The 230,686-nt window shown below is 57.8% G+C and carries 211 protein-coding genes, 3 tRNA genes, 1 pseudogene, 1 riboswitch and 1 other annotated feature (2 of these 217 only partly in view); of the genes and pseudogenes, 116 read left to right on the top strand and 99 right to left on the bottom strand.

Features of this window, described 5'->3' with window-relative positions; genetic code table 11:
• The 4 genes from pobA to bglJ all read left to right on the top strand — a co-directional run.
• On the top strand, positions 1-60 hold the 3' portion of the coding sequence (pobA, locus tag KHQ23_RS04500) for a 4-hydroxybenzoate 3-monooxygenase (RefSeq protein WP_004146953.1). Its footprint begins 1,125 nt before the window's first position; the window shows 60 of its 1,185 coding nt (coding positions 1,126-1,185); the start codon falls outside the window, past its left edge; it ends in the stop codon at positions 58-60.
• Between the two features lie 16 nt (positions 61-76).
• The gene (locus KHQ23_RS04495; protein WP_002887643.1) at positions 77-958 is read left to right on the top strand and encodes a helix-turn-helix domain-containing protein; all 882 of its coding nucleotides are present in this window, start codon (positions 77-79) and stop codon (positions 956-958) included.
• A 265-nt stretch (positions 959-1,223) separates the two neighbouring features.
• Positions 1,224-1,946, top strand: coding sequence for a LuxR C-terminal-related transcriptional regulator (locus KHQ23_RS04490; protein ID WP_002887645.1), 723 nt, complete (start codon positions 1,224-1,226; stop codon positions 1,944-1,946).
• Positions 1,907-2,581 (top strand): DNA-binding transcriptional activator BglJ, encoded by a 675-nt coding sequence (gene bglJ, locus KHQ23_RS04485; protein ID WP_002887647.1) that lies wholly within the window; start codon positions 1,907-1,909, stop codon positions 2,579-2,581. The genes KHQ23_RS04490 and bglJ overlap by 40 nt, the downstream gene beginning before the upstream one ends.
• Before the next feature lie 5 nt (positions 2,582-2,586).
• On the opposite strand, the gene KHQ23_RS04480 is transcribed toward bglJ, so the two are convergent.
• Positions 2,587-3,045, bottom strand: coding sequence for a YbaK/EbsC family protein (locus tag KHQ23_RS04480; RefSeq protein ID WP_004151383.1), 459 nt, complete (start codon positions 3,043-3,045; stop codon positions 2,587-2,589).
• A gap of 337 nt (positions 3,046-3,382) precedes the next feature.
• On the opposite strand from KHQ23_RS04480, the gene KHQ23_RS04475 reads away from it, so the two are divergent.
• Positions 3,383-4,726, top strand: a complete 1,344-nt coding sequence (locus KHQ23_RS04475) for a PTS cellobiose transporter subunit IIC (protein ID WP_002887650.1) — start codon at positions 3,383-3,385, stop codon at positions 4,724-4,726.
• Positions 4,727-4,775: 49 nt separating this feature from the next.
• On the opposite strand, the gene fhuF is transcribed toward KHQ23_RS04475, so the two are convergent.
• The 3 genes from fhuF to KHQ23_RS04460 all read right to left on the bottom strand — a co-directional run bounded on the left by fhuF (position 4,776) and on the right by KHQ23_RS04460 (position 6,911).
• The gene (fhuF, locus tag KHQ23_RS04470; protein WP_002887652.1) at positions 4,776-5,564 is read right to left on the bottom strand and encodes a siderophore-iron reductase FhuF; all 789 of its coding nucleotides are present in this window, start codon (positions 5,562-5,564) and stop codon (positions 4,776-4,778) included.
• Positions 5,565-5,670: 106 nt separating this feature from the next.
• Positions 5,671-6,717, bottom strand: coding sequence for a GGDEF domain-containing protein (locus KHQ23_RS04465; protein ID WP_002887653.1), 1,047 nt, complete (start codon positions 6,715-6,717; stop codon positions 5,671-5,673).
• A 23-nt stretch (positions 6,718-6,740) separates the two neighbouring features.
• On the bottom strand, positions 6,741-6,911 hold the full coding sequence (locus tag KHQ23_RS04460; RefSeq protein WP_004221147.1) for a hypothetical protein: 171 nt from the start codon (positions 6,909-6,911) through the stop codon (positions 6,741-6,743).
• A gap of 70 nt (positions 6,912-6,981) precedes the next feature.
• Here KHQ23_RS04460 and KHQ23_RS04455 point away from each other — a divergent pair, with 70 nt between their 5' ends.
• Positions 6,982-7,221, top strand: a complete 240-nt coding sequence (locus KHQ23_RS04455; RefSeq protein ID WP_002887654.1) for a DUF1435 domain-containing protein — start codon at positions 6,982-6,984, stop codon at positions 7,219-7,221.
• A 21-nt stretch (positions 7,222-7,242) separates the two neighbouring features.
• Here KHQ23_RS04455 and KHQ23_RS04450 read toward each other — a convergent pair.
• From KHQ23_RS04450 to rsmC, 4 genes are all read right to left on the bottom strand, one after another.
• A tRNA-Leu gene (locus KHQ23_RS04450) sits at positions 7,243-7,329 on the bottom strand.
• Positions 7,330-7,360: 31 nt separating this feature from the next.
• Positions 7,361-7,447: transfer RNA gene (locus KHQ23_RS04445), tRNA-Leu, on the bottom strand.
• Positions 7,448-7,475: 28 nt separating this feature from the next.
• Positions 7,476-7,562: transfer RNA gene (locus KHQ23_RS04440), tRNA-Leu, on the bottom strand.
• Positions 7,563-7,733: 171 nt separating this feature from the next.
• Complete coding sequence (gene rsmC, locus KHQ23_RS04435) at positions 7,734-8,762, bottom strand: 16S rRNA (guanine(1207)-N(2))-methyltransferase RsmC (protein ID WP_004177499.1); 1,029 nt, start codon at positions 8,760-8,762, stop codon at positions 7,734-7,736.
• 102 nt (positions 8,763-8,864) lie between these two features.
• Between rsmC and KHQ23_RS04430 the strand changes: the two genes are divergently transcribed.
• The 13 genes from KHQ23_RS04430 (at position 8,865) to deoD (ending at position 21,352) form a co-directional block, all read left to right on the top strand.
• On the top strand, positions 8,865-9,278 hold the full coding sequence (locus tag KHQ23_RS04430) for a DNA polymerase III subunit psi (protein ID WP_032435537.1): 414 nt from the start codon (positions 8,865-8,867) through the stop codon (positions 9,276-9,278).
• A complete protein-coding gene (rimI, locus tag KHQ23_RS04425; RefSeq protein WP_032413370.1) occupies positions 9,247-9,693 on the top strand; it encodes a ribosomal protein S18-alanine N-acetyltransferase in 447 nt (148 codons plus the stop codon). The genes KHQ23_RS04430 and rimI overlap by 32 nt, the downstream gene beginning before the upstream one ends.
• Before the next feature lie 14 nt (positions 9,694-9,707).
• A complete protein-coding gene (yjjG, locus tag KHQ23_RS04420; RefSeq protein WP_004146044.1) occupies positions 9,708-10,385 on the top strand; it encodes a pyrimidine 5'-nucleotidase in 678 nt (225 codons plus the stop codon).
• 90 nt (positions 10,386-10,475) lie between these two features.
• On the top strand, positions 10,476-12,065 hold the full coding sequence (prfC, locus tag KHQ23_RS04415) for a peptide chain release factor 3 (protein WP_002887711.1): 1,590 nt from the start codon (positions 10,476-10,478) through the stop codon (positions 12,063-12,065).
• Positions 12,066-12,284: 219 nt separating this feature from the next.
• Positions 12,285-12,905: a molecular chaperone OsmY gene (osmY, locus tag KHQ23_RS04410; RefSeq protein WP_004146042.1), complete on the top strand. Its 621-nt coding sequence runs from the start codon at positions 12,285-12,287 to the stop codon at positions 12,903-12,905.
• Positions 12,906-13,034: 129 nt separating this feature from the next.
• On the top strand, positions 13,035-13,196 hold the full coding sequence (locus tag KHQ23_RS04405; RefSeq protein WP_002887716.1) for a DUF1328 domain-containing protein: 162 nt from the start codon (positions 13,035-13,037) through the stop codon (positions 13,194-13,196).
• A 153-nt stretch (positions 13,197-13,349) separates the two neighbouring features.
• Entirely contained in the window at positions 13,350-14,423 is a 1,074-nt protein-coding gene (locus KHQ23_RS04400; protein WP_021462665.1) for a patatin family protein, read from the top strand.
• A complete protein-coding gene (locus KHQ23_RS04395; RefSeq protein WP_021462664.1) occupies positions 14,420-15,214 on the top strand; it encodes a TatD family hydrolase in 795 nt (264 codons plus the stop codon). The genes KHQ23_RS04400 and KHQ23_RS04395 overlap by 4 nt, the downstream gene beginning before the upstream one ends.
• Before the next feature lie 130 nt (positions 15,215-15,344).
• On the top strand, positions 15,345-16,622 hold the full coding sequence (locus KHQ23_RS04390) for a NupC/NupG family nucleoside CNT transporter (RefSeq protein ID WP_004146034.1): 1,278 nt from the start codon (positions 15,345-15,347) through the stop codon (positions 16,620-16,622).
• 416 nt (positions 16,623-17,038) lie between these two features.
• Positions 17,039-17,818 (top strand): deoxyribose-phosphate aldolase, encoded by a 780-nt coding sequence (gene deoC, locus KHQ23_RS04385; RefSeq protein WP_002887784.1) that lies wholly within the window; start codon positions 17,039-17,041, stop codon positions 17,816-17,818.
• A 113-nt stretch (positions 17,819-17,931) separates the two neighbouring features.
• A complete protein-coding gene (gene deoA / locus KHQ23_RS04380; protein WP_002887787.1) occupies positions 17,932-19,254 on the top strand; it encodes a thymidine phosphorylase in 1,323 nt (440 codons plus the stop codon).
• A gap of 52 nt (positions 19,255-19,306) precedes the next feature.
• On the top strand, positions 19,307-20,530 hold the full coding sequence (gene deoB, locus KHQ23_RS04375; protein WP_004151380.1) for a phosphopentomutase: 1,224 nt from the start codon (positions 19,307-19,309) through the stop codon (positions 20,528-20,530).
• Positions 20,531-20,632: 102 nt separating this feature from the next.
• Entirely contained in the window at positions 20,633-21,352 is a 720-nt protein-coding gene (deoD, locus tag KHQ23_RS04370; protein WP_002887789.1) for a purine-nucleoside phosphorylase, read from the top strand.
• 80 nt (positions 21,353-21,432) lie between these two features.
• Here deoD and lplA read toward each other — a convergent pair whose 3' ends face one another.
• Positions 21,433-22,449, bottom strand: coding sequence for a lipoate--protein ligase A (lplA, locus tag KHQ23_RS04365; RefSeq protein WP_211776925.1), 1,017 nt, complete (start codon positions 22,447-22,449; stop codon positions 21,433-21,435).
• The gene (locus tag KHQ23_RS04360) at positions 22,449-23,096 is read right to left on the bottom strand and encodes a YtjB family periplasmic protein (protein WP_002887794.1); all 648 of its coding nucleotides are present in this window, start codon (positions 23,094-23,096) and stop codon (positions 22,449-22,451) included. Before KHQ23_RS04360 ends, lplA begins: the two co-directional genes overlap by 1 nt.
• 104 nt (positions 23,097-23,200) lie before the next feature.
• Between KHQ23_RS04360 and serB the strand changes: the two genes are divergently transcribed.
• Genes serB through nadR form a run of 3 tightly spaced genes read left to right on the top strand, consistent with a single transcriptional unit; the run spans position 23,201 to position 26,818 of the window.
• Complete coding sequence (gene serB / locus KHQ23_RS04355) at positions 23,201-24,172, top strand: phosphoserine phosphatase (RefSeq protein ID WP_004177487.1); 972 nt, start codon at positions 23,201-23,203, stop codon at positions 24,170-24,172.
• A gap of 9 nt (positions 24,173-24,181) precedes the next feature.
• Entirely contained in the window at positions 24,182-25,564 is a 1,383-nt protein-coding gene (gene radA / locus KHQ23_RS04350) for a DNA repair protein RadA (RefSeq protein WP_002887800.1), read from the top strand.
• Between the two features lie 21 nt (positions 25,565-25,585).
• Positions 25,586-26,818 (top strand): multifunctional transcriptional regulator/nicotinamide-nucleotide adenylyltransferase/ribosylnicotinamide kinase NadR, encoded by a 1,233-nt coding sequence (nadR, locus tag KHQ23_RS04345; protein ID WP_002887802.1) that lies wholly within the window; start codon positions 25,586-25,588, stop codon positions 26,816-26,818.
• 93 nt (positions 26,819-26,911) lie between these two features.
• Here nadR and ettA read toward each other — a convergent pair whose 3' ends face one another.
• On the bottom strand, positions 26,912-28,579 hold the full coding sequence (gene ettA / locus KHQ23_RS04340) for an energy-dependent translational throttle protein EttA (RefSeq protein ID WP_002887805.1): 1,668 nt from the start codon (positions 28,577-28,579) through the stop codon (positions 26,912-26,914).
• Positions 28,580-28,807: 228 nt separating this feature from the next.
• Between ettA and sltY the strand changes: the two genes are divergently transcribed.
• Positions 28,808-30,745 carry a murein transglycosylase gene (sltY, locus tag KHQ23_RS04335; RefSeq protein WP_004182874.1) on the top strand — a complete coding sequence of 646 codons (1,938 nt, stop codon included), beginning with the start codon at positions 28,808-28,810 and terminating at the stop codon, positions 30,743-30,745.
• Between the two features lie 88 nt (positions 30,746-30,833).
• Entirely contained in the window at positions 30,834-31,163 is a 330-nt protein-coding gene (trpR, locus tag KHQ23_RS04330) for a trp operon repressor (protein WP_002887809.1), read from the top strand.
• Here the strand turns inward: trpR and yjjX are convergent.
• Entirely contained in the window at positions 31,150-31,665 is a 516-nt protein-coding gene (yjjX, locus tag KHQ23_RS04325; RefSeq protein WP_004178555.1) for an inosine/xanthosine triphosphatase, read from the bottom strand. The genes trpR and yjjX overlap by 14 nt on opposite strands.
• Before the next feature lie 113 nt (positions 31,666-31,778).
• Between yjjX and gpmB the strand changes: the two genes are divergently transcribed.
• Complete coding sequence (gene gpmB, locus KHQ23_RS04320) at positions 31,779-32,426, top strand: 2,3-diphosphoglycerate-dependent phosphoglycerate mutase GpmB (protein ID WP_002887811.1); 648 nt, start codon at positions 31,779-31,781, stop codon at positions 32,424-32,426.
• Here the strand turns inward: gpmB and robA are convergent.
• Positions 32,423-33,292, bottom strand: a complete 870-nt coding sequence (robA, locus tag KHQ23_RS04315) for an MDR efflux pump AcrAB transcriptional activator RobA (protein ID WP_002887812.1) — start codon at positions 33,290-33,292, stop codon at positions 32,423-32,425. The two genes, gpmB and robA, sit on opposite strands and share 4 nt — an antisense overlap.
• 209 nt (positions 33,293-33,501) lie before the next feature.
• Between robA and creA the strand changes: the two genes are divergently transcribed.
• Genes creA through creD form a run of 4 tightly spaced genes read left to right on the top strand, consistent with a single transcriptional unit; the run spans position 33,502 to position 37,520 of the window.
• Positions 33,502-33,975 (top strand): protein CreA, encoded by a 474-nt coding sequence (gene creA, locus KHQ23_RS04310; RefSeq protein ID WP_002887814.1) that lies wholly within the window; start codon positions 33,502-33,504, stop codon positions 33,973-33,975.
• A gap of 12 nt (positions 33,976-33,987) precedes the next feature.
• The gene (creB, locus tag KHQ23_RS04305; RefSeq protein WP_002887820.1) at positions 33,988-34,677 is read left to right on the top strand and encodes a two-component system response regulator CreB; all 690 of its coding nucleotides are present in this window, start codon (positions 33,988-33,990) and stop codon (positions 34,675-34,677) included.
• Entirely contained in the window at positions 34,677-36,101 is a 1,425-nt protein-coding gene (gene creC, locus KHQ23_RS04300) for a two-component system sensor histidine kinase CreC (RefSeq protein ID WP_004146022.1), read from the top strand. The genes creB and creC overlap by 1 nt, the downstream gene beginning before the upstream one ends.
• Positions 36,102-36,161: 60 nt before the next feature.
• Positions 36,162-37,520 (top strand): cell envelope integrity protein CreD, encoded by a 1,359-nt coding sequence (gene creD, locus KHQ23_RS04295; RefSeq protein ID WP_004182878.1) that lies wholly within the window; start codon positions 36,162-36,164, stop codon positions 37,518-37,520.
• 62 nt (positions 37,521-37,582) lie between these two features.
• Here creD and arcA read toward each other — a convergent pair whose 3' ends face one another.
• Positions 37,583-38,299, bottom strand: coding sequence for a two-component system response regulator ArcA (gene arcA, locus KHQ23_RS04290; protein ID WP_002887843.1), 717 nt, complete (start codon positions 38,297-38,299; stop codon positions 37,583-37,585).
• Positions 38,300-38,394: 95 nt separating this feature from the next.
• Here arcA and yjjY point away from each other — a divergent pair, with 95 nt between their 5' ends.
• From yjjY to KHQ23_RS04255, 7 genes are all read left to right on the top strand, one after another.
• Positions 38,395-38,535, top strand: a complete 141-nt coding sequence (gene yjjY / locus KHQ23_RS04285) for a protein YjjY (protein WP_004146984.1) — start codon at positions 38,395-38,397, stop codon at positions 38,533-38,535.
• Positions 38,536-38,931: 396 nt separating this feature from the next.
• Positions 38,932-39,618, top strand: a complete 687-nt coding sequence (locus KHQ23_RS04280) for a tRNA/rRNA methyltransferase (protein WP_002887846.1) — start codon at positions 38,932-38,934, stop codon at positions 39,616-39,618.
• 211 nt (positions 39,619-39,829) lie between these two features.
• Positions 39,830-39,898 (top strand): thr operon leader peptide, encoded by a 69-nt coding sequence (gene thrL, locus KHQ23_RS04275; RefSeq protein WP_004222578.1) that lies wholly within the window; start codon positions 39,830-39,832, stop codon positions 39,896-39,898.
• Positions 39,837-39,954: a sequence feature (Thr leader region), on the top strand. It overlaps the preceding gene by 62 nt.
• A 25-nt stretch (positions 39,955-39,979) precedes the next feature.
• On the top strand, positions 39,980-42,442 hold the full coding sequence (gene thrA / locus KHQ23_RS04270) for a bifunctional aspartate kinase/homoserine dehydrogenase I (protein WP_032414492.1): 2,463 nt from the start codon (positions 39,980-39,982) through the stop codon (positions 42,440-42,442).
• Between the two features lies 1 nt (position 42,443).
• Positions 42,444-43,373, top strand: coding sequence for a homoserine kinase (gene thrB / locus KHQ23_RS04265; protein ID WP_002887853.1), 930 nt, complete (start codon positions 42,444-42,446; stop codon positions 43,371-43,373).
• A 3-nt stretch (positions 43,374-43,376) separates the two neighbouring features.
• Positions 43,377-44,657 (top strand): threonine synthase, encoded by a 1,281-nt coding sequence (gene thrC, locus KHQ23_RS04260; RefSeq protein WP_002887863.1) that lies wholly within the window; start codon positions 43,377-43,379, stop codon positions 44,655-44,657.
• A gap of 314 nt (positions 44,658-44,971) precedes the next feature.
• Positions 44,972-45,349, top strand: a complete 378-nt coding sequence (locus KHQ23_RS04255; protein WP_023284668.1) for a hypothetical protein — start codon at positions 44,972-44,974, stop codon at positions 45,347-45,349.
• Between the two features lie 68 nt (positions 45,350-45,417).
• On the opposite strand, the gene yaaA is transcribed toward KHQ23_RS04255, so the two are convergent.
• Entirely contained in the window at positions 45,418-46,191 is a 774-nt protein-coding gene (yaaA, locus tag KHQ23_RS04250) for a peroxide stress protein YaaA (RefSeq protein WP_023159257.1), read from the bottom strand.
• A 77-nt stretch (positions 46,192-46,268) separates the two neighbouring features.
• On the bottom strand, positions 46,269-47,699 hold the full coding sequence (locus tag KHQ23_RS04245; protein ID WP_023284669.1) for a sodium:alanine symporter family protein: 1,431 nt from the start codon (positions 47,697-47,699) through the stop codon (positions 46,269-46,271).
• A 202-nt stretch (positions 47,700-47,901) separates the two neighbouring features.
• Here KHQ23_RS04245 and tal point away from each other — a divergent pair, with 202 nt between their 5' ends.
• From tal to KHQ23_RS04230, 3 genes are all read left to right on the top strand, one after another.
• Positions 47,902-48,855, top strand: a complete 954-nt coding sequence (gene tal, locus KHQ23_RS04240; protein ID WP_002887897.1) for a transaldolase — start codon at positions 47,902-47,904, stop codon at positions 48,853-48,855.
• Between the two features lie 99 nt (positions 48,856-48,954).
• Entirely contained in the window at positions 48,955-49,542 is a 588-nt protein-coding gene (mog, locus tag KHQ23_RS04235; RefSeq protein WP_002887898.1) for a molybdopterin adenylyltransferase, read from the top strand.
• 119 nt (positions 49,543-49,661) lie between these two features.
• On the top strand, positions 49,662-50,966 hold the full coding sequence (locus KHQ23_RS04230) for an MFS transporter (RefSeq protein WP_004146012.1): 1,305 nt from the start codon (positions 49,662-49,664) through the stop codon (positions 50,964-50,966).
• 62 nt (positions 50,967-51,028) lie between these two features.
• Here KHQ23_RS04230 and satP read toward each other — a convergent pair whose 3' ends face one another.
• The 3 genes from satP to KHQ23_RS04215 form a co-directional block, all read right to left on the bottom strand.
• Positions 51,029-51,595: an acetate uptake transporter gene (gene satP, locus KHQ23_RS04225; RefSeq protein ID WP_011977632.1), complete on the bottom strand. Its 567-nt coding sequence runs from the start codon at positions 51,593-51,595 to the stop codon at positions 51,029-51,031.
• Between the two features lie 88 nt (positions 51,596-51,683).
• Entirely contained in the window at positions 51,684-52,433 is a 750-nt protein-coding gene (gene msyB, locus KHQ23_RS04220) for an acidic protein MsyB (RefSeq protein WP_004146011.1), read from the bottom strand.
• A 27-nt stretch (positions 52,434-52,460) separates the two neighbouring features.
• Positions 52,461-52,865: a DUF2541 family protein gene (locus tag KHQ23_RS04215; RefSeq protein WP_002887909.1), complete on the bottom strand. Its 405-nt coding sequence runs from the start codon at positions 52,863-52,865 to the stop codon at positions 52,461-52,463.
• Positions 52,866-53,250: 385 nt separating this feature from the next.
• Here KHQ23_RS04215 and dnaK point away from each other — a divergent pair, with 385 nt between their 5' ends.
• The 4 genes from dnaK (at position 53,251) to nhaR (ending at position 58,692) form a co-directional block, all read left to right on the top strand.
• Positions 53,251-55,167 (top strand): molecular chaperone DnaK, encoded by a 1,917-nt coding sequence (dnaK, locus tag KHQ23_RS04210; RefSeq protein WP_004146997.1) that lies wholly within the window; start codon positions 53,251-53,253, stop codon positions 55,165-55,167.
• Positions 55,168-55,254: 87 nt separating this feature from the next.
• Positions 55,255-56,388 (top strand): molecular chaperone DnaJ, encoded by a 1,134-nt coding sequence (gene dnaJ, locus KHQ23_RS04205; RefSeq protein ID WP_002887955.1) that lies wholly within the window; start codon positions 55,255-55,257, stop codon positions 56,386-56,388.
• A gap of 177 nt (positions 56,389-56,565) precedes the next feature.
• On the top strand, positions 56,566-57,741 hold the full coding sequence (gene nhaA / locus KHQ23_RS04200; protein WP_032433058.1) for a Na+/H+ antiporter NhaA: 1,176 nt from the start codon (positions 56,566-56,568) through the stop codon (positions 57,739-57,741).
• Between the two features lie 54 nt (positions 57,742-57,795).
• Positions 57,796-58,692 (top strand): transcriptional activator NhaR, encoded by an 897-nt coding sequence (nhaR, locus tag KHQ23_RS04195; protein WP_171879686.1) that lies wholly within the window; start codon positions 57,796-57,798, stop codon positions 58,690-58,692.
• A 119-nt stretch (positions 58,693-58,811) separates the two neighbouring features.
• Here nhaR and rpsT read toward each other — a convergent pair whose 3' ends face one another.
• Positions 58,812-59,075, bottom strand: a complete 264-nt coding sequence (gene rpsT, locus KHQ23_RS04190) for a 30S ribosomal protein S20 (RefSeq protein WP_002887965.1) — start codon at positions 59,073-59,075, stop codon at positions 58,812-58,814.
• Between the two features lie 116 nt (positions 59,076-59,191).
• On the opposite strand from rpsT, the pseudogene KHQ23_RS26595 reads away from it, so the two are divergent.
• From KHQ23_RS26595 to KHQ23_RS04155, 8 genes and pseudogenes are all read left to right on the top strand, one after another.
• Positions 59,192-59,397, top strand: a pseudogene (locus tag KHQ23_RS26595) (DUF2575 domain-containing protein); the annotation flags it as partial.
• Between the two features lie 7 nt (positions 59,398-59,404).
• Positions 59,405-60,343: a bifunctional riboflavin kinase/FAD synthetase gene (ribF, locus tag KHQ23_RS04185; RefSeq protein ID WP_002887969.1), complete on the top strand. Its 939-nt coding sequence runs from the start codon at positions 59,405-59,407 to the stop codon at positions 60,341-60,343.
• Positions 60,344-60,386: 43 nt separating this feature from the next.
• Positions 60,387-63,203: an isoleucine--tRNA ligase gene (ileS, locus tag KHQ23_RS04180; protein WP_004212580.1), complete on the top strand. Its 2,817-nt coding sequence runs from the start codon at positions 60,387-60,389 to the stop codon at positions 63,201-63,203.
• Positions 63,203-63,703 (top strand): signal peptidase II, encoded by a 501-nt coding sequence (gene lspA, locus KHQ23_RS04175; protein ID WP_002887973.1) that lies wholly within the window; start codon positions 63,203-63,205, stop codon positions 63,701-63,703. Before ileS ends, lspA begins: the two co-directional genes overlap by 1 nt.
• A gap of 115 nt (positions 63,704-63,818) precedes the next feature.
• A complete protein-coding gene (gene fkpB / locus KHQ23_RS04170) occupies positions 63,819-64,268 on the top strand; it encodes an FKBP-type peptidyl-prolyl cis-trans isomerase (RefSeq protein ID WP_002887976.1) in 450 nt (149 codons plus the stop codon).
• 1 nt (position 64,269) lies between these two features.
• Positions 64,270-65,220: a 4-hydroxy-3-methylbut-2-enyl diphosphate reductase gene (gene ispH, locus KHQ23_RS04165; RefSeq protein WP_002887979.1), complete on the top strand. Its 951-nt coding sequence runs from the start codon at positions 64,270-64,272 to the stop codon at positions 65,218-65,220.
• 66 nt (positions 65,221-65,286) lie between these two features.
• Positions 65,287-66,201 (top strand): ribonucleoside hydrolase RihC, encoded by a 915-nt coding sequence (gene rihC / locus KHQ23_RS04160; RefSeq protein WP_002887981.1) that lies wholly within the window; start codon positions 65,287-65,289, stop codon positions 66,199-66,201.
• A gap of 30 nt (positions 66,202-66,231) precedes the next feature.
• A complete protein-coding gene (locus KHQ23_RS04155; RefSeq protein WP_002887984.1) occupies positions 66,232-66,597 on the top strand; it encodes a DUF805 domain-containing protein in 366 nt (121 codons plus the stop codon).
• On the opposite strand, the gene KHQ23_RS04150 is transcribed toward KHQ23_RS04155, so the two are convergent.
• Positions 66,545-67,462 carry a LysR family transcriptional regulator gene (locus tag KHQ23_RS04150; protein WP_073553631.1) on the bottom strand — a complete coding sequence of 306 codons (918 nt, stop codon included), beginning with the start codon at positions 67,460-67,462 and terminating at the stop codon, positions 66,545-66,547. The genes KHQ23_RS04155 and KHQ23_RS04150 overlap by 53 nt on opposite strands.
• 92 nt (positions 67,463-67,554) lie before the next feature.
• Between KHQ23_RS04150 and KHQ23_RS04145 the strand changes: the two genes are divergently transcribed.
• Positions 67,555-68,184 (top strand): hypothetical protein, encoded by a 630-nt coding sequence (locus KHQ23_RS04145; protein ID WP_009309191.1) that lies wholly within the window; start codon positions 67,555-67,557, stop codon positions 68,182-68,184.
• A 5-nt stretch (positions 68,185-68,189) separates the two neighbouring features.
• Here KHQ23_RS04145 and KHQ23_RS04140 read toward each other — a convergent pair whose 3' ends face one another.
• The 6 genes from KHQ23_RS04140 to citS form a co-directional block, all read right to left on the bottom strand.
• Entirely contained in the window at positions 68,190-68,894 is a 705-nt protein-coding gene (locus KHQ23_RS04140; RefSeq protein ID WP_004222618.1) for a response regulator, read from the bottom strand.
• Positions 68,887-70,515, bottom strand: a complete 1,629-nt coding sequence (locus KHQ23_RS04135; RefSeq protein WP_004151379.1) for a sensor histidine kinase — start codon at positions 70,513-70,515, stop codon at positions 68,887-68,889. Before KHQ23_RS04135 ends, KHQ23_RS04140 begins: the two co-directional genes overlap by 8 nt.
• Before the next feature lie 171 nt (positions 70,516-70,686).
• A complete protein-coding gene (locus KHQ23_RS04130; protein ID WP_023316443.1) occupies positions 70,687-71,988 on the bottom strand; it encodes an oxalacetate decarboxylase subunit beta in 1,302 nt (433 codons plus the stop codon).
• Positions 71,989-72,003: 15 nt separating this feature from the next.
• Positions 72,004-73,773: a sodium-extruding oxaloacetate decarboxylase subunit alpha gene (oadA, locus tag KHQ23_RS04125; RefSeq protein ID WP_023282162.1), complete on the bottom strand. Its 1,770-nt coding sequence runs from the start codon at positions 73,771-73,773 to the stop codon at positions 72,004-72,006.
• 15 nt (positions 73,774-73,788) lie between these two features.
• Positions 73,789-74,040, bottom strand: a complete 252-nt coding sequence (locus tag KHQ23_RS04120; RefSeq protein ID WP_011977638.1) for an oxaloacetate decarboxylase subunit gamma — start codon at positions 74,038-74,040, stop codon at positions 73,789-73,791.
• 155 nt (positions 74,041-74,195) lie between these two features.
• Complete coding sequence (gene citS, locus KHQ23_RS04115) at positions 74,196-75,536, bottom strand: citrate/sodium symporter CitS (protein ID WP_023282163.1); 1,341 nt, start codon at positions 75,534-75,536, stop codon at positions 74,196-74,198.
• Between the two features lie 256 nt (positions 75,537-75,792).
• On the opposite strand from citS, the gene citC reads away from it, so the two are divergent.
• The 12 genes from citC (at position 75,793) to folA (ending at position 89,952) form a co-directional block, all read left to right on the top strand.
• A complete protein-coding gene (citC, locus tag KHQ23_RS04110; protein ID WP_032435569.1) occupies positions 75,793-76,821 on the top strand; it encodes a [citrate (pro-3S)-lyase] ligase in 1,029 nt (342 codons plus the stop codon).
• Positions 76,822-76,851: 30 nt separating this feature from the next.
• On the top strand, positions 76,852-77,145 hold the full coding sequence (gene citD / locus KHQ23_RS04105) for a citrate lyase acyl carrier protein (RefSeq protein WP_004151373.1): 294 nt from the start codon (positions 76,852-76,854) through the stop codon (positions 77,143-77,145).
• Positions 77,142-78,011: a citrate (pro-3S)-lyase subunit beta gene (gene citE / locus KHQ23_RS04100; RefSeq protein WP_004151372.1), complete on the top strand. Its 870-nt coding sequence runs from the start codon at positions 77,142-77,144 to the stop codon at positions 78,009-78,011. Before citD ends, citE begins: the two co-directional genes overlap by 4 nt.
• 10 nt (positions 78,012-78,021) lie before the next feature.
• On the top strand, positions 78,022-79,548 hold the full coding sequence (gene citF / locus KHQ23_RS04095) for a citrate lyase subunit alpha (protein ID WP_032433050.1): 1,527 nt from the start codon (positions 78,022-78,024) through the stop codon (positions 79,546-79,548).
• Between the two features lie 18 nt (positions 79,549-79,566).
• Positions 79,567-80,475: a triphosphoribosyl-dephospho-CoA synthase CitG gene (gene citG, locus KHQ23_RS04090; RefSeq protein ID WP_004222628.1), complete on the top strand. Its 909-nt coding sequence runs from the start codon at positions 79,567-79,569 to the stop codon at positions 80,473-80,475.
• A gap of 228 nt (positions 80,476-80,703) precedes the next feature.
• Entirely contained in the window at positions 80,704-81,525 is an 822-nt protein-coding gene (gene dapB / locus KHQ23_RS04085) for a 4-hydroxy-tetrahydrodipicolinate reductase (protein ID WP_004177440.1), read from the top strand.
• 457 nt (positions 81,526-81,982) lie between these two features.
• A complete protein-coding gene (gene carA, locus KHQ23_RS04080; RefSeq protein ID WP_004212571.1) occupies positions 81,983-83,131 on the top strand; it encodes a glutamine-hydrolyzing carbamoyl-phosphate synthase small subunit in 1,149 nt (382 codons plus the stop codon).
• A gap of 17 nt (positions 83,132-83,148) precedes the next feature.
• The gene (gene carB / locus KHQ23_RS04075) at positions 83,149-86,373 is read left to right on the top strand and encodes a carbamoyl-phosphate synthase large subunit (RefSeq protein ID WP_002888056.1); all 3,225 of its coding nucleotides are present in this window, start codon (positions 83,149-83,151) and stop codon (positions 86,371-86,373) included.
• Between the two features lie 169 nt (positions 86,374-86,542).
• Complete coding sequence (locus tag KHQ23_RS04070; protein WP_002888059.1) at positions 86,543-86,776, top strand: YgdI/YgdR family lipoprotein; 234 nt, start codon at positions 86,543-86,545, stop codon at positions 86,774-86,776.
• A 131-nt stretch (positions 86,777-86,907) separates the two neighbouring features.
• Positions 86,908-87,441, top strand: a complete 534-nt coding sequence (kefF, locus tag KHQ23_RS04065; RefSeq protein WP_002888068.1) for a glutathione-regulated potassium-efflux system oxidoreductase KefF — start codon at positions 86,908-86,910, stop codon at positions 87,439-87,441.
• The gene (gene kefC, locus KHQ23_RS04060) at positions 87,434-89,299 is read left to right on the top strand and encodes a glutathione-regulated potassium-efflux system protein KefC (protein WP_004145992.1); all 1,866 of its coding nucleotides are present in this window, start codon (positions 87,434-87,436) and stop codon (positions 89,297-89,299) included. Before kefF ends, kefC begins: the two co-directional genes overlap by 8 nt.
• Positions 89,300-89,472: 173 nt before the next feature.
• Complete coding sequence (folA, locus tag KHQ23_RS04055; protein ID WP_002888320.1) at positions 89,473-89,952, top strand: type 3 dihydrofolate reductase; 480 nt, start codon at positions 89,473-89,475, stop codon at positions 89,950-89,952.
• A gap of 252 nt (positions 89,953-90,204) precedes the next feature.
• Here the strand turns inward: folA and apaH are convergent, their stop codons facing one another.
• From apaH to lptD, 6 genes are read right to left on the bottom strand one after another with little or no spacing between them, the layout of a single operon-like run.
• The gene (apaH, locus tag KHQ23_RS04050; protein WP_004177431.1) at positions 90,205-91,053 is read right to left on the bottom strand and encodes a bis(5'-nucleosyl)-tetraphosphatase (symmetrical) ApaH; all 849 of its coding nucleotides are present in this window, start codon (positions 91,051-91,053) and stop codon (positions 90,205-90,207) included.
• 4 nt (positions 91,054-91,057) lie between these two features.
• Entirely contained in the window at positions 91,058-91,435 is a 378-nt protein-coding gene (gene apaG / locus KHQ23_RS04045) for a Co2+/Mg2+ efflux protein ApaG (protein ID WP_002888323.1), read from the bottom strand.
• 2 nt (positions 91,436-91,437) lie between these two features.
• A complete protein-coding gene (gene rsmA / locus KHQ23_RS04040) occupies positions 91,438-92,259 on the bottom strand; it encodes a 16S rRNA (adenine(1518)-N(6)/adenine(1519)-N(6))-dimethyltransferase RsmA (RefSeq protein ID WP_002888324.1) in 822 nt (273 codons plus the stop codon).
• Positions 92,256-93,245 carry a 4-hydroxythreonine-4-phosphate dehydrogenase PdxA gene (gene pdxA, locus KHQ23_RS04035; protein ID WP_002888327.1) on the bottom strand — a complete coding sequence of 330 codons (990 nt, stop codon included), beginning with the start codon at positions 93,243-93,245 and terminating at the stop codon, positions 92,256-92,258. Before pdxA ends, rsmA begins: the two co-directional genes overlap by 4 nt.
• Before the next feature lie 5 nt (positions 93,246-93,250).
• On the bottom strand, positions 93,251-94,537 hold the full coding sequence (gene surA / locus KHQ23_RS04030; protein WP_002888329.1) for a peptidylprolyl isomerase SurA: 1,287 nt from the start codon (positions 94,535-94,537) through the stop codon (positions 93,251-93,253).
• 54 nt (positions 94,538-94,591) lie between these two features.
• Entirely contained in the window at positions 94,592-96,940 is a 2,349-nt protein-coding gene (lptD, locus tag KHQ23_RS04025; protein WP_004147026.1) for an LPS assembly protein LptD, read from the bottom strand.
• Between the two features lie 243 nt (positions 96,941-97,183).
• On the opposite strand from lptD, the gene djlA reads away from it, so the two are divergent.
• Positions 97,184-98,011 (top strand): co-chaperone DjlA, encoded by an 828-nt coding sequence (gene djlA / locus KHQ23_RS04020; protein WP_002888332.1) that lies wholly within the window; start codon positions 97,184-97,186, stop codon positions 98,009-98,011.
• Positions 98,012-98,043: 32 nt separating this feature from the next.
• Here the strand turns inward: djlA and KHQ23_RS04015 are convergent, their stop codons facing one another.
• On the bottom strand, positions 98,044-98,742 hold the full coding sequence (locus tag KHQ23_RS04015) for a response regulator (RefSeq protein WP_002888337.1): 699 nt from the start codon (positions 98,740-98,742) through the stop codon (positions 98,044-98,046).
• Positions 98,742-100,358, bottom strand: coding sequence for a sensor histidine kinase (locus tag KHQ23_RS04010; protein WP_038991584.1), 1,617 nt, complete (start codon positions 100,356-100,358; stop codon positions 98,742-98,744). The genes KHQ23_RS04015 and KHQ23_RS04010 overlap by 1 nt, the downstream gene beginning before the upstream one ends.
• Before the next feature lie 324 nt (positions 100,359-100,682).
• On the opposite strand from KHQ23_RS04010, the gene KHQ23_RS04005 reads away from it, so the two are divergent.
• Together KHQ23_RS04005 and citX are read left to right on the top strand one after the other, a co-directional pair.
• The gene (locus KHQ23_RS04005; protein WP_002888345.1) at positions 100,683-102,047 is read left to right on the top strand and encodes a 2-hydroxycarboxylate transporter family protein; all 1,365 of its coding nucleotides are present in this window, start codon (positions 100,683-100,685) and stop codon (positions 102,045-102,047) included.
• 179 nt (positions 102,048-102,226) lie between these two features.
• A complete protein-coding gene (citX, locus tag KHQ23_RS04000) occupies positions 102,227-102,766 on the top strand; it encodes a citrate lyase holo-[acyl-carrier protein] synthase (protein ID WP_002888347.1) in 540 nt (179 codons plus the stop codon).
• Between the two features lie 74 nt (positions 102,767-102,840).
• Here citX and rluA read toward each other — a convergent pair whose 3' ends face one another.
• From rluA to araB, 6 genes are all read right to left on the bottom strand, one after another.
• Entirely contained in the window at positions 102,841-103,500 is a 660-nt protein-coding gene (gene rluA / locus KHQ23_RS03995) for a bifunctional tRNA pseudouridine(32) synthase/23S rRNA pseudouridine(746) synthase RluA (protein WP_002888348.1), read from the bottom strand.
• A gap of 12 nt (positions 103,501-103,512) precedes the next feature.
• A complete protein-coding gene (gene rapA, locus KHQ23_RS03990) occupies positions 103,513-106,419 on the bottom strand; it encodes an RNA polymerase-associated protein RapA (protein ID WP_023287243.1) in 2,907 nt (968 codons plus the stop codon).
• 187 nt (positions 106,420-106,606) lie between these two features.
• Positions 106,607-108,964, bottom strand: a complete 2,358-nt coding sequence (gene polB / locus KHQ23_RS03985) for a DNA polymerase II (RefSeq protein WP_020317174.1) — start codon at positions 108,962-108,964, stop codon at positions 106,607-106,609.
• Positions 108,965-109,139: 175 nt separating this feature from the next.
• Positions 109,140-109,835 (bottom strand): L-ribulose-5-phosphate 4-epimerase, encoded by a 696-nt coding sequence (gene araD, locus KHQ23_RS03980; RefSeq protein ID WP_002888353.1) that lies wholly within the window; start codon positions 109,833-109,835, stop codon positions 109,140-109,142.
• A 137-nt stretch (positions 109,836-109,972) separates the two neighbouring features.
• Positions 109,973-111,475 (bottom strand): L-arabinose isomerase, encoded by a 1,503-nt coding sequence (gene araA, locus KHQ23_RS03975; protein WP_004177424.1) that lies wholly within the window; start codon positions 111,473-111,475, stop codon positions 109,973-109,975.
• 10 nt (positions 111,476-111,485) lie between these two features.
• The gene (gene araB / locus KHQ23_RS03970; protein WP_004177423.1) at positions 111,486-113,195 is read right to left on the bottom strand and encodes a ribulokinase; all 1,710 of its coding nucleotides are present in this window, start codon (positions 113,193-113,195) and stop codon (positions 111,486-111,488) included.
• 337 nt (positions 113,196-113,532) lie between these two features.
• On the opposite strand from araB, the gene araC reads away from it, so the two are divergent.
• Positions 113,533-114,378: an arabinose operon transcriptional regulator AraC gene (gene araC / locus KHQ23_RS03965; protein ID WP_004145972.1), complete on the top strand. Its 846-nt coding sequence runs from the start codon at positions 113,533-113,535 to the stop codon at positions 114,376-114,378.
• Between the two features lie 128 nt (positions 114,379-114,506).
• Entirely contained in the window at positions 114,507-115,274 is a 768-nt protein-coding gene (locus KHQ23_RS03960; RefSeq protein ID WP_002888373.1) for a DedA family protein, read from the top strand.
• On the opposite strand, the gene thiQ is transcribed toward KHQ23_RS03960, so the two are convergent.
• The 4 genes from thiQ to sgrR all read right to left on the bottom strand — a co-directional run bounded on the left by thiQ (position 115,261) and on the right by sgrR (position 120,460).
• Positions 115,261-115,962: a thiamine ABC transporter ATP-binding protein ThiQ gene (gene thiQ / locus KHQ23_RS03955; protein WP_004145970.1), complete on the bottom strand. Its 702-nt coding sequence runs from the start codon at positions 115,960-115,962 to the stop codon at positions 115,261-115,263. The two genes, KHQ23_RS03960 and thiQ, sit on opposite strands and share 14 nt — an antisense overlap.
• Positions 115,946-117,556 carry a thiamine/thiamine pyrophosphate ABC transporter permease ThiP gene (gene thiP / locus KHQ23_RS03950; RefSeq protein ID WP_004147039.1) on the bottom strand — a complete coding sequence of 537 codons (1,611 nt, stop codon included), beginning with the start codon at positions 117,554-117,556 and terminating at the stop codon, positions 115,946-115,948. The genes thiQ and thiP overlap by 17 nt, the downstream gene beginning before the upstream one ends.
• Positions 117,532-118,515, bottom strand: a complete 984-nt coding sequence (thiB, locus tag KHQ23_RS03945; protein ID WP_002888444.1) for a thiamine ABC transporter substrate binding subunit — start codon at positions 118,513-118,515, stop codon at positions 117,532-117,534. Before thiB ends, thiP begins: the two co-directional genes overlap by 25 nt.
• Positions 118,516-118,547: 32 nt before the next feature.
• Positions 118,548-118,767, bottom strand: a riboswitch (TPP riboswitch).
• Between the two features lie 37 nt (positions 118,768-118,804).
• Positions 118,805-120,460 (bottom strand): HTH-type transcriptional regulator SgrR, encoded by a 1,656-nt coding sequence (gene sgrR, locus KHQ23_RS03940; RefSeq protein ID WP_002888446.1) that lies wholly within the window; start codon positions 120,458-120,460, stop codon positions 118,805-118,807.
• Positions 120,461-120,547: 87 nt separating this feature from the next.
• Here sgrR and sgrT point away from each other — a divergent pair, with 87 nt between their 5' ends.
• Positions 120,548-120,700, top strand: a complete 153-nt coding sequence (sgrT, locus tag KHQ23_RS03935; RefSeq protein ID WP_002888448.1) for a glucose uptake inhibitor SgrT — start codon at positions 120,548-120,550, stop codon at positions 120,698-120,700.
• Between the two features lie 267 nt (positions 120,701-120,967).
• The gene (locus KHQ23_RS03930) at positions 120,968-122,152 is read left to right on the top strand and encodes a sugar efflux transporter (RefSeq protein WP_004147046.1); all 1,185 of its coding nucleotides are present in this window, start codon (positions 120,968-120,970) and stop codon (positions 122,150-122,152) included.
• A gap of 33 nt (positions 122,153-122,185) precedes the next feature.
• On the opposite strand, the gene KHQ23_RS03925 is transcribed toward KHQ23_RS03930, so the two are convergent.
• Positions 122,186-123,496: an MFS transporter gene (locus tag KHQ23_RS03925; RefSeq protein WP_023287246.1), complete on the bottom strand. Its 1,311-nt coding sequence runs from the start codon at positions 123,494-123,496 to the stop codon at positions 122,186-122,188.
• Positions 123,497-123,727: 231 nt separating this feature from the next.
• Between KHQ23_RS03925 and KHQ23_RS03920 the strand changes: the two genes are divergently transcribed.
• Positions 123,728-124,624, top strand: coding sequence for a LysR family transcriptional regulator (locus KHQ23_RS03920; protein ID WP_032435575.1), 897 nt, complete (start codon positions 123,728-123,730; stop codon positions 124,622-124,624).
• A gap of 37 nt (positions 124,625-124,661) precedes the next feature.
• On the opposite strand, the gene aroD is transcribed toward KHQ23_RS03920, so the two are convergent.
• From aroD to leuL, 9 genes are all read right to left on the bottom strand, one after another.
• A complete protein-coding gene (aroD, locus tag KHQ23_RS03915) occupies positions 124,662-125,417 on the bottom strand; it encodes a type I 3-dehydroquinate dehydratase (RefSeq protein WP_004177420.1) in 756 nt (251 codons plus the stop codon).
• Positions 125,418-125,447: 30 nt separating this feature from the next.
• Complete coding sequence (locus KHQ23_RS03910) at positions 125,448-126,662, bottom strand: MFS transporter (protein WP_004178591.1); 1,215 nt, start codon at positions 126,660-126,662, stop codon at positions 125,448-125,450.
• 10 nt (positions 126,663-126,672) lie between these two features.
• Positions 126,673-127,536 carry a shikimate dehydrogenase gene (locus tag KHQ23_RS03905; RefSeq protein ID WP_002888460.1) on the bottom strand — a complete coding sequence of 288 codons (864 nt, stop codon included), beginning with the start codon at positions 127,534-127,536 and terminating at the stop codon, positions 126,673-126,675.
• Positions 127,537-127,547: 11 nt separating this feature from the next.
• The gene (locus KHQ23_RS03900) at positions 127,548-129,581 is read right to left on the bottom strand and encodes an FAD-dependent oxidoreductase (protein ID WP_004178592.1); all 2,034 of its coding nucleotides are present in this window, start codon (positions 129,579-129,581) and stop codon (positions 127,548-127,550) included.
• Between the two features lie 395 nt (positions 129,582-129,976).
• Entirely contained in the window at positions 129,977-130,582 is a 606-nt protein-coding gene (gene leuD / locus KHQ23_RS03895; protein WP_002888481.1) for a 3-isopropylmalate dehydratase small subunit, read from the bottom strand.
• Between the two features lie 10 nt (positions 130,583-130,592).
• Entirely contained in the window at positions 130,593-131,993 is a 1,401-nt protein-coding gene (gene leuC, locus KHQ23_RS03890; protein WP_004177417.1) for a 3-isopropylmalate dehydratase large subunit, read from the bottom strand.
• Between the two features lie 2 nt (positions 131,994-131,995).
• Positions 131,996-133,087 carry a 3-isopropylmalate dehydrogenase gene (gene leuB / locus KHQ23_RS03885; RefSeq protein WP_002888487.1) on the bottom strand — a complete coding sequence of 364 codons (1,092 nt, stop codon included), beginning with the start codon at positions 133,085-133,087 and terminating at the stop codon, positions 131,996-131,998.
• Positions 133,087-134,658, bottom strand: coding sequence for a 2-isopropylmalate synthase (leuA, locus tag KHQ23_RS03880; RefSeq protein WP_004178594.1), 1,572 nt, complete (start codon positions 134,656-134,658; stop codon positions 133,087-133,089). Before leuA ends, leuB begins: the two co-directional genes overlap by 1 nt.
• 95 nt (positions 134,659-134,753) lie before the next feature.
• The gene (gene leuL / locus KHQ23_RS03875; protein WP_004222662.1) at positions 134,754-134,840 is read right to left on the bottom strand and encodes a leu operon leader peptide; all 87 of its coding nucleotides are present in this window, start codon (positions 134,838-134,840) and stop codon (positions 134,754-134,756) included.
• Positions 134,841-135,453: 613 nt separating this feature from the next.
• Here leuL and leuO point away from each other — a divergent pair.
• From leuO to mutT, 23 genes are all read left to right on the top strand, one after another.
• Complete coding sequence (leuO, locus tag KHQ23_RS03870; RefSeq protein WP_004192013.1) at positions 135,454-136,422, top strand: transcriptional regulator LeuO; 969 nt, start codon at positions 135,454-135,456, stop codon at positions 136,420-136,422.
• A gap of 394 nt (positions 136,423-136,816) precedes the next feature.
• A complete protein-coding gene (gene ilvI / locus KHQ23_RS03865) occupies positions 136,817-138,541 on the top strand; it encodes an acetolactate synthase 3 large subunit (RefSeq protein ID WP_002888534.1) in 1,725 nt (574 codons plus the stop codon).
• Between the two features lie 2 nt (positions 138,542-138,543).
• Positions 138,544-139,035 carry an acetolactate synthase small subunit gene (ilvN, locus tag KHQ23_RS03860; RefSeq protein WP_002888536.1) on the top strand — a complete coding sequence of 164 codons (492 nt, stop codon included), beginning with the start codon at positions 138,544-138,546 and terminating at the stop codon, positions 139,033-139,035.
• Positions 139,036-139,215: 180 nt separating this feature from the next.
• Positions 139,216-140,220, top strand: a complete 1,005-nt coding sequence (gene cra, locus KHQ23_RS03855; RefSeq protein WP_004145952.1) for a catabolite repressor/activator — start codon at positions 139,216-139,218, stop codon at positions 140,218-140,220.
• A gap of 640 nt (positions 140,221-140,860) precedes the next feature.
• Positions 140,861-141,319, top strand: a complete 459-nt coding sequence (gene mraZ / locus KHQ23_RS03850; RefSeq protein ID WP_002888541.1) for a division/cell wall cluster transcriptional repressor MraZ — start codon at positions 140,861-140,863, stop codon at positions 141,317-141,319.
• Between the two features lie 2 nt (positions 141,320-141,321).
• On the top strand, positions 141,322-142,263 hold the full coding sequence (gene rsmH / locus KHQ23_RS03845; RefSeq protein WP_002888547.1) for a 16S rRNA (cytosine(1402)-N(4))-methyltransferase RsmH: 942 nt from the start codon (positions 141,322-141,324) through the stop codon (positions 142,261-142,263).
• Positions 142,260-142,625 (top strand): cell division protein FtsL, encoded by a 366-nt coding sequence (gene ftsL / locus KHQ23_RS03840; RefSeq protein ID WP_002888550.1) that lies wholly within the window; start codon positions 142,260-142,262, stop codon positions 142,623-142,625. The genes rsmH and ftsL overlap by 4 nt, the downstream gene beginning before the upstream one ends.
• A gap of 15 nt (positions 142,626-142,640) precedes the next feature.
• The gene (locus KHQ23_RS03835; RefSeq protein WP_002888559.1) at positions 142,641-144,407 is read left to right on the top strand and encodes a peptidoglycan glycosyltransferase FtsI; all 1,767 of its coding nucleotides are present in this window, start codon (positions 142,641-142,643) and stop codon (positions 144,405-144,407) included.
• Positions 144,394-145,881 (top strand): UDP-N-acetylmuramoyl-L-alanyl-D-glutamate--2,6-diaminopimelate ligase, encoded by a 1,488-nt coding sequence (gene murE / locus KHQ23_RS03830; RefSeq protein WP_004182923.1) that lies wholly within the window; start codon positions 144,394-144,396, stop codon positions 145,879-145,881. Before KHQ23_RS03835 ends, murE begins: the two co-directional genes overlap by 14 nt.
• On the top strand, positions 145,878-147,236 hold the full coding sequence (gene murF / locus KHQ23_RS03825; RefSeq protein ID WP_004177411.1) for a UDP-N-acetylmuramoyl-tripeptide--D-alanyl-D-alanine ligase: 1,359 nt from the start codon (positions 145,878-145,880) through the stop codon (positions 147,234-147,236). Before murE ends, murF begins: the two co-directional genes overlap by 4 nt.
• The gene (mraY, locus tag KHQ23_RS03820) at positions 147,230-148,312 is read left to right on the top strand and encodes a phospho-N-acetylmuramoyl-pentapeptide-transferase (protein WP_002888562.1); all 1,083 of its coding nucleotides are present in this window, start codon (positions 147,230-147,232) and stop codon (positions 148,310-148,312) included. The genes murF and mraY overlap by 7 nt, the downstream gene beginning before the upstream one ends.
• Positions 148,313-148,314: 2 nt before the next feature.
• The gene (murD, locus tag KHQ23_RS03815; RefSeq protein ID WP_004151364.1) at positions 148,315-149,631 is read left to right on the top strand and encodes a UDP-N-acetylmuramoyl-L-alanine--D-glutamate ligase; all 1,317 of its coding nucleotides are present in this window, start codon (positions 148,315-148,317) and stop codon (positions 149,629-149,631) included.
• Complete coding sequence (gene ftsW / locus KHQ23_RS03810) at positions 149,631-150,905, top strand: cell division protein FtsW (RefSeq protein ID WP_002888565.1); 1,275 nt, start codon at positions 149,631-149,633, stop codon at positions 150,903-150,905. Before murD ends, ftsW begins: the two co-directional genes overlap by 1 nt.
• Positions 150,902-151,972 carry an undecaprenyldiphospho-muramoylpentapeptide beta-N-acetylglucosaminyltransferase gene (murG, locus tag KHQ23_RS03805; RefSeq protein ID WP_002888566.1) on the top strand — a complete coding sequence of 357 codons (1,071 nt, stop codon included), beginning with the start codon at positions 150,902-150,904 and terminating at the stop codon, positions 151,970-151,972. Before ftsW ends, murG begins: the two co-directional genes overlap by 4 nt.
• A 47-nt stretch (positions 151,973-152,019) precedes the next feature.
• Positions 152,020-153,495 carry a UDP-N-acetylmuramate--L-alanine ligase gene (gene murC / locus KHQ23_RS03800; RefSeq protein ID WP_004192000.1) on the top strand — a complete coding sequence of 492 codons (1,476 nt, stop codon included), beginning with the start codon at positions 152,020-152,022 and terminating at the stop codon, positions 153,493-153,495.
• On the top strand, positions 153,488-154,408 hold the full coding sequence (locus KHQ23_RS03795) for a D-alanine--D-alanine ligase (protein WP_002888623.1): 921 nt from the start codon (positions 153,488-153,490) through the stop codon (positions 154,406-154,408). The genes murC and KHQ23_RS03795 overlap by 8 nt, the downstream gene beginning before the upstream one ends.
• Position 154,409: 1 nt before the next feature.
• Positions 154,410-155,240 (top strand): cell division protein FtsQ, encoded by an 831-nt coding sequence (gene ftsQ / locus KHQ23_RS03790; RefSeq protein WP_002888624.1) that lies wholly within the window; start codon positions 154,410-154,412, stop codon positions 155,238-155,240.
• On the top strand, positions 155,237-156,499 hold the full coding sequence (gene ftsA, locus KHQ23_RS03785) for a cell division protein FtsA (protein ID WP_002888625.1): 1,263 nt from the start codon (positions 155,237-155,239) through the stop codon (positions 156,497-156,499). The genes ftsQ and ftsA overlap by 4 nt, the downstream gene beginning before the upstream one ends.
• A 62-nt stretch (positions 156,500-156,561) precedes the next feature.
• Positions 156,562-157,713 carry a cell division protein FtsZ gene (gene ftsZ, locus KHQ23_RS03780; protein WP_002888628.1) on the top strand — a complete coding sequence of 384 codons (1,152 nt, stop codon included), beginning with the start codon at positions 156,562-156,564 and terminating at the stop codon, positions 157,711-157,713.
• Positions 157,714-157,813: 100 nt separating this feature from the next.
• A complete protein-coding gene (gene lpxC / locus KHQ23_RS03775; protein WP_002888632.1) occupies positions 157,814-158,731 on the top strand; it encodes a UDP-3-O-acyl-N-acetylglucosamine deacetylase in 918 nt (305 codons plus the stop codon).
• 322 nt (positions 158,732-159,053) lie between these two features.
• Positions 159,054-159,551, top strand: coding sequence for a secA translation cis-regulator SecM (secM, locus tag KHQ23_RS03770; protein ID WP_211776924.1), 498 nt, complete (start codon positions 159,054-159,056; stop codon positions 159,549-159,551).
• Between the two features lie 62 nt (positions 159,552-159,613).
• Positions 159,614-162,319: a preprotein translocase subunit SecA gene (secA, locus tag KHQ23_RS03765; protein WP_002888638.1), complete on the top strand. Its 2,706-nt coding sequence runs from the start codon at positions 159,614-159,616 to the stop codon at positions 162,317-162,319.
• Positions 162,320-162,377: 58 nt separating this feature from the next.
• Positions 162,378-162,770, top strand: a complete 393-nt coding sequence (gene mutT / locus KHQ23_RS03760) for an 8-oxo-dGTP diphosphatase MutT (protein WP_004145942.1) — start codon at positions 162,378-162,380, stop codon at positions 162,768-162,770.
• 52 nt (positions 162,771-162,822) lie between these two features.
• On the opposite strand, the gene yacG is transcribed toward mutT, so the two are convergent.
• The 3 genes from yacG to coaE are packed head-to-tail and all read right to left on the bottom strand — an operon-like array spanning position 162,823 to position 164,390.
• Positions 162,823-163,017, bottom strand: a complete 195-nt coding sequence (gene yacG, locus KHQ23_RS03755; RefSeq protein ID WP_002888644.1) for a DNA gyrase inhibitor YacG — start codon at positions 163,015-163,017, stop codon at positions 162,823-162,825.
• A 9-nt stretch (positions 163,018-163,026) separates the two neighbouring features.
• Entirely contained in the window at positions 163,027-163,770 is a 744-nt protein-coding gene (gene zapD / locus KHQ23_RS03750) for a cell division protein ZapD (protein WP_004178596.1), read from the bottom strand.
• Entirely contained in the window at positions 163,770-164,390 is a 621-nt protein-coding gene (coaE, locus tag KHQ23_RS03745; RefSeq protein WP_002888649.1) for a dephospho-CoA kinase, read from the bottom strand. The genes zapD and coaE overlap by 1 nt, the downstream gene beginning before the upstream one ends.
• A gap of 343 nt (positions 164,391-164,733) precedes the next feature.
• Here coaE and KHQ23_RS03740 point away from each other — a divergent pair, with 343 nt between their 5' ends.
• The gene (locus KHQ23_RS03740) at positions 164,734-165,777 is read left to right on the top strand and encodes a GMP reductase (protein ID WP_004145938.1); all 1,044 of its coding nucleotides are present in this window, start codon (positions 164,734-164,736) and stop codon (positions 165,775-165,777) included.
• Positions 165,778-165,813: 36 nt separating this feature from the next.
• Here the strand turns inward: KHQ23_RS03740 and hofC are convergent, their stop codons facing one another.
• The 4 genes from hofC to nadC form a co-directional block, all read right to left on the bottom strand.
• Positions 165,814-167,019: a protein transport protein HofC gene (hofC, locus tag KHQ23_RS03735; protein WP_032435580.1), complete on the bottom strand. Its 1,206-nt coding sequence runs from the start codon at positions 167,017-167,019 to the stop codon at positions 165,814-165,816.
• Complete coding sequence (gene gspE / locus KHQ23_RS03730; RefSeq protein WP_032435582.1) at positions 167,009-168,394, bottom strand: type II secretion system protein GspE; 1,386 nt, start codon at positions 168,392-168,394, stop codon at positions 167,009-167,011. The genes hofC and gspE (KHQ23_RS03730) overlap by 11 nt, the downstream gene beginning before the upstream one ends.
• A gap of 10 nt (positions 168,395-168,404) precedes the next feature.
• Positions 168,405-168,836 carry a prepilin peptidase-dependent pilin gene (gene ppdD / locus KHQ23_RS03725; RefSeq protein ID WP_002888683.1) on the bottom strand — a complete coding sequence of 144 codons (432 nt, stop codon included), beginning with the start codon at positions 168,834-168,836 and terminating at the stop codon, positions 168,405-168,407.
• A gap of 181 nt (positions 168,837-169,017) precedes the next feature.
• Positions 169,018-169,911, bottom strand: a complete 894-nt coding sequence (gene nadC, locus KHQ23_RS03720; RefSeq protein ID WP_002888684.1) for a carboxylating nicotinate-nucleotide diphosphorylase — start codon at positions 169,909-169,911, stop codon at positions 169,018-169,020.
• Between the two features lie 133 nt (positions 169,912-170,044).
• On the opposite strand from nadC, the gene ampD reads away from it, so the two are divergent.
• Positions 170,045-170,608, top strand: coding sequence for a 1,6-anhydro-N-acetylmuramyl-L-alanine amidase AmpD (gene ampD / locus KHQ23_RS03715; RefSeq protein WP_002888692.1), 564 nt, complete (start codon positions 170,045-170,047; stop codon positions 170,606-170,608).
• Positions 170,605-171,459: a beta-lactamase regulator AmpE gene (ampE, locus tag KHQ23_RS03710; protein WP_004177406.1), complete on the top strand. Its 855-nt coding sequence runs from the start codon at positions 170,605-170,607 to the stop codon at positions 171,457-171,459. The genes ampD and ampE overlap by 4 nt, the downstream gene beginning before the upstream one ends.
• A 235-nt stretch (positions 171,460-171,694) precedes the next feature.
• On the opposite strand, the gene KHQ23_RS03705 is transcribed toward ampE, so the two are convergent.
• From KHQ23_RS03705 to aroP, 3 genes are all read right to left on the bottom strand, one after another.
• Positions 171,695-172,645 (bottom strand): family 43 glycosylhydrolase, encoded by a 951-nt coding sequence (locus KHQ23_RS03705; RefSeq protein WP_004183017.1) that lies wholly within the window; start codon positions 172,643-172,645, stop codon positions 171,695-171,697.
• Complete coding sequence (locus tag KHQ23_RS03700; RefSeq protein ID WP_004145929.1) at positions 172,645-174,051, bottom strand: glycoside-pentoside-hexuronide (GPH):cation symporter; 1,407 nt, start codon at positions 174,049-174,051, stop codon at positions 172,645-172,647. The genes KHQ23_RS03705 and KHQ23_RS03700 overlap by 1 nt, the downstream gene beginning before the upstream one ends.
• A gap of 184 nt (positions 174,052-174,235) precedes the next feature.
• Complete coding sequence (gene aroP, locus KHQ23_RS03695; protein WP_004147090.1) at positions 174,236-175,606, bottom strand: aromatic amino acid transporter AroP; 1,371 nt, start codon at positions 175,604-175,606, stop codon at positions 174,236-174,238.
• Between the two features lie 643 nt (positions 175,607-176,249).
• Here aroP and pdhR point away from each other — a divergent pair.
• The 5 genes from pdhR to KHQ23_RS03670 all read left to right on the top strand — a co-directional run bounded on the left by pdhR (position 176,250) and on the right by KHQ23_RS03670 (position 183,822).
• A complete protein-coding gene (gene pdhR, locus KHQ23_RS03690) occupies positions 176,250-177,029 on the top strand; it encodes a pyruvate dehydrogenase complex transcriptional repressor PdhR (RefSeq protein WP_002888699.1) in 780 nt (259 codons plus the stop codon).
• Between the two features lie 136 nt (positions 177,030-177,165).
• A complete protein-coding gene (aceE, locus tag KHQ23_RS03685) occupies positions 177,166-179,829 on the top strand; it encodes a pyruvate dehydrogenase (acetyl-transferring), homodimeric type (RefSeq protein WP_002888700.1) in 2,664 nt (887 codons plus the stop codon).
• Positions 179,830-179,843: 14 nt separating this feature from the next.
• A complete protein-coding gene (gene aceF, locus KHQ23_RS03680; RefSeq protein WP_004191990.1) occupies positions 179,844-181,742 on the top strand; it encodes a pyruvate dehydrogenase complex dihydrolipoyllysine-residue acetyltransferase in 1,899 nt (632 codons plus the stop codon).
• 206 nt (positions 181,743-181,948) lie between these two features.
• Positions 181,949-183,373: a dihydrolipoyl dehydrogenase gene (gene lpdA / locus KHQ23_RS03675; protein WP_002888731.1), complete on the top strand. Its 1,425-nt coding sequence runs from the start codon at positions 181,949-181,951 to the stop codon at positions 183,371-183,373.
• A gap of 164 nt (positions 183,374-183,537) precedes the next feature.
• Positions 183,538-183,822, top strand: a complete 285-nt coding sequence (locus KHQ23_RS03670; protein WP_004177403.1) for a hypothetical protein — start codon at positions 183,538-183,540, stop codon at positions 183,820-183,822.
• A gap of 45 nt (positions 183,823-183,867) precedes the next feature.
• On the opposite strand, the gene KHQ23_RS03665 is transcribed toward KHQ23_RS03670, so the two are convergent.
• Positions 183,868-184,674, bottom strand: a complete 807-nt coding sequence (locus KHQ23_RS03665; RefSeq protein ID WP_009309253.1) for a DUF2950 family protein — start codon at positions 184,672-184,674, stop codon at positions 183,868-183,870.
• An 11-nt stretch (positions 184,675-184,685) separates the two neighbouring features.
• The gene (locus tag KHQ23_RS03660) at positions 184,686-186,293 is read right to left on the bottom strand and encodes a DUF3300 domain-containing protein (protein WP_032435585.1); all 1,608 of its coding nucleotides are present in this window, start codon (positions 186,291-186,293) and stop codon (positions 184,686-184,688) included.
• A gap of 431 nt (positions 186,294-186,724) precedes the next feature.
• Here KHQ23_RS03660 and acnB point away from each other — a divergent pair, with 431 nt between their 5' ends.
• Together acnB and yacL are read left to right on the top strand one after the other, a co-directional pair.
• Positions 186,725-189,322 carry a bifunctional aconitate hydratase 2/2-methylisocitrate dehydratase gene (gene acnB / locus KHQ23_RS03655; protein WP_002888735.1) on the top strand — a complete coding sequence of 866 codons (2,598 nt, stop codon included), beginning with the start codon at positions 186,725-186,727 and terminating at the stop codon, positions 189,320-189,322.
• Between the two features lie 186 nt (positions 189,323-189,508).
• Positions 189,509-189,871, top strand: coding sequence for a protein YacL (yacL, locus tag KHQ23_RS03650; protein WP_002888737.1), 363 nt, complete (start codon positions 189,509-189,511; stop codon positions 189,869-189,871).
• Positions 189,872-189,943: 72 nt separating this feature from the next.
• On the opposite strand, the gene speD is transcribed toward yacL, so the two are convergent.
• The 5 genes from speD to KHQ23_RS03625 all read right to left on the bottom strand — a co-directional run bounded on the left by speD (position 189,944) and on the right by KHQ23_RS03625 (position 194,550).
• Complete coding sequence (speD, locus tag KHQ23_RS03645) at positions 189,944-190,738, bottom strand: adenosylmethionine decarboxylase (RefSeq protein WP_002888739.1); 795 nt, start codon at positions 190,736-190,738, stop codon at positions 189,944-189,946.
• A gap of 24 nt (positions 190,739-190,762) precedes the next feature.
• Complete coding sequence (gene speE / locus KHQ23_RS03640) at positions 190,763-191,623, bottom strand: polyamine aminopropyltransferase (RefSeq protein ID WP_002888741.1); 861 nt, start codon at positions 191,621-191,623, stop codon at positions 190,763-190,765.
• A 149-nt stretch (positions 191,624-191,772) separates the two neighbouring features.
• Positions 191,773-192,963: an FKBP-type peptidyl-prolyl cis-trans isomerase gene (locus KHQ23_RS03635; protein WP_164842839.1), complete on the bottom strand. Its 1,191-nt coding sequence runs from the start codon at positions 192,961-192,963 to the stop codon at positions 191,773-191,775.
• Between the two features lie 581 nt (positions 192,964-193,544).
• Positions 193,545-193,955 (bottom strand): hypothetical protein, encoded by a 411-nt coding sequence (locus KHQ23_RS03630; RefSeq protein ID WP_004191979.1) that lies wholly within the window; start codon positions 193,953-193,955, stop codon positions 193,545-193,547.
• A 247-nt stretch (positions 193,956-194,202) separates the two neighbouring features.
• The gene (locus KHQ23_RS03625; RefSeq protein WP_002888808.1) at positions 194,203-194,550 is read right to left on the bottom strand and encodes a YacC family pilotin-like protein; all 348 of its coding nucleotides are present in this window, start codon (positions 194,548-194,550) and stop codon (positions 194,203-194,205) included.
• Positions 194,551-194,695: 145 nt separating this feature from the next.
• On the opposite strand from KHQ23_RS03625, the gene cueO reads away from it, so the two are divergent.
• A complete protein-coding gene (cueO, locus tag KHQ23_RS03620) occupies positions 194,696-196,294 on the top strand; it encodes a multicopper oxidase CueO (protein WP_004177397.1) in 1,599 nt (532 codons plus the stop codon).
• An 83-nt stretch (positions 196,295-196,377) separates the two neighbouring features.
• Here cueO and KHQ23_RS03615 read toward each other — a convergent pair whose 3' ends face one another.
• The gene (locus KHQ23_RS03615) at positions 196,378-198,768 is read right to left on the bottom strand and encodes a glucose/quinate/shikimate family membrane-bound PQQ-dependent dehydrogenase (RefSeq protein WP_002888816.1); all 2,391 of its coding nucleotides are present in this window, start codon (positions 198,766-198,768) and stop codon (positions 196,378-196,380) included.
• 80 nt (positions 198,769-198,848) lie between these two features.
• Between KHQ23_RS03615 and KHQ23_RS03610 the strand changes: the two genes are divergently transcribed.
• Positions 198,849-198,968 carry a hypothetical protein gene (locus tag KHQ23_RS03610; RefSeq protein WP_012542835.1) on the top strand — a complete coding sequence of 40 codons (120 nt, stop codon included), beginning with the start codon at positions 198,849-198,851 and terminating at the stop codon, positions 198,966-198,968.
• 4 nt (positions 198,969-198,972) lie between these two features.
• Positions 198,973-199,509 (top strand): hypoxanthine phosphoribosyltransferase, encoded by a 537-nt coding sequence (hpt, locus tag KHQ23_RS03605; RefSeq protein ID WP_002888819.1) that lies wholly within the window; start codon positions 198,973-198,975, stop codon positions 199,507-199,509.
• 59 nt (positions 199,510-199,568) lie between these two features.
• On the opposite strand, the gene can is transcribed toward hpt, so the two are convergent.
• Positions 199,569-200,231 carry a carbonate dehydratase gene (can, locus tag KHQ23_RS03600; RefSeq protein WP_002888821.1) on the bottom strand — a complete coding sequence of 221 codons (663 nt, stop codon included), beginning with the start codon at positions 200,229-200,231 and terminating at the stop codon, positions 199,569-199,571.
• Positions 200,232-200,415: 184 nt separating this feature from the next.
• Between can and KHQ23_RS03595 the strand changes: the two genes are divergently transcribed.
• The 4 genes from KHQ23_RS03595 to KHQ23_RS03580 all read left to right on the top strand — a co-directional run bounded on the left by KHQ23_RS03595 (position 200,416) and on the right by KHQ23_RS03580 (position 203,984).
• A complete protein-coding gene (locus KHQ23_RS03595) occupies positions 200,416-201,342 on the top strand; it encodes an ABC transporter ATP-binding protein (protein ID WP_002888823.1) in 927 nt (308 codons plus the stop codon).
• Entirely contained in the window at positions 201,339-202,109 is a 771-nt protein-coding gene (locus KHQ23_RS03590) for an ABC transporter permease (protein ID WP_002888827.1), read from the top strand. The genes KHQ23_RS03595 and KHQ23_RS03590 overlap by 4 nt, the downstream gene beginning before the upstream one ends.
• Positions 202,110-202,231: 122 nt before the next feature.
• The gene (locus KHQ23_RS03585) at positions 202,232-202,672 is read left to right on the top strand and encodes a PTS sugar transporter subunit IIA (protein ID WP_004177394.1); all 441 of its coding nucleotides are present in this window, start codon (positions 202,232-202,234) and stop codon (positions 202,670-202,672) included.
• A gap of 58 nt (positions 202,673-202,730) precedes the next feature.
• Positions 202,731-203,984, top strand: coding sequence for a polysaccharide deacetylase family protein (locus KHQ23_RS03580; RefSeq protein WP_032435590.1), 1,254 nt, complete (start codon positions 202,731-202,733; stop codon positions 203,982-203,984).
• 35 nt (positions 203,985-204,019) lie between these two features.
• Here the strand turns inward: KHQ23_RS03580 and panD are convergent, their stop codons facing one another.
• From panD to thpR, 9 genes are all read right to left on the bottom strand, one after another.
• Complete coding sequence (gene panD, locus KHQ23_RS03575; protein WP_002888834.1) at positions 204,020-204,400, bottom strand: aspartate 1-decarboxylase; 381 nt, start codon at positions 204,398-204,400, stop codon at positions 204,020-204,022.
• A gap of 92 nt (positions 204,401-204,492) precedes the next feature.
• A complete protein-coding gene (panC, locus tag KHQ23_RS03570; RefSeq protein WP_002888835.1) occupies positions 204,493-205,347 on the bottom strand; it encodes a pantoate--beta-alanine ligase in 855 nt (284 codons plus the stop codon).
• 11 nt (positions 205,348-205,358) lie between these two features.
• Positions 205,359-206,150, bottom strand: coding sequence for a 3-methyl-2-oxobutanoate hydroxymethyltransferase (gene panB, locus KHQ23_RS03565; protein WP_032435592.1), 792 nt, complete (start codon positions 206,148-206,150; stop codon positions 205,359-205,361).
• Positions 206,151-206,270: 120 nt separating this feature from the next.
• Complete coding sequence (gene folK / locus KHQ23_RS03560; protein ID WP_009485787.1) at positions 206,271-206,750, bottom strand: 2-amino-4-hydroxy-6-hydroxymethyldihydropteridine diphosphokinase; 480 nt, start codon at positions 206,748-206,750, stop codon at positions 206,271-206,273.
• Positions 206,747-208,141, bottom strand: a complete 1,395-nt coding sequence (gene pcnB / locus KHQ23_RS03555; protein ID WP_071784135.1) for a polynucleotide adenylyltransferase PcnB — start codon at positions 208,139-208,141, stop codon at positions 206,747-206,749. The genes folK and pcnB overlap by 4 nt, the downstream gene beginning before the upstream one ends.
• A 62-nt stretch (positions 208,142-208,203) precedes the next feature.
• On the bottom strand, positions 208,204-209,085 hold the full coding sequence (gene gluQRS / locus KHQ23_RS03550; protein ID WP_004145903.1) for a tRNA glutamyl-Q(34) synthetase GluQRS: 882 nt from the start codon (positions 209,083-209,085) through the stop codon (positions 208,204-208,206).
• A gap of 59 nt (positions 209,086-209,144) precedes the next feature.
• Positions 209,145-209,600, bottom strand: coding sequence for an RNA polymerase-binding protein DksA (dksA, locus tag KHQ23_RS03545; protein ID WP_002888845.1), 456 nt, complete (start codon positions 209,598-209,600; stop codon positions 209,145-209,147).
• Positions 209,601-209,762: 162 nt separating this feature from the next.
• The gene (gene sfsA, locus KHQ23_RS03540; protein ID WP_002888848.1) at positions 209,763-210,479 is read right to left on the bottom strand and encodes a DNA/RNA nuclease SfsA; all 717 of its coding nucleotides are present in this window, start codon (positions 210,477-210,479) and stop codon (positions 209,763-209,765) included.
• Positions 210,479-211,015, bottom strand: a complete 537-nt coding sequence (thpR, locus tag KHQ23_RS03535; protein ID WP_004177389.1) for an RNA 2',3'-cyclic phosphodiesterase — start codon at positions 211,013-211,015, stop codon at positions 210,479-210,481. The genes sfsA and thpR overlap by 1 nt, the downstream gene beginning before the upstream one ends.
• A gap of 72 nt (positions 211,016-211,087) precedes the next feature.
• Here thpR and hrpB point away from each other — a divergent pair, with 72 nt between their 5' ends.
• Positions 211,088-213,517 (top strand): ATP-dependent helicase HrpB, encoded by a 2,430-nt coding sequence (gene hrpB, locus KHQ23_RS03530; protein ID WP_032435594.1) that lies wholly within the window; start codon positions 211,088-211,090, stop codon positions 213,515-213,517.
• 47 nt (positions 213,518-213,564) lie between these two features.
• On the opposite strand, the gene KHQ23_RS03525 is transcribed toward hrpB, so the two are convergent.
• The 14 genes from KHQ23_RS03525 to KHQ23_RS03460 are packed head-to-tail and all read right to left on the bottom strand — an operon-like array spanning position 213,565 to position 225,305.
• Positions 213,565-214,365: an A24 family peptidase gene (locus KHQ23_RS03525; RefSeq protein WP_002888947.1), complete on the bottom strand. Its 801-nt coding sequence runs from the start codon at positions 214,363-214,365 to the stop codon at positions 213,565-213,567.
• The gene (locus tag KHQ23_RS03520) at positions 214,362-215,108 is read right to left on the bottom strand and encodes a type II secretion system protein N (protein WP_004145897.1); all 747 of its coding nucleotides are present in this window, start codon (positions 215,106-215,108) and stop codon (positions 214,362-214,364) included. Before KHQ23_RS03520 ends, KHQ23_RS03525 begins: the two co-directional genes overlap by 4 nt.
• Complete coding sequence (locus KHQ23_RS03515; RefSeq protein ID WP_211776923.1) at positions 215,098-215,583, bottom strand: type II secretion system protein M; 486 nt, start codon at positions 215,581-215,583, stop codon at positions 215,098-215,100. Before KHQ23_RS03515 ends, KHQ23_RS03520 begins: the two co-directional genes overlap by 11 nt.
• Positions 215,576-216,769: a type II secretion system protein GspL gene (gspL, locus tag KHQ23_RS03510; RefSeq protein ID WP_004191957.1), complete on the bottom strand. Its 1,194-nt coding sequence runs from the start codon at positions 216,767-216,769 to the stop codon at positions 215,576-215,578. The genes KHQ23_RS03515 and gspL overlap by 8 nt, the downstream gene beginning before the upstream one ends.
• Positions 216,756-217,742 (bottom strand): type II secretion system minor pseudopilin GspK, encoded by a 987-nt coding sequence (gene gspK / locus KHQ23_RS03505; protein ID WP_004183041.1) that lies wholly within the window; start codon positions 217,740-217,742, stop codon positions 216,756-216,758. Before gspK ends, gspL begins: the two co-directional genes overlap by 14 nt.
• Positions 217,739-218,335 (bottom strand): type II secretion system minor pseudopilin GspJ, encoded by a 597-nt coding sequence (gene gspJ / locus KHQ23_RS03500; RefSeq protein WP_032435596.1) that lies wholly within the window; start codon positions 218,333-218,335, stop codon positions 217,739-217,741. The genes gspK and gspJ overlap by 4 nt, the downstream gene beginning before the upstream one ends.
• A complete protein-coding gene (gene gspI, locus KHQ23_RS03495) occupies positions 218,332-218,697 on the bottom strand; it encodes a type II secretion system minor pseudopilin GspI (RefSeq protein WP_002889025.1) in 366 nt (121 codons plus the stop codon). The genes gspJ and gspI overlap by 4 nt, the downstream gene beginning before the upstream one ends.
• The gene (gspH, locus tag KHQ23_RS03490) at positions 218,694-219,209 is read right to left on the bottom strand and encodes a type II secretion system minor pseudopilin GspH (protein WP_032435598.1); all 516 of its coding nucleotides are present in this window, start codon (positions 219,207-219,209) and stop codon (positions 218,694-218,696) included. The genes gspI and gspH overlap by 4 nt, the downstream gene beginning before the upstream one ends.
• Positions 219,209-219,631, bottom strand: coding sequence for a type II secretion system major pseudopilin GspG (gspG, locus tag KHQ23_RS03485; RefSeq protein ID WP_002889054.1), 423 nt, complete (start codon positions 219,629-219,631; stop codon positions 219,209-219,211). Before gspG ends, gspH begins: the two co-directional genes overlap by 1 nt.
• Positions 219,632-219,651: 20 nt before the next feature.
• The gene (gene gspF / locus KHQ23_RS03480) at positions 219,652-220,866 is read right to left on the bottom strand and encodes a type II secretion system inner membrane protein GspF (protein ID WP_032435600.1); all 1,215 of its coding nucleotides are present in this window, start codon (positions 220,864-220,866) and stop codon (positions 219,652-219,654) included.
• A 1-nt stretch (position 220,867) separates the two neighbouring features.
• Complete coding sequence (gspE, locus tag KHQ23_RS03475; protein ID WP_004147121.1) at positions 220,868-222,361, bottom strand: type II secretion system ATPase GspE; 1,494 nt, start codon at positions 222,359-222,361, stop codon at positions 220,868-220,870.
• On the bottom strand, positions 222,358-224,331 hold the full coding sequence (gene pulD / locus KHQ23_RS03470; protein ID WP_032435602.1) for a GspD family T2SS secretin variant PulD: 1,974 nt from the start codon (positions 224,329-224,331) through the stop codon (positions 222,358-222,360). Before pulD ends, gspE (KHQ23_RS03475) begins: the two co-directional genes overlap by 4 nt.
• A gap of 9 nt (positions 224,332-224,340) precedes the next feature.
• Positions 224,341-225,183 (bottom strand): type II secretion system protein GspC, encoded by an 843-nt coding sequence (gene gspC / locus KHQ23_RS03465; protein WP_019705882.1) that lies wholly within the window; start codon positions 225,181-225,183, stop codon positions 224,341-224,343.
• Positions 225,168-225,305: a hypothetical protein gene (locus KHQ23_RS03460; protein ID WP_004219434.1), complete on the bottom strand. Its 138-nt coding sequence runs from the start codon at positions 225,303-225,305 to the stop codon at positions 225,168-225,170. Before KHQ23_RS03460 ends, gspC begins: the two co-directional genes overlap by 16 nt.
• 184 nt (positions 225,306-225,489) lie before the next feature.
• Here KHQ23_RS03460 and pulA point away from each other — a divergent pair, with 184 nt between their 5' ends.
• Positions 225,490-228,798: a pullulanase-type alpha-1,6-glucosidase gene (gene pulA, locus KHQ23_RS03455; RefSeq protein ID WP_211776922.1), complete on the top strand. Its 3,309-nt coding sequence runs from the start codon at positions 225,490-225,492 to the stop codon at positions 228,796-228,798.
• A gap of 256 nt (positions 228,799-229,054) precedes the next feature.
• Complete coding sequence (gene gspB, locus KHQ23_RS03450) at positions 229,055-229,612, top strand: type II secretion system assembly factor GspB (RefSeq protein WP_021313451.1); 558 nt, start codon at positions 229,055-229,057, stop codon at positions 229,610-229,612.
• Between the two features lie 38 nt (positions 229,613-229,650).
• Here gspB and gspS read toward each other — a convergent pair whose 3' ends face one another.
• Together gspS and KHQ23_RS03440 are read right to left on the bottom strand one after the other, a co-directional pair.
• The gene (gspS, locus tag KHQ23_RS03445; protein WP_164943493.1) at positions 229,651-230,025 is read right to left on the bottom strand and encodes a type II secretion system pilot lipoprotein GspS; all 375 of its coding nucleotides are present in this window, start codon (positions 230,023-230,025) and stop codon (positions 229,651-229,653) included.
• Positions 230,026-230,087: 62 nt separating this feature from the next.
• Positions 230,088-230,222, bottom strand: a complete 135-nt coding sequence (locus tag KHQ23_RS03440; RefSeq protein WP_004147125.1) for a hypothetical protein — start codon at positions 230,220-230,222, stop codon at positions 230,088-230,090.
• Positions 230,223-230,612: 390 nt separating this feature from the next.
• On the opposite strand from KHQ23_RS03440, the gene mrcB reads away from it, so the two are divergent.
• Positions 230,613-230,686, top strand: the beginning of a protein-coding gene (mrcB, locus tag KHQ23_RS03435) for a bifunctional glycosyl transferase/transpeptidase (protein WP_021467527.1). Its footprint extends 2,500 nt past the window's final position; 74 of the gene's 2,574 nt are visible here — the first part of the coding sequence; its start codon is at positions 230,613-230,615; its stop codon lies beyond the right edge, outside the window.

The following is a 230,686-nucleotide window of genomic DNA, read 5'->3' as shown; positions in this document are numbered from 1 at the left end:
GCCGGGCTGACCACCATCGCGGAAAACTACGTGGGCTTGCCCATGGAGCGTGTCGCCTGAATTAAGAGGAGTCATCATGCCGTTCGTTCAAACCGTGCCCGTATTTAAGCTGTATGGCGAAGAGTGCGGCTGGCCGACGCCGGACCTGCTGCACTGTGAGTCGATTTTACAGCGCAGCAGCCTGTATCAGTGGCATATTCGCGTCCATCAGCATGCGGAAATGGTCCAGCTTCTCTATCTGCATCAGGGGCGGGCGGAGATCGAAATTGAAGGCGCCACCGCGGTGATGACGGAGTCCTGCATCCAGGTGGTTCCCGCCCTCTGTATTCACGGGTTTAATTTTTCACCCGGGACGCAAGGGTTTGTGCTCTCTCTGGCGCTGCCGCTGCTGAGCCGGTTTGAAAATCAGTTCGGTCGCCCTCTGGATGTGCTTAGCGTGCCGCAGTGTGTGCCGGTGGGCCGTTCTCGCGGGCGCATGCATACGCTGTTTTCAGCGCTTCGCGAGGAGTACTGCGAAGAGCACGATGCGCGAGAAATGATGCTCTATTCGCTGCTGGGGACGCTGTTGGTCTGGCTGAACCGACAGTGCCATCCCGCGTCCCCCGCGGAAGATAAAGCGGAGCGGAAGCGCAGCATGATGCGTCACTTCGCCCGCCTTATCGAGAGCCACTACCGACAGCATCTCCCGTTGGCGGAGTATGCGAAGCTGATTGGACTGTCGGTTACGCACTTAAATTATTTATGTCGTGAGTTTTATGGCTGTAGCGCTCTTGGAGTATTGCATCAGCGGTTGATGCTTGAAGCGCGACGCAATCTGCAGTACACCCGCATGACGATTACACAACTCTCTGATTATTTGGGGTTTAGCGATGCAGCCTATTTTTCGCGTTTTTTCCGTCGCTATAGCGGTATGTCACCCAAAGCATTTAGAGAAACAATTAAAGATAATGCTTCATAATGTTCAGTACTGAAATTATTTTTGCTAAATAATGTTTTTATCTTTTCTAATTTATTAGCGCAGGAACGTCTGTGTTAATATTAATCGCAAGTATACACGGCAATAATATTTTACACGGTATGACCACGGTTCGGTCGTTACGTATATCGTGTGCGCAGGCCATGAATATGATTTTAATATTCATCCAGGAAATGATATGGCGATAAAGTCACTCGCCGATCGTTTGCAGGCAAGCGAAGGAACTTCGACAGGAAGCGGAGGTGTTATGTTACCAGGACAAGGTAAGTTTGGCGTCGTTATTAGTAAAATTCCCGTCATGCAATCAGGGTTAAAGGTGATCTTCAATGAGAACCTCCCTGATTACGAACTGAGTTTTTGTCGTTCTCATGATGAGCTCACCCTTTTACAACTGCGGCGGGCGGTGCTGGTTGTCGCGGATATCTCCGGCGAGATTGCGCACCCCCGAGCCGTCTGCGAGCGTTATTACTCCCTCATGACCCAGTACCGTGATATTCACTGGGTTTTTATGGTCAGCGACAGCCTCTATCCGTTGGCCGTTGAGCTATTAATTCGTCCTGAAAGCTCGTTGATCTCCGAGAGCGAGCCGGTTAACCGGCTGATTGAGGTGATTTGCGCCGGTAGCCGTGCGGCTGAACAGATTAGCCGTACGCTGTTTGCCGGGGATGAGGACAGCGATTTCGCAAGCTACCACTCTGCGGCGATGCTCACTCTTTCAGAGCGTAAAGTTCTGCGCCTTCTGGCGAAGGGGTGGGGAATAAACCAGATCGCCGCGCTGTTGAAAAAGAGTAATAAGACGATCAGCGCGCAGAAAAACAGCGCAATGCGTCGCTTATCGCTACGCAGCAACGCTGAAATGTATGCCTGGATCAACAGCGCGCAGGGAATGCAAGAGCTGAATATCAATTCAGCTTACGGGGAGCAAATGGAATGGAAAAAAATAGTACAACCCGCCATGTCGCCATCGTAGAAAAATGCGTGATGACGGAAATGGCATGGCGCTATATCTTTAGTCGTGAAGATAATCGCCGTTATCATATTCATCTGTTTAAAAATGTCAGTATGCTCAGGGCGGCGGAAATACCGTTTCCCTGGTCAACCATTATTTTTTCTCTTTCGGGAAGTCGTTCTTCACGAGCCGAGAGTCTGCTCTTTGTTCATGAAATGGCGCGGTGCCGGCCGGAAGTCCAAACGATTATTCTGGCTAATAATGAAAGTGAAATGCACCTGATCGGCCATCTTATGCCGGCCTGTTTGCACGGCATACTGAATAAATCCGCGCCGCGACGCGGGCTACAGGAGCGTTTGCTGCAGCTACTGGACAATCATCATCTCAGCGGCAGCGAACAATTTTGCGACAGAGAGGCGTGCAACGATCCGCTAAGCCCGACGGAGCACGCCATCCTTCGGTATATGTCGTGGGGATATTCGCTTTCTGATATTGCGATACAGCTCAACCGGAATATTAAAACGATCCGCGCGCATAAGTTTAACGCCATGACCAAGCTCGGAGTTCGCTCAGACATTGGTTTATTAAACGCGGCGGATATCCTGTTGCATTTACCGCTCAATAGTACGACCAGCGCCGTTAAACAGGTAGCGTAATGCGGCTATAAACACACATCTACCCATGTTGCATCGGTGAGCTGCGCCATGCGTTCTGGTTCAATGCGAACCGCGCTATGGATGGCTCCCGCTGCGGGTAGTACTTCCTGATAATGTCTGAGAGAGACGTCGCAGTAGACTGCCAGCGGATTTTCCAGACCAAACGGGCAAACGCCGCCGACCGGATGACCGGTCCAGGTAACCACTTCATCGCTGCTTAGCATGCGTGCTTTCGCGCCAAAGGTCTCTTTCAGCTTTTTATTATCCAGCCGCGCATCGCCCCTGGCGACGATCAGTACAATCTTATCTTTGATCTTGAGCGACAGCGTTTTGGCAATTTGCCCCGGCTCAACGTTGTGTGCGGCAGCGGCAAGTGCGACGGTGGCGGTACTCTGATTTAACTCAATAATTTCGATATCGGGGGCGTGTTCGGCAAAAAACTGCCGTACAGACTGCAGACTCATTGGATTCTCCTGATTTAAGCCTGGTTAAATCTGTCACAAGCCTGGCGGAGTGTAAATATCAGCGCGGACAATCCAGATTCTTTCTATTTTGTCGATCTCCTTCACAATCGCCGTAACCGGTTACTGTAACCGGTTGCGGTTATCTGCATTGAGATGAATACTGGAACAGTCACTTCTCCTTTTATTTATAACAAAAGAGCCGTGTATGAATCGTTGCCTCATGAGCAGTATAGCCGGTTGCACATCCGCCAGCGGCCTGCTGCGTCAAAAAGCGGTCATCGTAACGGCAGGGTAATCGTTGTTGGGCCAGTATCAATAGCCTGTCAGGAGGGCTACTATGTCTGCTAACCATGCTGCGTTTAATTTGATATTTCGCTTTGTAGAAAATTACATAAGCCCCATAGCAGGGCGGATCTCGTCGCAGCGCCACGTCATGGCTATCCGTGACGGATTTATCTCAGCGATGCCGTTTATGATCGTCGGATCGTTCCTGTTAGTGTTTGCTTATCCACCGTTCTCACCGGATACCACCTGGGGTTTTGCCCGCGCCTGGCTGGATCTGGCGAAAGAGTTTGAGGGGCGTATTCTGACCCCCTTTGATATGACGATGGGGATTATGTCGATCTACATTTGCGCGGCAATCTCCTATAACCTCGGTAAGCATTACGAGAAATCCAATCAGCTCGATCCCTTTATGTGCGCAATGCTGTCGATCATGGCCTTTTTGCTGATTGCCGCGCCGAAGACCAATGGCACGCTGCCGGTGGATAGCCTCGGGGGGACCGGGATCTTTACCGCCATCCTGGTGGCGATCTACTGCGTGGAGATGATGCGTTTCTTGAAAGCGCACAACATTGGGATCCGCTTGCCGGACCAGGTTCCGCCGATGATCAAAAACTCGTTTGATCTGTTGATCCCGGTGCTGGTGGTCGTGCTGACGCTCTATCCGCTGAGCCTGTTTATCCAGCACCATTTTGACATGCTGATCCCGCAGGCCATTATGGCCATTTTCAAGCCGCTGGTTTCGGCAGCCGACTCTCTGCCGGCAATTCTGTTGGCGGTGCTGATCGGCCACCTGCTGTGGTTCGCCGGGATCCACGGTGCGGCGATCGTGTCCGGGATGCTGCAGATGTTCTGGCTGACTAACCTCGGTATGAACCAGCAGGCGCTGGCCCAGGGCGCGCCTCTGCCGCATATCTTTATGGAGGCGTTCTGGACCTTCTTTATCGTGGTCGGAGGTTCCGGGGCGACCATGGGACTGGTGTTCTGTTATCTGCGCAGCCGTTCAGCGCATTTGCGCTCCATTGGTCGTTTGAGCGTGGTGCCAAGCCTGTTCAATATCAACGAGCCGGTGATCTTTGGGACGCCTATCGTCATGAACCCAGTGTTCTTTATTCCGTTCCTGCTGGCGCCGATGGTGAACGCGGTGCTGGCCTGGGCGGCAATGAAGCTGGATCTGATTGGCCGCGTCATCTCCGTCGTACCATGGACGGCGCCAGCGCCAATTGGCGGCGCCTGGGCGCTGGGCTGGGATTTCCGGGCGGCGATTCTGGTCATTGTTCTGGCCTGCGTGTCGGCAATCATCTACTTCCCATTCTTTAAGGTATATGAGAAACAGCTGCTTGCTCAGGAAGCGGAAGAGGCCGAGCGGGCGGAGCAGGAGAGTCAACAGACCGCATAAATAGCAACGGGCGGTAAAGGCCGCCCGTTACTTTTCAGGTAAGTGGTAATTATTTAAGCGTACAGTCGCCGCACTGTTGGACATCCGGCAGGCGATAGCGCTGACAGCAGGTGCGTCGGACTAACTGCCCTTCACGCAGCATCACCGTTCGCCACAGCGGGTTATCCTGGCCATCGGCGAGTTGTTTTTCAAAAAAACAGTGCTGACGTAGCGCGGCAAGCCGCTCATCACCCAGCAGCGCGCGCATTTCCCCAAGATACCAGTTAATCAGATAGCCGGTATTGCTCCAGATAAGTTTGCTATTGATTTCGCCCGTCGCTGCCAGCGCCTCAACAACCGGCTGCAGGGTGCGCGTTACCAGGGCATCCATTCGCGCCTGCGGTGAAAGCCTCTCGATGTCGGCATCGCTATGCACATCAATCCAGAAGCAGGCCGCCCGGCCGCTTTCATGAAATTCGACATGGAAATGTTCTGGCGCCAGGCTGAGGCCTTGCGGTTCATTGAGCAGCGCCAGCATCAGCGGCGGCACCAGCAGGCCGATATACCATTGCGCCCAGAGCGAGAGCAGAGGCTTCTGTTCCCGAGGCAGCGTCGGCTGATGACGATAGATATGATCGGACCAGGTGGCCAGCAGGGAGCGCAAGGCGATGGGTTGCGACCATTCGGCAAGCGTTAACGCGTGCCGTGGGGCGGGTTCGTCAAGTCGCAGGAAATCAAGCAGGTGTGGACGCAGGGTGGCGATTTTTTCCCGAATACTCTCCGCCAGGGCATGCTCAGCCGTCGGCAAAGGAGCCCGCCAGATAAGTTCATCGCTGAGAGGAAGGGAACGCCAGGCCATTCGATTTCCAGATACAAATCTAAATGATAATGATTACTGATATTAGTTGCTTGCAGGCGGCATGGCAAGGCTTTTATCGGCGCCGCGATGTCGCAGCGCGCGCAGGTCAACTGGCAAGAATAATGTTGCGGCCTTTATTTTTTGCCTCATAGAGTGCGCCGTCGGCGCGCGCCAGCGCTTGTTCAATGTTGTCATTAATGAGCGGCGTCAGGCCAATACTGATGGTGACGTTGGTGGCGACGCTTTCATTAAACATATGCGGGATCTTCAGGTCATAGACCCGCTGACGTATACGTTCGGCTGTCTTCCAGGCCGTTTCTTCGCTGCTATTGGTCAGCAGCACCATAAACTCCTCTCCACCAAAGCGGGCGACAATATCGCGTGAGCGTACAGCGTTGCGAATGGCAGCAGAGACGCGAATAAGCGCCTGGTCACCCATCATATGACCATAGTGATCGTTATAGGCCTTGAAGTGATCGATATCGAGGAGCAGCACGTAGTGGTTGTCGCCGTCCAGCGCCAGCAGGGTATCGAGGCGGTTCTGCAGTCCGCGGCGATTATACAAACCGGTCAGGGGATCGAGCATACTGAGATCGTTGAGCGTATTGCGTTCATGCATCAGTTTATCCATTAAACCCTGCGTAAAGGCATCGCTGCGCTTCTGGATAATATTTTGCAGGGTAATACCGGCTATAGGCAGCATAAAGCAGTAAGTCATACGCAACCATTGTTCCCCCTCCGCCATTATCAGGCAGGCAAGGAAAGTTGGTAAAGAGTGGAGGGTAAAGGCAGTGATATTATTGGAAAAAGCGATGGTGCCGATAAACAGAATGCTTAATAGGGCGATCACCAGATAGTTAAAATGCGGCGGTGTCAATAGCATCGCTTTTGTCACTACGTGCCATGCCCATAGCATGCCAAATAACAACGAGATAGTGGGAATATTTATTTTCGATTGCGGCCATTTCCAGTGCCAGAGCAGCAGCAGCCCGCTGCAGACGACGATCAGGGCGCAGGGCAGCGTAAAACGAACTACCGTAAATAGGGGAGTGACCAGCGACAGCGAGGAAGAAATGAAATTAAGCAGTAAAAAAAGCCGTAAGGAATATTGATATTTTTGTGCGTAGTGTGCTCGCCAGGTTTGTGCAGTCATATCGGAAGAATCATTATTAGTCGTTAAATTTCAAAATGATGAAAGCCAAAAATGAAGAGTCTGATAACAATGTGCAAAAAAAGGTTATTTGCAAAATAAGCAAAATATTTAATATATATCGATAATCCGCTTAATTTATCACCTTCATGAATGTATGTCATTACCGCGAACGTAAAGAAAAAGGGGCAGAGCACGTCGCAAATGACAAATGATAAAGATTATCATATGATATTGGTTATCATTATCGTTGTAAGAGGTGAAACCATGCTGCAGCGAGCATTAGGAAGCGGCTGGGGAGTGATGATTCCCGGCGCGCTAATTGTCGCTCTCGGGTATGCCGGAGTGTCGGCTGACGTATGGCGGGTACTGGTCGCGGTGGGCATGCTGATGTCCGCGGCGATGATCTGGCATCGTCAATTGCGCCATTTTATCCTGCTGCCATCGTGTGTCGCGTTGATCGGCGGAATAATGCTGATGATTGTGGATATTAAACTGAGAGGATAATGCCGGGAGAGGGAAGAATATTGGTGCGAGGGGGGGGACTTGAACCCCCACGTCCGTAAGGACACTAACACCTGAAGCTAGCGCGTCTACCAATTCCGCCACCTTCGCACAGTATTCTTTCTTTGGGATATTGCCTCGTTGGTGCGAGGGGGGGGACTTGAACCCCCACGTCCGTAAGGACACTAACACCTGAAGCTAGCGCGTCTACCAATTCCGCCACCTTCGCCCAGTGCGAGCAATATCTTCGTGGATTATGGTGCGAGGGGGGGGACTTGAACCCCCACGTCCGTAAGGACACTAACACCTGAAGCTAGCGCGTCTACCAATTCCGCCACCTTCGCATACCATCGATACTCTGAAAGTATCGTTACCACGGAGGCGCATTCTAGTGGTTTTCGGCGACACGTCAATAGTTAATTATGCAGGTTGTATCGATTGCTGCAAAAATGGGCGGATTTGCCCGCGGGAAGCGCCAGCGGTACCAGGAGCGGGCCGCCGGCGTGAAAAGACGATTATTTTTTCGCCTGACGGGTCATGATGGTGCGATAGACCTTAAAGCGCCCGGTCTGAGCGATCACCTCATGGAAGCCGAACGTTTCATCCAGCACCTGCGGATACGGCAGGAAGGCGTTGGCGACAATGCGCAGCTCGCCGCCGCTGTTCAGATGGCGAACCGCGCCGCGGATCAGCGCCTGGGCGGCTTCGAGACTGGTCTGCAGGCCGTCATGGAATGGCGGGTTGGAGATGATCATGTCGAAGCGACCATTGACCTCGGAGAAGACGTTGCTGGCAAACACATCGCCAGCCAGGCCGTTGGCGGCAAGCGTCGCGCGGCTGGCTTCGACCGCCGGGGCGCTGACGTCGCACAGGGTGAGGCGCACTTTCGGTGAATGGCTGGCCAGCGCGGCGGCCAGCACGCCCGCGCCGCAGCCGACGTCGAGCACTTTCCCTTTGGTATGCGGCTCGAGGGTGGAGAGCAGCAGCTGGCTGCCGACGTCCAGACCGTCGCGGCTGAAGACGCCCGGCAGGGTTTTTATCGTCAGATTATCCAGTGTGTATTCGCCCCAGAATGCGTCGGCGTCGAAGGTCGGCTGCTTTTCCAGACGGCCATGATAGAGGCCACAGCGGCGGGCGCTATCCACTTTGTTTAATGGCGCGTATTCAGCCAGCATCTGCTCCGCGCTGCGGACGCCGCTGCGGTTTTCACCGACGACGAAAATGTCGCTTCCCACCGGCAGCAGAGAGAGCAGGTTCATCAGCTGGAACTGCGCCTCTGGTTTGTTCTTTGGCCAGTAGTAGATCAGGGTGTCGCATTCGGCGACGTCAGCGGCCTCAGCCACTAAGCTAAAACGGACGGTGTCACCCATCTGGCGGTTGAGGACCTGCCAGTGGTGGAACTGTTGGGTGTGGGCGCGGCTGGCCGCGGTATCCAGACGCGCAGGCAGGTCATCCTGCAGGTCACCGGCAAACAGAACGCGGGCGGACTCGAAATCATCACTGTGGCGCAGCAAGACTTCACTTGCCGGGGTAAAAGCGGACATGAAACACTCCTTCATTAAGACTGGCGCCGATTATAGTAGTTTGTTGGCGCAGATACGACGGATTTGCTATATTGCGCGCTTGTTTAACAGGAGTGTTTCGCTATGACATCCCGACGAGACTGGCAATTACAGCAGCTGGGCATTACCCAGTGGTCGCTGCGCCGACCGGGGGCGTTGCAGGGCGAAATCGCTATCTCGCTTCCTGACCATATTCGTCTGGTGATGGTGGCGGAAACCCCGCCGTCGCTGACAGAGCCGCTGATTGGCGACATATTACGCGCGCTGGCCGTGACGCCAGATCAGGTCCTGCAGCTGACCCCGGAGCGGGTGGCGATGCTGCCGCAGGACAGCCGCTGCAACAGCTGGCGGTTGGGCACAGAGGCGTCGCTGCCGCTGGCGGGCGCCCAGGTGTCCACCCCCGCTTTTGATGAACTCCAGACCAGCGCGCCGGCTCGCAGGGCGCTCTGGCAACAAATCTGCGCACATGAACACGATTTATACCCTCAGCACGGCTGATTTAACCAGAGCCTGGCACATCGAAAAACGCGCCCACGCTTTCCCGTGGAGCGAACAGACTCTGGCCAGTAACCAGGGGGAGCGCTATCGCAACTATCAGCTATCGGTAGATGGCGAAATGGCGGCTTTCGCCATTACGCAAGTGGTGCTGGATGAGGCGACGCTGTTCAATATCGCCGTCGATCCCGCGTACCAGCGCCGCGGCCTGGGGCGAGCGCTGCTGGAGCATGTCATTGATGAAGTCGAAAAACTCGGCGTCGTCACGCTGTGGCTGGAGGTGCGAGCATCCAACGTTGCCGCCATCGCGCTGTATGAGAGCGTAGGTTTCAATGAGGCAACCATCCGCCGCAACTACTATCCTACGGCCGACGGACGCGAAGACGCCATTATTATGGCTCTGCCAATCAGTATGTAACACAAGGTGATACGATGAAATGGGACTGGATTTTCTTTGATGCCGATGAAACGCTGTTTACGTTTGATTCTTTCAGCGGCTTGCAGCGGATGTTTCTCGACTACAGCGTGACCTTTACCGCCGAAGATTTTCAGGACTATCAGGCCGTGAACAAGCCGCTATGGGTGGATTACCAAAACGGCGCCATCACCTCGCTGCAGCTGCAGCACCAGCGTTTTGACAGCTGGGCGGAACGTTTGAATGTGCCGCCCGGGGAACTCAACGACGCGTTTATGAATGCGATGGCGGAAATCTGTGCCCCGTTGCCGGGCGCGGTCTCGCTGCTCAACGCGCTGCAGGGCAAGGTCAGAATGGGCATCATCACCAACGGCTTTACCTCGCTGCAGCAGACTCGTCTGGAGCGGACAGGTTTACGCGATCACTTTGATTTGCTGATTATTTCTGAACAGGTGGGTGTCGCCAAGCCGGACGCGCGTATTTTCGATTATGCGCTGGCGCAGGCGGGTAACCCACCGCGCTCGCGGGTGCTGATGGTCGGTGATACCGCCGAGTCGGATATTCGCGGCGGCGTGAACGCCGGACTGGCGACCTGCTGGCTCAATGCGCATCAGCGCGAGCTGCCGGCGGATCTTGAGCCGGACTGGACGGTGACCTCGTTAAGCGAACTGGAGCAGCTCCTGTGTAAACACTGATTGCCTCCCCCCCGTTGATGGGTAAAATAGCCGCAATTTTTCGTATTCCACATGCGTGGCCCATGGCCGCGTTTACTTAGAAGATTAATTATGACGTTGTCTCCTTATCTGCAAGAGGTGGCCAAACGCCGCACTTTTGCCATTATTTCTCACCCGGATGCCGGTAAGACCACTATCACCGAAAAGGTGCTGCTGTTCGGACAGGCGATTCAGACCGCCGGTACAGTAAAAGGTCGTGGTTCCAGCCAGCACGCGAAATCCGACTGGATGGAGATGGAAAAGCAGCGTGGTATCTCGATCACCACCTCGGTAATGCAGTTCCCGTATCATGACTGCCTGGTGAACCTGCTGGATACCCCGGGGCACGAAGACTTCTCCGAAGATACCTACCGTACCCTGACGGCGGTGGACTGCTGCCTGATGGTGATTGACGCGGCAAAAGGCGTCGAAGATCGGACCCGTAAGCTGATGGAAGTCACCCGTCTGCGCGATACGCCGATCCTCACCTTTATGAACAAACTCGACCGTGATATCCGCGATCCGATGGAGCTGCTGGATGAAGTCGAGAACGAGCTGAAAATCGGCTGCGCGCCGATTACCTGGCCTATCGGCTGCGGCAAGCTGTTCAAAGGCGTTTATCATCTCTACAAAGACGAAACCTACCTGTATCAGACCGGTAAAGGCCACACCATCCAGGAAGTGCGTATCGTGAAGGGGCTCAACAACCCGGATCTCGACGCGGCGGTGGGGGAAGACCTGGCGCAGCAGCTGCGTGACGAGCTGGAGCTGGTGCAGGGGGCGTCGAATGAGTTCGACAAAGATCTGTTCCTGGCCGGGGAAATCACCCCGGTCTTCTTCGGAACCGCGTTAGGTAACTTCGGCGTTGACCATATGCTGGATGGCCTGGTGGAGTGGGCCCCGGCGCCGATGCCGCGCAACACCGACACGCGTGAAGTCACCGCCACGGAAGAGAAATTCACCGGCTTCGTGTTTAAAATTCAGGCCAACATGGATCCGAAACACCGCGACCGCGTGGCTTTCATGCGGGTGGTGTCCGGCAAATATGAAAAAGGCATGAAGCTGCGTCAGGTGCGTATCGGCAAGGACGTAGTGATTTCCGACGCGCTGACCTTTATGGCGGGCGATCGCTCGCACGTTGAAGAAGCGTACCCAGGCGATATCATCGGCCTGCATAACCACGGCACCATTCAGATTGGCGATACCTTTACCCAGGGCGAGATGATGAAGTTCACCGGTATTCCGAACTTCGCGCCGGAACTGTTCCGTCGTATTCGCCTGAAGGATCCGCTGAAGCAGAAACAGCTGCTGAAAGGGCTGGTTCAGCTCTCTGAAGAGGGCGCGGTCCAGGTCTTCCGCCCGATCGCTAATAACGATCTAATCGTTGGCGCCGTCGGCGTGCTGCAGTTTGACGTGGTGGTAGCGCGTCTGAAAAGCGAATACAACGTGGAAGCGATTTACGAATCGGTCAACGTGGCCACCGCGCGCTGGGTTGAATCTACTGACGTGAAGAAGTTCGAAGAGTTCAAGCGGAAAAATGAAGTTCAGCTGGCGCTGGATGGCGGCGATAACCTGACCTACATCGCCCCGACAATGGTCAACCTGAACCTGACGCAGGAGCGTTACCCTGACGTGGTGTTCCGCAAAACGCGCGAGCACTAATCCCTGACGAAGCGCGGCGCAGGCCGCGCTTTTTTCTGGTTACGCCCCCGTTCCCTTCCTTCTGGAAAGTTCTTAAAACACCGCTAATTCGTCTGTTTTTTATCCATATCCTCCGCAACCCCTTCGTCTGTCTACTATATTTAATTCGTGTTTTTAAAAATGCTGGCGTAATTCACTGCGATAAGACGCCAGCGCTGGTGAAAAAACGAGGACATAACGATGACCAGACTAAAGAATGCCAATATGTTGCTGGCGCTCTTCTTAGGCTTAGCCGCGTTGAACGCCTCGGCAGAGACGGAAAAAACAACGGTAGACAGTGCGAAGTCGGCTGCCAGCAATGCGGGAGAGGCGGTAGATAATTCGATTAACAAAGTCGGCGATTTTATGGACGACAGTACCATTACCGCACGGGTAAAAGCGGCGCTGATCGACCATAAAGATATTAACTCCGGCGATATTTCGGTGAAAACGGAGAATAAAGTGGTCACCCTCAGCGGCGACGTCACCAGTGCTGAACAGAAAAGTCAGGCACTGAGCGTAGCGAAAGAGGTCAAAGGCGTCTCACACGTTAACGACAAGCTGACGGTCCATCATAAATCATCGAGCGAGACGGCGACGCTGAAAGGCTATGCCGGGGATACCGCCATTACCAGCGAAGTGAAAGCCAAGCTGCTGGCGGATGACATTGTCCCTTCGCGCAATGTGAAAGTCGAAACCAACGCCGGCGCGGTACATCTGACCGGTACGGTGGCTTCCGCGGCGCAGGCGGAGCGTGCCGCAGAGATTGCGAAAGCGGTCTCCGGTGTGAAAAGCGTGCGCAACGATCTTAGCGTTAAGTAAACCGAGTTATTAACAAAAGTGTTGTCTGGCCAAGGTTGCCGAACGAATAGCAGCATCCACTGAGCGATGAGCTATACAGAAAGGGTGCGCAAACCGCTGTTCACCGTCCATTATGGTAAGGAGAAAAGTATGTTTCGATGGGGAATTATTTTTCTGGTCATTGCATTAATTGCTGCGGCTCTGGGCTTTGGTGGTCTGGCGGGTACGGCCGCTGGCGCTGCGAAAATCGTCTTTGTCGTCGGGATTATCCTGTTCCTGGTGAGCCTGTTTACAGGACGCAGACGTCCTTAGGCGGCCCGCGATGCGGGCGATACTGAAGCCTAAGCATTTTTACTGACACGTCATCTTACACAAAGCCAGTCCTGAGGACTGGCTTTCGCGGTTTAAGCGGCGGGCAAATTGCGTTACCTTGTCAGGAGAAGATCAATCGAACAGGAAAGCAGGGTGGGGCAGCGCATTCCCGTCACGCTGGGCAATATCGCCCCGCTGGCGGTTAAACCCTTCCGACCAGGCAAGCTGGCGCTGGTATGCGAAGGTGGAGGACAGCGAGGGATTTTTACTGCCGGGGTGCTGGACGAATTTATGCGCGCCGGATTTAACCCCTTTGACCTGATGCTGGGTACTTCCGCCGGCGCGCAAAACCTCTCCGCCTACATGTGTAATCAGCAAGGCTATGCACGCAAAGTTATCACCCGCTACACCACTTCACGCCAGTTTTTCGATCCGATGCGCTTTGTGCGCGGCGGCAACCTTATCGATCTCGACTGGCTGGTTGAGGCCACTTCGCAGCAAATGCCGCTTGCCATGAACTATGCCGAAGCGCAGTTCGCGTTGGGGAAAGAGCTGTGGCTATGCGCTTGCCGCGGTGACGATTACTCCGCCAGCTATTTTTCGCCGACGCCGCAAACGTGGCTGGATCTGATCCGCGCCTCCAGCGCCATCCCCGGCTTTTATCGCAGCGGCGTGTTGCTCGACGGCGTTAGCTACCTGGACGGCGGCGTCAGCGATGCGATCCCGGTGCAGGAGGCGGCCCGCCGCGGCGCCAAGACCATCGTGGTGATCCGTACCGTCCCTTCGCAGATGTTTTATACCCCGCAGTGGTTCAAGCGGATGGAGCGCTGGCTGGGAGAGAGTAGTCTGCAACCGCTGGTCAATTTGGTGCATCATCACGAAACCACCTACCGCGCCATCCAGCAGTTCATCGAGAAACCGCCGGGTAAGTTGCGGATCTTCGAAATCTATCCGCAGCGGCCGCTGCGCAGCATGGCGCTAGGCAGCCGACTACCGGCGCTGCTGGAGGACTACAAAACCGGGCGCCAGTGCGGCCGTTATTTCCTGGCAACGGTGGGTAAACTACTGGCCGACCAGCCGCCGCTGCTGCGCCACGCGCCGCGTATTGCCCGGCCCGCGCCGGTGGTGGTGCCGCCGGTGCCGGTGGCCAATGAAGCGCCCCAGGCGACCATCATGCCTGCGCCCCAGGCGAATGACCCCAGTTTTGATCATGAGGATCTGGCGTGACGCACCGTTTTATCGATACCCACTGTCACTTTGATTTTCCCCCCTTCGCGGCAGATGAGGTCGCCAGCCTGGCGCGTGCGGCGCAGGCCGGCGTCGGGCGAATTATCGTTCCAGCCATCTCTGCTGAGCGTTTTAGCCGCGTGCTGACGCTGGCAGCTCAGCACGAAGCGCTGTACGCCGCGCTGGGTATGCATCCGATCGTCATCGAAGAGCATACTGATGAGGGACTGGCGCAGCTGGAAGCCTTGATGGCGCAGCGGCCGCCTAAACTGGTGGCGGTGGGAGAGATTGGCCTCGATCTTTATCGCGACGATCCGCAGTTTGATCGTCAGCAGGCGCTGCTGGAAGCGCAGCTGAGGCTGGCGAAGCGTTACGATCTGCCGGTGATCCTCCACTCCAGACGCACCCACGATAAGCTGGCGATGCTGCTGAAAAAACATGCCCTGCCGCGTACCGGAGTCATCCATGGCTTTGCCGGCAGCCTGCAGCAGGCCGAGCGCTTCGTTCAGCTTGGCTATAAGATCGGCGTTGGCGGCACCATTACCTATCCCCGCGCCAGTAAAACCCGTGAAGTGATGGCGCGTCTGCCGCTTTCCGCTCTGCTGCTGGAGACCGATGCGCCGGATATGCCGCTAAATGGCTTTCAGGGACAGCCCAATCGACCGGAACAAGCTGCACGGGTATTTGAGGCGCTGTGTGAACTGCGTCCGGAGTCGCCGGCAGCCATAGAAGAAGGGATCATGCACAATACGCTCGCCTTGTTTTCCCTTCCCCCGGTCTCTGTATGGTGATCGATTTCTCATAATTGTCCATCCATATCATTGATTTGCTTAAAATGTGTGAAGCCAGACGGGCAGGATAGTTTCAGGCCGATATAATCACGCGGTTAGTACTGGACTATCAAAAACACAGGGAATCTGTATGCAAATCCTCATGGGACTTATCGGCATGGTGGCGCTATTGGCCATTGCTGTGCTGCTCTCCAATAACCGAAAAGCCATTAACCTGCGCACCGTGCTCGGCGCCTGGATAATCCAGGTAGGTATCGGCGCGTTAATATTGTATGTACCGGCCGGGCGCGCGGCGCTATTAGCGATGTCGAATGGCGTCGCCAGCGTTATTGCCTACGGCAATGAAGGGATTAGTTTCATCTTCGGCGGGCTGGTCTCCGATAAAATGTTCGAGGTGTTTGGCGGCGGCGGCTTCGTCTTTGCCCTGCGCGTGCTGCCGGTGATCGTCTTCTTCTCGTCGCTGATTGCCGTGCTTTACTACCTGGGCATTATGCAGCTGGTCATTCGCATTCTCGGCGGCGCGCTGCGGGCAGTGCTGAAGACCTCACGTACCGAATCGCTGTCGGCCACGGCGAACATCTTTGTTGGCCAGACCGAAGCGCCGCTGGTGGTGCGTCCTTATATCGCCACCATGACTCGCTCGGAGCTGTTTGCGGTCATGTGCGGCGGCCTGGCCTCGGTGGCGGGCTCGGTACTGGCGGGCTATGCGCAGATGGGCGTTCCGCTGGAGTACCTTATTGCCGCGTCGTTTATGGCGGCGCCGGGAGGCCTGCTGTTTGCCAAAATTATCGTACCGGAAACGGAAAAACCGGACGATAACCCGGCTCATGACAGCCAAAGCGCTGACGCGGATAAACCGGCCAACGTGCTGGATGCCGCCGCCTCCGGCGCCGCGTCTGGTATGCAACTGGCGCTCAACGTCGGCGCGATGCTGCTGGCGTTTATTGCGCTGATCGCCCTGCTGAACGGCATACTCTCCGGCGTCGGCGGCTGGTTTAACCATCCTGAGCTGTCGCTGCAGATGATCCTCGGCTGGATCTTCTCACCCCTGGCGTGGGTGATTGGCGTGCCGTGGCACGAAGCGACGGTGGCGGGGTCGTTTATCGGCCAGAAGCTGATCATTAACGAGTTCGTGGCCTACATGAACTTTGGCGAATATTTAAAGGCGGATGCCGAAGTGGCGGCGGCCGGGCTGCAGGTCATTTCAGATCACACCAAAGCCATTATCTCTTTCGCGCTGTGCGGCTTTGCCAACCTGTCATCGATCGCCATTCTGATTGGCGGACTCGGGGGAATGGCGCCCAACCGGCGGCAGGATATCGCTCAGCTTGGGCTACGTGCGGTAGCGGCGGGGACGCTATCCAACCTGATGAGCGCCACCATCGCCGGGGTTTTTCTCGCCCTGTAAGCCTGTCTCCTGAACCAGCGGCCACCGTGCCGCTGGTGTTGCTGTAAATGTGATAATTTCATCACCACTCTCTTTTTTGAAAAATAGTTTATATTTCAATTTGTAGCGTTTTAATTGCCCGTAAATTGGGCAAAATGTGCGCCACGCTATCGAGTGTAATTGTTATTGTGTGTTAGAATTATCACATCCTCATCGGCGGCGTGGTATCTATTATGCTTAAGAGGGGACTAACGATAATTGCTACGGTATTGAGTGGTAATTTGTGATTTTAATCACGTTACAGTAATGCAAATTCGTAAGTAGTTTTCATTAACTGTGATGAATGTCGAAGTGTAACGACGAGCGAATGTTACAATAGTAACAGACTCGCAAGGTGAACAAACTATTGATCCGGCACGACGCCGGCGGAGTATGAAATGACTGATTTAAAAGCAAGCAGCCTGCGCGCGTTAAAACTGATGGACCTGACCACTCTGAATGACGACGACACCAATGAGAAAGTCATTGCCCTGTGTCATCAGGCGAAAACGCCGGTGGGTAACACCGCGGCGGTCTGCATCTACCCGCGCTTCATCCCGATCGCCCGTAAAACGCTGAATGAGCAGGGGACGCCGGATATTCGCATCGCCACGGTCACCAACTTCCCGCACGGGAATGACGATATCGACATTGCGCTGGCGGAAACCCGCGCGGCGATCGCTTACGGCGCTGACGAAGTGGACGTGGTCTTCCCGTACCGCGCGCTGATCGCCGGCAACGAGCAGGTCGGTTTCGAGCTGGTGAAAGCCTGTAAGGAAGCCTGTGCGGCGGCTAACGTGCTGCTGAAAGTGATCATCGAAACCGGTGAGCTGAAAGAAGAAGCGCTGATCCGTAAAGCGTCTGAAATCTCTATCAAAGCCGGGGCCGATTTCATCAAAACCTCGACCGGTAAAGTGCCGGTAAATGCCACGCCGGAAAGCGCGCGCATCATGATGGAAGTGATCCGCGATATGGGCGTTGAGAAAACCGTTGGCTTCAAACCGGCGGGCGGCGTGCGCAGCGCGGAAGACGCGCAGCAGTTCCTGGCGATCGCTGATGAACTGTTCGGCGCCGACTGGGCCGATTCTCGTCACTATCGTTTTGGCGCATCCAGCCTGCTGGCTAGCCTGTTGAAAGCCCTGGGTCACGGCGACGGCAAGAGCGCCAGCAGCTACTAATCCCTTGATTTGCCGGATGGCGCTGCGCTTATCCGGCCTACGAATTGATGCCTGTAGGCCGGATAAGGCGCTCGCGCCGTCATCCGGCAATTTATTCTCTTTGGGAGGTTACCGTGTTTCTCGCACAAGAAATTATTCGTAAAAAACGTGATGGTCAGGCATTAAGCGATGAAGAGATCCGCTTTTTCATCAACGGCATCCGCGACAATACTATCTCTGAAGGGCAGATCGCCGCGCTGGCGATGACCATCTTCTTCCACGATATGTCTATGCCGGAGCGCGTTTCGCTGACCATGGCGATGCGGGATTCCGGTACCGTTCTGGACTGGAAAAGCCTCAACCTTAACGGTCCGATCGTCGATAAACACTCTACCGGCGGCGTCGGGGATGTCACTTCGCTGATGCTGGGGCCGATGGTGGCCGCCTGCGGTGGTTACGTACCGATGATCTCCGGCCGCGGCCTCGGCCATACCGGCGGTACGCTGGACAAACTGGAAGCGATCCCGGGCTTCGATATCTTCCCGGACGACAACCGCTTCCGCGAGATTATAAAAGATGTTGGCGTGGCAATTATCGGGCAGACCAGCTCCCTTGCCCCGGCCGACAAACGTTTCTATGCCACCCGCGATATTACCGCGACGGTGGACTCCATCCCGCTGATTACCGCCTCGATTCTGGCGAAGAAGCTGGCGGAAGGGCTGGATGCGCTGGTGATGGACGTCAAAGTCGGCAGCGGCGCCTTTATGCCGACTTATGAACTCTCTGCCGCGCTGGCCGAAGCGATCGTGGGTGTCGCCAACGGCGCCGGCGTGCGCACCACCGCGCTGCTGACCGATATGAATCAGGTACTGGCCTCCAGCGCCGGCAACGCCGTTGAAGTTCGCGAAGCGGTGCAGTTCCTGACCGGCGAATATCGCAACCCGCGCCTGTTCGACGTGACAATGGCGCTGTGTGTGGAAATGCTGATCTCCGGCAAGCTGGCGGCGGACGATGCCGAGGCGCGCGCGAAGCTGCAGGCGGTGCTGGATAACGGTAAAGCGGCGGAAGTGTTTGGCCGCATGGTCGCGGCGCAGAAAGGGCCGAGCGACTTTGTCGAGAATTATGCTAATTATCTGCCGACGGCGATGCTGAGCAAAGCAGTCTATGCTGATACCGAAGGTTTTATCAGCGCGATGGATACTCGCGCGCTGGGCATGGCAGTGGTTTCTATGGGCGGCGGCCGCCGTCAGGCATCGGACACCATTGACTATAGCGTTGGCTTTACCGAGATGGCGCGTCTGGGTGACCGCGTCGACGGACAGCGTCCGCTGGCGGTGATCCATGCCAAAGACGAGAACAGCTGGCAGGAGGCCGCGAAAGCGGTCAAAGCGGCCATTAAACTGGACGATAAAGCCCCGGAAATTACACCGACAGTCTATCGCCGTATCACTGAATAGCGATATACTGATCTGATCGCTTTTTTGCAGCGCAAGATGTATGGAGAACAAGATGAAACGTGCATTTATCATGGTGCTGGACTCCTTTGGGATTGGCGCAACGGAAGACGCAGACCGCTTTGGCGACGTCGGCGCCGATACGCTGGGCCACATTGCAGAAGCCTGCGCCAAAGGCGAGGCTGACCACGGCCGCAAAGGCCCGCTGAATTTACCGAACCTGACCCGTCTGGGTCTGGTGAAAGCGCATGAAGGCTCCACCGGTAAAATTGCCGCGGGTATGGATGGCAATGCCGAAGTGATTGGCGCCTATGCCTGGGCGCATGAACTTTCTTCCGGTAAAGATACCCCGTCCGGTCACTGGGAAATCGCCGGCGTGCCGGTGCTGTTTGACTGGGGCTACTTCAGCGACCAGGAAAACAGCTTCCCGCAGGAGCTGCTGGATAAGCTGGTGAAACGCGCCAACCTGCCGGGCTATCTCGGCAACTGCCACTCCTCCGGGACGGTGATCCTCGATCAGCTCGGCGAAGAGCATATGAAAACCGGGAAACCGATCTTCTATACCTCCGCTGACTCGGTGTTCCAGATCGCCTGCCACGAAGAGACCTTTGGCCTCGACAAGCTGTATGAGCTGTGCGAAATCGCGCGTGAAGAGCTGACCGAAGGCGGCTATAACATTGGTCGCGTGATTGCTCGTCCTTTCGTGGGCGACAAAGCCGGTAACTTCCAGCGTACCGGTAACCGTCACGACCTGGCGGTAGAGCCGCCGGCGCCGACCGTGCTGCAGAAGCTGGTCGATGAGAAAAACGGCCACGTGGTGTCCGTGGGTAAAATCGCCGATATCTACGCCAACTGCGGTATCACTAAGAAAGTGAAAGCCACTGGGCTGGACGCGCTGTTCGACGCGACCATCAAAGAGATGAAGGAAGCGGGCGACGAGACTATCGTCTTCACTAACTTCGTCGATTTTGACTCCTCCTGGGGCCACCGTCGTGACGTCGCTGGCTACGCGGCGGGTCTGGAGCTCTTCGACCGCCGTCTGCCGGAGCTGATGGAGCTGGTTGGTGAGGACGACATCCTGATCCTCACCGCCGACCACGGCTGCGACCCGACCTGGACCGGTACTGACCACACCCGCGAGCATATCCCGGTGCTGGTGTACGGCCCGAAAGTGAAACCAGGTTCGCTCGGTCACCGTGAAACCTTCGCGGACATCGGCCAGACTATTGCGAAATACTTTGGTACGTCTGACATGGAATATGGCAAAGCCATGTTCTGAGGTCATTGCCCGGTGGCGCACAGCGATCCGGGCCTACGATTTGTAGGCCGGGTAAGGCGTAGCCGCCACCCGGCAAAAACAACAATGTAAAAGGAACTGAAGATGGCAACTCCTCACATTAACGCAGAAATGGGCGATTTCGCTGACGTCGTTTTGATGCCGGGCGACCCGCTGCGCGCGAAGCACATTGCAGAAACCTTCCTCGAAGACGTGCGTGAAGTGAACAACGTGCGCGGCATGCTGGGCTTCACCGGTACCTATAAAGGCCGCAAAATCTCCGTGATGGGCCACGGGATGGGTATCCCGTCCTGCTCTATCTACACCAAAGAGCTGATCACCGATTTCGGCGTGAAGAAAATCATCCGCGTGGGCTCCTGCGGCGCGGTGCGTGAAGATGTCAAACTGCGTGACGTGGTGATCGGCATGGGCGCGTGCACCGACTCTAAAGTGAACCGTCTGCGTTTCAAAGACCATGATTTTGCGGCGATTGCCGATTTCGGCATGGTGCGTAATGCGGTAGACGCGGCGAAAGCGCTGGGCGTTGACGCGCGCGTCGGCAACATCTTCTCCGCAGACCTGTTCTATACGCCGGACCCGTCCATGTTCGACGTGATGGAAAAATACGGCATTCTGGGCGTGGAAATGGAAGCGGCGGGTATCTACGGCGTGGCGGCGGAGTTCGGCGCGAAAGCGCTGACCATCTGCACCGTCTCCGACCACATCCGTACCCACGAGCAGACCACTGCCGCTGAACGTCAGACGACCTTCAACGACATGATCAAAATCGCGCTGGAATCCGTGCTGCTGGGCGATAAAGAGTAAGAGCTGTTGTGCCGGGTGGCGGCTTCGTCTGACCCGGCCTACGGTTTTCCCGGCCCGCTAAGCGCAGCGGGCTTTTTTTATCAGCGCACTGCGCCGGCAATCCACGCCGACAGTTCTTTCAGTTCCGCTTCCTGCTCCGGGAAATCGCCGACCAGCGCCTCGCACTGCTGCTGTAATACTTCCCCCCGATACTGACAGCCGACTAAGCGTGCCGCCAGGGCCTCCAGCGGCGCCGGGTTCAGGCTATCGGTAAAGGCCTGCGCGCGGGTGATATGCCCTTTTTCGACGTCAAAATGCAGCTCAACGCCGCCCCAGCGAAAGCGCTCGTCCAGAAGATGAGAGAAGGCCGGTGCCTGGCCGAAGTTCCACTCCCAGCTGCTCTGACGGGCGAATGTCTCAGCAAAATTTGGTAGATCCGGCGTGTTGTCGGGGGAGATCACCTCGGCGTCCACCCGTTCGCCGTAATGGCTGAAGAATGCTTCCTGGATCGCCTCGCAAACTTGCTGATTGGTAATGCCCGGCAGCAGCTCAACCAGGTTCGCCACCCGTCCGCGCACCGAGGTAATGCCTTTAGCCTGCAGCTTTTTCTGGTCCGGGTTGAGGTAGTTGGCGAGACGGCTTAAATCGGCGTTGAGCAGCAGGGTGCCGTGATGAAAACCGCGGTCCATGGTTTCACGATAGGCGGAGCCGGAGACTTTGCGGTCGCCGCTGTCGGTTTTGACCACCAGATCGTTGCGCCCGGAGGCTTCGGCGGTTACGCCGAGTGAATTAAGCGCCGTCAGCACAATAGCGGTGGAGACGGTTTTGTCGTACTCCGGTTTGCCTGCCATAAAGGTAAAGCAGGTATTGCCAAGGTCGTGGAACACCGCGCCGCCGCCGCTGCTGCGACGGGCCAGCCGCACATGGTCTTCTTCCATGCGGCGGGTATTACACTCCTTCCACGGGTTCTGCGCGCGGCCGATGACCACGGTATCGGCATTGCGCCACAGGAACAGCACCCGCTGGGTGGCGGGCATCTGGCGGAAAATGCACTCCTCGACCGCCAGGTTGAACCACGGGTCGTAAGAGTCAGAGAGCAGGAGGCGCAATGTGGACATTATAGATTTCCTTTCTTTTCATCGTCTTCATCCTCAACCGGCTTGTTGGCGGTGAGCAGGAAGGGCGATTGCTGCCAGCGGGTGCGTTTGCCCTGCAGCAGCGTGCGGGTCAGCACCACGCCGATAGCCAGGGACAGTAACAGCATCAGGCGTAAGATATTGGTGGTATTATCCACCTGCTTCGCCTCGGTCGCCAGGGTATGAGTATCGAGGGTCAGACGCAGGTAGCCCAGCGGGCCGTTTTTTCCTGGCACCGGTTCGACAATCTGCTGGTTGAAGTAGCCGCCGGCTTTTTTACCATCCAGCGCCAGCCGGTCGCGAACCTCGACGCTTTCGCCAGAGCGCGCCACCAGGTCGCCCTGTTCGTCATATACGCCGGCGTCCAGGACGCGGCTGTTATGGGTTAGCTGGGTCAACAGCTGATTGATGCGCTTCTCGTCAGGCGTCTCGCTGCGCATCAGCGGCGCGAGATTCAGCACCACCTGCTGCGCCAGCGTGCGGGCCAGCTCTTCCAGCTGCGGATTGCGTTGTTTCTGACTGTTCTGACTGAACCACGAAGCGCCCTGCATCAGCGCGACGAGCAGGGCGAGACAGATAAGAACAATGACCGCACGATGCAGCCGGAATTTCAGTTTTGCGCGAACCATATTCCACCTTTGAAAATTTGCAGCTTAATGTTGCCAGAAGCGCTGGTTACAAGGTAGCCTCATGCGTTATTTTCCTCGCCTGAATGAAGAGATGTGGAGCCGTAATGCCTAACAGTTTGACCTGGTGCGACCTGCCTGAAGACGTTTCCCTGTGGCCTGGGTTGCCGCTTTCCCTGAGCGGCGACGAGGTCATGCCGCTGGATTATCACGCCGGGCGCAGCGGCTGGCTGCTGTATGGTCGCGGTCTGGATAAACGTCGGCTGACGGCGTGGCAGCGTGAGCTGGGCGCCGCGTTAGTGATCGTTGCCTCCTGGGTGGTCGAGGATTACCAGGTGATCCGTTTGGCCGGTTCGCTGACTCCCCGTGCGACGCGACTGGCGCATGAGGCGGGGCTGGACGTCGCGCCATTGGGTAAAATTCCCCATTTGCGCACCCCGGGCCTGCTGGTGATGGACATGGACTCCACGGCGATTCAGATCGAATGCATCGATGAGATCGCGAAACTGGCCGGCACCGGCGAGCTGGTCTCGGAAGTGACCGAGCGGGCGATGCGTGGCGAGCTGGACTTCACCGCCAGCCTGCGCCAGCGCGTGGCGACGTTGAAAGACGCCGATGCCAGTATTTTGCTGCAGGTTCGCGACGCGCTGCCGCTGATGCCGGGCCTGGCGCAGCTGGTGCTCAAGCTGGAAACGCTGGGCTGGAAAGTGGCGATCGCCTCCGGCGGTTTCACCTTCTTTGCCGAGTATCTGCGCGACAAACTGCATCTCGACGCGGTATTCGCCAATGAGCTGGAGATCCGCGACGGCAAGCTCACCGGCAACGTGCTCGGCGATATCGTCGATGCGAAATATAAAGCCAATACGTTGCGCAAGCTGGCGGAAAAGTATGAGATCCCAACGGCGCAAACCGTGGCTATCGGCGATGGCGCCAACGACCTGCCGATGATTAAGGCAGCAGGGCTTGGCATCGCCTATCACGCGAAGCCCAAAGTGAATGAACAGGCGGAAGTGACTATCCGCCACGCTGACCTGATGGGGGTATTCTGTATTCTCTCGGGCAGCATGAACCAAAAGTAAGAGGTAAACGTGGCGAAAGCTCCAAAACGCGCATTTGTCTGTAATGAATGTGGTGCGGATTATCCGCGCTGGCAGGGGCAGTGCAGCGCCTGCCATGCCTGGAACACCATCACCGAGATGCGCATCGCCGCGTCGCCGCAGGTGGCGAGAAACGAGCGTCTTTCAGGCTATGCCGGTAACGCCGGCGTGTCGAAGGTGCAGAAGCTGTCAGATATCAGCCTGGAGGCGCTGCCGCGTTTCTCCACCGGCTTTAAAGAATTTGACCGCGTGCTGGGCGGCGGCGTGGTACCGGGCAGCGCGATCCTGATTGGCGGCAACCCCGGCGCGGGCAAATCGACGCTGCTGCTGCAAACCCTCTGCAAACTGGCGGAAGGGATGAAAACCCTGTACGTCACCGGGGAGGAGTCCCTGCAGCAGGTGGCGATGCGCGCCCATCGTCTCGGGTTGCCAACGGCCAACCTGAACATGCTCTCGGAAACCAGCATTGAGCAGATCTGTCAGATCGCCGATGAAGAAAAGCCGCAGCTGATGGTGATCGACTCCATCCAGGTGATGCATATGGCCGACGTGCAGTCGTCGCCGGGCAGCGTCGCCCAGGTACGGGAAACCGCGGCCTATTTGACGCGCTTTGCTAAAACTCGCGGCGTGGCGATTGTGATGGTCGGCCACGTCACCAAAGACGGCTCGCTGGCCGGTCCGAAGGTGCTGGAGCACTGTATCGACTGCTCGGTGCTGCTGGACGGGGATGCCGACTCCCGCTTCCGCACGTTGCGCAGCCATAAAAACCGCTTTGGCGCGGTGAACGAGCTGGGCGTCTTCGCCATGACCGAGCAGGGCCTGCGCGAAGTGAGCAACCCGTCCGCTATCTTCCTCAGCCGGGGAGATGAAATCACCTCCGGTAGCTCGGTGATGGTGGTCTGGGAAGGGACCCGCCCGCTGCTGGTGGAGATCCAGGCGCTGGTCGATCACTCAATGATGTCCAACCCGCGCCGCGTGGCGGTGGGGCTGGAACAGAACCGTCTGGCGATCCTGCTAGCGGTGCTGCACCGTCACGGCGGCCTACAGATGGCCGATCAGGACGTCTTCGTCAATGTGGTCGGCGGGGTGAAGGTCACGGAAACCAGCGCCGACCTGGCGCTGCTGCTGGCGATGGTCTCCAGCCTGCGCGACCGTCCTCTGCCGCAGGATCTGGTGGTCTTTGGCGAAGTGGGGCTGGCCGGGGAAATTCGCCCGGTACCGAGCGGTCAGGAGCGTATCTCCGAAGCAGCGAAGCACGGCTTCCGCCGCGCCATCGTCCCGGCGGCCAATGTGCCGAAAAAAGTGCCGGAAGGCATGCAAATCTTTGGCGTGAAAAAGCTTTCAGACGCGCTAAGCGTTTTTGACGACTTATAATAAGTTAAAAGGAGATTAGCGATGTCGTCATTTGACTATTTAAAAAGCGCCATTAAGCAGAAAGGCTGTACCCTGCAGCAGGTGGCGGAAGCCAGCGGAATGACCAAGGGGTATCTTAGCCAACTGCTGAATGCCAAAATCAAAAGCCCGAGCGCGCAGAAGCTTGAAGCGCTGCATCGTTTCCTCGGGCTGGAGTTTCCCCGCCGACAGAAAAGCGTCGGCGTGGTGTTTGGTAAGTTTTACCCACTGCATACCGGGCATATCTACCTGATACAGCGCGCCTGTAGCCAGGTCGATGAGCTGCATATCATTATGGGCTATGACGACACCCGCGACCGCGAGCTGTTTGAAGAGAGCGCCATGTCGCAACAGCCGACGGTGCCTGACCGCCTGCGCTGGCTGCTGCAAACCTTTAAATATCAGAAGAATATTCGCATCCACGCCTTCAATGAAGAGGGGATGGAGCCCTATCCGCACGGCTGGGACGTCTGGAGCCATGGGATCCGCGCTTTTATGAGCGAAAAAGGGATCGAGCCGAACCGGATCTATACCTCGGAAGAGGCCGATGCGCCGCAGTACCTTGAGCATCTAGGGATCGAGACGGTGCTTATCGATCCTAAGCGGACCTTTATGAATATTAGCGGCGGGCAGATCCGCGAGAACCCGTTCCGCTACTGGGAATATATTCCGACGGAAGTGAAACCGTTCTTTGTGCGGACGGTGGCGATCCTCGGCGGCGAGTCGAGCGGTAAATCGACGCTGGTCAATAAACTCGCCAATATCTTCAATACCACCAGCGCCTGGGAATATGGCCGGGATTATGTTTTTTCGCATCTCGGCGGCGATGAGATGGCGCTCCAGTATTCGGATTACGATAAAATTGCCCTTGGGCATGCGCAGTATATTGATTTTGCGGTGAAATATGCCAACAAGGTGGCGTTCATCGATACCGACTTCGTCAGCACTCAGGCCTTCTGTCTGAAGTACGAGGGACGTGAGCACCCGTTTGTGCAGGCGCTGATTGATGAATACCGCTTCGACCTGGTGATCCTGCTGGAGAACAATACCCCGTGGGTGGCTGATGGACTGCGCAGTCTTGGGAGCTCGGTGGATCGTAAAGAGTTTCAGTCGTTGCTGGTATCGCTGCTGAAAGAGAACGAGATCGAATTCGTCCATGTGAAGGAGTCGGACTACGATGCCCGGTTCCTGCGCTGCGTCGAGCTGGTGAAACAGCTGATGGGCGAGCAGGGGTAGGGGCTCTGCGGGCTGTAGCCCTCACCCCAACCCTCTCCCAATGGGAGAGGGAGCAAACATTAAAAAAGGCAACTTGCGTTGCCTTTTTGCGTTTTATTTCGCGATACGTTTGTACTTGATTCGCTTCGGCTCCAGCGCGTCGGCGCCGAGAGTGCGTTTCTTGTACTCTTCGTACTCGGTAAAGTTACCTTCGAAGAACTCAACCTTACCTTCATCCTGGTAATCCAGAATGTGGGTGGCAATACGGTCAAGGAACCAGCGGTCGTGCGAGATAACCATCGCGCAGCCCGGGAACTCCAGCAGGGCGTTTTCCAGCGCGCGCAGGGTTTCGATATCCAGGTCGTTGGTTGGTTCATCGAGCAGCAGGACGTTACCGCCGACCTGCAGCAGTTTCGCCAGGTGCAGACGACCACGTTCACCGCCGGACAGCTCGCCAACGCGTTTACCCTGGTCGACGCCTTTGAAGTTAAAGCGGCCCACGTAGGCGCGGCTCGGCATCTCGGTGTTGCCGATCTTCATGATATCCAGGCCGCCAGACACTTCTTCCCACACGGTCTTACTGTTGTCCATCGCGTCGCGGAACTGATCGACGGAAGCCAGCTTAACGGTTTCACCCAGGGTGATGGTGCCGGAATCAGGCTGTTCCTGGCCGGACATCATGCGGAAGAGGGTGGATTTACCCGCGCCGTTCGGACCGATGATGCCGACGATAGCGCCTTTCGGTACCGAGAAGCTCAGATCGTCAATCAGAACGCGGTCGCCGTAGGATTTGCGCAGATGGCTGACTTCCAGAACTTTATCGCCCAGACGCGGGCCTGGCGGAATGAACAGTTCGTTAGTCTCGTTACGTTTCTGATATTCAACGTTGTTAAGCTCTTCAAAGCGCGCCAGGCGGGCTTTGCCCTTAGACTGACGGCCTTTCGCGCCCTGGCGAACCCACTCGAGTTCTTTCTCGATAGATTTGCGGCGTGCGGCTTCCTGAGAAGCTTCCTGCGCCAGACGCTGGTCTTTCTGCTCCAGCCAGGAGGAGTAGTTGCCTTCCCACGGAATACCTTCGCCGCGGTCAAGCTCGAGGATCCAGCCGGCGACGTTATCAAGGAAGTAACGGTCGTGGGTAATCGCCACCACGGTGCCTTCGAAGTCGTGCAGGAAGCGTTCCAGCCAGGCGACGGACTCGGCGTCGAGGTGGTTGGTCGGTTCGTCGAGCAGCAGCATATCCGGTTTTTCCAGCAGCAGACGGCACAGCGCGACGCGGCGGCGTTCACCACCGGAAAGATTAGCGATTTTCGCATCCCAGTCCGGCAGGCGCAGGGCGTCGGCCGCGCGCTCCAGCTGGACGTTCAGGTTGTGGCCGTCGTGCGCCTGGATAATCTCTTCGAACTTGCCTTGCTGTGCGGCAAGCTTATCGAAGTCCGCATCCGGCTCGGCGTATTTGGCATAGACTTCGTCCAGCCCCTTCAGCGCGTTAACCACTTCGGCGACCGCTTCTTCCACGGACTCGCGCACGGTGTGCTCCGGGTTGAGCTGCGGCTCCTGCGGCAGGTAGCCGATTTTGATGCCGGGCTGCGGACGCGCTTCACCTTCGATCTCGGTGTCGATACCGGCCATGATGCGCAGCAGGGTAGATTTACCGGCGCCGTTCAGACCGAGCACACCGATTTTCGCGCCAGGGAAAAAGCTGAGGGAGATATTTTTCAAAATATGACGTTTCGGCGGAACCACTTTGCCGACACGATGCATGGTATAAACGAATTGAGCCACGTTGGACTTCGCCTCTTTCTATTTTGATAGATAGTTCAAAGCCGAAGTGTAGCCTTTTTCGCGCGCTAATCCCAGCGAGGCGACAGGATTCACAGAAGCGTAAAAAAATGTCCAGGACATGGCGCGTTTAGCGTTGTCTGATTAGCATAAGTAAAGCCGCCTGCCGAACCGGCAGGGGTTTTTAAGCGGCACGATGCTGCGAAAATGCACCGGAAAGAGGAAGAGCTTGTGGAAAAAGCCAAAAAAATGGCGTGGCATCTTTTGGCTGCCAGCGTTGGTTTGTTGACGTTGAGTCAGCTGGCGCATGCGGATTCACTGGATGAACAGCGCAGCCGCTACGCACAAATTAAGCAGGCGTGGGATAACCGGCAGATGGATGTAGTCGACCAGCTGATGCCCACGTTAAGCACCTATCCCCTGTATCCCTATTTGCAGTACCGACAGATCACCGACGATCTGATGAACCAGCCGGCGCTGGTGGTGAAAAACTTTATTGACGCCAATCCGACGCTGCCCCCTGCGCGTTCATTACGTTCGCGCTTCGTGAATGAACTGGCCCGGCGCAGCGACTGGCGCGGCTTGCTGGCGTTTAGCCCGGATAAGCCGACCAGCACCGAGGCGCAGTGCAACTATTACTACGCCAAGCTGAGCGTGGGGCAGTCGCAGGAGGCCTGGAGCGGGGCGAAAGAGCTGTGGCTGACGGGCAAGAATCAGCCCGGCGCCTGTGAACCGCTGTTCAGCGCCTGGCGCGACTCCGGTCAGCAGGATCCGCTGGCCTATCTCGAACGGATCCGCCTGGCGATGAAGGCCGGCAATATCGGGCTGGTGAAATCGCTGGCCCAGCAAATGCCCGCCAACTACCAGAGCATCGCCAGCGCCGTGGTCGCCCTGGCTAACGATCCAAACAGCGTCCTCACCTTCGCCCGCACCACCGGGGCGACGGACTTTACCCGTCAGATGGCCGCCGTCGCCTTCGCCAGCGTCGCCCGCCAGGACGTGGAAAATGCCCGCCTGATGATCCCTTCGCTGGTACAGGCTCAGCAGCTCAATGAGGATCAGACCCAGGAACTGCGCGATATTGTCGCCTGGCGCCTGATGGGTAGCGATGTAACCGAAGAGCAGGCCATCTGGCGCGATGACGCAATCATGCGTTCGCAGTCCACGCCGCTGGTGGAGCGGCGGGTACGGATGGCGTTGGGGACGGGCGATCGCCATGGCCTCAACACCTGGCTGGCGCGCCTGCCGATGGAGGCGAAAGAGAAAGACGAATGGCGCTACTGGCAGGCGGATCTGCTGCTGGAGCGCGGCAGGGATGAGGAGGCGCAGGCGATCCTTCGCTCGTTGATGCAACAGCGAGGCTTCTACCCGATGGTCGCCGCGCAGCGTCTTGGCGAGGAGTATACCTTCCGCATCGATAAAGCCTCGGGCACCATCGATCCGGCGCTGGCCTCCGGGCCGGAGATGGCGCGGGTACGTGAGCTGATGTACTGGAATATGGATAACACCGCGCGCACCGAATGGGCCAACCTGGTCACTAGTCGCACCAAATCCCAGCAGGCGCAGCTGGCGCGCTATGCCTTCGATCAGCACTGGTGGGATCTGAGCGTGCAGGCGACGATCGCCGGTAAGCTGTGGGATCAGCTGGAAGAACGTTTCCCGCTGGCCTATAACGACCTGTTTGCCCGCTATGTTAGCGGCAAAGATATTCCGCAGAGCTACGCGATGGCGATTGCCCGTCAGGAGAGCGCCTGGAACCCGAAAGTGCGCTCGCCGGTCGGCGCCAGCGGACTGATGCAGATTATGCCGGGCACCGCGACGCATACCGTCAGTATGTTCAGCATTCCCGGCTACAGCGGCCCGTCGCAGCTGTTGGATCCGGAAACCAACATCAATATCGGCACCAGCTATCTGCAGTACGTTTATCAGCAGTTCGGCAATAACCGTATCTACGCCTCAGCGGCCTATAACGCCGGGCCGGGCCGGGTACGCAGCTGGCAAGGGAACAGCGCCGGACGGATCGACGCCGTGGCGTTTGTCGAGAGTATTCCGTTTTCGGAAACCCGCGGCTACGTGAAGAATGTCCTCTCCTATGACGCCTACTACCGCTACTTTATGGGGCAGCAGGATAAGATCCTCAGCGATGCGGAGTGGCGCCAGCGTTACTGATCGCCGGGAAGTATGTTATGCTTTGTACTCGTTGAAGAGTACATTCGACGGGCAGCGTAAGCTGCCCGTCTCAATATGGTGGCGCGATATGACCCAACAATCTCCCTATTCCGCGGCCGTTGCCGAACAACGTCATCAGGAGTGGCTGCGCTTTGTTGCCCTGCTTCAGCAGGCCTATGCTGAGGATCTGCATCTGCCGTTGCTGCAGCTGATGCTGACGCCCGACGAGCGCGAAGCCCTGGGTACCCGGGTGCGCATTATCGAAGAGTTGCTGCGCGGCGAGATGAGCCAGCGTGAGCTGAAAAATGAGCTCGGCGCCGGAATTGCGACCATTACCCGCGGGTCGAACAGCCTGAAATCGGCGCCGGTAGAGCTGCGCCAGTGGCTGGAGCAGACGCTGCTGGCTAGCGATAAATAGCGTTATGGAACGGGCTTAGCGCCAGCACGACCGCCTGGTGGTAAACGCTGCTGCGGGTTAATCTGCCGCCGGTGAAAACCCCAATCGCCCCCTCTTTACGACCGATCTGATCGATGCCGGTATACTGCGACATGACCGGGCCGAGGGCTTCGCCAGCGCGAACCTGCTCAAGAATAACGTCAGGCAACGGCAGCGTCGCTGAGCGCGCTTCTCCGCGCTGGCTGGCGCTTTCGATGACCACCCAGCTAAAGGTGCTGTCATCGTCGATACCGGCTTCGATAGCTACCCAGAAATCGGCATTTGGCCGGGCAAGGCGCGCATTGGCGACGCGATTTCGTGCGCCAGCGCGCGTTTCCTCGCTGCCGAAGGGCTGTTCCGGCACGCCGCTCTCGACGGCGACGGACTCAATGTGGCAAGATCCTTCGCCGAAAATCTCGTCAAAAGCCTGCAGAATTGCCTGAATTTTGGCGGGATTAGTGGTCGCTGAGACAACATGGTGCATAATCAAAACAACTCAGAATAAACTAACGTCATCGCAGTATACTCTAAATCACCCCGAGGGCAGGCGGTAATGCCCGAAAGCGGTTGATAACGAGTCCAGAACGGAAAAAAAGCATGTTACAAGTATACCTTGTTCGCCACGGTGAAACGCAGTGGAACGCCGAGCGACGTATTCAGGGTCAGTCCGACAGCCCGCTGACCGCCCATGGTGAGCGCCAGGCCTGGCAGGTGGGCGAGCGCGCCAGAACGCTGGGGATCACCCATATCATTACCAGCGATCTGGGGCGAACCCGCCGCACAGCAGAAATTATCGCCGAAGCCTGCGGCTGCAGCGTGATCGCCGATGCGCGCCTGCGCGAACTGGATATGGGGGTGCTGGAGAAGCGCCATATCGACTCGCTCAGCGAAGAAGAAGAAGGCTGGCGTCGCCAGCTGGTCAACGGCACACCGGACGGTCGTATTCCGCAGGGCGAATCGATGCAGGAGCTCAGCGAGCGTATGCATGCGGCGCTGGCATCCTGTCTGGAATTACCCGCCGGTAGCCGGCCGCTGCTGGTGAGTCATGGGATCGCGCTGGGCTGCCTGGTGAGCACGATATTAGGGCTGCCGGCGTACGCTGAGCGTCGTCTGCGGCTGCGCAACTGCTCTATTTCGCGCGTCGACTATCAGCAAAGCCCGTGGCTGGCTTCCGGCTGGGTGGTGGAAACGGCGGGCGACGTCTCGCATCTTGACGCCCCCGCAATGGACGAGCTGCAGCGTTAACGGCGGATCGGGATCAGATACTCGCAGCGCAACTGAATCGGCGTGGCCTGATCCCGGCTTTCATCTTCAGGGTAGAAGCGTTCAATATCCAGCCCCTTGCGACGCGTCAGGTTCAGCATCGGCATGCAGGTGCCGTAGACGGTCAGGATGAATTCCTGCAGACCGGTACCCAGCCCTTCATACGTAAACATGACATACTCGCCGCCCTCCAGGGTCACTGGATGGGCATGCTGCAGGTGGCCGTTAGCCATCTCCGGCGTCAGCGCGGTGGTATAGAATACTTCCTGCTCATCGTCTTTTTCCAGGCTCGGACGCGGCTCATGCAGCCCGTAGAGCACCGGGGGGATTGACGGTGAGTTGCCGAGGAAGTCTCGCCAGAACTGGACCCGCATCTGGTTACGAAAATCGGAGATTTCCTCGAGCTTACAGGTATAGCTCTGGGTCACGCCAAGCAGCTGAGTAGGGGGCAGAGTGATAAACTCATGTTTCGGCAGGGTAAATTCGCCAAGACGCAGCGGCGGGCGCATACCGAACGAGCTCCAGTCCGGCGAGCGGCGGTAGAGCGCCGGCGTCAGCGAGAATTGTTTCTTAAACGCTCGGGTGAAGGTCTGCTGGGAGTCGAAACGGTACTGCAGCGCAATATCAAGGATTGGACGGGCGGTCAGGCGTAATGCGACAGCAGATTTCGACAAGCGGCGCGCGCGAATATAGGCACCGATGGCATGGCCGGTGACATCCTTAAACATTCGCTGCAAATGCCACTTGGAATAACCTGCCTTCGCCGCCACATTATCCAGAGAAAGCGGCTGATCCAGGTGACCTTCCAGCCAGCTAAGGAGATCGCGAATAATCCCTGCTTGATCCATAAAATGTCCCCATCCTTAAACACAGGTGCCTGATATTAAAGTAGCGGATAATAGCATTTTTTGATGTTTTAGCATTCAGTGTTTTTTTTGCTTTTAAATGCGGTAGGTCAGGGGATTTGAACGATAATTTTGTAAAGCTGTGATCTATAAACCTTTTCTGCTAAGTGCGTGATAATCACTCAGCTATATTTTTTAATAATGGTAACAATATGAAATACAAGAAGTTTGCGATGGGGCTGCTCCTGCTGGCCGGTAGCCAGCTGGCTCAGGCGGAGCAGATTGGTTCCGTGGATACGGTCTTCAAATGGTTAGGGCCGGATCACAAAATCGTCGTCGAAGCCTTTGACGATCCGGATGTACAGAACGTGACCTGCTATATCAGCCGGGCGAAAACCGGTGGTATCAAAGGCGGGCTGGGGCTGGCGGAAGATACCTCTGACGCGGCGATTTCCTGCCAGCAGGTCGGGCCGATTGAGCTAACGGACAAAATCAAAAACGGCAAAAGCCAGGGCGACGTGGTGTTCCAGAAGCGCACCTCGCTGGTGTTTAAAAAACTGCAGGTCGTGCGTTTCTATGATGCGAAGCGCAATGCGCTGGTCTATCTGACCTACTCGGATAAAGTGGTTGATGGCTCGCCTAAGAACGCCATCAGCGCCGTGCCGATCATGCCATGGAATAAATAAACGGGAGCGCGCATGCAGCAGCCACGGATTTGGTTAGTTGAGGATGAACAGAGTATCGCTGATACCCTGGTTTACATGCTGCAGCAGGAGGGCTTCCAGGTCAGCGTCTTTGGCCGCGGTTTGCCCGCGCTGGAGGCGGCGGCGCATCAGGCGCCAGATGTCGCCATCCTCGACGTCGGCTTGCCGGATATCAGCGGCTTCGAGCTCTGTCGGCGTCTGCTGACGCGTTATCCGGCGCTGCCGGTGCTGTTTTTGACGGCGCGTAGCGACGAGGTCGATAAGCTGCTGGGGCTGGAAATCGGCGCTGACGATTATATCGCCAAGCCGTTTTCACCACGCGAAGTCTGCGCGCGGGTGCGAACCGTGCTGCGGCGGCTGCAGAAGTTTGCCGCGCCATCGCCGGTGGTACGCGTCGGCGAGTTTGTGCTCGATGAGCAGGCGGCGGCGATCAGCTGGTTCGGCCAGCCGCTGAATCTGACGCGCTACGAATTTCTGCTGTTGAAAACCCTGCTTCACGCGCCCGGTCGCGTCTTCTCCCGTCAGCAGCTGATGGAGCTGGTGTGGATCGATGCCTGGGAAAGCCTCGACCGTACCGTCGATACCCATATCAAAACCCTGCGCGCTAAGCTGCGGGCTGTGAATCCTGAAAAGGCGCCAATCAATACCCATCGCGGTATGGGCTATAGCCTGGGGCGCGGCTGATGCGCATCGGCATGCGCCTGCTGCTGGGCTATTTTCTTATCGTCGCGATCGCCGCGTGGTTTGTGCTGTCGATCTTTGTCCAGGAAGTGAAGCCGGGCGTGCGCCGGGCGACAGAGGGGACCCTCAATGATACCGCTACCCTGTTGGCGGCGCTGGCGCGTGAGGATCTGCTGGCGGCAAACCCGCAGCAGGGCAGGCTGGCGCAGGCCTTTCACCAGCTCAACCAGCAGCCGCTCAACGCCAATATTGGCGGAATTAAAAAGGTACGTAATGAGTACCGCGTCTATCTGACCGATGCCCGGGGCAAGGTGGTGTTTGACTCCAGCGGGCAGGCGACAGGGCAGGACTATTCGCGCTGGAACGATGTCTGGCTCACCCTGCGCGGCCAGTACGGCGCGCGCAGTACGCGCAGCGATCCGCATGATGAAGCCAGCTCGGTGATGTATATCGCCGCGCCGGTGATGGATAAGGGGCGGATTATCGGCGTGCTGAGCGTCGGTAAACCCAACCTGGCGATGACGCCGGTCATTAAGCGCAGCGAGCGGCGGATCCTCTGGGCCGGCGGCGCCCTGCTGGGCATTGCGCTGTTGATTGGCGGCGGCGTCGTCTGGTGGATCAATTTCTCTATCGGCAAGCTGGTGCGCTATGCGGACTCGGTGACCGCTGAGCGCCCGCTGCCGCTGCCGGAGGTTGGCAGCAGCGAATTGCGCAAGCTGGCCCAGGCTCTGGAGAGCATGCGGGTAAAGCTCGAAGGTAAGAATGCCATCGAAAACTATGTCTATGACCTGACCCATGAACTGAAAAGCCCGCTGGCGGCCATCCGCGGCGCGGCGGAGATCCTGCGCGAAGGGCCGCCGCCTGAGGTGGCGGCGCGGTTTACTGATAATATCCTCGCGCAAAACACCCGGATGCAACTGCTGGTGGAGCGGCTGCTCCAGCAGGCGCGACTGGAAAGCCGGCTGGAGATAAAGCAGCAGCCGGTGTCGATAGATGCGCTATACCAACGGCTGACGGAGGAGCGCAACATCGCTCTGGCGGCGAAAGCTATCACTCTGCGCTGGCGGGAGAGTGGGATGCTGGTCAATGGCGATGGCGAGCTGCTGGCCCAGGCGCTGGGTAATCTGCTCGACAACGCGATTGACTTTACCCCCCAGGGCGGTGAGATCGCCCTGGCTGCGGAGAAGCGAAATGAAGAGGTGCAATTGAGCGTTATCGACAACGGGTGCGGTATTCCGGACTATGCCCTGGAACGAATCTTTGAGCGATTCTATTCGCTGCCGCGCGAAGACGGCCATAAGAGCAGCGGCCTTGGGCTGGCGTTCGTTCGTGAAGTCGCGCGCCTGCATCACGGCGATATCAATCTGCACAATCGGCCCGAAGGCGGCGTGGTCGCCACGCTGCGACTTCACCGTCCCTTCACATAGCTTCAAATTCTCCCCACACAGCCGTCCTATTGTGAGGCCATCACGATAGGGAGAAAGGCTATGTTGAAATCACCGTTATTCTGGAAAATCACCACGTTAATAGGCTGTATTGTGCTGCTATCTTTGCCGTTAATGATGGTCAGGGAGCTTATTAATGAGCGAGCGGATTATCGTAGCGAAGTGGTGGACGCCATTGAGCAAAGCACCAGCGGCTCGCAAAAACTCGCCGGACCGCTGATCGCTATTCCGATAACCGAGACCCTGACCCGCATGGAGAACCAAAAAGAGGTCAACTATCAGCGGAGCTGGGTGTATTACTGGCTGCCGGAGTCGCTGGCGGTCACCGGCAAACAGACCGTGGAGTCGAGGAGGGTGGGCATCTACAGCGGCCAGGTCTGGCATAACGCCTTGCAGATTAAGGCCTCGTTTGATCCGCTGCGTCTGGCGGCGCTGAGAAAAACGAATATCGTCTTAGGCCAGCCGCGGCTGGTGGTGAGCGTCGGCGATGCCCGCGGCATTGGCGCCATCCATGCCCCGGAGGTCAACGGTAACGTATTAAGCGTGGAGCCGGGGCTGGGGATAAGCGGCGATGGCGCAGGTATTCATATGCCAATGCCTGCGCTGGCGGAGGACAACAAGCCGCTTGAGATTGCCTTTTCACTCGATCTGAACGGGACGGGAGAGTTTTCACTGGTGCCGCTCGGGCGTAACAGCGAGCTGCAGCTGACCAGTAACTGGCCGCATCCCGGTTTTCTCGGCAGCTTCCTGCCAACGCAACGGGAAGTGAGTGCTGCCGGCTATCGCGCCCACTGGCAAAGCAGCTGGTTCGCCAACGATATGGGGAGCTATTTCAAGGATGATATGGAGATCCCGTGGTCGCGACTGCCGGCGTTCAGTGCCGATGTGATGTCCCTTGCCGACCAGTACCAGCTAACCGATCGGGCGACAAAATATGCCATCCTGTTAATCGGGCTGACCTTTATGGCTTTTTTCGTGTTCGAGAGCCTGACCCGTCGTCCCCTGCATCCGATGCAATATCTGCTGGTGGGCTTATCGCTGGTGCTGTTTTACCTGGTGCTGCTGGCGCTCTCAGAGCACATTGGTTTTACCGCCGCCTGGCTGGCGGCCAGCCTGTCTGGCGCGGTGATGAATGGGATCTACCTTCAGGCAGTGCTCAGAGGATGGCGTAACAGCCTGCTGTTTGTCGCCGCGCTACTGCTGCTGGATGGCGTGATGTGGTTTCTGTTGCATTCTGAGGATAGCGCGCTGCTGCTGGGTACCGGGGTGCTGGCGCTGGCGCTGAGCGTCCTGATGTTTTTGACCCGTCGCGTGGACTGGTATGCGTTATCGCTGCCGAAAGGCACAGTGCCTCCGACACCGGCTGCCGATGACGATAAGCTGCGTCTCTGGAAAGAGTGACGGCATAAAAAACGGCGCCCCTGGGGCGCCGTTTTCGCATCATGGCTGCGGAATAAATCGTATTATTCCTGCAGATCGCCACAGAAACGGTAGCCTTCACCGTGAATGGTAGCGATGATTTCCGGGGTATCCGGAGTGGATTCGAAGTGTTTACGAATCCGACGAATGGTCACGTCAACGGTACGGTCATGCGGCTTCAGCTCGCGACCGGTCATTTTCTTCAGCAGCTCGGCACGAGACTGAATTTTGCCCGGGTTTTCGCAGAAGTGCAGCATCGCGCGGAATTCACTGCGCGGCAGCTTGTACTGTTCGCCGTTCGGGCTAACCAGGGAACGGCTGTTGATATCGAGTTCCCAGCCGTTGAACTTGTAGCTTTCCACGCTGCGACGCTCTTCGCTCACGGTACCGAGGTTCATGGTACGGGAGAGCAGGTTGCGCGCGCGGATAGTCAGTTCACGCGGGTTAAACGGTTTAGTGATATAGTCGTCAGCGCCGATTTCGAGGCCAAGGATCTTATCCACTTCGTTGTCGCGGCCGGTTAAGAACATCAGCGCGACGTCAGCCTGCTCGCGCAGCTCGCGCGCCAGCAGAAGACCATTTTTACCCGGCAGGTTGATATCCATGATCACCAGGTTGATATCATTTTCAGACAGGATCTGATGCATTTCCGCGCCATCGGTCGCTTCGAATACATCGTAACCTTCTGCTTCGAAAATACTTTTTAACGTGTTGCGTGTTACCAACTCGTCTTCAACGATAAGAATGTGCGGGGTCTGCATGTTTGCTACCTAAATTGCCAACTAAATCGAAACAGGAAGTACCAAAGTCCCTGACCTGCCTGCTGCATGTCGCAAATTAACATGCGCGGCGTAACATGACTAAAGTACGTAATTGCGTTCTTGATGCACTTTCCATCAACGTCAACAACATCATTAGCTTGGTCGTGGGTACTTTCCCTCTGGACCCGACGGTGTCAAAAACGGCTGACATCCTAACCATTTTAACAGCAACATAACAGGCTAAGAGAGGCCGAACACCCAATAAAACTACGCTTCGTTGACATATATCAAGTTCAATTGTAGCACGTTAACAGTCTTGTGAAATCATTGCATCGCCATGCTCTTTATAGTCACAATCTTTACCAGGCTCAACTAGTTGCGTGGATAAATTAATAAATACAGTGAATCCAAAGCCTGAAACGATGCATCAGATGAAATTGCATTGCCCATCATATGGATAAATGGGTTCTGTTAACATACTCCTTGTCACGGCCTCCTGAGAACAGTTTAGATTTTTTTATGGGTAAGAAAACGCAATTTTAGTGATTTTTGTTGCAAATTTGTAAATTTTCACCGCGTAAAATGGGGGGCGCTGCGCCTCGATAACGCCTGAGAGAGAGAAAGAAACCGCAATGCGTTTAACGATTATTTTAGTCGGTCCTGCCCGGGCCGAGAACGTCGGCGCTGCCGCCAGGGCGATGAAAACCATGGGATTTCGCGAACTACGGATCGTCGATAGCGAAGCCCACCTGGCGCCGCCGGCACGCTGGGTGGCGCATGGCTCAGGCGACATCCTCGATGGTATCACCACCTATCCCACCCTTGCCGAGGCGCTGCATGACGTTGATTTTACCGTCGCCACCACCGCCCGCAGCCGCGCGCGTTTTCACTATTACGCCACGCCGCAGCAGCTGTTGCCGCTGCTGGAGGAGAAGGCGCAGTGGATGAACCATACTGCCCTGGTATTTGGTCGTGAGGACGCCGGATTGACCAATGAGGAGCTGGCGCTGGCTGATGTGTTGACCGGTGTGCCGATGGCTGCGGATTATCCGTCGCTGAATCTCGGCCAGTCGGTGATGGTCTACTGTTATCAATTAGCATCGCTAATGCAACAAACGGCGCCCGCCGCCGCTGCGGCAGACCATCATCAGCTGCAGGCCTTACGTACTCGTACCCTGGCGTTACTTTCGCGTTTGGGCGTGGAGGATGATGCCAAACTGGCCGACTGGTTGTCGCAACGGCTGGGCCTGCTGCAGCAGCGCGACACGGCAATGTTGCATCGTTTGCTGCATGATATTGAAAAAAACCTGCCAGAATAAAACTCTGTCATATTTTTTATTTATGGATGTGTATGCTGTTCTATGAGCTGGTTTTCCGCCGATCTGGATGTTTTTTCTCACGGCAGCGGGAAAATACGTAAGCCTGCTGAAATGGGGCAAATTGAGAAATTCATTGACTTAAGACGGCAGATACTTTAACCAATATAGGCAGGACATACAGACAGATAAAAATACAGAGTACACAACATCCATGAATCGCATCGGCATGATTACCACCATTATCACCACCACCATTACCACAGGTAACGGTGCGGGCTGACGCGTACAGGAAACACAGAAAAAAGCCCGCACCTGAACAGTGCGGGCTTTTTTTTTGACAAGAGATCAAGGGGTAAGAACCATGCGAGTGTTGAAGTTCGGCGGTACATCAGTGGCAAATGCGGAACGGTTTCTGCGGGTTGCCGATATTCTGGAGAGTAATGCCAGGCAGGGGCAGGTAGCGACGGTCCTGTCTGCCCCGGCGAAGATCACTAACCACCTGGTAGCGATGATTGAAAAGACCATTGGCGGCCAGGATGCCCTCCCCAATATTGCCGACGCCGAACGCATTTTTGCCGAACTTCTTCAGGGCCTTGCCGACGCCCAGCCCGCTTTCCCGCTTGCCCAGTTAAAAGCCTTCGTGGAGCAGGAATTTGCTCAGATTAAGCATGTTCTGCACGGCATCAGCCTGCTGGGTCAGTGCCCGGACAGCGTCAATGCCGCGCTGATCTGCCGCGGCGAAAAGCTCTCCATCGCCATCATGGCGGGTCTGCTGGAAGCCCGTGGACATAAAGTCAGTGTCATTAACCCGGTCGAAAAACTGCTCGCCGTGGGCCACTATCTGGAATCCACCGTCGATATCGCCGAATCCACCCGCCGCATTGCCGCCAGCCAGATCCCGACAGACCATATGATCCTGATGGCCGGGTTTACCGCCGGCAATGAGAAAGGCGAGCTGGTGGTGCTGGGGCGTAACGGCTCCGACTACTCGGCTGCGGTACTGGCCGCCTGCCTGCGCGCTGACTGCTGCGAAATCTGGACCGATGTCGACGGAGTGTACACCTGCGATCCGCGTCAGGTGCCGGATGCGCGCCTGCTGAAATCGATGTCTTATCAGGAGGCGATGGAGCTCTCCTACTTTGGCGCGAAAGTGCTGCACCCGCGCACCATCGCCCCTATCGCCCAGTTCCAAATCCCATGCCTGATTAAAAATACCGGCAACCCACAGGCGCCGGGAACGCTTATCGGCGCCAGCCGCGACGAGGACGATTTGCCGGTGAAAGGCATCTCTAACCTCAACAACATGGCGATGTTCAACGTCTCCGGGCCGGGGATGAAAGGGATGGTCGGCATGGCGGCCCGCGTCTTCGCCACCATGTCCCGCGCCGGCATCTCGGTGGTGTTGATCACTCAATCTTCTTCGGAGTACAGCATCAGTTTCTGCGTGCCGCAGAGCGACTGCGCACGTGCCAAACGGGCGATGGAAGATGAGTTTTATCTGGAGCTGAAAGAGGGGCTGCTGGAGCCGCTGGCGATTATGGAGCGTCTGGCGATCATCTCCGTGGTGGGCGACGGAATGCGTACCCTGCGCGGTATCTCGGCGAAATTCTTTGCGGCGCTGGCCCGCGCCAATATCAATATCGTGGCGATTGCCCAGGGCTCTTCCGAGCGCTCAATTTCGGTAGTGGTCAGCAATGACGACGCCACCACCGGCGTGCGCGTGACCCATCAGATGCTGTTCAACACCGACCAGGTGATTGAAGTGTTTGTCATCGGCGTCGGCGGCGTCGGCGGCGCGCTGCTAGAGCAGATCAAGCGCCAGCAGGGGTGGCTGAAGAACAAACATATCGATCTGCGCGTCTGCGGTGTAGCCAATTCTCAGGCGCTGCTGACCAGCGTGCATGGCCTGAATCTGGAAAACTGGAGTGCGGAACTGGCGGAGGCGAAAGAGCCGTTTAATCTTGGCCGCCTGATCCGCCTGGTGAAAGAGTACCACCTGCTCAATCCGGTGATCGTCGACTGTACCTCCAGCCAGGCGGTCGCCGATCAGTATGCCGACTTCCTGCGCGAAGGTTTCCATGTGGTGACGCCGAACAAAAAGGCCAATACCTCTTCGCTGGATTACTATCACCAGCTGCGCCATGCGGCCAGCAGCTCGCGGCGTAAGTTCCTCTATGACACTAACGTTGGCGCGGGCCTGCCGGTGATTGAGAACCTGCAGAACCTGCTCAACGCCGGCGATGAGCTGCGCCATTTCTCCGGGATCCTGTCCGGCTCCCTGTCGTTTATCTTCGGCAAGCTGGACGAGGGGGTGAGTTTCTCCGCGGCGACGGCGATGGCCCGTGAGATGGGGTATACCGAGCCGGATCCGCGCGACGATTTATCCGGGGTGGATGTGGCGCGTAAACTGCTGATTCTGGCCCGCGAGACCGGGCGTGAACTGGAGCTGGCGGACATTATCGTCGAGTCGGCGCTGCCGCCGGACTTCGACGCCAGCGGCGATGTCGAGACCTTTATGGCCCGCCTGCCGTCGCTGGACGATGGTTTTGCCTCGCGGGTTGCTAAGGCGCGCGATGAAGGTAAAGTCTTGCGCTACGTCGGTAACATCGAAGAGGATGGTACCTGCCGGGTAAAAATAGCCGCGGTTGACGGCAACGATCCGCTGTTCAAAGTTAAGAATGGTGAGAACGCGCTGGCTTTTTATAGCCATTATTATCAGCCATTGCCGCTGGTGCTGCGCGGCTATGGCGCCGGGAACGACGTCACGGCGGCCGGCGTATTCGCCGACCTGCTGCGCACCCTGTCCTGGAAGTTAGGAGTTTAAGATGGTCAAAGTATATGCCCCGGCTTCCAGTGCCAATATGAGCGTCGGGTTTGATGTGTTGGGCGCGGCGGTCACGCCGGTCGATGGCACGCTGCTTGGCGACAACGTCACTGTCGAAGCGGCGGAGCAATTTAGCCTGCAGAATCTTGGACGCTTCGCCAGCAAACTGCCGACGGCGCCGCAGGAGAACATTGTTTACCAGTGCTGGGAAAGCTTTTGCCGGGAGATCGGCAAGACGGTGCCGGTGGCGATGACGCTGGAAAAAAACATGCCTATTGGCTCCGGGCTGGGTTCCAGCGCCTGCTCGGTGGTCGCTGCGCTGGTGGCCATGAACGAGTTCTGCGGCAAGCCGCTGAACGAGACGCGCATGCTGGCGCTGATGGGAGAGATGGAAGGGCGTATCTCCGGCAGCATTCACTACGACAACGTGGCGCCGTGCTATCTTGGCGGCATGCAGTTGATGATCGAAGAGAATGGGATTATCAGTCAGCAGGTGCCCGGGTTTGATGAGTGGCTGTGGGTGCTGGCCTATCCGGGGATTAAAGTCTCTACTGCTGAAGCGCGGGCGATTCTGCCGGCGCAGTATCGCCGCCAGGATTGTATCGCCCATGGTCGCCACCTCGCGGGCTTTATTCACGCCTGCTACACCCGCCAGCCGCAGCTGGCGGCAAAATTGATGAAAGATGTGATTGCCGAACCGTACCGAACCAAACTGCTGCCGGGCTTTAGCGAAGCGCGTCAGGCGGCCATGGAGATGGGCGCCCAGGCTTGCGGCATCTCCGGCTCTGGCCCAACGCTGTTCGCGTTGTGTGATAAACCGGATACCGCACAGCGCGTCGCCGACTGGCTTGGCGCGCACTATCTGCAGAATCAGGAAGGCTTTGTTCATATTTGCCGGCTGGACACGGCGGGCGCACGCGTAGTGGGATAACCAATGAAACTGTATAACTTAAAAGATCATAACGAGCAGGTCAGCTTTGCGCAGGCCGTCACCCAGGGACTTGGCAAGCATCAGGGCCTGTTCTTTCCGCACGATCTGCCGGAATTCAGCCTGACTGAAATCGACGACATGCTGGCGCAGGACTTTGTCACCCGTAGCGCCAAAATTTTATCCGCCTTTATCGGCGATGAGATCCCGCAGGATGTCCTGCAGCAGCGGGTGCGCGCGGCGTTTGCGTTTCCGGCGCCGGTAAGCAAGGTTCAGGAAGATGTCGGCTGTCTGGAGCTGTTCCATGGCCCTACGCTGGCGTTCAAGGATTTCGGCGGCCGCTTTATGGCGCAGATGCTGACCCACATCGCAGGCGATAAGCCGGTCACCATCCTCACCGCGACCTCTGGCGACACCGGGGCGGCGGTGGCGCATGCTTTCTACGGCCTGCCGAACGTCAAGGTAGTGATCCTCTATCCGCGCGGCAAGATCAGTCCGCTGCAGGAGAAGCTGTTCTGTACCCTCGGCGGCAATATTGAAACCGTGGCGATTGATGGCGACTTTGATGCCTGCCAGGCGCTGGTGAAGCAGGCGTTTGACGATGAAGAGCTGAAGGCGACGCTGGGTCTCAACTCGGCTAACTCCATCAACATCAGCCGCCTGCTGGCGCAGATCTGTTACTACTTCGAAGCGGCGGCGCAGCTGCCGCAGGAAGCCCGCAATCAGCTGGTGATTTCCGTGCCGAGCGGCAACTTCGGCGATCTGACCGCCGGTCTGCTGGCCAAGTCGCTGGGGCTGCCGATCAAGCGCTTTATCGCCGCCACCAACGCCAACGACACCGTTCCGCGCTATCTGCAGGGCGGCGAGTGGGCGCCAAAAGCCACCCAGGCGACGCTGTCCAACGCCATGGACGTCAGCCAGCCGAACAACTGGCCGCGCGTTGAAGAGCTGTTCCGCCGTAAAATCTGGCGTCTCAGCGAGCTGGGCTATGCCGCGGTCGATGATGAGACCACCAAAGCAGCGATGCGCGAGCTGAAGGCCATCGGCTACATCTCTGAACCGCATGCGGCGATTGCCTGGCGCGCGCTGCGCGATCAGCTGCAGCCGGGAGAGTACGGCCTGTTCCTCGGCACCGCCCATCCGGCGAAGTTCAAAGAGAGCGTGGAGGAGATCCTGCAGGAGACTCTGCCGCTGCCGAAGGAGCTGGCCGACCGCGCCGACCTGCCGCTGCTGTCTCACAACCTGCCGGCGGATTTCGCCGCGCTGCGTAAGCTGATGATGGGCTAAGCCAGGCAATAATATCGGCAACATGATCGACCAAACCGGGCAGCTATTGCCCGGTTTTTATATTTAACGCACTTTTCCATATCAGTAAAATTTCTCTCCATAAAATTCCCCACACTATTTTATTGTCAGCGCACTGCTTTTATTGCAAACTCTTTTACAGATTGTCATCTTTGCCGGATAATTCCACTGGATTATCTTTTTTATTTATTATTTCATGATACTTATATTTATGCTGCTGATTTTATTATGAAGCAGCTATAGATATCATTTGTTATAGATGCATTGTTAATGCACAAGGTTTTCAAGGAGGAAACATGCGTATTTTATCTCTTTTTTTGGTGATGTTCGTTTTAACAGGCTGCTCCGGGACAACGATTGGCGGTAATGAAGATAAATTAACGCCAGCCTATCTGAAACAACATCTCATTGTCGGAAAAACCACTAAGGCCGAGGTTCGTCAGTATTTTGGTGCCCCGGATTCTGGTCATACGACGGTGACGGCGTCGGGTAAAGAGAGCTGGTATTATTCAGTAGATAAAGGGATCAACCTGGTCAGCCTCGCGGGTTCCATGATCCCGGTAACCGGGGCATCGCAAGCTGCCGATGCGGTCGATAAGTCCAGCCAAAAAGATTCGAACTCGCTGATGATTTTCTTCGATGAAAAAGGCGTGGTGGAAAACTGGGTGCGTTAAAATAAGTAATAATCTGCTTAATTATATTGAAAAGGGGAATGACTCCCCTTTTTTATTACCGTAACGTGTTACTGCTCGTGGCGTTTAAACACCAGTTCGCCTTTCTCTGAGGCATCCGCATCAAAGAAATAGCCTTCGCTATTAAAAGCTTTGAGCTGCTCCGGCTGGGTTAAGCGGTTTTCAATAATGTAGCGGCTCATCAGGCCGCGGGCTTTCTTCGCATAAAAACTGATCACTTTGAATTTGCCGTTCTTCTCATCGAGGAATACCGGCTTGATCAGCTGACCCTGCAATTTTGGCGTTTTCACCGATTTAAAATATTCATCGGAAGCCAGGTTGATGACGATATCGTCGCCCTGGTCGCGCAGCGCCTGATTCAGCTTCTCGGTAATGGTATCCCCCCAGAACTGGTACAGATCTTTGCCGCGCGGATTTTCCAGACGGATCCCCATCTCCAGGCGGTAGGGCTGCATCAGGTCTAACGGGCGCAGCACGCCATACAGCCCGGAGAGCATGCGCAGGTGTCGCTGGGCGAAGTCAAAGTCGTCCTCGGTGAGCGTCTCTGCCTGCAGGCCGGTGTAGACATCGCCTTTAAAGGCGAGGATCGCCTGGCGGGCATTTTGCGGCGTAAAGTCAGGGTGCCAGTCGTGGAAGCGGGTGGCGTTTAGATCCGCCAGCTTGTCGCTAATGCTCATCAGCTTGCCGATTTGCGGCGCGCTCAGCTTACGGGCGATGCCGATAAGCTGCTGAGAATACTCGAGGAGTTCGGGCTGGGTATAGCGAGTCGTTGCCAGCGGGCTTTGATAATCGAGCGTTTTAGCAGGTGAAATCAGAATCAGCATATCCAGTCCTTGCAGGTAATTTCGACGAATTTTAACAAAAAAAGTGCATGGTGGGATCGATAGCTGCAATTGCCGCGCTATTCGCGCGGCAATTCATTCCAGGCGCCGGGGGCCAGCTGTTGGTCAATATCCGGGTAACGAGTGGCATCGAAAGTCGGCTGGATACCCAGCCGCCGCTGACGCAGATAATCGCTGGCGATAATCCGCACCGTCGGGGAGAGCAACAGAATGGCCGTCAGGTTGGTCATCGCCATCAGCGCCATGATGATATCCGCGCTCTGCCAGACGACAGGCAGGCTAACCATGGTCCCCAACAGCACCATCAGGATGGTGAGTATTCGCAGCCCCCAGATATAGCGTGGCTTATCCAGGCGCAGGAAGACCAGATTATTTTCCGCGTACACGTAGTTGGCTACGATAGAGCTAAAGGCGAACAGCAGCACGATGAGGGCGATAAAACCCGCTCCCCAGCCGCCGACCAGCACGCTCATCGCGTGTTGCAAGTCCTGAATACCGTTGAGCGTATATTCATTGTCGGGCCGCGGCGCCAGCATGACGATAATCGCGCTTGCGGTACAGATCACGATAGTATCGATAAACACGCCAATCATCTGCACGATCCCTTGCGCCGCCGGGTGCGGCGGCCAGGATGCGGCGGCCGCGGCGGCGTTAGGCGAAGAGCCCATCCCTGCTTCATTGGAGAACATGCCGCGCTGGAAGCCGCTGGTCAGCGCCTGGCTGATGGTGTAGCCCACCGCGCCGGCGGCGGCCTCCTGCCAGCCGAAGGCGCAGCGAAAGATGGTAGCGAAAATCGTCGGCAGGGCGGTGATGTGCCACAGGCCGATGAGCAGGCTGGTGGCGATCCACAACAGCGCCATAAAGGGAACGATCCATTGCATCAGACGCGCCACGCCGCGTAAACCACGGAGGATCGCCAGCAAAACGACAACGGCCAGCACGCCGCCGCTGACCGCCGCCGGCAGATCGAACGCATAGCGCAAGGCATGGGCCACGGAGTTAGCCTGCACGGTATTGAAGATAAAACCATAGGCCAGCAGGAGGAGGATCGAAAACAGGACGCCCATCCAACGCATGCCGAGCCCGCGCGCCATGTACCAGGCCGGGCCGCCGCGAAACTGTCCGCGGCTATCGCGTTCTTTATACAGCTGAGCAAGGGAACATTCAGCAAAGCTGCTGGCCATGCCGAGCAGGGCGGAAACCCACATCCAGAATACGGCGCCGGGCCCACCGGCGGCGATCGCCAGCGTCACCCCGGCAAGATTGCCGCTGCCGACCCGGGCGGCAAGGCTGGTACAGAGCGCCTGAAAGGACGTTAAACCACCCGGCTGCGGGTGCAGGCTTTTTTTTAGACTGCGGCCGAATTTGCGCACGTAACGAAACTGAATACCCCGGGTTTGCCAGCTAAACCAGATACCGGCGCCCAGTAGCAGATAAATCATCACTGAGCCCCAGAGTATTTCATTGATAAATGAGAGAAAATCAGGCATTAAACATCCTCTTGTCCATGCCGGTACGCCAGTGTAAGCGTTACCAATTAAGTGACAATCCTTTCGCTTTCAGCAAATTAATCTGCATAGTTTATCACACTCTGCGCTCTTCTCTCGTCGGCGGTTGCGCTGACCCGGCAGCGTGTTATCATCTGGGCAGACCGGTTACATCCCCTTAACTGCTGTTTAAGAGAAATATATCATGACGGATAAATTAACTTCTCTGCGTCAGTACACCACTGTCGTCGCTGACACCGGAGATATTGCGGCAATGAAGCTGTATCAGCCTCAGGATGCCACCACTAACCCTTCCCTGATTCTCGGCGCGGCTCAGATCCCTGAGTACCGTAAGCTGATTGACGACGCTGTCGCCTGGGCTCGTAGCCAGAGCAGCGATCGCGCGCAGCAGATCCTCGATGCTTCCGATAAGCTGGCGGTGAACATCGGTCTCGAAATTCTGAAACTGATCCCGGGCCGTATCTCTACCGAAGTGGACGCACGTCTCTCCTATGACACCGAAGCGTCTATCGCGAAAGCCAAGCGCATCATCAAGCTGTACAACGACGCGGGCATTAGCAACGATCGCATTCTGATCAAACTGGCCTCCACCTGGCAGGGCATTCGCGCCGCTGAACAGCTGGAAAAAGAAGGCATTAACTGTAACCTGACGCTGCTGTTCTCCTTCGCTCAGGCTCGCGCTTGCGCCGAAGCGGGCGTCTTCCTGATTTCGCCGTTCGTTGGCCGTATCCTCGACTGGTACAAAGCCAACACCGACAAGAAAGAGTACGCACCGGCAGAAGATCCGGGCGTGGTTTCCGTCAGCGAAATCTACGAGTATTACAAGCAGCACGGCTATGAAACCGTCGTGATGGGCGCAAGCTTCCGTAACGTTGGCGAAATTCTGGAACTGGCTGGCTGTGACCGCCTGACCATCGCCCCGGCGCTGCTGAAAGAGCTGTCCGAAAGCGAAGGCGCCGTTGAGCGTAAGCTGGTATATACCGGTGAAGTGAAAGCGCGTCCGGAGCGTATTACCGAATCTGAGTTCCTGTGGCAGCATAACCAGGATCCGATGGCGGTAGACAAACTGGCGGAAGGTATCCGTAAGTTTGCGATCGACCAGGAAAAACTGGAAAAAATGATCGACGAACTGCTGTAATCGCGCAGGTGGCCGACGCCCGTCGGCCACATTACACTGTCTGTCCCGCCTCCGGCAGTGTATCATTTCGTTTAACGCCACAGTTTGAACGGAATAACCATGAATACCTTACGAATCGGCTTAGTTTCCATTTCCGATCGCGCCTCCAGCGGCGTCTATCAGGACAAAGGCATCCCGGCACTGGAAGAGTGGCTGGCACGTGCCCTGACCACCCCTTTCGAGCTGCAAACCCGTCTGATTCCGGATGAGCAGGCCATCATTGAGCAAACGCTGTGCGAACTGGTTGACGAAATGGGGTGCCATCTGGTGCTGACCACCGGCGGAACCGGCCCTGCGCGTCGCGATGTGACGCCCGACGCAACGCTGGCGATCGCCGATCGCGAGATGCCGGGCTTCGGCGAGCAAATGCGCCAGGTTAGCCTACACTTTGTGCCGACGGCTATCCTTTCCCGGCAGGTCGGTGTGATCCGCAAGCAGGCGCTGATCCTCAACCTTCCCGGGCAACCGAAAGCAATTCAGGAGACTCTGGAAGGGGTGAAAGATGCTGACGGCAACGTGCTGGTACACGGTATTTTCGCAAGTGTACCTTATTGTGTACAGTTGCTTGAAGGGCCTTATGTGGAAACCGATGGCCGTGTAGTAGAAGCTTTTCGTCCCAAGAGCGCCAGACGCGAAACTTTATCCTGAATTTGATGCATTTTTGATATAACCTGCATCGCTAATGGTGTGCCGTTTTATTTACGATATAGTGATTTTTACTTTACACACTATAAAACACGCTGCACACCTCAGGATGAAATTGCGTTATGTCATATGCAAACCGACCGCTCAACCGCCAGGATTATAAAACGCTGACGCTGGCCGCCCTGGGCGGCGCGCTGGAGTTTTATGACTTTATCATTTTCGTTTTCTTCGCCGCCGTCGTCGGCGAGCTCTTCTTCCCTGCGGATATTCCCGAATGGCTGCGCCAGGTGCAAACTTTTGGCATTTTCGCCGCCGGTTACCTGGCGCGTCCGCTGGGGGGCATCATCATGGCCCACTTTGGCGATCTGGTGGGGCGCAAGAAAATGTTCACCCTCAGCATCCTGCTGATGGCGCTGCCAACCCTGGCGATCGGTCTGTTACCGACCTATAGCTCGGTAGGTATCATCGCCCCGCTGCTATTGCTGCTGATGCGTATTCTGCAGGGAGCGGCGATCGGCGGTGAAGTTCCAGGCGCCTGGGTGTTTGTCGCTGAGCATGTCCCGGAAAAACGCATTGGTATCGCCTGCGGCACGCTGACGGCCGGCCTGACGGTTGGCATTCTGCTGGGGTCGGTGGTGGCCACGCTTATCAATACCAGTCTGACGCCGCAGGGGATCCACGACGGCGGCTGGCGGATCCCCTTCCTGCTGGGCGGCGTATTTGGTCTGATAGCGATGTATCTGCGCCGCTGGCTGCAGGAGACGCCGATTTTTCTTGAGATGCAGCAGCGCAAAGCGCTGGCGCAGGAGCTGCCGGTAAAAGCGGTGGCGCTCAAGCACCAGAAGGCGGTGGTGATCTCTATGCTGCTGACCTGGCTGCTGTCGGCTGGCGTGGTGGTGGTGATCCTGATGTCGCCGGTCTGGCTGCAGAAGCACTATGGTTTTGCGCCGGCCATTACCCTGCAGGCCAACAGCATCGCCACCATTATGTTGTGCATCGGCTGTCTGCTCGCCGGGCTGGCGGCGGACCGCTTCGGCGCCAGCCGCACTTTTATCGTCGGCAGCCTGCTGCTGGCGGTTGCCAGCTGGGCATTTTACCATCTTGCCGGCGCCAGCCCGCAGCGGCTGTTTCTGCTCTACGGTACGGTGGGGCTTTGCGTCGGCGTGGTGGGGGCGGTGCCCTATGTGATGGTGCGGGCCTTCCCGGCGGAAGTACGCTTCACCGGCATCTCTTTCTCCTACAACCTGTCGTACGCGATCTTTGGCGGCCTGACGCCGATTGCGGTCACCATGCTGATGGGGGTGTCGCCGATGGCGCCGGCCTGGTATGTGCTGGCCCTGTCGCTGATGGGGCTAGGATTAGGTATCTGGCTGCGTCAGGAGCTGACGGCGCCGACGGGGATGCCGGAAGGGGAGCTGCAGCGTTAACGATGGCTAGCTGATGCTGATAATGACCTGCCGCCGCCCTGTGACCGGACGGCGGCGGAAGATTAGCGCGGTTCGCCGATCGGCAGCACGGTGCGGCCGAACTGTTCGTTCAGCACTTCACCCATCGCCAGGTAAATAGCGCTGGCGCCACAAACCAGGCCGACCCAGCCGGCTACCTTCACAATGCCTTCGTTATCGGCCAAATGGCCAATCGCCAGCAGCGCGAACAGTACGGTCAGGCTCAGGAAGACAAACTGCAGCATGCGGGCTGCCTTCAGGGTGCCAAAGAACATAAACAGGGTAAAGACGCCCCACAGGCCGAGGTACATACCGAGGAAGTGCGCGTTTGGCGCGTCTGCCAGGCCCATTTTCGGCATCAGAAGAATCGCCACCAGCGTCAGCCAGAAGCTGCCGTAGGAGGTAAAAGCGGTTAAGCCAAAAGTGTTGCCTTTTTTGTATTCCAGCAGGCCGGCAAAAATTTGCGCAATGCCGCCGTAAAAAATGCCCATCGCCAGGATAGCTACATCGAATGCGAACAGGCCGCTATTCGCCAGGTTAAGCAGAATAGTGGTCATGCCGAAGCCCATAAGGCCCAGCGGTGCCGGATTAGCCAACTTAGTGTTGCCCATAATTCCTCAAAATTATCATTAAAAGGGAAGCATTACCCCGCGACTTGGCGGCGGGGCGCGGCATAATAATGAGGCGCTGAAGGGCTGTCTATGATCTGGCGGGGTATTTTTCACCAATTTCCGCGGTGTCTGACGGCGGCTGGAGCATTTGCCGTAAACAGGCAATATGCAGGACCGCGGGGATGGTGACCCGGTAGGCGCTGCCGCTCACCGCTTTTACGCTGTTCAGCGCGGCGCCGAGCGGTCCGCCCAGCCCGGCGCCGCGCACCAGGCCATGACCGATGACGCTCACCGCGGCATGCGTGCGCAGGATGGCGGTTAAGCGTTCGTCCAGCAACAAAGTGACGCCTTCGCTTAGCTTGCGATGCCTCAGCAGATGAGCCATCAGGCTGTCCAGCTCATGGCTCCGGCACTCCACCGCGGCGAGAAACTGCGCTTTTTGCTCCGCGTTCAGTTTATTCCAGCTGTGCTGCAGAAAATGCGCCAGCAACTGCTGCTCGATCTGCGGCGTCGACAGCTGTTTGTCGACCTTCGCTTTCAGTCGTTTACATACATCCAGCAGGATCGCGCGATAAAATTTGCCATGGCGGCGCAGCGTGTTGGCGATGCTATCGCCGCCAAAATGCTGTAGCTCACCGGCGATTAGCTGCCAGTTGCGGCGATAACGCTCCGGGTGCCCCTCCATCGCTAAAAATGTCTCGTTGCGCAGGAGCGTGCTGGAGAGACGGGGTTTGCCATTTTCCCCGTGGGTCAGAATGCGGGTAAAGGCTTCCAGATGCGCCTCGCTGCACTCAGGCAGAAAGGCGAGATCGTCATCCTCCAGGTAATTAATATGCATAACGTTTTCTCTCGGGCAGGGGCGACGTTAGTCATCGCCGATAATTTTCAGTGATGCCATATCTGAGGAGTGCACCGTGTGGCCGGAGAAGGCGATTTTCTTCACGCAACGTTTGTTGTCGTTATCGCTATTGATGTTGATCCAGCCGGTGGTGCTGCCCTCTTTGATCCCGGCGGGGACGTTCAGCGTGTGGCTGGCGCCGCGGCTGGCCTTAAAGTAGACCGTCGCCCCGGAGAGTTGTACATCGCCGCGGTCGGCGCTGAGCTGAATGCGTTTGACCACCCGGCAGACGGGGAGCGTCAGCGTCAGGTCGTTGGTTTCATTGCGCGGCATAGCTATCACGCCGAGAATTTTATGGTCGTTAGCGGCCGCCGAGGTGATAAATGACACGCCGAGGATAAGCCCTACGGAAAGCCGGTATAGCGATTTCATTAATTTGTCCCCTGAATAAGCGAAGTGCGATGGCGGGGAAGTTTATCACTGCGAAAACGGGGCTTTTAGCGCGCAAGTATTGCGGGTTATGTCAATGATATTATGAATGTATTTCCTATTTTAATCCGTTTTTTGTATGTATATTTCGCCGTCGTTTTTGCCATCCAACAACCTTGTTCGGCAAGTCATCCGTAACCCTGTGCGAATCCGAGGCAAAAAATTTTTATGCTTGCCCCTTGATGCCGGAGTGGGCGACCCCATCTTGTAGTCAACCGCAGTGAAGAACCTGAAAAAAAATGATGTCTGGGCAGTTGAAACCGCACGTTTCGCCCTTATTACAGGTTCACAACCACATGTTGATCGAATTTTTAGTGGAGACGTTTAGATGGGTAAAATTATTGGTATCGACCTGGGTACTACCAACTCTTGTGTAGCGATTATGGATGGCACTACTGCACGCGTGCTGGAGAACGCCGAAGGCGATCGCACCACGCCTTCTATCATTGCCTATACCCAGGATGGTGAAACTCTGGTTGGTCAGCCGGCTAAACGTCAGGCAGTGACAAACCCGCAAAACACCCTGTTTGCGATTAAACGCCTGATTGGCCGCCGCTTCCAGGACGAAGAAGTTCAGCGTGACGTTTCTATCATGCCATACAAAATTGTTGCCGCAGACAATGGCGACGCATGGCTGGATGTGAAAGGCACCAAAACTGCACCGCCGCAGATCTCTGCTGAAGTGCTGAAGAAAATGAAGAAAACGGCTGAAGATTACCTGGGTGAACCGGTAACTGAAGCGGTTATCACCGTACCGGCTTACTTCAACGATGCGCAGCGTCAGGCAACAAAAGATGCCGGCCGTATCGCCGGTCTGGAAGTCAAACGTATCATCAACGAACCAACCGCGGCCGCGCTGGCTTACGGTCTGGATAAAGAAGTGGGCAACCGTACTATCGCGGTTTACGACCTCGGTGGTGGTACTTTCGATATCTCGATTATCGAAATCGACGAAGTTGATGGCGAAAAAACCTTTGAAGTTCTGGCGACCAACGGTGATACCCACCTGGGCGGCGAAGACTTCGATACTCGTCTGATCAACTACCTCGTTGATGAGTTCAAGAAAGATCAGGGCATTGACCTGCGCAACGACCCGCTGGCCATGCAGCGCCTGAAAGAAGCCGCTGAGAAAGCGAAGATTGAACTGTCTTCTGCTCAGCAGACCGACGTTAACCTGCCGTACATCACTGCAGACGCGACCGGTCCGAAACACATGAACATCAAAGTGACTCGCGCGAAACTGGAAAGCCTGGTAGAAGACCTGGTTAACCGTTCCATCGAGCCGCTGAAAGTCGCTCTGCAGGATGCCGGTCTGTCCGTTTCCGATATCAACGACGTGATCCTCGTTGGTGGTCAGACTCGTATGCCGATGGTGCAGAAGAAAGTGGCCGAGTTCTTTGGTAAAGAACCGCGTAAAGACGTTAACCCGGATGAAGCCGTGGCGATCGGTGCTGCCGTTCAGGGCGGTGTACTGACTGGCGATGTGAAAGACGTTCTGCTGCTCGACGTAACCCCGCTGTCGCTGGGTATCGAAACCATGGGCGGCGTGATGACTGCGCTTATCAGCAAAAACACCACCATCCCGACCAAGCACAGCCAGGTGTTCTCTACCGCTGAAGACAACCAGTCTGCGGTAACCATCCATGTGCTGCAGGGTGAGCGTAAACGCGCGTCTGATAACAAATCTCTGGGTCAGTTCAACCTGGATGGTATTAACCCGGCGCCGCGCGGCATGCCGCAGATCGAAGTGACCTTCGACATCGATGCTGACGGTATCCTGCACGTCTCCGCGAAAGACAAAAACAGCGGTAAAGAGCAGAAGATCACCATCAAAGCGTCTTCCGGTCTGAATGAAGAAGAAATTCAGAAAATGGTTCGCGAAGCAGAAGCTAACGCCGAATCTGACCGTAAGTTCGAAGAGCTGGTACAGACCCGCAACCAGGGCGACCATCTGCTGCACAGCACTCGTAAGCAGGTTGAAGAAGCAGGCGATAAACTGCCGGCTGACGACAAAACTGCCATTGAGTCTGCGCTGACCGCGCTGGAATCTTCTCTGAAAGGCGAAGACAAAGCGGATATCGAAGCGAAAATGCAGGCGCTGGCGCAGGCTTCTCAGAAGCTGATGGAAATTGCTCAGCAGCAGCACGCTCAGCAGCAGGCGGGTTCCGCTGACGCTCAGGCGAGCAACGCGAAAGACGACGATGTTGTCGACGCTGAGTTCGAAGAAGTGAAAGATAAAAAATAATCGCCCTTTGAACGGGTAAAACACTGGCACGGGCGAAGAGGTTTCCTCTCCGCCCGTGCACGCATGTTAAGGGGCTGAAAAACACCGATGGCAAAGCAAGATTACTACGAGATTTTAGGCGTTTCCAAAACAGCGGAAGAGCGTGAAATCAAAAAGGCTTATAAGCGCCTGGCCATGAAATATCACCCGGACCGCAACCAGGGTGATAAAGAGGCTGAAGCCAAATTTAAAGAAATCAAAGAAGCGTATGAAATCCTGACTGATGCCCAGAAGCGTGCGGCCTACGATCAGTACGGCCACGCGGCCTTCGAACAGGGCGGCATGGGCGGCGGCGGCGGTTTTGGCGGCGGTGCGGACTTCAGCGATATCTTTGGCGATGTTTTCGGCGATATCTTTGGCGGCGGGCGTGGTCGTCAGCGCGCGGCACGCGGCGCCGATCTCCGTTACAACATGGAGCTGACGCTGGAAGAAGCGGTGCGCGGCGTCACTAAAGAGATCCGTATTCCGACGCTGGAAGAGTGCGACGTCTGCCACGGCAGCGGCGCCAAGGCCGGCAGCAAACCGCAGACCTGTCCGACCTGTCATGGCGCAGGCCAGGTGCAGATGCGCCAGGGCTTTTTTGCGGTACAGCAGACCTGTCCGCACTGCCAGGGACGCGGTACGCTGATTAAAGATCCGTGCAATAAATGTCATGGCCATGGCCGCGTAGAAAAGACCAAAACCCTGTCGGTTAAAATTCCGGCGGGCGTGGATACCGGTGACCGGATCCGTCTGGCGGGCGAAGGCGAGGCCGGCGAACATGGCGCGCCGGCAGGCGATCTGTACGTTCAGGTTCAGGTGAAGCAGCACGCTATCTTTGAGCGTGAAGGCAATAACCTGTACTGCGAAGTTCCGATCAACTTCACCATGGCGGCGCTGGGCGGTGAGATCGAGGTCCCAACGCTCGACGGCCGCGTGAACCTGAAAATTCCAGGTGAAACCCAGACCGGCAAGCTGTTCCGCATGCGTGGAAAAGGCGTGAAATCCGTTCGCGGCGGCGCGCAGGGCGATCTGCTGTGCCGCGTGGTGGTGGAAACGCCGGTGGGGCTGAATGAGAAGCAGAAGCAGCTGCTGAAAGAGCTGCAGGAGAGCTTCGGCGGTCCGACCGGGGAAAACAACAGCCCGCGTTCGAAAAGCTTCTTTGACGGCGTGAAGAAGTTCTTCGACGACCTGACCCGCTAATTCCGCCTTTGTTGATATCCGGCCCGGGCCTTTGCTGCCCGGGCTTTTTTTCGCCTGAGAACTCCCCTTTAGCTCGTAAAAAGCGAATATTAGCGCAACTTAAATCTGATTTTTTCGAGTTATCAGTATGTGTATTATGCTTTTATCGAGTTATTCACCAACAGGATGAAAGTAAAAGTGAAACATCTGCAACGATTCTTTAGTAGCGATGCTTCCGGCGGCATTGTCTTAATTATCGCCGCCGCGCTGGCGATGGTGATGGCCAATACCAGCGTGACCAGTGGTCTGTATCACTCCTTCCTTGAGACGCCAGTACAGCTGCGTGTGGGCGCGCTGGAGATCAACAAGAACATGCTGTTATGGATCAATGATGCCCTGATGGCGGTGTTCTTTTTGCTGATTGGCCTGGAGGTCAAGCGTGAGCTGATTCAAGGGTCGCTGGCGAGCCGCCGTCAGGCGGTCTTCCCGGTGATAGCCGCGCTGGGCGGGATGATCGTCCCGGCCCTGGTCTACCTGGCCTTTAACGCCCAGGATCCTGTCGCCAGAGAAGGGTGGGCGATCCCGGCGGCGACGGATATTGCCTTTGCCCTCGGCGTGCTGGCGCTGTTAGGTAGCCGGGTCCCGACGGCGCTGAAGATTTTCCTGATGGCGCTGGCGATTATTGATGACCTCGGGGCTATCGTGATTATCGCGCTGTTTTATACCCACGACCTGTCCATGCTCTCGCTGGGCGTGGCGGCGGCGGCGATTGCGGTGCTGGTGGCCCTGAATCTGAGCGGCGTGCGGCGTACCGGGATCTATATTCTGGTTGGCGCGGTGCTGTGGACGGCGGTGCTGAAGTCTGGCGTTCACGCGACCCTTGCCGGGGTGATTGTCGGCTTTATGATCCCGCTCGAGGAAAAGCATGGCATGTCGCCGGCCAAAGCGCTTGAGCATGTCCTGCACCCGTGGGTGGCGTTTATGATCCTGCCGCTGTTTGCCTTCGCGAACGCGGGGGTCTCACTGCAGGGGGTCACCCTTGCCGGGCTGACGTCGCTCCTGCCGCTGGGCATTATGGCTGGCCTGTTTATCGGTAAGCCGCTGGGGATTAGCCTGTTCTGCTGGCTGGCCCTGAAGCTGAAGTGGGCTTCGCTGCCGGAGGGAACCACCTGCAAGCAAATTATGGCGGTGGGGATCCTGTGCGGGATTGGCTTTACGATGTCGATTTTCATCGCCACCCTGGCCTTTGGCAGCGTGGATCCCGCGTTGATCAACTGGGCCAAGCTTGGCATTCTGATCGGCTCAGTGCTATCAGCGGTCGTCGGCTACCTCATACTGCGTCAGCGCGTGACGGATACTCGCCTCGCGGTATAACCTTTCTGCAGGAGAGCCCGACAGGCTCTCCTGGACATTATCAGGGAGAGAAGCATGTCACATATTAACTACAATCATCTGTACTACTTCTGGCACGTGTATAAAGAAGGGTCCGTCGTGGGCGCGGCGGAGGCGCTGTTTCTGACGCCGCAGACCATTACCGGGCAGATCAAAGCCCTGGAGGAGCGCCTGCAGGGGAAATTATTTAAGCGAAAGGGAAGGGGGCTTGAGCCGAGCGAGCTGGGGGAGCTGGTTTTTCGCTATGCCGACAGGATGTTTACCCTCAGCCAGGAGATGCTCGACATCGTCAACTATCGCAAAGAGTCGAACCTGCTGTTTGACGTCGGCGTGGCCGATGCGCTCTCGAAACGGCTGGTCAGCGGCGTGCTGGATGCCGCTGTCGTTGAGAGCGAGCAGATTCATATGCGCTGTTTTGAATCCACTCATGAGCTGCTGCTGGAGCAGCTGAGCCAGCATAAGCTCGACATGATTATCTCTGACTGCCCGATCGACTCGACGCAGCAGGAAGGGCTATTTTCGGTGAAGATCGGCGAGTGCAGCGTCAGCTTCTGGTGCATGAATCCGGCGCCGACGAAGCCGTTCCCGGCCTGCCTCGAAGAGCGGCGGCTGCTGATCCCCGGCCGGCGATCGATGCTGGGACGTAAGCTGCTGAACTGGATTAACGTGCAGGGCCTGAAGGTGGAGATCCTCGGCGAGTTTGACGACGCGGCGCTCATGAAAGCCTTCGGCGCCGCACATAATGCGATATTTGTCGCGCCGACGCTCTACGCGCATGATTTCTACCATGATGAATCGATTGTCGAAATTGGCCGTATGGATAGCGTGATGGAGGAATATCACGCTATTTTCGCTGAACGAATGATTCAGCACCCGGCGGTACAGCGTATCTGTAATCGCGATTATTCGTCGCTGTTCACCGAACCCCGATAGCCGGAAGGCGTGGGCTGGCGTGGCTCAGATCGCGCCAGCGTGCGCTACCGGGGGAAGATGATAGGCATAAAAAAACCCGCTTTCGCGGGTTTCTTTAACAAAGTTCAGCAAGCAGGCGATTAAGCCAGTTTGTTGATCTGTGCAGTCAGGTTTGCTTTATGACGCGCAGCTTTGTTTTTGTGGATCAGACCTTTAGCAGCCTGACGGTCCACGATCGGTTGCATTTCGTTAAATGCTTTCTGTGCAGCAGCTTTGTCGCCAGCTTCGATAGCTGCGTATACTTTCTTGATGAAAGTACGCATCATAGAGCGACGGCTTGCGTTGTGCTTGCGAGCCTTTTCAGACTGAACGGCGCGCTTCTTAGCTGATTTGATATTAGCCAAGGTCCAACTCCCAAATGTGTTCTATATGGACAATTCAAAGGCCGAGGAATATGCCCGTTTAGCCTTCTTTTGTCAATGGATTTGTGCAAATAAGCGCCGTTTAACACCACAGCGCTTCATTACGTAGTGATGGCGCAAGATTCTACCAGCTTGTTGCAGGCGAATACAGCTTTTCCACCATAAAAATCGCCGGGCGCGGCCAGTTTTCCCGCTTTCTCGCGCTGAGTGAATGAATTCCTGAGAACTTTCGTTGCCGAGGTGCAATCGCTGGTTAACGTTGACAGTTGTACAAGGTATACTCGGACGATTTTCACTGTTTTGAGCCAGACATGAAGCTGATACGCGGCATACATAATCTCAGTCAGGCCCCGCACGGGTGCGTGCTGACCATTGGTAATTTCGACGGCGTGCATCGTGGGCATCAGGCGCTGCTGCAGCGGTTGCGCGAAGAGGGCCGCCAGCGCGGTTTACCGGTCGTGGTGATGATTTTTGAACCCCAGCCGCTGGAGCTCTTTGCCGCTGATAAAGCCCCGGCGCGATTGACCCGCCTGCGTGAAAAGCTGGGCTATCTGGCTGAAAGCGGGGTTGACTATGTATTGTGCGTTCGCTTTGACCGCCGGTTCGCCGCGCTAACCGCGCAGGATTTTATCAGTGAACTGCTGGTGCGTCGCCTGGGCGTGCAGTTCCTCGCCGTTGGTGACGATTTCCGCTTTGGCGCTGGTCGCCAGGGGGATTTCTTGTTATTACAAAAGGCGGGGGCGGAATATGGCTTCGACGTCACCAGCACCCAAACCTTCTGCGAAGGCGGGGTGCGAATCAGCAGCACGGCGGTACGCCAGGCGCTGGCCGATGACGATCTCCTGCTGGCGGAGACGCTGCTCGGCCATCCGTTTAGCATCTCCGGACGCGTCGTGCATGGTGATGAACTAGGCCGAACCATAGGTTTTCCGACGGCGAACTTACCGCTGCGTCGTCAGGTTTCCCCGGTTAAAGGGGTCTATGCGGTAGAAGTGACAGGGCTGGGCGACAAACCGATAGCGGGCGTCGCCAATATTGGCACCCGTCCAACGGTTGCGGGCGTGCGTCAGCAGCTCGAAGTACATCTGTTGGACGTTGTAATGGACCTCTACGGTCGCCATATCAATGTAATACTGCGTAAAAAGATACGTAACGAGCAGCGGTTTGCGTCGCTGGACGAGCTGAAGGCGCAAATCGCACGTGATGAGTTAACGGCCCGCGAATTATTTGGGCTGACCAGCCAGGCCTGAGCCACTGGTGTTTATCAAACCGAAATACGGAACCGAGAATCTGATGAGTGACTATAAATCGACCCTGAATTTGCCGGAAACAGGGTTCCCTATGCGTGGCGACCTCGCCAAACGCGAACCGGGAATGCTGGCGCGTTGGACCGATGATGACCTGTACGGCATCATTCGTGCAGCCAAAAAAGGCAAAAAAACCTTCATTCTGCATGATGGCCCTCCTTATGCGAATGGCAGCATTCATATTGGTCACTCGGTAAACAAGATTCTGAAAGACATTATCGTTAAGTCCAAAGGACTGACGGGCTATGACTCGCCTTACGTTCCGGGCTGGGACTGCCACGGTCTGCCGATCGAGCTGAAAGTGGAGCAGGAATACGGCAAGCCGGGTGAGAAATTTACCGCTGCCGAATTCCGCGCTAAGTGCCGCGAATATGCCGCCGAGCAGATCGATGGCCAGCGTAAAGACTTTATCCGTCTCGGCGTGCTGGGCGACTGGTCGCATCCGTACCTGACCATGGACTTCAAAACCGAAGCCAACATCATCCGCGCGCTGGGCAAAATCATCGGTAATGGCCACCTGCATAAAGGCGCCAAACCGGTGCACTGGTGCGTAGACTGCCGTTCCGCGCTGGCGGAAGCGGAAGTGGAGTATTACGACAAAACCTCTCCGTCTATCGATGTCGCGTTCCACGCGGTAGACAAAGCCGCGGTACTGGCGAAATTCGGCGTAGCCGACGTCAACGGTCCGGTGTCGCTGGTTATCTGGACCACCACGCCGTGGACCCTGCCGGCCAACCGCGCTATCTCTCTGTCTCCTGAGTTCGACTATGCGTTGGTGCAGGTTGACGGCCAGGCGCTGATCCTGGCGAAAGACCTGGTTGAGAGCGTAATGAAGCGCGTTGGCGCGACGGACTACACTATTCTGGCGGCGGTACAAGGTTCTGAGCTTGAGCTGATGCGCTTTAAGCATCCGTTCCTCGATTTCGACGTGCCGGCGATCCTTGGCGACCACGTGACGCTGGATGCCGGTACCGGTGCGGTGCATACCGCTGGCGGCCACGGTCCGGACGACTACACCATCAGCCAGAAATACGGTCTGGAAATCGCCAACCCGGTTGGCCCGGACGGCGCTTACCTGCCAGGTACCTGGCCGTCCCTGGACGGCATTAATGTTTTCAAAGCCAATGACATCATCGTTGAGATGCTGCGTGAGCGTGGCGCGCTGTTACACGTTGAGAAACTGCAGCACAGCTATCCATGCTGCTGGCGCCACAAGTCGCCGATCATCTTCCGCGCCACTCCGCAGTGGTTCGTGAGCATGGATCAGAAAGGCCTGCGCGCGCAGTCGCTGAAAGAGATCAAAGGCGTGCAGTGGATCCCGGACTGGGGCCAGGCGCGTATCGAATCGATGGTCGCTAACCGCCCTGACTGGTGTATCTCCCGTCAGCGCACCTGGGGCGTGCCGATGTCGCTGTTCGTGCATAAAGAAACCCATGAACTGCACCCGCGTACCCTTGAGCTGATGGAAGAAGTGGCAAAACGCGTTGAAGTTGACGGCATCCAGGCGTGGTGGGATCTCGATTCCCGCGACATTCTTGGCGATGACGCCGACAGCTATGAGAAAGTGCCGGATACCCTCGACGTCTGGTTTGACTCCGGGTCGACCCACTCTTCCGTGGTTGACGTGCGTCCGGAATTCGCCGGTCACGCCGCCGATATGTATCTGGAAGGTTCTGACCAGCATCGCGGCTGGTTCATGTCCTCGCTGATGATTTCCACGGCGATGAAAGGCAAAGCGCCATATCGTCAGGTACTGACCCACGGCTTCACCGTCGACGGTCAGGGCCGCAAAATGTCCAAGTCTATCGGCAACACCGTTAGCCCGCAGGACGTGATGAACAAGCTCGGCGCCGATATCCTGCGCCTGTGGGTGGCTTCCACCGACTACACCGGCGAAATGGCGGTCTCTGACGAGATCCTCAAACGCGCCGCCGACAGCTATCGTCGTATCCGTAATACCGCGCGCTTCCTGCTGGCGAACCTTAACGGTTTCGATCCGGCGAAAGACATGGTTAAACCGGAAGAGATGGTGGTGCTGGACCGCTGGGCGGTCGGCTGCGCGCAGGCGGCACAGGAAGATATCCTGAAAGCCTACGAATCCTACGACTTCCATGAAGTGGTGCAGCGCCTGATGCGCTTCTGCTCCATCGAGATGGGCTCGTTCTACCTCGACATCATCAAAGACCGCCAGTACACCGCCAAGGCGGACAGCGTGGCGCGTCGCAGCTGCCAGACCGCGCTGTTCCATATCGTGGAAGCGCTGGTGCGCTGGATGGCGCCGATCATGTCCTTCACCGCAGATGAAATCTGGGGCTATCTGCCGGGCGAGCGTGAGAAATATGTCTTCACCGGCGAGTGGTATGAAGGTCTGTTCGGCCTGGCCGACGACGAAGCGATGAACGACGATTTCTGGGACGAGCTGCTGAAGGTGCGTGGCGAAGTCAACAAGGTGATCGAGCAGGCGCGTGCGGATAAGAAAGTCGGCGGCTCGCTGGAAGCGGCAGTCACGCTGTATGCTGATGCCGATCTGGCGGCTAAGCTCAATGCGCTGGGCGATGAATTGCGATTTGTCCTGTTGACCTCCGGGGCGAACGTCGCAGACTATGCGAGCGCGTCCGCTGATGCGCAGCAAAGCGAACTGCTCAAAGGGTTGAAAGTCGCATTGAGTAAAGCTGAAGGTGAGAAATGCCCGCGCTGCTGGCATTACACCACCGATATCGGCAAGGTGGCGGAACACGCGGAAATCTGCGGACGCTGTGTGAGCAACGTCGCCGGTGACGGCGAGCAACGTAAATTCGCCTGATGAGTAAATCGATCTGTTCAACGGGGCTACGCTGGCTGTGGGTGGTCGTAGCCGTGCTGATTATCGATCTGGGCAGCAAATTCCTGATCCTCCAGAACTTCGCTCTGGGGGAGACGGTTCCGCTGTTCCCGTCGCTTAATCTGCATTATGCCCGCAACTATGGCGCGGCCTTTAGCTTTCTCGCCGACAGCGGCGGCTGGCAGCGCTGGTTCTTTTCCGGGATCGCGATCGGCATTTGCGTAGTGCTGACGGTGCTGATGTACCGTTCGAAGGCGACGCAAAAGCTGAACAATATTGCCTACGCGCTGATTATCGGCGGCGCGCTGGGCAACTTGTTCGATCGCCTGTGGCATGGCTTTGTGGTCGATATGATCGACTTCTACGTCGGCGACTGGCATTTTGCCACCTTCAACCTCGCCGATAGCGCGATCTGCATCGGCGCAGCGCTGATTGTGCTGGAAGGCTTCCTGCCGAAACCGACTGTGAAAGAGCAGGCGTAAATCTCAATGCCGGGTGACGTGACGCTTACCCGGCCTACAGAATTTTTGGCCCCCGTAGGCCCGGTAAGCGTAATGCCGCCGGGCACCGGGTGACCTAAACAAGCGAGCAATTTGCATGTCTAAATCCGTACAGAGCAACAGCGCGGTACTGGTGCACTTCACTCTGAAACTGGACGACGGCTCCACTGCCGAGTCCACCCGCAGCAACGGCAAACCGGCGCTGTTTCGCCTCGGCGACACCTCTTTGTCTGAAGGGCTGGAGCAACAGCTTCTCGGTTTGAAAGAGGGGGAGAAAAAGGCCTTTTCGCTGGAGCCTGACGCCGCCTTTGGCGTACCCAGCCCGGACCTGATTCAGTATTTCTCTCGCCGCGAGTTTATCGACGCTGGCGAGCCGGAGATCGGCGCGATTATGCTCTTTACCGCAATGGATGGCAGCGAAATGCCTGGCGTGATCCGCGAAGTGAACGGCGATTCCATCACCGTTGACTTCAACCATCCGCTGGCCGGGCGCACTGTTCATTTTGATATTGAAGTGCTGGAGATCGATCCGGCGCTGGAGGAGTAACATGCAGATCCTGTTGGCTAACCCGCGCGGTTTTTGCGCTGGCGTTGACCGCGCTATCAGCATTGTAGAAAACGCGCTGACGCTGTATGGCGCACCGATCTATGTTCGTCATGAAGTGGTGCACAACCGCTATGTGGTGGATAGCCTGCGCAAGCGTGGCGCCATTTTTATCGAACAGATCAGCGAAGTGCCGGACGGCGCGATCCTGATTTTCTCCGCCCACGGCGTGTCGCAGGCGGTACGCAACGAAGCGAAGAGCCGCGACCTGACGGTGTTCGATGCCACCTGTCCGCTGGTGACCAAAGTCCATATGGAAGTCGCCCGCGCCAGCCGCCGCGGCGAAGAGTCGATTCTGATTGGCCATGCCGGCCATCCGGAAGTCGAAGGCACCATGGGACAGTACAACAACCCGCAAGGGGGGATGTACCTGGTCGAGTCGCCGGAAGACGTGCTGAAGCTGGAAGTGAAAAATGACGCCCGGCTGTCGTTTATGACCCAGACCACGCTCTCCGTCGACGATACCTCGGATGTGATTGACGCCCTGCGCGCGCGTTTTCCGAAAATCGTCGGCCCGCGCAAAGACGACATTTGCTATGCCACCACTAACCGTCAGGAAGCCGTGCGCGCGCTGGCGGAGCAGGCTGACGTAGTGCTGGTGGTCGGGTCGAAAAACTCCTCCAACTCTAACCGCCTCGCCGAGCTGGCGCAGCGGATGGGTAAGGCGGCTTACCTGATTGACGACGCCTCCGATATCCAGGAAGCGTGGGTCAAGGATGCGGCCTGCGTCGGCGTGACGGCGGGCGCGTCGGCGCCGGATATTCTGGTGCAGAACGTCATTACCCGCCTGCAGGAGCTGGGCGGCGGCGAAGCCGTGCCGCTGGAAGGCCGGGAAGAGAATATCGTCTTTGAAGTGCCGAAAGAGCTGCGTGTGGATGTCCGTGAAGTAGAGTAAGTTCTTTCCTCCAGCAGTATGAGAAGATGCCAGACTTAACGTCTGGCATTTTTTTAGGGAGAAACCATGCGCTTACCAATCATTCTTGATACCGATCCGGGCATCGACGATGCCGCCGCCATTGCCGCGGCGCTGTTCGCGCCTGAGCTGGATCTGCAGTTGATGACCACCGTAGCGGGCAATGTCTCGGTGGAGAAGACGACCCGTAACGCGCTGCAATTGCTGCATTTCTGGAATGCCGATGTACCGCTGGCGCAGGGGGCGTCGATGCCGCTGGTGCGTCCGTTGCGCGACGCCGCCTCGGTGCATGGCGAATCCGGCATGGAGGGGTATGACTTTGTTGAGCATCAACGTCAACCGCTGGCGAAGCCGGCCTTCCAGGCGATCCGTGATGCGCTTATGCATGCTGCCGAGCCGATCACCCTGGTGGCGATTGGCCCGCTGACCAATATAGCGCTGCTGCTGACCCAGTACCCGGAATGCGTGTTTAATATTCGCCGGCTGGTGATCATGGGCGGCTCGGCGGGCCGCGGCAACTTCACGCCGAATGCGGAATTCAATATCGCTATCGACCCGGAAGCCGCCGCGAAAGTGTTCCATAGTGGGCTGGAGATTGTGATGTGCGGGCTGGACGTCACCAACCGGGCGCTGCTGGCGGCGGATTATCTGGCGACGCTGCCGACGCTGAACCAGACCGGTAAAATGCTCCATGCGCTGTTTAGCCACTATCGCAGCGGCAGCATGAGCAGTGGTCTGCGCATGCACGACTTGTGCGCTATTGCGTGGCTGGCCCGCCCGGAACTGTTCACTCTCCAGCCGTGCTTTGTGGCGGTGGAGACGCAGGGGACCTGGACCGCCGGCACCACGGTGGTGGATATCGAAGGACGACTGGGCCAGCCGGCGAACGCCCAGGTGGCGCTGGATATCGACGTCGAAGGGTTTCAGCGCTGGGCGGCGGAGGTGATTGCCCTGGCGCCGTGATATATCACTCGATTTTCAAGGAGAGAAGCAATGACCTATGGACAGGCGTATTTGAGCGGCTGGAAAGAGACCTTTAACTTTAGCGGACGCGCCAGTCGACGGCAGTTCTGGACGTTTTTTCTCACCAATGTATTGATCGCCACCGCGCCGCTGGCGGCCTGGTGTCTGGCAACCAGCGTTAACCCTCAATACGGCATCCTCAGTTTTGTTGTCATTCCCTTTGCCGCTCTCTGGCTGCTGTTGATGGCGATCCCCCTGCTGGCTGTAGGCTGCCGGCGGATGCATGATATCGGCCGCTCCGGGATCTGGTTTGTGTTGGGGGTTATCATTCCGTGGTTTGCAATTATTTCGCTGGCTCTGTGCTGCCTGCGCTCAGCGCCGGCACCGTCTCGCTGAGATAATCGATCATCGCCCGCATCCTGGCGGGCATATGCTTATCTCCCGCCCACAGCAGCCACAGATCGCCGGAGTAGCTGCTGATAAATTCCCACTCGGGCAGCACCTGCACGATGTCGCCGTTCGCCAGCGCCTCACGGGCGGTGAACAGCGGCAGGCTGCCGATCCCTAAATGCTGTCTGACCGCGTCGAGGCGTACGGCGGTATGGTTGGCGGCGTACCGCCCGTAGGTTTGCACCGTTTCTGTTTTGCCTTCCCGACGGAACTTCCAGCGCGCATCGGCGGGCGTTTCGCAGCTATGCGCGCGCAGATCCTGCGGCGTGTACGGCGTACCGTGCTGCTGTAAATAGGCCTCAGTGGCGCAGATAACGTGCCTGATTGGCATCAGCGGTTTGCCATGCAGGCCGGGGGAGGGGGTATCGGTGATGCGTAGCGCCAGATCAATACCGTCATCGATAAAATCGAGAGGGCGATCTTCCAGCCGCAGGCAGACGTCCACCTGCGGGTAGCGGTGGAAAAACGCCATCATCAGCGGGTGGATCACAAAGCGGCCGACGGCTTTCGGGACGCTGAGCGTCAGCTTTCCCTGGGCGACCGTTTGGCGACTGCCTGCGGAATCCATTGCCTGTCGCGCCGCTTCCAGCATCTGCTGGGCATGCTGATATATCGTTTCCCCGGCATCGCTAAGACGCAGCTTGCGGGTGGTACGCTGCAGCAGTTTGCAGCCCATCTCTCGCTCCAGCCGTGACACGCTGCGGCTAACGGCTGAAGGGGTAATGCCGTTCTGGCGGGCGACGGCGGAGAAGCTGCCCTGGTCGACTATCTGAACGAAAAGAGCGAGGTCGGGCAGGAGGTTCAGATTCATTTGTGCTCCCGGAGCAAGAGTGCATTGGCTGGTGGTGGGATTATCGCTGTCGGCATTAATAATATACTGGCCGGACAGAGAGGAGAATCACTATGACTGAACGGGTTTATTACACCAGCGATGCTACCGACGGGCGCGCCCAGATCATCGCCTGCACTGCAGAAGCGGATGGCCGTTACGCCATCGAACTGGATCGGACGCTGTTTCACCCGCAAGGGGGCGGTCAACCGGCGGACCGTGGATGGATTGCCGGGCAGGTGGTTGAGACGGTGGCTGTGCGCGGCGAAAGGGTGCTGCATATTCTGTCGCAACCCCTTCCCCTCGGTGAAGTGGAGATGAAAATTGATGCCTCCGCGAGACAGCTGCATGCTCGTCTGCATTCTGCCGGCCACCTGCTTGGCCTGGCGGGCGAACAGCTTGGCTGGCAACCGGTGAAAGCGCACCACTGGCCCGGCGAAGGGCGGATAACCTTTACCAGCAGGAATAGCGCCGCGCTGCCGGACGCCAGTGCGCTACTGGCGTTAGTAAAGGCATGGCAGGCGCAGGACTTACCGCGTCAGGTGACGTTCGCTGATGGCATGCGCAAGGTGGGATTCGGCGAGCTGCCAGCCTATCCCTGCGGAGGCACCCACGTCGCCCGTCTGGCGGAGCTGGGCGACATTGTCATTAGTCAGATTAAGATGAAGAAGGGGCAGCTGGTGGTCAGCTACACCCTGGCGTAAGCGTTTTATCTCTGCTCAGGATAGGTCTGCTTGCCGTGATAGATACGCTCAGGTCGGCCAACCTTGCCGTAGCTGATTTCCGCTTCCAGAAAGTCGTTCTTTACTCCTTGTTCCAGATAACGGCGAGCGGTGGTTTTGCTGCTGCCGAGGATACGGGCCAGCGAGTCGGCGGTATGCACCACCGTCGGGTCGGCAAACAGCTGGAGCACGCGCTGAAAGGTGCTTTCATCGATCCCGCGCAGTGGTGCGCTGGCGGGTTCCGTTTGTTCCCGGGCCTGAATATTAAACAGCGCGTCGACATGGAGCTGGCTGGCCTGTTCACTGGAGCGCAGCGAGCTACGATAGCGGGCAAAGCGCTCCAGCGTGTGCTGCAGGCGCTGATAGTGCACCGGCTTAATCAGGTAATCAAACACCCCAAGACGCAGCGCTTCGCTGATGGTTTCCATGTGATTATCCGCAGTAATAAAGATAATCCTTCCCTTGTAATGTGTACTGACTGCATGGCGGATCAGATCGATACCTTTGCCGTCGGGTAAAAAATTATCCAGCAGGATCAGCTGCGGTTGATACAGTCTGAGCTGTTTCCTGGCGCTCTCAAGCTTATCCGCAATACCAATGACGTCGAACTGGGGAAACTGTTTAATGTTATCCACCAGGATCTCCGCCAGCATAGGTTCGTCTTCAACAATAAGAGTAGTGATGCTATCCATGATGTTCATCTCGGGTCAGGGGGATATAAAGCGTAAAAATGGTGCCAAAAGGAATATTATTTTCGACGACGATACTGCCGCCTGCTTGTTCCACGTAGCTGCGTACCAGCCAGAGTCCGATACCATGATCTTTGCTGGCGCTGCTGGTGACGCCGCGCTCGAAGATCCGATCGCGCAGCGCCTCGTCAATGCCGCATCCCTGGTCGGCGATCTCAATGATCACCTCCTGGCCATCACTGTTGATCAGGCATTCGATCTGTTTTGAACCCTGCGGTTGACGCAGGCTGGCATTGTAGGCGTTATCAAGTAGATTCCCCACGATCGAGATCCATTCGTTGTGCGAAAGGGCGGTAGGTAATCTATCAACGAAGCAGGCCGGATCGAAAATCAGCTCAAGTCCAAGCTCTTTGGCCCGGTAATATTTGCCGATCAACAGCCCGGCCAGGTGGTTGTCCTGGAAATTGCGTGCAATAAAATCGATCACCTTCTGGTGACTTTCCGACTGCTGTTGGATCAGTTCCAGCGCTTGGTTATAGCGTTTAAGAAACAGCAGACCGGCGATAGTGGAGATCAGATTGCGATGCTCATGCTGCACGGCGCGCAGGTTATCGGCGTACTGTTGCACCTGGCTGAGCTGCAGGCTAAGGGTATTGATATCGTCTTTGCTGCGAAAGCTGATCACCCAACCCTGTGGCTCATTGTTTAAGATCACCGCCATCCGGCTGGCGATCACTTTGATCTGATTGAAGGTAACGATCTCGTCTTTTTTATTGGTCTGTGGCGCATCGTAGAAGAAGACCTCCTGCGAGATAACGCTGCTGATCCGTTTGCCGATAAGCGTCGGTTCCGGCTGACTCAAATTGAGCAGGCGACGCGCAGTCTGATTAATCGCAGTGATTTTATAATCGGAGTCGATGGCGATAAGCCCTTCGAACACCGATTCAAACAGCACGCTTTGCTGGATCAACAGCTGTGACAACTGCTGGGGTTCCATATTGAGCATCTGTTTTTTGATATGCAGTGAGAAGCGGCGGGCGCAAAAGAGCAGAAGCAGTAACATGATGGCCATCGGGATCAGCAGCGAACTTATCTGCAGGCTGAGCCAGTTTTCCAGTTGCTCAATGGTATAGCCTACCGACACAATGCCGATCACCTTGCCGGTTGCGTCCTGAATCGGCGATTTACCTCGCAGCGACGATCCCAGCGAGCCTTTGCGCACTGACACGTAGCTTTTGGCGTTTATCAACGCCTCATCGCTATCGCCGCCTTCCATCGATTTGCCGATTTCATCAGGATTGACGTGATAGAGGCGCTGGCCGCTGGCATCACCGACGGTGATGTAGGTGGCGTCGGAGAACGAACGCATGGGGTCGATAAGGGCTTTGATTCTGGCGAGATCGCGTTTCTGCACTGCCTCCACCAGCTCCGGCATCGCCGAAATCTGCATCGCCTGAATCAGCGCCCGTTGCCCGACCTGATAATGCAGACGCTCCTCGGTAATGTCTGTCAGATACCATGACATCGCCAGCATGACGATCGTCGAAGTGAATAAGATCAGCAGGAAGATGCGATTCTGAAACGATCGCCTGGCAAACCAGTGGGTGATTTTTCGGGTATACATTGGGTAGATAGACATTAAATTGTTATTCTCCCCGTTTTGCGCCCCCGGCGCCGACAGGTGGAGCACAGAACAGAAAATTTCAGACATGTGCCCGGCCCCGTCATGCCAGGAGTGGGTATCAAATCAGCCCGGAGGTGGGGCGACAGCCACACCTCCGGGAAGGATGCCGGCCTACATCGCCAGCACGTACTTGAGCATCACCCCGGCGGCGATCGCCGAGCCGATCACCCCCGCCACGTTCGGGCCCATGGCGTGCATCAGCAGGAAGTTCTGCCCGTCCGCTTCCAGACCCACCTTGTTCGACACCCGCGCCGCCATCGGCACCGCCGACACCCCCGCGGAACCAATCAGCGGGTTGATTTTGTGCCGGCTGAACACGTTCATCAGCTTCGCCATCAGCACCCCGGCGGCGGTCCCCACGCAGAAGGCGATCACCCCCAGCACCAGGATCCCCAGCGTCTGCGGCTGCAGGAACTTGTCCGCCACCAGCTTGGCCCCCACCGACAGCCCGAGGAAGATGGTGACGATGTTGATCAGCGCGTTCTGCACCGTATCGCTCAGCCGCTCCACCACCCCGCTCTCGCGCATCAGGTTGCCGAAGCAGAACATACCCAGCAGCGGCGCGGCGTCCGGCAGCAGGAGCGCCACCAGCAGCAACAGCACTGCCGGGAACAGGATCTTCTCCCGCTTGCTTACCGTGCGCAGCTGCACCATGCGGATCTTCCGCTCCTTATCCGTGGTCAGCGCCTTCATGATCGGCGGCTGGATCAGCGGCACCAGCGCCATATAGGAGTACGCCGCCACCGCGATGGCCCCCAGCAGCTCCGGCGCCAGCTTGCCCGACAGGTAAATCGCCGTCGGGCCGTCGGCGCCGCCGATGATGCCGATGGCCGCCGCCTGCGGCAGGGTGAAGCTGATGATGCCGAAGTAGTTCAGCGTCAGCGCCCCGAGCACGGTGGCGAAGATCCCGAACTGCGCCGCCGCCCCCAGCAGCAGGGTGCGCGGGTTGGCCAGCAGCGGGCCGAAATCGGTCATCGCTCCGACGCCCATAAAGATGACCAGCGGCGCGATGCCCGAGCCAATCGCCACCTTATAGAAGATGGCCAGCACCCCGGCGGAGTAGCCCATGTCCACCGCGAGGCTCTCCATCTGCCCCTGCACCGACGGCAGGGCCAGCGCCAGTGCCTCTTTGATGGCGTGGACGTCCGGCGCGCAGTGGAGCTTCGCGGCAATCACCGCCAGCTGCGCCGGGTCGTGGTGAGCCAGCAGGCTCTCCAGGGCGGTGAGCGCCAGCCCGGCCTCCGGGATATTGGAGAGCAGGCCGCCGAAGCCAATCGGCAGCAGCAGTAACGGCTCGAACTTCTTCGCGATGGCCAGCCAGAGCAGCAGCAGGCTGACCAGCAGCATCGCGGCCTGGCCGGCGCCGAGGTGCATCAGCCCCATGCCCTGAATCAGGGCGTTCAGACTTTCCATTTCCGCTCCTCGTCCTTACGCCAGAGTCATCAGGGTATCGCCGACCGCCACCGCGTCGCCGGCTTTCACCGCGATACCGCGCACGGTCCCGGCCTGCGCGGCACGGATTTCGGTTTCCATCTTCATGGCTTCCAGAATCAGCAGCACCTCGCCTTCGGCGACCGCCTGGCCCTCCGCGGCCAGCACCTTCCAGATAGTGCCCGCCAGCGGGGCGGTCACCGGGGTACCGGCGCCGGCCGGGGCCGGGGCGGCAGCGGGCGCGCTGGCTACCGGCGCAGTGGCGCTGAGCTGGCTGACGTCGCCGCCGTCGCTGACTTTGACCACGAAGGCTTTGCCTTCCACTTCCACGGTGTAGACGCCGGAGGCGGCGGCTTTTGCCGGCGCGGCAGATTTTGCTTCTTCCACCTGCGGCACCGGCTCAAAGGCCGCCGGGTTGTGGCGGTTTTCGAGGAACTTCAGGCCGGGCTGCGGGAACAGCGCCACGGTGAGCACGTCGTCGATGGCGTTTTCGGCAAGCGTGATGCCCTTCTCCTGCGCCTGGCGTTTCACATCCGCTTCCAGCGCGGCCAGCTCCGGCTTGAGTAAATCCGCCGGGCGGCAGGTGACGGCGTCGGCGCCGTCGAGCACCCGCGCCTGCAGGGCGGCGTTAACCGGCGCCGGGGTGTGGCCGTATTCGCCTTTCAGGATACCGGCAGTCTCCTTCGCAATGGTTTTGTAGCGCTCGCCGCCCAGCACGTTGAGCACCGCCTGGGTGCCGACAATCTGCGAGGTCGGGGTCACCAGCGGGATGAAGCCGAGGTCCTCGCGCACGCGGGGGATTTCCGCCAGCACCTCATCCAGACGGTGGGCGGCGCTCTGCTGCTTCAGCTGGCCTTCAAGGTTGGTGAGCATCCCGCCCGGCACCTGGGCGACGAGGATACGGCTGTCGGTGCCTTTCAGCTGGCCTTCGAAGGCGTGGTATTTTTTGCGCACCTCGCGGAAGTACGCGGCGATGCTCTCCAGCCTGTGGATATCGAGGCCGGTGTCGTACGGTGTGCCGGCGAGGGTGGCCACCAGCGCTTCGGTGGCCGGGTGGCCATAGGTGGCGCTCATCGAGGAGATGGCGGTGTCGACGCCGTCGACGCCGGCTTCAATGGCCTTCAGCAGCGCCATCTCCGCCATCCCGGTGGTGGCATGGCAGTGCAGGTGCAGGGTGACGTCGTAGCGCTTCTTGATTTCACTGACCAGCTCAAAGGCGGCATGCGGGGTGAGGATGCCGGACATGTCCTTGATGGCGACGGAGTCAACGCCGGTCTCCAGCAGCTGTTCGGTGAGGTCGAGCCAGGTCTGCAGGGTGTGGGCCGGGCTGGTGGTATAGCTGAGGGTGCCCTGGGCGTGGGCGCCGTGGCGGCGGACCGCCTGCAGGGCGGCCTGCATGTTGCGCGGGTCGTTCATGGCATCAAAGACGCGGAAGACGTCCATGCCGTTTTTGACGGCGCGCTCCACGAAGCGCTCCACCACGTCGTCGGCGTAGTGGCGGTAGCCGAGCAGGTTCTGGCCGCGGAGCAGCATCTGCAGCGGGGTCTTCGGCATCGCCTTTTTCAGCTCGCGCAGGCGGACCCACGGGTCCTCGCCGAGAAAGCGGATGCAGGCGTCAAAGGTGGCGCCGCCCCAGCACTCCAGCGAGCGGTAGCCGACGTCGTCCAGCTGAGCGGCGACGGGGAGCATATCGTCAAGGCGCAGACGGGTGGCGAACAGGGACTGGTGGGCGTCGCGCAGGACGACATCGGTAATGGCAACGGTCATGAATTCCTCCGTGAATTAAGGGTGAAGACGGCGATGGTGGTGAATGGCGGCGACAATCGCCGGCTTCAGGCGGGCGAAATCGTCGGCGGGCGCGACGGCGGCCGGCGCCGGTTTGGGGGCGGCGGGCGGCTCGGAAAACAGGCGGTTGACGGCGAGGGACATTCCCCGGATGGCGAAAATGAGCAGCAGCAGGAACACCAGCACAAAGCCCATGCCGAGAAACATCAGGGTGAAGCCTTCGCCTAACAGGATGGCATTGTCAGTCATTTATACATCTCAAATAGGGGCACGATGACGCGCTGTCTGACAAGGTTTCTGGCGTTTCCGGCTAAGGAGCAGGGTGGATTTCCCTCTGCCGCTCCCGGCATGGGACCCTGATTCGTTCTTCACCTGTCAGTTCAACGTGCCATCGTGCGTATGGGTTAAATCATCATGCCGAACACGATGCTGGCGATGACCAGCACAATACCGCCGCCCAAACGGGAGGAGATTTGCGCATAAGAGATAAGGTTCATACGGTTACAGGCAGAGAGAACTTCCAGGTCGCCGGAGCCGCCGCGGTTGGCCATACACAGGCCTGCAGTGATGGCCGATTCTATTGGGAAGAAGCCCATCAGCCAGCCACCGATCGCCGCGCCGAGCACCGCACCGATAACGATAATGGCGGCGATAACAACGTTAGCGAAGGTGATGGCGTTGATAATTTCCTGTAGGTCGGTGTAGCAGACGCCGACCCCGACCATCAGCACCCACAGCAGCTGTTTGGAGAAGAAATCAGACAAGCGTTTAGCACCGGCTTTGATTTCCGGTGAGCACAGCCCGGAGGCGTTCAGCGCGGCGACGATCAGCACCATCCACGCGAAATAGTGAATAGCCACACCGCCAATGCTGGGCAGAATTTTCTTCGCCACGACGTAGGCCAGCAGGAAGCAGGTAGTGGACAGCACCAGACCGACGGCGGTTTCGCGATGGGTGATTTGTCCCGCTTTCTCATCTTCTTCCACTTTGAACGAGGCTTTACGCACCAGTTCCCCTTCGCCGCTCAGCCAGGCGTGTTTTTTGCCGATGATATCGAGGACGGCGGCAAAGACGATGGCGAAGATGTTAGCGATGGTCAGAATAGCGATAGCGGTTGAGTAATACTCTTCGCGAGAACGACCGGTGACGGAGTGGTAAATCTCCGACAGGGGGACCGCGCCCGCGCCGTTGCCGCCACCCATGATCGGCAGGACGTACAGCATCATGATGCGATCCACTGGAATACCGAACACCAGGCCGATAGCGATGCCAAAAATAGACGCGCCGACAATGCCCATCAGGATAGTTGGAATATAGCCGAGCAGTGATTTCAGCAGCAGGCGGCGGTTTACCGACAGAATTGCTCCGGTAATTAATACCGCGATGAATAAGTTAAGGAAGTTACTCTTATCCATAACGTTGCTGATAGCATCGATTTCTTTCTGCGTAAAAATACCGGCATAGACAAAATAAGCCGCCACCAGGAAAATCATCACCGGAGCGCCACCGATATATTTGTTGAATATTGGCAGGCGCTTGCCAATTTCCCCGAATATAGCGCCGATAATAAACATGATGGCAAAGCCGCCGACGATATCGGTGGGTAAAGCGTTATAAAAATGTGAAAGTAATAGTGTAATTAACGCAAATGCGTAAAGGGGGAGCGGCATGCCGAAGATTTTAAATCCCAGCAGATCGCTAACGCCCTTTTTCTCCGTCGCCGGAGCCTGACTCATGTTAGTCATAAACGTTATCCTGTTTATTGATGGAGTAGTAAGACCGGCGCATAGTAATAAATAGATCCAGGGGTAAGGTGTGATTATCTTCACTGAATACTCGTGTTTTTTATTAATTTAATTGTTTTTATGATTCTGAATTGATTAACAACATAAAAACCATAAAGCCAATTAAGCCACGAGAAAAACTGTGACTTAAATACAAGAATCCATAGCCGAACGCTGGCGAAATACAGTTCGTTTTGAAATGACGAAGCGCTAAAAAATGACACTGATATTAAAACGCGTTCAGCTATTAAAAGATAAACCGCGGCGAGAGGCGATCGATCGGTTTCTCCGCCAGCATCAACTGTCGTTAGAGGCCGACTGCGAAATGGCGATTATCGCCGAGTATCAGCAGCGGCTGGTCGGCTGCGGTGCTATCGCCGGCAATGTGCTGAAATGCATCGCCATCGATCCCTCGCTGCAGGGGGAGGGGCTGAGCCTTAAATTACTGACCGAGCTCCTGACGCTGGCCTATGAGCTGGGGCGCAGCGAACTGTTTTTGTTCACTAAACCTTGCAATGCCGCGTTATTTTCCGGCGCCGGCTTCTGGCCGATAGCCCAGGCGGGCGACCGCGCCGTGCTAATGGAAAATAGCCGCGAACGGCTGACTCGTTACTGTCGACAGCTGGCGATGTACCGTCAGCCGGGAAGAAAAATCGGCGCTATCGTGATGAATGCTAATCCATTCACCCTCGGCCACCGCTGGTTGGTAGAACAGGCGGACAGCCAGTGCGACTGGCTGCATCTGTTTGTGGTCAAAGAAGATGCGTCCTGCTTTTCCTATCACGATCGCTTCAAGCTCATTGAACAGGGGATTACCGGCATCGATAAGGTGACGCTGCATCCCGGTTCGGCGTATCTGATCTCGCGGGCGACGTTCCCCGGCTATTTCCTGAAAGAGCAGGGGGTGGTTGATGACTGCCACAGCCAGATTGACCTGCAGCTCTTCCGCGAGCGCCTGGCCCCGGCGCTGCAGATTACCCATCGCTTTGTCGGCACCGAGCCGCTGTGTCCCCTGACCCGTAATTACAACCAGCGCATGAAGTCACTACTGGAAGCGCCAGGCGACACGCCGCCCATTGAAGTAGTTGAGCTTGCGCGAATCGAAAAAAATGGTGGACCCGTGTCGGCCTCCCGAGTGCGCGAACTCTATCGACAGCGCAACTGGCAGGCGGTCGCGGCGCTGGTGCCGCCGGGCACCCTCTCTTTTCTGATGCAACTGGCGGAGAGCGAACATCAAACCGCCTGATTTTTATGCCCTAACTAAGGATTTTCCCCTATGGAAATGAAGATTGACGCCCTGGCCGGCACGCTGGAGTCCAGCGATGTGATGGTCAGGATTGGACCGGCGGCGCAGCCGGGCATTCAGCTGGAAATCGACAGCATTGTGAAACAACAGTTTGGCGCTGCGATTGAGCAGGTAGTGAGAGAAACGCTGGCTCAGCTTGGCGTGAAACAGGCCAACGTGGTGGTCGATGATAAAGGCGCGCTGGAATGTGTTTTGCGAGCTCGCGTACAGGCCGCGGCGCTGCGCGCGGCGCAACAGACCCAATTACAATGGAGCCAGCTATGAAACCACGTCGCAGTATGTTGTTCATCCCTGGTGCCAATGCCGCCATGTTAAGCACGTCATTCGTCTACGGCGCCGATGCGGTGATGTTCGACCTGGAAGATGCCGTTTCGCTGCGCGAGAAAGATACCGCTCGTCTGCTGGTGTATCAGGCGCTGCAGCATCCACTGTATCAGGATATCGAAACCGTGGTGCGCATTAACCCGCTGAATACGCCATTCGGTCTTGCCGACCTTGAAGCGGTAGTCCGCGCGGGCGTGGATATGGTGCGTCTGCCGAAAACCGACAGCAAAGAAGATATCCATGAGCTGGAAGCGCATGTTGAGCGGATTGAACGCGAGTGCGGCCGGGAAGTGGGCAGCACCAAGTTAATGGCGGCGATCGAGTCGGCGCTGGGCGTGGTGAACGCGGTGGAAATCGCCCGCGCCAGCCCGCGTCTGGCGGCGATCGCGCTGGCGGCCTTCGATTACGTGATGGATATGGGCACCTCCCGCGGCGACGGTACTGAACTGTTCTACGCCCGCTGCGCTGTACTGCATGCCGCCCGCGTTGCCGGCATCGCCGCCTATGACGTGGTGTGGTCGGATATCAATAACGAAGAGGGCTTCCTGGCGGAAGCGAATCTGGCCAAAAACCTCGGTTTTAACGGCAAATCGTTGGTTAACCCACGACAAATTGAACTCCTGCATCAGGTCTATGCCCCGACGCGCAAAGAGGTCGATCACGCGCTGGAAGTGATTGCCGCGGCGGAAGAAGCCGAAACGCGAGGTCTGGGTGTGGTATCGCTGAACGGCAAGATGATCGATGGACCGATTATCGACCATGCTCGCAAAGTGGTGGCGCTCTCGGCTTCCGGTATTCGTGATTAAGGGGAATAAGATGAAAGAGACAGTAGCAATGCTTAATCAGCAGTACGTGATGCCGAATGGACTGACATCTTATGCCGGCGTAACGGCGAAAAGTCCCTGGCTGGCGAGTGAGAGCGAAAAGCGCCAGCGCAAAATCTGCGATTCGCTGGAAACGGCAATCCGTCGCTCCGGCCTGCAAAACGGCATGACCATCTCGTTTCACCACGCGTTTCGCGGCGGTGACAAAGTCGTCAATATGGTAGTGGCGAAGCTGGCGGAAATGGGTTTTCGCGATCTCACCCTGGCGTCCAGTTCGCTGATCGACGCCCACTGGCCGCTGATCGAGCATATTAAAAATGGCGTGATCCGCCAGATCTACACCTCCGGCCTGCGCGGCAAGTTGGGCGAGGAGATCTCCGCCGGTTTAATGGAAAACCCGGTGCAGATCCACTCCCACGGCGGTCGCGTACAGCTGATTCAAAGCGGCGAGCTGTCGATTGATGTCGCGTTTCTCGGCGTTCCTTGCTGCGATGAGTTTGGCAACGCCAACGGCTTTAGCGGTAAATCACGCTGCGGTTCTCTGGGCTACGCGCGCGTCGATGCCGAGCACGCTAAATGCGTGGTGCTGCTGACCGAAGAGTGGGTGGATTATCCTAACTATCCGGCCAGTATTGCCCAGGATCAGGTGGATCTGATAGTCCAGGTAGATGAAGTCGGCGATCCGCAAAAAATTACCGCGGGTGCCATCCGTCTGACCAGCAACCCGCGCGAGCTGCTGATCGCCCGCCAGGCGGCGAAAGTCGTTGAGCACTCCGGTTACTTTAAAGAGGGTTTCTCGCTGCAGACCGGTACCGGCGGCGCCTCGCTGGCAGTAACTCGCTTCCTTGAAGATAAAATGCGCCGTAACGGCATTACCGCCAGCTTCGGCCTCGGCGGTATCACCGGGACGATGGTCGATTTGCACGAAAAAGGGTTGATCAAAACGCTGCTCGATACCCAGTCCTTCGATGGTGACGCGGCGCGTTCGCTGGCGCAGAACCCGAACCATGTCGAGATCTCCACCAATCAGTATGCCAGCCCGGGCTCCAAAGGCGCCTCCTGCGAGCGCTTAAACGTGGTGATGCTCAGCGCGCTGGAAATTGATATCGACTTTAACGTTAACGTGATGACCGGTTCTAACGGTGTGCTGCGCGGGGCGTCCGGTGGCCATAGCGATACCGCCGCCGGTGCGGATTTGACCATTATTACCGCGCCGTTAGTTCGCGGCCGTATTCCCTGCGTCGTGGAAAAGGTGCTGACCCGCGTCACGCCGGGGGCCAGCGTGGATGTGCTGGTCACTGACCACGGCATTGCGGTCAACCCGGCACGTCAGGACCTGATCGACAATTTGCGCAGCGCAGGCATTCCGCTGATGACCATTGAGGAACTGCAGCAGCGTGCTGAGCTGTTGACTGGCAAGCCGCAGCCGATCGAATTCACCGATCGGGTGGTGGCGGTGGTGCGCTATCGCGACGGTTCGGTCATCGATGTGATTCGTCAGGTGAAAAACAGCGACTAAACGCAGAGGGGAAAGGCCATGAGCGACGTGTTAATTAATCCTGCGCGTGTGCGGCGCGTGAAGCCACTGAGTGCCGAAGAGGTGGTCAGCGCGGTAGAGCGCGCGCTGTTGACCGAAGTTCGCCTGACCCCAAAGCCCGGGTTGGTGGATATTCGTAACGCTGGCGCGCACTGGGATATGGATCTGGCCTCGTTTGAGGCCAGCACCGCGGTGGTGGCTCCGTGGATGGAGAAATTTTTCATCATGGGCCACGATACTGCGGCGGTCGCGCCGGAGCAGGTATTGATGATGCTGCGCCCGGTAGGGATGGCCTGTGAGAACGATATGCTGGAGGCCACCGGCGGGGTGAATACCCATCGCGGGGCGATCTTCGCTTTTGGCCTGCTCAGCGCGGCGGCGGGCAGGCTGGTGTCGAAAGGTGAGCCGATAGAGCAGCACCGGCTTTGCGACCAGGTGGCGCGCTTCTGTCGCGGCATGGTTATGCAGGAGTTGTCTTCTGCTGGCGGGGAACGGCTCAGTAAAGGCGAGGCTCATTTTCTGCGCTATGGTCTCTCCGGGGCCCGCGGCGAGGCGGAGAGCGGTTTCCTGACGGTGCGTACCCAAGCCATGCCAGTCTTTACCCGCATGATGGAAGAGACCGGCGACAGTAATCTGGCGCTACTGCAAACCCTGCTGCATCTGATGGCGTGGAATGATGACACCAACCTGGTCTCGCGCGGCGGGCTTGCCGGGCTGAACTTTGTCCAGCAGGAGGCGCAGCGACTGCTGTGGCAGGGCGGCGTGCTGGCGGACGGCGGGCTGGAGGCGCTGCGACAGTTTGACGATGAGCTGATTGCCCGCCATCTCAGCCCCGGCGGCAGCGCCGATCTGTTGGCGGTGACCTGGTTTTTATCCGCGTTTCCCGCCGGCGCGCTTTTCCCGCTGTAACCCACTGCAATACCGCCTTCGCCCGCACTGTACGGGCGAAGGCGCCATCATTAGCCTTCCCGGTTGTCATCAGGTAAACACGGAATCGCGGCACAATCGTATAGTTTTTACTGATATCGTCCGCCGTTTGTCATAAATTTCTAATTATCGGCGTTTTTGAGTAGCGGCCCGCTGACGGGCTGGTTACTCTGAAAACAATTTACGTAATGTTAACAAAAGAGAATAGCTATGCATGATGCACAAATCCGCGTGGCCATCGCCGGCGCGGGCGGCCGGATGGGACGCCAGTTAATTCAGGCTGCATTGCAGATGGAAGGCGTGGCGCTGGGCGCGGCGCTGGAGCGCGAAGGGTCAAGCCTGGTGGGCAGCGACGCCGGCGAGCTGGCGGGCGCCGGCAAAGCGGGCGTCGCGGTGCAGAGCAGCCTGGCGGCGGTAAAAGATGATTTCGACGTGTTGATCGATTTTACCCGCCCGGAAGGCACGCTGAACCATCTGGCGTTTTGCCGCGAGCACGGCAAAGGGATGGTCATCGGCACCACCGGTTTTGACGACGCTGGCAAACAGGCGATTCGCGATGCCGCGCAGGACATTGCCATTGTCTTCGCCGCTAACTTTAGCGTTGGCGTCAATGTCCTGTTGAAGCTGCTGGAGAAGGCGGCGAAGGTGATGGGCGACTATACCGACATCGAAATTATCGAAGCGCACCACCGGCATAAAGTGGATGCGCCGTCAGGCACCGCGCTGGCGATGGGCGAAGCGATCGCTGGGGCATTGAACAAAGATCTTAAGGACTGCGCGGTCTACAGTCGTGAAGGCTACACTGGCGAACGCGTCCCGGGCACCATCGGCTTCGCGACCGTTCGCGCGGGCGATATCGTCGGGGAGCATACGGCAATGTTTGCTGACATCGGTGAGCGTATTGAAATCACCCATAAAGCGTCCAGCCGCATGACCTTCGCAAATGGCGCCGTTCGTTCAGCATTATGGCTGAAAGACAAGAAAAATGGCCTGTTTGATATGCGTGATGTGCTGGATCTGAATAGTTTATAACGATTATTACCCATCGTGATGTGGTTATTGCTATCAATAAGTTATTGATGCAGAGGGCAATATTTTGTTGCCCTTTTTTATTTTTGCGAATTATGGCGTATATTTTAAGTGTAATGCGTAAAAAATACAGTATTTGCGTGTTTTTTAGTGAATTAAATGTAAATTTTGACCATCTGGTCCACTTTTTTGTCGATCATCCCTCTGTTTTACACTCTTCCACATCCGCAAGCGTTTTCTCAGCCAGGTTTGTTGATCTTTTTGGCGTAAAAATCACGTGTTACGCACCAGTGGCGTAAAATGACATTAAAAATCTCCGCTTTAAGTTGACTTTTATCCGACATCTCTCCAGAATGCCGCCGTTTGCCAAAAATCTGCGGGCAACAGATTTGCATTGATTCAGATCGTGTTTATGAATTAATATGCAAATAAAGTGAGTGGATATTCTCTGGAGGATGTTTTGATTAAGTCAGCGCTATTGGTTCTGGAAGACGGAACCCAGTTTCACGGTCGGGCCATCGGGGCAACCGGCACGGCGGTTGGGGAAGTCGTTTTCAATACTTCAATGACCGGTTATCAAGAAATCCTCACTGATCCTTCCTATTCCCGCCAAATCGTCACTCTTACTTATCCTCATATTGGTAATGTCGGCACCAACGCCGCCGATGAAGAATCTTCTCAGGTACATGCGCAGGGTCTGGTTATTCGCGACCTGCCGCTGATTGCCAGCAACTTCCGCAGTACTGAAGACCTCTCTTCTTATCTGAAGCGCCATAACATCGTGGCGATTGCCGATATCGATACCCGCAAGCTGACGCGTCTGCTGCGTGAGAAAGGGGCGCAAAACGGCTGCATCATCGCGGGCGACAGCCCGGATGCCCAGCTGGCGCTGGAAAAAGCGAAAGCGTTCCCAGGCCTGAACGGCATGGATTTGGCGAAGGAAGTGACCACCGCAGAAACCTATAGCTGGACGCAAGGCAGCTGGACCCTGGCGGGCGACCTGCCGGAAGCGAAAGCGGAAAGCGAGCTGCCGTTCCACGTTGTGGCATATGACTTCGGCGCGAAACGCAACATCCTGCGCATGCTGGTTGACCGCGGCTGCCGCCTGACGGTGGTGCCGGCGAAGACCTCCGCCGCGGACGTGCTGGCGCTCAATCCGGACGGTATCTTCCTCTCCAACGGCCCTGGCGACCCGGCGCCGTGCGATTACGCTATCGAGGCGATTGAAAAATTCCTTGAGACCGATATTCCGGTATTCGGCATCTGCCTTGGCCATCAGCTACTGGCGCTGGCGAGCGGTGCCAAGACCATTAAGATGAAGTTCGGCCACCACGGCGGCAACCACCCGGTGAAAGATATTGATAACAACGTGGTGATGATCACTGCCCAGAACCACGGTTTCGCCGTAGATGAGGCGACGCTGCCGGCCAACCTGCGCGTGACCCATAAGTCGCTGTTCGACGGCACCCTGCAGGGGATCCATCGTACCGACAAACCGGCGTTCAGCTTCCAGGGGCACCCTGAAGCGAGCCCGGGGCCGCACGATGCCGCGCCGCTGTTCGACCACTTTATCGAGTTAATTGAGCAATACCGTCAGTCCGCGAAATAATCAGGAGTAAAAGAGCAATGCCAAAACGTACAGACATAAAAAGTATCCTGATTCTGGGCGCGGGCCCGATTGTTATCGGTCAGGCGTGTGAGTTTGACTACTCCGGCGCCCAGGCCTGTAAAGCGCTGCGCGAAGAGGGCTACCGCGTTATCCTGGTGAACTCTAACCCGGCGACCATCATGACCGACCCGGAAATGGCCGATGCCACCTACATCGAGCCGATTCACTGGGAAGTGGTGCGTAAAATCATCGAAAAAGAGCGCCCGGATGCGGTGCTGCCGACCATGGGCGGCCAGACGGCGCTGAACTGCGCGCTCGAGCTGGAGCGTCAGGGGGTCCTGGCTGAATTCGGCGTGACCATGATTGGCGCCACCGCCGATGCGATTGATAAAGCCGAAGACCGTCGCCGTTTCGATATCGCAATGAAAAAAATCGGCCTCGACACCGCGCGCTCTGGTATCGCCCACACGATGGAAGAGGCGCTGGCGGTTGCCGCCGACGTTGGTTTCCCGTGCATCATCCGTCCGTCCTTCACCATGGGCGGCACCGGCGGCGGTATCGCCTATAACCGCGAAGAGTTCGAAGAAATCTGCGAACGCGGCCTGGATCTCTCTCCGACCAACGAACTGCTGATCGATGAATCGCTGATCGGCTGGAAAGAGTACGAGATGGAAGTGGTGCGCGATAAGAACGATAACTGCATCATCGTCTGCTCCATCGAAAACTTCGACGCCATGGGGATCCACACCGGTGACTCCATCACCGTTGCCCCGGCGCAGACCCTGACCGACAAAGAGTACCAGATCATGCGTAACGCCTCGATGGCGGTGCTGCGTGAAATCGGCGTCGAAACCGGCGGCTCTAACGTGCAGTTCGCGGTCAACCCGAAAAACGGTCGCCTGATCGTTATCGAAATGAACCCGCGCGTCTCCCGCTCCTCGGCGCTGGCCTCTAAGGCCACCGGCTTCCCGATTGCTAAAGTGGCAGCCAAGCTGGCGGTAGGTTATACCCTTGACGAGCTGATGAACGACATCACCGGCGGCCGCACCCCGGCTTCCTTTGAACCGTCCATCGACTACGTGGTCACTAAAATCCCACGCTTTAACTTCGAAAAATTCGCCGGCGCCAACGACCGTCTGACCACCCAGATGAAGTCTGTCGGCGAAGTGATGGCGATTGGCCGTACCCAGCAGGAATCTTTGCAGAAAGCGCTGCGCGGTCTGGAAGTGGGCGCTACCGGCTTTGACCCGAAAGTGAGCCTCGACGACCCGGAAGCGCTGACCAAAATCCGCCGCGAGCTGAAAGATGCCGGCGCTGAGCGTATCTGGTATATCGCTGACGCGTTCCGCGCGGGCCTCTCGGTTGACGGCGTCTTCAACCTGACCAACATCGACCGCTGGTTCCTGGTACAGATTGAAGAGCTGGTCCGTCTGGAAGAGAAAGTGGCGGAAGTGGGCATCAACGGCCTCGACGCTGACTTCCTGCGCACCCTGAAGCGTAAAGGCTTTGCCGATGCGCGTCTGGCGAAGCTGGCGGGCGTGCGGGAAGCGGAAATCCGCAAGCTGCGCGACCAGTATGACCTGCACCCGGTCTACAAGCGCGTGGACACCTGCGCTGCGGAATTTGCTACCGATACCGCCTACATGTACTCCACTTATGAAGAAGAGTGTGAGTCCAACCCGTCCGTTGACCGCGATAAAATCATGGTCCTCGGCGGCGGCCCGAACCGTATCGGGCAGGGTATCGAATTCGACTACTGCTGCGTACACGCCTCGCTGGCGCTGCGCGAGGACGGTTACGAGACCATCATGGTCAACTGTAACCCGGAAACCGTCTCTACCGACTACGACACCTCCGACCGTCTGTATTTTGAGCCGGTAACCCTGGAAGACGTGCTGGAAATCGTGCGCATCGAGAAGCCAAAAGGCGTTATCGTCCAGTACGGCGGCCAGACCCCGCTGAAGCTGGCTCGTGCCCTGGAAGCTGCCGGCGTGCCGGTTATCGGTACCAGTCCGGACGCTATCGACCGGGCGGAAGACCGTGAGCGCTTCCAGCACGCGGTTGACCGTCTGAAGCTGAAGCAGCCGGCGAACGCCACCGTCACCGCCATTGAGCAGGCGGTAGAGAAAGCGAAAGAGATTGGCTACCCGCTGGTGGTGCGTCCGTCTTATGTGCTCGGCGGCCGGGCGATGGAGATCGTCTATGACGAGCAGGATCTGCGCCGCTACTTCCAGACCGCGGTCAGCGTCTCCAACGACGCGCCGGTGCTGCTGGATCGCTTCCTCGACGATGCGATTGAAGTGGATGTCGATGCCATCTGCGATGGCGAAATGGTGCTGATTGGCGGCATCATGGAGCATATCGAGCAGGCAGGCGTTCACTCCGGCGACTCCGCCTGTTCCCTGCCGGCCTACACCCTGAGCAAAGAGATTCAGGATGTAATGCGCGAGCAGGTGCAGAAGCTGGCCTTCGAGCTGCAGGTTCGCGGCCTGATGAACGTCCAGTTCGCGGTGAAAGATAACGAAGTTTATCTGATTGAGGTCAACCCGCGTGCGGCGCGTACCGTACCGTTCGTCTCCAAAGCCACCGGCGTCCCGCTGGCGAAAGTGGCGGCGCGCGTGATGGCCGGTAAGACGCTGGCGCAGCAGGGCGTGACCAAAGAGATCATCCCGCCGTACTACTCGGTGAAAGAGGTGGTCCTGCCGTTCAATAAATTCCCGGGCGTTGACCCGCTGTTAGGGCCAGAAATGCGCTCCACCGGGGAAGTGATGGGCGTCGGCCGCACCTTTGCCGAAGCGTTCGCCAAAGCGCAGCTGGGCAGCAACTCGACCATGAAGAAACAGGGTCGCGCGCTGCTCTCCGTCCGCGAAGGCGATAAAGAGCGCGTGGTTGACCTGGCGGCGAAGCTGCTGAAGTTTGGCTTCGAGCTGGATGCGACTCACGGTACGGCGATTGTGCTGGGTGAAGCGGGCATTAACCCGCGTCTGGTGAACAAGGTGCATGAAGGTCGTCCGCACATTCAGGACCGCATCAAGAATGGCGAATATACCTACATCATCAACACCACCGCAGGTCGCCAGGCGATTGAAGACTCCAAGCTGATTCGCCGCAGCGCGCTGCAGTACAAAGTGCATTACGACACCACCCTGAACGGCGGCTTTGCCACCGCGATGGCGCTGAACGCTGACGCCACCGAGAAGGTGATTTCGGTTCAGGAAATGCACGCGCAAATCACTAAATAAGCTTCCCGGCCTGGCCGGATAGCAACAATCCTGGGCTGACGACATCGTCAGCCTATTTTTTTGGGCCGCAGCCATCTTCAGAGAGTTCTGCTTTTAACCCCCTGTCGGGTCAGGCTAACTATAGTTAGCACCATAACGATACCTATTGATGAAAAGACAGGAGGATACAATGCGGAACAATATTCTGGTGGCATCCGCACTGGCAGCGACGGCAATCATGTTCGTGGCCGGCTGCTCATCGAATCAGTCGATCAAAACCACCGACGGCAAGACCATTGTCACCAGCGGCAAACCGCAGGTGGATGATGACACCGGCCTTGTCTCATACAAAAATGCCGAAACCGGCCGCGTGGAGCAGATTAACCGCGACCAGGTGAAGTCCATGGACGAGCTGGATAACTAAGGCCTGACGTTAACCCTCAGGGCGCGCGTTGCGTAAGCCATCGCGACATAAATCACAGTTATCATTGTAAGCGGTTCGCTTAACTGTCTACACTCTTGCTGATTACGACAAGAGCAAACGCAGGCCAATCAATGATTCTGATAATTTATGCGCATCCTTATCCGCAGCATTCTCATGCGAATAAGCGAATGCTTGAACAGGCAGGGACGCTTGAAGGCGTAGAGATACGCTCCCTCTATCAACTCTATCCCGACTTTAATATCGATGTCGCCGCCGAGCAGGCGGCGCTGGCCCGTGCCGATCTGGTTATCTGGCAGCATCCTATGCAGTGGTATAGCGTACCGCCGCTGCTCAAGCTGTGGATGGACAAGGTGCTGTCGCACGGCTGGGCCTATGGTCACAACGGTATTGCCCTGCGCGGTAAATCGCTGATGTGGGCGGTCACTACCGGCGGCGGTGAAAGCCACTTTGATATCGGTTCGTTTCCCGGTTTCCCGGTGCTGGCGCAGCCTCTGCAGGCAACCGCGCTTTACTGCGGGATGAAATGGCTGCCGCCGTTCGCTATGCACTGCACCTTTATCTGCGATGATGAAACGCTGCAGGCGCAGGCCCGCCGCTATCGTCAACGCTTAATCGACTGGCAGGAGGCACACCAGAATGGATAGCCATACGCTGATACAGGCGTTGATTTACCTCGGCGCCGCGGCGCTGATTGTGCCCATCGCCGTCCGTCTGGGGCTGGGGTCAGTGCTGGGCTATCTCATCGCCGGCTGTATTATCGGCCCGTGGGCGCTGCGGCTGGTGACCGATGCCGAGGCGATTCTGCACTTTGCCGAGATTGGCGTGGTGCTGATGTTGTTCGTCATTGGTCTGGAGCTCGATCCGCAGCGCTTATGGAAGCTGCGCGCCTCGGTGTTTGGCGGCGGCGCACTGCAGATGGTGGCCTGCGGGGTGTTGATCGGCCTGTTCTGCATGCTGCTGGGCCTGCGCTGGCAGGTGGCCGAGCTGATTGGTATGACTCTGGCGCTTTCTTCCACAGCCATTGCTATGCAGGCGATGAATGAGCGCAATCTGACGGTGTCGCAGATGGGGCGCAGCGCCTTTGCGGTGCTGCTGTTCCAGGATATCGCCGCGATCCCGCTGGTGGCGATGATCCCGCTGCTGGCGGCCAGCGGCGGCGCCACTTCGCTGATGGCTTTTGCCCTCTCCGCGCTGAAAGTGGCCGCAGCGCTGGCGCTGGTGGTGGTCCTTGGGCGCTATCTGACCCGCCCGCTGCTGCGCTTTGTCGCCCGTTCCGGCCTGCGCGAAGTGTTCAGCGCCGTGGCCCTGTTCCTGGTCTTCGGCTTTGGCTTATTGCTGGAAGAGGTGGGGCTGTCGATGGCGATGGGGGCGTTTCTCGCCGGGGTGCTGCTGGCCAGTTCCGAATATCGTCATGCGCTGGAGAGTGATATTGAGCCGTTTAAAGGACTGCTGTTGGGGCTGTTCTTTATCGGCGTCGGCATGTCGATTGATTTCGGCACCCTGGTCACCCATCCGCTGCGTATTGTGATTTTGCTGGTCGGTTTCCTGGCGATAAAAATGCTGATGCTGTGGCTTATCGCCAGGCCGCTTGGCGTACCGCGCGCCCAGCGCCGCTGGTTTGCGGTGCTGCTGGGGCAGGGGAGTGAGTTCGCGTTTGTGGTGTTTGGCGCCGCGCGGATGGCGGATGTACTGGACGGCGAATGGGCAAAAGCGTTGACCCTGGCGGTGGCCCTGTCGATGGCGGCAACCCCCATTCTGCTGGTGCTGCTGACCCGTCTGGAGAAATCGTCCAGCGGCCAGGCGCGTGATGCTGACGAGATTGATGAAGAGCAGCCGCGGGTGATTGTCGCCGGCTTTGGCCGCTTCGGGCAGATTGCCGGGCGATTGCTGCTCTCGAGCGGGGTGAAGATGGTGATCCTCGATCATGACCCGGACCATGTCGATACCCTGCGCAAATTTGATATGAAGGTTTTCTACGGCGATGCCACCCGGGTCGATCTGCTGGAGTCGGCCGGGGCCGAAAAGGCGGAAGTGCTGATCAATGCCATTGACGATCCGCACGTCAGCCTGGAGCTGGTGGCGAGGGTAAAAGAGCATTTTCCGCATCTGCAGATCATCTCCCGCGCCCGCGATGTCGATCATTACATTCAGCTGCGCCAGGCTGGCGTCGAGGCCCCGGAGCGTGAAACCTTCGAGGCGGCGCTGAAGTCCGGCCGAATGACGCTGGAGGCGCTGGGGCTCGGCGCCTATGAAGCGCGCGAGCGGGCCGATCTGTTTCGTCGATTCAACCTGCAAATGGTCGAAGAGATGGTGGCGATGGCGGAAAACGATGCCGCGTCGCGGGTGGCGGTCTTCAAGCGGACCAGCGATATGCTGACCGGCATCATCAACGAAGATCGTCATCATCTGTCGCTGGTGCAGCGTCATGGCTGGCAGGGTACGGAAGAGGGCAGGCACACCGGGGATATCGCCGATGAACCGGAAAATAAGCCCTCAGCCTGAGGCTGACCAGTAACATTTTGTTTTCGTTTGGATCCTCTTCTGGCGGCCCACGGTGTGAACGTGGGCTTGCCAGCAAATCAGAAAATTTTCTTATTCTTTACCCTCCGGCCAGTCGACGAAGTTGTACGCTTTCCGTATAGTGGCGACAATTTTTTGCACTCGGGAATGAATGAATGATCAGTCTGATTGCGGCGTTAGCGGTAGATCGCGTCATTGGTATGGAAAACGCCATGCCATGGAACCTGCCTGCCGATCTCGCCTGGTTCAAACGCAACACGTTAAATAAGCCGGTGGTGATGGGGCGTCTGACCTGGGAATCCATTGGGCGCCCATTGCCGGGGCGTAAAAATATCGTGATCAGCAGCAAACCCGGCAGCGACGATCGCGTGCAGTGGGTCTCCTCCGTAGAAGAAGCAATTGCCGCCTGCGGCGATGTGGAAGAGATTATGGTGATCGGCGGCGGCCGGGTGTATGAGCAGTTCCTGCCGAAAGCGCAGAAGCTCTACTTGACCCATATTGATGCGGAAGTGGAAGGCGATACCCATTTCCCGGATTACGATCCGGACGAATGGGAGTCGGTGTTCAGCGAGTTTCATGACGCCGACGCGCAGAACTCTCATAGCTACTGCTTTGAGATCCTCGAACGCCGTTAAGCGGGCAGGATAGCGATAAAAAAACCCCGGTCGCGTCTGGCGTGACCGGGGTTTTCTTTTGCATGAATTGCGCGACGATGGCGCACTCAGTATCTCGTCGTGTTTCCCGTCGCGGGCTTCGTCTTCCTGGAGCGCTGCCCAAGGCTACAAATGGCAAGGAAATGTAGGTCGGGTAAGGCGTTAGCCGCCACCCGACAAAACGACGCCGCAGGTAGCCCGGATAAGGCGCAACGCGCCGCTATCCGGGAAGAGTCAGGACGCGACGGCTTCGCCTTCGTCGAGGCTTTTCTGCCGGTTTGACGGCTGGGTGAAGTACTGCTTATCTTCCCAGCGCAGGCAGGTGAGTTCCCCGCCCCAGCAGCAGCCGGTATCCAGGGCGTAAATCCCCTCCGGCGTGCCGCGTCCCTCCAGCGAAGCCCAGTGGCCAAAGGCAATGCTGTAGGCATTGCTGACCGGGCCGGGAATGGCAAACCACGGCTTCAGCGGCGCCGGGGCGTCCTCGGGCGCTTCCTTCGAATACATATCCAGCTGGCCGTTCGGGAAACAGTAGCGCATGCGGGTAAAGGCGTTAGAGATAAAGCGCAGGCGCGCCAGGCCGCTAAGCTCGTTGCTCCAGTGGTTCGGCATGTCGCCGTACATGGCATCGAGGAAGAAAGGATAGGAGTCGCTGGAGAGCACTGCTTCAACATCGCGCGCGCACTGCTGGGCGGTCTCCAGATCCCACTGCGGCGTAATGCCGGCATGGGCCATCACCAGCTTTTTCTCTTCATCCACCTGCAGCAGCGGCTGGCGACGCAGCCAGTTGAGCAGCTCATCGGCATCCGGCGCTTCCAGCAGTGATTTCAGACGATCCTTCGGCTTGTTGCGGCTGATACCGGCAAAGACCGCCAGCAGGTGTAAGTCATGGTTGCCCAGCACCAGTCGTACGCTGTCGCCCAGAGATTTGACATAGCGCAGGACCTCCAGCGATCCCGGGCCTCGGGCCACCAGATCGCCGGTCAGCCACAGCGTATCTCTCCGCGGATCGAATTCAACCTGCGCTAATAATGCGATCAGTTCATCGTAGCAACCATGAACGTCGCCAATAAGGTATGTTGACATTGTTTTAATGAATGAGCGTTGGAACTGCGAGACGGAAAACAGGGATCTCAATACGGAACGGCGCGCCGTCGATATCGATCATCTCATAATGACCCTGCATGGTTCCCAGCGGCGTTTCAATCACTGCGCCGCTGGTATATTGATATTCACCGCCGGCGGGAATATGCGGTTGCTCGCCGACCACCCCTTCACCCTGAACTTCAGTCTCACGACCGTGGCCGTTAGTGATGAGCCAGTAGCGGCCAAGCAGCTGAACCTGACTCCGCCCCAGGTTGCGAATGGTGACGGTGTAAGCGAAGACGTAGCGCTCTTCTTCCGGGGAAGACTGCGATTCGATATAGACGCTCTGTACCTGGACACACACCCGGGGCGAATGAATCATGGTTAGCTCTCCTTCGTTGGCAGATTGTCAGACAGCCAGTTGGCCATCAGGCAGTACTGCGCCACGGAAATATTTTCGGCGCGCATGGCCGGGTCGATGCCCAGCTCGGTCAGCACTTCCACGCTGAACAGATTGCCGAGACTGTTGCGGATAGTCTTGCGGCGCTGGTTGAACGCTTCGGTGGTGATGCGGCTCAGCACCCGGATCTCTTTGACCGGATACGGCATAGTGCTGTGCGGCACCAGGCGTACCACCGCGGAGTCGACCTTAGGCGGCGGGGTAAACGCGCTCGGCGGCACTTCGAGTACCGGGATCACCTGGCAATAATATTGCGCCATCACGCTTAACCGACCATACGCCTTACTGTTCGGTCCGGCAACCAGACGATTCACTACTTCCTTCTGCAGCATAAAGTGCATATCGGCAATGGCATCAGTATAGCTGAACAGATGGAACATCAGCGGGGTCGAGATATTGTACGGCAGGTTGCCGAAGACGCGCAGCGGCTGGCCCATTTTCTCCGCCAGTTCGCCAAAGTTCATGGTCATCGCATCCTGCTGATAGATGGTCAGCTTTGGACCGAGGAACGGATGCGTCTGCAGGCGAGCCGCCAGATCGCGGTCCAGTTCGATGACGGTCAGCTGGTCAAGGCGTTCGCCGACCGGCTCGGTCAGGGCCGCCAGGCCGGGGCCGATTTCAACCATCGCCTGGCCTTTCTGCGGGTTAATCGCCGAGACGATGCTGTCGATCACAAACTGATCGTTGAGGAAGTTCTGCCCGAAGCGTTTACGGGCTAAATGGCCCTGATGGACTCGATTATTCATTGGGTATTAACAATCATTTTGATGGCGAGATTAAGCGCCGTGATAAAACTGCCGACGTCCGCTTTCCCCTGACCCGCTAATTCCAGTGCGGTGCCGTGGTCGACGGAGGTACGAATAAAAGGTAAACCGAGCGTAATGTTCACGCCGCGGCCAAAGCCCTGGTATTTTAGCACGGGCAGGCCCTGATCGTGGTACATCGCGAGTACCGCATCGGCATGATCAAGATATTTCGGCTGAAAGAGGGTGTCTGCCGGCAGCGGACCGCTGAGGTTCATCCCCTTTGCGCGCATCTCTTCCAGCACCGGAATGATGGTGTCTATCTCTTCTGTTCCCATATGGCCGCCTTCGCCAGCGTGCGGGTTAAGCCCGCAAACCAGCACATGCGGCTGGGCAATGCCAAATTTCGTGCGCAGGTCGTGATCGAGAATGGTGATGATCTCGCGCAGTAGCTCGGGGGTAATCGCTTCGCTGATGGCTTTCAACGGCAGATGGGTGGTGACCAGCGCCACCCGCAGCTCCTCGGTCGCCAACATCATCACCACTTTGCTGGCCTTCGCGCGCTCTTCAAAGAACTCGGTATGACCGGTAAAGGCGATACCGGCGTCGTTGATGTTGCCTTTATGCACCGGGCCGGTCACTAACGCCGCAAACTCGCCGCTAAGGCAGCCGTCGCAGGCGCGCGCCAGCGTCTCCACTACGTAGGCGCCGTTTTGCACATTCAGCACGCCGGGCTCCGCCGGGACGTTTAGCGGCACGTTCAGCAGCGTCAGGGTACCGGCGCGCTGAGGAACAGGAGGTTGCGCGGGATCGTAAGGGAGGAGAGATAAAGGAAGACCGAGCCGCTTGGCTCGGTCAGTTAACAGGGCGCCATCGGCGCAAATCACCAGCTCAACTGGCCAGTCGCGCTGGGCAAGCTGCACGACCAGGTCAGGGCCAATCCCGGCGGGTTCGCCGGGAGTGATAACAACTTTACGGGTTTCAGGCATCGATATTAGTTGCTCAGAATTTTAACATACGCACTGGCGCGCTGTTCCTGCATCCAGGTTGCCGCTTCTTCAGAGAATTTGCGGTTCATCAGCATGCGGTAAGCACGATCTTTCTGCGCGGCGTCGGTTCTGTCGACCTGACGGCTATCCAGCAGTTCGATCAGATGCCAGCCAAAGGAAGAGTGCACCGGTCCGCTGGTCTGCCCTTTGTTCAGACGCATCAGCGCATCGCGGAACGCCGGGTCAAAAATGTCCGGCGTGGCCCAGCCTAAATCACCGCCCTGGTTTGCCGAGCCCGGATCTTCCGAATAGGTTTTCGCCGCTTGAGCAAACGTGATTTTCCCGCTCTTAATCTCGGCTGCGATCTGTTCCAGCTTAGCCTGAGCCTGGGCGTCGTTCATGATCGGCGACGGTTTCAGCAGAATATGACGGGCGTGAACCTCGGTAACGGAGATATTCTGGGTACCACCGCGCAGGTCGTTGACTTTCAGAATGTGGAAACCAACGCCGGAACGAATCGGACCGACGATATCCCCTTTCTTCGCGGTGCTTAACGCCTGAGCGAAAATGCCCGGGAGCTCCTGGATACGGCCCCAGCCCATCTGGCCACCCTTCAGCGCCTGTTGGTCAGCGGAGTAGGTGATCGCCAGTTTGCCGAAGTTGGCGCCGTTGCGCGCCTGCTCAACGATGGAGTTTGCTTGCTCCTGGGCCGCGGCGACTTCGTCAGAGGTCGGGTTCTCCGGCAGCGGGATCAGGATGTGGCTCAGGTTGAGCTCGGTGCTGGCGTCGTTCTGGTCGCCGATCTGTTTCGCCAGCGCTTCCACTTCCTGCGGCAGCACGGTGATGCGACGACGCACTTCATTGTTACGCACTTCCGAAATCAGCATCTCTTTACGGATCTGGTTACGGTAGGTGTTGTAGTTGATGCCTTCATACGCCAGACGGCTGCGCATCTGATCCAAGGTCATATTATTTTGTTTGGCGATGTTGGCGATAGCCTGATCGAGCTGGTCGTCAGAGATCTTCACGCCCATCTTCTGCCCCATCTGTAACACGATCTGGTCCATGATCAGTCTTTCGAGGATTTGATGGCGCAGGGTGGCGTCATCCGGCAGCTGTTGGCCAGCCTGACCAGCATTGAGCTTAACCGATTGCATCAAACCATCGACGTCGCTTTCCAGCACGACGCCATTATTGACGACGGCCGCTACTTTATCGACCACCTGGGGGGCAGCGAAACTGGTATTCGCGATCATGGCGATACCGAGAAGCAGCGTTTTCCAGTTCTTCATACTTTTTCCATTTCGATTAACCGCAAATGCGGATGATGTTGTAAACCAGCCGCATCACAGGGAGCTCTGGTACGGTAAAATGTTCGAGCGCAGCATCTGCTGGGTGCCGAGGCCGTAGTTAGAGCTCAGACCGCGCAATTCGATATTGATTCCGAAGGTGTTATCGTATTTGCTCTCGCCGCCGTTGTCGTTGCTGTTCCAGCCGTTGACTTTACGTTCGTAGCCAAGACGGATGGCGTAGCAGCAGGAGTTATACTGCACACCCAACATCTGGTTTGCTGCTTTCCGGGTATTAGTATCGTAGTAGTAGGCCCCGACCACGGACCAGCGATCGACAATCGGCCAACTGGCGGTCATCCCCACCTGCGAAATACCCTGTTTATATTGTGCCGCGGTGGAATATGACGGCAGCGTGGCCTGAATATATTCCGGGCTGGCGTAACGATAGTTAAGCTGGACTAAGCGGTTCTCATCGCGACGGTATTCAATGGTGCCGTTACCAGTGGCAACGTTATCCAGACGCGTATCGTACTGGATCCCCCCGCGCAGACCCCATTCATCGGCAATGCGCCAGTAGGTATCGCCGGCCCAGACCAGTGAACCCGTGGTATCGTTGTTCTCCCAGTTGATGTTGTCATCACCGGTGCGTGACTCGGTGAAATAGTAGATTTGACCAACGGAAATATTAAAACGTTCCACCGCGGCGGCATCATACACGCGCGAGGTGAGCCCGGTGGTGACCTGATTAGCCGACGCGATGCGGTCCAGACCGCTATAGGTACGGTCGCGGAACAGACCGGTGTAATCCGACTGCAACAGCGTGGAGTCGTAGTTGCCGATTTCACTCTGATCGCGGTACGGCACGTACAGATACTGCACGCGCGGTTCCAGCGTTTGGGTGAATCCCTCCTGCAGGTCGCGTTCAAAGACCATTTTGCCGTCGACTTTAAACTGCGGCATTACGCGGCTGACGGACTCTTTATAGTCAGTGCCGTTGGCGGCATTGTACTTATCGAGGTTGCTCTGCTGGTAGTGAGTCGCCAGCAGCTTGGCTTCGGTATTCAGACTGCCCCAACCGTTGGACAGCGGCAGGTTGATCGTCGGTTCGAAGTGAACGCGGGTCGCTTCCGGCATGTTGTTATTCGAGTTAACAAAATGGGCAACCTGTCCATAGAGATGGGTATCGAACGGACCGACATCATTCTGGTAGTAGTTGACGTCGAGCTGCGGCTCAGCCGAATAGGAGTTGCTCGATTCGCGGTCAAAGACCTGGAACTGTTTGGTCGATACCGTGGCGTCAAAGTTCTGGTTGACGTAACCGGCGCTGAATTTCTGCGTCGCATAGCCATCGGTACTGGAACCATATTTCGAGCTGAAGTCGTTGAAGTAGTCAGGATCGCTGACCTTGGTGTAGTCAGCGTTCAGACGCCATACCTGATCGATAACCCCTGAGTGGTTCCAGTAGAACAGCCAGCGGCGGCTGTTGCTGTCGCTCGAGTGGTCGTCTTCGTAGACTTTATCCGACGGCAGGTAGTCGAATTCAGTTAAGCCGCTGCCGAGCTGGGTCAGATAGCGGAACTCGTTTTCCCACATCACGCCGCCGCGTTTGTTCATATAGTGCGGAGTAATGGTGGCATCGAAGTTTGGCGCGATGTTCCAGTAGTACGGCAGGGAGAATTCCACGCCGTTTTTGGTGCTGTATTTCGCGTTCGGGATCAGGAAGCCTGAACGACGCTTATCGCCCACCGGCAGCTGCAGGTAGGGGCTATAGAAAATCGGCACAGAGCCAAGCTTGAAGCGGGCGTTCCAGATCTCGGCAACCTGCTCTTCGCGATCGTGGATAACTTCGCTGCCGACGACGCTCCAGGTGTCGGAGCCCGGCAGACAGGAGGTAAAGCTGCCGTTTTCGAGAATGGTATAGCGGTTTTCACCGCGCTGTTTCATCAGGTCGGCGGTGCCGCGTCCCTGGCGTCCGACCATTTGATAATCGCCCTGCCAGACGTTGGTATCTTTGGTATTCAGATTCGACCAGGCTTTTGGCCCTTTGAGGATCACCTGGTTATCGTCGTAATGCACGTTGCCCAGCGCGTCCACCGTGCGCACCGGCTGCGCCTGGCCCGCGGCCTGCTGCTGGTGCAGCTGAACTTCGTCGGCGCGGAGGCGACTATTCCCCTGGTTAATATCGACGTTGCCGGTAAAGACGGCGTTGTCCGGGTAGTTGCCCTTCGCATGATCGGCGTTAATCGTCACCGGCAGATCGCCAGGACGACCTTCCACGAGCGGACGATCATAGCTTGGCACGCCAAGCATACATTGCGTTGCGAGATCGGCAGCGAGGCCTTGTTGGCTATACAAGGCGCTGGCAATCATCGTAGCCAGGAGGCTGGGAATACGTTTTTTCATACGTTGTATTTATTGTTCCATCATCTTGTGACAGCGGCTTGCAAACGGTCAGAGCCTAACTTACTCAACATTATCACGCTAGTGTTAATCCTGCCCGTTTCGAGCCCGAGCGTTAGGCACCCTGTTGAATGACGAGTATGATAAAGCAAATTATAGGCTATGTCCCACAATTGACCGAGGCGCGAGTGCCGGGTAACGTGCGGTCATATTCGAGCTTAACGGCGATAAACAGTTGGGGAGTCTATGCAGTATTTGGGTAAAGTGATTGGCGTGGCAGTGGCTTTGCTGATGGGTGGTGGGTTCTGGGGCGTGGTGCTTGGCTTTCTGGTCGGCCATATGTTTGACCGGGCGCGCAGCCGCCGGTTAAATCTCTTCGCCAATCAGCAGGAGCGTCAGTCGCTCTTCTTTTCCACCACCTTCGAAGTGATGGGGCACCTGACCAAATCCAAGGGCCGCGTTACCGAAGCGGATATTCATGTCGCCAATGTGCTAATGGATCGCATGAACCTGCATGGCGCCTCGCGCACCGCGGCGCAGCAGGCGTTTCGCGACGGTAAGGCCGACAACTATCCCCTGCGCGAGAAAATGCGTCAGCTGCGCAGCGTCTGCTTTGGCCGTTTCGATCTGATTCGGATGTTTCTGGAAATTCAGCTGCAGGCGGCGTTCGCTGATGGCGAACTGCATCCTAACGAACGGGAAGTGCTGTTCGTCATTGCCGACGAGCTCGGCATCTCCCGCGCCCAGTTCGATCAATTCCTGCGGATGATGCAGGGCGGCGCCCAGTTTGGCGGCGGTTCGCAGCAGCGCTCTTATGGCCAGCATGGCGGCAACGCCGGCTGGCAGCAGGCGCAGCGTGGGCCGACCCTCGAAGATGCCTGCAATGTGCTGGGAGTAAAACCGACCGACGACGCGGCGACGGTGAAGCGCGCCTATCGCAAGCTGATGAACGAACATCATCCGGACAAGCTGGTAGCGAAAGGTCTGCCGCCGGAGATGATGGAGATGGCCAAACAGAAGGCCCAGGAGATCCAGAAGGCCTGGGAGCTGATCAAAGAGCAGCGCGGCTTCTGACGTTTCCAGCCCCTCCCGTCCGGCGAGGGGTTTTAACTTTTGACCTTAGCGCGGCGATACAGCCGCCGCGGATGGCCAATTTTTCCGTACAGCATCTCCACTTCCAGAAAACCGGTCTCAACGCCGTGCTCCAGATAGCGACGGGCGGTGGTTTTGCTGAGCCCGGCGGCGCTGACCACTTCATCAACGGAAAAACAGTGCGCTTCCCGGTCGCTAAACAGTCCCTGCACCAGCGCCAGCGTTTTCTCTTCAATCCCCTTGCTGCCGCTATCCACGCGATAGTTCTTCGCCTGCAGTTGATAGAGGGAATCGACGTTTTGCTGATCGACGATTTTCCACTCTCGTTGCTGATCGTAGAACTGGATAAAGCGCTCCAGCGACTGGCTCAGCCGCTTCCATGATACCGGCTTAAGGATATAGTCGAAGGCGCCGTTGCGGATGGCCTGGCTGCAGGTTTCCATATCGCTGGCGGCGGTGATAAAGATCACCGAGCATTGGCTGGTCGCCAGCGCCGGGTCGGTCATCAGCGTGACGCCTTTGCCGTCCGGTAAATAGTTATCCAGCAGCACCAGCTGCGGCGGCGTGGCGTGAAGCAGCTGCCGCGCCTGGGCGAGGGAGGCCGCCATGCCTGCCAGCCGCAGTCGCGGGTGTTTTTGCACAAGCTCGGCGTGCAGGCGCGCCAGTTCGCTCTCATCTTCAATGATTAGCACATCGACCAGGTCATGATGCATCAGTGGGCCTCCGGTTGCGGACAGGCGTGCGCGTCGGCCGGGATAAATAGGGTGAAGATCGTTCCCCGCGGCGCGTTATCGGCGACTTCGATGGTGCCGCCCGCCTGAGTGACATAATGTTCAATAAGATACAGACCAATGCCGTGATCGCCACGGGTTTTGGTGGTGACGCCGCGTTCAAAAATGCGCTCGCGGATATCGGGGCGGATGCCGACGCCGCGGTCGGCCACTTCGATAATCAACTCCCGGGCGTTGAGCTGGATCAGGACTTCAACCGGCTCATGCGGCAGCTCGGCACGCTGCGTGGCTTCGATGGCGTTATCCAGCAGGTTGCCGATGATGGAGATCAACTCGGATTCCATTAGCGACGGCAGGGGGCGGTCGATGCGGCAGGCCGGGTCGAAGCTCAGCGCCACGCCTTTTTCGCGGGCGCGGGTGGCTTTGCCGAGCAGCAGACCGCATAGCGTCGGCGAGTGGAAGTGCGAGGAGATAAAGTCCAGTAGCTCCTGAGCATGTTCCGACTGGGCCTGAATATAGCGGATCGCTTCGTCATAATGGCCCATATGCAGCAGGCCGGAGAGGGTAGTCATCCGGTTGAGCTGCTCGTGGCGCATGATGCGCAGATTGTCGACATAGCGCTTCACCTGGCTCAGCTGGGCGGTGAGGGCATTGATTTCATTGCGGTCACGGAATGTGATCACCCAGCCCTGCAGGGTATTCTCCAGCATAATGCGCACCCGACTGGCGAGCACGGTCAACTGGTTGAAGCGGCATAGCTCATCGTGGGTATCGCGTTCGAGCATGTCGCCGCTGGCGAAAAAGGGCTGCGGCGAAATGACGCTGTCGATCGACTGACCGCGCAGCTGGCGGGCGGGCTGGCTGAGCCCCAGCAGGCTGCGGGCGGCATGGTTTATCACCTCAATACGCCGCTGGCGATCGATGACGATCACCCCCTCAAAGATCGACTCCATCATCGCCTTTTGCTGGCGAACCAGCAGGCCAATTTCCCGCGGCTCGAGCGAAAAAATCTGCTTCTTGATACTGCGGGTAAAGTACCAGGAGAAGATAAACAGGGCGATGAGCAGCAGGACGGCGGCGATAAAAATATTGATCACTTTAGTCAGAGTAATGCTGTCGAGATAGCTGGTGAGGTAGCCGACGGAGACAATACCGATCACTCGCCCTGCGTCATCAACGATGGGCGTTTTGCTGCGCAGCGAGACCCCGAGGCCGCCTTTGCGAATGGTGGTGATGGATTTCCCTTCCAGTACCGCCTGGTTGTCGCCGCCGACCAGTCGGGTGCCAACCCACTCCGGATGGACGGAATGAAACAGATGAACTCCCTGACGGTCGCCGATGACGATAAAGCTGGCGTCGCTATGGGCGGCGATTTGCTGCATAAACGCCTGAATCGCCTGTGGGTCGTGCCGGCTGACCTGTTGACGTAAATTCGGCATCAGGGCTATCTCTTCGGCCTGTATTTTGGCCCGGGCGCTCATCTCCTGATAAAGCTGGCGGCTGGCGTCAAAATAATAATAAATGCCCAGCGCGATAAAAAGGACCGAGAAAAAAGCGACCAGAGAAATAAACAGCTTATATTGAAAAGATAATTTCATAGGCCCCGGACGACGTATTAACCATAGCGGCACTCTATCATTTTTCTGTCACGTGACGTAAATGTTAAGGGAAAGTTGTGATCAGCGGCGCAGGCGCGGGCTGCCGCCAGCGGTCGCGGCGGAAATAGGCGGCCGGCGGGAAATAAAAACCATAAAAACCACAGTCATAAATCAGAGATATATCACTCCCGGGCAGTTCAGCGAATAAAAACCATAAAAACCATAGTGACCATTAAAACTTCTTTTTTAATCTGGGAAGCTTCACATTAACGACGCCGCTGTCCCTTTACGCTGAAAATGAATAATAACGACAGGGCTGAATTTATGAGCACCACAGACAATGCATTCTCTGCAACCCTTGAACCGATCGATACGCCGAAAACCACGCTCAAGCAGCGCTGGTGGCATATTATGGATAACTGGAAGGTGGGGATCGTCCCGCTGCCGCTGTTTCTGCTGGCCGGAGGACTGATTGCCCTCGACTGCCTTGGCGGCAAACTGCCGAGCGATATCGTGGTGATGGTGGCCACCCTGGCTTTCTTTGGCTTCGCCTGCGGCGAGTTTGGTAAACGCCTCCCGGTGCTGGGGAAACTCGGTGCGGCGGCGATCTGCGCCACCTTTATTCCTTCCGCGCTGGTCCACTATGGTCTGCTGCCTGACGTGGTTATTGAATCCACGACCAAATTCTATAAATCCACTAACATCCTCTATCTCTATATCTGCTGCATCATTGTCGGCAGCATCATGAGTATGAACCGCACCACGCTGATTCAGGGCTTTCTGAAGATCTTCTTCCCGATGCTGTGCGGCGAAGTGGTCGGCATGCTGGTGGGCATCGGCGTCGGCACGCTGCTGGGCATGGAGCCGTTCCAGGTGTTCTTCTTTATCGTGCTGCCGATTATGGCCGGCGGCGTGGGAGAGGGGGCGATCCCGCTGTCAATGGGTTATGCCGCGCTGATGCATATGGAGCAGGGCGTGGCCCTGGGCCGGGTATTGCCGATGGTGATGCTTGGCAGCCTGACGGCGATCGTCATCTCCGGCTGCCTCAACCAGCTCGGCAAGCGCTTCCCGCATCTGACCGGCGAAGGGCAACTGATGCCGAACCGCAGCCATGAAACCCGCAGCCTCAGCGAGAGCGAAGGCGTGAGCGGTAAGACCGACGTTGGGACCCTCGCCTCCGGCGCGCTGCTGGCGGTACTGCTGTATATGATGGGGATGCTCGGCCACAAACTGATTGGTCTGCCGGCGCCGGTAGGCATGCTGTTCCTCGCGGTGCTGTTAAAGCTGGCTAACGTGGTGTCTCCGCGTCTGCAGGAGGGGTCGCAGATGGTGTATAAATTCTTCCGCACCGCGGTCACCTACCCGATCCTCTTTGCCGTCGGCGTGGCGATCACCCCGTGGCAGGAACTGGTAAACGCCTTCACTTTAACCAACCTGCTGGTGATCGTCAGTACCGTCTCCGCGCTAGTGGCGACCGGTTTCCTGGTTGGTAAAAAGATAGGGATGCACCCGATCGATGTGGCGATTGTTTCCTGTTGCCAGAGCGGGCAGGGCGGCACCGGCGATGTGGCGATCCTGACCGCCGGCAACCGCATGAGCCTGATGCCGTTCGCGCAGATCGCTACCCGCATCGGCGGGGCGATAAATGTCTCGCTGGGGTTGCTGTTCCTCAGCCATTATCTGGCGTGATATAACGCTACGCTCAGCGATAAATCTGCTATTTTCCGCTACAGAACGCCGAAAATATCTGCGTTCTGTATCCTAAATGCTCCGCATTTAGCGTTACAATCAGCGCGCGATCGGCTATCGCAACCATCATCATGACAGTCCAGGCGCTGTCGTATTTATCATATGTAGGAGAGGAATTAATGTCAGTGGATACTCCCGCCCAGGCGGGCGTCAGCATCGACGCATTGCTGGCGGCGAAAGAGCAGCGTGCAGCCCGCCAGGCCGACTGGTTGGCCCATTATCAGCAGCCTGTTATTTCCCTGACCCTGGTGACCCCGGGGGCGGTGAAGGACAGCATTCGCTATCGCAATATGATGGGCGTTGCCCTCCAGGCCTGCGATCAGCTGCTGTGGAAGCACCGCTGGCAAACGCTGGATCGTCAGGTGCTATGGCTGCCGACCGGGCCAGAAGCGCTGTGGTGCGTAGCGCATCCGGCCAGCGAAATCAAAGCGATGTGCAGTACGCTGGAGCAGAGCCATCCGCTGGGACGCCTGTGGGATATCGATGTAATCTGTCCGCAGAACGGGCTGGTGGGACGCCAGTCGCTGGGCGAATCGCAGCGCCGCTGCCTGCTGTGCGATGAGCCGGCGCACGCCTGTGCGCGCAGCCGTCGTCACGACACCGATCTCGTCGTCGCCCGCGTTGAGCAGATGATTGACGCGTGGTTCGCCCGCGATTAATCGGGATTGTTTTCTGTATCCTCACTAATCCGAGTTGCACGCAGCCAACCCGCATGCAACTCGAAGTATGAGCGTTAAAAGTCGATCGGCGCGCGAAAGGTCATCGCGTTGCCGTAGGCAGGATGGGTGATGGTGAGCGTCTCGGCGTGCAGCAGCAGGCGCGGGGCCATCGCCAGCGCCTCCGGCGTGGCATAGAAGCGGTCGCCAAGGATCGGATGCCCCAGCGCCAGCATATGCACGCGCAGCTGGTGCGACCGTCCGGTAATCGGCTTCAGGCGCACGCGGGCGGTGTTATCTTCTGCGTACTCCAGCACCTCATATTCGGTTTGCGCCGCTTTGCCGGTTTCATAGCACACCTTCTGCTTTGGCCGGTTCGGCCAGTCGCAAATCAGCGGTAAATCCACGAGGCCTTCCGCCGGCTGCGGATGGCCCCAGACGCGGGCGACGTACTGCTTCTTCGGCTCGCGCTCGCGGAACTGACGCTTCAGTTCACGCTCGGCGGCTTTATTCAGCGCCACCACAATCACGCCGCTGGTGGCCATATCCAGGCGATGCACCGATTCGGCCTGCGGGAAGTCGCGCTGAATGCGCGTCATCACGCTGTCTTTATGCTCCTCAAGACGACCGGGGACGGACAACAAGCCGCTCGGCTTGTTGACCACCATGATGTGCTCATCCTGATACAGGATCACCAGCCAGGGATCCTGCGGCGGATTGTAGTTTTCCATCGCCATGTTCGCGTTCCGTTACTGGTGAGTGACGACGATCAGACGCAGCGCGTCCAGACGCCATCCGGCCTGCGCCAGCGCATCCATCACCTGCTGACGGTTGCTTTCGATCGCCGCCAGTTCGTCGTCACGGATGTTCGGGTTCACCGCCTTCAGCGCTTCCAGACGCGACAGCTCCGCCGTCAGCTTTTCATCGGCTTCGTTACGCGCCGCGTCGATCAGCCCCTGCGCCGCTTTGGCGATCTGCGCTTCACCCTGCTGCAGAATCGCGTGAACGTCCTGCTGCACCGCATTGACCAGCTTGCTACCGGTATGGCGGTTGACCGCGCTCAGCTGGCGGTTGAAGCTTTCGAACTCCACCTGCGCGGCGAGGTTGTTGCCGTTTTTATCCAGCAGCATGCGAACCGGGGTCGCCGGCAGGAAGCGGTTGAGCTGCAGCTGCTTCGGCGCCTGCGCTTCGACGACATAGATCAGCTCCAGCAGCAGGGTGCCGACCGGCAGCGCCTTGTTCTTCAGCAGCGAAATGGTGCTGCTGCCGGTATCGCCGGAAAGGATCAGGTCCAGACCGTTGCGTATCAGCGGGTGTTCCCAGGTAATAAATTGCGCATCTTCACGCGACAGCGCCACGTCACGTTCGAAGGTGATGGTGCAACCGTCTTCCGGCAGGCCCGGGAAATCCGGCACCAGCATATGGTCGGAAGGGGTGAGGACGATCAGGTTTTCACCGCGGTCGTCCTGGTTGATGCCGACGATATCGAACAGGTTCATCGAGAAAGCGATCAGGCTGGTGTCGTCATCCTGCTCTTCGATGCTCTCCGCCAGGGCCTGGGCTTTCTCGCCGCCGTTGGAGTGGATCTCCAGCAGACGGTCGCGGCCCTGCTCCAGCTGCGCCTTCAGGGCATCATGCTGTTGGCGGCAGGATTTGATCAGATCGTCAAAGCCGTCGATGGATTCCGGCGCCGCAAGATAGTTGATCAGTTCATCGTGCACGCTGTCGTAGACGGTGCGACCGGTCGGGCAGGTATGTTCGAAGGCGTCGAGCCCTTCGTGATACCAGCGCACCAGCACCGACTGCGCGGTTTTTTCCAGGTACGGAACGTGGATCTGGATATCGTGCGCCTGGCCGATACGGTCGAGACGACCGATACGCTGCTCCAGCAGATCCGGGTTAAACGGCAGGTCGAACATCACCAGGTTGCTGGCGAACTGGAAGTTGCGTCCTTCGGAGCCGATCTCGGAGCACAGCAGCACCTGGGCGCCGGTGTCTTCTTCAGCAAACCACGCCGCGGCGCGGTCGCGTTCGATAATCGACATCCCTTCATGGAACACCGCGGCGCGGATGCCTTCGCGCTCGCGCAGCACCTGTTCCAGCTGCAGGGCGGTGGCGGCCTTAGCGCAGATTACCAGCACCTTCTGCGAGCGATGGCTGGTCAGGTAACCCATCAGCCACTCGACGCGCGGGTCGAAGTTCCACCAGGTACCGGTATCACCTTCAAATTCCTGATAGATCTGCTCCGGATAGAGCATGTCGCGCGCGCGCTCTTCCGCGGTTTTGCGCGCGCCCATAATGCCGGACACTTTGATGGCCGTCTGGTACTGGGTCGGCAGCGGCAGACGAATGGTGTGCAGCTCGCGTTTCGGGAAACCTTTGACGCCGTTACGGGTATTACGGAACAGCACGCGGCTGGTGCCGTGGCGGTCCATCAGCATCGAGATCAGCTCCTGGCGCGCGGCCTGGGCATCTTCGCGATCGCTGTTGGCGGCCTGCAGCAGCGGCTCGATATCCTGCTCGCCGATCAGATCGCCCAGGGTATTGAGTTCGCTATCGCTCAGCTTGTTGCCCGCCAGCAGCAGCGCGACGGCGTCGGCCACCGGACGGTAGTTCTGCTGTTCTTCGACAAACTGTTCAAAATCGTGGAAGCGGTTCGGATCCAACAGACGCAGGCGCGCAAAATGGCTCTCCATTCCCAGCTGTTCCGGCGTCGCGGTCAGCAGCAGGATACCCGGCACGCGCTCAGCCAGCTGTTCAATAGCCTGATATTCACGGCTCGGCGCCTCTTCGCTCCACACCAGGTGGTGCGCTTCGTCGACCACCATCAGGTCCCACTCGGCGTCGCACAGGTGCTCCAGGCGCTGCTTGCTGCGACGCACGAAGTCTAAAGAGCAGATCACCAGCTGTTCGGTTTCGAACGGATTGTAGGCATCGTGCTGCGCTTCGGCGTAGCGCTCGTCGTCGAACAGCGAGAAACGCAGGTTGAAACGGCGCAGCATCTCCACCAGCCACTGGTGCTGGAGGGTTTCCGGGACCACGATCAGCACGCGCTCTGCGGCGCCGGAGAGCAGCTGCTGGTGCAGGATCATCCCGGCTTCAATGGTTTTACCTAAGCCCACTTCATCGGCCAGCAGGACGCGCGGCGCGTGACGACGGCCCACATCGTGGGCAATATGCAGCTGGTGCGGGATCAGGCTGGTGCGCTGGCCGCGCAGGCCGCTCCACGGCATGCGGTACTGTTCGCTCTGGAACTTGCGCGCGCGGTAGCGCAGGGCAAAGCGATCCATGCGGTCGATTTGGCCGGCGAACAGGCGGTCCTGCGGTTTGCTGAATACCAGTTTGCTGTCGAGCAGCACTTCACGCAGGGTGACGTTCGTTTCCTGGGTGTCCAGGCGGGTGCCAGTGTAGGACAGCAGCCCGTTCTCTTCATTCACTTTGTCAACGTGGAGCTGCCAGCCTTCATGGCTGGTGATGGTGTCGCCCGGGTTAAACATTACGCGGGTGATCGGGGAATCGTTGCGAGAGTACAGACGGTTTTCGCCGATGGCGGGGAAAAGGAGAGTGACCATGCGCGCATCCAGCGCTACCACCGTCCCTAATCCTAGTTCGCTCTCTGTGTCGCTAATCCAGCGTTGACCAAGTGTAAAAGGCATATATGTTCGGCTCTTTAGTTCTTTAATTGCAGGCAATAGTTGATCATCTCCATTAACAATCGGAGATGCGTCAAAATTGGGGCCAGGAATGGAAAGGGCGCTATATTACTGGATGGCAGAACGTTCGTCACGTTCTCCTCACGCTTCATTTTTAGGCTTTCGTGCCCGTGGAATGGGTGACAAAAAATCAAAATAGCCCCAACTGTCCTGTCACTATTGTAGCAAAGTCATCGTTGACGAAGGGCAGGATCCCTTCCGCCACCGGCTGCAACTGCTTTGTTAAATAGTGATCGTAATCGAGCGGCGACTGCTGGTAATCCACCGGCTCCGGGCCGCTGGTGGTCCAGACGTATTTGATGGTGCCGCGCTGCTGATACTGCTGCGCCCGCCCAAGCTTCAGGTTGTGTTCATCGGCAAGCCGGGCGGCGCGCACGTGCGGCGGTACGTTGCGCTGATACTCCGCCAGCGGCCGGCGCAGGCGTTTGCGATAAACCAGCTGTTCGTCGAGCTCGCCGTTCATCAGCCTGGCGATAGTCTCCCGCACATAATCCTGATACGGCTGGTTGCGGAAGATGCGCAGGTATAACTCCTGTTGAAACTGCTGGGCCAGCGGCGTCCAGTCGGTACGCACCGTTTCCAGCCCCTTAAACACCATGCGCTGGGCATCGCCCTCCTGAATCATCCCGGCATAGCGCTTCTTGCTGCCGGTATCGGCGCCGCGGATCGTCGGCATTAAAAAGCGGCAGAAGTGGGTTTCATACTCCAGCTCCAGGGCGCTGGTAAGCTGGCTTTTGCTAAGCTCCTGCGCCCACCAGGCGTTGACATCGCTGACCAGCTCGCGGCCGATCTCCGCCGCCTGGGCTTCGCTGTGCGGGCGCTTAAGCCAGACGAAGGTGGAGTCGGTATCGCCGTAGATAACGTCATAGCCTTTGGCTTCAATTAACGCTTTGGTCTGGCGCATGATCGCATGGCCGCGCATGGTGATCGACGAGGCGAGACGCGGGTCGAAGAAGCGGCAGGCGCTGGTCCCCAGCACGCCGTAAAAGGCGTTCATAATGATCTTGAGCGCCTGGGAGAGCGGCTTATTGTGCTGGCGTTTGGCTTCATCCCGTCCGTGCCAGATCTGGCTGACAATCCCCGGCAGGCAGTGCTTATCTCGCGAGAAGCGGGCGCCGAGGAAGCCCTCGATACTGTGCTGGTCATCGGGTTGCGCCAGCCCTTCAACCAGGCCGACCGGATCGATTAAAAAGGTACGAATAATCGACGGATACAGGCTTTTATAGTCCAGCACCAGCACCGAGTCATACAGGCCGGGGCGGGAGTCCATCACGTAGCCGCCGGGGCTCGCCTGCGGCGGTACGTCGCCGAGATTCGGCGCCACGTAGCCCAGGCGGTGCATGCGCGGGAAATAGAGATGGCTGAAGGCGGCGACCGAGCCGCCGTGGCGGTCGGCGGGCAGACCGTTGACCGTCGCCCGTTCGAGCAAAAACGGCATGATCTCCGTTTTGTGGAAGATCCGCGTCACCAGCTCGCAATCCTGCAGGTTATAGATGGCCAGCGCCGGTTTGTCTTCATGAAAGCGGCGATCGATCTCATCCATCCGATCCCATGGGTTGTCGATGGCTTTGCCTTCTCCCAGCAGCTCGCGGGCCACCGCCTCCAGCGAAAAGGAGGAGAAATTCCAGAACGCCGATTTTAGCGCGTCGATGCCGTCGATAATCAGCCGCCCGTTGGCCTGGGCGAAAAAGACGCCGTTCTTAAAGCCGTGCTCACGCCACTCCAGCTCGCTGTTGCCGCGGCCGAGCCGCAGCGGGATGCGATAGCGTTCGGCGTGCTTTTGCAGAACGCGCAGATCGAACTGCACTACGTTCCAGCCGATCAGCACGTCGGGGTCGTGTTCGGCAAACCAGGCGTTGAGCTTTTCCAGCAGCAGGGGACGGCTGGCGGTGAAGACCAGCTCGAAGTCGACGTCTGGCGGCGTTTCCGGTTCGGGGCCCAGCATGTAGACCACCCGCTGGCCGCAGCCTTCCAGACCGATGCAGTACAGCTCGCCGTGGCGGCTGGTTTCGATATCCAGCGACACCCATTTCAGCGGCGGACGATAGTCAGGGTTCGGCTTCATGCGCGCGTTGACCAGCTGCGAGCCGCGCGTTTCGCCTTCCACCCACACCGGGGCGGTGATAAAGCGCTCCATCAGATAGCGCTCCGGCGGGCGGATATCGCCTTCGTAAACGGTGACGCCGCTGTCGCGGAGCATCTTCTCCAGACGCATCAACTGGCGATGGGCGCGGCAGTAGAGGCCAACAATTGGCTGACGGTGGAAATCTTTCAGGGCCAGCGGGGCGAAGCGGAGCCCTTTCTCCCCCTGCAGCAGCCGTTCAGCCTGCGCCCGCTGCGCTTCGGGAATAAAGGCGACGGACTCCTGCGGCGGGAGGGTGACCTGCAGCGGACCGTCGTCGGTGGCCAGCCAGAAGGAGAGCTCGGTGCCCTGCGGAGTGTCCCGCCAGTGACGGGTGAGTAAAAATCCTGCTCGTGGCTGGGTCACGGGTATTCTCGCCGATAAAAAACCAGGCCTGATTATAGCCTGGTTTCATGAAGGGTGCTGGGGTTTTATACAGGTGTTCGGCGCTAATGTTGCCCCGGATTGCGGCTTGCGCCTTATCCAGGCTACCAGATGGCGCAGAGCCCTGGCCCTGCTAAGCGCAGCGCGAGCAGGGTGATTATTGGCCGTAGTAGGCTTTGGCCCCGTGCTTACGCAGATAGTGCTTATCCAGCAGGGTCTGCTGCATAGCCGGCAGCTGCGGCGCCAGCTGGCGGCAGAAAATCCCCATATAGGCGATCTCTTCCAGCACGATGGCGTTATGCACCGCGTCTTCGGCGTTCTTGCCCCAGGCGAACGGGCCGTGGGAATGGACCAGCACGCCGGGCATCTGCGCCGGGTCGATTCCCTGCTGGCGGAAGGTTTCGACAATCACGTTGCCGGTTTCCCACTCATAGTCGCCGTTGATCTCCGCATCGGTCATTAACCTGGTGCAGGGCACCGGGCCATAAAAGTAGTCGGCATGGGTAGTGCCGGTCGCGGGAATAGATTGCCCGGCCTGCGCCCAGATGGTGGCGTGGCGCGAATGGGTATGCACAATGCCGCCCAGCGTCGGGAAGGCCTGATACAGCAGGCGATGGGTCGGGGTATCCGACGAGGGCTTTTTATTACCCTCTACCACTTCGCCGCTCTCCAGACTGACCACCACCATATCGTCGGCGGTCATCACGCGGTAATCCACACCGGAGGGTTTGATCACGAACACCCCTTTCTCGCGGTCGACGGCGCTGACGTTGCCCCAGGTTAAGGTCACCAGATTATGCTTTGGCAGAGCCAGGTTAGCTTCCAGCACCTGGCGTTTAAGATCTTCTAACATAGTGTGCTCCGAATAGCAGGCGAGTCGGGTATCCCTCACCCCGACCCTCTCCCGGCGGGAGAGGGAGAAAGGCGGCATGGCGCCCGGTCGGTCCCCTCTCCCCAACGGGGAGAGGGGAAGGGTGAGGGGACGGCCTCTTAGCGTTTTGAACCGTAATACACTTCATTCCAGCGCAGCGCGTCCTTGAAGGACGGCAGACGGGTATCGTTGTCGATGACGGTCAGCTCGATATCATGCAGCTCGGCGAACTGGCGCATATCGTCGAGGTTCAGCGCATGGCTGAAGACGGTATGGTGCGCGCCGCCGGCGATGATCCAGGCTTCCGACGCGGTACGCAGATCCGGCTGCGCTTTCCACAGGGCGTTGGCCACCGGCAGCTTCGGCAGATCGTGCGGCGTTGGGACGGTTTCGATGGTATTGACCAGCAGACGGAAGCGGTCTCCCAGGTCGATCAGGCTGGCGACGATCGCCGGGCCGGTTTGAGTATTGAAGATCAGGCGCGCTGGATCCGCTTTGCCGCCGATGCCCAGCGGCTGAACGTCGAGGATCGGTTTCTCGGCGGTGGCGATCGTCGGGCACACTTCCAGCATGTGCGAGCCGAGCACCAGATCGTTACCATTGTCGAAGTGGTAGGTGTAATCCTCCATAAAGGAGGTGCCGCCCTGCAGACCAGTTGACATCACCTTCATGATGCGAAGCAGAGCGGCGGTTTTCCAGTCGCCCTCGCCGGCAAAGCCGTAGCCCTGCTGCATCAGGCGCTGTACGGCGAGACCCGGGAGCTGTTTCAGGCCGTGGAGATCTTCAAAGGTGGTGGTAAAGGCGTGGAAACCGCCCTGTTCGAGGAAGCGTTTCATCCCCAGCTCAATGCGCGCGGCGTCCAGCACGTTCTGGCGCTTCTCGCCGTGAACCTGCGCCGCCGGGGTCAGACGGTAGCTGCTCTCATATTCATCGACCAGGGCGCTGATATCGCCGTCGCTGATGCTGTTCACCACCTGCACCAGATCGCCGACCGCCCAGGTGTTCACCGAGAAGCCAAACTTAATCTGCGCGGCGACTTTATCGCCGTCGGTCACCGCCACTTCGCGCATGTTATCGCCGAAACGGCACACTTTCAGATGACGGGTATCCTGTTTGGAGACCGCCTGACGCATCCAGCCGCCGATACGCTGGTGGGCCTCTTTATCCTGCCAGTGGCCGGTGACCACGCTGTGCTGTTGGCGCATGCGGGCGCCGATGAAGCCGAACTCGCGGCCGCCGTGCGCGGTCTGGTTCAGGTTCATAAAGTCCATATCAATGCTGTCCCACGGCAGCGCGGCGTTGTACTGAGTATGGAACTGCAGCAGCGGCTTATTGAGGATGGTCAGGCCGTTGATCCACATTTTTGCCGGCGAGAAGGTATGCAGCCAGACCACTAACCCGGCGCATTTGTCATCGTAGTTGGCGTCGCGGCAGATATGGGTGATCTCGTCCGGGGTGGTGCCCAGCGGCTTAAGGACCAGTTTGCACGGCAGTTTGGCTTCCGCATTCAGGCTGTTCACCACATGTTCGGCATGCTTCGTCACCTGGCGCAGGGCTTCCGGGCCGTACAGATGTTGGCTGCCAATAACGAACCATACTTCATAGTTATCAAAAATCGTCATTTTCGTATCCTTAATGGGTGAGCGCTGCCTGAGATTGCGGGGCTTTTTCCGCCTTTGCAGCCGAAGGGAGATAGTGTTGTTCCGCGCTGACCGACCATTGCTGGTAGCGCTGATAGAGTTGTTCGAAACGCTGTGCCTGCGCCGGACGCGGCTGCAGGGTAGTTTCCACCTGGCTTGCCATCCGCTGTTGGGCGGCTGGAATATCCTCATAGACGCCGGCGGCGACGGCGGCGAAGATAGCCGCCCCCAGCGCGCAGCACTGATCGGAGGCGACAATCTGCAGCGGACGGTTCAGCACGTCGCAGCAGGCCTGCATGATGACCTGGTTTTTCCGCGCGATACCGCCAAGCGCCATGACGTTGTTAACCGGGATCCCCTGCTCGGTGAAGCACTCCATAATGGCGCGAGCGCCGAAGGCGGTGGCGGCGATCAGACCGCCGAACAGCGCCGGCGCGTCGGTGGCCAGGTTAAGGTCGGTGATCACCCCTTTCAGGCGCTGGTTGGCATTCGGCGTGCGGCGGCCGTTGAACCAGTCGAGCACCACCGGCAGATGCTCCAGCGATGGATTGTTGGCCCAGGCTTCGGTGAGCGCCGGCAGTAACTGTTTTTGGCTGGCTTTGATTTGCTCGCGCAACGCCGGCTGCTGCTGAGCCAGCTGCTCCAGCGGCCAGCCGAGAATGCGGCCAAACCAGGCGTAAATATCGCCGAAGGCGGACTGGCCTGCCTCCATGCCGATAAAGTGTGGAACCACGCTGCCGTCGACCTGGCCGCAGATGCCTTTGACCGTGCGCTCGCCGACGCTCTCTTTATCGGCGATCAGAATGTCGCAGGTGGAGGTGCCGATGACTTTCACCAGCGCGTTAGGCTGCGCGCCGGCGCCAACGGCGCCCATGTGGCAGTCGAAGGCGCCGCCGGAGATGGCCACACTCTGTGACAGACCCAGGCGCTGGGCCCACTCTGCGCTCAGCGTGCCGACCGGCACATCGGCCGTCCAGGTATCGGTGAACAGCGGCCAGGCCAGATGCTGGTTGATGATGGGATCAAGCTCATCGAAGAAGCTGGCCGGCGGCAGACCGCCCCAGCTCTCATGCCACAGCGATTTATGTCCGGCGCTGCAGCGGCCGCGGCGCAGATCCTGCGGACGCGTAGTACCGGAGAGCAGGGCGGGCACCCAGTCGCAGAGCTCTACCCACGAGGCGGCTGCCTGGGCGACGGCGCTATCTTCGCGGGTGACGTGGAGGATTTTGGCCCAGAACCATTCGCTGGAGTAGATCCCGCCGATATAGCGCGAGTAATCCTCTTTGCCCGGCTGGTGGCACAGGCGGGTGATCGCCTCGGCTTCCTCGACCGCGGTGTGATCCTTCCACAGGACAAACATGGCGTTAGGGTTGTCAGCGAATTCTTCGCGCAGCGCCAGCACGTTGCCCTCGGCATCGACGGGAGCCGGAGTTGAGCCGGTGCTGTCGACGCCAATGCCCACGACGTCGGCGCGCTGTTCGGCGCTCAGCGAAGCGAGCACGCTTTTCAGCGCCGCTTCCATGGACTCGATGTAATCTCGCGGGTGATGGCGGAAGCGGTTGTTAGCGCCATCGCAATACTGTCCTTCCCGCCAGCGCGGATACCACTCCACGCTGGTCGCCAGCTCTGCGCCGGACGCGCATTCCACCGCCAGAGCGCGGACTGAGTCACTACCAAAGTCGAGGCCAATCGCAATTGCCATCTTGTTACTCCATGCAGAAATCATTCATGCAGCAACAGTAGATATCCCCGGCAAAATCCGTCAGGCCGGATTCGCTAATCTTATGGATTATTTTGCTGTTACCTTGCAAAGTGTGACGCCGTGCAAATATTCGATGTGGACTTTTCTGCCGTATTTATAGACACTTTTGTTACCCGGCATATCACGGTGGAATGCACGCTACTGGCGCTTTTTTCGCTTGCTGTGCGGGTTTTTCGCCAAATTCCCACCGCCGTCGCAGTCGCGACAGGGCCGAGAGCGATAAAATGATGAATATGGACAATTGGTGCCACTGATACCTTCGGGGAGAACCACGCGTATGGCCGAAACGCAAAACGATCCGCTGCTGCCGGGCTACTCTTTTAACGCTCATCTGGTCACCGGCCTGACGCCGATTGAGGCGCAGGGATACCTGGATTTCTTTATCGACCGCCCGCTGGGTATGAAAGGCTATATTCTCAATCTGACGATTCGCGGCGAGGGGGTGATCAACAACCACGGCGAACAGTTTGTCTGCCGGCCGGGCGATATGCTGCTGTTCCCGCCCGGGGAAATTCATCACTATGGCCGCCATCCCGACGCCAGCGAGTGGTATCACCAGTGGGTCTACTTCCGCCCGCGCGCCTACTGGCACGAGTGGCTCAACTGGCCAACGATTTTTGCCCAGACCGGCTTTTTCCGTCCGGATGAACAGTGGCAGGCGCGCTTTGGCGAGCTGTTCGGCCAGATCGTTGATGCCGGGCAGGGGGCGGGGCGCTATTCCGAACTGTTGGCGATAAACCTGCTGGAACAGCTGCTGCTGCGGCGGATGGAGGCGATCAACGAATCGCTGCATCCGCCGCTGGACAACCGGGTGCGCGACGCCTGCCAGTACATCAGCGACCATCTGGCGGACAGCCATTTTGATATCGCCAGCGTCGCCCAGCACGTCTGCCTGTCGCCCTCGCGTCTGTCGCACCTGTTCCGCCAGCAGCTGGGGGTCAGCGTCCTCGGCTGGCGGGAGGATCAGCGCATCAGCCAGGCCAAACTGTTGCTCAGCACCACGCGGATGCCGATCGCCACCGTTGGGCGCAACGTCGGCTTCGAAGATCAGCTCTATTTTTCCCGCGTGTTTAAAAAATGCACCGGGGCCAGCCCGAGCGAATTCCGCGCGGGTTGTGAATAAAAAGTAAAGAAAGTGAAATGATGACCCGCTTAAATGTCACAGCCAGTAAACTATTAAGACAATTGATGGCTTGACGACGGCGCGATGGCTTCGGAGAATCCGGGCTTCGTTTTTTAACCGGGTACATTATGCAAGCATTGCTCGAACACTTTATTACCCAATCCACGGTCTACTCATTGTTAGCCGTGATGCTGGTGGCCTTTCTCGAGTCGCTGGCGCTGGTGGGGCTTATCTTACCCGGCACGGTGATGATGGCTGGCCTTGGGGCGCTCATCGGCGGCGGCGAAGTTAACTTCTGGCAGGCGTGGCTGGCGGGGATTGTCGGCTGCCTGCTGGGCGACTGGATCTCATTCTGGCTCGGCTGGCGCTTTAAGAAGCCGTTGCACCGCTGGTCGTTTATGAAGAAAAACCGCGCCCTGCTGGAGAAAACCGAGCATGCGCTGCATCAGCACAGCATGATCACCATTCTGATTGGCCGCTTTGTCGGACCGACGCGTCCGCTGGTGCCAATGGTCGCCGGGATGCTCGACCTGCCGGTGGCCAAGTTCGTGCTACCGAATATTATCGGCTGCCTGCTCTGGCCGCCGCTCTATTTCCTTCCGGGCATTCTCGCCGGGGCGGCGATTGATATTCCGGCTGATGAAAACAGCGCCAGCTTTAAATGGCTGCTATTGGGGGCGGCGCTGCTGGCCTGGCTGGCGGGATGGCTGTGCTGGCGGCTGTGGCGGAGCGCGAAAACCTCAGGCGATCGGCTGACCCGCTGGCTGCCGCGCGGCCGACTGCTGTGGCTGTCGCCTCTGATGGTCGCGCTGGCGGCTACAGCGTTAACATTTGTCTTCCGCCATCCGCTGATGCCGGTCTATCTGGCGATCCTGCACAAAGTCATCGCGCGCTGATCCCCATCAAATGCGAGGCGCTGCTGTGGCCGCTTAACAGCTCGGCGGTGGCGCCATCCCAGACAATGCGCCCTTCGGCGACCACCATCGAGCGCGGCGCGATGCGCGCGGCGTCCTCTACGCTGTGGGAGACCATCAGCAGGGTGAGCTGCTGCTGCTCGCAGACATCGGCGACCAGGGACAGCATCTCCTGGCGCAGCGCCGGATCGAGCGCCGAGAAGGGTTCATCCAGCAGCAGCACCGGCTGCTGGCGCACCAGACAGCGGGCCAGCGCCGCGCGCTGCCGCTGACCGCCGGAGAGCTCGCCGGGCAGACGTTCCAGCAGCGCATCAATTCCCATCTGTCCAGCTATCGCCGTGACCTGCGCCTGCTGCTCGCGGCTCAGTTTAAGGCCTGGGTGGATCCCGAGGCTGATATTTTGTCGAATGGTCAGATGGTTAAACAGGTTATTCTCCTGAAACAACATCGAGACCGGACGCTGCGCCGGCGGCGTCGCGTTATGCGCCTCGCCGTTAATCAGCAGGCTGCCGCTGGCGGGCGGCAGAAACCCGGCGATTAGATTCAGCAGGGTGCTCTTTCCGGCGCCGCTGGGACCGAGCACCGCGATGCGCTCCCCGCGCGCGACGTCGAGGGTGAAGCGCATCGGCAGATGCTGGTATAGCCAGGTCACATCATTGAGTTTTAGCATCACGCCCCGGAAGTTTTTCAATCAGCGTAAACAACAAGAAACAGAGCAGCAGCAGGAGCAGGGCGGTGACGGCCCCGTCCTGGCTGCGGTAGGCGCCTATCTGCTGGTATAGATAGAAAGGCAGGGTGCGGAACGCCTCGTTGCCGAACAGCGCCACCACGCCGAAATCGCCAATCGACAGTACGCAGGCGAAGGCGAGCGCCTGGGCCAGCGGGCGCCGGAGAGCGCGAAGCTCGACCACCCGCAGCCGGGCAAAGCCTTCAATACCCAGCGACTGGCACAGCATGCTGTAGCGGGCGGCAATGTCGCGCATCGGGTTTTCCAGTACTTTCAGCGCATAGGGGATCGCCATCAGGGCATTAGTGAAGATGACGATGCCGTCGGCGGACTCCGGCAGGCCGATAGTGTTATTGAGCAGCAGGAAGAAGCCGGTCGCCAGCACAATTCCCGGCATCGCAAGGATCAGCATGCCGCTCAGCTCCATTGCCTGCCCGGCCAACGGCCGCTGGCGAGCGCGCAGCTCCCGGCTGCTCCATAACAGCATCATCGTCAGGGTCACGCTCAATAGCCCGGCGGCGATGGCGATGCGTAGAGAGGTGCTCAATGCCTGCCAGAGCGCTGGCTGCGCCAGCACGTCCAGCATATTACGGTTGATCCCGTCGACGATGACCGCCAGCAGCGGCGGGAGCAGCAGCAGCAGGGCGGCGCCGATCAGCAACCCGTCGCTCAGGCGGCTATGCAGGCGATCGTCAGGGTCGCGCCAGCCGCGCACATGGCTGACGCCGATGGCGACGGCTTTACTCAGACGCTGGCTAAGCAGCACCAGCCCAAGGCAGCAGAGCATCTGGATCAGCGCCAGCATTGCCGCTCGCGCCGGATCGTAGTCAAAGCTCAGCGCCTGGTAGATAGCCAACTCGATCGTGGTGGCTTTCGGGCCGCCGCCCAGCGAGAGCACGGTGGCGAAGCTGGCGAAGCAGAGCATAAAAATCAGCGCGGCGACGGCGGGAATGTGCCGGCGCAGCCACGGCCATTCGACGAGGCGGAAGAAGGCATAGCCGCGCATGCCAAGCTGGGCGGCAATTTGCCGCTGCTCGCCGGGAATGTTCTCCAGCGCCTGCAGCAGCAGGCGGGTCGCCATCGGCATATTGAAAAAGACGTGCGCCAGCAGGATGCCCTGCAGACCGTAGGGCGAGAACTCCCATTGCCAGCCGAGCGCGTGAAATAGTGAGGCCAGCCAGCCCTGGCGGCCATAGACGCTGAGGATACCGAACACCGCCACCAGCACCGGCAGGATCAGGGTCATCGCGCACAGGCGCAGCAGCAGCGTACGGCCCGGGAAGCGACGCCGATAAAGCGCGCGGGCGAGAAAGATGGCTGGTCCCACCGAGATCAGCGCTGACAGCGACGCCTGCCAGAAGGAGAAGCGGACCACATGCCACAGGTAGCTATCGCTGAAGACCGATTGCCAGCCCGCGCCGGGGGCGCTAAACCACAGCGCCAGAAACGCCGCCAGCGCGACAGCGCACAGCAGCGTAGCGGCGAACAGGCCCGGCATCAGCCCGCGAAGGTTTAGCGGCTGACGGCGCGTTGCCATGCGCTAATCCAGGTTTGACGCTCGCTAGCGACCTGCTGCGGGGTAAAGGACAGGGTGGTCTGCGGCTTCACCAGGGTATCAAACCCGGCCGGCAGGGTGACCTGGGTCACCGGATACATCCAGTTGCCGGTAGGGATGGCGTTCTGGAAGCCAGGAGATACCATAAATTTGAGGAATTTTTCCGCCAGTTCCGGCTGCTTGCTGGCGGCGGTACGCGCGGCAACTTCGACCTGCAGATAGTGGCCCTCGGCGAAGCTCGCCGCCGCATAGTTGTCTTTCTTCTCTTCAATCATGTGGTAGGCCGGCGAGGTGGTATAGCTCAACACCAGGTCGCTTTCCCCTTTCAGGAACAGGCCATAGGCTTCGCTCCAGCCTTTGGTGACGGTAACGGTTTTCGCGGCCAGCTTCTGCCAGGCCTCGGGCGCTTGATCGCCATAGACCTTTTGCATCCACAGCAGCAGGCCCAGTCCCGGGGTGCTGGTACGCGGATCTTCATAGATGACCCGCCATTTTTGCGGGCCCTCGACCAGCTCTTTCAGGCTCTTCGGTGGATTAGCCAGTTTGTTTTTGTCATAGACGAAGGCGAAATAGCCGTAGTCGTAGGGAACAAAGGTGTCATTATCCCAGCCGCCCGGCACGCTGACCGCGCTGGCGGGTACGTTGCTTTTGGCAAACAGTTTACTCTGCGCCGCGGCTTCCAGCAGGTTGTTATCAAGGCCAAGCACAACGTCGGCCTTGCTGTTTTTGCCTTCCATGCGCAGGCGATTCAGTAGCGAAACGCCATCTTCCAGCGCGACGAACTTCAGCTCGCAGCCGCACTCCGCTTCAAAGGCTTTTTTGACCGCCGGGCCGGGGCCCCAGTCGGCAGAGAAGGAGTCATAGGTATAGACGGTAAGAACAGGCTTAGCCAAAGCGGGCATGGCGACCAGCGCCAGCAGCGGGAGTAATTTTTTCAACACTTTGCACCTCAGAAAAAAGGGGTGGCAAAGGATTTTGAGTGAGCCTCAAATCCCTTCGCCGGCGTTATCCGGATCAGGTTCGACGGGTATTTTCTCAGCCCATGCGCTTCATCCTTCAAGCCGCATCTGCGTTAGCTTCGCGCGTTCACCCCAGTCACATAGTTATCTATGCTCCAGGGGATTCACCCGCTTGCTGCCTTGATGCAACTTGAATGATATTGCGTATGTTTATTAGCACCCCGTTGAGAACGGCCTTAGTGTAATGATTTTGTCAGATGACGGAAAGCGCTTACGGCTCCGGCGGCGCAAACCATGCGGATTTAAAATCGAACCAGCCGAGGGTATTCATCCTCACGCCGCGCATACTGCGCTGACCCTGAATCATCAGCCAGTGGTGGATCAGCGGCACGATATGTTGCCCGGCCAGCAGCCGCTGGCTCCAGGTGGCCGGATTAAACTCTCCTGCTCGCCAGCGGCAGGCGTCTGCCTGCCAGTCAATGGGAATGCAGCGCTGAATCAGCGGGACTTCGTACAGATAGGCGAAGAGCGAAAATTCGATCGGTAAGGTGAAGTTCACGCTGTTGAGCCAGATATCGCTGACCACCTCGCCGCGATGCCAGGCATCGTACTCCAGCTCCTGGATCTCCAGCTTTACCTGATGCGCCGTCAGCAGGTCGCGCATGATCCCGCCGATCACCCGATGTTCGACGTGATCGCGGTAGTAGGTAAGGGTGACTGTCTCCAGCCCCGCCGGCTTCTCGCAGGCGTGGTTGCTGGCGTGATGCCAGCGCGGCAGCAGGCCGTAGGCGGGAAACCAGTTGCCCTGGTAGTGTTCGCCCGCATGGTAGAGCAGGTTGGCGGGCTGAAACAGATAGCTTAGCCAGCGGCGCACCGCGTCGTTGGCCCCCAGCGGGCTTCGCGAGTCGAACAGCAGGTAATAGCAGCCCTCTTCCAGGCGACTCTCCACCGCTTTTTCGCTTTCGGTATTGCCCTGCAGCGTCAGGCCGCCGTTGGGCTCTTCGCTAATCTCCGGCAGCACCCAGACGTTCACCTCATCGATCAGCGCCCGGTAGCCAAAATAGTCCTCAAAGGCATGGATCTTGAGCTGATTCTGGTTGTTACGCACCACGGCATAGGGGCCGGTGCCGACCGGCATGGAGGAAAAGTGGTTCATGGTCTGCCACTCCTGCGGCAGCACCATCGCCGGCACCTGCCCCAGCAGCCAGGGCAGCCAGCGGTCGGGCTGGCGCAGATGAATATCCAGGGTCCAGGCGGTGGGCGATTCGATGCGTTCGATATGTGAATAGAGCGGCAGGGCATTGCTGCGCTGCAGAGAGGCGATCACATCGGCCATCTCCAGCTCACGGCCATGGTGAAAATGGATGCCCGGGCGGAGGAAAAAGCGCCAGTGGGTGGGCGACAACTGCTGCCAGTGGTGGGCAATATCGGCTTCCAGTTCCCCATTTTCCTCATTTACCCGCGTCAGGGCGCTGAAAATCTGCCGGGCAATATGCGTTTCCGAACGCCGCAGCGCGCTACCGGGCAGCAAATTCTTCATTGGTCGGTAGTAGAGCACGCGCAGGATGTGCCGCCCCTGGCGGAAGCTGCGGCCGAGATGCGAGACCAGCATCTGGCGGACGGCAGCCTTATCGCCGACCAACTGCACCAGCTGATCGATGCGATCCTGCTCAAGGAGATCTTCGGCACGTTGCTGCTGCAGGGCGAGGCCGGTATAGAGAAAGGTTAGCCGCGAACGCTTGCCGCGGCCTGCCTCCGCTTCCCAGGTCAGCCAGCCGCGGGACTCCATCATATTGAGCAGGGTGCGCATATGGCGGCGCGAGCAGCTCAGCATTTCCGCCAGCTCGTTAAGGGTGGTCTCCTGCGACTTGCCGTCGCAGCACTGCCATAGGCGAATGAACTGTTGTTGCAGACGGCCGGAAGACATAAAAGGGGAACTCCTGCGCAAAACTCAGCAATTTATTACTTCCTATATTAAGCCAATAATGAATCCCGATGAAGCGAGGAGGTGAATATGATGAGGTCTACCGCAAAATCGTTCTACCAACGCTACTTTTCTGCGACGCAGGAAGCGTCCTGGCTGGCCCGCCTGATGGCAGGACGACAGCAGGAAATTCTGGGGGAACTGATGCAGTGGGGAGTGACGTCAACGACCTCTGATCATTGACTTGCAGACATCATGTGTGACTGAGTATTGGTGTTATACTCGTCGTTTTTCAAACTGCAGGTGCGCTGTCGATGTTTCCTGGGCCGTATGTTCTGGCTGCGTGATTCGCCTCTACGGGACTCACCTTTTCAGGGCCAGCGCGAGCGCGGCGCAAAATGGTTAACCGTTTTGTCCTGCAGCATGAAATCCATAGAGTATAGAATCACCCGCCAGCAGAATGCCTCTGCTGGCTTTTTTCGTTTTCTTCGCGTGTGTTAAGGACATTCCATGCTGTGGTTGATGACGATGGGACGACGGCTTAACGGCGTCTATGCCGCCTTTATGCTGGTTGCTTTTATGATGGGCGTGGCGGGCGCGTTGCAGGCGCCGACGTTGAGTTTGTTTCTTAGCCGCGAAGTGGGGGCGCAACCGTTCTGGGTGGGCCTGTTCTATACCGTAAACGCCATCGCCGGGATCCTGGTTAGCCTGTGGCTGGCCAAGCGCTCCGATAGCCGCGGCGACCGGCGGCGGTTGATTATGTTCTGCTGTCTGATGGCGGTGGGTAATGCGCTGCTGTTTGCCTTCAACCGCCACTATCTGACGCTGATCACCTGCGGCGTGATGCTGGCATCCATTGCCAACGCCGCCATGCCGCAGCTCTTCGCGCTGGCGCGGGAGTACGCCGACAGCTCGGCGCGGGAAGTGGTGATGTTCAGCTCGGTCATGCGCGCCCAGCTGTCGCTGGCTTGGGTGATTGGCCCGCCGCTGGCCTTTATGCTGGCGCTCAACTATGGCTTCACCACCATGTTCTCCATTGCGGCGGGCATTTTTGTCATTAGCCTCGCTCTGATTGCCATCAAACTGCCTTCGGTTCCGCGTGTGGAACAGCCCTCGGAGGAGGCGGCGGCGCTAGCGCAGGCCGGCGGCTGGCAGGACAAGAACGTGCGTATGCTGTTTATCGCCTCCACCCTGATGTGGACCTGCAACACCATGTACATCATTGATATGCCGCTGTGGATCAGCAGCGATCTCGGGCTTCCCGACAGCCTGGCCGGGATCCTGATGGGCACTGCCGCCGGGCTGGAGATACCGGCGATGATCCTCGCCGGCTACTACGTAAAGCGCTTTGGCAAACGTAAAATGATGGTGGCGGCGGTGGCCGCCGGCGTGTTGTTTTATGCCGGACTGATCCTGTTTCATGGTCGCACGGCGCTGCTGGCTCTGCAGCTGTTCAATGCCATCTTTATCGGCATTATCGCCGGGATAGGCATGCTGTGGTTCCAGGATTTAATGCCGGGACGGGCGGGAGCGGCGACCACCCTGTTCACCAACAGTATTTCCACCGGCGTGATCCTTGCCGGCGTGATGCAGGGGGCGCTGTCCCAGAGCTATGGTCACGCCAGCGTCTACTGGACGATCGCGGCCATTTCGCTGGTGACGCTGTTTTTGACCAGCAAGGTGAAGGATATCTGACTACTCGCCCCGGCATCGCCGGGGCGACCAGGCCTACTTGAGTTCGATACGCTTAATGTCGCCGATGATAAAAATGTAGGCAATCACCCCAATCAGCGCCGTCAGGCCGACGTAGATCAGCGCGTAAAAGAAATTACCCGTGGCGGAAATAATCACACCAATTATCAGTGGTGCGATAATCGAGGCCATATTGGCACAGAAATTAAATATGCCGCCGGTGAGGCCTGCCATATTTTCCGGGGCAATATCAGAAATTAAGGTCCAGCCCAGACCGACCATCCCCTGGCCAAAAAAAGCCACCGACATGATAATAATTACGGTGCTATTGGCGCTTACCCAATTCGCCGCGATAATACAGCTGGACAGCAATAAACCGGAAATTATTGGTAACTTTCGACTGATGTTGACGGAGCCGGTTCGCTTCAACAACCGGTCGGAGATCCAGCCGCCGAAGAGGATGCCAATCGCGGCGGCAAGGAAGGGCCAGGTGGCGAAGAAGCCGACGTGCAGCCATGGAAGATGGCGCTCGTTGGCGAGGTAGCTGGGAAACCACGTCAGGAAAAAGACCAGTGTGGTGTTGCCGGCGAACTGACCCAGGCTGGCGCCGAGGATCTGGCGACAGCCCAGCAGGCGTCTGGCGTCACGCCAGTTAAATGGAACGTTCTGGATTTTATTGTTAATGCTGCTTGCGCCGATATACTCCAGCTCCGCTTGATTAGCCGTGCGCGATTCATGCGGTTCATGATAAAAACGCCACCACACTAAAGTAAATAAAATACCTAATCCGCCGGTGAGGAAAAAAAGCGTTCTCCAGCCATGATGTTCGAGAATTAAAAATAACAGCGGCGAGAAAGCGGCCAGCCCTATATATTCACCAACTGTATATGTTGCCGTTGCCCGCGCGCGCTCATGCTGAGGGAACCAGGTGCTGACGATGCGGCTGTTGGCCGGAAAGCAGGGCGCTTCGCTGACGCCGAGTCCCAGGCGCAGAAGCAGCAGGGATTTTAGGCCGAGGGTGAAACTTTGCAGCAGGGTAAACAGCGACCAGAAGAAAATTGACAGGGCATAGGTCAGTTTGTTGCCAAAGCGGTCTAAAAACATCCCGCCGGGGATCTGCGCCAGCGCATAAGTCCAGGCGAAGGCGGAGAAGATGATGCCCATCATCGCCGGATCGATATGGATTTCTTTGCTTAACTGTGGCGCTACAATACCCAGGATGGTACGGTCGAGATAATTGATCATCGTTCCGACGGAGAGTAGCAGCAGAATAACTATCCGTACGCGGCTTCTTTTTTTCGCCCCCGATGTGGAAGTGAGGACTTCCTGAGAGTTTGACATACTCATAGCGAGTTCCTTTAAAGTTTAAAATATTTTTGCATATATTCTAATATGCAAAAATATCTCAAGGAGCTATAGGTAGCATCTATGAATGGCAATGCCTTGTGGCACATTCATGCCCTTCGTCAAATAATATTTGATGTAACGCCGATATTTACCCGTTCATGCGCATTATTGGTAGCTTGCATGGTATATTAGCGTCAGTGCATTTATTCTTATATTATACGGGTAAAAATAATGAACCTAAAGCAACTTTATTATTTTAAACGTCTGTCTGAAACTGAGCATTACACCGAAGCCGCCTCCAGTCTGTGCATCACCCAGCCCTCGCTAAGCCACGCGATATCGGAGCTGGAGAAGGAGTTAGGGGTCGCGCTATTCGCCAGACAGGGGCGGAACGTAAAAATTACCCAAAACGGCAAGCGTTTTTTGCCGTATGTTGAAGATGCGCTGGCCTCGCTGGAGAACGGACGCATGATATTGCAAAAAAATGGCGCTGAGAATAAAGAGAATATTCGCATCGCCTTTATTTACACGATGGGGGAGTATGTTGTTCCACAGTTAATTAATAAATATTCTCTTTCACCTGAATGTCACAATGTGACTTTTTCTTTTACTCAAGGGACATCGCTGACGCTGTTGCAGGAGCTGAAGGCCGGAAAAGTCGATCTGGCGATCTGCTCTTATATTGCCGATGAACCCGATATCGATTTTATTCCGGTGATCCAGCAGGAACTGGTGGTGGTCACGGCAAAGGATCATCCGCTGGCCCGGCTATATGAACATGAAGTCGATCTGGTGGAGACGATTCATTATCCGTATATCTATTTTTCAGAAAATAGCGGCTTACGTCCGTTTATCGATAATGTATTTATGCAGCAAAAGCTGGTGCCGGAGATCGCCTGCTATGTGGATGAGGATACGGCGATGGCCGGGCTGGTGAGTATTGACTACGGGATCGCGATTATGCCGCGCATTACCGCGCTCTCCTATTACAACGTCCATATCCTGAAGATTAAAAACACCATCCCCCCCCGCTATATCTATCTGGCGACCATGAAAGACAAGGGGCTCTCTCCGGCGCTGGAGTCATTTAAAAATGTGATTATCCACGATAGCCAGAAGATCTGTTAACGGATGGCCCGGATGTGACCTCCGGGCCATCCGGATATCAGGAGAGAATATCCATCACTTCACGCAGCTTAGCGATGGCGATCTGCCCAGGCGCGGAGGCCTGACCAACGGTACCGAAGGTCATCGCCGAACCGAACAAGCGCCCGGTGACCCGGCTAACGCCACCGGATTTGCCCATCGACATGGTGATCAGCGGACGCGTCGCATACTTCTCTTTCATGGTCAGCGTGGCGGCCAGCAGGGTCAGAACATCCTGCGGCGACTGCGGCATCACCGCGATCTTCGGCAGATCGGCCCCCAGATCCTGCATGCGGCGCAGGCGATAGATAATATCTTCCTGAGCGGGGGTCTTATGGAAATCATGATTACTCATGATCACCTTGACGCCCGCGGCATGCGCATCGTCAACCAGCGCGCGGATCTGCGCTTCATCATTGAACAGTTCGATATCGATAACATCAACCAGTCCACTGCGTGCGGCCTCGCGGTTGAGCGCAAAATAGGCTTCGTCGCTGAGCTCGGTTTCGCCACCTTCTTTCTTACTGCGGAAGGTAAATAGCAGCGGAAGCGCTTTCAGCGCGCCACGGATTTCCGCCAGCGCGGCCATCACCTGGGCCATCTCTCTGACCTGGGCAAAGTGGTCAACGCGCCATTCGATAATATCGGCGCCGGCATCGACCAGGCCGTGGGCGTTACCCAGTATCTCATCCAGGGTTTTACCGATCAGCGGTACACAAATGAGGGTTTCCCCTTCCTGGAAGGTGATGTTCTTTACGGTTACTGCATTTGTCATGTAGGTATCCATTATTTTTCGCGTTGTACTTCAGGCGGTGACTGCGGTGCGTGACACTTTTTGCGCCGCCCGAGCCTGCAGTTGACGATAGCCGATGTACAGGGCGATCACAAAGCCGATAACGGCGATCAGAAAATCAAACCACATAATGCTGGCAATACTGATCTGCGAAAGCTTTGCGGTGATCAACGGGATCGTGAAGCTGGCGATACTGCCGGCGGTGTAGAAGATGCCGGTTGCTTTGCCTTTTCCGTTCGGGAAGCTCATCGCCATGATTGTCGCACCCAGCTGCAGCACTCCGCCAGCGGCGGCAAAGCCGATGACAAAAGCAAAGCCGGTCACCATCATCGGCGTCGGGAACAGGCACACCAACAGCAGCGAAATCATCGACAGGCCAGTATAAATAATCATCGCAATGGCCGAGCTAAACACCTCTTTGACGAAGGCGGCAGTTACAAAGACGCAGACCAGCGAGCCGACGGTATAGATGCTAAGCAGTTTAATCGCCGAGGCATAGGGCAGGCCGACGACGAACTGGCCGTACTGCGCCAGCCATTGGCTGACCAGATAGAAGGTCGCCATGCCGATATAACCGTACAGGGTGAAGATCACCATATCCAGCTTATTAGCCTGTGGCCGGACGGCTGTTTCCGCCTGTGCCGTAGGGGCTTCCTCTTTTTTCGCCGCCTGGCTGTCAGGGAACGGCATTTTAAGCAGGTAAATCCCGCTCAGTACAAAGAGTGCTGCCGCAATCACGAACGACCAGCCGAACCACAGATTTGCCCATATCAGGAAGCTGATAATGAACGGCAACAGGAACTGCCCTGCAGAGACGAAGGCTTTGATCAGCACGTTGGCCCGGCTGGCAGAGTGCGGGAAAGATTCCATCAGCGCCGGATAGGTACCGGAGTCGAGGAAGCTGTTCGCCAGGCCCGCCATAATGCCGAACACGTAAGCCAGATAGATATTTTTGGTCAGCAGGATGCCGACGAAAAAGATCAGGTAACTCAGGATCCCAAGATAGATAAAGGGCTTGCGACCGAAGCGATCCGACAGGAAGCCGGTCACGATGGTTGCCAGTTTGCCGATACCTAACGAGGAGATCACCACCGATACGCCAGCCGCGTCCGTTCCCCACTGTTCCTGAAGATGGGCCATGTTGAGGGTGATTAACAGCACCCCCATACCGTGGATCAGGTAGTTGAGGTACAGCCCTGCCGCAGTAGGGATGTATTTATTTTTCATCATTCGCCTCTTAGAACAGAATGCTCTTGATGTAATCAACCGGCATCTGTTTGCCCGTCCAGATTTCGAACGCGCGCGCGCCTTGCCACAGCATCATCCCCAGGCCGTTCAGCGTGCGGCAGCCTTTTTTCTCGGCCACTTCCAGCAGGTGGGTTTTGCGCGGGTTGTAGACGACGTCGGAGACGATCAGGTCCGGACGCAGGAAGCTGTCGTCAGGTAGCAGCATCTGGCCTTCGAACGGCTTCATGCCGACCCCGGTGGCATTGGTCAGGATCACGCTGCTGTCAATTTCGGCGCGCAGCTTGTCATGATCGTCGAGATCGAACAGATGGATCTCGCAGTCGGTGTTGTGGCGGATCTTGGCCACGGTTTCTTCTGCGTTAGCGAAGAATTTATCGCGACGGTTAAAGATGGAGATCGCCTTCACGCCATCCAGTGCTGCCTGGACGCAGAGCGCCGTTGCCGCGCCGCCGGCGCCGAGTACGGTCATCTTCTTGCCGATGATATCGATACCGGCTTCGCTAAGGGCGCGCATGTAGCCGGTGCCATCGGTGATATGTCCGGTCAGTACGCCGTCGTCGTTGACCACGGTATTGACCGCCCCGACCAGCTGTGCCGCCGGCGACAGTTTATCGAGATACTGGCAAATCTCGGTTTTGTTCGGCATAGAGACGTTAAAGCCGCGCAGCTTCATCGCCCGGAAGCCCTGCACCACGTCTTTTAGCTCCTGGTTACCGACTTCAAAAGCGAGATAGACGTAGTCCAGCCCGAGATGGGCGAAAGCCTCGTTGTGCATGGTGGGCGACATGCTGTGACGAATCGGGGTGGCGATCAGGCCAATCAGCTCAGTGTGTCCAGTAATACGTTCTGCCATGACAAAAATCCTCAATAAGTTAGAAAGGGAATTCGTTGTGCTTCGCTGCTGCCCAGCGCACCCATGTCTTCCAGTGCATCCAGTACGTTGCGGCCTTCGCGGACGCCATCGATAATGCGTCGCGCCATCACGCTGTCGCCGATGTTCATGATTTTGACGTTATTGGCATTGGCCCAGCGCTCGATCTCGTCGAGACCCGTCCGGTTGGCGCGCATCCCCAGACAGACAAAGCCGTAGTCGAAGGGAATATCGAAGGTTTGCTGTGTATTTTTCACCTGGAAATGGTCGGCAGCGACCGCCATCAGTTGGGTATTCATGTGCTGTTCGACCTGGTGCTCGTCGAGCATGGTCAACATGGCATTTTTGGTAATGATGTCGAGATCGCGACCGGCGGCGTCCTGCATCTCGATTAGCACCGCCTGTGCGCCGCGAGCGGTAAAGTATTCGATAACGTCAAGGCCAACGGCGCCGGCGCCGACTACGGCGATGCGTTTGCCCTTGATATCGGTAAATTTCGCCAGATTGTCGATCATGCCGGTAATGGAAAAGATCTTGCCGTTCTCGACGTCAATGTTTTCCCGCAAGCCTTCAATGGGCGGCAGCAGCGGCGTTGAGCCGGTGGCGTTGACAATCAGATGCGGACGCAGGGCGGAAACTGAAGCCACGTCGGCCCGCTTGCCGATCTGCAGCATCAGGTTGTCCAGCGAGGCGATACGATTTTTCATAAACTGCGGGAAATCAGCGATGCGTTTTTTCTCCGGCAGGCGGGAGATTTCGCTGGCGAGGCCGCCGACGTGGTTTTTCGCTTCCAGCAGCCAGGTATGGCAACCAACTTCCGCCGCGGTGCAGGCGGCTTCCATCCCGGCGGTGCCGGCGCCGATGACCACCACGTTAGTGTCGCGATTCACGCGCCGCATTTTATAGGCGTCACCGTGAATAATATCCGGGTTAATCGAACAGCGCAGCGGGCGCGAGCGGGCGATGCGATGGTCGGCGCAGCCGATGTTGCAGGAGATACATTTGCGCATCAGACGCTCTTTTCCGCCTTGCACTTTCTGCACCCACTCCGGCTCGGCAATCAGACCGCGGCCAATGGCGATAAGATCGGCATCGCCGCTGGCGAGGATATCTTCGGCTACCTGCGGAGTGCGAATATTGCCGGCGATGACCGTGGGTTTATGGAATTTATCGCGCACCGCGCGGGAGAGATAGCGCTTCCAGCCATCCTCCAGCGACATCTGATCGATTTGCAGATTCAGGTTGTCGTTCTGCGCCGCAGAGACGTTGATGATATCGACCTTCTCCTGGCAGAGCTCAAGAATACGCAGGGAATCTTCGAGGGTATTGCCGCCCTTGAGGAAGTCGTCGGCGCTGATGCGCAGGCTGACCGGAAAACGCGGCCCCACGCAGGCGCGAACCTTATCGACAATCAGACTCAGTATCCGAGTGCGATTTTCGACGCTGCCGCCAAATTCATCAGTGCGCTTATTAAACAGCGGCGATAAAAACTGGCTAATTAAATAGGAGTGACCGGCATGAATTTCGACGCAGTCAAAACCTGCGCGCCGAACGCGCTCCGCGGCGTCACCAAATTTCTCTACCGCATGATATATTTCCTCATGGGTCATCGGACGCGGAATATTACCGTGCTTCTTCGACGGCGTTGTAGAAGAGGAGAGCGGCGTCTGGCCTTCCAGTCGGTAGGCATAAGCGGAAGCGCCGGCATGATTTAACTGAATGGATACGCAGGCGCCATGTTTATGCAGGGTCTCGGTTAATTTAAACAGCCGTGGAATATATTGATCGTTATCGATGCGCAGTTGGGTGGTGCCGTTGGAGGCGAAGGGGAAATCAATACAAATATTTTCGATGGTGATAAGCCCGGTGCCGCCTTTGGCCCGCAGTTCGTAGTATTCCAGCTGTTCCTGCGACACCTCGCCATTGAGCGTGGCCATATTGGTGCCCATAGGGGGCATAATAATGCGGTTTTTTAACGTCATACCGTTGATGGTCAACGGACTGAAAAGGTGCGGATAGTGGCTCATCTCTTCTCTCCACAGGAGGCCGGGAGGCCGATATGCGGGGCCCAGGCGTGTCCTTAGTTAATATTTCTCTGTGGCAAAAGATAACGAGGGGAAAAATCGAAAAATAATGCTTTTTTTTGTGCATAGCCATAGGGGTTCTCTATGAGATTAACGCTTTCTTCACATTCTTATATTTTTATATTAAACACTCGTGCCTTATTTTTACTTGCAGTGCAGGGAAAATACATAAACAGTGCTGGAGAAGGGGAGGAAAGCGGAATAATTCTTCTTTAGGCGGTAGGGCAGGGTGGCGGTAAGGTCTGACAATCAGCAAATTAAAATTAGTTTTTGTGCGTGAGATCGCAATTTTCTCCGCAATAAAATAAAAAGCCCGATCAAATGACCGGGCCCAAAGGTTAATTCATAAACGCCGGCAGCTTGCGTTCATAGTCGGAGATCGCCGCTTCATGCTGCAGCGTCAGGCCGATGCTATCCAGGCCGTTGAGCATGCAGTGGCGGCGGAAATCGTCGATCTTAAAGCTGTAGGTTTTATCCCCGGCTTTAACTACCTGCGCTTCCAGATCCACTTCAAACGTAATGCCCGGGTTGGCCTGCACCAGCTTGAACAGCTCATCGACCTGCTCGTCGCTCAGGGTCACCGGCAGCAGCTGGTTATTGAAGCTGTTGCCGTAAAAGATATCGGCAAAGCTCGGGGCGATAACGACCTTAAAGCCGTAATCGGTCAGCGCCCACGGCGCGTGCTCTCGCGAGGAGCCGCAGCCGAAGTTTTCCCGCGCCAGCAGTATCGATGCCCCCTGGTACTCAGGAAAATTCAGCACGAACTCCGGGTTCGGCTGTTGACCTTTATCGTCGAGAAAGCGCCAGTCGTTAAACAGGTGCGCGCCAAAGCCGGTGCGGGTGACCTTCTGCAAAAATTGCTTAGGGATGATCGCGTCGGTATCGACGTTTGCAGCATCCAGCGGAACCACCAGGCCGGTATGTTGGGTAAATTTCTCTGCCATGATGGTCTCCTTACTTCAGATTACGGATATCGGCGAAATGGCCGGTAACGGCTGCCGCCGCGGCCATTGCCGGGCTCACCAGGTGCGTGCGTCCGCCGCGGCCCTGACGGCCTTCAAAGTTACGGTTGCTGGTTGAGGCACAGCGTTCGCCCGGATTCAGGCGGTCATTATTCATTGCCAGACACATAGAGCAACCAGGTAAGCGCCACTCAAAGCCGGCTTCGATAAAGATCTTATCCAGACCTTCCGCTTCCGCCTGCGCTTTCACCGGACCAGAACCCGGCACCACCAGCGCCTGGACGCCCGGCGCCACTTTACGCCCTTTAGCGATTTCCGCCGCGGCGCGTAAATCTTCGATGCGCGAGTTGGTGCAGGAGCCGATAAACACTTTATCGATAGCGACTTCCGTCAGCGGGATCCCGGATTTCAGCCCCATATAGGCCAGCGCTTTTTCGGCGCTGGCGCGTTCCACCGGATCGCTGAACGACGCTGGATCGGGGATGTTATCCGTCACCGAGATCACCTGGCCCGGGTTGGTGCCCCAGGTCACCTGCGGGGCAATTTCCGCCGCCTGCAGCGTCACCACGGTATCAAACGTCGCGCCGTCGTCGGTTTTCAGGGTTTTCCAGTACGCTACGGCATCGTCAAAATCTTTGCCTTTCGGCGCATGCAGACGGCCGCGTACGTAATTGAAGGTGGTTTCGTCCGGCGCGACCAGGCCCGCTTTGGCGCCCATCTCGATCGCCATGTTGCACAGGGTCATACGCCCTTCCATGCTCAGATCGCGGATCGCTTCGCCGCAGAACTCAACCACATGGCCGGTGCCGCCGGCGCTACCGGTTTTACCAATGATGGCCAGCACGATATCTTTGGCGGTAATGCCCGGCGCCGCTTTGCCCTGGACTTCGATTTTCATGGTCTTCGCGCGGCCCTGTTTCAGGGTCTGGGTCGCCAGCACATGCTCCACTTCGGAGGTGCCGATACCGAACGCCAGCGCACCGAACGCGCCGTGGGTAGCGGTATGGGAGTCACCGCACACGATCGTCATCCCCGGCAGGGTAACCCCTTGTTCCGGGCCCATGACGTGGACGATGCCCTGATACGGGTGGTTCAGGTCGTACAGTTCAACGCCGAACTCTTTACAGTTCTTAATCAGCTCCTGCATCTGAATGCGGGCCATCTCACCGGACGCGTTAATGTCTTTGGTCTGCGTCGAGACGTTATGATCCATGGTAGCGAAGGTTTTACCCGGCTGGCGCACCTGGCGGCCATGGGCGCGCAGGCCGTCAAACGCCTGCGGAGAGGTGACTTCGTGCACCAGATGGCGGTCGATATACAGCAGCGGGGTTTCGTTCTGCGCCTCATACACTACGTGCGCATCAAATAATTTTTCGTATAACGTCTTCGCCATGATTACACCCCTTCTGCGACATAGCGGGCAATAATATCGCCCATTTCATCAGTGCTGACCGCCGCCGTGCCGCGCGCTAAGTCGCCGGTTCGAACCCCTTCTTCTAAGGCGCGGTTGATCGCGTTTTCAATGGCGGTCGCCGCTTCGTCAGCGTCGAGGCTGTAGCGCAGCAGCAGAGCCAGGGAGAGGATCTGCGCGATCGGGTTGGCGATATTTTTGCCGGCGATATCCGGTGCGGAACCGCCCGCCGGCTCGTACAGGCCAAAACCTTGTTCATTGAGGCTGGCGGACGGCAGCATACCCATCGAGCCGGTGATCATCGCGCACTCGTCGGAGAGGATGTCGCCAAACAGGTTGGAGCACAGCAGCACGTCGAACTGGGACGGATCTTTAATCAGCTGCATGGTGGCGTTATCGATATACATATGCGCCAGCTCAACGTCCGGATACTCCTTGCCGATCTCGCTGACGATTTCGCGCCACAGGATGGAGGACTGCAGAACGTTGGCCTTATCGATGGAAGTCACTTTGTGACGACGCTTGCGGGCGGATTCAAAAGCGATACGCGCGATACGCTCGATCTCAAAGCGGTGATACACCTCGGTATCAAAGGCTTTCTCATGCTGACCGCTGCCTTCGCGGCCTTTCGGCTGGCCGAAGTAGATGCCGCCGGTCAGTTCGCGTACGCAGAGAATGTCGAAGCCGTTAGCAGCGATGTCGGCGCGCAGCGGGCAGAACTCTTCCAGCCCCTGATACAGTTTGGCCGGGCGCAGGTTGCTGAACAGTTTAAAGTGTTTACGCAGCGGCAGCAGCGCGCCACGCTCTGGTTGTTCCGCCGGCGGCAGGTGCTCCCATTTCGGACCGCCGACGGAGCCGAACAGGATCGCATCCGCCTGCTCGCATCCGGCGACGGTCGCCTGCGGCAGGGGAGTTCCCTGACGGTCGATGGCCGCCCCGCCAACGTCATACTGGCTGGTGGTAATGTGCATGGCAAAACGTTGGCGCACGGCTTCCAGTACTTTCATCGCCTGGTTCATCACTTCCGGGCCAATGCCATCACCCGGCAAAACGGCAATATGGTAATTCTTCGACATTACACGGTTTCCTTATTGTTCTCTTTATTCTGAGCTTTGCGTTGCAATTCTTTTTCGACTTCGGCGGCGCGCCAGATGTTGTTCAGCACGTGAACCATCGCTTTGGCTGACGACTCTACGATATCCGTTGCCAGACCAACGCCATGGAAGCGGCGGCCATTGTAGTCAACGACGATATCCACCTGGCCCAGGGCGTCTTTGCCGTGGCCTTTCGCGCTTAAGCCATACTTCACTAATTCAATGTTGTAGTCGGTGACGCGGTTAATCGCCTGGTAGATAGCATCGACCGGACCGTTGCCGTTGGCGGCTTCGGTTTTGATCTCATCCCCGCAGACCAGTTTGATCGAGGCGGTGGCGATATCGCTGGATCCGGATTGGACGTTGAAGTAATCGAGGCGGAAATGCTCTGGCTCTTCCTGCTGCTTGTTGATAAAGGCCAGCGCTTCCAGATCGTAATCGAAGACCTGGCCTTTTTTGTCCGCCAGCTTCAGGAATGCGTCGTACAGATGATCCAGGTTGTAATCGCTCTCCTGGTAGCCCATTTCTTCCATCCGGTGTTTCACCGCCGCGCGGCCGGAGCGGGAAGTCAGGTTCAGTTGCACCTGGTTCAGGCCGATAGATTCCGGGGTCATGATCTCGTAGTTTTCGCGGTTCTTCAGCACGCCGTCCTGGTGAATGCCGGAGGAGTGGGCGAAGGCGCCGGTGCCGACGATGGCCTTGTTCGCCGGGATCGGCATATTGCAGATCTGGCTGACGGTCTGGCTGGTGCGCCAGATTTCATGATGATTAATGTTGGTGTGCACGTTCATGATGTCTTTGCGCACTTTGATCGCCATGATCACTTCTTCCAGCGCGCAGTTGCCGGCGCGTTCGCCGATACCGTTCATCGCACCTTCTACCTGGCGCGCACCGGCGTGGACCGCGGCGAGGGCGTTACCGACAGCGATGCCCAGATCATCATGGGTGTGGACGGAAATAATTGCTTTGTCGATATTCGGCACGCGATCATACAGGCCGCTGATGATGTTGGCATATTCGAACGGCATGGTATAGCCGACGGTATCCGGGATATTAATGGTGGTGGCGCCGGCGTTGATCGCCGCTTCCACGACGCGAGCCAGATCGGCAATCGGCGTACGGCCGGCGTCTTCACAGGAGAACTCAACGTCGTCAGTGTAGTTGCGTGCCCGCTTCACCATATAGATCGCGCGCTCAATAACCTCATCCAGCGTACTGCGCAGTTTGGTGGCGATATGCATCGGCGAGGTGGCAATAAAGGTATGAATACGGAAAGCCTCGGCCACTTTTAACGATTCCGCCGCCACGTCGATATCTTTCTCAACGCAGCGCGCCAGAGCGCACACGCGGCTGTTTTTAATGGTGCGTGCGATGGTTTGCACCGATTCAAAATCGCCCGGCGAGGATACCGGGAAACCGACTTCCATTACGTCGACCCCCATTCGCTCAAGGGCCAGTGCGATCTGCAGCTTCTCTTTGACACTCAGGCTTGCCTGTAACGCTTGTTCGCCATCACGTAAGGTCGTATCGAAAATAATGACTTGCTGGCTCATGGTTTGGATCCTTAGTCTGTGTCCTGGCGCCTTGTTGACGAGCATAAAAAAACCCGCGCCAAGGCGCGGGTTTTATAGTCTTGCTGGAAGATGACTTAACGCTGAACGTCGCCCAACAGCCTACCGCGCAAATGGCATGCGTTTAGTAGTAGTAGGCTGGTGATACGAGCGGTGCGAATCATTGCGTCAAACTCCAGATGAAATCGTTATGCTTTTAGAGTTACTGGATAGCTGTTTTAAAGTCAACCCCTGGCATGGAAAAAGCGTTTTGGGCTGACTAAATGAATTAGCAAAATGTGCTGATGTAAGCCCCATTTTGCCGAAGATCCTATTTTGGACCGAAGGCGGTTTATCCCCATTTGTTTCATTTGAAAAAGTGCTTTGCATTCAAGGCATCGTCGAAGAGGTGTCGCCAATGAAGGGACAAAAAACGGTATCTGGATGAAAATATTAAATTTATTTTTCCTGTGAATGTATTCGAACGCTAGCGGATTATTTTTCAATGATAAGGATTTGTTAATTTTATGGAGGGAAAAATAAAATACTTTATTATTGCTTAAGTTACAGTTAACTCGTGGTGCTGTTTTTATTTTTATGGATTATGGTTACACTTATCATCATTAAGTAATCAGTATGGTTTGAGCGGCTCAATTTTTTGATCAGGACCGTTTCTTCACTGCCACTCATAGCCTTGATATATTCCTAAAAATTTCTTTTGCTATTTTGTAAATGTCATTTGCATGGTAAATGATATTTTCGGCGCTAATTATAGCGGTTTAGTGAAGGGAATTCATCGTGACGGCGGAATTAGATATGTTAATTGAAACTCCAGAATATAAATCAGCCCCCGGACAGGAAGTCGTTAAACCTCAACTACGGATGGTTGATCTCAATCTGCTTACCGTTTTTGATGCGGTTATGCAAGAGCAGAATATTACTCGTGCCGCCCATACGCTCGGCATGTCACAACCCGCGGTGAGCAATGCGGTTTCACGACTGAAAGTGATGTTTAATGACGAGCTTTTTGTGCGCTATGGCCGCGGTATTCAGCCGACGGCGCGCGCCTATCAGCTGTTTGGCTCGGTACGCCAGGCGCTGCAGCTGGTCCAAAACGAATTGCCAGGCTCCGGTTTTGAACCGCTGAGCAGTGAGCGCGTGTTCCATCTGTGCGTCTGCAGCCCGCTGGATAACATCCTGACGTCGGTTATTTTTAATAAAGTTGCAGAGATAGCACCCAATATTCATTTAGTCTTTAAGTCTGCGCTGAATCAAAATACGGAACATCAGCTACGTTATCAGGAAACAGAATTCGTAATCGGTTATGAAGAGTTCCGTCGCCCTGAGTTTGCCTGCGTTCCGTTATTTAAAGACGAAATGGTCCTGGTCGCCAGTCGCAACCATCCGCGTATTTCCGGGCCGATGATGGAGGCGGATATTTATCGCGAGGAGCATGCCGCCGTTGCTCTCGACCGGTATGCCTCATTTAGTTTGCCGTGGTATGACACGGCCGATAAACAAGCGCGTATCGCCTATCAGGGTAATGCGATGGTCAGCGTATTAAACGTAGTATCGCAAACCCAGATGGTGGCCATTGCCCCGCGCTGGCTGGCAGATGAATTTGCTGACAAGCTTGCCCTGCAAATATTACCTTTGCCGTTGAAGGTCAACAGTCGGACCTGCTATCTCTCCTGGCACGAAGCCGCTGGTCGTGATAAAGGCCACCAGTGGATGGAAGAGCTGCTGGTGGACATTTGCAAGCGCTGACCCGACGACGATAGATAGCAAAGGAGCTTCGGCTCCTTTTTTTATATGACATAAATCAAATAAAGCAGAATTTTATTCTGTTTACCTTGCGCGAGGAGTTCGTTGTGTTCGTGAAAAATGGATCTATTCCTGTTATCACCCTTTTTCGCCGAGTATTTACCATTCTCTTTTCTTATCTCTGAAGCAATTCACCATATTTTCCCCTCACCGCTTTCTTTTCTTCTTATTCAAGAAATAAGGCCTCAGCTGCGGCGAATTGCCTGCCTGCTGGCGAGCAGTTATGGTAGTGGCATGCAGTACATTCACCTCAATGCGGAGGACCACTCCTTCGCATCGTGCGAGCGCGCGGAAATTGAGTTCCGCTGTCGTAAAACAATAAGCCTGGAGGCAAACCATGGAGATGTTGTCAGGAGCCGAGATGGTCGTCCAATCGCTTGTCGATCAGGGCGTCAAGCAAGTATTCGGCTATCCCGGAGGCGCAGTCCTCGATATCTATGATGCGTTACATACCCTTGGCGGTATCGATCATGTGCTGGTTCGTCACGAGCAGGCGGCGGTGCATATGGCGGATGGCCTGGCGCGGGCGACCGGGGAGGTCGGCGTGGTGCTGGTGACCTCTGGGCCTGGGGCGACGAACGCCATCACTGGCATTGCGACAGCCTATATGGACTCTATTCCGTTGGTGATCCTCTCGGGGCAGGTAGCCACCTCGCTTATCGGCTACGATGCCTTCCAGGAGTGCGACATGGTGGGGATTTCCCGTCCGGTGGTGAAGCACAGTTTCCTGGTGAAGCAGACCGAAGATATTCCCGGCGTGCTGAAGAAAGCCTTCTGGCTGGCGGCCAGCGGTCGCCCCGGTCCGGTAGTGGTCGATCTGCCGAAGGATATTCTCAATCCGGCGAAGAAGCTGCCTTACGTCTGGCCGGACGCGGTGAGCATGCGCTCGTATAACCCAACCACCAGTGGCCATAAAGGGCAGATTAAACGCGCCCTGCAGACCCTGGTGGCCGCAAGTAAGCCGGTCGTCTACGTCGGCGGCGGGGCGATCAATGCGCATTGCGAACCTCAGCTGCGCGAGCTGGTGGAAAAACTGAAGCTGCCGGTGGCCTCATCCTTGATGGGACTTGGCGCTTTCCCGGCGACACACTCGCAGGCGCTGGGGATGCTGGGGATGCACGGCACCTATGAAGCCAACATGACCATGCACCACTCGGACGTGATTTTTGCCGTCGGCGTTCGCTTTGACGACCGGACCACCAATAACCTGGCCAAGTATTGTCCGAACGCGACGGTACTGCATATTGATATCGATCCGACTTCAATCTCGAAAACCGTGCCGGCAGATGTGCCGATCGTCGGCGATGCCCGGCTGGTGCTGGAGCAGATGCTAGAGCTGCTGGAGCAGGAGGAAGCGCAGCAGCCGCTGGACGACATTCGCGACTGGTGGCAACAGATCGAGCAGTGGCGTGCCCGTCATTGTCTGCGCTACGACGACCAGAGCGATAAAATCAAACCGCAGGCGGTAATTGAAACTATCTGGCGGCTGACCCAGGGCGATGCCTACGTCACTTCCGATGTGGGTCAGCATCAGATGTTCGCCGCCCTGTATTACCCCTTCGATAAACCGCGGCGCTGGATTAACTCCGGTGGTCTCGGCACCATGGGCTTTGGCCTACCGGCTGCGCTGGGGGTCAAAATGGCTCTGCCGGACGAAATGGTGGTCTGCGTGACCGGTGACGGCAGTATCCAGATGAACATTCAGGAACTCTCCACTGCGCTGCAGTATGAGCTGCCGGTCCTGGTGCTTAACCTCAACAACCGCTATCTCGGGATGGTGAAGCAGTGGCAGGATATGCTCTATTCCGGGCGTCACTCGCAGTCCTATATGGAATCGCTACCGGACTTTGTCCGTCTGGCGGAAGCCTATGGCCACGTCGGGATCCGCATCAGCGAGCCGCAGGAGCTGGAGACGAAGCTTGCTGAAGCTCTGGAGCAGGTGCGCCAGCGTCGGCTGGTGTTTGTCGATGTGACCGTCGACGGCAGTGAGCATGTGTACCCCATGCAGATCCGCGGCGGCGGCATGGATGAAATGTGGTTGAGCAAAACGGAGAGGACCTGATTATGCGCCGGATATTATCGGTATTACTGGAAAACGAATCGGGTGCATTGTCCCGCGTTATCGGCCTCTTCTCCCAGCGTGGCTATAATATAGAAAGCCTGACTGTCGCGCCGACGGACGATCCCACTCTCTCCAGAATGACCATTCAGACCGTGGGCGATGAAAAAGCGATTGAGCAGATTGAAAAGCAACTGCACAAGCTGGTGGATGTCCTGCGGGTCAGCGAGCTGGGGCAGGGGGCTCATGTTGAACGCGAAATTATGCTGGTGAAGGTTCAGGCCAGCGGCTATGGCCGTGAAGAAGTGAAGCGCAACACCGAAATCTTCCGCGGACAGATTATCGACGTGACGCCTTCTATCTATACCGTCCAGCTCGCCGGCACCAGCGATAAGCTGGATGCATTTCTGGCCTCGCTGCGCGATGTCGCTCGGATTGTGGAAGTGGCTCGCTCCGGCGTGGTCGGCCTGTCTCGCGGTGATAAAATCATGCGCTAAGGATCGGGAACTGCTGTAAAAATAGCCCGGCAGAGACTGTCGGGCTTTTTTTTTGCGAAATCAGTAGGAACTGTAAGCGAAAGCGGTTGCTGCGCTAACTATTCTGCGCTTAGATGTTATAAAAAGGATTCCATACCTGAATAATGGTTATGTTTGGCACTTCTTACCCAAGGGGCAATTGTGAAACTGGATGAAATCGCCCGGCTGGCCGGTGTTTCAAGAACCACCGCGAGCTATGTGATTAATGGCAAAGCGAAGCAGTACCGCGTAAGCGATAAAACGGTCGAAAAAGTGATGGCTGTGGTGCGAGAGCACAACTATCACCCAAATGCGGTCGCTGCTGGCCTGCGTGCAGGACGCACACGCTCTATCGGTCTGGTGATCCCGGATCTGGAAAACACCAGCTATACCCGGATTGCAAATTATCTCGAACGTCAGGCGCGTCAGCGCGGCTATCAGCTGCTGATTGCCTGCTCGGAGGATCAGCCCGATAACGAGATGCGCTGCATCGAGCATCTGCTGCAGCGCCAGGTGGACGCTATCATTGTCTCTACTTCGCTGCCGCCGGAGCACCCTTTTTATCAGCGCTGGGCTAACGACCCGTTTCCGATTGTCGCCCTCGACCGCGCCCTCGATCGCGAGCACTTCACCAGCGTGGTTGGCGCTGACCAGGATGACGCCGAGATGCTCGCAGCTGAGCTGCGGACGTTTCCTGGCGAAACGGTGCTCTATCTCGGCGCGCTGCCGGAGCTGTCGGTGAGCTTCCTGCGCGAACAGGGCTTCCGTAAAGCCTGGCAGGACGATCCGCGTGAGGTGCATTATCTCTATGCCAACAGCTATGAGCGCGAAGCGGCGGCCCAGCTGTTTGAGAAATGGCTTGAAACCCATCCGATGCCACAGGCGCTGTTTACCACCTCTTTCCCGCTGCTGCAGGGCGTAATGGATGTGACCTTGCGTCGCGAGGGTAAACTGCCCTCCGAGCTGGCGATCGCCACCTTCGGTGATAATGAGCTGCTCGATTTTCTGCAGTGTCCGGTACTGGCCGTGGCCCAGCGTCATCGCGATGTCGCTGAGCGGGTGCTGGAGATCGTCCTCGCCAGCCTCGACGAACCTCGCAAGCCGAAGCCGGGTCTTAGCCGTATTCGCCGTAATCTCTATCGTCGCGGTAGCCTGAATCGCCGCTAAGGGCGCCATATCGCCAGCGCCCAGGTATAAACCTGGCAGGCCTGACCGTAAGCAGGCCGCTGGCGATAAATCAGGCAATTGACGTGCAAAATGCAAAACTGAATATATTTCAGACAAATCCCTAAACTTCTTTACGCGTTATTTTATTTTATTCACTGACCATCGTTTTGTGACTCCAAATGGGGTACAAAAAATGACTGCGCGGACTTTAATTGTATTATTTTGTTACATTCATCAGGTTAATTGCTGAATTAACACTCATTTTGTACGCGCCACGCTTTCTTCCCCGTCATATCCCGCGCCTGGCCAGTCCCTCTGCCAGCAACAGGTACTGTTAACGGCCGGCATAATGGCCTAAAATGCCGCTCGCGTCGCAAACTGACACTTTATATTTTCCCGCCGAAGATATTCTGTTGTTTATAACTGTTACGAGTTTGTTGGTTATTTTCTTACACGTATTCATAACGTTAATTTGCCTCGCCTGTTGATGATTTTTTCATCAGGGCTAATGTCGGCTGTAAATAATGGGTTTTTGAGCTCCGTTGGCATCCGTGCTGGCTTGACAAGCTTTTCCTCCGCTCCGTAAACTCCTTCTGGTGGGAATTTGTGGGGTAAAGTGGCGAAAAGGGGTGAGGCTGGCATGTTCCGTGGAGCAACGTTAGTCAATCTCGACAGCAAAGGCCGCCTGGCCGTGCCAACGCGCTATCGCGAAGGGCTGATCGAGGACGCTGCCGGTCAATTGGTATGCACCATTGACATTCATCACCCGTGCCTGCTGCTTTATCCATTGCCTGAATGGGAAGTCATCGAGCAGAAATTGTCGCGTTTATCGAGCATGAATCCCGTTGAGCGGCGCGTACAGCGTTTGCTTTTGGGTCATGCCAGCGAATGTCAGATGGATAATGCCGGCCGCTTGCTGATTGCGCCGGTGTTACGGCAGCATGCCGGGCTGACAAAAGAAGTGATGCTGGTCGGGCAGTTTAATAAATTTGAACTGTGGGATGAAACGACCTGGTATCAACGGGTCAAGGAAGATATCGACGCTGAGCAGTCCGCGACCGGTGAACTGTCGGAGCGCCTGCAGGATTTGTCCTTATAAAAATGATGGAAAATTATAAACATACTACGGTACTTCTGGATGAAGCCGTCAACGGCCTCAATATTCGTCCAGACGGTATCTATATTGATGGTACTTTTGGCCGCGGTGGTCACTCGCGCCTGATCCTCTCCCGGCTGGGTGCGGAAGGACGCTTGCTGGCCATCGATCGCGACCCGCAGGCGATTGCCGTCGCGCAAACCATCGATGACCCCCGCTTTTCCATCGTACATGGTCCCTTTTCACAACTCGCTGAGTACGTCGGCGAGCGCAATCTTACCGGTAAGATCGACGGCATTCTGCTCGATCTCGGCGTCTCTTCCCCGCAGCTTGACGATGCGGAACGCGGCTTTTCCTTTATGCGTGACGGGCCGCTGGATATGCGCATGGATCCGACGCGCGGTCAGTCCGCGGCCGAATGGCTGCAGACGGCTGAAGAAGACGATATCGCCTGGGTGATTAAAACCTTTGGCGAAGAGCGTTTCGGCAAACGTATCGCCCGCGCGATCGTCGAACGTAATCGCATTCAGCCGATGACCCGTACCAAAGAGCTGGCGGAAGTCATCGCCGCGGCGATGCCGGTAAAAGATAAGCACAAACATCCCGCGACCCGTACCTTCCAGGCGGTGCGCATATGGGTAAACAGTGAACTGGAGGAGATAGAGCAGGCGCTAAAAAGCTCGCTCAGCGTGCTGGCCCCGGGTGGGCGGCTGTCGATCATTAGTTTTCATTCGCTGGAAGATCGCATTGTGAAGCGCTTTATGCGTGAGCAAAGCCGCGGTCCGCAGGTTCCGGCGGGAATACCGATGACCGAAGCGCAGCTCAAAAAACTGGGCGGCCGTGAGTTGCGAGCACTAGGCAAGTTGATGCCGGGCGAAGAAGAGGTGGCAGAGAATCCACGCGCCCGTAGTTCAGTGCTGCGTATCGCAGAGAGGACGAACGCATGATCGGCAGAGTGACAGAGGCCTTAAGCAAGGTTAAAGGGTCGATTGGAAGCAACGAGCGCCATGCTTTGCCTGGCGTGATCGGGGACGACCTTCTGCGGTTTGGGAAACTGCCACTCTGCTTGTTCATTTGCATCATTATTACGGCGATTACCGTGGTCACCACTGCGCATCACACGCGCCTGTTGACCGCGCAGCGTGAACAGCTGGTTCTGGAGCGCGACGCCCTGGATATTGAGTGGCGCAACCTGATCCTCGAAGAGAACGCGCTCGGCGATCACAGTCGGGTTGAGCGGATCGCGACCGAGAAGTTACAGATGCAACACGTCGATCCATCACAAGAAAATATCGTTGTACAGAAATAAGGATTATTGCGACGGATGAAAGCAGCGCCAAAAACGCCTAAAGCAAAACGTCAGGAAGAACAGGCCAACTTTATCAGTTGGCGTTTTGCGTTGCTGTGCGGCTGTATTCTGCTGGCGCTGGCTTTTCTGCTGGGTCGCGTCGCCTGGCTACAGGTGATCAGCCCCGATATGCTGGTGCGCCAGGGCGATATGCGTTCTCTGCGCGTACAGGAAGTGTCCACCGCGCGCGGGATGATTACCGATCGCTCCGGACGTCCGCTGGCGGTCAGCGTGCCGGTGAAGGCTATCTGGGCCGACCCGAAAGAGCTCCATGACGCCGGCGGGGTTACCCTGGATACGCGCTGGAAAGCGCTGGCGGATGCCCTCAATATGCCGCTGGATCAGCTGGCGACGCGCATCAATACCAATCCGCGGATGCGGTTTATCTATCTGGCGCGTCAGGTTAACCCTGACATGGCCGATTACATCAAGAAGCTGAAGCTGCCGGGCATTCATCTGCGCGAAGAATCCCGTCGGTACTACCCTTCCGGGGAAGTAACCGCTCACCTCATCGGCTTTACCAACGTCGATAGCCAGGGGATTGAAGGGGTTGAGAAAAGCTTTGATAAATGGCTTACCGGCCAGCCGGGCGAGCGTATCGTACGTAAAGACCGCTATGGCCGGGTAATTGAAGACATCTCTTCTACCGATAGCCAGGCAGCGCACAACCTGGCGCTGAGTATCGACGAACGCCTGCAGGCGCTGGTTTATCGCGAGCTGAACAACGCCGTGGCCTTTAACAAAGCCGAGTCGGGCAGCGCCGTGTTAGTGGATGTTAACACCGGTGAAGTGCTGGCGATGGCCAACAGCCCATCCTATAACCCGAACAACTTCGCCGGTACGGCAAAAGACACCATGCGTAACCGTGCGATTACCGACGTGTTTGAGCCGGGTTCGACGGTGAAACCGATGGTGGTCATGACGGCGCTGCAGCGCGGTATCGTCAACGAAAATACCGTGCTCAATACCGTGCCTTATCGAATTAACGGCCACGAAATCAAAGACGTGGCGCGCTACAGCGAATTGACCCTGACCGGGGTGCTACAGAAGTCGAGTAACGTCGGTGTTTCTAAGCTGGCGTTAGCGATGCCGTCCTCAGCGTTAGTAGATACTTACTCACGTTTTGGGCTTGGAAAGGCGACCAATTTGGGGTTGGTCGGAGAACGCAGTGGCTTATATCCTCAAAAACAACGGTGGTCTGACATAGAGAGGGCCACCTTTTCTTTCGGCTATGGGCTAATGGTAACCCCGTTACAGTTAGCGCGAGTCTACGCAACGATTGGCAGCTATGGCATCTATCGCCCGTTGTCGATTACCAAGGTTGATCCTCCGGTTCCGGGCGAGCGCGTCTTCCCGGAATCACTTGTTCGTACCGTCGTTCATATGATGGAAAGCGTGGCGCTGCCCGGCGGCGGCGGTGTGAAAGCGGCGATCAAAGGCTATCGCATCGCGATTAAAACCGGTACGGCGAAAAAAGTGGGGCCGGATGGCCGCTATATCAACAAATATATTGCTTACACCGCAGGCGTTGCGCCCGCCAGCCATCCGCGCTTCGCGCTGGTGGTGGTGATCAACGACCCGCAGGCAGGTAAATACTACGGTGGCGCCGTTTCCGCGCCGGTCTTCGGTGCCATCATGGGCGGCGTATTGCGCACCATGAACATCGAGCCGGATGCGCTGGCAACGGGCGAAAAAAGTGAATTTGTAATTAATCAAGGCGAGGGAACAGGTGGCAGATCGTAATTTGCGCGACCTACTCGCTCCATGGGTGCCAAACGCACCGGAGCGCATTCTGCGAGAGATGACGCTGGACAGCCGGGTGGCTGCTTCCGGCGATCTCTTTATCGCGGTACAGGGTCATCAGGCGGACGGGCGTCGTTATATCCCGCAGGCGATAGCGCAAGGTGTGGCTGCCATTATTGCTGAAGCGCAGGGCGAAGCTAAAGACGGTGAGATCCGTGAAATGCACGGCGTGCCGGTTATCTACCTGAGCCAGCTTAACGAACGCTTATCGGCGCTGGCCGGGCGTTTTTATCATCAGCCGTCGCAGCAGCTGCGTCTGGTGGGCGTCACCGGCACCAACGGGAAAACCACCACCACTCAGCTGCTGGCGCAGTGGGCAAAGCTGCTCGGCGAAACCAGCGCGGTGATGGGGACCGTCGGTAACGGTCTGCTGGATAAAGTCGTTCCAACTGAAAACACCACCGGTTCCGCGGTGGACGTTCAACATGTGCTCTCCAGTCTGGTCGGGCAGGGGGCTACCTTCGGCGCGATGGAAGTCTCCTCCCACGGTCTGGTACAGCACCGCGTAGCGGCCCTGCAGTTTGCCGCCTCGGTGTTTACCAATCTCAGCCGCGATCATCTCGACTACCATGGCGACATGGAGCACTACGAGGCGGCGAAATGGCTGCTGTACTCCACCCATCATTGCGGTCAGGCCATCGTCAATGCTGACGATGAAGTCGGTCGTCGCTGGCTGGCAAAACTGCCGGACGCGGTGGCGGTATCGATGGAAGATCATATCAACCCGAATTGCCACGGCCGCTGGCTAAAGGCCACCGCGGTGAACTATCACGACAGCGGGGCGACCATCCAGTTTGACTCCAGCTGGGGCAAGGGCGAAATCGAAAGCCGCCTGATGGGCGCCTTTAACGTCAGCAACCTGCTGCTGGCGCTGGCCACGCTGCTGGCGCTGGGCTATCCGCTGGCCGATCTGCTGAAGACCGCAGCGCGTTTACAGCCGGTGTGCGGCCGTATGGAAGTGTTCAGCGCGCCGGGTAAACCTGCCGTGGTGGTAGATTATGCCCATACGCCTGACGCGCTGGAAAAAGCGCTGCAGGCGGCACGCCTGCACTGCAGCGGCAAGCTGTGGTGCGTCTTCGGCTGCGGCGGCGACCGCGACAAAGGTAAACGTCCGTTGATGGGCGCTATCGCGGAAGAATTTGCCGACATCGTGGTCGTTACTGACGATAACCCGCGCACCGAAGAGCCGCGGGCGATTATCAACGATATTCTGGCCGGCATGCTCGATGCAGGTCAGGCGAAGGTGATGGAAGGCCGCGCGGAAGCGGTGACCAACGCCGTGATGCAGGCGAAAGAGAACGACGTGGTGCTGGTGGCGGGTAAAGGCCATGAAGATTACCAGATCGTCGGCAACCGCCGTCTGGATTATTCCGACCGCGTGACCGTCGCGCGTCTGCTGGGAGCGGTAGCATGATTCGCTTTACGTTAAGTCAACTTGCCGCGATCGCCCATGGCGAACGGCAGGGTAGCGATGTCGCTATCGACGAGGTGACCACCGATACCCGTAAAGTGACGGCGGGCTGCCTGTTTGTGGCGCTGAAAGGGGAGCGTTTCGACGCCCATGATTTTGCCGAACAGGCGAAAGCGGCGGGCGCCGGCGCGCTGCTGGTGAGTCGTCCGCTGGCCTGCGATCTCCCGCAGGTGATTGTGAACGATACCCGGCAGGCTTTCGGTGAGTTAGCCGCCTGGGTGCGTCAGCAGGTGCCGACTCGCGTCGTCGCCTTGACCGGCTCGTCCGGTAAAACCTCGGTTAAAGAGATGACCGCGGCGATCCTCAGCCAGTGCGGCAACACGCTGTATACCGCCGGCAACCTGAACAACGATATCGGCGTCCCGATGACGCTGCTGCGGCTGACCAAAGAGCATCAGTACGCGGTGATCGAACTCGGCGCCAACCACCAGGGCGAAATCGCCTGGACCGTCAGCCTGACGCGTCCGGAAGCGGCGCTGGTCAACAACCTTGCTGCGGCGCACCTGGAAGGTTTCGGTTCGCTGGCGGGCGTGGCGAAGGCGAAGGGCGAAATCTATACCGGTCTGCCGGAAAATGGCATCGCCATCCTCAATGCCGACAATAACGACTGGCTGAACTGGCAGGCGGTGATTGGCGATCGCAAAGTGTGGCGCTTCTCGCCGAACGCGGCGAACAGCGATTTCACGGCGACCAACGTGCAGATCACCAGCCACGGCACCGAATTTACGCTGCAGACCCCAACCGGCAACGTTGACGTACTGCTGCCGCTGCCGGGACGCCACAACATCGCTAATGCGCTGGCCGCCACTTCGCTGGCGATGGCGGTAGGCGCCGATTTGGCGGCGGTGAAAGCCGGACTGGCGCAGCTGCAGGCCGTTCCGGGACGTCTGTTCCCGATCCGGCTGACCGAGAGCCAGCTGCTGCTGGATGATTCCTATAACGCTAACGTTGGTTCGATGACCGCGGCGGTGCAGGTGCTGTCAGAGATGCCCGGCTTTCGCACGATGGTGGTCGGCGATATGGCAGAGCTTGGCGCGGAGAGCGCGGCCTGCCATCGCGAAGTCGGCGAAGCGGCGAAAGCGGCGGGGCTGGATTGCGTCCTCAGCGTCGGCGCCTTGAGCGCGGATATCAGCCGCGCCAGCGGCGTGGGCGAACATTTTAACGATAAAGCCGCCGTGGTGGCTCGCCTGCGCGAGCTGCTGGCGGAGCACAAAATAATGACCATTTTAGTGAAAGGTTCACGTAGTGCCGCCATGGAAGAGGTAGTACGCGCATTACAGGAGACTGGGACATGTTAGTATGGCTGGCCGAACACTTGGTCAAATATTATTCCGGCTTTAACGTCTTTTCTTATCTGACGTTTCGCGCCATCGTCAGCCTGCTGACCGCGTTGTTCATCTCGTTGTGGATGGGCCCGCGCATGATCGCCCGTCTGCAAAAACTCGCCTTTGGCCAGGTCGTACGTAACGACGGCCCGGAGTCTCATTTCAGTAAACGCGGTACTCCGACCATGGGCGGGATCATGATCCTCACCGCGATCACCGTTTCCGTTCTGCTGTGGGCCTATCCATCTAACCCGTACGTCTGGTGCGTACTGACGGTATTAATCGGCTACGGCATCATCGGTTTCGTTGATGATTACCGTAAAGTCGTGCGCAAAGATACCAAAGGCCTGATCGCCCGCTGGAAGTATTTCTGGATGTCGGTGATCGCCCTGGGCGTGGCCTTCGCGCTGTATCTGGCGGGGAAAGATACCCCGGCAACCGAGCTGGTGGTGCCGTTCTTTAAAGACGTAATGCCGCAGCTGGGGCTGTTCTATATCTTGCTGGCCTACTTCGTTATCGTCGGTACCGGCAACGCCGTCAACCTGACCGACGGCCTCGACGGCCTGGCGATTATGCCGACCGTTTTCGTCGCGGCAGGCTTTGCGCTGGTGGCATGGGCCACCGGCAACATGAATTTTGCCAACTACCTGCATATCCCGTATCTGCGCCACGCCGGCGAGCTGGTGATCGTCTGTACGGCGATTGTCGGGGCGGGGCTGGGCTTCCTGTGGTTCAACACCTACCCGGCGCAAGTCTTTATGGGCGACGTCGGTTCACTGGCGCTCGGCGGCGCGTTGGGCATTATCGCCGTGCTGCTGCGTCAGGAGTTCCTGCTGGTGATCATGGGCGGGGTTTTCGTGGTGGAAACGCTGTCGGTTATTCTGCAGGTCGGCTCCTTTAAGCTGCGCGGTCAGCGCATCTTCCGCATGGCGCCGATCCACCACCACTATGAACTGAAAGGCTGGCCGGAGCCGCGCGTTATCGTGCGCTTCTGGATTATTTCGCTGATGCTGGTGCTGATTGGCCTGGCGACGCTGAAGGTACGTTAATCATGGCAGATTATCAGGGTAAAAAAGTCGTCATTATTGGGCTGGGTATGACCGGCCTGTCATGCGTGGACTTTTTCATGGCGCGCGGCGTAACCCCGCGCGTGATGGACACCCGCGTCGCGCCTCCGGGGTTGGATAAATTACCCGAATCGGTCGAATGCCATGTCGGCGGACTCAATGATACCTGGCTGCTGGCGGCGGACCTGATTGTCGCCAGCCCGGGGATTGCGCTGGCCCATCCTTCGCTCAGCGCAGCGGCCGATGCTGGCGTAGAGATCGTTGGCGATATCGAACTGTTCTGCCGCGAAGCGCAGGCGCCGATTATCGCCATTACCGGTTCTAACGGCAAAAGCACTGTTACTACCCTGGTGGGCGAGATGGCGAAAGCCGCTGGAGTTAACGTCGGCGTGGGCGGCAATATCGGCCTGCCGGCGCTGATGCTGCTGGACACCGATCGAGAGCTGTATGTGCTGGAGCTCTCCAGCTTCCAGCTGGAAACCACCTCCAGCCTGCAGGCGGTGGCGGCAACCATCCTCAACGTGACTGAGGACCATATGGACCGCTACCCGCTGGGGCTGCAGCAGTATCGCGCGGCGAAGCTGCGGATTTACGAGAATGCGAAGACCTGCGTGGTGAATGCGGACGATGCGCTCACCATGCCGGTACGCGGGGCGGACGAACGCTGCATTAGCTTTGGCGTCGATGTCGGTGACTACCACCTTAACCGCCAGCAGGGCGAAACCTGGCTGCGCGTTAAAGGTGAGAAAGTCCTCAATGTGAAAGAGATGCCTCTCACCGGTCAGCATAACTACAGCAACGCCCTGGCGGCGCTGGCGCTGGCCGATGCCGCGGGTCTGCCGCGGGCCAGCAGCCTGAAGGCGCTGACCACCTTTACCGGTCTGGCGCACCGTTTCCAGCTGGTGCTGGATCACAACGGCGTACGCTGGATTAACGACTCGAAGGCGACCAACGTCGGCAGCACCGAGGCGGCGCTGAACGGCCTGCAGCTGGACGGCACGCTCTATCTGCTGCTGGGCGGCGACGGCAAGTCCGCTGATTTCACCCCGCTGAAGCGCTACCTCGGCGGCGATCGTATTCGCCTGTACTGCTTTGGTCGCGATGGCGCCGAGCTCGCTGAGCTGCGTCCTGAGGTGGCGGTACAAACTGAGACTATGGAACAGGCGATGCGTCAGATTGCTCCCCTGGTGAAAGCGGGGGACATGGTGCTCCTGTCGCCGGCCTGCGCCAGCCTGGATCAGTTTAAGAACTTTGAACAACGGGGCGAGATGTTTGCCCGTCTGGCGAAGGAGTTAGGTTGATGCGTTTCTCTCTCCCACGCCTGAGAATGCCGCAGCTGAGCCTGCCTCGGCTGAGACTGCCGCGATTGCCGGGGATGTTTATTTTCGCCTGGCTATTCGCTGCGCTGAAAGGCTGGGTGATGGGCTCGCGCCCGAAAGATAACGACAGTCTGGTGATGTATGACCGGATGCTGCTATGGCTCACCTTCGGCCTGGCAGCGATCGGCTTTATTATGGTGACCTCGGCGTCGATGCCGGTCGGACAGCGTCTGGCGAACGATCCTTTCCTCTTCGCCAAGCGTGACGGCCTGTACATTGTGCTGGCCTTCGCGCTGGCGATGATTACGCTACGTCTGCCGATGGATTTCTGGCAGCGCCACAGTACCGCGATGCTAATCGCCTCGATCGTCATGCTGCTGATCGTACTGGTAGTAGGCAGCTCGGTAAACGGCGCATCGCGCTGGATAGCCCTTGGTCCGCTGCGTATTCAGCCGGCGGAGTTCACCAAGCTGTCGCTGTTCTGCTACATCGCCAACTATCTGGTGCGTAAAGCCGACGAAGTGCGTAACAACCTGCGCGGCTTCTTAAAACCGATGGGCGTGATTTTCGTACTGGCCATCCTGCTGCTGGCGCAGCCTGACCTCGGTACCGTGGTGGTCCTGTTCGTCACCACGCTGGCGATGCTGTTTCTCGCCGGCGCGAAGCTGTGGCAGTTCATCGCCATTATCGGCATGGGTATTTCGGCGGTGGTCCTGCTGATCCTCGCCGAACCATACCGTATTCGCCGCGTGACCTCCTTCTGGAACCCGTGGGAAGACCCGTTCGGCAGCGGCTACCAGCTGACCCAGTCGCTGATGGCTTTCGGCCGCGGCGAGATGTGGGGGCAGGGCCTCGGCAACTCGGTGCAAAAACTGGAGTATTTACCGGAAGCGCACACTGACTTTATCTTCGCCATTATCGGCGAAGAACTCGGTTATATCGGTGTGGTACTGGCGCTTTTAATGGTATTCTTCGTCGCTTTCCGCGCCATGTCGATTGGCCGTAAAGCGCTGGAGATCGATCATCGCTTTTCCGGCTTCCTCGCCTGTGCGATTGGTATCTGGTTTAGCTTCCAGGCGTTAGTTAACGTCGGCGCGGCGGCGGGGATGCTGCCGACGAAAGGTCTGACGCTGCCGCTGATCAGTTATGGTGGTTCCAGTCTGTTGATTATGTCGACGGCCATTATGTTGTTGTTGCGAATTGATTATGAAACGCGTCTGGAAAAAGCCCAGGCGTTTACACGGGGTGTGCGATGAGCGGTCAGGAAAAGCGGTTGATGGTGATGGCGGGCGGTACCGGCGGGCATGTGTTCCCGGGACTGGCGGTCGCGCACCATTTAATGGACCAGGGCTGGCAGGTTCGCTGGCTGGGTACCGCCGATCGTATGGAAGCGGATTTAGTGCCGAAAAACGGCATCGAAATTGATTTTATCCGCATCTCCGGCCTGCGTGGCAAAGGTATCAAAGCGCAGCTACTGGCGCCGGTGCGTATCTTTAACGCCTGGCGTCAGGCGCGGGCGATCATGAAGCGTTTCCAGCCGGACGTGGTGCTGGGTATGGGCGGCTATGTTTCCGGGCCTGGCGGTCTGGCGGCGTGGTCGCTGGGGATCCCGGTGGTCCTCCACGAGCAAAACGGCATTGCCGGCCTGACTAACAAGTGGCTGGCGAAGATTGCGAAGAAAGTGATGCAGGCGTTTCCCGGCGCGTTCCCGCATGCGGACGTCGTTGGGAACCCGGTGCGCACCGATGTACTGGCGCTGCCGCTGCCAGGTCAGCGTCTGGTTGGCCGTCAGGGGCCGATTCGCGTGCTGGTGGTCGGTGGCTCTCAGGGCGCGCGCGTCCTGAACCAGACGATGCCGCAGGTGGCGGCGAAGCTCGGCGCTACGGTGACCATCTGGCATCAAAGCGGCAAAGGCGGCCAGCAAACCGTGCAGCAGGCCTATGCCGCCGCCGGACAGCCGCAGCATAAAGTGACGGAATTTATTGATGACATGGCCGCGGCGTATGCCTGGGCAGATGTTGTGGTTTGCCGTTCCGGCGCGCTGACGGTTAGCGAAATCGCGGCCGCAGGTTTACCAGCGCTGTTTGTCCCGTTCCAGCACAAAGATCGTCAGCAGTACTGGAATGCGCTGCCGCTGGAGAAAGCCGGCGCGGCGAAAATTCTTGAACAGCCTGAGTTCACGGTAGAGGCGGTTGCCTCTACCCTGGCGAGCTGGGATCGGGAAACCTTGCTGGATATGGCGGAACGAGCGCGTGGCGCTTCGATTCCGGACGCTACCGAGCGGGTAGCAGAAGAGGTCAGCGCCGTAGCTTTGGCGCGCTAATTGCGGTGATTTTCACCGCCCGAATACAGAAGTTGATGGCGTAAAGAATGAATACACAAGATTTGGCAAAACTGCGTTCCATAGTGCCCGAGATGCGTCGCGTTCGGCACATTCACTTTGTCGGCATCGGCGGGGCCGGTATGGGCGGTATTGCCGAAGTGTTGGCTAACGAAGGTTACCAGATCAGCGGCTCCGACCTGGCGCCGAATCCGGTGACCCAGCAGCTGTCGCAGCTTGGCGCCACCATTTATTTCAACCATCGCCCGGAAAACGTGCGTGATGCCAGCGTGGTTGTCGTTTCCAGCGCGATTTCGGCAGATAACCCGGAAATCGTTGCCGCGCATGAGGCGCGTATCCCGGTGATCCGTCGTGCCGAAATGCTGGCGGAACTTATGCGCTTTCGCCACGGGATCGCCATTGCCGGGACCCACGGCAAAACCACCACCACCGCGATGGTATCCAGCATTTACGCCGAGGCCGGGCTGGACCCGACCTTCGTCAACGGCGGACTGGTAAAAGCGGCGGGCGTACATGCCCGTCTTGGCCATAGCCGTTACCTGATCGCGGAAGCGGATGAGAGCGACGCGTCGTTTCTGCATCTGCAGCCGATGGTGGCCATTGTCACCAACATCGAAGCCGATCACATGGATACCTACCATGGCGACTTTGAGAATCTGAAGCAGACCTTTATCAACTTCCTGCACAACCTGCCGTTCTACGGACGCGCGGTGATGTGCGTGGACGATCCGGTGATCCGGGAACTGTTGCCGCGCGTTGGCCGGCAGATCACCACCTACGGTTTTAGCGACGACGCCGACGTACGCGTCGAGGACTATCGTCAGGTTGGGGCGCAGGGGCATTTCCGCCTGGTGCGCCAGGATAAAGCGATCCTGCAGGTGACGCTCAATGCCCCGGGACGCCATAACGCGCTGAACGCGGCGGCGGCCGTCGCTGTGGCGACGGAAGAGGGGATTGACGATCGGGCTATTCTGCGCGCACTGGAGAGCTTCCAGGGAACTGGACGCCGCTTTGATTTTCTTGGCGAGTTTCCGCTGGCCGAAGTCAACGGCAAACCGGGCAGCGCGATGCTGATCGATGATTACGGTCACCACCCGACGGAAGTGGACGCCACCATTAAAGCAGCGCGCGCCGGCTGGCCGGATAAAAACCTGGTGATGGTATTCCAGCCGCACCGTTATACCCGTACCCGCGATCTGTATGATGATTTTGCCAACGTGCTGACCCAGGTGGATGCCCTGCTGATGCTGGATGTCTATCCGGCGGGCGAAGCACCGATCCCGGGCGCCGACAGCCGCTCGCTGTGCCGCACCATTCGCGGTCGCGGGAAAGTGGATCCGATCCTGGTGCCCGATTCGACCCAGGCCGCGGAGATGCTGGCGTCAGTCCTGACCGGCAACGATTTAGTACTGGTGCAGGGCGCCGGTAACATCGGTAAAATCGCCCGCCACCTGGCTGAAATTAAACTGATCCCGCAAAAAACGGAGGAGGAGCGCCATGGCTGATAAAATCGCGGTGCTTTTCGGTGGAACCTCCGCTGAACGTGAAGTGTCGCTGAATTCAGGCGCGGCGGTGCTGGCCGGGCTGCGTGAAGGCGGGGTGGACGCCCATCCGGTCGACCCGCGCGATGTTGATATTACCCAGCTAAAAAAGCAGGGCTTTAAGAAAGCGTTTATTGCCCTCCACGGCCGCGGCGGGGAAGATGGCACTCTGCAGGGGCTGCTGGAGTTAATCCAGCTGCCTTATACCGGCAGCGGCGTGATGGCTTCGGCGATTTCAATGGATAAACTGCGCAGCAAGTGGCTGTGGCAGGGCGCCGGATTACCGGTCGCGCCGTGGGTGGCGCTGACCCGCGCCCAGTTTGCCGCCGGGCTGTCTACTGACGTCGAACAGCAAATTGCGGCGCTGGGTCTGCCGGTCATCATCAAGCCGAGCCGTGAAGGCTCCAGCGTCGGGATGTCGAAAGTCAGCGAAAGTTGTGATTTAGCGAGTGCATTGGCGTTGGCTTTTCAGCATGATGATGAAGTTTTGGTCGAAAAATGGCTCAGTGGACCGGAATTTACCGTCGCCATAGTCGGTGAAGAAATTTTACCGTCAATACGTATCCAGGCCGCGGGAACCTTCTATGATTATGAGGCGAAGTATCTCTCTGATGAGACGCAATATTTCTGCCCAGGATTTGAAGATCCCGCGCGTGAGTCAGCTATTCAGAACCTGGTACTTAAAGCCTGGAATGTTCTGGGTTGCAAAGGCTGGGGCCGTATTGACGTGATGCTGGACAGCGATGGCCAGTTTTATCTGCTGGAAGCGAATACTTCCCCGGGCATGACCAGCCATAGCCTTGTGCCAATGGCGGCGCGTCAGGCAGGAATGAGCTTCTCCCAGCTTGTTGTACGAATTCTGGACCTGGCGGGGTGATATGTCGCAGGCTGCGCTGAATACGCGGAACCATGAAGAAGAGGCTTCTTCTTCGCGTCGGAGTAATGGAACGCGGCTGGCAGGGATCGTTTTCCTGCTGGCGGTGCTGTTTACCGTGCTGGTCAGCGGGTGGATGGTTCTTGGCTGGATGGAAGATGCGCAGCGCTTACCGCTGTCGAAGATGGTGGTGACCGGCGAGCGCCACTATACGCGCAATGATGACATCCGTCAGGCGATCCTGGCGCTGGGTTCGCCGGGTACCTTTATGACTCAGGATGTGAACATCATCCAGAGCCAGATTGAACGTCTGCCGTGGATTAAGCAGGCGAGCGTCCGAAAGCAGTGGCCCGATGAATTGAAGATTCATCTGGTTGAATATGTGCCGATAGCGCGCTGGAATGATCAACATATGGTGGATGCAGAAGGAAATGCCTTCAGCGTGCCGGCGGATCGCACCAGCAAACAGAATTTACCGATGTTATACGGCCCCGAAGGCAGCGAGAACGAAGTGCTGCAGGGGTATCGTGACATGGGGCAGGTGCTGGCAAAGGATAAATTCACGTTGAAAGTGGCGGCGATGACCGCCCGTCGCTCCTGGCAGTTGACGCTTAATAATGACATCAAGCTCAACCTTGGCCGTGGCGATACCATGAAACGGCTTCAGCGCTTTATGGAACTCTACCCGGTTCTTCAGCAGCAGGCGCAGACCGACGGCAAACGGATTAGCTACGTTGATTTGCGTTATGACTCGGGTGCGGCAGTGGGCTGGGTACCTGCTCCCGCAGAGGAAACTAATCAACAACAGAATCAGGCACAGGCAGAACAACAATGATCAAGGCGACGGACAGAAAACTGGTAGTTGGACTGGAGATTGGCACCGCCAAGGTGGCCGCTTTAGTAGGGGAAGTTCTGCCCGACGGCATGATCAATATCATCGGCGTGGGCAGTTGCCCATCGCGTGGTATGGATAAAGGCGGTGTGAACGACCTCGAGTCGGTGGTGAAATGCGTACAGCGCGCCATCGACCAGGCCGAACTGATGGCGGATTGCCAGATTTCATCAGTTTATTTGGCACTTTCGGGTAAACATATAAGCTGTCAGAATGAAATCGGGATGGTACCGATTTCGGAAGAAGAAGTGACGCAGGACGACGTCGAGAACGTGGTCCACACCGCGAAGTCGGTTCGCGTTCGCGATGAACATCGTGTCCTGCACGTGATTCCGCAGGAATATGCTATCGACTACCAGGAAGGGATTAAAAACCCGGTAGGGCTGTCCGGCGTGCGTATGCAGGCGAAGGTGCATCTGATCACCTGCCATAACGATATGGCAAAAAACATTGTTAAAGCAGTGGAACGTTGTGGTCTGAAAGTTGACCAACTTATTTTCGCCGGGTTAGCGGCCAGTTATTCGGTATTAACAGAAGACGAACGTGAGCTGGGCGTCTGCGTTGTGGATATCGGCGGTGGTACAATGGATATCGCCGTCTACACCGGCGGCGCATTGCGTCACACCAAAGTGATCCCGTATGCCGGTAACGTGGTGACCAGCGATATCGCCTATGCCTTCGGTACGCCGCCGAGCGATGCCGAAGCCATCAAGGTTCGTCACGGATGCGCATTGGGTTCCATCGTCGGTAAAGACGAAAACGTCGAAGTACCGAGCGTTGGTGGACGTCCTCCGCGTAGCCTGCAGCGTCAGACGTTGGCAGAGGTGATTGAACCGCGCTATACCGAGCTGCTTAACCTGGTCAATGAAGAGATCCTGCAGCTGCAGGAACAGCTCCGCCAGCAGGGTGTTAAACATCATCTGGCGGCGGGGATTGTGTTAACCGGCGGCGCGGCGCAAATTGAAGGTCTGGCGGCCTGTGCGCAGCGCGTGTTCCATACTCAGGTGCGCATTGGCGCGCCGCTGAACATCACCGGTTTAACCGACTATGCCCAGGAGCCGTATTATTCAACGGCGGTGGGGCTGCTGCACTACGGAAAAGAGTCACATCTCAGTGGTGAAGCGGAAGTAGAAAAACGCGTGACGGCCTCAGTGGGCTCGTGGATTAAGCGACTCAACAGCTGGCTGCGAAAAGAGTTTTAATTTTTTAAGAGAACGCAGACAATTAGCGTTCTCAGGCGACAGGCACAAGACGGAGAGAAACTATGTTTGAACCTATGGAACTGACCAACGACGCGGTGATTAAAGTCATCGGCGTCGGTGGCGGCGGCGGTAACGCCGTTGAACACATGGTGCGCGAGCGCATTGAGGGTGTTGAATTCTTCGCGGTAAATACCGATGCGCAGGCGCTGCGTAAGACGGCGGTTGGCCAGACTATCCAGATCGGTAGCGGTATTACCAAAGGTCTGGGCGCGGGCGCGAACCCGGAAGTCGGCCGTAACGCGGCTGATGAAGACCGTGAAGCGCTGCGCGCAGCCCTTGATGGCGCAGACATGGTGTTCATCGCGGCAGGCATGGGCGGCGGTACCGGTACCGGCGCGGCGCCCGTAGTCGCGGAAGTGGCGAAGGATCTGGGGATCCTCACCGTTGCGGTGGTCACTAAGCCGTTTAATTTTGAAGGTAAGAAGCGCATGGCGTTCGCTGAGCAGGGGATCACCGAGCTGTCCAAGCACGTTGACTCACTGATCACCATCCCGAACGACAAGCTGCTGAAGGTCCTGGGGCGTGGAATTTCCCTGCTCGACGCATTCGGCGCGGCAAACGACGTCCTGAAAGGCGCGGTGCAGGGTATCGCCGAACTGATCACCCGTCCGGGTCTGATGAACGTCGACTTCGCGGACGTCCGTACCGTGATGTCTGAAATGGGCTACGCGATGATGGGCTCCGGGGTGGCGAGCGGTGAAGACCGTGCGGAAGAAGCGGCTGAAATGGCTATCTCTTCTCCGCTGCTGGAAGATATCGACCTGTCAGGCGCGCGCGGCGTGCTGGTCAACATTACTGCGGGCTTCGACCTGCGTCTGGACGAGTTCGAAACTGTGGGTAACACCATCCGTGCTTTTGCCTCGGATAATGCGACCGTGGTTATCGGTACCTCTCTGGACCCGGATATGAACGACGAGCTGCGCGTGACCGTAGTGGCGACCGGTATTGGCATGGATAAGCGTCCGGAAATCACCCTGGTAACCAACAAGCAGGTTCAGCAGCCGGTGATGGATCGTTACCAGCAGCATGGTATGTCGCCGCTGACGCAAGAGCAGAAGCCGGCAGCCAAAGTGGTGAACGACAATACGCCGCAAACCGCGAAAGAGCCGGATTATCTGGATATCCCAGCCTTCCTGCGTAAGCAAGCCGATTAAGAATCGACTGGAAGTTGGGCATCTGCGCTCTTTGTGCTAAACTGGCCTCCCGATAGTGGTGTACACTTCGGTTGGATAGGTAAATTGGCGAGATTATACGATGATCAAACAAAGGACTCTTAAACGTATCGTTCAGGCGACTGGCGTCGGTTTGCATACCGGCAAGAAAGTCACTCTGACGTTACGCCCTGCGCCGGCAAATACCGGGGTCATCTATCGTCGCACCGACTTGAATCCACCGGTAGATTTTCCGGCTGATGCCAAATCTGTGCGTGATACCATGCTCTGTACTTGCCTGGTTAATGAGCATGACGTGCGGATTTCTACGGTTGAACACCTGAACGCCGCATTGGCTGGCCTGGGTATCGACAACATTATTGTTGAAGTCGATGCGCCGGAAATCCCGATTATGGACGGCAGTGCGGCTCCGTTCGTTTATCTGTTGCTGGACGCCGGCATTGATGAACTGAACTGCGCCAAGAAATTTGTACGTATCAAAGAGACGGTTCGCGTTGAAGATGGCGACAAATGGGCTGAATTCAAACCGTACAATGGTTTTTCGCTGGACTTCACCATCGATTTTAACCATCCAGCGATTGATGCCAGCACCCAGCGCTATACGCTGAACTTCTCGGCCGATGCGTTCATGCGTCAGATTAGCCGTGCGCGTACCTTCGGTTTTATGCGCGATATCGAATATCTGCAGTCCCGCGGCCTGTGCCTGGGCGGCAGCTTCGATTGTGCCATCGTTGTTGACGATTATCGCGTACTGAACGAAGACGGTCTGCGCTTTGAAGACGAATTTGTTCGCCACAAAATGCTGGATGCGATCGGTGACCTGTTTATGTGTGGTCACAACATTATCGGCGCATTCACGGCGTACAAATCGGGTCACGCGTTGAACAACAAACTGCTGCAGGCGGTTCTGGCAAAACAGGAAGCCTGGGAGTATGTGACCTTCGAAGACGACGCAAAACTGCCAATGGCGTTCCGCGCACCGTCGATGGTTCTGGCGTAAGCCTGACCATTCAGTAAATTCGACTGGTAACCTGGTACTCTCTCCGACCAGGGAGCCAGTCGTTTTTCTTTTATAGCACCCTCCAGTTATTTTCGCTGCGATCCCTGGATAATAATTAGCGTGCGTTCGCTGCTTTATTAAGCGTTTTCGCCGGGCAATCGCCTTCATTCATGCTGCCTCAGGCCGGTATTAATGTTAGTATTTGAGCGCAAAATTATTTCTCAGGGTTGCTTTACCCCGTGGACATCAGGTTGTCCTGCGAAAAACATCAATAAAGAGACAGCCTGAACGACGACGGGTCTAGCAAAGAAAGGTAATGAACGTGAGTGGATTGCTGACGCGCTGGCGACAGTTTGGCAGACGGTATTTTTGGCCGCATCTCCTGTTGGGGATGGTCGCGGCCAGCCTCGGCCTGCCTGCGCTAAGCAACGGTCACGAGACCGCGGCGCCAGCGAAGGCGACCGCCAGCAATCACAATCCGAGCAAGGTTAATTTCTCTCAGCTGGCGCTGCTGGAGACGAATCGCCGGCCCAGCTTTACCATCGACTACTGGCATCAGCACGCCATTCGCACCGTTATTCGTCATCTCTCCTTCGCCATGGCGCCGCAGGCGCTGCCGGTGGCGGAAGAAACTTCCCCGCTGCAGGCTCAGCATCTGGCGCTGCTCGACACCCTCAGCGCGCTGCTGACGCAGGACAGCACGCCGCCGGTGGTGATCCGCCAGGCGGTTTACATCCCTTCTTCATATTCTGCCTTCCGCGTCAGCGCCTGGATAAGCCAGGTGGCGGGGATCCGCGCAGGGCCTCAACGTCTCAGCTGAAAATAACCACGGACCATCCTATTTTTTGTGACTCCGCACCGCGGGGCGTTTGAGATTTTATTATGCTTATCAAAATGTTAACCAAGGTTTTCGGCAGCCGTAACGACCGTACGCTGCGTCGTATGCGCAAAGTCGTCAATATCATCAACGGCATGGAACCGGCGATGGAAAAACTCTCTGATGACGAGCTGAAAGCGAAAACCGCTGAATTCCGCGCGCGCCTGGAAAAAGGCGAAACGCTGGAAAGCCTGATCCCTGAAGCTTTCGCCGTCGTTCGCGAAGCCAGTAAGCGCGTATTCGGCATGCGCCACTTCGACGTCCAGCTGCTGGGCGGTATGGTGCTTAACGATCGCTGCATCGCCGAGATGCGTACCGGTGAAGGTAAAACCCTGACCGCGACCCTGCCGGCGTACCTCAACGCGCTAACCGGCAAAGGCGTTCACGTAGTGACCGTCAACGACTATCTGGCCCAGCGTGACGCCGAAAATAACCGCCCGCTGTTTGAATTCCTGGGCATGACAGTTGGCATCAACATGTCCGGCCTGCCGGCGCCGGCGAAGCGTGAAGCTTACGCTGCCGATATCACCTATGGCACCAACAACGAATACGGCTTCGACTACCTGCGCGACAACATGGCCTTCAGCCCGGAAGAGCGCGTTCAGCGTAAACTGCACTATGCGCTGGTGGATGAGGTGGACTCCATCCTGATCGATGAGGCGCGTACGCCGCTGATCATTTCCGGCCCGGCGGAAGACAGCTCTGAAATGTACCGCAAGGTAAACAAAATCATCCCGCATCTGATCCGCCAGGAAAAAGAGGATTCGGATACTTTCACTGGCGAAGGCCACTTCTCGGTGGATGAAAAAGCGCGTCAGGTTAACCTGACCGAACGTGGTCTGGTGCTGATTGAAGAGCTGCTGGTACAGGAAGGCATTATGGATGAAGGTGAGTCCCTGTACTCTCCAACCAACATTATGCTGATGCACCACGTTACCGCCGCGCTGCGCGCCCATGCGCTGTTCACCCGCGACGTTGACTACATTGTCAAAGATGGCGAAGTTATCATCGTCGATGAGCACACTGGCCGTACGATGCAGGGCCGCCGCTGGTCCGATGGTCTGCACCAGGCCGTTGAGGCCAAAGAGGGCGTGGAGATCCAAAACGAGAACCAGACTCTGGCCTCTATCACCTTCCAGAACTACTTCCGTCTGTACGAGAAGCTGGCGGGGATGACCGGTACAGCCGATACCGAAGCCTTTGAATTCAGCTCTATCTATAAGCTGGATACCGTGGTTGTACCGACCAACCGTCCGATGATCCGTAAAGATATGGCGGATCTGGTCTATATGACCGAAGCGGAAAAAATTCAGGCAATTATCGAAGATATCAAAACTCGTACCGCTGCCGGTCAGCCGGTGCTGGTGGGGACTATCTCGATCGAAAAATCTGAAGTGGTTTCCCGCGAACTGACTAAAGCCGGCATCAAGCACAACGTCCTGAACGCCAAATTCCACGCCAGCGAGGCGGATATCGTCGCCCAGGCGGGCTACCCTTCCGCGGTGACCATCGCCACCAACATGGCGGGTCGTGGTACCGATATTATGCTCGGCGGTAGCTGGCAGGCGGAAGTCGCTGCGCTGGAAAACCCAACGCCAGAGCAGATTGAGAAAATCAAAGCCGACTGGCAGGTACGCCACGATGCGGTACTGGCCGCAGGCGGTCTGCACATCATCGGTACCGAGCGTCATGAATCTCGCCGTATCGATAACCAGCTGCGCGGCCGTGCTGGTCGTCAGGGGGATGCCGGTTCTTCCCGCTTCTACCTGTCAATGGAAGATGCCCTGATGCGTATCTTCGCCTCCGATCGCGTGTCTGGCATGATGCGTAAACTGGGAATGAAACCTGGTGAGGCGATTGAGCACCCGTGGGTCACCAAGGCGATCGCCAACGCCCAGCGTAAAGTGGAAAGCCGTAACTTCGATATCCGTAAGCAGCTGCTGGAATATGATGATGTGGCCAACGACCAGCGCCGGGCGATCTACACCCAGCGTAACGAGCTGCTGGACGTGTCTGACGTCAGCGAAACCATCAACAGCATCCGCGAAGACGTCTTTAAGGCGACGATCGATGCCCATATTCCGCCGCAGTCGCTGGAGGAGATGTGGGATATCGAAGGTCTGCAGGAGCGTCTGAAAAACGACTTCGACCTCGACCTGCCAATCAAAGAGTGGCTGGATAAAGAGCCGGAGCTGCATGAAGAGACCCTGCGCGAACGTATTCTGCAGAGCGCGGTAGAAACCTACCAGCGTAAAGAAGAAGTGGTCGGCGCCGAGATGATGCGCCACTTCGAGAAAGGCGTGATGCTGCAGACTCTGGATTCGCTGTGGAAAGAGCACCTGGCGGCGATGGATTACCTGCGCCAGGGTATCCACCTGCGCGGCTATGCGCAGAAAGATCCGAAGCAGGAGTACAAGCGCGAATCGTTCTCAATGTTTGCCGCGATGCTGGAGTCACTGAAGTATGAAGTGATCAGCACCCTGAGCAAAGTCCAGGTGCGGATGCCGGAAGAAGTCGAGGCGATGGAACAGCAGCGTCGTGAAGAGGCCGAGCGCCTGGCGCAGATGCAGCAGCTCAGCCATCAGAGCGATGATGAAGCCGCAGCCCAGGATCTGGCGGCGCAAACCGGCGAACGTAAAGTGGGCCGTAACGATCCGTGCCCGTGCGGCTCCGGCAAAAAGTACAAACAGTGCCACGGCCGTCTGAGCTAAGGTCTGATAAAACAAACAAAGGCGCAGAGTTCTGCGCCTTTTTTATGGAGCGCATTCAATGAAAAAACTGCAAATCGCCGTCGGGATAATTCGCAATCCGCAAGGCGAAATCTTTATTACCCAGCGCGCCGCCGATGCCCATATGGCGAATAAGCTGGAGTTCCCGGGCGGGAAAATTGAATCTGATGAGACGCCTGAGCAGGCGCTAATCCGCGAACTGCAGGAGGAGGTTGGGATTACGGTCACCACCTCTTCGCTCTTTGATAAGCTGGAGTATCAGTTCCCCGATCGCCATATTACGCTGTGGTTTTTCCTCGTGGAAAGTTGGCAAGGCGAGCCGTGGGGTAAAGAAGGGCAGCCGGGTCGGTGGATGGCGGGACCAACGTTGGATCCGGCGGCGTTTCCTCCGGCGAATGAACCGGTTATCAGCAAACTTATCGCCCAGGGCTGAGCCCCGGGTCGCGAGGCTAACCCGCCAGGCGCCGGGTTAGCTTGCCATCAAATCAGGGTTGCTGCTCGCTCCAGTCATCGCTATCGGAGAGATCCCCCGCGCTGGGGATGCGCTTCTCTTCCGCAGCCCATTCTCCCAGATCGATCAGTTGGCAGCGCTTGCTACAGAACGGACGAAACGGACTCTGCTCGCCCCACACCACAGTTTTGCCGCAGGTCGGGCAGTTGACGATAGTCTCTTCTGACATGTTATCTCCTTAACAGCAGGCCAGTTCAAAATCAAAGCGCTCCGGCACGATCCCATATTCACTGTCCAGCGCCAGGAAACGGATGGCGAAACGGCTCTTATGGCCGGAAATTTGCGGATAAAGCTGGTGAGCCAGATCGAGACGCAGGCGCAGCAGATCGGCATCTTCGCCATTATCCTGATAAAAGCCGTTGAGGCTGGTCTGTTTGCGGAACAGCGCGGAGTTGCGGATAAGATCGAGGATCAGGCTCAGGGACTGGACCAGCGGATCGAGGCTGGCAAGCCAGCTGGCCACCTGCTCATCGCGATGCGCCTGTGGCATATGGAGCCAGATATGCAGGGTCGGTAAATCGAAGCTGCAGCAGCCGCCAGGAATACTCAGGCGCTGACGCACCAGCGCAATCAGGCGATCTTCACGCAGAAACTGACCAATGCGCGGCGCGGCCATCAGGGTGCTGGAGGACTGCTTCAACTGGTGGCGCAGCTCGTTAATGCGCTCCTGATCGACGCCCGGCACTTCTGCCCATGACTGGAGCTTACGCTGCTGGCGTTCCAGCTCTTTAACCAGGTCAGTGCGCACCTCGCCGCGCTCCAGGACATCCAGCAGATCGCCGGCGTTACGGAAAAAATGGAGCGCATCGGCATGGCTGGCAATCTGCGGACGGAAAGCCATCTGCTGGATCAGAAATTCGATGCGCAGCCAGGTGCGCATTTTCTCATTAAGAGGATGTTCAAACAGAACGGGGGTATGCATTACGAGTTTTCCTGTGAGGCGGCCTGCGATGCCAGCGTTAAATACTTTTCGTGCAGGCGGGCAACATCCGATGCCACTGCATCCGGCGTGCCAGTGTTTTCAATAACATCGTCCGCGACGGCCAGGCGCTGCTGGCGCGTGGCCTGGGCGGCAAGAATATGTTCAGCATGTTCGCGGCTGACCTTATCGCGCAGCATGGTGCGTTCGATTTGCGTCTCTTTCGGCACATCGACGACCAGTACGCGATCGGCCTGGCCGGACAGGCGGTTTTCGACCAGCAAAGGTACGACCCAGAGGAGATAAGGGGAGGTGGCGGCCTGCATCTGGCGGCGCGTTTCCTGCTGAATCAGCGGGTGCAACAGCGCATTGAGCCAGGCTTTTTCCTCCACGTGAGCAAAAATTTTTTCCCGCAGCAGGCGGCGGTTCAGCGTGCCGTCGGGGGCAATCATCTGTGGTCCAAAGTGGCCGACAATGGCCTGGAGCGCCGGGGTACCGGGCTCGACCACCTGACGGGCGATAACATCGGCATCGATAACCTTAACCCCAAGCTGCGCGAAGGCGTCGGCGACCGTACTTTTACCGCTGCCGATCCCGCCTGTTAACGCGACTGTGTACCCCATATCTTCTGACCCTGAAACGGATTGCTCGTATTTTTTGCAGGCAGACAGCGATGACTGGCAGCGCGCCGGGGAGGCGACAGTGAGCATGTCGTGAGGGCCCCGCGCCAACCGGGATCGCCGTCCGCTATACTGTTTGTTTTAATCAAGCAAATCAAATGGTTAAAAACAATACTCCGGCAGGGGAAGGCATAGGCGCCTTTTTCTCCATTCACCAGGTAAATTTATACGATTGTAGCGTAAAAAAAGTGAAAATCGCAGTCTTGCGCGGGCCTGATTCGCGCGTATGATAACGTCACTGGAGTTGTGCTCTCACATTCATGCCATTAACCCCAGGAATTCGCACATGCGTATTGAAGAAGATCTGAAGCTTGGTTTCAAAGACGTTCTTATCCGCCCGAAACGCTCTACCCTCAAAAGCCGTTCTGATGTTGAGCTGGAACGTGAATTCACCTTTAAACATTCAGGCCTGACCTGGTCCGGCGTGCCGATTATTGCGGCTAACATGGATACCGTCGGCACCTTCAGCATGGCTAAAGCGCTGGCCACTTTTGGTATTCTGACCGCGGTACATAAGCACTACACCGCTGAAGAATGGTTGGCGTTTACCCAGGGCGCATCCGCAGACGTACTCAAGCATGTGATGGTTTCCACCGGCACGTCCGATGCGGATTTCGAAAAAACCCAGCAGATCCTCTCTCAGAACCCACAGCTGAATTTTGTGTGTATCGACGTCGCCAACGGCTACTCTGAGCACTTTGTACAGTTCGTGGCGAAGGCGCGCGAAGCCTGGCCGCAAAAAACTATCATCGCCGGGAACGTGGTCACCGGTGAAATGTGCGAAGAGCTGATCCTCTCCGGCGCCGATATCGTCAAAGTTGGCATCGGCCCGGGATCCGTCTGCACCACCCGCGTTAAGACCGGGGTCGGCTATCCGCAGCTCTCCGCCGTGATTGAGTGTGCCGATGCGGCGCACGGCCTTGGCGGCCAGATCATCAGCGACGGCGGTTGCACCATGCCGGGCGATGTGGCGAAAGCCTTCGGCGGCGGCGCTGATTTCGTGATGCTTGGCGGCATGCTGGCGGGCCATGAAGAGAGCGGCGGAACCATCGTTGAAGAAAACGGAGAGAAATTCATGCTGTTCTACGGCATGAGCTCCGAGTCGGCGATGACCCGCCATGTGGGCGGTGTCGCGAAATACCGCGCGGCGGAAGGCAAAACCGTTAAGCTGCCTTTGCGTGGACCAGTTGAGAATACCGCACGTGATATTCTCGGCGGCCTGCGTTCTGCCTGCACCTACGTTGGCGCCTCGCGTCTGAAAGAGCTGACCAAGCGTACGACCTTTATCCGCGTTCAGGAACAAGAGAACCGGGTATTCAATAGCCTGTAATCGGCTGCACTGGCGCCTGCGCGGCGCCAGTGTTTCTCATCCTCCCGCCCCGCCAATGGCATCGCCCAGGTGAAAAACGGGCAAATACATTGCCACCACCAGAATCCCGACCAGCGAGCCGGTTATCACCAGCATCATGGGTTCAAGATGCGCAGCCAGACTATCGGCTCGCTGATAGGTTTGCTGGCGATGGTGATGCGCCAGGTTTTCCAGCATCTGATCCAGCGCTCCCGCGCTTTCCCCCGTGCGGATGAGCTGCAGGCACAGCGGTGTAAAACCGCCGCAGCGGCTTAACGCCTGCCAAATCGGCTCCCCCTGAACGATCAGCGCGCGGGCCTGCGCCAGACGCTGGCGCCATAGCGGGCACGACAGGGACTCTTCAACGCTTTGCAGCCCCTGCAGAAAGCTAATACCGGCGCTTTGGGTTAACGCCAGGATGGTGAAGATCAGGCTCAGCTGTTGTCCGCCGATCAGGGAGCCAATGAGAGGAAGCGCGTTAAGCAACCGCTGGCGGCGCAGCAACCAGTCGCTGCGCCGCCGGATCAGCTGGTTGAGCAGCAGCGGGCTCAGCAGCAAGGCCAGCAGCAGCGGCCAGCCGCGACTTAGCATGTCGCCTGCCGCAACGACCATCCGCGTCAACAGCGGTAACGGCGTACTGAACGTCTGGTAGATGGCGGTGAACTCGGGCAGGACAAAATAGAGCATCCCCAGCACCACCAACAGCGCCAGAGAGAGCACGATCAGCGGGTAGCGCAGCGCTTTTTTAACTTTGCTGGCGAGCCGCTGCTGCTCCTGCTGCTGATTCGCCAACTGCAGGCAGCAGATATCGAGCTTGCCCGTCAGTTCGCCGGTGCTAATCATCGCCAGATATAGTGGCGGAAAAGCCTGGGGCCACTGCGCCAGCGCGGCAGAGAACGCCACGCCCTGGGCCAGCTCGCGGCCCAGCGTCTCAAGCAGCGCCTGCCACTGGGCATGCGACTGCTGCTGCGCCAGCAGCGATAACCCTTCCGCCAGCGGCAGGCCGGCCTGCAGCAGGGACGCCAGCTGGCGGATCGTTTCGCAACTGTAGCGCGGGTGCCAGAGGCTCTGCTTCACCGCACAGCGGCGTACGGCCAGCGGTATGACTCGCTGCTGTTGAAGGTGCTGCAGGACCTCCAGATGCTTGGTTTGCCATAGCATCCCCTGACAGGGGGCGCCCTGCACATCAATACCGCGCCAGCGCCAGAGACGCTTAGTCGCCATGGGGGATCCCCAGCACCCGCACCACCTCTTCGAGGCTGGTCAATCCCTGTTCGATAGCCTGACAGCCGCTTTCAAAAAGCGTCATCATCCCTGCGGCTCGCGCCAGAGATTCAATCTCAATGGCGTTAAGTCCCTGGACTATCCCCTGGCGTAGCCCGGGGGTAACAGGCAGCACTTCGAACAGCGCCAGCCGGCCGTAATATCCGTGGTAACAATGTTCGCAGCCCGCTGCCTGCCAGCGTGGCAGCGGGCGGGGCCACAGGCTGTGCGGCAGGTCGGCGGCGCTGCCGGCATTACGCCGACAGTGGGGACACAGCTTGCGGACCAGACGCTGGGCGATGACCAGCGAGAGCGCAGAGGAAATCATCCAGCGGGCGATGCCCATTTGCTGCAGGCGGGTCAGGGTTTCGCTGGTGGAATTGGTGTGCAGGGTGGAGAGCACCAGATGACCGGTCTGGGCGGCTTTGAGCGCGATTTCAGCGGTCTCGGCATCGCGGATCTCGCCCACCATGACAATATCCGGATCCTGGCGTAACAGGGCGCGCAGCACACTGTGAAAAGTGAGTCCGGCGCGGGGATTGATTTGCGTCTGGTTCATCCCTGCGATGGGGATCTCCAGTGGATCCTCCACGCTACAGATATTCACTTGCTCACGGTTTCTGGCCTGCAGGGCGCTGTAGAGGGACACCGTTTTCCCGCTTCCGGTTGGGCCGGTGACCAGCAGCAGACCCTGCGGCTGGTTCAGCGCCTGGCGAAAGGCCGCCAGCTGGGAGGATGAGAGTCCGAGTGCTTCCAGATCCAGCGCCTGGTCAACCTGATGGAGAAGGCGCAGGACAATCTTTTCGCCATAGCGGCAGGGCAGAGTGGCGATGCGAAAAGAGAGCGGTCGTCCCGCAAGATTCAGCGCGAACTGGCCATCCTGCGGTAAACGGTGCTCGGCGATATCGAGACTGGCCAGGACCTTGAGTCGCGCGATAACCGGTGCGGCCAGTTCGGGAGCCAGCAACGGTAGGGCGTGAAGGACGCCATCGACCCGCAGGCGGATGCGTAAGTGCGTTTCCGTGGGCTCGATATGAATATCAGACGCCCGCTGACGCAGGGCCTGTTCGAGGATCTGGTTGACCCGTTCGGCGATATTTTCCGGCCCGTCGTTCTGCGCCAGTTGCGCCTGCTTTTCCTGGGCCTGCAGACGCTTATCCATCTGCTCCTGGCTCCAGCATTCAATGTCGATCCGCTTTTGCGTCGCGAAGCGTAGCGCCTCCATTAACTCCGCCGGCGGGGTATTAACCACCGCAATAGAGATTGTCTGTTCATCGCTATGCAGCAGCATGGCGTGGTAGCGACGGCAGAGGGGGATCAGCTGTTCTGTTTTCATGCATTCGCCCTCACTTCACCCGGAAAACGTCTTCGCAGGCCTGCTGAAGCGCGCTATTGCCGGTGATGGTGCAGACGCGCTGCCAGCCGGTGACGCCCTCGGCATTGTCCCAGGTCGGCGTCAGGGTGACCCCCAGTCCGTTCAGACTCTCCTGACCGGTGAGGGTGACGACCCCTTTGGCCACGCTCATGGCGGAAAGGTAGCGCGTGGTTGTCGGCGAGGGAATGCCGTTGCTGCCGCCGTCGCATGGCGTTAGGCCGCCATGATCGAGCGCGCAAAGTTCGATGGCTGTCCGGTAAGGGACAAAGGTCTGCAGCAGGTCGGTGAGGGCGGCTTTACGCAGGTAGTTCTGGTAGGCCGGGATGCCGATGGCGCTAAGAATGGCGATGATTCCGATAACCACCATCAGTTCAATCAGGGTAAAACCTCGTTGTTTATCCATAAGTCGCTCCTTGTTGTGACAGGAGCACTGTGAAGGGATTGAGGGGCGCAGGCGAGGGGGCGAAAACGATCCGGGAAAGCGGGTTCCAGGGTTTTTATCTGGATTTCATGGTGAGCACGGGCGAGTGCGAGGCGGGCCGCAAATTCAGGCCTTCACGCCCGGAAGCGTGAAGGCCTGTTGCTCAGCGGAAGCGCATCGACAGGTCGAGCGCCTGCACATGTTTGGTCAGGGCGCCGACGGAAATATAGTCGACGCCGGTATCGGCGAATTCGCGGATGGTGTCAAAGGTAACGTTGCCGGAGACCTCCAGCGCCGCCTGGCCTGCGGTAATTTTCACCGCCTCGCGCATCAGATCGGTGGTGAAGTTATCGAGCATAATGATATCGGCCCCGGCTTTTAACGCCTGCTCCAGTTCATCCAGGGTTTCCACTTCCACTTCTACCGGCACATCAGGATGCAGCCAGAACGCCTTTTCCACTGCCTGACGGATCGATCCGGAGGCGATAATGTGGTTTTCTTTAATCAGGAACGCGTCGAACAGGCCCAGTCGATGGTTGGCGCCGCCGCCGCAGAGTACCGCGTATTTCAGCGCGGTACGCAGCCCTGGCAGCGTTTTGCGCGTATCCAGCAGTTGGGTTTTGGTGCCGGCGAGCAGGTCGACATAGCGACGGACGACGCTGGCGACGCCGGAGAGGGTTTGCACAAAGTTCAGCGCCGTGCGTTCGCCGGTGAGCAGAATACGCGACGGGCCTTCCAATTCGAACAGCGGCTGGTCGGCTTTGACCGCATCGCCGTCGGCCACGTGCCAGGTGATATTCACATCGTCACCGGCGAGCTGAATAAAGACCTCTTCCACCCAGCGTTTGCCACAGAAGACGCCATCTTCACGAGTAATGACCACCGCATGGGAGCGTGCATCCTGCGGCAATAATTGCGCGCTAATATCGTTGTTGGCGTCGACTTCGCCGCCCAGATCTTCCCGCAGGGAGTGTGCGACAGCATCGGTAATATCGAGATTAATACGTTCCAGCAGCACGTCACGGCGGCGGTCGGGGTTGTAACGACGAGGCGACATGATAAAGCTCCAGATAGATAAGATTCAGAAGTGGGAAACATGCTAACCTGAACGACGTTTCAGTACCATACACACTTCATCCTTTGGGCCGGCGTGTGGCCCGGAAGCATGAGTTCGCGAAAGGAGATCCCGCATGCAGTTGAACGAGGGGTGGTTGGTCGGCGCGCGTCGGGTTCCCTCGCCGCACCATGACTGCCGTCCGGATGAAGAGACCCCTTCCTTACTGGTGGTGCATAACATTAGCCTGCCACCGGGGGAATTTGGTGGTCCGTGGATTGATGCGCTGTTCACTGGTACCCTGGATCCGCACGCGCATCCTTTCTTTGCCGAGATTGCTCATCTGCGCGTTTCGGCGCATTGTCTGATTCGCCGTGATGGCGAAATCGTGCAGTATGTGCCTTTCGATAAGCGGGCGTGGCATGCGGGCGTCTCCTGTTATCAGGGACGCGAACGCTGCAATGACTTTTCCATCGGCATAGAGCTGGAAGGCACCGATACTCTGGCGTATACCGACGCGCAGTACCGGCAGCTGGCGGCGGTGACGGATCTGCTGATCGCGCTTTATCCGGCTATCGCCGAAAACATTGCGGGCCACAGCGATATCGCGCCCGTGCGGAAAACCGATCCAGGACCGGCCTTTGACTGGATAAAATACCGTGCGCTGCTCAGCGCCCCGTCAGAAAAGGAGACCTCATGACGCTGTTTACGACGCTGTTGGTGCTTATCGCCGAACGGCTGTTTAAGCTGGGCGAACACTGGCAGCTTGATCATCGGCTGGAGGTGGCGTTTCGCCGGATAAAACATTTCTCGTTACCGGGCACGCTGCTGATGACGCTGGTGGCTGTCGCGGTCGTGTATATCATTCAGCGTCTGCTGCAGGGGCAGCTGTTTAACATACCGCTGCTGGTGTTCTGGATTTTACTGGGCCTGCTATGCATTGGCGCCGGCAAAGTTCGGCTGCACTACCATGCCTATCTGAAAGCGGCGTCGCGCAATGACAGTCGCGCCTGCGATGCCATGGCCAGCGAGCTGACGCTTATTCACGGCGTGCCGCCGGGCTGTGATGAGCGTGAGTACCTTAGCGAACTGCAAAATGCGCTGCTGTGGATTAACTATCGATACTATCTGGCGCCGCTTTTCTGGTTTGTCGTGGGGGGCGCCTGGGGCCCGCTGACGCTTATCGCCTACAGCGTACTGCGCGCCTGGCAGACATGGCTGGCGCGCTACCAGACGCCGCACCACCGGTTGCAGTCCGGGATCGATGGTATCCTGCATATTGTGGACTGGCTGCCGGTGCGTCTGGTGGGGGTGGTCTATGCCCTGGTGGGCCATGGTGAAAAAGCGCTCCCGGCGTGGTTTGCTTCGCTGGGCGACCGCCATTCGTCGCAGTATCAGGTGTTGACCCGCCTGGCGCAGTATTCCCTGGCCCGTGAGCCGCACGTGGATAAAGTAGCGACGCCGAAGGCTGCGGTATCGATGGCTAAGAAGACTTCGCTGGTGGTAGTGGTGATTATGGCGCTGCTGACGATTTACGGTACCCTGGTTTAACGGCCTGAGCCCGCGCGCTGCCTGCCACGATGTACGTACCTGCGGGGCTTTTGTTGCCTGATGGCGCTGCGCTTATCCGGCCTGGCGAGTCACCCGCAGGCTCACGTCACGTAGGCCCGGCAAGCAACAGCGCCGCCGGGCGATATATCAGACGCCGTGCTGGTCATGTTGCCGGGCGGCGGCTTCGCCTGACCCGGCCTGGAGAACCCGCGCCAGCGGGTAACATTCCGAACCGCTACAGCGTATCCGCCGGTGGAATACCGAAGTCGGGCATCCCGTCTTCCCGCCAGCTGACCAGCTTTAACCGCGTATGGCGATTGGGATCATACAGCGGGTCGCCTTCTATCTCAGTGTAATTCCGCGCGTGATACACCAGCACATCTTCCCCTTCCGGCGTTTGGGTAAAACTATTATGACCTGGGCCATACTGGCGGTTTTCATAGCTGGTGCGGAACACCGGCTGCGGAGCTTTATGCCAGTTTGCCGGCTGCAGCGGATCGGCCTGCCGGTCGATCCATAACAACCCCATGCAGTAGTTTTCATCGGTGGCGCTGGCGGAATAGCTGATAAATAGCTTATCGCCATGCATCAGTACCGCAGGCCCTTCGTTGACCTTAAATCCCCGGCACTCCCAGTCGAACTCCGGCTTGCTCAGCATGACCGGCTCGCCTTTTAACGTCCACGGGTTAGCCATTTCGGCGAGATACAGGTTTGAGTTGCCTTCGATATGCGGGGATTTTTGCGCCCACAGATACCAGCGTTTCCCCTGATGGGTAAAAGTGGTGGCATCGAGGGCGAAGGTATCGAAAGGCGTGACCACCTGGCCTTTTTCCTGCCAGCGGCCGGTCAGCGGATCGCTGTCAGCGCACTCGAGAACGAACATGCGATGCTGGAACATCCCTAGCGCATCCAGATTGTGAGTATGGGTGGCGGCAAAATAGATATACCACTTACCGTCTATTTCATGCAGCTCCGGCGCCCAAATCAGCTGGCTCATCGGCCCGCTTTGCGGCGCGCGCCAAACCACGACCGGCTCAGCATCGCGTAATCCTTCAAGGGTTACCGCGCGCCGGATCTCCAGCCGGTCGTATTCCGGCACCGAGGCAATAAAGTAGTAGTGGCTAAGATGGCGCAGGATAAAGGGGTCTGCACGCTGTTCAATAAAGGGGTTTGGCCAGTTGTTCATCAGGCTTTCCTTACGTGTTCACTGGTTTTCAGTTCCTGGTATTCGTTCAGCTCGCTGTAGTTGCTGCGGCGCTTCTCCAGATCGCTCTGAATCTGGCGCATCAGGGTACGGTCAACCTTCAGCAGGCGCACCACGCCGGCGGTGATCAGATAGCCGACGCCGGGAATGACTGAGAATAGCAGCACGATACCGTTCAGCGCGGAGGCGCTTTGCGCTTTCGCGCCGGCGTCGTAGCCGTACCATGACAGCAGGAAACCGACCATTGCCCCGGCGACCGCCAGGCCGACCTTGAGGAAGAACAGATTACCGGAGAAGCTGATACCGGTGATGCGCTTGCCGGTTTTCCATTCGCCGTAGTCATCAACGTCGGACATTAGCGACCAGTGTAGCGGGGAAGGGATTTGATGCAGAATGTTGAGCAGGAAGTAGAGCACCATAATCAGCGTGGTGGCGTGTGGATTAAAGAAATAGAAGGCGCAGGAGAACACGGCCAGCACGATATTGGTCCAGAAGAAAACCTGCAGTTTGCACCAGCGGTCGGTCAGGACTTTCGCCAGCATGCTGCCAATCATCATCCCAACTACGCCGAGGCTGATAAACAGGGTGGCAAAATGGGTGCTTTGTCCCATCACCCAGGTGACGTAGTACATGGTGGCGGCCATGCGGATAAAGCCCGGACAGACGTTGCACAGCGTGAGCAGCAGGATGCGCACCCACTGGTCATTTTTCCAGACGTCTTTCAGATCTTTTTTCAGTTCGTCATTCGTCTGCACCGCCGGGCGGATACGTTCGCGCACGGTGGCGAAGCAGAACAGGAACATACACATACCGATAAAGGCCAGCACGGTCATCGCCATCTGGTAGCCCTTCGCTTTATCGGCGCCGCCGAACCAGTCGGCCATTGGCAGCAGCGTCAATGACAGCAGGAGCGTGGCGATACCCACCATGACGAAACGATAAGACTGGCAGGCAACACGCTCTTTCGGATCGGCGGTCATCACCGTTCCCAGCGAGCAGTAGGGAATATTAATCGCGGTATAGGTAATCGACAGCAGAAAGTAGGTCACAAACGCATAGATGACTTTGCTATTGTAGGTCCACTCAGGAGTGGTGAACATCAGGACGCTGAACAGGGCGTAGGGGAAGGCGATCCACAGCAGCCATGGACGAAAGCGACCATATTTACTACGGGTGCGGTCGGCAAGAGCGCCCATGATAGGGTCGGTTACCGCATCGATGACTCGCACCGAGAGCAGAAGTACGCCGACCAGCGCCGGCGCTAGTCCGAATATATCAGTGTAAAAATAGTTCACAAACAGCATGATGGCGCCAAAGATAATATTGCATCCGGCATCACCCATCCCGTAACCAATCTTTTCTCTTATTGAAAGCGTGTTCTCTGCCATGTGCGGTCTCTCCGTTGCAGTATGGAGAGAATTATTGGCTGCGGTTGGCAGAAATACGTTGCAGGAACTCGTTGACGATATGGATAAATAAGCTATGGAGGGGAAAGTGTGAAGCAGATAACAATGCTCTGCGCCCATTATTCAGGGGAGGGCGCAGAGCAAAGTGAAGTATTGATGAGATGTATTATTGTGCTTTTATGGTGGCGGCGGCTTTCTCTTTAAACAGGTAGCCCACGCCCAGCACCGCAATCCATACCGGGATCAGCCAGACGGAAATCGCCATCCCCGGGGTCATCAGCATAATCACCAGCACCGCCGCCATAAACAGCAGGCACAGCCAGTTGCCCAGCGGATAGAAGAGGGCCGGGAAACGCGTGACCACGCCCTGCTGCTTTTTGGCGCGACGGAATTTCATATGCGCGAGGCTGATCATCGCCCAGTTGATGACCAGGGCCGAGACCACCAGCGCCATCAGCAGACCGAAAGCAGATTCAGGCGCCAGGTAGTTGATCAGCACGCACAGCGCAGTGACCAGGGCCGAGACGAGAATGGTATTCACCGGCACGCCGCGTTTGTCGACGCTGAGCAGCGCTTTTGGCGCGTTGCCCTGCTGAGCAAGGCCGAACAGCATACGGCTGTTGCAGTACACGCAGCTGTTATAAACCGACAGCGCTGCCGTCAGCACCACCACGTTCAGAGCGTTTGCCACCAGCGTATCGCCAAGTTCATGGAAGATCAGGACGAACGGACTGGTGTCCGCGGTGACGCGGGTCCACGGCAGCAGGGAGAGCAGCACCGCCAGCGAACCAACATAGAAGATCAGAATACGGTAAATAACCTGATTGGTGGCTTTAGGAATGCTTTGCTCCGGATTATCCGCTTCCGCGGCGGTGATCCCTACCAGCTCCAGGCCGCCAAAGGAGAACATGATGATCGCCATCATCATCACCAGCCCGTAAAAGCCGTGCGGCAGGAAGCCCCCCTGGTCCCACAGGTTACGTACCGTCGCCTGCGGGCCGCCGTTGCCGCTGAACAGCAGCCAGCCGCCGAACAAAATCATCGCCACTACGGCGACCACTTTGATAATCGCGAACCAGAATTCCATTTCACCGAACACTTTGACATTGGTCAGGTTAATGGCGTTGATGGCGATAAAAAAGACCGCCGCCGAGGCCCAGGTAGGGATTTCCGGCCACCAGAACTGGATATATTTGCCAACGGCGGTCAGTTCCGCCATGGCCACCAGGACATACAGTACCCAGTAGTTCCAGCCGGAGGCGAAGCCGGCAAAACCGCCCCAGTATTTGTAAGCAAAGTGGCTAAATGAGCCGGCCACCGGCTCTTCCACCACCATTTCGCCCAGCTGACGCATGATCAGGAAAGCGATAAAACCGGCGATAGCGTAACCAAGAATGATACCCGGGCCGGCGGACTGAATGACGGACGCGCTCCCCAGAAACAGGCCGGTGCCGATAGCCCCGCCCAGCGCGATGAGCTGAATGTGACGGTTTTTCAGGCCGCGCTTCAGCCGATCGCCGTGCTGTTGACCTTCCATATGAAACCTCGTGTGTGGTTATTTTTTGTGTACGTCATCCGTCAGGTTGCTGCTTCACTGCTGTCCCTGCCTGAAAGCATAGCCAGCGAAAATTTGGGCGAAGTGGCCCACTTTTTACCCGAGTGATGGCGCGCACATATTGTTGTGTTTGTGTATTTTGGAACTTCCGTTTCTGTATTGTTTTGTTTACGGAAGGCTGTGTGGTAATTCCGAAAAAGGCCTTTCGTCTCCGGCAGAATAGTGGTAAGCGCATTTGAATGCACCTGCTTTATGAAGGGATGATGACGATGTGTCTAAAAAGACATCAATAGTCACAATCTGTCGTATTTTGATGCATGCTGCTTTGTCATTATTTATTCACTGTAAGTGACTCTGTATTCATTTATTGCAGCGTTGAATCGGTTCAGAAAGCGTAATTTTTCGTTTCTATAAAGTTAAGGCTACCTCTTTGTGAGTAAACGTAACATTTGTGCAAGGTTACATTTCTGAAATGTTATTTCTGTAAGGTTGTTAAAATGTCCCAGGTTTACTGATTTCAATCAAAACCTGTATGGACAGAAGGTGAATACTTTGTTACTTTAGCGCTACGAACTTTAAATTGGTAAGACCAATTGACTCCGGGCTAATGGCAGAGACAGGGAATATGGCCTACAGCAAAATCCGCCAACCAAAATTATCCGATGTGATAGAGCAGCAGCTGGAGTTTCTGATTCTTGAGGGGACCTTGCGCCCCGGTGAAAAACTCCCGCCAGAACGCGAACTGGCTAAACAGTTCGACGTTTCCCGCCCCTCGCTGCGTGAGGCGATTCAACGCCTCGAAGCCAAGGGCTTGTTGCTTCGTCGTCAGGGAGGTGGAACGTTTGTTCAGAGCCGCCTGTGGCAGAGCTTCAGCGATCCGCTGGTTGAGCTGCTGTCCGATCACCCTGAATCCCAATTCGATCTGCTTGAGACCCGTCACGCGCTGGAAGGCATCGCGGCCTATTACGCGGCGCTGCGCAGCAATGATGAGGATCGCGACCGTATCCGTGAGCTGCATCAGGCTATTGAACGCGCTCAGCAGTCGGGCGATTTGGACGCTGAGTCCGGCGCCGTCGTCCAGTATCAAATCGCCGTCACCGAGGCGGCACACAATGTGGTGTTGCTTCATCTGCTAAGGTGTATGGAGCCGATGTTGGCGCAAAACGTGCGTCAGAACTTTGAATTGCTGTATGCCCGGCGGGAAATGCTCCCGTTGGTCAGCAACCATCGCACTCGCATTTTCGAGGCGATAATGGCCGGGGAGCCGGAGCAGGCGCGTGAAGCGTCGCACCGTCACCTGGCGTTCATTGAGGAAATTTTGCTGGATCGTAGTCGTGAGCAGAGCCGTCGAGAGCGCTCACTGCGTCGTTTACAGCAACGAAAGGACGAGAACTCCGGTTCTTAAGCGCCATTTTTAGAGCGCGGCAACTAAACGCAGAACCTGTCTTATTGAATTTTTGGTTGTTCCAGCGTGAAGAACGAAGAGTTCAATGGGACAGGTTCCAGATTAATCAACGATTAGATAGATAAGGAATACCCCCATGTCAGAACGTTTACACAATGACGTGGATCCGATCGAAACTCGCGACTGGCTACAGGCGATCGAATCGGTCATCCGTGAAGAAGGTGTTGAGCGCGCTCAGTATCTGATTGACCAACTCCTTTCTGAAGCCCGTAAAGGCGGAGTGAAGGTTGCTGCAGGCGCTTCCGCCGGCAACTACGTCAACACTATTGCCGTTGAAGATGAGCCGGAATACCCGGGCAATCTGGATCTGGAACGTCGCATTCGTTCTGCGATTCGCTGGAACGCCATCATGACCGTTCTGCGCGCGTCGAAAAAAGATCTCGAACTGGGCGGCCACATGGCGTCCTATCAGTCTTCCGCGACCTTCTACGAAGTCTGCTTCAACCACTTCTTCCGTGCGCGCACTGAGAAAGATGGCGGCGATCTGGTGTACTTCCAGGGTCACATCTCTCCGGGCGTATATGCACGTGCGTTCCTGGAAGGCCGTCTGACCGAAGAGCAGATGGACAACTTCCGCCAGGAAGTTCACGGCAAGGGTCTGTCCTCTTATCCGCACCCGAAACTGATGCCGGAATTCTGGCAGTTCCCGACCGTATCCATGGGTCTGGGGCCGTTGGGCGCTATCTATCAGGCCAAATTCCTGAAATATCTGGAACACCGCGGTCTGAAAGACACCTCCGAACAAACCGTTTACGCCTTCCTGGGCGACGGCGAGATGGATGAGCCGGAATCAAAAGGCGCTATCACCATCGCCACCCGTGAAAAACTGGACAACCTGGTCTTCGTCATCAACTGCAACCTGCAGCGTCTGGACGGCCCGGTCACCGGTAACGGGAAAATCATTAACGAACTGGAAGGCATCTTCGGTGGTGCTGGCTGGAACGTTATCAAGGTTATCTGGGGCGGCCGTTGGGATGAGCTGCTGCGTAAAGACACCAGCGGTAAGCTGATTCAGCTGATGAACGAAACCGTTGACGGCGACTACCAGACCTTCAAATCCAAAGACGGCGCTTACGTTCGTGAGCACTTCTTCGGCAAATATCCGGAAACCGCTGCCCTGGTCGCTGACTGGACTGACGAGCAGATCTGGGCTCTGAACCGCGGTGGTCACGATCCGAAGAAAGTCTACGCTGCATTGAAGAAAGCGCAGGAGACCAAAGGTCAGCCGACCGTGATCCTGGCGCATACCATTAAAGGTTATGGTATGGGCGATACCGCTGAAGGTAAGAACATCGCGCACCAGGTTAAGAAAATGAACATGGACGGTGTTCGCTACGTCCGCGATCGTTTCAATGTGCCGGTGGCGGATGCCGATCTCGAAAAACTGCCGTACGTAACCTTCCCGGAAGGTTCCGAAGAGCACACTTACCTGCACGCTCAGCGTCAGAAGCTGAACGGCTATCTGCCGACTCGTCAGCCGAAGTTCACTGAGAAACTCGAGCTGCCGACCCTGGCCGACTTCAGCGCGCTGCTGGAAGAGCAAAACAAAGAAATCTCTACCACTATCGCTTTCGTTCGCGCCCTGAACGTGATGCTGAAGAACAAGTCGATCAAAGATCGTCTGGTGCCGATCATCGCCGACGAAGCGCGTACCTTCGGTATGGAAGGTCTGTTCCGTCAGATCGGTATTTACAGCCCGAACGGCCAGCAGTATACCCCGCAGGACCGTGAGCAGGTTGCTTACTACAAAGAAGACGAGAAAGGCCAGATTCTGCAGGAAGGGATCAACGAGCTGGGCGCAGGCGCATCCTGGCTGGCTGCTGCGACCTCTTACAGCACCAACAACCTGCCGATGATCCCGTTCTACATCTACTACTCGATGTTCGGCTTCCAGCGTATCGGCGATCTGTGCTGGGCGGCTGGCGATCAGCAGGCTCGCGGCTTCCTGATTGGCGGGACTTCCGGTCGTACTACCCTGAACGGCGAAGGTCTGCAGCACGAAGATGGTCACAGCCACATTCAGTCGCTGACTATCCCGAACTGTATCTCTTACGACCCGGCGTACGCCTATGAAGTGGCTGTCATCATGCATGATGGTCTGGTCCGTATGTACGGCGAAGCGCAAGAGAACGTTTACTACTACATCACTACGCTGAACGAAAACTACCACATGCCGGCCATGCCGGAAGGCGCCGAGGAAGGTATCCGTAAAGGTATCTACAAACTCGAAACCATCGAAGGTAGCAAAGGTAAAGTTCAGCTGCTGGGCTCCGGTTCTATCCTGCGTCACGTGCGTGAAGCAGCGCAGATCCTGGCGAAAGACTACGGCGTGGGTTCCGACGTGTATAGCGTTACCTCCTTCACCGAACTGGCGCGTGATGGCCAGGATTGCGAACGCTGGAACATGCTGCACCCGCTGGAAACCCCGCGCGTGCCGTATATCGCTCAGGTAATGAACGACGCTCCGGCAGTGGCATCCACTGACTATATGAAACTGTTCGCTGAGCAGGTTCGTACTTACGTACCGGCTGATGATTACCGCGTACTGGGTACCGATGGCTTCGGTCGTTCCGACAGCCGTGAAAACCTGCGTCACCACTTCGAAGTCGATGCTTCCTATGTGGTCGTAGCAGCGCTGGGCGAACTGGCTAAACGTGGTGAAATCGATAAGAAAGTGGTGGCTGACGCTATCGCGAAATTCGACATCGATGCAGAAAAAGTTAACCCGCGTCTGGCGTAAGAGGTAAAAGAATAATGGCTATCGAAATCAAAGTACCGGACATCGGGGCTGATGAAGTTGAAATCACCGAGATCCTGGTCAAAGTTGGCGACAAAGTAGAAGCTGAACAGTCGCTGATCACCGTAGAAGGCGACAAAGCCTCTATGGAAGTCCCGTCTCCGCAGGCTGGCGTCGTGAAAGAGATTAAAGTCTCCGTCGGCGACAAAACCGAGACTGGCAAACTGATTATGATTTTCGATTCCGCCGAAGGTGCAGCCGCCGCTGCACCTGCGCAGGAAGAGAAGAAAGAAGCCGCTCCGGCCGCCGCTGCTCCAGCGGCTGCCGCGGCAGCGAAAGAAGTTCACGTCCCGGATATCGGCGGCGATGAAGTCGAAGTCACTGAGATCATGGTTAAAGTGGGCGACACCATCGCCGCTGAGCAATCCCTGATCACCGTAGAAGGCGATAAAGCCTCTATGGAAGTTCCGGCGCCGTTCGCCGGTACCGTCAAAGAGATCAAAATCAATACCGGCGATAAAGTTTCCACCGGCTCCCTGATTATGATCTTCGAAGTGGCGGGCGCTGCGCCAGCAGCCGCTCCGGCACAGGCTGCCGCGCCGGCTGCTGCGGCTCCGGCTGCCGCAGCAGGCGTGAAAGATGTTAACGTCCCGGACATCGGCGGCGACGAAGTTGAAGTCACCGAAGTGATGGTTAAAGTCGGCGATAAAGTCGCGGCGGAACAGTCCCTGATCACCGTAGAGGGCGACAAAGCCTCTATGGAAGTTCCGGCGCCGTTCGCGGGTACCGTTAAAGAGATCAAAATCAGCACCGGCGATAAAGTCAAAACCGGTTCCCTGATCATGGTCTTCGAAGTGGAAGGCGCTGCGCCTGCCGCCGCTCCGGCTCAGGCTGCTGCACCGGCACCAGCTGCTGCCCCGGCTCAGGCCGCTAAGCCTGCCGCTGCGCCGGCTGCGAAAACAGAAGGTAAAAGCGAATTCGCTGAAAACGATGCCTACGTTCACGCGACCCCGCTGATTCGCCGCCTGGCGCGCGAGTTCGGTGTTAACCTGGCGAAAGTGAAAGGCACCGGCCGTAAAGGTCGTATCCTGCGCGAAGACGTTCAGGCTTACGTGAAAGACGCGGTTAAACGCGCTGAATCCGCACCGGCGGCTGCCGCTGGCGGCGGTATCCCGGGCATGCTGCCGTGGCCGAAGGTTGACTTCAGCAAGTTTGGCGAAGTCGAAGAAGTGGAGCTGGGTCGTATCCAGAAAATCTCTGGCGCCAACCTGAGCCGTAACTGGGTGATGATCCCACACGTTACCCACTTCGACAAAACCGATATCACCGATCTGGAAGCGTTCCGCAAGCAGCAGAATGCCGAAGCTGAGAAGCGTAAACTGGACGTGAAATTCACTCCAGTGGTCTTCATCATGAAAGCGGTTGCCGCTGCGCTTGAGCAGATGCCGCGCTTCAACAGCTCGCTCTCCGAAGATGGTCAGCGCCTGACGTTGAAGAAATACATCAACATCGGTGTGGCGGTGGATACCCCGAACGGTCTGGTGGTTCCGGTCTTCAAAGACGTGAACAAGAAGAGCATCACCGAGCTGTCTCGTGAATTGACCACCATCTCGAAGAAAGCGCGCGATGGCAAACTGACGGCTGGCGAAATGCAGGGCGGTTGCTTCACCATCTCCAGCATCGGCGGCCTGGGTACCACCCACTTCGCGCCGATTGTTAACGCGCCGGAAGTGGCCATCCTCGGCGTGTCTAAGTCCGCGATGGAGCCGGTATGGAATGGTAAAGAGTTTGTGCCGCGCCTGATGCTGCCGATCTCTCTGTCCTTCGACCACCGCGTCATCGACGGTGCTGATGGTGCCCGCTTCATTACCATCATTAACAACACCCTGAGCGACATTCGCCGCCTGGTGATGTAATCGAAAAAGCCGGCCTGACGGCCGGCTTTTTTCTGATAACCTCAGGCTGTTGGGGATTATCAGCAACAAAGGACAAAATCGTTTGCCGTTTGTTGTTTAAAAATTGTTAACAATTTTGTAAAATACACGCGGATAGAACGTCCCGGTGGACTTGGGCGTAAGAATAATAGCGTCAGACCCGCCGGATATAAATTACAGAGGTCATGATGAGTACTGAAATCAAAACTCAGGTCGTGGTACTTGGGGCAGGCCCCGCAGGTTACTCTGCAGCCTTCCGTTGCGCTGATTTAGGTCTGGAAACCGTCATCGTAGAACGTTACAGCACCCTCGGTGGTGTTTGTCTGAACGTGGGTTGTATCCCTTCTAAAGCGCTGCTGCACGTGGCAAAAGTTATCGAAGAAGCGAAAGCGCTGGCCGAACACGGCATCGTTTTCGGCGAACCGAAAACTGACATTGACAAGATCCGCACCTGGAAAGAAAAAGTCATCACTCAGCTGACCGGTGGTCTGGCTGGCATGGCCAAAGGTCGTAAAGTGAAGGTGGTTAACGGTCTGGGTAAATTTACCGGCGCTAACACCCTGGAAGTGGAAGGCGAAAACGGCAAAACCGTGATCAACTTCGACAACGCCATCATCGCGGCGGGTTCCCGTCCGATTCAGCTGCCGTTTATCCCGCATGAAGATCCGCGCGTATGGGACTCCACCGACGCGCTGGAACTGAAATCTGTACCGAAACGCATGCTGGTGATGGGCGGCGGTATCATCGGTCTGGAAATGGGTACCGTATACCATGCGCTGGGTTCAGAGATTGACGTGGTAGAAATGTTCGACCAGGTTATCCCGGCTGCCGACAAAGACGTGGTGAAAGTCTTCACCAAACGCATCAGCAAGAAATTTAACCTGATGCTGGAAACCAAAGTGACTGCCGTTGAAGCGAAAGAAGACGGTATTTACGTTTCCATGGAAGGTAAAAAAGCACCGGCGGAAGCGCAGCGTTACGACGCAGTGCTGGTCGCTATCGGCCGCGTCCCGAACGGTAAAAACCTCGATGCAGGTAAAGCTGGCGTGGAAGTTGACGATCGCGGCTTCATCCGCGTTGACAAACAAATGCGCACCAACGTGCCGCACATCTTTGCTATCGGCGATATCGTCGGCCAGCCGATGCTGGCGCACAAAGGTGTCCATGAAGGCCACGTTGCCGCAGAAGTTATCTCCGGTCTGAAACACTACTTCGATCCGAAAGTGATCCCATCCATCGCCTACACTGAACCAGAAGTGGCATGGGTCGGTCTGACCGAGAAAGAAGCGAAAGAGAAAGGCATCAGCTACGAAACCGCCACCTTCCCGTGGGCTGCTTCCGGCCGTGCTATCGCTTCTGACTGCGCAGACGGTATGACCAAACTGATCTTCGACAAAGAGACCCACCGTGTTATCGGCGGCGCGATTGTCGGCACCAACGGCGGCGAGCTGCTGGGTGAGATCGGCCTGGCTATCGAGATGGGCTGTGACGCTGAAGACATCGCCCTGACCATCCACGCTCACCCGACTCTGCACGAGTCCGTTGGCCTGGCGGCGGAAGTGTTCGAAGGCAGCATCACCGACCTGCCAAACGCCAAAGCGAAGAAAAAGTAACTTTTTCTTTCAGGAAAAAAGCATAAGCGGCTCCGGGAGCCGCTTTTTTTATGCCTGATGTTTAGAACTATGTCACTGTTCATAAACCGCTACACCTCATACATACTTTGAAAATAGTCACTCAGTAAACTTATAGGCAGTTAACGATATCGATGAGGTGTGAGATGAAACGCTTTTTAACCACAGCGCTGGTCGCTGCAACGTTTTTTACCGGTGTGGCTTACGCCGCTGACGCCAACATTCCCTGGGCGGACAACAGCGGCGGTACGGAAACGACCCACATTGCGGCGATGGGCCAGGATCTGAATGCCCAGCATCAGCAGGTGACGAAGACCAATGAAGGGGTATGGGCGGCGAATTCCGGTAGCATCAGCGCTGACGAAGCGGCATTATCCAGCACAAAACCAGCCTTTGCCGGCGATCCTTCTCTGATGCCTCACCAGGGCTAAGTGAATGAAAACGCCCGGTTGCGTGAGTGCAACCGGGCGTTTTTTTTAAGGTTCTGCCACCTGCCAGCCGGCGTCAGCGTCGGGGGTAAAGCGCGTTATCTCCTGTGCCTTTGCGGCGCTCTCTTCACCGAGATTGGCCTGATAGACCCTATCCTGTTGATCGATCATAAAGCTCATCACGCCGGTTTCACCCCAGGCTATCGGCCAGGCCAGCAAGGCGACGCTCTGGTCATCGCGACCGGCGATAATTCGAAAGCGATAGCCATGGTAGCCGCTACCGGGCACCGTCGGGCTAAAGGCCGGACCGAGCGGGCTTGGCGCTTCGCCCGGCGAAGTTGGCCAGTACAAGCCATCTTTTTTGCCTTCGCTACTGATGATTTTCTGCGCCCAGCGGTGGTTCAGATGATAATAGTCCTGCTGGGCATCAACATAGGCATGCATGGCGGCGATCGCCGAAAGCTCATTGCGGCCGATGGCGCGGGTGAGGATCTCCTCTTCGCCAGCGGCCATATCAAAGCGCCATCCCTCAGACGTTTTTACGATAGGCACGGGCAGACGCCATGCCTCGCTACCGACATCGAGCCAGGCTTTGTCACCCTGCAGGATGATGACATGTTTCACCTGCCAGTCGCGTTGAAAGCGATCGACGGCGGCAGGGTCGATCCCGTCCGTGGGTAAAAACTGCTGCCAGTTATCGCCGAGTACTTCGCTCAGCGCGGCTTCATTAGGCTGGCTGATCGCTTCGGCCAGCGCAGCTGCGGCCTGTTCCGGCGTGGCAAACTGCTGTTGGGCGAAGGCGGCAAGCGGCGACAGCATTAACGTAAACAGGGCAACGGATAATGGGTTTCTCATTCTGCTCATCCTTAGCGGCGACGCAGTTCATGGTGTTCGGAAAGACGTTCTCTGGCGCCATCGCGTAACTCGCGGTTTACGCCGGAAAACTGGCGGCTCTGCAGTCCTCGTTCCTGCTGCGCTTGCCAGGAGGGGGCGCGGCTTTCGTTGCCGCTAAGGGCGTTGGCGCGCAGATGGCTGAGCGTCTGCTGACGCTGGGCTGGCGTGGCGGACTGGAACTGCTGCCGGCGCTGCTGCTGCTGAGGTGTGCGGTTCTGCTCGTGGCTCCTGGCGGCTTCTCGACGCTGCTGTTGCTGCGGCGTGGGGTTTTTCAGCTGCGTTTTTGCCGCCTCGCGACGCTGCTGTTGGGTCGGCGTACTGTCGTAACCGCGGTAATTACTGCGTTGGGTGGCTTGCTTCAGCTGCGCCGAGGCCGCCTGACGCTGGGCGTCGCGTGAGGTGTTGTTTGCCGCCAGATTGCCCGCTGTGGCCGTCGGTACGTTATGCTGCAGCTGGGTCATCGCTGCCTGGCGCTGCGCTTCGCGATCGACTGGCGCATGTTGGGTCGCGCTCAGTCCGCCGGAAACGTTGGTCTGATGGAAGCGCTGAGCTACCGTATTATCGGGATACGGTGTGTGTCCGCGATAGGCAGGATTGTGCTGCCAGTTAACGTGGTTTCCCGGCAGGTTTTCTCCTGTTATATGATTGAAATTATTTACATTAATATTGATGTTATCGCCATTATGCGAGTAATCGCCGTGGTGGTAGTCGTCATCGTGATGGTGATGGTCATCATCATCCCAGTCGATACTGCTGAACAGCGCCCAGGTGGTGGCCACGCCGAGGCTGTACCCGAAGCCTTTGACGAAGCTATCGGTAAATTGCTCCCCGGGAGGGGGCGGCAGATAGACCGGCGGATAGGCGCTGTTCGGCCAGGTACCATAGACGGTGGAGGGGTTATAGCTGGGAACATAGACCACCTGTGGATTGGTCGGCTCTATTTTAATGACCTGCGTGGGCGCAGGCGCCGCTGTGTGGGCGGTTGCGGTTGCTGCCGTGCTGCTGCTGGCTGAAACCGGTGCGACAGGGGTGACAATCACTTTCTGCTGCGGTGTGGATTTCAGCGTCCCGGTTTGTTGGGCAATGGCGCGCAGGCGCTGCACTGAATCCATCACATCATGCGGCTGGGCCAAAAACACATTGCCAAGATTTTCCACCCAGGGCGGATTCTCGCCCATCATCGCCAGCAGGGCAGGGAAAGCGACAAGAGATTTGACGCTAGGGTCCCACGGCTGGCTGGCAACCGCCTGCACGGCCGCATCCCCTTTCATCGCGGGGTTATCCTGGGACCACTGGACCGCCTGCAGGACGTTGTCGGGATAAGTGGAGGCCATCAACACCTGCGACAGCAGACTGTCCGGGTAGAGCGCGATAGGGGCGACCCACTGATCAATTTGCGCCTGGGTGTAAGTGGCGGCCACCGGCTGTGTCGTCGACGCTGCGGGCGCTGGAGCTTGCTGCGCAGGCGGTTCAGCGATCGTCGCTGGGGTTCGGCTTTGCACATAGAGTGTTCCTGCCGCCGCGAGTAAGCCAGCGCTACAGAGCAGGGCGATAATATGGGGGTTGAACGGCAGTGACATGGAAACTCCTGACCCAAAAAGTAACCCATCTCGCTAAAGTATCTGCGAAAACGGCGCGTTTGCTGAGTATAAGTAAGCGGTATGGCTTTTTATTGATTATTGTTGGGATCGGCCCGTGGCGTTGTACGCGGAAAGGAATTTTTGTCGTGGGATTTGAACAGAAAGCCTGCAATATCCTGCCCTTAACGATTCAGCTAAATTTTAATGTTGCTTTTTTGTAAACAGATTAACACCTTTCAAAAATCCTGCTATGCTGCCGACGCGGTATCGGGCATTTACCCTACAAACTGCTGTCTCACAGGAGCGTGAAGAAAATCGCCCAGCCACTAAATCCTTCAAGATGCGTCACGCGGCAAGCTAAGCCAGGACAGAGGCAGATTGATTGAAGACGTGTAGGCCGCATTATGACAATGAGAGCGAGGAGAACCGTCGTGCTAGAAGAATACCGTAAGCACGTAGCTGAGCGTGCCGCCATGGGGATTGTTGCCAAACCCTTAGATGCAACCCAAATGGCCGCGCTGGTAGAACTGCTGAAAAACCCGCCTGCGGGCGAAGAAGAATTCCTGTTAGACCTGCTGATTAACCGTGTACCGCCGGGCGTCGACGAAGCCGCCTATGTTAAAGCTGGATTCCTTGCCGCGATCGCCAAAGGCGAAGCGACCTCCCCCCTGGTTACCCCTGAAAAAGCCGTTGAACTGCTGGGCACCATGCAGGGCGGTTACAATATCCATCCGCTGATCGATGCGCTGGACGACGCGAAACTGGCGCCGATTGCCGCGAAAGCGCTCTCCCATACCCTGCTGATGTTTGATAACTTCTACGACGTGGAAGAGAAAGCTAAAGCGGGTAACGAGCATGCTAAACAGGTTATGCAATCCTGGGCTGACGCCGAATGGTTCCTGAACCGTCCGCAGCTGGCAGAGAAAATCACTGTTACCGTCTTCAAGGTCACCGGCGAAACGAACACCGATGATCTCTCTCCGGCGCCGGATGCGTGGTCGCGCCCAGACATCCCGCTGCATGCGCTGGCAATGCTCAAAAACCCCCGCGAAGGCATTGAGCCGGATCAGCCGGGCGTGGTTGGCCCAATCAAACAGATCGAAGCCCTGCAGCAGAAAGGCTACCCGCTGGCCTACGTCGGCGACGTGGTCGGGACCGGTTCTTCACGTAAATCCGCCACCAACTCGGTGCTGTGGTTTATGGGCGACGATATCCCGAACGTGCCGAACAAGCGCGGCGGCGGCCTGTGTCTGGGCGGTAAAATCGCGCCAATTTTCTTCAACACCATGGAAGATGCGGGCGCGCTGCCTATCGAAGTTGATGTGTCTAACCTGAACATGGGCGACGTAATCGACGTTTACCCGTTCAAAGGCGAAGTGCGTAACCACGAGACCAACGAACTGCTGGCCAGCTTCGAGCTGAAAACCGATGTGCTGATCGACGAAGTGCGCGCCGGCGGCCGTATTCCGCTGATCATCGGTCGCGGTCTGACCACCAAAGCGCGTGAAGCGCTGGGCCTGCCGCACAGCGATGTCTTCCGTCAGGCGAAAGACGTGGCGGAAAGCACCCGCGGCTTCTCGCTGGCGCAGAAAATGGTTGGCCGCGCCTGCGGCGTTGCCGGTATCCGTCCGGGCGCTTATTGCGAACCGAAAATGACCTCCGTCGGTTCTCAGGACACCACCGGTCCAATGACCCGTGATGAGCTTAAAGACCTGGCGTGCCTGGGCTTCTCTGCAGACCTGGTGATGCAGTCCTTCTGCCACACCGCGGCCTACCCGAAGCCGGTTGACGTTACCACGCACCACACTCTGCCGGACTTCATCATGAACCGCGGCGGTGTTTCTCTGCGTCCGGGCGATGGCGTGATTCACTCCTGGCTGAACCGCATGCTGCTGCCGGATACCGTGGGTACCGGCGGTGACTCCCACACCCGTTTCCCAATCGGCATCTCCTTCCCGGCAGGCTCTGGTCTGGTGGCCTTCGCCGCCGCGACCGGCGTGATGCCGCTGGATATGCCGGAATCGGTGCTGGTGCGTTTCAAAGGTAAAATGCAGCCGGGGATCACCCTGCGTGACTTGGTCCACGCCATCCCGCTGTACGCCATCAAGCAGGGCCTGCTGACCGTGGAGAAGAAAGGTAAGAAAAACATCTTCTCTGGTCGCATCCTCGAGATCGAAGGTCTGCCGGATCTGAAAGTCGAGCAGGCGTTCGAGTTGACCGATGCCTCGGCTGAGCGTTCTGCCGCCGGCTGCACCATCAAGCTGAATAAAGAGCCGATCGTTGAGTATCTGAACTCCAACATCGTTCTGCTGAAGTGGATGATCGCCGAAGGCTACGGCGACCGCCGTACCCTGGAGCGTCGTATCCAGGGCATGGAAAAATGGCTGGCGGATCCGCAGCTGCTGGAAGCCGATGCTGACGCGGAATACGCGGCAGTGATCGACATCGATCTGGCGGATATCAAAGAGCCGATTCTGTGCGCGCCGAACGATCCGGACGATGCCCGCCTGCTGTCTGATGTGCAGGGCGAGAAGATCGACGAAGTGTTCATCGGCTCCTGCATGACCAACATCGGCCACTTCCGTGCCGCCGGTAAGCTGCTGGATAGCCACAAAGGCCAACTGCCGACTCGCCTGTGGGTGGCGCCGCCAACCCGTATGGATGCCGCGCAGCTGACCGAAGAAGGCTACTATAGCGTGTTTGGTAAGAGCGGGGCGCGTATCGAAATCCCTGGCTGTTCCCTGTGTATGGGTAACCAGGCGCGCGTGGCCGACGGCGCGACGGTGGTTTCCACCTCTACCCGTAACTTCCCGAACCGTTTAGGTACCGGCGCTAACGTCTATCTGGCCTCTGCCGAACTGGCAGCGGTGGCTTCGCTGCTCGGCAAACTGCCGACGCCGGAAGAGTACCAGACCTTCGTGGCGCAGGTGGATAAGACGGCGGAAGATACCTACCGTTATCTGAACTTCAACCAGCTGGATCAGTACACTGAAAAAGCTGACGGCGTGATCTTCCAGACCGCGGTGTAAACCATTCGGTCAGCCCGGCTGACCGTTTGGCGATAAACTCTCCAATGCCCGGTGAACATTGCATCACCGGGCATTTTTATTTCCAAACCTCCCGCCCGCTACGCTTTTTTTCTTTCTGTCTGCTGCGATAATTACTGCATGGGTACAGTGCAGCGGTGACGCATTGCCCTTGCAGAGGAAAAGACTATGGATTACGAATTTCTGCGCGATATTACCGGAGTGGTAAAGGTGCGAATGTCGATGGATCACGAGGCGATCGGCCACTGGTTCAACGAGGAGGTGAAAGGCAATCTTGCTCTGCTGGACGAAGTGGAGCAGGCTGCGCGCACCGTGAAGGGCAGCGAGCGTTCCTGGCAGCGTGCCGGGCATGAATATACGCTGTGGCTGGATGGCGAAGAGGTGATGATCCGCGCCAATCAGCTGGAGTTTTCCGGCGACGAAATCGAGGAGGGGATGAGCTACTACGACGAAGAAAGTCTTTCTCTGTGCGGTGTTGAGGATTTCCTGCAGGTGGTCGCCGCCTATCGTGAGTTTATGCAGCAGCGTTAATGACGCCTTTTATGTCGGGTGGCGCAGAACTACAGGCCCGGCAAGCAAAAGCGCCGCCGGGCATTTCATAGATTACACGGCAGGAATATTGCGGCCGTAGTAAATCTCGCGCATCTCTTTCCATAGCAGGTCGGTAATGACCTTGCGCTCTTCGGCAGTCAACTCTTCCGGTCGGGTATGGAACATGTAGTGCTTAAGGTCAAACTCCTTGAGCAACATTTTGGTATGGAAGATATTTTCCTGATAAACGTTGACGTCGACCATGTCATACAACGACTTCATATCGTCGGACATAAAGTTCTGAATCGAATTGATTTCATGATCGATAAAATGCTTCATCCCATTGATATCGCGGGTAAAGCCGCGCACACGGTAGTCAATGGTCACAATGTCCGATTCCAGCTGGTGAATCAGATAGTTCAGCGCTTTAAGCGGGGAAATGACGCCGCACGTTGAAACTTCGATATCGGCGCGGAAGGTGCACAGGCCGCCCTCCGGATGGCTCTCCGGGTAGGTATGCACGCAGATATGGCTCTTATCGAGATGGGCGACCACGGTTTCCGGTAGCGGGCCAGGATGTTCGGTCTGGTCAATCAGCTTGGGATCGACAGGCTCTTCGCTGACCAGAATGGTCACGCTGGCGCCCTGGGGTTCATAATCCTGACGGGCGATATTCAGGATATTGGCGCCAATAATAGAACAGGTTTCTGTCAGGATCTCCGTCAGGCGATTGGCATTATAGAGTTCGTCGATATAGGCGATGTAGCCGTCGCGCTCTTCTGCCGTTTTGGCATAACAGATATCGTAGATACAAAAACTCAGGCTTTTGGTCAGGTTGTTAAAGCCGTGCAGCTTCAATTTTTTCAATTTAGTTCACCCCCTTATTTCGCGTCACGGTGCGGACAGAGCATCATGCAGATATTGTGGTAAGGCGAAGGCCGCCGTATGGATTGCCGGATTGTAGTAACGGCAGGTCAGGTTGGCTTTGTGAAAGCGCGCCTGAATGATTTCGCTGGAGAGATGGCGCAGCGCCTCATTGTCGCTCGCCCAGGCAAAGGTCATGATCCCGCCGTAATAGGTTGGAATTGCCGCCTGGTAGAAGCTGACGTCGCGAAAATAGTGGCTTAGCTTGCGATGGCTGCCTACCGCTTCATCCTGTTGCAGGAAGCAGACGCCATTCTGGGCAACAAAGATCCCACCCGGGTTCAGGCAGCGTTTGCAGCCTTCATAAAAAGCCGAGGTGAACAGGCTTTCTCCCGGGCCGATAGGGTCGGTACAGTCCGAAATGATCACGTCAAACGTTTGCGTCGTCTGATTAACAAAATTGACGCCATCATCAATCACCAGCGTAAAGCGCGGATCGTCATAGGCGCCGGCGTTATGGTTCGGCAGGTACTGGCGGCAGAATGAAACTACCCCGGCGTCGATTTCCACCATGGTGATGGTTTCGATGCTACGGTGACGAGAGACTTCGCGCAGCATCGCGCCATCGCCGCCGCCAATGATTAACACATGCTTCGCGTTGCCGTGAGCCAGCAGCGGCACATGGGTCATCATTTCGTGATAGATGAACTCGTCGCGTTCGGTGGTTTGTACGACGCCATCCAGCGCCATCACCCGGCCAAAGGCGCGGTTATCAAAGATGATCAGATCCTGATGATCGGTTTTTTCGTGGTACAGCACGTTATCAACGCTAAAATACTGACCAAAATGGTCATGCAGCGTTTCATGCCACAGTGGATTATCGGCCACGATAAGGCTCCTCCTTCGTTAACATCTGTTACACCCGTAAAACGAGTGCAACATCATAGACAACTATAGATGAGGATGCACGGCGGTTATTGCAGCAATGAGGCAGGAATAACAGCCACCGCCCCGGAAGGGCGGTGGAGAGGATGAGGCTATTTTGCCGGCTCGGGTTGGCTATCTACTATCCGCACGGAATAAACCATGGTGGCGCCTGGCGGGATTTTTGGCGGTAATCCTTTACTGCCATAGGCCTTTTCAGGCGGGACGACGAGCGTCACGGAGCCGTGGTTCTGTAGACGCTTCAGCGGTTCGCGAAACACCAGGGGATAGGCATCCAGCTTTTGCGTAAGCGCCTGATCTTTCGCTTCCATATCGTTGATCACCGTCCCGTCCGTCAGCATCTCTTTGATCACCACGGTAACCAGGTCGTTACCGCTTATTTTTCCTTTACCCGGGTAATCGACGCGGCTGTAGACGCCCTCTTTAAAAACCACATCTTTTTTGCGCGCAAACGCCTGCTGATATTTCTTGCCGGCACTGATGTTTTTCTGCTCTATTTTATTCAGGTTCTGAAAAACCTGCTGTGACACATCAAACAGCGCCTTGTTACGTTCCTGCTCTCCGAGACGAAGCTGGCCGCGAAAGGCATCTTCGATGCCCTGCAGCACCAGGCCTGCGTCGACGGTAACCCCCTGAGTGCGACGGGTGGTAAGGACGTTGAGCGCCTCGCTTCCCATCGAGGCGCCGATCGCATAAGCCTGCTGTTCTCCCGATGCGCTGAGTTTGGCGGCGGCGCTCTCGCCGCTGCGCGTTTTGGACTGTACAGAAAGCTGCGTTCTCAGCAGTTCGATTTCATCTTCTTTCATCCGTAGCTGGGCGTTGTCTTTATCCGCCTGCAGGCGATAGGCTGCCACTATGGCCGCCATCTCTGGTGGCTCATTTTTTGGCGCAGCGGCGTCGTTAGCGGGGCCATGCGGCGCTTTATCCGCGGCGGCCAGCCGGGTGGACAGAGATTGTTTATCGGCGTTAAGGGCTTTGACCTGATCGAGGGCAGCCTGCTGCGTCTTTTCCGCAGCGGCGAGGCGAATAGTCAGCGACTGCTTATCGGCGTTAAGGGCTTTAATCTGCTCGAGGACGGCCTGTTTCTCTTTTTCCGCGGCGGCCAGCCGGGTCGCCAGCGGCTGTTTGTCAGCGTTAAGCGCTTTAGCCTGGTCAAGAGCGGCCTGCTGCGCCTTCTCCGCAGCGGCCAGCCGGGTCGTCAGCGGCTGTTTGTCAGCGTTAAGCGCTTTGACCTGCTCAAGAGCGGCCTGTTTCTCTTTTTCCGCAGCGGCCAGTTGGGTCATTAGCGCGTGTTTATCTTTATTAAGCGTGGTAAAGCTGGCGCTGAGGCGTTTATTTTCAGCTTCGGCTTGCTGAATCTGCGTCGTTAATTGCTGGATCTGCTGACGCGCCGCGGCCTGGCTTTGCTGTAGATTATTATTCTGCACAACGCCTGCTTTTTTTATTAATGCCTCTTTTTCTGCAGTAGCGGCGCTTAAGGCGACCTGTAATTCATTAATTCTCTTATTCAACGCCGCTTGCTCATTCGCTCCGGCAGTATCCGTTTGCGGCGTAGCGGCAAGCTGTTTTTTTAATTGCTGTATAAGCTTATCTTTTTGTGCAATCGCCGCCTGCTGGCTGGTGATTCTTTTTTGTAATTGTGAGGTGTTGGTACCGGTTTTTTTATTATCTGCGCTCTGGCGGCTTTCTTGTGTTTGTTTTGCGCTTTCGGCATCGTTTTTTTCTTGCGCCTGAGATTGCTGGGTTTGCTGTTGGGCGTAATCAAGAAAGGCCGGCGCGGCGCCGGCGGTGAAGGGGGTTGAAAGCGCCAGCGCAGCGACGAGCATCAGCAGGGGCGCGTTGAGGGTCAGCGTGGCGGCTCTGTTCATGGCTGTTTGCTTTCACCACGCTGTACCAGGCTATCGATCAGCGTTTTCTGGATATCGGCGCACAGTTTGATGGATTTAAACTGATACATGGAGTCAATGCCAAGCCGGGTAGGATCCGCCACTTTCTCGCGCACGCTATTGTATTGTGACGCCGCGCGCACTAAAGCGTTAAAGTCATTGCTGAGTTTAGTGGCTTGCTGTGGGTTAACCTCTTTTAGCGAATCCAGCGCCTGGCGACAGGATTCAATGCGCGCTTGTTCGCTGGCCGCCCGCTCCTGCTCTGCCTGCTGCTGTGACGTCAGCGGCGTGGCGATCGGTTTAACCGGCTGGCGGGAAGAGGTATTGCTACAGCCGGCTACTAACAGCGCGGCGAGTGGGATAACACGAAATGTCAGCGAGATATTCACAATTTCAGTCCATGAAGTAGGTATATTTTTACCGGATTCTAGAAGGGTGCTTTTTATTTTGCAATATATGAATAATGATATTTTATTAGTTTTTTAGTCATTCTTCATTATTATGGGTTTACTTTATTTGGCAAATTGATAGGTTCGCAATTAAATAAGGTTTGTTTATATACAATAATAAATATAAATATTTAAAGGGGGAAATTGAAATGCTAAAGGCGCGGAGCGTTGCCGCCCGCGCAGGGAATTATTTAACGTAAGCCAGCAGGCTGAGCGAATCGCGGGCCAGCGCTTTACATTTTTTCGCCGTCGGAATGTTAATGCCGCTAAGATCGCGATAGCTGTCTTCGCCTAGCGCTTTCATGTTGTAGCTGTCATAGTTGCTCAGGTCCCACTGGTTCTGTTGGGCAAAGAACACCAGCGCGCGACGGATCTGCGTGTTGGGCAGGTTCTGGTAGCCACAGTCGTTTTTCAGAAACACAAAAACCGCGGTTAAATCAGCCATATCTTCCGCTTCGGATTCGCTGAGCGCGTAGCTGTTGGCGGAGAGAGCAAGCAGGCTGCCGAGTACCATTGTTCTGAAAAGCGTCTTCATTTTTTCTACCATTAGATCACCGACGCTTCAAATTAGCATACTTCTTTACACAGCGCCGATCTTTATTCTTACTCTTCTGCTTGACCTTCCCGTTACGGTAGGGTTTAAGCTCAAATATTCGCCCGCAGAATAAAAGGATGTGAATATGCAACGTCGAGACTTCCTCAAACTGACCGCCGCGGTCGGCATGGCCAGCGCATTGCCGTTATGGAGCCGGGCGGTCTTTGCCGCCAGTCGCCCGGCTCTGCCGATACCGTCGCTGTTAGCCGCCGATGCGCGCAACCGCATCGCGCTCAGGATCCAGGCGGGCAAAACGCGGTTTGGCGCCCTGAATGCCACTACCTGGGGCTACAACGGGTCGCTGCTGGGCCCTGCGCTGCAGTTGACGCAGGGGAAGACCGTCACGGTGGATATTACTAACCAGCTGGCGGAAGAGACCACGCTGCACTGGCATGGTCTGGAGGTACCGGGCGAGGTCGACGGGGGGCCACAGGGGGTTATCGCGCCGGGCGCCACCCGCACGGTAAGCTTCACGCCAACGCAGCGGGCGGCGACCTGCTGGTTTCATCCGCATCAGCATGGGAGCACCGGCCGGCAGGTGGCGATGGGGCTGGCCGGCCTGGTGCTGATCGAGGATGAAGAGAGCGGGCGCCTGCTGCTGCCTAAGCAGTGGGGAATCGATGATGTGCCGGTGATCGTCCAGGATAAGAAGTTCACCGCCGCCGGCGAGATCGACTATCAGCTGGATGTGATGAGCGCCGCCGTCGGCTGGTTTGGCGATACGCTACTGACCAATGGGGCCCTCTATCCCGAACATGCCGCGCCGCGCGGCTGGCTGCGCCTGCGCTTGCTGAACGGCTGTAATGCCCGTTCCCTCAATTTTGCCACCAGCGATAAGCGCCCGCTGTACGTAGTGGCCAGCGATGGCGGTCTGTTGGCCGAGCCGGTCAAGGTCGATGAATTGCCGGTCTTGATGGGGGAACGCTTTGAGGTGCTGGTGGACACCAGCGACGGTAAACCTTTCGATCTGGTGACTCTGCCGGTGAGCCAGATGGGCATGGCGATTGCGCCTTTTGATAAACCACAGCCGGTACTGCGCGTCCAGCCGCTGGTCATTCCCGCCTCCGGCAAGCTGCTGGATACTCTGGCCGCTCTCCCGGCGTTACCGTCCCTGACGGGGCTGACGCAGCGTCAGCTCCAGCTGTCTATGGATCCGATGCTCGACCGGATGGGCATGCAGGCGCTGATGGAGAAGTATGGCGACCAGGCGATGGCCGGAATGGATCACGGCATGATGGGGCATGGCGACATGAGCGACATGGGGAATATGCATCACGGCGACATGAGCATGAACCACGGATCCGGCATGGAGCATGGCATGTCGTCAGGCAAGGGCTTTGATTTCCATAACGCCAACCGCATCAACGGCAAAGCCTTCGACATGAATGAGCCGATGTTTGCCGCCGCCAGAGGCCAGTATGAGCGCTGGGTGATTTCTGGTAAGGGCGACATGATGTTGCATCCGTTCCATATCCACGGCACCCAGTTCCGTATCCTCAGCGAAAACGGCAAGCCGCCAGCGGCGCATCGTCGCGGCTGGAAAGACACCGTTCGTGTGGAAGGGGACGTGAGTGAAGTATTAGTGAAGTTTGATCATCCGGCGCCGAAGGAGTTTGCCTATATGGCCCACTGCCACCTGCTGGAACATGAAGACACCGGGATGATGTTGGGGTTCACGGTTTAAGTCTCTGCGACCTGCTGCGATCCCCAACGGGAAGAAGGACGGAACACCAAAAAAAACGGCAACTTTCGTTGCCGTTTTGCGTTTTATTTGGCGTCATCCGGGAGCGCATAGGCGACAATATAATCGCCCATTTTGGTACCGAACGAGCCGTGACCGCCGGCAGAGATGACAACATACTGTTTGCCATTCACTTCGTAGGTCATCGGAGTCGCCTGACCGCCGGCTGGCAGACGGGCTTCCCACAGCTTCTCGCCGTTGCTCATATTGTACGCGCGCAGGTAGTTATCTGCAGTCGCGCCGATGAACAGGACGTTACCGGCCGTGGAGATTGGACCGCCCAGCATCGGCATCCCCATGGTAAACGGCAGTTTAACCGGCATCGGGAACGGCAGGCTGTCCTGCGGAGTACCGATACGTTTTTTCCATACCACTTCGTTGGTTTTCAGATCCAGGGCGGAGATATACCCCCAGGCCGGCTGTTTGCACGGCAGGCCGAACGGCGACAGGAACGGGTTCAGCGTTACGCCGTACGGGACGCCGTACTGCGGCTGCACGCCGGACTCGGTACCAGAGCCTTTCGCATCTTTCGGCGGCTCCATCGGATTGCCTGGCCCGCGCGGGATCAGTTTTGAGACGAAAGGCAGCGCCATCGGGTTGGCGATAGCCACCTGACGGTTCGGATCGACGGAGATACCGCCCCATTCAAACATCCCCAGGTTACCCGGGAACACCAGCGTGCCCTGCTCAGACGGCGGGGTGAAGATACCTTCATAGCGCAGCTGGTGGAAGATCACGCGGCACACCAACTGGTCGAACATAGTGGCGCCCCACATGTCCGCGCCGGTCAGATCTTTCTTCGGACGGAAGCTCAGATCGGAGAAGGGCTGGGTTTTGGTAACGTAATCACCTTTGGCAGCGCCCTGCGGTACTGGTTTTTCCGGCGCCGGGACCACCAGCTCGCCGTTACGACGATCCAGCACGAAGATGTTGCCGGTTTTCGCCGGGGCATAGATGACCGGTACGGTTTTGCCGTTGACCTCAATATCAGCCAGCGTCGGCTGGGAAGGCATGTCCATATCCCACAGATCGTGATGGACGGTCTGATAGCTCCAGGCCAGCTTACCGGTGGTGGCGTTCAGTGCCACAATCGAGCTGGCATAACGCTCTTGCTCCGGCGTACGGTTGCCGCCCCAGATGTCCGGAGTGGTCACGCCCATCGGCAGATAGACCAGATCCAGCTTAGCGTCGTAGGCGGCAGGCGCCCATGAGTTCGGCGAGTTGAGCGTGAAGTGATGTTCATCGCTCGGGATGGCGTTCGGATCTTTCGCACCCGGATCGAAGGCCCACAGCAGTTTACCGGTATTCACATCAAAGCCGCGGATCACGCCTGACGGCTCGCGGGTAGAGAAGTTATCGGTGACCGCGCCGGCAATCACGATGGTTTTATCGGTGATGATCGGCGGTGAAGTGGGTTCATACATGCCCGGCGTGGTGACCGGCATGTTGGTCTGCAGATTGAGAATACCTTTATTAGCAAAGGTTTCGCACAGCTTACCGTTGTCGGCGTTTACCGCGAACAGGCGACCATCGTTCACCGGCAGGATAATGCGGCGCGGACAGTCGGCGACGACGTCGGCAGGGGCGTTATCCGCTTTCGCTTCGTGATAAGAAACACCGCGGCAGGTGACGTGCTGGAACGACGGATCGGCGTTCAGCTGCGGGTCAAAATGCCACTTCTCTTTACCGGTGGCGGCGTCCAGCGCAAACAGGCGCTGGTGAGCGGTACACAGGAAGAGCGTATCGCCGACTTTAATCGGCGTCACTTCGTTAGTGATTTCACCCGGATCGTTCGGCTGTTTCAGGTCGCCAGTGCGGAACACCCAGGCTTCCTTCAGGTTCTTCACGTTATCGGCGTTAATCTGCTTCAGCGGGGAGAAGCGCTGGCCTTCCTGGTTACGGCCATAGGCCGGCCAGTCGCCGTCGGCGACGGTGGAAATCGGTGCGGCCGGCGTAGCGTCGGCGCTCAGGGTGCCGTTGACTTCCTGCGGGTCGTTAAAACCAGCCCAGGTCAGCATGCCGCCGCTGATCAGCAGGGCGACGACCAGCGCGCCAACGGCGCCAGCGGAAGGCACCGGCAGACGACGCCAGACAAAGGGCAGGATCAGCCAGATGCCAAAGAAGACGAGGATATCGCTACGCGGCGTCAACGCCCAGAAGTCGAAACCAACTTCCCAGACGCCCCAGATCATGGTCGCCAGCAGCAGCGCGGCGTACAGCCACAGCGCAGCGCGCTTGCCGCGGAACAGCATTACGGTCACGCCCAGCATCACCAGCCCGGCGATAGGGTAGTACCAGGAGCCGCCAAGCACGACCAGCCATGCCCCGCCGATTAATAGATAGAGGCCGCAGAACGCTGCAAATAGCGCAGTCAGCGTCACCAGGAGCCTTGATTGTTGAGACTTTGTTTCAGCCATAAAAAGTTACTCATGTGTTTGTTAAATTTTTTAACTGCAATTAATTATAGGATTTAACAAGTGTGATCGGAATCACAAATATGGCTTTATTAATCCCTGCACCGAAGATTTCTTTTTGCTGGTATACTGGATGGCTTGCCGGTCATCGTCGGGGCGAAAGCAGCGGCTTTGATGATTTATATTTAGAATCAAATGGTTAGTATTATGAAACATACTGTAGAAGTGATGATCCCGGAATCCGAGATCAAAGCGCGTATCGCGGAACTGGGTCGTCAAATCAACGAACATTATCAGAACAGCGGCAGCGAAATGGTGCTGGTGGGGCTGCTGCGCGGCTCGTTTATGTTCATGGCCGACCTGTGCCGTGAAGTGCAGGTGCCGCATGAAGTCGATTTTATGACCGCCTCCAGCTACGGCAGCGGCATGTCCACCACTCGTGATGTGAAAATCCTTAAAGATCTGGATGAAGACATCCGTGGTAAAGACGTTCTGATCGTGGAAGACATCATCGACTCCGGCAATACCCTGTCTAAAGTTCGCGAAATCCTCAGCCTGCGCGAGCCGAAATCGCTGGCCATTTGTACGCTACTTGATAAACCCAGCCGCCGCGAAGTGAACGTCCCGGTTGAATACGTCGGTTTCGCGATTCCGGATGAGTTCGTGGTGGGCTACGGTATCGACTATGCTCAGCGCTACCGCCATCTGCCGTATATCGGCAAAGTCACCCTGCTGGACGAGTAAGGGGATATCCCACTCTGGACAGCGCGCGCCGCGCTCTCCAGGGTGGCGAAGTCTGAAGGCTATCTGTGGTTGATGTGCTTGATCTTGAGGTTGGAGATCCCGTGGCGATAGCGCTGTTCGAGGGTTTCCCTGCTCACAGCGGTGACATCCAGATCGCGCAGCAGTCCGTCGTGAATCCCGTAAGCCCAGCCGTGGATGGTCACCTTCTGTCCGCGCTTCCACGCGGATTGCATAATCGTCGAATGTCCCAGATTGTACACCTGTTCCATCACGTTCAGTTCACAAAGGGTATCCAGACGGCGCTCCTCTGGCATTTCACCGAGCAGCGAGCTGTGCTTAAACCAGATATCGCGGATATGCAGCAGCCAGTTGTCGATAAGCCCCAGCTCCGGGTTCTCCACCGCCGCCTGCACGCCGCCGCAGCCGTAGTGGCCGCAGATAATAATGTGCTCGACTTCCAGGACATCGACGGCATACTGCACCACCGACAGACAATTGAGATCGGTGTGGATCACCAGGTTCGCTACGTTACGATGCACGAACAGTTCGCCAGGCTCCAGGCCGGTGAGTCGCTCAGCGGGAACGCGGCTGTCCGAACAGCCAATCCACAGGAAGCGCGGTTTCTGCGTCTGCGACAGTTTCTCAAAAAAGCCGGGGTCCTCTTCCACCAGCATTTTTGACCATAGTGCATTGTTGCTGATGAGTGTATCTATATCATTCATGGACGTTATCGGCCTGTAACCAAGTAAGTGCGTTGCGCTAATATAGGGTAAGCTCACCTTTTTTAAAACCATCTTAACCCGTGATACTTCTGGCTGCAGATGCGTTGGCGGCGTCAGCGCCGGTCCAGCGCAAACGTGAGTCAGGCGGGTTAATGACGTGTCACGACACGAGAAGAGATATTTAATGACCATTGCTCTGGAATTAAAACAGCTCAAAAAAACCTATCCCGGCGGGGTTCAGGCGCTGCGGGGGATCGACCTGCAGGTCGAAGCGGGGGATTTTTATGCCCTGCTGGGCCCGAACGGGGCCGGAAAATCCACGACCATCGGCATCATCAGCTCGCTGGTGAACAAAACCTCTGGTCAGGTCAATGTCTTTGGCTACGATCTGGAGAAAGACGTCGTCAATGCCAAGCGCCAGCTTGGCCTGGTGCCGCAGGAGTTTAACTTCAACCCGTTCGAAACCGTGCAGCAGATCGTCGTTAACCAGGCGGGCTACTACGGCGTTGAGCGTAAAGAAGCCCTTTCCCGCAGTGAAAAGTATTTAAAACAGCTCGACCTGTGGGAAAAACGCAACGAACGCGCGAGGATGCTCTCCGGCGGGATGAAGCGTCGCCTGATGATCGCCCGCGCGTTGATGCATGAGCCGAAGCTGCTGATCCTCGACGAACCGACCGCCGGCGTCGATATTGAACTGCGTCGCTCTATGTGGGGCTTTCTCAAGGATCTCAACGATCGCGGAACCACCATTATCCTGACCACCCACTATCTCGAAGAGGCCGAAATGCTATGTCGCAACATCGGCATCATCCAGCACGGCGAGCTGGTGGAAAACACCTCGATGAAAGCGCTGCTGTCGAAGCTGAAGTCAGAGACCTTTATTCTTGACCTCGCGCCAAAAAGCCCGGTGCCGAAGCTCGAAGGCTACCAGTACCAGCTGGTCGATACCTCGACGCTGGAAGTGGAGGTTCTGCGTGAGCAGGGAATTAACAGCGTCTTCGCGCAGCTGAGCGCCCAGGGGGTGCAGGTACTGAGTATGCGTAACAAAGCCAACCGTCTGGAAGAGCTGTTTGTCACGCTGGTGCATGAGCGAAAAGGAGAATCAGCATGATGCAGCTTTATTGGGTCGCGCTGAAAAGCATCTGGACCAAAGAGATCCACCGTTTTATGCGCATCTGGGTACAGACGCTGGTGCCGCCGGTGATCACCATGACCCTGTATTTCGTGATCTTTGGCAACCTGATCGGCTCGCGCATTGGTGAGATGCATGGTTTTACCTATATGCAGTTTATCGTCCCGGGCCTGATCATGATGGCGGTGATCACTAACGCTTACGCCAACGTCGCCTCATCCTTCTTCAGCGCCAAGTTTCAGCGCAATATTGAAGAGCTGCTGGTGGCGCCAGTGCCGACGCATGTGATTATCGCCGGCTACGTGGGCGGCGGGGTAGCGCGAGGACTGTGCGTAGGTATCCTGGTGACCGCGGTGTCGCTATTCTTTGTGCCGTTCCAGGTTCACTCCTGGCTGTTTGTCGCCCTGACGCTGCTCCTCACCGCGGTGCTGTTCTCGCTGGCCGGGCTGCTGAACGCGGTGTTTGCCAAGACCTTCGATGACATTAGCCTGATCCCGACCTTTGTGCTGACGCCGCTGACCTATCTCGGCGGGGTGTTCTACTCGCTGACCCTGCTGCCGCCGTTCTGGCAGGGGCTGTCGCATCTGAACCCCATCGTCTACATGATCAGCGGTTTTCGCTTCGGCTTCCTCGGTATCAACGACGTCCCGCTGGCGACCACCTTCGCCGTGCTGGTGGTGTTCATTGTCGCCTTCTATCTGCTGTGCTGGTCGTTAATTCAGCGCGGTCGCGGCCTGCGTAGCTGATACTCATCATGGTTAGCGCTTCCTGAAGTAAATATGCGAAGCGCTAACCGCTTATCTTTGACTCCCATCACCGATACGTCATCTTCACCTTGCTACATTATTCGCTGGCTAAGGAGGGAAGCATGCTCGGATGGGTCATTACCTGTCACGATGAGCTGGCGCAGGAGATGCTGGATCGTCTTGAACAAAAGTTTGGTCCGCTGGCCCAGTGCCGGGCGGTCAATTACTGGCGCAATCTCAGCAGCAATATGTTGAGCCGGATGATGTGCGATGCGCTGCATGCCACCGACTCCGGGGACGGGGTCATTTTTCTCACTGACAAAACCGGTGCGGCGCCTTATCGGGCCGCGGCGCTGATGAGCCACAAACATACCCACTGCGAAGTGATCTCCGGCGTCAGCTATCCACTCCTTGAGCGAATGTATCTCCTGCGAGGCACGTTAAGCAGCGTAGCGTTTCGCCAGGCGATCGTCAGCGCGGGCGGGCCGATGGTGAGCAGCCTGTGGCATCAGCAGCAGAAGAACCCCCCGTTCCGGTTGCGCCATGATGCCTGGGGAAATTAAGCAGCGGGACAGATACCGCTTTTGTTACAATAACCGCCGTTGATGGTATAACGGTTTGATGCGTATGCTTGCCCGATTTTTGACCCTGCTTCTTTTCCTGACCTCACTCAGCGCCTCCGCCAGCCTGCTTAGCCAGCAGGGCAAGGCTGCGCGCTATATGCAAACCACCGAAGACGCGGTCATCTGGGCGCAGGTGGGAAACCATGTGGTCAGCGTCGGCAATGTTCGTGCCGGGCAGATCCTCGCAGTCGTCCCGACGGCGGCTGACTACTATGAGTTTCGTTTCGGCTTTGGCACCGGGTTTATTGATAAAGGGCATCTCGAGCCGGTGCAGGGCAAGCAGCGGGTGGAGGACCGTCTGGGGGATCTTAATAAACCGCTGAGTAACCAAAATTTACTCACCTGGAAAGATACACCGCTCTATGACGCTCCCTCGGTAAGCAGCGCGCCGTTCGGCACGCTGGCCAACAATCTGCGCTATCCGATCCTCAGCAAGCTGAAGGACCGGCTCAATCAGACCTGGTTTCAGATCCGCATTGGCGACCGGCTGGCGTGGGTCAGTAGTCTGGACGCGCAGGAGGATCACGGTATTCCCGTGCTGACCTATCACCATATTCTGCGCGATGAAGAGAACACCCGTTTTCGTCATACGTCGACCACCACCTCGGTTCGCGCCTTCACGAATCAGATGACCTGGCTGCGCGATCAGGGCTATACCACGCTGACCCTGTATCAGCTGGAAGGCTATGTGCGTAATAAAATCAATCTCCCGGCGCGGGCGGTGGCGATCACTTTCGATGATGGCTTGAAATCGGTGAACCGCTACGCCTATCCGGTGCTGAAACAGTACGGTTTCCATGCCACCGCGTTTATTATCTCCTCGCGTATTAAGCGCCATCCGCAGAAGTGGGATCCGAAATCCCTGCAGTTTATGAGCATTTCCGAGCTACGCCAGATCCAGGACGTCTTTGATATTCAGTCGCATACTCACTTCCTGCATCGGGTTGACGCCGGCCGGCGGCCGATTTTATTCAGTCGCAATTACCATAATATTCTGTTTGATTTCGCCCGCTCGCGCCGGGCGCTGAGCCAGTTTAATCCGCACGTTCTCTACCTTTCCTATCCCTTCGGCGGCTATAACGCTACGGCGGTGCAGGCGGCGAATGACGCCGGGTTTCATATGGCGGTAACGACGGTGCGTGGGAAGGTGAAGCCGGGGGACAATCCGTTTCTGTTAAAGCGGTTATATATCTTACACACGGATTCGCTGGAGACGATGTCGCGGCTGATCAGTAACCAGCCGCAGGGGTAATACCGACGCTGCGCCTGAGCGCAGCGTCGCGGCCATCAGGCGACCTGTACCGGAATAGCTTTCGCCTGGCGCTTCATTTCGTTGTCGCCTTCGAAGTACGCGATGTTAGGCTGCCAGCTGCGCGCCTCTTCGTCCGACATGGTAACGAAGCTGGCGATGATCAAAATATCGCCGACGCTGGCGCAGTGCGCGGCGGCGCCGTTAACGGAGATGATCCGGGAGCCCCGCTCGGCGGCAATGGCGTAGGTGGAGAAACGGTTGCCGTTGGTGACGTTCCAGAGGTGAATAGTTTCATTCTCCAGAATACCGGCCGCATCCAGGAAGTCCTGGTCAATGGCGCAAGAACCTTCATAGTGCAGGTCCGCCTGCGTGACTTTTACGCGGTGGAGCTTGCCCTGCAGCATATTACGCATCATAACTTCTACCCTTCAACCTTAATGTAGCAGAGCGGACACGGCGCCCGCCCTGAGAAAAGCCCGGGCAGTATTGCCCGATTTTTACCCGCTGTCTACTGAGCGAGCGTGACGATCCGGTTGTCGATCAGGCGAGCCTGCCCCAGCCAGGCGGCCATCAGGATCACCGCGCGCTGGCTGGCATCGGTCAGCTCAAGCAGGGTGTCGGCATCGCGGATCTGAATGTCGTCGGCGCGGAAGCCTTTCTCATTCAGCTCCTGTTCAGCGATAGCGATGATCTCATCGAGCTGCCGATCGCCGGCGGCCAGCTTTTCCGCCACCGCGCTCAGCACTTTATACAGACCAGGCGCGATTTTGCGCTGGTCGGCGGTCAGGTAGCCGTTACGCGAACTCAGCGCCAGGCCATCTTTCGCGCGGACGATCGGCACGCCGATGATCTCAATGTCGTAGCCCATATCGGCGACCATCTTGCGGATCAGCGCCAACTGCTGGAAGTCTTTCTCGCCGAAGCAGGCGACGTCTGGTTGAACAAGGTTGAACAGCTTACTGACGATGGTCGACACGCCGCGGAAATGGCCCGGGCGGCTGGCGCCTTCGAGCATGGTGGATAATCCCGGAACGTCGACGTAGGTCTGGCCTTCAGTACCCTGGGGGTACACTTCCGCCGGCGTCGGCGCGAAGACAAAGTCGACATGACGTTTGTTCAGCTTTTCGCAATCATCCTGTAAGGTGCGCGGGTAGCGCGCCAGGTCGTCGACGCGGTCAAACTGCATCGGATTGACGAAAATACTGACCACCACCACGTCCGCACTGGCTTTGGCTTCATCAACCAGCTTCATATGACCATCATGCAGGTTGCCCATCGTCGGGACCAACGCGATACGCTTACCTTCCTGACGCAGACGGCGGATATGCTGCCGCAGCAGCAGTACGGATTCAATAATCAGCACAACAAGACTCCTTAATGGAAACTGTGTTCTTCGCCCGGATAGATTCCGGATTCGACTTCGGCAATATACTGCCGCACCGCGGCGCGGATGTCGCCCGCTTCGGCAAGGAAATTCTTGGCAAATTTAGGAATGTGGCCGCCGGTAATGCCGAAAGCGTCATGCATCACGAGGATTTGCCCGTCGGTGACGTTGCCCGCGCCGATGCCGATCACTGGAATGGTCAGAGCGTCGGTGATGCGCTTCGCCAGTTCAACCGGCACGCACTCCAGGACCAACAGCTGCGCACCCGCCGCCTCCAGCGCTAACGCGTCTTCAAACAGGGTCTGCGCCGCATCGCCGCGACCCTGCACTTTATACCCACCGAATACGTTCACCGACTGCGGCGTCAGGCCAAGATGGCCGCAAACCGGCACCGCGCGCTCCGCCAGCATCCTCACGGTGTCGGCCAGCCAGGCGCCGCCCTCGAGTTTGACCATATTGGCGCCAGCGCGCATCACGATGGCGGCATTTGCAAAGGTCTGCTCGGGGGTGGCATAGGCCATGAACGGCAGGTCGGCAAGCAGCAGGCTGTTTGGCGCGCCGCGGCGGACGGCGCGGGTGTGATAGGCGATATCTTCCACGGTAACCGGCAGGGTGGAGTCGTGACCCTGCACCGTCATTCCCAGCGAGTCGCCTACCAGCAGCACATTTATGCCTTCATCGGCGAACAGCTTCGCGAAGCTGTGATCGTAGGCGGTAATGGTGGCAAAGCGCTTCTTTTCCTGTTTGCATTTCTGCAGCAGGGCAATGGTGGTCGGTTTCATAACATTTCCTGATGATGAAAGTCATATTAACCGGCATTCTAACAGCAGCATTCAGAGGGGCAATGATTTTGGGCAACCGATTACGACGATCGCCGCAAATGCTAAAAAAGGGAGAGGGGATTACCAGCTGGCGGGCTTTGCCGCGCCGAGATTATCCAGCACGGCGCGCAGCGCCGGGCCGTCAGGAAAGTGAAGGTCCGGGGCGATCTCGAACAGCGGCCAGAGCATAAAGCCGCGGTTTTTCATATCGTAGTGCGGAACGGTCAGGCGCTCGCTGTTAATGACAGCATCGCCAAACAGCATGATATCGAGGTCCAGCGTGCGCGGCCCCCAGCGTTCGGCTTTGCGCACTCGCCCCTGCTGCAGTTCGATGCGCTGAGTATGATCGAGCAGCGTCTCGGGGGGCAGGGCGGTTTCCAGCGCAACGGCGGCGTTGAGATAGTCCGGCTGATCCTGCGGGCCCAGCGGCGGCGTGCGGTAGAACGAAGAGACGGCGACCACGCGGCTGTGCGGAATTTCGCCCAGGGCGCGGATAGCCGCCTGCACCTGCTCCAGTGGAGAAGCAAGGTTGCTGCCAAGAGCGATATAGACCAGAGTCATGCGTTACCCTGGCGCGGCGCGCGCTTGCGCGGACGACGGTGACGACGGCGCGGCGCAGGATCGTCCCCGAGGTCGTTGAGCATATCTTTTTGCGCCGGCGGTGCGGCGACCTGGAATTCGCCCCACCATTTGGTTAGGCGCTGCAGTTCGTGGTTGTTCTCGGCGCCGGCGCGTAGCTCCAGCAGGTCATAGGCGGCGCGGAATTTCGGATGCTCCATCAGCTTCCAGGCGCGTTTGCCCTGACGACGGGACATGCGCAGCTGCAGCTGCCAGATATCACGAATAAGGGTGGTGATGCGCTTAGGGATCGCCAGCGTACGGCAGGCTTCGTCCAGCACATCGTTCATCGCCAGGGCGAAGGCGTCGTAGTACGCCAGGCCGCTCTCCTGAGCGATTTTTTGCGCCGTCTCCAGCAGCGGATACCAGAACATCACCGCGAAGAGGAAGGCCGGATTGACGCGCATATCGTTATGAATGCGGGTATCGGTATTCTTCAGCACCTGGCTGATGATCCGCTCCATCGGACTGTCGCCGCGCTCGGTAAAGTAGCGGGTGATGGTCGGGAACAGCGGCTGGAACAGGCTGTATTCCCGCAGCAGCATGTAGGTCTGGTAGCCATACCCGGCCTGCAGCAGCTTGAGCACTTCTTCGAACAGACGCGCCGGCGGCACATCGTGGAGCAGGGCGGCCAGGCGCGGCAGCGGTTCAGCCGTTTCCGGGCTGATGGTCATATTGAGCTTGGCAGCAAAGCGCACCGCGCGCAGCATGCGCACTGGATCCTCGCGATAGCGAGTTTCCGGATTGCCGATCAGGCGGATCACGCCGTCCTGCAGATCCTTCATGCCGCCGACGTAGTCGCGAACGGTAAAGTCCGCCACGCTGTAATAGAGGCTGTTGATAGTGAAGTCGCGACGCTGGGCATCCTCCTCGATCGAGCCGAAGATGTTATCGCGCAGCAGCATGCCGTTCTGGCCCCGCTGGGAGGTGACGCGATCGGTGGTATGCCCTTCGTGATGGCCACGGAAGGTGGCGACCTCAATGATTTCCGGCCCGAACATCACATGCGCCAGGCGGAAACGTCGCCCAACCAGACGGCAGTTGCGGAACAGCTTGCGTACCTGATCCGGCGTGGCGTTGGTGGTAACGTCAAAATCTTTAGGCTTTTTGCCAAGCAGCAGGTCGCGGACGCCGCCGCCGACCAGCCAGGATTCGTAGCCCGCCTTGTTGAGGCGGTACATGACCTTGAGGGCGTTTTCACTGATATCTTTGCGGGAAATAGCATGCTGCTCACGCGGGATCACCGTCATAGGCGTTGGTTCGACGGCGGCTTCTGCCTCGCGCTCCTCACGGCTTAGCACCTTACGGCAAAAATTAGCGACTCGGGTAAAAATGGTGCACCTCGTAGTGTCAGACGGACTTCAGATCAACTGTACAGTGTAAAAATAGCGGCTAATCATAGCTCAGCGGGAGCCATTTGAGAATGCTCGATTTTCGCCGGCTGCCAGTTGGCGACGGCCTGGGCGAGTAAATCATCGATGCTCAGGGCCTGCCACTCCTCGGGGATCGCCTGATTCAGAAAGCGGAGCGCCCGGACGATTTCGGGGCGCGGATCGCCTTCCGGCAGCGCCGGCGCGTGGTTTTGTTTAGAGAGTTTATTGCCGTCGCCATTGAGAGCCAGCGGCAGATGGAGGTAATCCGGCGCCTGCCAGCCAAAATGCTGATACAGCGAAATCTGCCGCACCGTCGGCTCAATCAGGTCTGCGCCGCGGACAATCTCGGTGATCCCCTGAAAGTGGTCGTCGACCACCACCGCCAGGTTGTAGGCGAACAGCCCGTCGCGACGGTGGATAATAAAATCCTCACGCGCCAGCGGCTCATTGGCGATGAGCGTGCCGCGCAGACGGTCGCTAAACTGCAGCACCGGACGGGTTTGGCGCAGGCGCAGCGCGGCGTTTTCCGCCCCCAGCCCGAGATCGCGGCAGTGGCCGTCGTAGATCCCGCCCACGGCGTGGATCCGCGCGCGGGTGCAAGTGCAGTAATAGCTCAGCCCTTGCTCGCCCAGCCACGTCAGCGCCTCGCGGTAGGCTTCGTGCCGTTGCGACTGCCACAGCACGTCGCCATCCCAGTGCAGACCGTAGTGGTCAAGCTGGCGCAGGATGGTATCGGCGGCACCGGGGACTTCGCGCGGCGGGTCGATATCTTCAATACGAACACGCCAGATACCCTGGTTCGCGCGGGCTTGCAGGTAGCTGCCGAGCGCGGCGATCAGAGAGCCGAAGTGGAGTTCGCCGGAGGGGGAGGGGGCGAAGCGCCCTATATAGCGTGAGTCAGTCATGGTACGGACAACAGAACCAGGCGGGAGAGACTCCCGCCAGAGAGTGAGGCAGCAGGGGATTAGCCCGCCATCTGTTTTTCGCGAATTTCCGCCAGGGTTTTGCAGTCAATGCACAGATCCGCTGTCGGACGCGCTTCCAGACGGCGAATGCCGATCTCCACGCCGCAGGATTCGCAGTAGCCGAAGTCTTCGTCTTCAACTTTTTTCAGCGTTTTCTCGATCTTTTTGATCAGTTTACGTTCGCGGTCGCGGTTACGCAGTTCCAGGCTGAACTCTTCTTCCTGGGCGGCACGGTCTACCGGGTCCGGGAAGTTAGCTGCTTCATCCTGCATGTGCGATACGGTGCGATCCACTTCATCCCTGAGTTGATTACGCCATGCTTCAAGAATACGCTTGAAGTGCGCCAGCTGGGCTTCGTTCATATACTCTTCGCCCGGTTTCTCTTGGTACGGCTCCACCCCAGCGATGGCGAGAATACTCAGGGACGATGTTTTACGGTTTTGCCCTTCTTGCATGTTGCTTCTCCTTAACACGCACTATCGATCCCCATGTGGGGGAAAATCAGGCCGCTATAAATAGCAGATGCTTTTCCGGATAGCAATTATCTAAACGTTACACTTGACAACCCTGTGAAGAAAAGCGTATTCGCGCTTGCGACCCGAACACTATTTAGCCACTTATTTACCGGGGTTTAACACCACGGCGATCGGCTTATTCAGAGTCATCCTCGTCGTAGAAAGTTCCGCTTTCCAGGCGAGAATTTCCACCCCCTTGTCCTGGGCTTCTGTTAACAGCTGTGCGTATCTGGCATCAATATGATGCGCGGGAGAAAAACGGTCAATTGCCGAATGCAGGACGGCAAATAAAATCACCGCGCGGTCGCCATTTGCCGCGACGGCCATCAGTTCCCGCAGATGCTTCTGACCGCGCGTGGTCACCGCATCGGGAAAATAACCGTATTCTTTCTCCGCCAACGTAACCGATTTCACTTCAATATAGCAGTTTTGTCGGTCATCTGCCTGTAACATAATATCGATACGGCTATTCTCTTCGCCATATTTCACTTCGCTTTTCAGCTGGTTATAGCCTGAAAGTTCAGGAATTATTCCGGCGGAAATCGCCTCTTTCGCCAAAGAATTCGCGCGCAGCGTATTGACGCAAATAACTGCGCCCTGCTGGGTTTCAGTTAATTCCCAGGTGTGGGCATATTTGCGCTTCGCATTGTCCGAGGTGGAATACCAGACGGTGTCGCCCGGGGCGGCGCAGCCGGTCATCGCCCCGGTATTCGGGCAGTGGAGCGTCAGCTCGCGGCCATCGGGGGTGACCACGTCAGCAAGAAATCGTTTGTAACGTTTAAGCAAAATGGCGGGCTGCAACGGCGGATCAAACTGCATCAACTTTCCTTATCAAACGGATAACGTTCCAGCGCCGTGTAGCGCGTGCGCCCGCGGCTAAAGCTGGACTCATAGAGCACGAACTCGTTCACCGGAAACGTCCAGCGAAAGCCGGGGGCCGGGATCGGCACCGCCTGGCGAGCATCGCGCCACAGGGTAATATGCGGGTGAAACGGCTGCGGGCTCTGATAGCAGCCGCTGCGCGCCGCCTGAGCGCGCAACATGCTGGCGAGCTGCAGCAGGCCGCGCGGCGGCTGGCGGGTTCCGAGCCATACCACTCGCGAACGTAGCCACTGTCCGGCATCGTCCAGCGTCAGGGTAAAGCCCGGCTGGCGCAGCCGGCCAGCGAGAGCGGCCAGCGCCCGCTGTTTTTCCGCGCTCACCTCGCCGAGAAACGCCAGCGTCAGATGAAGATTATCCGCCGCGACGGGCCTGCCGGCATCTTCGGGGAAGTGCGTAGCCCGCCACTGGACAATTTGCTTCTGGACGGCAGACGGCAGTTCAAGCGCAAAAAACAGCCTTTTCGGCTCAGACATGATAGAGACTCGGTAATGAATTAGGGGGATGCTACAATGCGAACCCCTGAATGTTAACCCCCGGAGCCTTTTGTGTCCTCATTGCCGGTTGCCGCTGTCCTTCCAGAACTGTTATCCGCCCTGCAGCATGCGCCGCAGGTTTTGCTCAACGCGCCGACCGGCGCCGGGAAGTCGACCTGGTTGCCGCTGCAGATCCTCGCCGAGGGCAACATCGCGGGACGCATTATCCTGCTCGAGCCGAGGCGCCTGGCGGCGCGTAATGTCGCGCAGCGGCTGGCTGAACTGCTTGGCGAAAAGCCGGGGGAGACCGTGGGTTTCCGCATGCGCGCCGAAACCTGCGTCGGACCGCAGACCCGCCTGGAGGTGGTTACGGAGGGGATCCTGACGCGCATGATCCAGCGCGATCCGGAGCTGACGGGCGTGGGGCTGGTGATCCTCGATGAGTTTCACGAGCGCAGCCTGCAGGCGGATCTGGCCCTGGCCCTGCTGCTCGACGTCCAGCAGGGGTTACGTGACGATCTCAAGCTGCTGATCATGTCGGCGACCCTCGATAACGATCGCCTGCAGCGTCTGCTGCCGGAGGCGCCGGTGGTGGTCTCGGAGGGGCGCGCTTATCCGGTGGAGCGTCGCTTCAGCCCGCTCTCCGCGCACCAGCGTTTTGATGAGGCTGTGGCGGTAGCGGCGGCGGAGCTCCTGCGGCATGAACAGGGATCGATGCTGCTGTTTCTGCCCGGCGTCGGCGAGATCCAGCGCGTTCAGGAACAGCTGACGGAGCGCGTGGCGGAGGATGTCATTCTCTGCCCGCTGTATGGCGCGTTGCCCTTAAGCGAACAGCGCAAAGCGATCCTCCCGGCGCCGGCCGGGAAGCGCAAAGTGGTGCTGGCCACCAATATTGCCGAGACCAGTTTGACCATCGAGGGGATCCGCCTGGTGGTCGACAGCGCCCAGGAGCGGGTCGCCCGCTTTGACCCGCGCACCGGCCTGACCCGGCTGGTGACGCAGCGCATCAGCCAGGCATCGATGACGCAGCGTGCCGGACGCGCCGGTCGTCTCTCCCCGGGGATCTGCCTGCATTTGCTCGGCAAAGAACAGGCGGAACGGGCGGCGGCGCAGAGCGAGCCGGAGATCCTGCACAGCGATCTGTCGGCGCTGTTGCTGGAGCTGCTGCAGTGGGGCTGCCACGATCCGGCCGCGCTGGCCTGGCTGGATCAGCCGCCCGCGGTCAATCTGGCCGCCGCGCGTCGCCTGCTGGAGGCGCTGTCGGCGCTGGACGGCGAGCGGCTGTCGGCGTTTGGCCGCAAAATGGCAGCGCTTGGCAACGAGCCGCGGCTGGCGGCGATGCTGGCCGCCGCGCAGACCGATGACGAGGCGGCGACAGCGGCAAAGCTGGCGGCGATCCTCGAGGAGCCGCCGCGCGGCGGACTGGTGGATTTGGGGGCCGTCTTTTCCCGTCAGCAGGCCAACTGGCAGCAGCGAGCGCAGCAGCTGATGAAACGCCTGGCCCGCCGCGGCGGCCAGCCCGATGCCGGGCTAATGGCGGGGCTGCTGGCGTCGGCCTTCGCCGATCGCATCGCCCGCCGCCGCGGTCAGGAGGGGCGCTACCAGCTGGCGAACGGCATGGGCGCGATGCTGGACGCCGACGACGCGCTGGGCCGTCATGAATGGCTTATCGCTCCGCTGCTGCTGCAGGGCAGCGCTTCGCCGGATGCCCGCATGCTGTTGGCTCTGCCAGTGGAAATCGGCGAGCTGATCGCCGCCCGCCCTGAACTGGCGAAAAGTTCCGACACGGTGGAGTGGGATGAAGCGCAGGGGACGCTGAAAGCCTGGCGGCGGACGGTGATCGGCCAGTTGGTGATCAAGACCCAGCCGCTGGCGAAGCCCTCTGAGGCAGAGCTGCATCAGGCGATGCTCAACGGTATTCGTGAGAAAGGCCTCGGGGTGCTCAACTGGACGCCAGAGGCTGAGCAGCTGCGCCTGCGGCTGCACTGTGCGGCGCAGTGGCTGCCGGAAGAGGCATGGCCCGCAGTGGATGACGCTTCGCTGCTGGCCTCGCTGGAGACATGGCTGCTGCCGCAGATGAACGGCGTTCATTCCCTGCGGGCGCTGAAGGCGCTGGATCTGCGTCAGGCGCTACAGGACTGGCTGCCATGGCCGCTGCGCCAGAAGCTGGATCGCGAGCTGCCGACGCACTATACCGTGCCGACCGGCAGCCGCCTGGCGATCCGATACCATGCGGAGAACTCGCCAGCGCTGGCGGTGCGTATGCAGGAGATGTTCGGCGAGGCCACGACGCCGGTGATCGCCGAGGGACGGGTGCCGCTGGTGCTGGAGCTGCTGTCGCCTGCCCAGCGTCCGCTGCAGATCACCCGCGATCTGAGCGCCTTCTGGCAAGGGAGCTACCGCGAGGTGCAGAAAGAGATGAAGGGACGCTATCCGAAGCACGTCTGGCCGGACGATCCGGCCAACGCCGCCCCGACCCGCCGCAGCAAAAAATACTCGTAGCCGCCGCTGCCGGGCGGCATCCTGCCCGGCCAGTCGGTTCGCAAACGCTAGACCATCTGCTGCCAGAGAAAAATACTCCCGCCGGCCAGCGCCAGCCAGGGGCCGAAGGCCAGCGGCTGCTGCAGCGACTGCCGGGTCCACAGGCGTTGCAGTAGGGTCCACACCAGCCCGCTGGCCGAAGCGAGCAACAGCACCTGCGGCAGAACCTGCCAGCCGCACCAGGCGCCCAGCGCCGCCAGCAGCTTAAAATCGCCATAGCCCAGCGCCTCTTTCCCGGTCAGCAGGCGGAACAGCCAGTAGACCGACCACAGCGCCAGATAACCGGCCATCGCCCCGGCGACCGCATCCGGCAGGGCAATGTACACCTCGTTAAGATTGAACAGCAGCCCGGCCCACAGCAGGGGCAGAGTCAGGCGATCGGGCAGCAGCTGGGTCCGGGCATCAATCCGCGCCAGTATCAGCAGGAACGAGAGCAGCACCAGGCCGCCCGCCAGCGGCAGGCCCGGCGCTAGCAAAGCTCCGGCGAGGATAAACAGCAGGCCGGTGGCCAGCTCGGTCAGCGGATAGCTCCACGCGATGGGCGCCTGACAGCAGCGGGCGCGCCGGCCCAGCCAGAGGAAACTGAGCAGCGGGATATTGTCCCGCCAGGCGATCGGCTGGCGGCACTGCGGGCAGGAAGAGCCCGGGGTGCTGAGGGTTATCCGCTCGTCGTCCGCGGTCTGGGTCAACATGCGCGGCAGACGATAGATCACCACATTGTAAAAGCTGCCCAGCGCCAGGCCGAACAGCAGTAGAAAGCCATACCAGACAAAGGGAAAGTGCAGCGATAACGCGGCTAGTGTCGTCATTTTTGCTCCTGTGGTAACCATTTTCCCTGCAGCTGCCACGGCGTCGGGCCCGGGGCGTTATTCGCTGTCGGGCGCGTGACCAGCAGCGCCAGCAGCGGCGGCATTCCCTGCCGGGGCTGTAGCGTGCCGCGAAACAGATAGCGGCCATCGGGCGACAGAGTCCCCTGGCCGCTGAGGCTCAGCTGATGAGAGTCCTGACGGAGAGTCAGCGCCACGGCGCCGTCCACCGTACAGCGGAAGGTGCCATTAACCTGGGCCAGCTCCAGGCTGCCGACCGGGGAGTGCAGTCGGGCCTGCCGCCACTGCGCGCCTCCGGCGATGATATGCCGGCAGCGTCCGTCGCTGAACCGCCCTTCGGTCAGGCTGAAGGTGACCTCCCCCGCGGCCTTGACGGGCATAGTCGACATCAACCAGCGGCTGAGCAGGCTGGCGGGGGCGGTGAGCCGCCCCTCCTGTAGGCGCAGATCGCGAAGGCCCCACAGCCGGGCCTGACCCATCACGCCGCGGGGATCGCTGAGAGAGACCTGCCAGCCCGCCAGGGTCAGCGACCACGCCAGTCGTTCAAGCCGTTCCCCATGCCAGTAGACCGGTTGCGCCGCGCCGCGCCAGACGCTGCCGCTAAACTGCCCCACCTGTACGCCGGGCGGCAGCATGGGGGCCAGCAGGCGCGCCGGAGCGGTGGCGGTGAGCCACAACAGATAGAGGACCAGCAGCAGTCCGCCCGCGATCCAGTTAGCCTTCATCGTCGCGCTCCAGCAGCAGATGGTTGACCGTGACCCAGCCGGGTCGCGACGGCTGCCCGGTCACGGACAGCGAGATCGCGTTGACGCCGCGCATCGCCGGAGCGTCCAGCCAGTCGATCAGCGCCTGGAAAGCGCAGGGCTGAAGGGTGATCTGCAGACGTTTTCCCTGCGGCTGCAGGCGGACGACCGTCAGTCCGTGGCTCCCCGCCTCGCGCATCACCAGCGCGGTGAGCGCCTCTTTTGCCGCCGGCGCGGGCTGCTGGCTGAGCTGCTGCAGGCGCGGAGCCTGCTCCGTCATCCAGCGCAGGCTGGCCTGCTCTTTCACCAGGGTTTGCCGCCACTGCGCCTCGCGGGCTCGCCAGGGCTGCCACAGCCCATACCAGAAGGCGCATGCCGCCAGCAGCCCTGTCAGACCAAGCAACAGGCGCTGCTCCGACGGCGTGCGCTGCCGCCACCAGATAAGCAGATTAGCCATCGTTTTCCTCCAGCGTCAGTTGTCCCTCAATGCCATCCGGTTTCGTGATCATGTCGCCCGGCCGGACGCGAAACCGCGGCTGCGCCCGCTGGGTAAACTGCTCCAGCGCCCGGGAAGAGACCGCGGCGATATCCAGCTGCAGACGATTGCCCGCGGCATCCCAGCTCAGCGCTCGCAGACGGATCCCCGGCGTTTCGCTGAGGATGTTTTGCAAGGCGCTGAGGCGGTCGACGAGGGGGGCATGCTGCGCCTGACGGGTGAGGGTTTGCAGGTGCTGCTGCATCTGCAGTCGTGGGTTAATCACCTTTTTCTCCGTCGGAAACCAGCGGTGATAGAAGGCCCGGCTGGCCTGTTGCGCCGCCTCGGCCTGACGCGCCAGATCGCGATGGTCCAGCACGCTGTTTGCCCCTGCCAGTAACGCCAGAGCCAGCGCGGCATACCGCGCCGGACGCCAGCTCGCCTGCGCAGACCGCCGCCGGACGGCGAACTCCCCCTGCAGCAGACTGAGTTTCTGCGCTGCCGGATGGCGTGCGGCAAGGGTCAGCAATGTCTGCGCAGGCTGCTCCCGCCAGACGCCCGGCGCCGCGGGCGGCGGCGAATAGCTGTCGATGACGTGCTCTTCCGCCTCGCTCTGCAGCAGCTCCGTCAGCCAGACGTTTTCCGCCGCCATGCCGCCCCACGGCTGGTGGCGGATCAGCCACTGCTCGTCCACCTGCACCGCGCTCCACGCCGGCGGTTGCCAGGGCAGGGCCAGCACGTCGGGCGTCAACGCCAGGGGCTGTAAGGAGAGCGATTCGCAGCGCGCCAGCCAGTCGCGCATTTTTTGCCGCTGTACGGCGACGATCTCGCACTGGGCCTGCTGGCGGTGGAGCAGAGCAAAATGGGTGGCTTCCACATCGTCTGCCAGCTGCTCTTCCAGCAGAAACGGGGCCACCTGCAGCGGCGGTTTACGCAGGCCCGCCGGTAGGGTGAGCGAGTGAAACGCGCAGTCGCTGGCCGGGATCAGCACCCAGGCCGGGTACTGCTCAGCCAGCGCCGGGAAAGGGCTGGCGTCGTCAGTCGGCCACCGGCCGCTGGCCTCGTGGTGCGGCTCGCCGGGGGCGAAGAGTTGCCAGTGCAGCGGCGCCTGCGCGGCGGCGAGGCGCACGATCAGCATGGCCTGGGGAGAAGCATTAATCTTGTTCATCGACCACCATAGAGAGTCCATATCGCCGCTGGACGACGGTAAACGTGCGCCCCGATTGTTGCAGGACGCTGTGCAGCTGAAAGCGGAGATTGCCAGTCACCACGGTAAAAGCGGCGATAAAGCGTGCGCTGTGCACCGTCAGCCAGGGACGGGCAAGCGTGGTATCGGTTTTCTGCAGCGTCGGCTGCGCGAGAAAGGCGGCGACGCTGCTCCACCCGGTTCGCGGGCGGTTGTGCAGCAGCTGTTGCGCCTCCTGCAGCGTCAGATCGCCGGGAAAGAGGGCCACCAGCAGGGCGGCCTGGGAGGGGCGCAGGGTGTTGACATTGACCTGCAGCGCGTCATCCGGCTGGACGCAGACGAAGGGGAGCAGGCGCTGATAGAGCGCGGCGTCCATCCCGGCCAGCAGGCGCAACTCGCTGACATCCTGCATCGGCTGGTTGGCGGCGAGATAGCCCGGGGTTTGCGCCATATAGACCTCGTCCTCCGCCCCGTTCAGCCGCGGCTGGCCGTCGCTGTCCGTCCAGTCGCCAAGGGCGGCGGCGATCTGGCTGGCGCGCAGCGGCGGCTCGCCGAGCAGCGCCAGCAGCCGAACGAAGACGTCGGTCGGGTAGGGCGTTCCGTCGCCAGCCTCATCCGTGCGATGGTTGATGGCATTGAGGTTAAAGCAGGCGTGCCCGTCGCGGATCGTGGCGCGGATTTCGCCATCGTCGAGGGTAAAGCGGCGCCCCTCCTGCGCCCAGGTTTGCGCCAGGTTCGTTTGACTGGGCGAGTCCAGCGCATCGCGTTGCAGCAGCGCGGCGGCCATATTTTCCGCCGCCAGGGCGTACCATCTGGCCTGCAAATTATCGAGGGTCACGGCGGTATGCTGATACATGACCGCGGTGCGCTCGGTCATGGCGCTGGCGAGGATCATCATCAGGGCGAGGATGAACAGCACCATCAGGAGCGCGACGCCGCGTTGCCGATTTATCACTGGCCGCCTCCCGGGGTGAGTAAAAACAGGCGGGTTATTTCCCCGCTGTTCGCCAGCGTCAGGGTGATCTCCAGCCCCTGCGGCAGCGTCTGCGGGCGGTCCCAGGTTTCCTGCCAGCGCCTGTCGGCGTAAAACCGCAGGCGAAACGCAGTGACCTCGCGCAGCAGCACCCGGACCGTCGGCTGGCTGCCGGTCAGCGGATCCTGCTGATCGAAGCTCAGACGCTCAAGCTGCTGCTGGCGCAGACGGTAGCTGACGTTCTGGATCTCCGAGCGCGGGAGGATCCCCAGCGGGTTTGGCCAGCCGCTGCGGCTGAAGGCCAGTCCCCAGTCGTCGCTCTGCAACTGGAAACGTCCGGCGAAGAAAAACGTGTCGCTGTTTCTGGCGCGACGGGGAATGATGTGGGTGACATCGTCGGCTATCTGGCGAAAGGCGCGCTGGAGGGCCGCGATCTGCTGGCTTTTCTCGCGGGTCAGGCCATCGGCGCGGATGACGTTCTGCAGCACCATCACGGCGGCGGCGCTGAGGACGGCGAGAATAGCCAGCGCCAGCAGCGTTTCAATCAGGGTGAAACCGCGCATCCTGGTTATCATGGCGGCGTCACCCAGGTGCGCAGGGTGGCCAGCGGCGCGGGATCGCTTTTTTGCCGCCGGACCTCCACGTCCAGCGCCCGCAGCTGCGGCAGCGCGGTTTCCACTCCCTGCCAGCGGACAAACCAGCGCGTCCCGGCAGCCTCCACGGTGGTTTCAGACCAGCTGAGGGCAGGCCAGCGTTTCTCCAGCCGCAGCTGCACCAGCTGGTTATCCGCCAGCCAGCTGGCGAGGATTTTCTCTTCCATACGCCCGAGCTGGCGCGTCTGCTGCAGGGTGGACTGCATCACCGCCAGGCCAGCGAGGGCGAAAATCACCAGCGCGACCATCACTTCGATAAGCGTCATTCCGGCTTCACGCTTCATGGCTGCTCCCGCGCCGCCAGCGGCTGGCTGTCGCCCTGGGCGTCGACGTTGATGCCCGTCGCGGCGTCAATCCGCAGCTGAAACGGCGTGACTTCACCGCCGGGAAAAATAAGCACGTCGGGCTGCTCGCCCGGCGTCCACGCCTGGCCGTCGGGAAAGCGCAGCGTCAGCCTGACCCGCGGGAGGGTTTCCGCCGTGGCGACGCGTCCGGCCTGCAGCGGCAGCCACTGCGCGTTGCCCCACCGGTCGTCAGCCGCCGCCGGGGCGCTATCGTCGGCAGGCTGCAGGCGCATAAACTGCCAGCGCTCAGGGTGGATGATAATGCCGAAGAGCTGACCGGTTTGCTGCCCGCGCTCGCGGACAAAATCCAGTTGCGCCTGAAAGCGCGCCAGGATCTGTGTGGCCTCCTGGGTGCGGGCGGAGGGAAACGCCAGCAGCACCATGCTGGCGCTGACGCCGATCAGCAGCAGGACCAGCATCATCTCCAGGAGGGTGAAACCGCGCTGAGACACTATTTCTTCCCGAGGGTCCAGTTGCCGATATCGTCATTGGTGTCGGGCATCCCGTCCGGGCCGACGCTGAAGACGTCGATGGCGCCATGCTGACCCGGGCTTAACAGCTGATACTCATTCCCCCACGGGTCCTGCGGCAGACGGCGGATATAGCCGCCTTCCGGGTAGTTGCGGGCGTGCGGCTCGGCGGCCGGAGCGGTCACCAGCGCCTGCAGTCCCTGTTCGGTGTTGGGGTAGCGGCTATTGTCGAGTTTATACATGTCCAGCGCTCCCTCGAGCGCCACCAGATCGCTGACGACTTTCTGGCGGTCCGCTTTCTCCTTGTTGCCCATCAGGTTAGGCACCACCAGGCTGGCGAGAATGCCGAGAATGACGATCACCACCATAATTTCCAGTAACGTGAAACCGCGTTGCCGTTGCATAGTTTTCTCCATTAATACAGTTACATACTCATAAGGGTGTTCAGTTGCAGGATCGGCTGCAGGATGGCCAGCACGATAAACAGCACCATGCCGGCCATGGTGACCACCAGCAGAGGCTCAAACAGGCTGAGGGCCATCTGGATCTGCGCGCTCAGCTCCCGGTCCTGGTTCTCCGCCGCGCGCTCCAGCATGGCGGTCAGTTCGCCGCTCTGTTCGCCGCTGGCGATCATGTAGCGCATCATCGGCGGAAACAGGGCGGTGGATTCCAGCGCCCGATGCAGACTGACGCCTTCGCGTACCGATTCGCTGGCCGCCGCCAGCTGGCTGCGTGCCCAGGCGTTGCTGAGGACGTCGGCGCTGATGCGCATCGACAGCAGCAGCGGCACCGCGCTGGCATTGAGAATGCTTAAGGTGCGGGCGTAGCGCGCGCTGTTGACGCTGCGGGCCACGCGGCCGATGACCGGCAGGCGCAGCAGCATCCGATCCCAGGCGAGCCGCCGGGCGGGCTGGCGCAGCAGATAGCGCAGCGCCAGCAGCGCCAGTAACGACAGCAGCGCCAGCCAGGGGCCCGCGCTGCGCACGATGTCGCTCAGGCTCATTAGCAGCCGGGTAGAGAAGGGCAGGGCCTGTTTAAGATGGACAAACTGCTCAACGACTTTCGGCACCACGGTGGAGAGCAGAATGGCGATCACGCTGATAGCGACCAGCGTCAGTACGATGGGGTAGATCATCGCCTGCAGCAGGCGGGCGCGGAGCTGCTGGCGCTGCTCGGTATAGTCAGCAAGCCGGTTCAGTACGCCGTCGAGATGGCCGGAGGTTTCGCCGGCCGCCACCATGGCGCAGAACAGCCCGTCGAAGCAGGCGGGATAGGCGCGCATCGCCTCCGCCAGCGAGTGGCCTTCGAGCACTTTGCTGCGCACCCCGGCCATTAACGTTCTTAGCGACGGCTTTTCGCACTGCTGGGCGACGGCATCGAGCGCCTTTTCCAGCGGGATCCCGGCGGCAACCAGAGTCGCCAGCTGGCGGGTGAGCAGGGCTAAATCACCGGCGCTGGTACGCCGGGTAAGGGATCCGCCGGCCCACAGTCGCCGCGCCGGGTCGGCAGTTGTCACTTCCAGCGCCAGCCAGCCCTTGTCCCGCAGCAGCTGGCGGGCGTGGCGGGCGGAGTCGGCCTGCTGAAGGCCGCGGCGGGTTTTGCCCTGCGCGTCCAGCGCCTGATAGCGAAACAGGGCCATCTTAGACGCTTTCCGTCGTTTGCTGTTCGGTGACCCGCATCACCTCCTCCCAGCTGGTGATCCCCGCCAGCGCTTTGTCGCGTCCGGCATGACGCAGGGTTTGCCAGGCTGGCCCCAGCTGCTGGATCAGGGTGATCTCGTTCTCGCCGCGGTGGATGGCGGCGCGCACGCGATCGTCGATTAGCAGCAGTTCATGGATCCCGGTACGCCCACGATAGCCGATGAAATTACACTCCGGACAGCCTTTGGGCTGCCACAGCCGCGCGCCGACCGGGACCGCCATCTGCCGGGCGGTGTTGGCATCCGCCTGCCAGGGCTGACGGCAGTGCGGGCACAGTTGGCGCACCAGCCGCTGCGACATCACCGCCAGCAGCGAGGTGGAGAGTAAAAAAGGCTCCACGCCCATATCCTGTAGACGGGAAATGGCGCCCAGCGCGCTGTTGGTGTGCAGGGTCGACAGCACCAGGTGCCCGGTCAGCGAGGCCTGAACGGCGATCTGGGCGGTTTCGCCATCGCGGATTTCGCCCACCAGCACTACGTCCGGATCCTGGCGCAGGATGGCACGCAGGCCGCGGGCGAAGGTCATCTCGACTTTGGCGTTGACCTGGGTCTGGCCTATGCCCTCCAGCTCATACTCCACCGGATCTTCAATGGTCATGATGTTGCGCTCCCGGGCGTCGAGGCGGCTGAGGGCGGCGTAGAGCGTCGTGCTTTTCCCGGAGCCGGTCGGACCGGTGACCAGGATGATGCCGTGCGGGCGGGCGATCAGCGCATCGACCCGATCGAGCAGGGCGGGCGGCATGCCCAGCGTCAGCAGATCCAGGTTGACGCTGTTTTTGTCCAGCAGACGCAGGACGACGCGTTCGCCGTGGCTGGAGGGCAGGGTGGAGACGCGCACGTCGATTGCTCGCCCGCCGATGCGCAGCGCCATGCGGCCATCCTGAGGGACCCGCTTTTCGGCAATGTCCAGGCTGGCCATCACCTTGATGCGCGAAATTAACAGGGCGGCCAGCCGCCGCTGCGGGCGCAGAATTTCCCGCAGCACGCCGTCGACGCGAAAGCGGATCTGCAGATGGCGCTCGTAGGTTTCGATATGAATATCCGAGGCTTTCTCTTTGATGGCCTCGGTGAGCATGGCGTTGATCAGGCGGATGATCGGCGCGTCGTCCTCACTGTCGAGCAGATCGTCGGTGTCCGGCAGCTCTTCGGCGAGGGTATAGAGGTCGAGCTCGTTGCCGATGTCGGCCATCATGCGGTGCGCCTCCGCCGAATCACGCTGATAGCTGAGCACCAGCACTTTCTCGAATGCCTCCGGCGCCAGACGGCTGACGCGCATCGGGCCGTCCGCCAGGCGGCGCGCTTCCAGCAGCGCCCGGGCGGCGGTATCGGGGCGGCACAGCGCTTCGCAGCATTCGCCGTCGCTGAGCAGCACAAGATGGTGCGCGCGGGCCCAGGCGAAGGGCAACAGCGGACGGCGTTCGGCGGCTGGCGTCATGGGCGGCCTCCGAGATTGAAGGCGTCAATGGCGGCGCTGACCTGGCGGAAAGCCTGGGTCTCCTGCTGCGGATAGATATGCAGCAGGTCGTTGCTGAGCGACGCTTCGCTGCTTTCTTTACCCCGCTGTTTAGTTTGCGCATTGTTGAAGGCGGTGTACTGGCCGGAAGAAGCCTGGCGGTACTCATCGCGATCGCGAATGATGGTCGGGCGGATAAACAGCATCAGGTTGCGTTTCGACACTTTCTTGCTGTCGGAGCGGAACAGGGCGCCGATCACCGGGATATCCCCGAGCAGCGGCACTTTGTCAGCGGTATCGGTGACGGTTTTATCCAGCAGCCCGCCAACCACCACCGTTTCGCCGCTGCCAACCAGCACGGCGTTATTCACCGTCCGGGTATTGAAGGTCGCCCCGAGATCGCTGCTGGTGCTGGAGGCCGAGTCGGCAACGCTCGATACCTCCTGCTCTATCTCCAGCAGCACCGCATCGCCTTCGTTAATCTGCGGCTTCACCTTCAGTTTAATGCCGACGGTTTTGCGCTCGACGGTATTGAAGATGTTGTCGCCTGAGGTGGTTTGCGAGCCGGTTAATACCGGAACTTCCTGGCCGACGTTAAAGGTGGCTTGCATGTTATCGAGGGTGACGATGCTGGGGGTGGCCAGAATATCGTTCTTGGTACTGCTGGAGAGGGCGGTGAGCAGCATCGCCCAGTTCCCCCGATAGAAGCCGGCGGCGATACCGTTAAACGAGCCGAGGGCGCTGGCCAGCGAGCTGCTGATGGTACCGTCTTTGTTGTACTGGTTGGCGCCGGCGATAGCCGTCGATATCGGCAAACCGCTGTTGGTGAACTGCGTCATGCCGGCGTTTTTGTTTGCCCACTGGATACCGAGATTAAGGCCATCGGCATCCTGCACTTCGGCAATAATCGCCTCCACCAGCACCTGCGGGCGGCGGATATCGAGCTGGGCGATCACCCGCTCAAGATCGTTCATCACGTCCGGCGCCGCGGTGACGATCAGGGCGTTGGTCTGGCCGTGGGCTTTGATAATAATATTTTTGTCGATCGCGGCCACTGGCCTGGCGCTTTGCTTGTCGCTCTGCAGCGAGCTGCTGATCCCGGTCAGAACCTCCACCAGATCGGCGGCTTTGGCGTACTTCAGGTAGATCACTTTAGTGTTACCCTGTACCGCCTGCTGGCGGTCGAGCTGTTTGATCATGGCGATGATGCGCTGGCGCGAGTTTGGTTCGCCGCTCACCAGTACCGCGTTGGTGCGCTCATCGGCCACCACGTTCGCCACCATCGAGCCCGGCAGCGCCGACTTGCTGGTATCTTTATTAAGCTCGGTAACCAGTTTGACCACTTCCGCGGCGGAGGCCCAGGAAAGGGGCACGGTCACCACGCTGCGATCCCCGGCGTTGTCGACGCGCTCGACAATGGTCAGCAGGCGTTTGATAACCGCCGCGCGGCCGGTCATCAGCAGTACGTTGGAGGGCTCATAATGGACCACGCTGCCGGCGCCAGCGTTATCGTTCAGCTGGCGGAGCAGCGGGGCGAGATCGCGGGCGGCGACGTTGGTCAGGGGCACCACCCGGGTGACCACTTCATCGCCTTCGCCCGGTGCGGCCGCGCTGGCGACCGGCACGGCCGAGGTCTTGGCGTCTTTGGCGCGGACCACTTTTAGCACGCCGTTATTCATATTGATCACGGCGAAGCCATATACATCCAGCACGCTGAGGAAGAATTGATAATATTGTTCTTCATTGAGCATATCGTAACTGCGCACGGTGATAGTGCCGCGTACGCTGGGATCGATAATCACCGTTTTATTCAGGTTTTTGCTGACGGTATTGATAAATTCCTGGATATCGGTGCCTTTAAAACTGGCGGAAAATTCCTCCGCGGCGGCCGGAGAAAATAGCAGCGGGGTTAATATCAGCAGCGCAGGCAGCATTTTTCGCAGGCTTTTCATGGTTGGCAATTATTCATCCCCCAGCGCGAAAGCAATATCGTGTCGTTGGCCTTCCCGCTCAACGGTTAGCGTTATTTCGGTCATGTCGGCCAGATTCTGCAGCGCCTGTTGCGCTTGCTCCTGGTCGCGTAAATCGATGCCATTTAAGGCAATCGCCAAATCATTTGCCTGCAGGCCGGACTGGCGAAACAGCGAGGCGTCTTTGCCTGGGTTTAGTCGATAACCCAGCAGTTTGTCGCCGCTGAGTACCGGCGAAATAGATAAATAAGTGAGGATATTTTGCGGCTGTTCGCGGAGTCGCTTCACGAGGGGCGGGTTGCCCGCGGCGGTGGGCGGCGGCGACGGCGCGCGACTGTCGTTAAATAATAAAATGGCCTCTTTGCGCCCCTGATAGTTGACGATGATCCGGTCAGGCAGAATGGCGGCGATCCGCGCATCATATCCTGGGAGGGGATCGCCCGTGCTAAGGCTAACCTGCTGATTTCCCTTTTCGATAATAGCGATGGAGCGCGCCGGGTTGCTGCTGGCGAGTAGCCCGGCCAGGCGTAGCTTCAGGCTGGAAACCGGCACCTGATTGAGACTGGCAGCATCCGTTGGCGTGGGGCTATTTTTCACCGCCAGGCCAAACAGGGTAAATGCGGGCCGCACATTTTTTAATTCCGGATCTGCCGGCGGAGGCATGGTTAACGGTAGAGCGGAAATATCCTCAGGACTCACAGGGAATACCACGCGCCAGGTTAATTTCGCCAGCTGTGGGATAGCGGTTATTAATATGATGAGCGTCACAATTTGTGGTAATAATTTAATTATCCCTTTATTTATATTTGTTAACCTCATCACAGAAACTGGCATTTTAATTCCTTTGCTAATTTATTTTTCTGCACGTTGGCGTAATACCCTACCGAAACAGGTAGGTGATTATTGGCTTTTGAATTATTTATTGCCGGAGAGTGGCGATAAGCATGGCGAATCATAATCAGTTTGCGGTTTCGGGTCGTCATTCCCTTTATTGATTTACTCCCCCGGCTTCCTACGCCCCCCGCTCATTTGTGGGGGATGATTGCGCCTGGGAAAGCAAAAATATCTAATTAGCGCGCTGTAAAGATATTCATCCTTTCTTACCTTTTATAATTTAATAAGCATATTAGGGACTATCGAATGCTCAGATATACCTGTCATGCCCTATTTCTTGGATCGTTAGTATTATTGAGTGGCTGTGATAACAGCTCTTCCTCTTCTACCTCTGGCTCACCGGGTTCACCAGGCAATCCTGGCAACCCAGGCACTCCCGGCACGCCCGACCCGCAGGATGTCGTCGTCCGCTTACCGGACGTTGCCGTCCCAGGCGAAGCGGTGCAGGCTTCCGCCAGGCAAGCTGTCATTCATCTCGTCGATATCGCCGGCATCACCAGCAGCACGCCGGCCGACTATGCGACGAAAAACCTCTATTTATGGAACAACGAAACCTGTGACGCGCTGAGCGCGCCGGTGGCGGACTGGAATGATGTCAGCACCACGCCGACCGGCAGCGACAAATATGGCCCTTACTGGGTGATCCCGCTGACTAAAGAGAGCGGATGCATCAACGTTATCGTCCGCGATGGCACCAATAAGCTTATCGACAGCGACCTGCGCGTCTCTTTCAGTGATTTCACCGATCGGACGGTATCGGTCATCGCCGGTAACAGCGCGCTCTATGACTCCCGCGCCGACGCCTTCCGCGCCGCCTTTGGCGTGGCGCTGGCCGATGCGCACTGGGTCGATAAGACTACTCTGCTGTGGCCGGGTGGGGAAAATAAACCCATTGTGCGCCTCTATTACAGCCACAGCAGTAAGGTGGCCGCCGACAGTAACGGCGAATTTAGCGATAAATATGTCAAGCTGACCCCCACCACCGTCAACCAGCAGGTAAGCATGCGCTTCCCGCATCTCGCCAGCTATCCAGCCTTTAAACTGCCGGATGATGTTAACGTCGATGAATTGCTGCAGGGCGAGACGGTGGCGATAGCCGCGGAAAGCGATGGGATCCTGAGCTCAGCCACCCAGGTGCAGACCGCCGGCGTGCTGGACGATACCTATGCCGCCGCCGCCGAGGCGCTGAGCTATGGCGCCCAGCTAACCGATAGCGGCGTGACCTTCCGCGTCTGGGCGCCCACGGCGCAGCAGGTCGAGCTAGTGATCTATAGCGCGGACAAGAAAGTGATAGCCAGTCACCCGATGACCCGCGACAGCGCCTCCGGCGCCTGGTCCTGGCAGGGGGGAAGCGACCTGAAGGGCGCCTTCTACCGCTACGCGATGACGGTCTACCACCCGCAGTCGCGTAAAGTCGAGCAGTACGAAGTGACCGATCCCTACGCCCACAGTTTGTCGACCAACTCGGAGTACAGCCAGGTGGTCGATCTCAACGACAGCGCGCTGAAGCCGGAAGGCTGGGACGGGCTGACGATGCCGCACGCGCAGAAAACCAAAGCCGATCTGGCGAAAATGACGATTCACGAATCGCATATTCGCGATCTCTCCGCCTGGGATCAAACCGTTCCTGCGGAGCTGCGCGGTAAGTATCTGGCGCTCACCGCCCAGGAAAGCAATATGGTCCAGCATCTGAAACAGCTGTCGGCCTCGGGCGTGACCCATATTGAGCTGCTGCCGGTCTTCGATCTGGCGACGGTCAATGAGTTCAACGACAAGGTCGCCGATATTCAGCAGCCGTTCAGCCGCCTGTGCGAGGTCAATAGCGCGGTGAAGAGCAGCGAGTTTGCGGGCTATTGCGACAGCGGTTCGACGGTTGAAGAGGTGCTGACTCAGCTGAAGCAGAACGACAGCAAGGATAACCCGCAGGTGCAGGCGTTGAATACGCTGGTGGCGCAGACCGACTCCTATAACTGGGGCTACGATCCGTTCCACTACACGGTACCGGAAGGATCCTACGCCACCGATCCGGAAGGCACAGCGCGTATTAAAGAGTTCCGCACCATGATTCAGGCGATCAAGCAGGATCTGGGAATGAACGTCATTATGGACGTGGTGTACAACCACACCAACGCCGCCGGCCCGACCGATCGCACCTCGGTACTGGATAAGATCGTCCCCTGGTACTACCAGCGTCTGAACGAAACCACCGGCAGCGTGGAATCGGCTACCTGTTGCTCCGACTCGGCGCCAGAGCACCGGATGTTCGCCAAGCTTATCGCCGATTCACTGGCGGTATGGACCACCGATTATAAGATCGATGGCTTCCGCTTCGACCTGATGGGCTACCACCCGAAAGCGCAGATCCTCTCGGCCTGGGAACGCATTAAAGCGCTGAACCCGGATATCTACTTCTTTGGCGAAGGCTGGGATTCCAACCAGAGCGATCGCTTTGAAATTGCCTCGCAAATCAATCTCAAAGGCACCGGGATCGGCACGTTCTCCGATCGTCTGCGCGACGCCGTGCGCGGTGGCGGGCCGTTCGATTCCGGCGATGCATTGCGCCAGAATCAGGGGGTGGGCAGCGGCGCCGGCGTTCAGCCAAATGAGCTGACCACCCTGAGCGACGATCAGGCGCGCCACCTCGCCGATCTGACCCGTCTGGGCATGGCCGGTAACCTCGCGGACTTTGTGCTGATCGACAAAGACGGCGCGGTGAAGAGAGGCAGCGAGATTGATTATAACGGCGCGCCAGGCGGCTATGCGGCTGATCCGACGGAAGTCGTGAACTATGTGTCAAAACACGATAACCAGGCGCTGTGGGACATGATCAGCTATAAAGCCGCTCAGGAGGCGGATCTCGATACCCGCGTCCGGATGCAGGCGGTGTCGCTGGCGACGGTGATGCTCGGCCAGGGGATCGCCTTTGACCAGCAGGGCTCGGAGCTGCTGCGCTCTAAATCCTTTACCCGCGATTCGTATGATTCCGGCGACTGGTTTAACCGCGTGGACTACTCCCTGCAGGACAACAACTACAACGTCGGTATGCCGCGCAGCAGCGATGATGGCAGCAACTATGACATTATCGCCCGGGTGAAAGACGCGGTGGCTACTCCGGGTGAAACGGAGCTCAAGCAGATGACCGCGTTTTATCAGGAGCTGACCGCGCTGCGTAAATCGTCTGCGCTGTTTACCCTCGGCGACGGCGCGACGGTGATGAAGCGCGTGGACTTCCGCAATACTGGCGCCGATCAGCAGACGGGTCTGCTGGTGATGACCATCGATGACGGGATGCAGGCTGGCGCCAGTCTGGACAGCCGTGTCGACGGCATCGTGGTGGCGATCAACGCCGCGCCGGAAAGCCGGACGCTGCAGGACTTCGCCGGCACATCGCTCCAGCTGAGCGCTATTCAGCAGGCGGCGGGCGACCGGTCGCTGGCGAGCGGCGTGCAGGTCGCCGCTGACGGTTCGGTCACGCTGCCGGCCTGGTCGGTTGCCGTTCTCGAGTTGCCGCAGGGCGAGTCGCAGGGCGCTGGCCTGCCGGTGAGCAGTAAATAACATAACGTAGGGCGCCCGTAAGGGCGCCTCTGGCTGATGACAAACCTGTTTCGTTATTGTGCTCGCCTTTCTGTCGGGTGGCGGCTTTCGCCTTACCCGGCCTACGAAAGATTGCAATTTCAAACAGTTATGCAGTTATCTGTAGGCCCGCGCAAGCGTAGCGCCGCCGGGCAATTCCTGAAGATTGCACTTTGTCAGCAGTCTGGGGCATCCGTAAGGGCGCCTTCTCGTTATCGTGAGGGAACAGGAGACGGTTGTGATTGTTCGTGATGACAGTGAAAGAGGGATCCCGCCGCTGGTGACGCATCAGCCGCCGTCCTCGCTGGATGATGCGCCGGTGATCCGCGGACGGATGGTGCAGATCCCCGGCTGGATTATCCCGCTGTACGCCGGATTATTTATCGCGCTCGGCTGGTTTGGCGGCGAGCAGTGGCGTCACCCGGCACCGCCGCAAACGCTGCCCTTGCCGGTGGCGCATGCGGCGCTTCTGCCGTTAACCGCTGCCGGAGAGGCCGCGCCAAAGACGCCGCCGCCGGCGGCAAAAGCCAGCGCGCCCGCGGCGCCGGAAGTGGACAGCGATACGCTGCCGCCTCTGCGCTACAGCGCCCATGTCTACGCCTCGCGACCGGAAAAGCGCAGCATTGTATTAAACGGCAAAGCGTGGACGGAGGGCGATTCACCCCTGCCGAACCTGGTGGTGGAGCAGATCCAGCAGGATGTGACGATCTTCAGCTTCAACGGCACGACCTTTACCCTCGCGGCGCTGGAGGACTGGCCGGGCGGAAAAATTGACGAGGAGCCGAAAGAGGAATAAAAGCGCGCACAATAACCGGCGCGCTGAGGATATTTCGCTTAGTCGCTGCGCAAGCTGGCAATAAATGGCGCGAGCTGACGATTAAATTGACTGCACTGTGTGGCTTCCGGGGTACTGTCCTGTAATAGCTGTTGGTAAAGCCGGTCGCTATTTTGGCTTAACGTCGCCACGTCAATATTTCCCCATCCGCGCGCTTTACCGACATTCACCGCTGCCCGATATATCGTTTCATCAGTGGGGAGATCGCTACGATTACATTTATTCTTGAGATAGCGCGTCCCGGTCGCCACGGACGAGAGCTGCTCGAGCTGCGCCTGGCTGCTGATGGCCGGGCTGAGCGTTGAGGCAGGTTTTTGTTGGCAGCCAGAGAGAAGGGCTACCATGCAAAGCGGAAATATAAGCGGAATACGCATCATAGAGTAATCAAAATAATGAATCACTGGCCGCTAGTTTAACAAATATTTCCCTGGTGTCATCATAAAATATTATTCTGCATAAATGTTAACAGGCTCTCATTTTTATCAACGGAAAGGCGCTTAATCGACTTTACTTTTATCAATAATAAACGTTGGCGCTGGGAAAATATATTTTCATCCGCGGATGATGCCACTGCGTTGACCGGCAGGAAGCGCGCCGTTTTTTATGTTATTAAAAAACATACTCTTTCCCATCTTGTTACGTGCGCAGGAGGTAAAATGCTGGTTAAGAATGTCGCATTTTAGTGCTATCCTGTATGCCCTGAACATTACGTGCTATGTTCTGACTTATTCTGCCGATGATGCGTTTAACACAATGATTTTATGGTGAATTTTTATTGTTAGTATCATGTAACATGAAGCAAACCAACCCTCTGAAAGGCTGGCGGCGCGTCCTGCCTGCCAGCAGGTTGTCGTCCGAAGGATAAGCAGCCTGGACGTTAATTTGAGAGATTTCTTCTTCCTCTGAACAGGGGAAGTATTGAGAATCAGGCCTTTGCGCCTGAACGTTGCGGAGAAAAAGCATGGCGGGAGATGACCGCGAGCCTATCGGACGTAAGGGAAGACCCTCACGTCCGACTAAACAGAAAGTCACCCG

This window comes from Klebsiella sp. 64, from assembly GCF_018223915.1.
In the GTDB taxonomy this organism is placed as follows: domain Bacteria; phylum Pseudomonadota; class Gammaproteobacteria; order Enterobacterales; family Enterobacteriaceae; genus Klebsiella; species Klebsiella pneumoniae.
Note: the sequence above shows the minus strand (reverse complement) of the source record. Positions and strands in the feature narration are given on the sequence as shown.

Bases quoted from the DNA above. Each gene is read 5' to 3' on its own strand.
- KHQ23_RS04495 (WP_002887643.1), top strand. From the start codon at position 77: ATGCCGTTCGTTCAAACCGTGCCCGTATTTAAGCTGTATGGCGAAGAG.
- KHQ23_RS04490 (WP_002887645.1), top strand. From the start codon at position 1,224: ATGTTACCAGGACAAGGTAAGTTTGGCGTCGTTATTAGTAAAATTCCC.
- bglJ (WP_002887647.1), top strand. From the start codon at position 1,907: ATGGAAAAAAATAGTACAACCCGCCATGTCGCCATCGTAGAAAAATGC.
- KHQ23_RS04480 (WP_004151383.1), bottom strand. From the start codon at position 3,045: ATGAGTCTGCAGTCTGTACGGCAGTTTTTTGCCGAACACGCCCCCGAT.
- KHQ23_RS04475 (WP_002887650.1), top strand. From the start codon at position 3,383: ATGTCTGCTAACCATGCTGCGTTTAATTTGATATTTCGCTTTGTAGAA.
- fhuF (WP_002887652.1), bottom strand. From the start codon at position 5,564: ATGGCCTGGCGTTCCCTTCCTCTCAGCGATGAACTTATCTGGCGGGCT.
- KHQ23_RS04465 (WP_002887653.1), bottom strand. From the start codon at position 6,717: ATGACTGCACAAACCTGGCGAGCACACTACGCACAAAAATATCAATAT.
- KHQ23_RS04455 (WP_002887654.1), top strand. From the start codon at position 6,982: ATGCTGCAGCGAGCATTAGGAAGCGGCTGGGGAGTGATGATTCCCGGC.
- rsmC (WP_004177499.1), bottom strand. From the start codon at position 8,762: ATGTCCGCTTTTACCCCGGCAAGTGAAGTCTTGCTGCGCCACAGTGAT.
- KHQ23_RS04430 (WP_032435537.1), top strand. From the start codon at position 8,865: ATGACATCCCGACGAGACTGGCAATTACAGCAGCTGGGCATTACCCAG.
- rimI (WP_032413370.1), top strand. From the start codon at position 9,247: ATGAACACGATTTATACCCTCAGCACGGCTGATTTAACCAGAGCCTGG.
- yjjG (WP_004146044.1), top strand. From the start codon at position 9,708: ATGAAATGGGACTGGATTTTCTTTGATGCCGATGAAACGCTGTTTACG.
- prfC (WP_002887711.1), top strand. From the start codon at position 10,476: ATGACGTTGTCTCCTTATCTGCAAGAGGTGGCCAAACGCCGCACTTTT.
- osmY (WP_004146042.1), top strand. From the start codon at position 12,285: ATGACCAGACTAAAGAATGCCAATATGTTGCTGGCGCTCTTCTTAGGC.
- KHQ23_RS04405 (WP_002887716.1), top strand. From the start codon at position 13,035: ATGTTTCGATGGGGAATTATTTTTCTGGTCATTGCATTAATTGCTGCG.
- KHQ23_RS04390 (WP_004146034.1), top strand. From the start codon at position 15,345: ATGCAAATCCTCATGGGACTTATCGGCATGGTGGCGCTATTGGCCATT.
- deoC (WP_002887784.1), top strand. From the start codon at position 17,039: ATGACTGATTTAAAAGCAAGCAGCCTGCGCGCGTTAAAACTGATGGAC.
- deoB (WP_004151380.1), top strand. From the start codon at position 19,307: ATGAAACGTGCATTTATCATGGTGCTGGACTCCTTTGGGATTGGCGCA.
- deoD (WP_002887789.1), top strand. From the start codon at position 20,633: ATGGCAACTCCTCACATTAACGCAGAAATGGGCGATTTCGCTGACGTC.
- lplA (WP_211776925.1), bottom strand. From the start codon at position 22,449: ATGTCCACATTGCGCCTCCTGCTCTCTGACTCTTACGACCCGTGGTTC.
- KHQ23_RS04360 (WP_002887794.1), bottom strand. From the start codon at position 23,096: ATGGTTCGCGCAAAACTGAAATTCCGGCTGCATCGTGCGGTCATTGTT.
- serB (WP_004177487.1), top strand. From the start codon at position 23,201: ATGCCTAACAGTTTGACCTGGTGCGACCTGCCTGAAGACGTTTCCCTG.
- nadR (WP_002887802.1), top strand. From the start codon at position 25,586: ATGTCGTCATTTGACTATTTAAAAAGCGCCATTAAGCAGAAAGGCTGT.
- trpR (WP_002887809.1), top strand. From the start codon at position 30,834: ATGACCCAACAATCTCCCTATTCCGCGGCCGTTGCCGAACAACGTCAT.
- yjjX (WP_004178555.1), bottom strand. From the start codon at position 31,665: ATGCACCATGTTGTCTCAGCGACCACTAATCCCGCCAAAATTCAGGCA.
- gpmB (WP_002887811.1), top strand. From the start codon at position 31,779: ATGTTACAAGTATACCTTGTTCGCCACGGTGAAACGCAGTGGAACGCC.
- robA (WP_002887812.1), bottom strand. From the start codon at position 33,292: ATGGATCAAGCAGGGATTATTCGCGATCTCCTTAGCTGGCTGGAAGGT.
- creA (WP_002887814.1), top strand. From the start codon at position 33,502: ATGAAATACAAGAAGTTTGCGATGGGGCTGCTCCTGCTGGCCGGTAGC.
- creB (WP_002887820.1), top strand. From the start codon at position 33,988: ATGCAGCAGCCACGGATTTGGTTAGTTGAGGATGAACAGAGTATCGCT.
- creC (WP_004146022.1), top strand. From the start codon at position 34,677: ATGCGCATCGGCATGCGCCTGCTGCTGGGCTATTTTCTTATCGTCGCG.
- creD (WP_004182878.1), top strand. From the start codon at position 36,162: ATGTTGAAATCACCGTTATTCTGGAAAATCACCACGTTAATAGGCTGT.
- arcA (WP_002887843.1), bottom strand. From the start codon at position 38,299: ATGCAGACCCCGCACATTCTTATCGTTGAAGACGAGTTGGTAACACGC.
- yjjY (WP_004146984.1), top strand. From the start codon at position 38,395: ATGACTAAAGTACGTAATTGCGTTCTTGATGCACTTTCCATCAACGTC.
- KHQ23_RS04280 (WP_002887846.1), top strand. From the start codon at position 38,932: ATGCGTTTAACGATTATTTTAGTCGGTCCTGCCCGGGCCGAGAACGTC.
- thrA (WP_032414492.1), top strand. From the start codon at position 39,980: ATGCGAGTGTTGAAGTTCGGCGGTACATCAGTGGCAAATGCGGAACGG.
- thrB (WP_002887853.1), top strand. From the start codon at position 42,444: ATGGTCAAAGTATATGCCCCGGCTTCCAGTGCCAATATGAGCGTCGGG.
- thrC (WP_002887863.1), top strand. From the start codon at position 43,377: ATGAAACTGTATAACTTAAAAGATCATAACGAGCAGGTCAGCTTTGCG.
- KHQ23_RS04255 (WP_023284668.1), top strand. From the start codon at position 44,972: ATGCGTATTTTATCTCTTTTTTTGGTGATGTTCGTTTTAACAGGCTGC.
- yaaA (WP_023159257.1), bottom strand. From the start codon at position 46,191: ATGCTGATTCTGATTTCACCTGCTAAAACGCTCGATTATCAAAGCCCG.
- KHQ23_RS04245 (WP_023284669.1), bottom strand. From the start codon at position 47,699: ATGCCTGATTTTCTCTCATTTATCAATGAAATACTCTGGGGCTCAGTG.
- tal (WP_002887897.1), top strand. From the start codon at position 47,902: ATGACGGATAAATTAACTTCTCTGCGTCAGTACACCACTGTCGTCGCT.
- mog (WP_002887898.1), top strand. From the start codon at position 48,955: ATGAATACCTTACGAATCGGCTTAGTTTCCATTTCCGATCGCGCCTCC.
- KHQ23_RS04230 (WP_004146012.1), top strand. From the start codon at position 49,662: ATGTCATATGCAAACCGACCGCTCAACCGCCAGGATTATAAAACGCTG.
- satP (WP_011977632.1), bottom strand. From the start codon at position 51,595: ATGGGCAACACTAAGTTGGCTAATCCGGCACCGCTGGGCCTTATGGGC.
- msyB (WP_004146011.1), bottom strand. From the start codon at position 52,433: ATGCATATTAATTACCTGGAGGATGACGATCTCGCCTTTCTGCCTGAG.
- KHQ23_RS04215 (WP_002887909.1), bottom strand. From the start codon at position 52,865: ATGAAATCGCTATACCGGCTTTCCGTAGGGCTTATCCTCGGCGTGTCA.
- dnaK (WP_004146997.1), top strand. From the start codon at position 53,251: ATGGGTAAAATTATTGGTATCGACCTGGGTACTACCAACTCTTGTGTA.
- dnaJ (WP_002887955.1), top strand. From the start codon at position 55,255: ATGGCAAAGCAAGATTACTACGAGATTTTAGGCGTTTCCAAAACAGCG.
- nhaR (WP_171879686.1), top strand. From the start codon at position 57,796: ATGTCACATATTAACTACAATCATCTGTACTACTTCTGGCACGTGTAT.
- ribF (WP_002887969.1), top strand. From the start codon at position 59,405: ATGAAGCTGATACGCGGCATACATAATCTCAGTCAGGCCCCGCACGGG.
- ileS (WP_004212580.1), top strand. From the start codon at position 60,387: ATGAGTGACTATAAATCGACCCTGAATTTGCCGGAAACAGGGTTCCCT.
- lspA (WP_002887973.1), top strand. From the start codon at position 63,203: ATGAGTAAATCGATCTGTTCAACGGGGCTACGCTGGCTGTGGGTGGTC.
- fkpB (WP_002887976.1), top strand. From the start codon at position 63,819: ATGTCTAAATCCGTACAGAGCAACAGCGCGGTACTGGTGCACTTCACT.
- ispH (WP_002887979.1), top strand. From the start codon at position 64,270: ATGCAGATCCTGTTGGCTAACCCGCGCGGTTTTTGCGCTGGCGTTGAC.
- rihC (WP_002887981.1), top strand. From the start codon at position 65,287: ATGCGCTTACCAATCATTCTTGATACCGATCCGGGCATCGACGATGCC.
- KHQ23_RS04155 (WP_002887984.1), top strand. From the start codon at position 66,232: ATGACCTATGGACAGGCGTATTTGAGCGGCTGGAAAGAGACCTTTAAC.
- KHQ23_RS04150 (WP_073553631.1), bottom strand. From the start codon at position 67,462: ATGAATCTGAACCTCCTGCCCGACCTCGCTCTTTTCGTTCAGATAGTC.
- KHQ23_RS04145 (WP_009309191.1), top strand. From the start codon at position 67,555: ATGACTGAACGGGTTTATTACACCAGCGATGCTACCGACGGGCGCGCC.
- KHQ23_RS04140 (WP_004222618.1), bottom strand. From the start codon at position 68,894: ATGGATAGCATCACTACTCTTATTGTTGAAGACGAACCTATGCTGGCG.
- KHQ23_RS04135 (WP_004151379.1), bottom strand. From the start codon at position 70,515: ATGTATACCCGAAAAATCACCCACTGGTTTGCCAGGCGATCGTTTCAG.
- KHQ23_RS04130 (WP_023316443.1), bottom strand. From the start codon at position 71,988: ATGGAAAGTCTGAACGCCCTGATTCAGGGCATGGGGCTGATGCACCTC.
- oadA (WP_023282162.1), bottom strand. From the start codon at position 73,773: ATGACCGTTGCCATTACCGATGTCGTCCTGCGCGACGCCCACCAGTCC.
- KHQ23_RS04120 (WP_011977638.1), bottom strand. From the start codon at position 74,040: ATGACTGACAATGCCATCCTGTTAGGCGAAGGCTTCACCCTGATGTTT.
- citS (WP_023282163.1), bottom strand. From the start codon at position 75,536: ATGACTAACATGAGTCAGGCTCCGGCGACGGAGAAAAAGGGCGTTAGC.
- citC (WP_032435569.1), top strand. From the start codon at position 75,793: ATGACACTGATATTAAAACGCGTTCAGCTATTAAAAGATAAACCGCGG.
- citD (WP_004151373.1), top strand. From the start codon at position 76,852: ATGGAAATGAAGATTGACGCCCTGGCCGGCACGCTGGAGTCCAGCGAT.
- citE (WP_004151372.1), top strand. From the start codon at position 77,142: ATGAAACCACGTCGCAGTATGTTGTTCATCCCTGGTGCCAATGCCGCC.
- citF (WP_032433050.1), top strand. From the start codon at position 78,022: ATGAAAGAGACAGTAGCAATGCTTAATCAGCAGTACGTGATGCCGAAT.
- citG (WP_004222628.1), top strand. From the start codon at position 79,567: ATGAGCGACGTGTTAATTAATCCTGCGCGTGTGCGGCGCGTGAAGCCA.
- dapB (WP_004177440.1), top strand. From the start codon at position 80,704: ATGCATGATGCACAAATCCGCGTGGCCATCGCCGGCGCGGGCGGCCGG.
- carB (WP_002888056.1), top strand. From the start codon at position 83,149: ATGCCAAAACGTACAGACATAAAAAGTATCCTGATTCTGGGCGCGGGC.
- KHQ23_RS04070 (WP_002888059.1), top strand. From the start codon at position 86,543: ATGCGGAACAATATTCTGGTGGCATCCGCACTGGCAGCGACGGCAATC.
- kefF (WP_002888068.1), top strand. From the start codon at position 86,908: ATGATTCTGATAATTTATGCGCATCCTTATCCGCAGCATTCTCATGCG.
- kefC (WP_004145992.1), top strand. From the start codon at position 87,434: ATGGATAGCCATACGCTGATACAGGCGTTGATTTACCTCGGCGCCGCG.
- folA (WP_002888320.1), top strand. From the start codon at position 89,473: ATGATCAGTCTGATTGCGGCGTTAGCGGTAGATCGCGTCATTGGTATG.
- apaH (WP_004177431.1), bottom strand. From the start codon at position 91,053: ATGTCAACATACCTTATTGGCGACGTTCATGGTTGCTACGATGAACTG.
- apaG (WP_002888323.1), bottom strand. From the start codon at position 91,435: ATGATTCATTCGCCCCGGGTGTGTGTCCAGGTACAGAGCGTCTATATC.
- rsmA (WP_002888324.1), bottom strand. From the start codon at position 92,259: ATGAATAATCGAGTCCATCAGGGCCATTTAGCCCGTAAACGCTTCGGG.
- pdxA (WP_002888327.1), bottom strand. From the start codon at position 93,245: ATGCCTGAAACCCGTAAAGTTGTTATCACTCCCGGCGAACCCGCCGGG.
- surA (WP_002888329.1), bottom strand. From the start codon at position 94,537: ATGAAGAACTGGAAAACGCTGCTTCTCGGTATCGCCATGATCGCGAAT.
- lptD (WP_004147026.1), bottom strand. From the start codon at position 96,940: ATGAAAAAACGTATTCCCAGCCTCCTGGCTACGATGATTGCCAGCGCC.
- djlA (WP_002888332.1), top strand. From the start codon at position 97,184: ATGCAGTATTTGGGTAAAGTGATTGGCGTGGCAGTGGCTTTGCTGATG.
- KHQ23_RS04015 (WP_002888337.1), bottom strand. From the start codon at position 98,742: ATGCATCATGACCTGGTCGATGTGCTAATCATTGAAGATGAGAGCGAA.
- KHQ23_RS04010 (WP_038991584.1), bottom strand. From the start codon at position 100,358: ATGAAATTATCTTTTCAATATAAGCTGTTTATTTCTCTGGTCGCTTTT.
- KHQ23_RS04005 (WP_002888345.1), top strand. From the start codon at position 100,683: ATGAGCACCACAGACAATGCATTCTCTGCAACCCTTGAACCGATCGAT.
- citX (WP_002888347.1), top strand. From the start codon at position 102,227: ATGTCAGTGGATACTCCCGCCCAGGCGGGCGTCAGCATCGACGCATTG.
- rluA (WP_002888348.1), bottom strand. From the start codon at position 103,500: ATGGCGATGGAAAACTACAATCCGCCGCAGGATCCCTGGCTGGTGATC.
- rapA (WP_023287243.1), bottom strand. From the start codon at position 106,419: ATGCCTTTTACACTTGGTCAACGCTGGATTAGCGACACAGAGAGCGAA.
- araD (WP_002888353.1), bottom strand. From the start codon at position 109,835: ATGTTAGAAGATCTTAAACGCCAGGTGCTGGAAGCTAACCTGGCTCTG.
- araA (WP_004177424.1), bottom strand. From the start codon at position 111,475: ATGACGATTTTTGATAACTATGAAGTATGGTTCGTTATTGGCAGCCAA.
- araB (WP_004177423.1), bottom strand. From the start codon at position 113,195: ATGGCAATTGCGATTGGCCTCGACTTTGGTAGTGACTCAGTCCGCGCT.
- araC (WP_004145972.1), top strand. From the start codon at position 113,533: ATGGCCGAAACGCAAAACGATCCGCTGCTGCCGGGCTACTCTTTTAAC.
- KHQ23_RS03960 (WP_002888373.1), top strand. From the start codon at position 114,507: ATGCAAGCATTGCTCGAACACTTTATTACCCAATCCACGGTCTACTCA.
- thiQ (WP_004145970.1), bottom strand. From the start codon at position 115,962: ATGCTAAAACTCAATGATGTGACCTGGCTATACCAGCATCTGCCGATG.
- thiP (WP_004147039.1), bottom strand. From the start codon at position 117,556: ATGGCAACGCGCCGTCAGCCGCTAAACCTTCGCGGGCTGATGCCGGGC.
- sgrR (WP_002888446.1), bottom strand. From the start codon at position 120,460: ATGTCTTCCGGCCGTCTGCAACAACAGTTCATTCGCCTATGGCAGTGC.
- sgrT (WP_002888448.1), top strand. From the start codon at position 120,548: ATGATGAGGTCTACCGCAAAATCGTTCTACCAACGCTACTTTTCTGCG.
- KHQ23_RS03930 (WP_004147046.1), top strand. From the start codon at position 120,968: ATGCTGTGGTTGATGACGATGGGACGACGGCTTAACGGCGTCTATGCC.
- KHQ23_RS03925 (WP_023287246.1), bottom strand. From the start codon at position 123,496: ATGAGTATGTCAAACTCTCAGGAAGTCCTCACTTCCACATCGGGGGCG.
- KHQ23_RS03920 (WP_032435575.1), top strand. From the start codon at position 123,728: ATGAACCTAAAGCAACTTTATTATTTTAAACGTCTGTCTGAAACTGAG.
- aroD (WP_004177420.1), bottom strand. From the start codon at position 125,417: ATGACAAATGCAGTAACCGTAAAGAACATCACCTTCCAGGAAGGGGAA.
- KHQ23_RS03910 (WP_004178591.1), bottom strand. From the start codon at position 126,662: ATGAAAAATAAATACATCCCTACTGCGGCAGGGCTGTACCTCAACTAC.
- KHQ23_RS03905 (WP_002888460.1), bottom strand. From the start codon at position 127,536: ATGGCAGAACGTATTACTGGACACACTGAGCTGATTGGCCTGATCGCC.
- KHQ23_RS03900 (WP_004178592.1), bottom strand. From the start codon at position 129,581: ATGAGCCACTATCCGCACCTTTTCAGTCCGTTGACCATCAACGGTATG.
- leuD (WP_002888481.1), bottom strand. From the start codon at position 130,582: ATGGCAGAGAAATTTACCCAACATACCGGCCTGGTGGTTCCGCTGGAT.
- leuC (WP_004177417.1), bottom strand. From the start codon at position 131,993: ATGGCGAAGACGTTATACGAAAAATTATTTGATGCGCACGTAGTGTAT.
- leuB (WP_002888487.1), bottom strand. From the start codon at position 133,087: ATGTCGAAGAATTACCATATTGCCGTTTTGCCGGGTGATGGCATTGGC.
- leuA (WP_004178594.1), bottom strand. From the start codon at position 134,658: ATGAGCCAGCAAGTCATTATTTTCGATACGACCTTACGTGATGGCGAA.
- leuL (WP_004222662.1), bottom strand. From the start codon at position 134,840: ATGATTCGCACCGCTCGTATCACCAGCCTACTACTACTAAACGCATGC.
- ilvI (WP_002888534.1), top strand. From the start codon at position 136,817: ATGGAGATGTTGTCAGGAGCCGAGATGGTCGTCCAATCGCTTGTCGAT.
- ilvN (WP_002888536.1), top strand. From the start codon at position 138,544: ATGCGCCGGATATTATCGGTATTACTGGAAAACGAATCGGGTGCATTG.
- mraZ (WP_002888541.1), top strand. From the start codon at position 140,861: ATGTTCCGTGGAGCAACGTTAGTCAATCTCGACAGCAAAGGCCGCCTG.
- rsmH (WP_002888547.1), top strand. From the start codon at position 141,322: ATGATGGAAAATTATAAACATACTACGGTACTTCTGGATGAAGCCGTC.
- ftsL (WP_002888550.1), top strand. From the start codon at position 142,260: ATGATCGGCAGAGTGACAGAGGCCTTAAGCAAGGTTAAAGGGTCGATT.
- KHQ23_RS03835 (WP_002888559.1), top strand. From the start codon at position 142,641: ATGAAAGCAGCGCCAAAAACGCCTAAAGCAAAACGTCAGGAAGAACAG.
- murF (WP_004177411.1), top strand. From the start codon at position 145,878: ATGATTCGCTTTACGTTAAGTCAACTTGCCGCGATCGCCCATGGCGAA.
- mraY (WP_002888562.1), top strand. From the start codon at position 147,230: ATGTTAGTATGGCTGGCCGAACACTTGGTCAAATATTATTCCGGCTTT.
- murD (WP_004151364.1), top strand. From the start codon at position 148,315: ATGGCAGATTATCAGGGTAAAAAAGTCGTCATTATTGGGCTGGGTATG.
- ftsW (WP_002888565.1), top strand. From the start codon at position 149,631: ATGCGTTTCTCTCTCCCACGCCTGAGAATGCCGCAGCTGAGCCTGCCT.
- murG (WP_002888566.1), top strand. From the start codon at position 150,902: ATGAGCGGTCAGGAAAAGCGGTTGATGGTGATGGCGGGCGGTACCGGC.
- murC (WP_004192000.1), top strand. From the start codon at position 152,020: ATGAATACACAAGATTTGGCAAAACTGCGTTCCATAGTGCCCGAGATG.
- KHQ23_RS03795 (WP_002888623.1), top strand. From the start codon at position 153,488: ATGGCTGATAAAATCGCGGTGCTTTTCGGTGGAACCTCCGCTGAACGT.
- ftsQ (WP_002888624.1), top strand. From the start codon at position 154,410: ATGTCGCAGGCTGCGCTGAATACGCGGAACCATGAAGAAGAGGCTTCT.
- ftsA (WP_002888625.1), top strand. From the start codon at position 155,237: ATGATCAAGGCGACGGACAGAAAACTGGTAGTTGGACTGGAGATTGGC.
- ftsZ (WP_002888628.1), top strand. From the start codon at position 156,562: ATGTTTGAACCTATGGAACTGACCAACGACGCGGTGATTAAAGTCATC.
- lpxC (WP_002888632.1), top strand. From the start codon at position 157,814: ATGATCAAACAAAGGACTCTTAAACGTATCGTTCAGGCGACTGGCGTC.
- secA (WP_002888638.1), top strand. From the start codon at position 159,614: ATGCTTATCAAAATGTTAACCAAGGTTTTCGGCAGCCGTAACGACCGT.
- mutT (WP_004145942.1), top strand. From the start codon at position 162,378: ATGAAAAAACTGCAAATCGCCGTCGGGATAATTCGCAATCCGCAAGGC.
- yacG (WP_002888644.1), bottom strand. From the start codon at position 163,017: ATGTCAGAAGAGACTATCGTCAACTGCCCGACCTGCGGCAAAACTGTG.
- zapD (WP_004178596.1), bottom strand. From the start codon at position 163,770: ATGCATACCCCCGTTCTGTTTGAACATCCTCTTAATGAGAAAATGCGC.
- coaE (WP_002888649.1), bottom strand. From the start codon at position 164,390: ATGGGGTACACAGTCGCGTTAACAGGCGGGATCGGCAGCGGTAAAAGT.
- KHQ23_RS03740 (WP_004145938.1), top strand. From the start codon at position 164,734: ATGCGTATTGAAGAAGATCTGAAGCTTGGTTTCAAAGACGTTCTTATC.
- hofC (WP_032435580.1), bottom strand. From the start codon at position 167,019: ATGGCGACTAAGCGTCTCTGGCGCTGGCGCGGTATTGATGTGCAGGGC.
- gspE (WP_032435582.1), bottom strand. From the start codon at position 168,394: ATGAAAACAGAACAGCTGATCCCCCTCTGCCGTCGCTACCACGCCATG.
- ppdD (WP_002888683.1), bottom strand. From the start codon at position 168,836: ATGGATAAACAACGAGGTTTTACCCTGATTGAACTGATGGTGGTTATC.
- nadC (WP_002888684.1), bottom strand. From the start codon at position 169,911: ATGTCGCCTCGTCGTTACAACCCCGACCGCCGCCGTGACGTGCTGCTG.
- ampD (WP_002888692.1), top strand. From the start codon at position 170,045: ATGCAGTTGAACGAGGGGTGGTTGGTCGGCGCGCGTCGGGTTCCCTCG.
- ampE (WP_004177406.1), top strand. From the start codon at position 170,605: ATGACGCTGTTTACGACGCTGTTGGTGCTTATCGCCGAACGGCTGTTT.
- KHQ23_RS03705 (WP_004183017.1), bottom strand. From the start codon at position 172,645: ATGAACAACTGGCCAAACCCCTTTATTGAACAGCGTGCAGACCCCTTT.
- KHQ23_RS03700 (WP_004145929.1), bottom strand. From the start codon at position 174,051: ATGGCAGAGAACACGCTTTCAATAAGAGAAAAGATTGGTTACGGGATG.
- aroP (WP_004147090.1), bottom strand. From the start codon at position 175,606: ATGGAAGGTCAACAGCACGGCGATCGGCTGAAGCGCGGCCTGAAAAAC.
- pdhR (WP_002888699.1), top strand. From the start codon at position 176,250: ATGGCCTACAGCAAAATCCGCCAACCAAAATTATCCGATGTGATAGAG.
- aceE (WP_002888700.1), top strand. From the start codon at position 177,166: ATGTCAGAACGTTTACACAATGACGTGGATCCGATCGAAACTCGCGAC.
- aceF (WP_004191990.1), top strand. From the start codon at position 179,844: ATGGCTATCGAAATCAAAGTACCGGACATCGGGGCTGATGAAGTTGAA.
- lpdA (WP_002888731.1), top strand. From the start codon at position 181,949: ATGAGTACTGAAATCAAAACTCAGGTCGTGGTACTTGGGGCAGGCCCC.
- KHQ23_RS03670 (WP_004177403.1), top strand. From the start codon at position 183,538: ATGAAACGCTTTTTAACCACAGCGCTGGTCGCTGCAACGTTTTTTACC.
- KHQ23_RS03665 (WP_009309253.1), bottom strand. From the start codon at position 184,674: ATGAGAAACCCATTATCCGTTGCCCTGTTTACGTTAATGCTGTCGCCG.
- KHQ23_RS03660 (WP_032435585.1), bottom strand. From the start codon at position 186,293: ATGTCACTGCCGTTCAACCCCCATATTATCGCCCTGCTCTGTAGCGCT.
- yacL (WP_002888737.1), top strand. From the start codon at position 189,509: ATGGATTACGAATTTCTGCGCGATATTACCGGAGTGGTAAAGGTGCGA.
- KHQ23_RS03635 (WP_164842839.1), bottom strand. From the start codon at position 192,963: ATGACCCAACTGGCCGCTGCGGAAAAAGAGAAACAGGCCGCTCTTGAG.
- KHQ23_RS03625 (WP_002888808.1), bottom strand. From the start codon at position 194,550: ATGAAGACGCTTTTCAGAACAATGGTACTCGGCAGCCTGCTTGCTCTC.
- cueO (WP_004177397.1), top strand. From the start codon at position 194,696: ATGCAACGTCGAGACTTCCTCAAACTGACCGCCGCGGTCGGCATGGCC.
- KHQ23_RS03615 (WP_002888816.1), bottom strand. From the start codon at position 198,768: ATGGCTGAAACAAAGTCTCAACAATCAAGGCTCCTGGTGACGCTGACT.
- KHQ23_RS03610 (WP_012542835.1), top strand. From the start codon at position 198,849: ATGGCTTTATTAATCCCTGCACCGAAGATTTCTTTTTGCTGGTATACT.
- hpt (WP_002888819.1), top strand. From the start codon at position 198,973: ATGAAACATACTGTAGAAGTGATGATCCCGGAATCCGAGATCAAAGCG.
- can (WP_002888821.1), bottom strand. From the start codon at position 200,231: ATGAATGATATAGATACACTCATCAGCAACAATGCACTATGGTCAAAA.
- KHQ23_RS03595 (WP_002888823.1), top strand. From the start codon at position 200,416: ATGACCATTGCTCTGGAATTAAAACAGCTCAAAAAAACCTATCCCGGC.
- KHQ23_RS03590 (WP_002888827.1), top strand. From the start codon at position 201,339: ATGATGCAGCTTTATTGGGTCGCGCTGAAAAGCATCTGGACCAAAGAG.
- KHQ23_RS03585 (WP_004177394.1), top strand. From the start codon at position 202,232: ATGCTCGGATGGGTCATTACCTGTCACGATGAGCTGGCGCAGGAGATG.
- KHQ23_RS03580 (WP_032435590.1), top strand. From the start codon at position 202,731: ATGCGTATGCTTGCCCGATTTTTGACCCTGCTTCTTTTCCTGACCTCA.
- panD (WP_002888834.1), bottom strand. From the start codon at position 204,400: ATGATGCGTAATATGCTGCAGGGCAAGCTCCACCGCGTAAAAGTCACG.
- panB (WP_032435592.1), bottom strand. From the start codon at position 206,150: ATGAAACCGACCACCATTGCCCTGCTGCAGAAATGCAAACAGGAAAAG.
- folK (WP_009485787.1), bottom strand. From the start codon at position 206,750: ATGACTCTGGTCTATATCGCTCTTGGCAGCAACCTTGCTTCTCCACTG.
- gluQRS (WP_004145903.1), bottom strand. From the start codon at position 209,085: ATGACTGACTCACGCTATATAGGGCGCTTCGCCCCCTCCCCCTCCGGC.
- dksA (WP_002888845.1), bottom strand. From the start codon at position 209,600: ATGCAAGAAGGGCAAAACCGTAAAACATCGTCCCTGAGTATTCTCGCC.
- sfsA (WP_002888848.1), bottom strand. From the start codon at position 210,479: ATGCAGTTTGATCCGCCGTTGCAGCCCGCCATTTTGCTTAAACGTTAC.
- thpR (WP_004177389.1), bottom strand. From the start codon at position 211,015: ATGTCTGAGCCGAAAAGGCTGTTTTTTGCGCTTGAACTGCCGTCTGCC.
- KHQ23_RS03525 (WP_002888947.1), bottom strand. From the start codon at position 214,365: ATGACGACACTAGCCGCGTTATCGCTGCACTTTCCCTTTGTCTGGTAT.
- KHQ23_RS03520 (WP_004145897.1), bottom strand. From the start codon at position 215,108: ATGAAGGCTAACTGGATCGCGGGCGGACTGCTGCTGGTCCTCTATCTG.
- KHQ23_RS03515 (WP_211776923.1), bottom strand. From the start codon at position 215,583: ATGGCTAATCTGCTTATCTGGTGGCGGCAGCGCACGCCGTCGGAGCAG.
- gspL (WP_004191957.1), bottom strand. From the start codon at position 216,769: ATGAACAAGATTAATGCTTCTCCCCAGGCCATGCTGATCGTGCGCCTC.
- gspJ (WP_032435596.1), bottom strand. From the start codon at position 218,335: ATGATAACCAGGATGCGCGGTTTCACCCTGATTGAAACGCTGCTGGCG.
- gspI (WP_002889025.1), bottom strand. From the start codon at position 218,697: ATGAAGCGTGAAGCCGGAATGACGCTTATCGAAGTGATGGTCGCGCTG.
- gspG (WP_002889054.1), bottom strand. From the start codon at position 219,631: ATGCAACGGCAACGCGGTTTCACGTTACTGGAAATTATGGTGGTGATC.
- gspF (WP_032435600.1), bottom strand. From the start codon at position 220,866: ATGGCCCTGTTTCGCTATCAGGCGCTGGACGCGCAGGGCAAAACCCGC.
- gspE (WP_004147121.1), bottom strand. From the start codon at position 222,361: ATGACGCCAGCCGCCGAACGCCGTCCGCTGTTGCCCTTCGCCTGGGCC.
- pulD (WP_032435602.1), bottom strand. From the start codon at position 224,331: ATGAAAAGCCTGCGAAAAATGCTGCCTGCGCTGCTGATATTAACCCCG.
- gspC (WP_019705882.1), bottom strand. From the start codon at position 225,183: ATGCCAGTTTCTGTGATGAGGTTAACAAATATAAATAAAGGGATAATT.
- KHQ23_RS03460 (WP_004219434.1), bottom strand. From the start codon at position 225,305: ATGATTCGCCATGCTTATCGCCACTCTCCGGCAATAAATAATTCAAAA.
- pulA (WP_211776922.1), top strand. From the start codon at position 225,490: ATGCTCAGATATACCTGTCATGCCCTATTTCTTGGATCGTTAGTATTA.
- gspS (WP_164943493.1), bottom strand. From the start codon at position 230,025: ATGCGTATTCCGCTTATATTTCCGCTTTGCATGGTAGCCCTTCTCTCT.